Source organism: Donghicola eburneus (assembly GCF_900115865.1).
Lineage (GTDB): Bacteria > Pseudomonadota > Alphaproteobacteria > Rhodobacterales > Rhodobacteraceae > Donghicola > Donghicola eburneus.
This window is the reverse complement of sequence record NZ_FOXY01000002.1, coordinates 111,890-341,066: the sequence shown is the minus strand read 5'-3', so window position 1 is coordinate 341,066 and position 229,177 is coordinate 111,890. Positions and strand designations below refer to the sequence as shown.

The 229,177-nt window shown below is 59.7% G+C and carries 212 protein-coding genes, 7 tRNA genes and 1 pseudogene; 121 read left to right on the top strand and 99 right to left on the bottom strand.

The window, feature by feature from the left end:
- Positions 1-14 precede the first annotated feature (14 nt).
- The gene (locus tag BM225_RS04280; protein WP_072707130.1) at positions 15-476 is read left to right on the top strand and encodes an Lrp/AsnC family transcriptional regulator; all 462 of its coding nucleotides are present in this window, start codon (positions 15-17) and stop codon (positions 474-476) included.
- Here BM225_RS04280 and BM225_RS04275 read toward each other — a convergent pair.
- Positions 473-1,654, bottom strand: coding sequence for a cytochrome P450 (locus BM225_RS04275; RefSeq protein ID WP_072707129.1), 1,182 nt, complete (start codon positions 1,652-1,654; stop codon positions 473-475). The genes BM225_RS04280 and BM225_RS04275 overlap by 4 nt on opposite strands.
- 127 nt (positions 1,655-1,781) lie before the next feature.
- Here BM225_RS04275 and BM225_RS04270 point away from each other — a divergent pair, with 127 nt between their 5' ends.
- The 5 genes from BM225_RS04270 to BM225_RS04250 all read left to right on the top strand — a co-directional run bounded on the left by BM225_RS04270 (position 1,782) and on the right by BM225_RS04250 (position 8,103).
- Positions 1,782-3,479 carry a sensor histidine kinase gene (locus BM225_RS04270; protein WP_072707128.1) on the top strand — a complete coding sequence of 566 codons (1,698 nt, stop codon included), beginning with the start codon at positions 1,782-1,784 and terminating at the stop codon, positions 3,477-3,479.
- Positions 3,476-4,702 (top strand): sigma-54-dependent transcriptional regulator, encoded by a 1,227-nt coding sequence (locus BM225_RS04265; protein WP_072707127.1) that lies wholly within the window; start codon positions 3,476-3,478, stop codon positions 4,700-4,702. The genes BM225_RS04270 and BM225_RS04265 overlap by 4 nt, the downstream gene beginning before the upstream one ends.
- 238 nt (positions 4,703-4,940) lie before the next feature.
- Positions 4,941-5,945, top strand: coding sequence for a DctP family TRAP transporter solute-binding subunit (locus BM225_RS04260; RefSeq protein ID WP_072707126.1), 1,005 nt, complete (start codon positions 4,941-4,943; stop codon positions 5,943-5,945).
- Positions 5,946-6,032: 87 nt separating this feature from the next.
- Complete coding sequence (locus tag BM225_RS04255) at positions 6,033-6,722, top strand: TRAP transporter small permease (RefSeq protein ID WP_072707125.1); 690 nt, start codon at positions 6,033-6,035, stop codon at positions 6,720-6,722.
- 4 nt (positions 6,723-6,726) lie between these two features.
- Positions 6,727-8,103, top strand: a complete 1,377-nt coding sequence (locus BM225_RS04250) for a TRAP transporter large permease (protein ID WP_072707124.1) — start codon at positions 6,727-6,729, stop codon at positions 8,101-8,103.
- 157 nt (positions 8,104-8,260) lie between these two features.
- Here BM225_RS04250 and tpiA read toward each other — a convergent pair whose 3' ends face one another.
- The 4 genes from tpiA to rimK all read right to left on the bottom strand — a co-directional run bounded on the left by tpiA (position 8,261) and on the right by rimK (position 11,352).
- Positions 8,261-9,010 carry a triose-phosphate isomerase gene (gene tpiA / locus BM225_RS04245; protein ID WP_072707123.1) on the bottom strand — a complete coding sequence of 250 codons (750 nt, stop codon included), beginning with the start codon at positions 9,008-9,010 and terminating at the stop codon, positions 8,261-8,263.
- Between the two features lie 72 nt (positions 9,011-9,082).
- The gene (locus BM225_RS04240) at positions 9,083-9,460 is read right to left on the bottom strand and encodes a HesB/IscA family protein (protein ID WP_072707122.1); all 378 of its coding nucleotides are present in this window, start codon (positions 9,458-9,460) and stop codon (positions 9,083-9,085) included.
- A 35-nt stretch (positions 9,461-9,495) separates the two neighbouring features.
- Entirely contained in the window at positions 9,496-9,858 is a 363-nt protein-coding gene (locus BM225_RS04235) for an SUF system Fe-S cluster assembly protein (protein WP_072707121.1), read from the bottom strand.
- A 63-nt stretch (positions 9,859-9,921) separates the two neighbouring features.
- Entirely contained in the window at positions 9,922-11,352 is a 1,431-nt protein-coding gene (gene rimK / locus BM225_RS04230; protein ID WP_072707120.1) for a 30S ribosomal protein S6--L-glutamate ligase, read from the bottom strand.
- 82 nt (positions 11,353-11,434) lie between these two features.
- Here rimK and tgt point away from each other — a divergent pair, with 82 nt between their 5' ends.
- The 7 genes from tgt to BM225_RS04195 all read left to right on the top strand — a co-directional run bounded on the left by tgt (position 11,435) and on the right by BM225_RS04195 (position 17,761).
- Positions 11,435-12,565, top strand: coding sequence for a tRNA guanosine(34) transglycosylase Tgt (tgt, locus tag BM225_RS04225; protein WP_072707119.1), 1,131 nt, complete (start codon positions 11,435-11,437; stop codon positions 12,563-12,565).
- A 119-nt stretch (positions 12,566-12,684) separates the two neighbouring features.
- On the top strand, positions 12,685-13,758 hold the full coding sequence (locus BM225_RS04220) for an alkene reductase (RefSeq protein ID WP_072707118.1): 1,074 nt from the start codon (positions 12,685-12,687) through the stop codon (positions 13,756-13,758).
- 287 nt (positions 13,759-14,045) lie between these two features.
- Positions 14,046-16,448, top strand: a complete 2,403-nt coding sequence (gene lon, locus BM225_RS04215) for an endopeptidase La (protein WP_072707117.1) — start codon at positions 14,046-14,048, stop codon at positions 16,446-16,448.
- A gap of 143 nt (positions 16,449-16,591) precedes the next feature.
- Positions 16,592-16,897, top strand: coding sequence for an HU family DNA-binding protein (locus tag BM225_RS04210; RefSeq protein WP_072707276.1), 306 nt, complete (start codon positions 16,592-16,594; stop codon positions 16,895-16,897).
- A 14-nt stretch (positions 16,898-16,911) separates the two neighbouring features.
- Positions 16,912-16,986 (top strand) — tRNA-Val (locus BM225_RS04205).
- Between the two features lie 57 nt (positions 16,987-17,043).
- The gene (locus BM225_RS04200) at positions 17,044-17,622 is read left to right on the top strand and encodes a histidine phosphatase family protein (protein WP_072707116.1); all 579 of its coding nucleotides are present in this window, start codon (positions 17,044-17,046) and stop codon (positions 17,620-17,622) included.
- 63 nt (positions 17,623-17,685) lie between these two features.
- Positions 17,686-17,761, top strand: a tRNA-Val gene (locus tag BM225_RS04195).
- 10 nt (positions 17,762-17,771) lie between these two features.
- Here the strand turns inward: BM225_RS04195 and BM225_RS04190 are convergent.
- Positions 17,772-18,665 carry a LytTR family DNA-binding domain-containing protein gene (locus tag BM225_RS04190; protein ID WP_072707115.1) on the bottom strand — a complete coding sequence of 298 codons (894 nt, stop codon included), beginning with the start codon at positions 18,663-18,665 and terminating at the stop codon, positions 17,772-17,774.
- Positions 18,662-19,519, bottom strand: coding sequence for a LytTR family DNA-binding domain-containing protein (locus BM225_RS04185; protein WP_072707114.1), 858 nt, complete (start codon positions 19,517-19,519; stop codon positions 18,662-18,664). The genes BM225_RS04190 and BM225_RS04185 overlap by 4 nt, the downstream gene beginning before the upstream one ends.
- 336 nt (positions 19,520-19,855) lie before the next feature.
- Between BM225_RS04185 and BM225_RS04180 the strand changes: the two genes are divergently transcribed.
- From BM225_RS04180 to idi, 5 genes are all read left to right on the top strand, one after another.
- Positions 19,856-20,770, top strand: a complete 915-nt coding sequence (locus BM225_RS04180) for a pirin family protein (RefSeq protein ID WP_072707113.1) — start codon at positions 19,856-19,858, stop codon at positions 20,768-20,770.
- A 108-nt stretch (positions 20,771-20,878) separates the two neighbouring features.
- Positions 20,879-20,955, top strand: a tRNA-Asp gene (locus BM225_RS04175).
- 34 nt (positions 20,956-20,989) lie between these two features.
- Positions 20,990-21,066, top strand: a tRNA-Asp gene (locus tag BM225_RS04170).
- Between the two features lie 65 nt (positions 21,067-21,131).
- On the top strand, positions 21,132-21,602 hold the full coding sequence (gene tspO, locus BM225_RS04165; RefSeq protein WP_218157044.1) for a tryptophan-rich sensory protein TspO: 471 nt from the start codon (positions 21,132-21,134) through the stop codon (positions 21,600-21,602).
- 67 nt (positions 21,603-21,669) lie between these two features.
- A complete protein-coding gene (gene idi, locus BM225_RS04160; protein ID WP_072707112.1) occupies positions 21,670-22,185 on the top strand; it encodes an isopentenyl-diphosphate Delta-isomerase in 516 nt (171 codons plus the stop codon).
- A gap of 41 nt (positions 22,186-22,226) precedes the next feature.
- Here idi and BM225_RS04155 read toward each other — a convergent pair whose 3' ends face one another.
- The gene (locus tag BM225_RS04155; RefSeq protein ID WP_072707111.1) at positions 22,227-23,606 is read right to left on the bottom strand and encodes a dipeptidase; all 1,380 of its coding nucleotides are present in this window, start codon (positions 23,604-23,606) and stop codon (positions 22,227-22,229) included.
- A 232-nt stretch (positions 23,607-23,838) separates the two neighbouring features.
- Here BM225_RS04155 and hemA point away from each other — a divergent pair, with 232 nt between their 5' ends.
- From hemA to ispG, 3 genes are all read left to right on the top strand, one after another.
- On the top strand, positions 23,839-25,062 hold the full coding sequence (gene hemA, locus BM225_RS04150) for a 5-aminolevulinate synthase (protein WP_072707110.1): 1,224 nt from the start codon (positions 23,839-23,841) through the stop codon (positions 25,060-25,062).
- Positions 25,063-25,184: 122 nt separating this feature from the next.
- Positions 25,185-26,432 carry a helix-turn-helix domain-containing protein gene (locus BM225_RS04145; protein ID WP_072707109.1) on the top strand — a complete coding sequence of 416 codons (1,248 nt, stop codon included), beginning with the start codon at positions 25,185-25,187 and terminating at the stop codon, positions 26,430-26,432.
- Between the two features lie 95 nt (positions 26,433-26,527).
- Positions 26,528-27,652 carry a flavodoxin-dependent (E)-4-hydroxy-3-methylbut-2-enyl-diphosphate synthase gene (gene ispG / locus BM225_RS04140; RefSeq protein WP_072707108.1) on the top strand — a complete coding sequence of 375 codons (1,125 nt, stop codon included), beginning with the start codon at positions 26,528-26,530 and terminating at the stop codon, positions 27,650-27,652.
- Positions 27,653-27,698: 46 nt separating this feature from the next.
- On the opposite strand, the gene BM225_RS04135 is transcribed toward ispG, so the two are convergent.
- The 3 genes from BM225_RS04135 to BM225_RS04125 are packed head-to-tail and all read right to left on the bottom strand — an operon-like array spanning position 27,699 to position 30,423.
- Complete coding sequence (locus tag BM225_RS04135; protein WP_072707107.1) at positions 27,699-28,331, bottom strand: hypothetical protein; 633 nt, start codon at positions 28,329-28,331, stop codon at positions 27,699-27,701.
- Positions 28,328-29,083 (bottom strand): DsbA family protein, encoded by a 756-nt coding sequence (locus BM225_RS04130; protein ID WP_072707106.1) that lies wholly within the window; start codon positions 29,081-29,083, stop codon positions 28,328-28,330. Before BM225_RS04130 ends, BM225_RS04135 begins: the two co-directional genes overlap by 4 nt.
- 11 nt (positions 29,084-29,094) lie before the next feature.
- The gene (locus BM225_RS04125) at positions 29,095-30,423 is read right to left on the bottom strand and encodes a M48 family metalloprotease (RefSeq protein WP_072707105.1); all 1,329 of its coding nucleotides are present in this window, start codon (positions 30,421-30,423) and stop codon (positions 29,095-29,097) included.
- A 54-nt stretch (positions 30,424-30,477) separates the two neighbouring features.
- Here BM225_RS04125 and BM225_RS04120 point away from each other — a divergent pair, with 54 nt between their 5' ends.
- From BM225_RS04120 to BM225_RS04100, 5 genes are all read left to right on the top strand, one after another.
- Positions 30,478-31,620 (top strand): pyridoxal phosphate-dependent aminotransferase, encoded by a 1,143-nt coding sequence (locus BM225_RS04120; RefSeq protein WP_072707104.1) that lies wholly within the window; start codon positions 30,478-30,480, stop codon positions 31,618-31,620.
- Between the two features lie 109 nt (positions 31,621-31,729).
- Complete coding sequence (locus tag BM225_RS04115) at positions 31,730-32,953, top strand: N-acetylmuramoyl-L-alanine amidase (RefSeq protein ID WP_072707103.1); 1,224 nt, start codon at positions 31,730-31,732, stop codon at positions 32,951-32,953.
- A gap of 90 nt (positions 32,954-33,043) precedes the next feature.
- Positions 33,044-35,602: a penicillin-binding protein 1A gene (locus BM225_RS04110; protein ID WP_072707102.1), complete on the top strand. Its 2,559-nt coding sequence runs from the start codon at positions 33,044-33,046 to the stop codon at positions 35,600-35,602.
- 95 nt (positions 35,603-35,697) lie between these two features.
- On the top strand, positions 35,698-36,825 hold the full coding sequence (prfB, locus tag BM225_RS04105; protein WP_072707101.1) for a peptide chain release factor 2: 1,128 nt from the start codon (positions 35,698-35,700) through the stop codon (positions 36,823-36,825).
- Between the two features lie 124 nt (positions 36,826-36,949).
- Positions 36,950-37,732, top strand: a complete 783-nt coding sequence (locus tag BM225_RS04100; RefSeq protein WP_072707100.1) for a DUF2189 domain-containing protein — start codon at positions 36,950-36,952, stop codon at positions 37,730-37,732.
- Between the two features lie 90 nt (positions 37,733-37,822).
- On the opposite strand, the gene BM225_RS04095 is transcribed toward BM225_RS04100, so the two are convergent.
- From BM225_RS04095 to bcp, 4 genes are all read right to left on the bottom strand, one after another.
- Positions 37,823-38,308: a bactofilin family protein gene (locus BM225_RS04095; protein WP_072707099.1), complete on the bottom strand. Its 486-nt coding sequence runs from the start codon at positions 38,306-38,308 to the stop codon at positions 37,823-37,825.
- Positions 38,298-39,632, bottom strand: coding sequence for a M23 family metallopeptidase (locus BM225_RS04090; protein ID WP_072707098.1), 1,335 nt, complete (start codon positions 39,630-39,632; stop codon positions 38,298-38,300). The genes BM225_RS04095 and BM225_RS04090 overlap by 11 nt, the downstream gene beginning before the upstream one ends.
- A 187-nt stretch (positions 39,633-39,819) precedes the next feature.
- The gene (locus tag BM225_RS04085; RefSeq protein ID WP_072707272.1) at positions 39,820-40,626 is read right to left on the bottom strand and encodes a ferritin-like domain-containing protein; all 807 of its coding nucleotides are present in this window, start codon (positions 40,624-40,626) and stop codon (positions 39,820-39,822) included.
- A gap of 17 nt (positions 40,627-40,643) precedes the next feature.
- The gene (gene bcp / locus BM225_RS04080; RefSeq protein ID WP_072707097.1) at positions 40,644-41,105 is read right to left on the bottom strand and encodes a thioredoxin-dependent thiol peroxidase; all 462 of its coding nucleotides are present in this window, start codon (positions 41,103-41,105) and stop codon (positions 40,644-40,646) included.
- Between the two features lie 45 nt (positions 41,106-41,150).
- On the opposite strand from bcp, the gene BM225_RS04075 reads away from it, so the two are divergent.
- From BM225_RS04075 to BM225_RS04045, 7 genes are all read left to right on the top strand, one after another.
- The gene (locus tag BM225_RS04075) at positions 41,151-44,429 is read left to right on the top strand and encodes a YhdP family protein (RefSeq protein WP_072707096.1); all 3,279 of its coding nucleotides are present in this window, start codon (positions 41,151-41,153) and stop codon (positions 44,427-44,429) included.
- The gene (queA, locus tag BM225_RS04070) at positions 44,426-45,475 is read left to right on the top strand and encodes a tRNA preQ1(34) S-adenosylmethionine ribosyltransferase-isomerase QueA (RefSeq protein WP_072707095.1); all 1,050 of its coding nucleotides are present in this window, start codon (positions 44,426-44,428) and stop codon (positions 45,473-45,475) included. The genes BM225_RS04075 and queA overlap by 4 nt, the downstream gene beginning before the upstream one ends.
- Before the next feature lie 81 nt (positions 45,476-45,556).
- On the top strand, positions 45,557-46,804 hold the full coding sequence (locus BM225_RS04065) for an MFS transporter (RefSeq protein WP_072707094.1): 1,248 nt from the start codon (positions 45,557-45,559) through the stop codon (positions 46,802-46,804).
- Positions 46,805-46,912: 108 nt separating this feature from the next.
- Positions 46,913-47,506: a DUF924 family protein gene (locus tag BM225_RS04060; RefSeq protein WP_072707093.1), complete on the top strand. Its 594-nt coding sequence runs from the start codon at positions 46,913-46,915 to the stop codon at positions 47,504-47,506.
- A 67-nt stretch (positions 47,507-47,573) separates the two neighbouring features.
- Positions 47,574-48,968: a dihydrolipoyl dehydrogenase gene (gene lpdA / locus BM225_RS04055; protein ID WP_072707092.1), complete on the top strand. Its 1,395-nt coding sequence runs from the start codon at positions 47,574-47,576 to the stop codon at positions 48,966-48,968.
- A gap of 213 nt (positions 48,969-49,181) precedes the next feature.
- Positions 49,182-52,043: an excinuclease ABC subunit UvrA gene (gene uvrA, locus BM225_RS04050; protein WP_072707091.1), complete on the top strand. Its 2,862-nt coding sequence runs from the start codon at positions 49,182-49,184 to the stop codon at positions 52,041-52,043.
- Between the two features lie 106 nt (positions 52,044-52,149).
- Complete coding sequence (locus BM225_RS04045) at positions 52,150-52,533, top strand: hypothetical protein (RefSeq protein ID WP_072707090.1); 384 nt, start codon at positions 52,150-52,152, stop codon at positions 52,531-52,533.
- Positions 52,534-52,545: 12 nt separating this feature from the next.
- Here the strand turns inward: BM225_RS04045 and BM225_RS04040 are convergent, their stop codons facing one another.
- From BM225_RS04040 to BM225_RS04020, 5 genes are all read right to left on the bottom strand, one after another.
- Positions 52,546-52,746 (bottom strand): YgaP family membrane protein, encoded by a 201-nt coding sequence (locus tag BM225_RS04040; RefSeq protein WP_072707089.1) that lies wholly within the window; start codon positions 52,744-52,746, stop codon positions 52,546-52,548.
- 91 nt (positions 52,747-52,837) lie between these two features.
- Positions 52,838-53,167 (bottom strand): hypothetical protein, encoded by a 330-nt coding sequence (locus BM225_RS04035; RefSeq protein WP_072707088.1) that lies wholly within the window; start codon positions 53,165-53,167, stop codon positions 52,838-52,840.
- 91 nt (positions 53,168-53,258) lie between these two features.
- Positions 53,259-54,131: a 3-hydroxyisobutyrate dehydrogenase gene (mmsB, locus tag BM225_RS04030; protein WP_072707087.1), complete on the bottom strand. Its 873-nt coding sequence runs from the start codon at positions 54,129-54,131 to the stop codon at positions 53,259-53,261.
- A 92-nt stretch (positions 54,132-54,223) separates the two neighbouring features.
- On the bottom strand, positions 54,224-55,258 hold the full coding sequence (locus BM225_RS04025; protein WP_072707086.1) for an enoyl-CoA hydratase/isomerase family protein: 1,035 nt from the start codon (positions 55,256-55,258) through the stop codon (positions 54,224-54,226).
- Positions 55,255-56,397, bottom strand: a complete 1,143-nt coding sequence (locus tag BM225_RS04020) for an acyl-CoA dehydrogenase family protein (RefSeq protein WP_072707085.1) — start codon at positions 56,395-56,397, stop codon at positions 55,255-55,257. The genes BM225_RS04025 and BM225_RS04020 overlap by 4 nt, the downstream gene beginning before the upstream one ends.
- Positions 56,398-56,533: 136 nt before the next feature.
- Here BM225_RS04020 and BM225_RS04015 point away from each other — a divergent pair, with 136 nt between their 5' ends.
- Positions 56,534-58,288, top strand: a complete 1,755-nt coding sequence (locus tag BM225_RS04015; RefSeq protein WP_072707084.1) for an ABC transporter ATP-binding protein — start codon at positions 56,534-56,536, stop codon at positions 58,286-58,288.
- Here BM225_RS04015 and BM225_RS04010 read toward each other — a convergent pair.
- From BM225_RS04010 to BM225_RS03995, 4 genes are read right to left on the bottom strand one after another with little or no spacing between them, the layout of a single operon-like run.
- Positions 58,279-59,439: a glycosyltransferase gene (locus BM225_RS04010; RefSeq protein ID WP_072707083.1), complete on the bottom strand. Its 1,161-nt coding sequence runs from the start codon at positions 59,437-59,439 to the stop codon at positions 58,279-58,281. The two genes, BM225_RS04015 and BM225_RS04010, sit on opposite strands and share 10 nt — an antisense overlap.
- Complete coding sequence (locus tag BM225_RS04005; protein WP_072707082.1) at positions 59,439-60,467, bottom strand: glycosyltransferase family protein; 1,029 nt, start codon at positions 60,465-60,467, stop codon at positions 59,439-59,441. The genes BM225_RS04010 and BM225_RS04005 overlap by 1 nt, the downstream gene beginning before the upstream one ends.
- Before the next feature lie 56 nt (positions 60,468-60,523).
- Entirely contained in the window at positions 60,524-61,645 is a 1,122-nt protein-coding gene (locus tag BM225_RS04000) for a glycosyltransferase family 4 protein (protein WP_072707081.1), read from the bottom strand.
- Entirely contained in the window at positions 61,642-62,466 is an 825-nt protein-coding gene (locus BM225_RS03995) for a hypothetical protein (RefSeq protein ID WP_143095345.1), read from the bottom strand. The genes BM225_RS04000 and BM225_RS03995 overlap by 4 nt, the downstream gene beginning before the upstream one ends.
- 513 nt (positions 62,467-62,979) lie before the next feature.
- On the opposite strand from BM225_RS03995, the gene pseB reads away from it, so the two are divergent.
- Genes pseB through pseI form a run of 6 tightly spaced genes read left to right on the top strand, consistent with a single transcriptional unit; the run spans position 62,980 to position 68,610 of the window.
- Positions 62,980-63,978 (top strand): UDP-N-acetylglucosamine 4,6-dehydratase (inverting), encoded by a 999-nt coding sequence (gene pseB / locus BM225_RS03990; protein WP_072707079.1) that lies wholly within the window; start codon positions 62,980-62,982, stop codon positions 63,976-63,978.
- On the top strand, positions 63,978-65,129 hold the full coding sequence (gene pseC, locus BM225_RS03985; protein ID WP_072707078.1) for a UDP-4-amino-4,6-dideoxy-N-acetyl-beta-L-altrosamine transaminase: 1,152 nt from the start codon (positions 63,978-63,980) through the stop codon (positions 65,127-65,129). Before pseB ends, pseC begins: the two co-directional genes overlap by 1 nt.
- Positions 65,126-65,824, top strand: coding sequence for a pseudaminic acid cytidylyltransferase (gene pseF / locus BM225_RS03980; RefSeq protein WP_072707077.1), 699 nt, complete (start codon positions 65,126-65,128; stop codon positions 65,822-65,824). The genes pseC and pseF overlap by 4 nt, the downstream gene beginning before the upstream one ends.
- A gap of 53 nt (positions 65,825-65,877) precedes the next feature.
- A complete protein-coding gene (pseG, locus tag BM225_RS03975) occupies positions 65,878-67,002 on the top strand; it encodes a UDP-2,4-diacetamido-2,4,6-trideoxy-beta-L-altropyranose hydrolase (RefSeq protein WP_072707076.1) in 1,125 nt (374 codons plus the stop codon).
- Positions 66,999-67,547: a UDP-4-amino-4,6-dideoxy-N-acetyl-beta-L-altrosamine N-acetyltransferase gene (gene pseH / locus BM225_RS03970; protein ID WP_072707075.1), complete on the top strand. Its 549-nt coding sequence runs from the start codon at positions 66,999-67,001 to the stop codon at positions 67,545-67,547. Before pseG ends, pseH begins: the two co-directional genes overlap by 4 nt.
- Before the next feature lie 13 nt (positions 67,548-67,560).
- On the top strand, positions 67,561-68,610 hold the full coding sequence (gene pseI / locus BM225_RS03965) for a pseudaminic acid synthase (RefSeq protein ID WP_072707074.1): 1,050 nt from the start codon (positions 67,561-67,563) through the stop codon (positions 68,608-68,610).
- Between the two features lie 76 nt (positions 68,611-68,686).
- On the opposite strand, the gene BM225_RS03960 is transcribed toward pseI, so the two are convergent.
- Positions 68,687-70,186 carry a CoA-acylating methylmalonate-semialdehyde dehydrogenase gene (locus tag BM225_RS03960; RefSeq protein ID WP_092463870.1) on the bottom strand — a complete coding sequence of 500 codons (1,500 nt, stop codon included), beginning with the start codon at positions 70,184-70,186 and terminating at the stop codon, positions 68,687-68,689.
- A gap of 102 nt (positions 70,187-70,288) precedes the next feature.
- Between BM225_RS03960 and BM225_RS03955 the strand changes: the two genes are divergently transcribed.
- The 3 genes from BM225_RS03955 (at position 70,289) to coaD (ending at position 72,241) form a co-directional block, all read left to right on the top strand.
- Positions 70,289-71,185 carry a LysR family transcriptional regulator gene (locus BM225_RS03955; RefSeq protein WP_072707072.1) on the top strand — a complete coding sequence of 299 codons (897 nt, stop codon included), beginning with the start codon at positions 70,289-70,291 and terminating at the stop codon, positions 71,183-71,185.
- Between the two features lie 59 nt (positions 71,186-71,244).
- A complete protein-coding gene (locus BM225_RS03950) occupies positions 71,245-71,679 on the top strand; it encodes a CBS domain-containing protein (RefSeq protein ID WP_072707270.1) in 435 nt (144 codons plus the stop codon).
- A 70-nt stretch (positions 71,680-71,749) separates the two neighbouring features.
- Positions 71,750-72,241 (top strand): pantetheine-phosphate adenylyltransferase, encoded by a 492-nt coding sequence (gene coaD / locus BM225_RS03945; RefSeq protein ID WP_072707071.1) that lies wholly within the window; start codon positions 71,750-71,752, stop codon positions 72,239-72,241.
- An 82-nt stretch (positions 72,242-72,323) separates the two neighbouring features.
- Here coaD and gap (BM225_RS03940) read toward each other — a convergent pair whose 3' ends face one another.
- The 4 genes from gap (BM225_RS03940) to tkt form a co-directional block, all read right to left on the bottom strand.
- Positions 72,324-73,325 carry a type I glyceraldehyde-3-phosphate dehydrogenase gene (gene gap, locus BM225_RS03940; protein ID WP_072707070.1) on the bottom strand — a complete coding sequence of 334 codons (1,002 nt, stop codon included), beginning with the start codon at positions 73,323-73,325 and terminating at the stop codon, positions 72,324-72,326.
- Positions 73,326-73,425: 100 nt separating this feature from the next.
- Positions 73,426-73,569, bottom strand: a complete 144-nt coding sequence (locus BM225_RS21770) for a hypothetical protein (RefSeq protein ID WP_092463867.1) — start codon at positions 73,567-73,569, stop codon at positions 73,426-73,428.
- Positions 73,570-73,583: 14 nt separating this feature from the next.
- Complete coding sequence (gap, locus tag BM225_RS03930) at positions 73,584-74,588, bottom strand: type I glyceraldehyde-3-phosphate dehydrogenase (RefSeq protein WP_072707069.1); 1,005 nt, start codon at positions 74,586-74,588, stop codon at positions 73,584-73,586.
- 306 nt (positions 74,589-74,894) lie between these two features.
- Positions 74,895-76,910, bottom strand: coding sequence for a transketolase (gene tkt, locus BM225_RS03925; protein ID WP_072707068.1), 2,016 nt, complete (start codon positions 76,908-76,910; stop codon positions 74,895-74,897).
- Positions 76,911-77,114: 204 nt separating this feature from the next.
- Between tkt and BM225_RS03920 the strand changes: the two genes are divergently transcribed.
- A complete protein-coding gene (locus tag BM225_RS03920) occupies positions 77,115-77,603 on the top strand; it encodes a hypothetical protein (protein ID WP_072707067.1) in 489 nt (162 codons plus the stop codon).
- Positions 77,603-78,001 carry a cell division protein ZapA gene (locus tag BM225_RS03915; RefSeq protein ID WP_072707066.1) on the top strand — a complete coding sequence of 133 codons (399 nt, stop codon included), beginning with the start codon at positions 77,603-77,605 and terminating at the stop codon, positions 77,999-78,001. The genes BM225_RS03920 and BM225_RS03915 overlap by 1 nt, the downstream gene beginning before the upstream one ends.
- A 76-nt stretch (positions 78,002-78,077) precedes the next feature.
- Here the strand turns inward: BM225_RS03915 and grxD are convergent, their stop codons facing one another.
- From grxD to BM225_RS03890, 4 genes are all read right to left on the bottom strand, one after another.
- Positions 78,078-78,440, bottom strand: a complete 363-nt coding sequence (gene grxD / locus BM225_RS03910; protein ID WP_072707065.1) for a Grx4 family monothiol glutaredoxin — start codon at positions 78,438-78,440, stop codon at positions 78,078-78,080.
- A 325-nt stretch (positions 78,441-78,765) separates the two neighbouring features.
- Positions 78,766-79,008 (bottom strand): BolA family protein, encoded by a 243-nt coding sequence (locus tag BM225_RS03900; RefSeq protein ID WP_072707063.1) that lies wholly within the window; start codon positions 79,006-79,008, stop codon positions 78,766-78,768.
- Positions 79,009-79,113: 105 nt separating this feature from the next.
- Complete coding sequence (gene purL / locus BM225_RS03895; protein ID WP_072707062.1) at positions 79,114-81,273, bottom strand: phosphoribosylformylglycinamidine synthase subunit PurL; 2,160 nt, start codon at positions 81,271-81,273, stop codon at positions 79,114-79,116.
- A gap of 301 nt (positions 81,274-81,574) precedes the next feature.
- Entirely contained in the window at positions 81,575-82,480 is a 906-nt protein-coding gene (locus tag BM225_RS03890; RefSeq protein ID WP_072707061.1) for a LysR family transcriptional regulator, read from the bottom strand.
- 171 nt (positions 82,481-82,651) lie between these two features.
- Between BM225_RS03890 and BM225_RS03885 the strand changes: the two genes are divergently transcribed.
- From BM225_RS03885 to BM225_RS22275, 12 genes are all read left to right on the top strand, one after another.
- A complete protein-coding gene (locus tag BM225_RS03885) occupies positions 82,652-86,077 on the top strand; it encodes an indolepyruvate ferredoxin oxidoreductase family protein (protein WP_072707060.1) in 3,426 nt (1,141 codons plus the stop codon).
- Between the two features lie 76 nt (positions 86,078-86,153).
- Entirely contained in the window at positions 86,154-87,032 is an 879-nt protein-coding gene (locus tag BM225_RS03880) for a lysophospholipid acyltransferase family protein (RefSeq protein ID WP_072707059.1), read from the top strand.
- Positions 87,033-87,037: 5 nt separating this feature from the next.
- Positions 87,038-87,850, top strand: coding sequence for a glutamate racemase (gene murI / locus BM225_RS03875; RefSeq protein ID WP_072707058.1), 813 nt, complete (start codon positions 87,038-87,040; stop codon positions 87,848-87,850).
- 27 nt (positions 87,851-87,877) lie between these two features.
- Entirely contained in the window at positions 87,878-88,906 is a 1,029-nt protein-coding gene (argC, locus tag BM225_RS03870) for an N-acetyl-gamma-glutamyl-phosphate reductase (RefSeq protein ID WP_072707057.1), read from the top strand.
- Positions 88,907-88,985: 79 nt separating this feature from the next.
- Entirely contained in the window at positions 88,986-89,444 is a 459-nt protein-coding gene (gene ccmE / locus BM225_RS03865) for a cytochrome c maturation protein CcmE (protein WP_072707056.1), read from the top strand.
- Positions 89,445-89,491: 47 nt separating this feature from the next.
- The gene (locus BM225_RS03860; protein ID WP_072707055.1) at positions 89,492-90,103 is read left to right on the top strand and encodes a holin-associated N-acetylmuramidase; all 612 of its coding nucleotides are present in this window, start codon (positions 89,492-89,494) and stop codon (positions 90,101-90,103) included.
- Positions 90,094-90,621 (top strand): holin family protein, encoded by a 528-nt coding sequence (locus BM225_RS03855; RefSeq protein ID WP_072707054.1) that lies wholly within the window; start codon positions 90,094-90,096, stop codon positions 90,619-90,621. Before BM225_RS03860 ends, BM225_RS03855 begins: the two co-directional genes overlap by 10 nt.
- Before the next feature lie 58 nt (positions 90,622-90,679).
- Complete coding sequence (locus BM225_RS03850) at positions 90,680-92,647, top strand: heme lyase CcmF/NrfE family subunit (RefSeq protein WP_072707053.1); 1,968 nt, start codon at positions 90,680-90,682, stop codon at positions 92,645-92,647.
- The gene (locus BM225_RS03845) at positions 92,644-93,102 is read left to right on the top strand and encodes a cytochrome c-type biogenesis protein (RefSeq protein ID WP_072707052.1); all 459 of its coding nucleotides are present in this window, start codon (positions 92,644-92,646) and stop codon (positions 93,100-93,102) included. The genes BM225_RS03850 and BM225_RS03845 overlap by 4 nt, the downstream gene beginning before the upstream one ends.
- 70 nt (positions 93,103-93,172) lie before the next feature.
- The gene (locus BM225_RS03840) at positions 93,173-93,949 is read left to right on the top strand and encodes an enoyl-CoA hydratase-related protein (RefSeq protein ID WP_072707051.1); all 777 of its coding nucleotides are present in this window, start codon (positions 93,173-93,175) and stop codon (positions 93,947-93,949) included.
- 258 nt (positions 93,950-94,207) lie between these two features.
- Positions 94,208-95,680, top strand: a complete 1,473-nt coding sequence (locus tag BM225_RS21550; protein WP_072707050.1) for a calcium-binding protein — start codon at positions 94,208-94,210, stop codon at positions 95,678-95,680.
- 354 nt (positions 95,681-96,034) lie between these two features.
- On the top strand, positions 96,035-97,789 hold the full coding sequence (locus BM225_RS22275) for a calcium-binding protein (RefSeq protein WP_072707049.1): 1,755 nt from the start codon (positions 96,035-96,037) through the stop codon (positions 97,787-97,789).
- Between the two features lie 75 nt (positions 97,790-97,864).
- Here BM225_RS22275 and gltA read toward each other — a convergent pair whose 3' ends face one another.
- Positions 97,865-99,160 carry a citrate synthase gene (gene gltA / locus BM225_RS03825; RefSeq protein ID WP_072707048.1) on the bottom strand — a complete coding sequence of 432 codons (1,296 nt, stop codon included), beginning with the start codon at positions 99,158-99,160 and terminating at the stop codon, positions 97,865-97,867.
- A 146-nt stretch (positions 99,161-99,306) separates the two neighbouring features.
- Positions 99,307-100,710, bottom strand: coding sequence for a glutamate--tRNA ligase (gene gltX, locus BM225_RS03820; protein WP_072707047.1), 1,404 nt, complete (start codon positions 100,708-100,710; stop codon positions 99,307-99,309).
- Positions 100,711-100,788: 78 nt separating this feature from the next.
- On the opposite strand from gltX, the gene BM225_RS03815 reads away from it, so the two are divergent.
- Entirely contained in the window at positions 100,789-102,834 is a 2,046-nt protein-coding gene (locus tag BM225_RS03815; protein WP_072707046.1) for a ComEC/Rec2 family competence protein, read from the top strand.
- Here BM225_RS03815 and lexA read toward each other — a convergent pair.
- The 6 genes from lexA to BM225_RS03785 all read right to left on the bottom strand — a co-directional run bounded on the left by lexA (position 102,828) and on the right by BM225_RS03785 (position 107,650).
- On the bottom strand, positions 102,828-103,529 hold the full coding sequence (gene lexA, locus BM225_RS03810) for a transcriptional repressor LexA (protein ID WP_072707045.1): 702 nt from the start codon (positions 103,527-103,529) through the stop codon (positions 102,828-102,830). The two genes, BM225_RS03815 and lexA, sit on opposite strands and share 7 nt — an antisense overlap.
- A gap of 72 nt (positions 103,530-103,601) precedes the next feature.
- Positions 103,602-104,771 (bottom strand): molybdopterin molybdotransferase MoeA, encoded by a 1,170-nt coding sequence (locus tag BM225_RS03805; RefSeq protein WP_072707044.1) that lies wholly within the window; start codon positions 104,769-104,771, stop codon positions 103,602-103,604.
- Entirely contained in the window at positions 104,768-105,244 is a 477-nt protein-coding gene (gene moaC / locus BM225_RS03800; protein ID WP_072707043.1) for a cyclic pyranopterin monophosphate synthase MoaC, read from the bottom strand. The genes BM225_RS03805 and moaC overlap by 4 nt, the downstream gene beginning before the upstream one ends.
- Positions 105,244-106,056: an indole-3-glycerol phosphate synthase TrpC gene (gene trpC / locus BM225_RS03795; protein ID WP_072707042.1), complete on the bottom strand. Its 813-nt coding sequence runs from the start codon at positions 106,054-106,056 to the stop codon at positions 105,244-105,246. The genes moaC and trpC overlap by 1 nt, the downstream gene beginning before the upstream one ends.
- The gene (gene trpD, locus BM225_RS03790; RefSeq protein WP_072707041.1) at positions 106,053-107,072 is read right to left on the bottom strand and encodes an anthranilate phosphoribosyltransferase; all 1,020 of its coding nucleotides are present in this window, start codon (positions 107,070-107,072) and stop codon (positions 106,053-106,055) included. Before trpD ends, trpC begins: the two co-directional genes overlap by 4 nt.
- Positions 107,069-107,650 carry an anthranilate synthase component II gene (locus tag BM225_RS03785; RefSeq protein ID WP_092463864.1) on the bottom strand — a complete coding sequence of 194 codons (582 nt, stop codon included), beginning with the start codon at positions 107,648-107,650 and terminating at the stop codon, positions 107,069-107,071. The genes trpD and BM225_RS03785 overlap by 4 nt, the downstream gene beginning before the upstream one ends.
- 167 nt (positions 107,651-107,817) lie before the next feature.
- On the opposite strand from BM225_RS03785, the gene BM225_RS03780 reads away from it, so the two are divergent.
- Positions 107,818-109,230 (top strand): divergent polysaccharide deacetylase family protein, encoded by a 1,413-nt coding sequence (locus BM225_RS03780; RefSeq protein WP_143095343.1) that lies wholly within the window; start codon positions 107,818-107,820, stop codon positions 109,228-109,230.
- A 173-nt stretch (positions 109,231-109,403) separates the two neighbouring features.
- Here BM225_RS03780 and trpE read toward each other — a convergent pair whose 3' ends face one another.
- The 5 genes from trpE to fabI form a co-directional block, all read right to left on the bottom strand.
- On the bottom strand, positions 109,404-110,909 hold the full coding sequence (gene trpE / locus BM225_RS03775) for an anthranilate synthase component I (protein WP_072707038.1): 1,506 nt from the start codon (positions 110,907-110,909) through the stop codon (positions 109,404-109,406).
- Between the two features lie 15 nt (positions 110,910-110,924).
- Positions 110,925-112,769: a peptidyl-prolyl cis-trans isomerase gene (locus BM225_RS03770; protein ID WP_072707037.1), complete on the bottom strand. Its 1,845-nt coding sequence runs from the start codon at positions 112,767-112,769 to the stop codon at positions 110,925-110,927.
- A 233-nt stretch (positions 112,770-113,002) separates the two neighbouring features.
- Positions 113,003-113,503: a xanthine phosphoribosyltransferase gene (gpt, locus tag BM225_RS03765; protein WP_072707036.1), complete on the bottom strand. Its 501-nt coding sequence runs from the start codon at positions 113,501-113,503 to the stop codon at positions 113,003-113,005.
- A gap of 13 nt (positions 113,504-113,516) precedes the next feature.
- Entirely contained in the window at positions 113,517-114,128 is a 612-nt protein-coding gene (locus BM225_RS03760; protein ID WP_072707035.1) for a LysE family translocator, read from the bottom strand.
- Positions 114,129-114,935 (bottom strand): enoyl-ACP reductase FabI, encoded by an 807-nt coding sequence (gene fabI, locus BM225_RS03755; protein WP_072707034.1) that lies wholly within the window; start codon positions 114,933-114,935, stop codon positions 114,129-114,131.
- A 112-nt stretch (positions 114,936-115,047) separates the two neighbouring features.
- Here fabI and pdxH point away from each other — a divergent pair, with 112 nt between their 5' ends.
- From pdxH to BM225_RS03695, 12 genes are all read left to right on the top strand, one after another.
- Positions 115,048-115,662 (top strand): pyridoxamine 5'-phosphate oxidase, encoded by a 615-nt coding sequence (pdxH, locus tag BM225_RS03750; RefSeq protein WP_072707033.1) that lies wholly within the window; start codon positions 115,048-115,050, stop codon positions 115,660-115,662.
- A 125-nt stretch (positions 115,663-115,787) separates the two neighbouring features.
- On the top strand, positions 115,788-116,321 hold the full coding sequence (locus tag BM225_RS03745; RefSeq protein ID WP_072707032.1) for a cold-shock protein: 534 nt from the start codon (positions 115,788-115,790) through the stop codon (positions 116,319-116,321).
- On the top strand, positions 116,318-116,785 hold the full coding sequence (locus BM225_RS03740) for a DUF192 domain-containing protein (protein ID WP_072707031.1): 468 nt from the start codon (positions 116,318-116,320) through the stop codon (positions 116,783-116,785). The genes BM225_RS03745 and BM225_RS03740 overlap by 4 nt, the downstream gene beginning before the upstream one ends.
- A 49-nt stretch (positions 116,786-116,834) precedes the next feature.
- A tRNA-Pro gene (locus tag BM225_RS03735) sits at positions 116,835-116,911 on the top strand.
- A 591-nt stretch (positions 116,912-117,502) separates the two neighbouring features.
- A complete protein-coding gene (locus BM225_RS03730) occupies positions 117,503-121,141 on the top strand; it encodes a vitamin B12-dependent ribonucleotide reductase (protein WP_072707030.1) in 3,639 nt (1,212 codons plus the stop codon).
- 145 nt (positions 121,142-121,286) lie between these two features.
- Positions 121,287-121,550 (top strand): hypothetical protein, encoded by a 264-nt coding sequence (locus BM225_RS03725; protein ID WP_072707029.1) that lies wholly within the window; start codon positions 121,287-121,289, stop codon positions 121,548-121,550.
- Positions 121,551-121,891: 341 nt separating this feature from the next.
- The gene (locus tag BM225_RS03720) at positions 121,892-122,512 is read left to right on the top strand and encodes a paraquat-inducible protein A (RefSeq protein ID WP_072707028.1); all 621 of its coding nucleotides are present in this window, start codon (positions 121,892-121,894) and stop codon (positions 122,510-122,512) included.
- Positions 122,509-123,174: a paraquat-inducible protein A gene (locus BM225_RS03715; protein WP_072707027.1), complete on the top strand. Its 666-nt coding sequence runs from the start codon at positions 122,509-122,511 to the stop codon at positions 123,172-123,174. Before BM225_RS03720 ends, BM225_RS03715 begins: the two co-directional genes overlap by 4 nt.
- A complete protein-coding gene (locus BM225_RS03710; protein ID WP_092463861.1) occupies positions 123,161-125,266 on the top strand; it encodes a PqiB family protein in 2,106 nt (701 codons plus the stop codon). The genes BM225_RS03715 and BM225_RS03710 overlap by 14 nt, the downstream gene beginning before the upstream one ends.
- 2 nt (positions 125,267-125,268) lie before the next feature.
- Positions 125,269-125,826 (top strand): PqiC family protein, encoded by a 558-nt coding sequence (locus BM225_RS03705; protein ID WP_083595704.1) that lies wholly within the window; start codon positions 125,269-125,271, stop codon positions 125,824-125,826.
- A gap of 163 nt (positions 125,827-125,989) precedes the next feature.
- Positions 125,990-126,196 carry a hypothetical protein gene (locus tag BM225_RS03700; RefSeq protein ID WP_072707024.1) on the top strand — a complete coding sequence of 69 codons (207 nt, stop codon included), beginning with the start codon at positions 125,990-125,992 and terminating at the stop codon, positions 126,194-126,196.
- A gap of 21 nt (positions 126,197-126,217) precedes the next feature.
- Positions 126,218-127,204 carry a DUF6976 family protein gene (locus BM225_RS03695; protein ID WP_072707023.1) on the top strand — a complete coding sequence of 329 codons (987 nt, stop codon included), beginning with the start codon at positions 126,218-126,220 and terminating at the stop codon, positions 127,202-127,204.
- 92 nt (positions 127,205-127,296) lie between these two features.
- Here the strand turns inward: BM225_RS03695 and BM225_RS03690 are convergent, their stop codons facing one another.
- Together BM225_RS03690 and mazG are read right to left on the bottom strand one after the other, a co-directional pair.
- Complete coding sequence (locus BM225_RS03690) at positions 127,297-128,310, bottom strand: Fe(3+) ABC transporter substrate-binding protein (RefSeq protein ID WP_092463858.1); 1,014 nt, start codon at positions 128,308-128,310, stop codon at positions 127,297-127,299.
- 76 nt (positions 128,311-128,386) lie between these two features.
- Positions 128,387-129,208 carry a nucleoside triphosphate pyrophosphohydrolase gene (gene mazG, locus BM225_RS03685; RefSeq protein WP_072707022.1) on the bottom strand — a complete coding sequence of 274 codons (822 nt, stop codon included), beginning with the start codon at positions 129,206-129,208 and terminating at the stop codon, positions 128,387-128,389.
- A gap of 63 nt (positions 129,209-129,271) precedes the next feature.
- Here mazG and BM225_RS03680 point away from each other — a divergent pair, with 63 nt between their 5' ends.
- The 6 genes from BM225_RS03680 (at position 129,272) to BM225_RS03655 (ending at position 134,734) form a co-directional block, all read left to right on the top strand.
- Positions 129,272-130,435 (top strand): M20 aminoacylase family protein, encoded by a 1,164-nt coding sequence (locus BM225_RS03680; RefSeq protein WP_072707021.1) that lies wholly within the window; start codon positions 129,272-129,274, stop codon positions 130,433-130,435.
- A gap of 11 nt (positions 130,436-130,446) precedes the next feature.
- Positions 130,447-131,415: an agmatinase gene (speB, locus tag BM225_RS03675; RefSeq protein WP_072707020.1), complete on the top strand. Its 969-nt coding sequence runs from the start codon at positions 130,447-130,449 to the stop codon at positions 131,413-131,415.
- Positions 131,416-131,444: 29 nt separating this feature from the next.
- Positions 131,445-131,873, top strand: a complete 429-nt coding sequence (locus BM225_RS03670) for a DUF1499 domain-containing protein (RefSeq protein ID WP_072707019.1) — start codon at positions 131,445-131,447, stop codon at positions 131,871-131,873.
- 31 nt (positions 131,874-131,904) lie between these two features.
- Positions 131,905-132,960, top strand: coding sequence for a peptide chain release factor 1 (prfA, locus tag BM225_RS03665; protein ID WP_072707018.1), 1,056 nt, complete (start codon positions 131,905-131,907; stop codon positions 132,958-132,960).
- Entirely contained in the window at positions 132,957-133,793 is an 837-nt protein-coding gene (gene prmC, locus BM225_RS03660; RefSeq protein ID WP_072707017.1) for a peptide chain release factor N(5)-glutamine methyltransferase, read from the top strand. The genes prfA and prmC overlap by 4 nt, the downstream gene beginning before the upstream one ends.
- Before the next feature lie 209 nt (positions 133,794-134,002).
- Positions 134,003-134,734 (top strand): DUF4167 domain-containing protein, encoded by a 732-nt coding sequence (locus tag BM225_RS03655; protein WP_072707016.1) that lies wholly within the window; start codon positions 134,003-134,005, stop codon positions 134,732-134,734.
- Between the two features lie 57 nt (positions 134,735-134,791).
- Here BM225_RS03655 and rsmA read toward each other — a convergent pair whose 3' ends face one another.
- From rsmA to lptF, 6 genes are read right to left on the bottom strand one after another with little or no spacing between them, the layout of a single operon-like run.
- Complete coding sequence (rsmA, locus tag BM225_RS03650; RefSeq protein WP_072707015.1) at positions 134,792-135,634, bottom strand: 16S rRNA (adenine(1518)-N(6)/adenine(1519)-N(6))-dimethyltransferase RsmA; 843 nt, start codon at positions 135,632-135,634, stop codon at positions 134,792-134,794.
- A complete protein-coding gene (gene pdxA / locus BM225_RS03645; protein WP_072707014.1) occupies positions 135,631-136,614 on the bottom strand; it encodes a 4-hydroxythreonine-4-phosphate dehydrogenase PdxA in 984 nt (327 codons plus the stop codon). Before pdxA ends, rsmA begins: the two co-directional genes overlap by 4 nt.
- The gene (locus BM225_RS03640; RefSeq protein WP_072707013.1) at positions 136,611-137,828 is read right to left on the bottom strand and encodes a peptidylprolyl isomerase; all 1,218 of its coding nucleotides are present in this window, start codon (positions 137,826-137,828) and stop codon (positions 136,611-136,613) included. The genes pdxA and BM225_RS03640 overlap by 4 nt, the downstream gene beginning before the upstream one ends.
- 25 nt (positions 137,829-137,853) lie before the next feature.
- Positions 137,854-139,992: an LPS-assembly protein LptD gene (locus BM225_RS03635; protein ID WP_072707012.1), complete on the bottom strand. Its 2,139-nt coding sequence runs from the start codon at positions 139,990-139,992 to the stop codon at positions 137,854-137,856.
- Positions 139,992-141,089 carry an LPS export ABC transporter permease LptG gene (gene lptG, locus BM225_RS03630; protein ID WP_092463854.1) on the bottom strand — a complete coding sequence of 366 codons (1,098 nt, stop codon included), beginning with the start codon at positions 141,087-141,089 and terminating at the stop codon, positions 139,992-139,994. Before lptG ends, BM225_RS03635 begins: the two co-directional genes overlap by 1 nt.
- Complete coding sequence (gene lptF / locus BM225_RS03625) at positions 141,086-142,210, bottom strand: LPS export ABC transporter permease LptF (RefSeq protein ID WP_245780408.1); 1,125 nt, start codon at positions 142,208-142,210, stop codon at positions 141,086-141,088. The genes lptG and lptF overlap by 4 nt, the downstream gene beginning before the upstream one ends.
- A gap of 116 nt (positions 142,211-142,326) precedes the next feature.
- On the opposite strand from lptF, the gene BM225_RS03620 reads away from it, so the two are divergent.
- Complete coding sequence (locus BM225_RS03620; RefSeq protein ID WP_072707009.1) at positions 142,327-143,793, top strand: leucyl aminopeptidase; 1,467 nt, start codon at positions 142,327-142,329, stop codon at positions 143,791-143,793.
- Between the two features lie 4 nt (positions 143,794-143,797).
- Positions 143,798-144,256, top strand: coding sequence for a DNA polymerase III subunit chi (locus BM225_RS03615; RefSeq protein WP_072707008.1), 459 nt, complete (start codon positions 143,798-143,800; stop codon positions 144,254-144,256).
- Between the two features lie 4 nt (positions 144,257-144,260).
- On the opposite strand, the gene BM225_RS03610 is transcribed toward BM225_RS03615, so the two are convergent.
- The 3 genes from BM225_RS03610 to abc-f form a co-directional block, all read right to left on the bottom strand.
- Positions 144,261-144,851, bottom strand: coding sequence for a retropepsin-like aspartic protease family protein (locus tag BM225_RS03610; RefSeq protein ID WP_072707007.1), 591 nt, complete (start codon positions 144,849-144,851; stop codon positions 144,261-144,263).
- A 57-nt stretch (positions 144,852-144,908) separates the two neighbouring features.
- Positions 144,909-145,526, bottom strand: a complete 618-nt coding sequence (locus BM225_RS03605) for a MarC family protein (protein ID WP_072707006.1) — start codon at positions 145,524-145,526, stop codon at positions 144,909-144,911.
- A gap of 70 nt (positions 145,527-145,596) precedes the next feature.
- Positions 145,597-147,453, bottom strand: coding sequence for a ribosomal protection-like ABC-F family protein (gene abc-f / locus BM225_RS03600; RefSeq protein ID WP_072707005.1), 1,857 nt, complete (start codon positions 147,451-147,453; stop codon positions 145,597-145,599).
- A 199-nt stretch (positions 147,454-147,652) separates the two neighbouring features.
- Between abc-f and ndk the strand changes: the two genes are divergently transcribed.
- Positions 147,653-148,075 carry a nucleoside-diphosphate kinase gene (gene ndk, locus BM225_RS03595; protein WP_072707004.1) on the top strand — a complete coding sequence of 141 codons (423 nt, stop codon included), beginning with the start codon at positions 147,653-147,655 and terminating at the stop codon, positions 148,073-148,075.
- Positions 148,076-148,077: 2 nt separating this feature from the next.
- Here ndk and BM225_RS03590 read toward each other — a convergent pair whose 3' ends face one another.
- The 6 genes from BM225_RS03590 to BM225_RS03565 all read right to left on the bottom strand — a co-directional run bounded on the left by BM225_RS03590 (position 148,078) and on the right by BM225_RS03565 (position 153,635).
- Positions 148,078-148,416: a TfoX/Sxy family protein gene (locus BM225_RS03590; protein WP_072707003.1), complete on the bottom strand. Its 339-nt coding sequence runs from the start codon at positions 148,414-148,416 to the stop codon at positions 148,078-148,080.
- 251 nt (positions 148,417-148,667) lie between these two features.
- Complete coding sequence (gene ilvN, locus BM225_RS03585) at positions 148,668-149,234, bottom strand: acetolactate synthase small subunit (RefSeq protein WP_072707002.1); 567 nt, start codon at positions 149,232-149,234, stop codon at positions 148,668-148,670.
- A complete protein-coding gene (locus tag BM225_RS03580; RefSeq protein WP_072707001.1) occupies positions 149,235-149,528 on the bottom strand; it encodes a hypothetical protein in 294 nt (97 codons plus the stop codon).
- Positions 149,529-149,541: 13 nt separating this feature from the next.
- Positions 149,542-151,296: an acetolactate synthase 3 large subunit gene (locus BM225_RS03575; protein WP_072707000.1), complete on the bottom strand. Its 1,755-nt coding sequence runs from the start codon at positions 151,294-151,296 to the stop codon at positions 149,542-149,544.
- Between the two features lie 255 nt (positions 151,297-151,551).
- On the bottom strand, positions 151,552-152,199 hold the full coding sequence (locus BM225_RS03570) for a response regulator transcription factor (protein WP_072706999.1): 648 nt from the start codon (positions 152,197-152,199) through the stop codon (positions 151,552-151,554).
- Entirely contained in the window at positions 152,196-153,635 is a 1,440-nt protein-coding gene (locus BM225_RS03565; protein ID WP_072706998.1) for a cache domain-containing protein, read from the bottom strand. The genes BM225_RS03570 and BM225_RS03565 overlap by 4 nt, the downstream gene beginning before the upstream one ends.
- A 234-nt stretch (positions 153,636-153,869) precedes the next feature.
- Between BM225_RS03565 and BM225_RS03560 the strand changes: the two genes are divergently transcribed.
- From BM225_RS03560 to BM225_RS03550, 3 genes are all read left to right on the top strand, one after another.
- Complete coding sequence (locus BM225_RS03560; RefSeq protein ID WP_072706997.1) at positions 153,870-154,958, top strand: TRAP transporter substrate-binding protein; 1,089 nt, start codon at positions 153,870-153,872, stop codon at positions 154,956-154,958.
- A gap of 147 nt (positions 154,959-155,105) precedes the next feature.
- Complete coding sequence (locus BM225_RS03555) at positions 155,106-155,996, top strand: TRAP transporter small permease subunit (protein ID WP_072707266.1); 891 nt, start codon at positions 155,106-155,108, stop codon at positions 155,994-155,996.
- Between the two features lie 17 nt (positions 155,997-156,013).
- The gene (locus BM225_RS03550; RefSeq protein WP_072706996.1) at positions 156,014-158,371 is read left to right on the top strand and encodes a TRAP transporter large permease; all 2,358 of its coding nucleotides are present in this window, start codon (positions 156,014-156,016) and stop codon (positions 158,369-158,371) included.
- 92 nt (positions 158,372-158,463) lie between these two features.
- On the opposite strand, the gene BM225_RS03545 is transcribed toward BM225_RS03550, so the two are convergent.
- From BM225_RS03545 to BM225_RS03530, 4 genes are all read right to left on the bottom strand, one after another.
- A complete protein-coding gene (locus tag BM225_RS03545) occupies positions 158,464-159,291 on the bottom strand; it encodes an arginyltransferase (RefSeq protein ID WP_072706995.1) in 828 nt (275 codons plus the stop codon).
- Positions 159,292-159,373: 82 nt separating this feature from the next.
- Complete coding sequence (locus tag BM225_RS03540; RefSeq protein ID WP_072706994.1) at positions 159,374-159,820, bottom strand: RDD family protein; 447 nt, start codon at positions 159,818-159,820, stop codon at positions 159,374-159,376.
- Positions 159,821-159,891: 71 nt separating this feature from the next.
- Positions 159,892-160,299, bottom strand: a complete 408-nt coding sequence (locus BM225_RS03535) for a DUF2852 domain-containing protein (protein WP_072706993.1) — start codon at positions 160,297-160,299, stop codon at positions 159,892-159,894.
- A 98-nt stretch (positions 160,300-160,397) separates the two neighbouring features.
- Positions 160,398-160,874, bottom strand: coding sequence for a YbaK/EbsC family protein (locus BM225_RS03530; RefSeq protein WP_072706992.1), 477 nt, complete (start codon positions 160,872-160,874; stop codon positions 160,398-160,400).
- Positions 160,875-160,942: 68 nt separating this feature from the next.
- Here BM225_RS03530 and BM225_RS03525 point away from each other — a divergent pair, with 68 nt between their 5' ends.
- Positions 160,943-163,738 carry a [protein-PII] uridylyltransferase family protein gene (locus BM225_RS03525; RefSeq protein ID WP_072706991.1) on the top strand — a complete coding sequence of 932 codons (2,796 nt, stop codon included), beginning with the start codon at positions 160,943-160,945 and terminating at the stop codon, positions 163,736-163,738.
- Complete coding sequence (locus tag BM225_RS03520) at positions 163,735-164,004, top strand: hypothetical protein (RefSeq protein ID WP_072706990.1); 270 nt, start codon at positions 163,735-163,737, stop codon at positions 164,002-164,004. The genes BM225_RS03525 and BM225_RS03520 overlap by 4 nt, the downstream gene beginning before the upstream one ends.
- A gap of 64 nt (positions 164,005-164,068) precedes the next feature.
- On the opposite strand, the gene eda is transcribed toward BM225_RS03520, so the two are convergent.
- Both eda and edd read right to left on the bottom strand, forming a co-directional pair.
- The gene (eda, locus tag BM225_RS03515; protein ID WP_072706989.1) at positions 164,069-164,710 is read right to left on the bottom strand and encodes a bifunctional 4-hydroxy-2-oxoglutarate aldolase/2-dehydro-3-deoxy-phosphogluconate aldolase; all 642 of its coding nucleotides are present in this window, start codon (positions 164,708-164,710) and stop codon (positions 164,069-164,071) included.
- A gap of 127 nt (positions 164,711-164,837) precedes the next feature.
- Positions 164,838-166,643 carry a phosphogluconate dehydratase gene (gene edd / locus BM225_RS03510; RefSeq protein ID WP_072706988.1) on the bottom strand — a complete coding sequence of 602 codons (1,806 nt, stop codon included), beginning with the start codon at positions 166,641-166,643 and terminating at the stop codon, positions 164,838-164,840.
- A gap of 128 nt (positions 166,644-166,771) precedes the next feature.
- Between edd and BM225_RS03505 the strand changes: the two genes are divergently transcribed.
- Both BM225_RS03505 and BM225_RS03500 read left to right on the top strand, forming a co-directional pair.
- The gene (locus tag BM225_RS03505; protein ID WP_072706987.1) at positions 166,772-167,965 is read left to right on the top strand and encodes an RSP_2647 family RNA methyltransferase; all 1,194 of its coding nucleotides are present in this window, start codon (positions 166,772-166,774) and stop codon (positions 167,963-167,965) included.
- On the top strand, positions 167,962-168,501 hold the full coding sequence (locus BM225_RS03500; protein ID WP_072706986.1) for an RSP_2648 family PIN domain-containing protein: 540 nt from the start codon (positions 167,962-167,964) through the stop codon (positions 168,499-168,501). The genes BM225_RS03505 and BM225_RS03500 overlap by 4 nt, the downstream gene beginning before the upstream one ends.
- Here BM225_RS03500 and BM225_RS03495 read toward each other — a convergent pair.
- The 8 genes from BM225_RS03495 to BM225_RS03465 form a co-directional block, all read right to left on the bottom strand.
- Positions 168,498-169,181, bottom strand: coding sequence for a M48 family metallopeptidase (locus BM225_RS03495; protein ID WP_072707264.1), 684 nt, complete (start codon positions 169,179-169,181; stop codon positions 168,498-168,500). The genes BM225_RS03500 and BM225_RS03495 overlap by 4 nt on opposite strands.
- A gap of 83 nt (positions 169,182-169,264) precedes the next feature.
- A complete protein-coding gene (locus BM225_RS03490; RefSeq protein ID WP_072706985.1) occupies positions 169,265-169,696 on the bottom strand; it encodes an OsmC family protein in 432 nt (143 codons plus the stop codon).
- A gap of 77 nt (positions 169,697-169,773) precedes the next feature.
- The gene (locus tag BM225_RS03485; RefSeq protein ID WP_072706984.1) at positions 169,774-170,358 is read right to left on the bottom strand and encodes a DedA family protein; all 585 of its coding nucleotides are present in this window, start codon (positions 170,356-170,358) and stop codon (positions 169,774-169,776) included.
- Positions 170,351-170,740: a hypothetical protein gene (locus tag BM225_RS03480; RefSeq protein WP_072706983.1), complete on the bottom strand. Its 390-nt coding sequence runs from the start codon at positions 170,738-170,740 to the stop codon at positions 170,351-170,353. Before BM225_RS03480 ends, BM225_RS03485 begins: the two co-directional genes overlap by 8 nt.
- Positions 170,737-171,921, bottom strand: coding sequence for a vWA domain-containing protein (locus BM225_RS03475; RefSeq protein ID WP_072706982.1), 1,185 nt, complete (start codon positions 171,919-171,921; stop codon positions 170,737-170,739). The genes BM225_RS03480 and BM225_RS03475 overlap by 4 nt, the downstream gene beginning before the upstream one ends.
- Positions 171,922-171,931: 10 nt before the next feature.
- On the bottom strand, positions 171,932-172,102 hold the full coding sequence (locus BM225_RS21545; RefSeq protein WP_143095342.1) for an apolipoprotein acyltransferase: 171 nt from the start codon (positions 172,100-172,102) through the stop codon (positions 171,932-171,934).
- Positions 172,103-172,153: 51 nt separating this feature from the next.
- Positions 172,154-173,395: a DUF2927 domain-containing protein gene (locus BM225_RS03470; protein ID WP_245780407.1), complete on the bottom strand. Its 1,242-nt coding sequence runs from the start codon at positions 173,393-173,395 to the stop codon at positions 172,154-172,156.
- Positions 173,396-173,722: 327 nt separating this feature from the next.
- On the bottom strand, positions 173,723-174,562 hold the full coding sequence (locus BM225_RS03465) for an AAA family ATPase (RefSeq protein WP_072706980.1): 840 nt from the start codon (positions 174,560-174,562) through the stop codon (positions 173,723-173,725).
- Positions 174,563-174,691: 129 nt separating this feature from the next.
- Here BM225_RS03465 and dksA point away from each other — a divergent pair, with 129 nt between their 5' ends.
- Together dksA and BM225_RS03455 are read left to right on the top strand one after the other, a co-directional pair.
- The gene (gene dksA, locus BM225_RS03460) at positions 174,692-175,165 is read left to right on the top strand and encodes an RNA polymerase-binding protein DksA (RefSeq protein WP_072706979.1); all 474 of its coding nucleotides are present in this window, start codon (positions 174,692-174,694) and stop codon (positions 175,163-175,165) included.
- A 100-nt stretch (positions 175,166-175,265) separates the two neighbouring features.
- Positions 175,266-176,450 (top strand): FAD-dependent monooxygenase, encoded by a 1,185-nt coding sequence (locus BM225_RS03455; protein WP_072706978.1) that lies wholly within the window; start codon positions 175,266-175,268, stop codon positions 176,448-176,450.
- On the opposite strand, the gene xth is transcribed toward BM225_RS03455, so the two are convergent.
- Positions 176,451-177,233, bottom strand: coding sequence for an exodeoxyribonuclease III (gene xth, locus BM225_RS03450; protein WP_072706977.1), 783 nt, complete (start codon positions 177,231-177,233; stop codon positions 176,451-176,453).
- Positions 177,234-177,477: 244 nt separating this feature from the next.
- Here xth and BM225_RS03445 point away from each other — a divergent pair, with 244 nt between their 5' ends.
- Positions 177,478-178,569: a DUF6902 family protein gene (locus BM225_RS03445; RefSeq protein ID WP_143095341.1), complete on the top strand. Its 1,092-nt coding sequence runs from the start codon at positions 177,478-177,480 to the stop codon at positions 178,567-178,569.
- 6 nt (positions 178,570-178,575) lie between these two features.
- Here BM225_RS03445 and BM225_RS03440 read toward each other — a convergent pair whose 3' ends face one another.
- Complete coding sequence (locus BM225_RS03440; RefSeq protein ID WP_072706975.1) at positions 178,576-178,899, bottom strand: HesB/IscA family protein; 324 nt, start codon at positions 178,897-178,899, stop codon at positions 178,576-178,578.
- Positions 178,900-178,975: 76 nt separating this feature from the next.
- On the opposite strand from BM225_RS03440, the gene BM225_RS03435 reads away from it, so the two are divergent.
- The 8 genes from BM225_RS03435 to BM225_RS03400 all read left to right on the top strand — a co-directional run bounded on the left by BM225_RS03435 (position 178,976) and on the right by BM225_RS03400 (position 187,586).
- Positions 178,976-180,157: a deoxyguanosinetriphosphate triphosphohydrolase gene (locus BM225_RS03435; RefSeq protein WP_072706974.1), complete on the top strand. Its 1,182-nt coding sequence runs from the start codon at positions 178,976-178,978 to the stop codon at positions 180,155-180,157.
- An 18-nt stretch (positions 180,158-180,175) separates the two neighbouring features.
- Positions 180,176-181,999 (top strand): cation:proton antiporter, encoded by a 1,824-nt coding sequence (locus BM225_RS03430; RefSeq protein WP_092463848.1) that lies wholly within the window; start codon positions 180,176-180,178, stop codon positions 181,997-181,999.
- A 52-nt stretch (positions 182,000-182,051) separates the two neighbouring features.
- Positions 182,052-183,797 (top strand): arginine--tRNA ligase, encoded by a 1,746-nt coding sequence (gene argS / locus BM225_RS03425; RefSeq protein WP_072706972.1) that lies wholly within the window; start codon positions 182,052-182,054, stop codon positions 183,795-183,797.
- An 80-nt stretch (positions 183,798-183,877) separates the two neighbouring features.
- The gene (locus BM225_RS03420) at positions 183,878-184,873 is read left to right on the top strand and encodes an SPOR domain-containing protein (RefSeq protein ID WP_083595703.1); all 996 of its coding nucleotides are present in this window, start codon (positions 183,878-183,880) and stop codon (positions 184,871-184,873) included.
- 3 nt (positions 184,874-184,876) lie between these two features.
- Positions 184,877-185,866, top strand: a complete 990-nt coding sequence (locus BM225_RS03415) for a glycoside hydrolase family 3 N-terminal domain-containing protein (protein WP_072706971.1) — start codon at positions 184,877-184,879, stop codon at positions 185,864-185,866.
- A 4-nt stretch (positions 185,867-185,870) separates the two neighbouring features.
- Positions 185,871-186,680, top strand: a complete 810-nt coding sequence (locus BM225_RS03410) for a segregation and condensation protein A (protein WP_072706970.1) — start codon at positions 185,871-185,873, stop codon at positions 186,678-186,680.
- Positions 186,673-187,326 carry an SMC-Scp complex subunit ScpB gene (gene scpB / locus BM225_RS03405; RefSeq protein WP_072706969.1) on the top strand — a complete coding sequence of 218 codons (654 nt, stop codon included), beginning with the start codon at positions 186,673-186,675 and terminating at the stop codon, positions 187,324-187,326. Before BM225_RS03410 ends, scpB begins: the two co-directional genes overlap by 8 nt.
- Positions 187,327-187,394: 68 nt before the next feature.
- Complete coding sequence (locus BM225_RS03400) at positions 187,395-187,586, top strand: hypothetical protein (RefSeq protein WP_072706968.1); 192 nt, start codon at positions 187,395-187,397, stop codon at positions 187,584-187,586.
- Here the strand turns inward: BM225_RS03400 and BM225_RS03395 are convergent, their stop codons facing one another.
- From BM225_RS03395 to BM225_RS03360, 8 genes are all read right to left on the bottom strand, one after another.
- Positions 187,587-188,666 carry a 2'-deoxycytidine 5'-triphosphate deaminase gene (locus tag BM225_RS03395; protein ID WP_092463845.1) on the bottom strand — a complete coding sequence of 360 codons (1,080 nt, stop codon included), beginning with the start codon at positions 188,664-188,666 and terminating at the stop codon, positions 187,587-187,589.
- An 83-nt stretch (positions 188,667-188,749) separates the two neighbouring features.
- Positions 188,750-188,826: transfer RNA gene (locus tag BM225_RS03390), tRNA-Pro, on the bottom strand.
- Between the two features lie 66 nt (positions 188,827-188,892).
- Positions 188,893-189,606 carry a MerR family transcriptional regulator gene (locus BM225_RS22045; protein ID WP_072706966.1) on the bottom strand — a complete coding sequence of 238 codons (714 nt, stop codon included), beginning with the start codon at positions 189,604-189,606 and terminating at the stop codon, positions 188,893-188,895.
- A gap of 9 nt (positions 189,607-189,615) precedes the next feature.
- A complete protein-coding gene (gene ihfA, locus BM225_RS03380; protein ID WP_072706965.1) occupies positions 189,616-189,921 on the bottom strand; it encodes an integration host factor subunit alpha in 306 nt (101 codons plus the stop codon).
- Positions 189,922-190,007: 86 nt separating this feature from the next.
- Positions 190,008-190,979 (bottom strand): beta-ketoacyl-ACP synthase III, encoded by a 972-nt coding sequence (locus BM225_RS03375; RefSeq protein WP_072706964.1) that lies wholly within the window; start codon positions 190,977-190,979, stop codon positions 190,008-190,010.
- A 16-nt stretch (positions 190,980-190,995) separates the two neighbouring features.
- A complete protein-coding gene (plsX, locus tag BM225_RS03370; RefSeq protein ID WP_072706963.1) occupies positions 190,996-192,087 on the bottom strand; it encodes a phosphate acyltransferase PlsX in 1,092 nt (363 codons plus the stop codon).
- 28 nt (positions 192,088-192,115) lie between these two features.
- Entirely contained in the window at positions 192,116-192,322 is a 207-nt protein-coding gene (gene rpmF, locus BM225_RS03365; RefSeq protein ID WP_072706962.1) for a 50S ribosomal protein L32, read from the bottom strand.
- Positions 192,323-192,493: 171 nt separating this feature from the next.
- A complete protein-coding gene (locus tag BM225_RS03360) occupies positions 192,494-193,057 on the bottom strand; it encodes a YceD family protein (RefSeq protein WP_072706961.1) in 564 nt (187 codons plus the stop codon).
- A 73-nt stretch (positions 193,058-193,130) separates the two neighbouring features.
- Here BM225_RS03360 and BM225_RS03355 point away from each other — a divergent pair, with 73 nt between their 5' ends.
- The 3 genes from BM225_RS03355 to BM225_RS03345 all read left to right on the top strand — a co-directional run bounded on the left by BM225_RS03355 (position 193,131) and on the right by BM225_RS03345 (position 196,273).
- Positions 193,131-193,586 carry an outer membrane protein assembly factor BamE gene (locus BM225_RS03355; RefSeq protein WP_072706960.1) on the top strand — a complete coding sequence of 152 codons (456 nt, stop codon included), beginning with the start codon at positions 193,131-193,133 and terminating at the stop codon, positions 193,584-193,586.
- 71 nt (positions 193,587-193,657) lie between these two features.
- Positions 193,658-194,410, top strand: a complete 753-nt coding sequence (locus tag BM225_RS03350) for a GNAT family N-acetyltransferase (RefSeq protein WP_072706959.1) — start codon at positions 193,658-193,660, stop codon at positions 194,408-194,410.
- Positions 194,411-194,449: 39 nt separating this feature from the next.
- Positions 194,450-196,273, top strand: a complete 1,824-nt coding sequence (locus tag BM225_RS03345; protein ID WP_072706958.1) for an ABC-F family ATP-binding cassette domain-containing protein — start codon at positions 194,450-194,452, stop codon at positions 196,271-196,273.
- Here the strand turns inward: BM225_RS03345 and BM225_RS03340 are convergent.
- The 5 genes from BM225_RS03340 to BM225_RS21765 all read right to left on the bottom strand — a co-directional run bounded on the left by BM225_RS03340 (position 196,270) and on the right by BM225_RS21765 (position 201,009).
- The gene (locus BM225_RS03340) at positions 196,270-197,025 is read right to left on the bottom strand and encodes an SDR family NAD(P)-dependent oxidoreductase (protein ID WP_072706957.1); all 756 of its coding nucleotides are present in this window, start codon (positions 197,023-197,025) and stop codon (positions 196,270-196,272) included. The genes BM225_RS03345 and BM225_RS03340 overlap by 4 nt on opposite strands.
- Before the next feature lie 66 nt (positions 197,026-197,091).
- Positions 197,092-198,384, bottom strand: coding sequence for an HlyC/CorC family transporter (locus tag BM225_RS03335; RefSeq protein ID WP_072706956.1), 1,293 nt, complete (start codon positions 198,382-198,384; stop codon positions 197,092-197,094).
- 36 nt (positions 198,385-198,420) lie between these two features.
- Positions 198,421-199,350, bottom strand: coding sequence for a site-specific tyrosine recombinase XerD (locus BM225_RS03330; RefSeq protein WP_072706955.1), 930 nt, complete (start codon positions 199,348-199,350; stop codon positions 198,421-198,423).
- 8 nt (positions 199,351-199,358) lie between these two features.
- Positions 199,359-200,870, bottom strand: a complete 1,512-nt coding sequence (locus BM225_RS03325; protein ID WP_092463841.1) for a hypothetical protein — start codon at positions 200,868-200,870, stop codon at positions 199,359-199,361.
- Complete coding sequence (locus BM225_RS21765; RefSeq protein ID WP_177218568.1) at positions 200,860-201,009, bottom strand: hypothetical protein; 150 nt, start codon at positions 201,007-201,009, stop codon at positions 200,860-200,862. Before BM225_RS21765 ends, BM225_RS03325 begins: the two co-directional genes overlap by 11 nt.
- 123 nt (positions 201,010-201,132) lie before the next feature.
- Between BM225_RS21765 and BM225_RS03320 the strand changes: the two are divergent.
- Both BM225_RS03320 and aroB read left to right on the top strand, forming a co-directional pair.
- A pseudogene (locus tag BM225_RS03320) lies at positions 201,133-201,687 on the top strand (shikimate kinase); the annotation flags it as partial.
- Positions 201,680-202,792: a 3-dehydroquinate synthase gene (gene aroB / locus BM225_RS03315; RefSeq protein ID WP_092463838.1), complete on the top strand. Its 1,113-nt coding sequence runs from the start codon at positions 201,680-201,682 to the stop codon at positions 202,790-202,792. The pseudogene BM225_RS03320 and the gene aroB, both read left to right, overlap by 8 nt.
- 124 nt (positions 202,793-202,916) lie before the next feature.
- Here the strand turns inward: aroB and ssb are convergent, their stop codons facing one another.
- Positions 202,917-203,432 carry a single-stranded DNA-binding protein gene (gene ssb, locus BM225_RS03310; protein WP_072706938.1) on the bottom strand — a complete coding sequence of 172 codons (516 nt, stop codon included), beginning with the start codon at positions 203,430-203,432 and terminating at the stop codon, positions 202,917-202,919.
- A gap of 147 nt (positions 203,433-203,579) precedes the next feature.
- On the opposite strand from ssb, the gene BM225_RS03305 reads away from it, so the two are divergent.
- Positions 203,580-204,188, top strand: a complete 609-nt coding sequence (locus BM225_RS03305; protein ID WP_476696313.1) for a lytic transglycosylase domain-containing protein — start codon at positions 203,580-203,582, stop codon at positions 204,186-204,188.
- Here BM225_RS03305 and BM225_RS03300 read toward each other — a convergent pair.
- From BM225_RS03300 to miaA, 3 genes are all read right to left on the bottom strand, one after another.
- Entirely contained in the window at positions 204,172-205,854 is a 1,683-nt protein-coding gene (locus BM225_RS03300; protein ID WP_072707258.1) for an ABC transporter substrate-binding protein, read from the bottom strand. The genes BM225_RS03305 and BM225_RS03300 overlap by 17 nt on opposite strands.
- A gap of 127 nt (positions 205,855-205,981) precedes the next feature.
- The gene (locus tag BM225_RS03295; protein ID WP_083595702.1) at positions 205,982-206,833 is read right to left on the bottom strand and encodes a helix-turn-helix domain-containing protein; all 852 of its coding nucleotides are present in this window, start codon (positions 206,831-206,833) and stop codon (positions 205,982-205,984) included.
- Positions 206,834-206,901: 68 nt separating this feature from the next.
- A complete protein-coding gene (gene miaA / locus BM225_RS03290) occupies positions 206,902-207,795 on the bottom strand; it encodes a tRNA (adenosine(37)-N6)-dimethylallyltransferase MiaA (protein WP_092463835.1) in 894 nt (297 codons plus the stop codon).
- 101 nt (positions 207,796-207,896) lie between these two features.
- Here miaA and pyrH point away from each other — a divergent pair, with 101 nt between their 5' ends.
- The 13 genes from pyrH (at position 207,897) to lpxB (ending at position 219,807) form a co-directional block, all read left to right on the top strand.
- Positions 207,897-208,631, top strand: a complete 735-nt coding sequence (gene pyrH / locus BM225_RS03285; protein WP_072706937.1) for a UMP kinase — start codon at positions 207,897-207,899, stop codon at positions 208,629-208,631.
- A gap of 87 nt (positions 208,632-208,718) precedes the next feature.
- Positions 208,719-209,282, top strand: coding sequence for a ribosome recycling factor (gene frr, locus BM225_RS03280; RefSeq protein WP_072706936.1), 564 nt, complete (start codon positions 208,719-208,721; stop codon positions 209,280-209,282).
- 23 nt (positions 209,283-209,305) lie between these two features.
- A complete protein-coding gene (locus tag BM225_RS03275) occupies positions 209,306-210,031 on the top strand; it encodes an isoprenyl transferase (RefSeq protein ID WP_072706935.1) in 726 nt (241 codons plus the stop codon).
- Positions 210,028-210,795: a phosphatidate cytidylyltransferase gene (locus BM225_RS03270; RefSeq protein WP_072706934.1), complete on the top strand. Its 768-nt coding sequence runs from the start codon at positions 210,028-210,030 to the stop codon at positions 210,793-210,795. The genes BM225_RS03275 and BM225_RS03270 overlap by 4 nt, the downstream gene beginning before the upstream one ends.
- The gene (gene dxr, locus BM225_RS03265; protein WP_072706933.1) at positions 210,792-211,961 is read left to right on the top strand and encodes a 1-deoxy-D-xylulose-5-phosphate reductoisomerase; all 1,170 of its coding nucleotides are present in this window, start codon (positions 210,792-210,794) and stop codon (positions 211,959-211,961) included. The genes BM225_RS03270 and dxr overlap by 4 nt, the downstream gene beginning before the upstream one ends.
- A 9-nt stretch (positions 211,962-211,970) precedes the next feature.
- The gene (rseP, locus tag BM225_RS03260) at positions 211,971-213,302 is read left to right on the top strand and encodes an RIP metalloprotease RseP (protein ID WP_072706932.1); all 1,332 of its coding nucleotides are present in this window, start codon (positions 211,971-211,973) and stop codon (positions 213,300-213,302) included.
- A 68-nt stretch (positions 213,303-213,370) separates the two neighbouring features.
- Complete coding sequence (locus BM225_RS22270; protein ID WP_276326922.1) at positions 213,371-213,502, top strand: hypothetical protein; 132 nt, start codon at positions 213,371-213,373, stop codon at positions 213,500-213,502.
- A gap of 101 nt (positions 213,503-213,603) precedes the next feature.
- On the top strand, positions 213,604-215,928 hold the full coding sequence (gene bamA, locus BM225_RS03255; RefSeq protein ID WP_072706931.1) for an outer membrane protein assembly factor BamA: 2,325 nt from the start codon (positions 213,604-213,606) through the stop codon (positions 215,926-215,928).
- On the top strand, positions 215,928-216,509 hold the full coding sequence (locus BM225_RS03250) for an OmpH family outer membrane protein (protein ID WP_072706930.1): 582 nt from the start codon (positions 215,928-215,930) through the stop codon (positions 216,507-216,509). The genes bamA and BM225_RS03250 overlap by 1 nt, the downstream gene beginning before the upstream one ends.
- Positions 216,510-216,573: 64 nt before the next feature.
- A complete protein-coding gene (gene fabZ / locus BM225_RS03245; protein WP_072706929.1) occupies positions 216,574-217,044 on the top strand; it encodes a 3-hydroxyacyl-ACP dehydratase FabZ in 471 nt (156 codons plus the stop codon).
- The gene (lpxA, locus tag BM225_RS03240; RefSeq protein WP_072706928.1) at positions 217,041-217,838 is read left to right on the top strand and encodes an acyl-ACP--UDP-N-acetylglucosamine O-acyltransferase; all 798 of its coding nucleotides are present in this window, start codon (positions 217,041-217,043) and stop codon (positions 217,836-217,838) included. Before fabZ ends, lpxA begins: the two co-directional genes overlap by 4 nt.
- Entirely contained in the window at positions 217,838-218,650 is an 813-nt protein-coding gene (locus tag BM225_RS03235) for an LpxI family protein (protein ID WP_072706927.1), read from the top strand. Before lpxA ends, BM225_RS03235 begins: the two co-directional genes overlap by 1 nt.
- Positions 218,647-219,807: a lipid-A-disaccharide synthase gene (gene lpxB, locus BM225_RS03230; RefSeq protein ID WP_072706926.1), complete on the top strand. Its 1,161-nt coding sequence runs from the start codon at positions 218,647-218,649 to the stop codon at positions 219,805-219,807. Before BM225_RS03235 ends, lpxB begins: the two co-directional genes overlap by 4 nt.
- Before the next feature lie 23 nt (positions 219,808-219,830).
- Here the strand turns inward: lpxB and BM225_RS03225 are convergent.
- Positions 219,831-219,904 (bottom strand) — tRNA-Gly (locus BM225_RS03225).
- A gap of 56 nt (positions 219,905-219,960) precedes the next feature.
- The gene (locus BM225_RS03220) at positions 219,961-221,994 is read right to left on the bottom strand and encodes an ASKHA domain-containing protein (RefSeq protein ID WP_072706925.1); all 2,034 of its coding nucleotides are present in this window, start codon (positions 221,992-221,994) and stop codon (positions 219,961-219,963) included.
- A gap of 202 nt (positions 221,995-222,196) precedes the next feature.
- Between BM225_RS03220 and guaB the strand changes: the two genes are divergently transcribed.
- From guaB to BM225_RS03205, 3 genes are all read left to right on the top strand, one after another.
- Positions 222,197-223,648: an IMP dehydrogenase gene (gene guaB, locus BM225_RS03215; RefSeq protein ID WP_072706924.1), complete on the top strand. Its 1,452-nt coding sequence runs from the start codon at positions 222,197-222,199 to the stop codon at positions 223,646-223,648.
- 75 nt (positions 223,649-223,723) lie between these two features.
- Positions 223,724-224,887, top strand: a complete 1,164-nt coding sequence (locus BM225_RS03210) for an RsmB/NOP family class I SAM-dependent RNA methyltransferase (RefSeq protein WP_072706923.1) — start codon at positions 223,724-223,726, stop codon at positions 224,885-224,887.
- A 97-nt stretch (positions 224,888-224,984) separates the two neighbouring features.
- A complete protein-coding gene (locus BM225_RS03205; protein WP_072706922.1) occupies positions 224,985-227,294 on the top strand; it encodes an ATP-binding protein in 2,310 nt (769 codons plus the stop codon).
- Position 227,295: 1 nt separating this feature from the next.
- Here the strand turns inward: BM225_RS03205 and BM225_RS03200 are convergent, their stop codons facing one another.
- Entirely contained in the window at positions 227,296-227,868 is a 573-nt protein-coding gene (locus BM225_RS03200) for a gamma-glutamyl kinase (protein WP_338060984.1), read from the bottom strand.
- Between the two features lie 198 nt (positions 227,869-228,066).
- Between BM225_RS03200 and recA the strand changes: the two genes are divergently transcribed.
- On the top strand, positions 228,067-229,140 hold the full coding sequence (gene recA / locus BM225_RS03195; protein WP_072706920.1) for a recombinase RecA: 1,074 nt from the start codon (positions 228,067-228,069) through the stop codon (positions 229,138-229,140).
- Positions 229,141-229,177: the final 37 nt, after the last annotated feature.

Genomic DNA, 229,177 nt, shown 5'->3' with positions numbered 1-229,177 from the left:
AGGGGAAATGCAGAATGAGCGTACGGCTTGATCAGGTAGACCGGAAAATCCTTTCGGAGTTGCAAGAGGATGCGAGCCAGTCGCTGGACGAAATCGCCAAAAAAGTGGGGTCTTCGAAGACCCCTGTGTGGAACAGAATTCGCAAATTGCGCGATGCTGGCGTGATCGGAGCGCAGACTGTGCGGCTCGATCCCGAGGCGCTGGGCTTTGACGCTTGCTTCTTTGTTCTGATCCGCACCAGTGCCCACGAAAAGGAATGGCAGGACAAGTTCCTGACCGCCGTGCGCGAACGCCCCGAGGTCCAAGAGGCGCACCGTCTGGCCGGTGATATTGACTACATCCTGAAGGTGCGGGTCGAAAACGCCCGAGCCTATGACAAGTTCTATCAGGCTCTGATCTCAGAGGTGCGCGTGCACAACGTCACCGCGCTTTTGTCGATGGAAGAGATCAAGAGCACGACAGCGCTGCCGCTCTAGTAGGTGACGTTCAACGCCTTGAGCCCGTGGAAGTGGTAGACGTCCGCATATTCCGGCTCCCCGTCCAGCGCCAGCTTGGGGCGACGCTCGAACAGCACCCGTAGGGCGATCTGCATTTCTATGCGCGCCAGTGGTGCACCGATGCAAAAATGGATGCCGCCGCCGAAGCTGGTGTTCGTTTTCACCGAACGGCTCGGGTCGAAGCGGTCCGGCGCGTCCCAAGCCGCAGGATCACGGTTTGCCGAGGCCAGCATCAGCGCCACCTGTTGCCCGCGTTTGAAATCATAGCCAAACAGAGTCACATCTTCGTAGGCATAACGGGTAAAGACGTGCAGGGGCGGATCGTAGCGCAGGATCTCCTCGACCGTGGCCTGAACCGCGTCCCCTTGCAGGGCGGACACGGGAATTCTGTTCTCGATCAGGGTTTTTACGCCGTTTCCTAGGGTGTGGACGGTCGCCTCATGCCCCGCATTGAGCAGCAGAATGCAGGTGGCGATCATTTCGTCCACGGTCAGGCGCTGTCCGTTTTCCTCGGCAGCGATAAGTTCAGAGATCAGATCATCCGCAGGGGTCGCGCGGCGGTCGGCGATGTAGTCCTCCATGAAGGAGGCGAATTCGCGTGCGGCGGTATTGGCGGCTACTTCGTCTTCGTGCGTGCGGCCTGCTTGGTACATCCCGACCATGGCGTTGGACCATGACAGCAGTTGGTTCGCCATGCCTTCGGGCACGCCAAGAAGGCGGGCGATGACGATCACCGGTACCATCGCGCAATAGGCGGGCAGCAAATCGCATCCGCCCATGGGCATCTCATCGATCAGGTGGTGACTCAGGCGTTCAATTTCGGGACCCAGCCCCTTGATCCGGCGGCTGGTAAAGGCCCGAAGCACGAGCGATCTGAGGCGGGTGTGACGCGGGGCTTCGAGTTCCAGCATCGAATGGTCTTCGATCCGGTAAAAGTCTGTCAGATGCGGCGCAGGGGCGCTCTGCATTTCCGTGGGGATTTCACGGCCGAACCGCTTGTCTTTGAGCAGGGCGGCCACAGCCTCGTGCGTAAAAGCGGCGGGCATGTTGTAGTCCTGCCAATCGTGCACAGGGCTCGCGGCGCGGGCAGCCTCGTAAAACAAATAGGGGTTCTGGACGAACGCGGGCTGCGTCGGCGACTGCTCTAAAACTGACATGCGGTGACATTGCGCAACTGTTCCCCCCTGCGCAAGAGCCTGTTGCACGCGACAATGGTGCTCTTTGCATTCTGTCTATGTTGCCAATCCTCTGGCGCAGGTCGCGGCAGATTGGTAGCACAAAGATATGAGCACAGGATTGTGGCGCCGCATCAGCCTCGTGGCTGCGTTTGTGATTGCCGTCGGGGGCGTTGCCTCCGCGTTATACAGCTATGCGCACACCCAAGCATTGGAGCAGATCGCGCAGCGGGGACGGTCGGATTTGGCGCTGGCCTCGGACCGGCTTCGGGCTGAGTTGCAGCGCTACCGCGAACTGGGGATTTATCTGGCGGATCATCCTTTGGTCACGTTGCCTGTCTTTGAGCAGGGGCTGAACGAGCTGTTCGTCAGGTCGATGGACAAAACGACGGCGCTGGATGTCGTCCTGCTGGATGCAGAGGGGCACGTGGTGTCGAACGCCATCGGTGAGCCCCCGGCCGACTGGTCAGGAGCGCCTTTCTTCCAGCGAGCCATGGACGGCGCTTTGGGAAGTTTCCACGCCTATAGCCCGCGGTTCCAACGCCGTGCCTTTTATTACGCAGCGCCGGTTTTTGGCATAGATCGCAGCGTGCAAGGCGTGGTCGTTGTTGTAGTTGATATCGAGCGGATCGAGAGGGATTGGCGCGGCGGGGTCCCTGTTGTCTTTTTCACTGATGACTTGGGTGTCGTCTTTATCGCGAACCGCGAGGAGTTGCTGTATTTGCAGCGGGGCACCGGCAAGACAAGCAGCAGTGCCAGCTACGAAGCGCTAAGCCTGCGTCCCTTTCTGTCCTACACGGTGGAACAACGCGGCGATCTGGAGTTGTGGGCATTGGACGCGGGACGGTATGTTCCAGCGCGCGCCTTACACTTGGTGCAAGAGATGCCCGTGATCGGCATGCGGGCCGAGGCACTGGTGGATATTGCTCCTGCCGCGAAGCTAGCCAGCCTGCAGGCCGCCGTCGTTGCTGCGATCCTGCTTGCCTTCGGCGCGCTGTTATTCTTGGCGACAGAGCGGCGGCGAACCCTGACTTTGGTAAACCAACGGCTGGAAGATAGGGTCGCGCAGCGCACCGCCGAATTGGAGCGCGCGCAGGCTGATCTGGTTCAGGCGGGTAAGCTCAGCGCCTTGGGCAAGATGTCCGCTGGCATCAGTCACGAACTGAACCAGCCCTTGATGGCGGTTCAAAGCTTTGCCGAGAATGCCGCGCTTTACCTAGAGAGGGACCGCGTGCCCGAGGCGCGCGCCAATCTGGTCCGGATTTCGGATATGGCGCACCGGATGGGGCGGATTATCAAAAATCTGCGCGCTTTTGCCCGCCAAGAGAAAGAGCCTGTGGGGCGGGTCGATTTGACGGGCGTGATCCGCAGCGCGTTGGAATTGTCCGAAGCGCGGATGGAGCGCGAGGGCGTCTCTCTGGTATGGTCTGAACGAGAAACGCCGGTGCTGGTTCGGGGCGGCGAGGTACGCTTGCAGCAGGTGGTGTTGAACCTGATCTCGAACGCCTTGGACGCAATGGTGGGGCAGACCTTTCAGTGCCTGTCGATCTCTGTCACGCGCGAACCAGGCAAGGTGACCCTTTGCATTGCGGATACTGGGCCGGGCATCGAGGCACCGGAAAAGATCTTTGACCCCTTTTATTCGACCAAAGAAGTTGGCGCATCCGAAGGCATGGGGCTGGGCCTCTCCATCTCTTATGGTCTGGTCCAGAGCTTCGGCGGCATGATACGGGGCGAGAACGCCCCCGAAGGCGGCGCTCTGTTCACCGTTGAATTGCAGCCATGGCAAGAGGATAGCACATCATGATCCGTTCCGTTCTGGTCGTCGAAGATGACGCTGCCGTGCGCGAGGCACTGGGGCAGACGCTGGATCTGGGGGGCTTTGAGCCGACACTCTGTGGGTCTTTTGTCGCGGCCAAAGATATGATCACCCGCGATTTTCAGGGTGTGATCCTGTCAGACATCCGTATGTCGGGGCGCGATGGGTTCTATCTGCTGGACTATGCGCGGGGGCAAGATGCGGAACTGCCGGTGATCCTGTTGACTGGCGAAGGCGACATCCCAATGGCGGTCAAGGCGATGGGGGCAGGGGCTTTCGACTTCCTAGAAAAGCCATGCGCGGCCAAGGATCTGCTTGCGGTTTTGGAGCGCGCGCTTGCGAGCCGCGAATTGGTGATCGAGAACCGCAGCCTGAAAGAGCAGTTGGTTCAGGGCGATCCCGCAGCCCGTATGATCTTTGGCAAATCGGCGGCTGTGGACACGCTACGGTCGCACGTGCGGGCGGTGGCGGCAACGGGGGCGGATGTTTTGGTCACCGGGGCCCCTGGCACGGGCGTTCCGAAATGCGCCGAGGTGATCCACTTGCTCTCCCCGAATGCTCGCAAACCGTTCGAGAAGCGCTCTGCCGCCGCGCTCAGCGTCGAAGAGTTAGAGCGCGCGCTGGACAAGGCCGAGGGTGGTAGCCTGTTTCTGGACGAGATCAGCTTGCTTCCGCAGGAAACCCAGTTCGCTTTGGCGCAGCGGTTGGAAACGCCCGCGCCGCGCATTCTGGCGGGCTGTACCCGTGATCTGGACGAGATGGTGTCCAAGGGCGAGTTTAGCAGCGATCTGTATTACAGGCTTGAAGGGGTGCGGGTGTACATCCCCGGCCTGCGCGAGCGTCCCGAGGATATTCCGATCATCTTTCGCCAATACGTCGCGCAGGCGGCCGAGCAGGCGGGCGTGACTGCCCCCGAGATTACGCCCGACACAATCGCGCGTCTGATGGCGCAGGATTGGCCGGGTAATGCACGGGCGCTGATGAATGCCGCGATGCGCTTTGCCTTGGGACTAGGGGATGTGTCCGAGGACCAGACCCTTGGGCTTGCCGAACAGATGGCTCAAGTGGAGCGGTCCCTCCTGATCGAAGCCCTGCGCAAACATGCAGGTCAAGCGACGGCTGCAGCCAAAGCGCTCAAGTTGCCGCGTAAAACCTTTTACGACAAGCTGACACGTCACGGGATTCGACCCGAAGACTTCCGATCCGAGTGATGTGCGGAAATCCGCACAGGCGGATATTTGCGTGTGCGGTTTTTCGCACTCTGCTGCGATGCCGCATAGCGGGGTTGCGTTCCATGCAATGCTTAACATTCTGTAAAGATGCATAAAAACGGGAATTTCACGAAAATGTAATTCTCCGCTTGAGGCTCTTGGGCCCGCTACGGTTATCTCTGCCCCAAGGTCCCACCAAAGGGATCGCGAACTTTAATTTCAAAGGTGGAGGAGACCCATGAAATTTTTGGCAACCGCAGCGACCGCAGTCGCACTGACCGTGACCGGAGCCGCAGGCGCAATGGCTGCTTGTGATGATGGCGAAGTCGTCATCAAACTGAGCCACGTCACCAACACCGACAAGCACCCCAAGGGTCTGGCGGCTTCGCTTCTGCAGGAACGCGTGAACGAAGAGATGAACGGCAAGGCGTGCATGGAAGTGTACCCCAACTCGACCCTCTACAACGACGACCAGGTTCTGGAAGCGATGCTGCAGGGCGACGTCCAGATGGCTGCGCCTTCGCTGTCGAAGTTCGAGCAGTTCACCAAGCAGTTCCGCATCTTTGACCTGCCCTTCATGTTCAAAAACATGGCAGCCGTTGACGAGTTCCAGAACTCGGAAACCGGTCAGGCGATGAAAGAGTCGATGGTCCGCCGCGGCCTGCTGGGCCTGGGCTTCTGGCACAACGGTCTGAAGCAGATGTCGGCCAACAAGCCGCTGGAACTGCCCACCGATGCAGCTGGCCTGAAGTTCCGCGTTCAGCCGTCGGAAGTGATCAAGGCACAGATGGAAGCGATCGGCGTGTCGCCCCAGCCCATGGCCTTCTCCGAAGTGTATGGCGCGCTGCAAACCGGCGTTGTTGATGGTCAGGAAAACACCTGGTCGAACATCTACGGCCAGAAGTTCTTTGAAGTTCAGGACGGCGTGACCGAAACCAACCACGGTCTGCTGGACTACATGCTGGTGACCTCGGTTGATTTCTGGGACAGCCTGGATGACGACGTGCGCGAGCAGCTGTCGACCATTGTCGACGAAGTGACCTCGACCCGTAACGCAGCGATCGCAGAAGTTGACGCAGATGCGCGTCAGGCTGTTCTGGATGCTGGCGGTGTGATCCGTGAACTGAGCCCCGAAGCCCGTCAGGCTTGGGTCGACGCAATGCTGCCCGTTTGGGACCAGTTCCGTGAAGATGTTGGCCAAGAGAACATCGACGCGGCTCAGGCGATCAACGACAAGCACTAATCTTTCACGACTTGCGTGAATTTGCCCCGGCCTTCTTCATGGGGGCCGGGGTTCTCTTAACCTCTCACCTGTCCTCAGGAGCGTCCCATGTCCACCAAATACGAGCCGAAATCGGCGGTGGGGCGGTTCATCAACTCTCTAGAAGAAACGATTATCGCTATTCTTCTGGGCCTGATGACCCTCGTCACCTTTATCAACGTTGTGCTGCGTTATGGCTTTAACGACAGCCTTACTTGGGGCCTAGAGGCCACGACTTTCCTATTTGCCTGGCTGGTCCTGTTCGGCATCAGCTACTCGGTCAAAGTGACCGCCCACTTGGGTGTCGACGCGCTGACCAATCTGTTTTCCGCCAATGTGCGCCGTGTTCTGGCAATCATCGCCGCCGCAATCTGTGTCGGTTACGCGTTCCTGCTGACCAAGGGCGCTTGGGACTACTGGGCAAACTTTGCCAACCTTCCCCAGACCGACGGACGCTGGTTCCCCACTGGTTTCGAAGAGATGAAACGCACCTCTTACCGCGCGTGGTACGAAGTACTCGAGGTTCCGATGCCCGAATTCCTGCGCTGGATCGAGCCTCTGATGAACGAAGGCGAGACTTATGAAAAGCTGCCGCGCTTCATCCCCTACGCCATTCTGCCCATCGGCATGGCTCTGCTGCTGTTCCGCTTTATCGAAGCCTTCATCGCTGTGATGCGCGGTGACACCGACAGCCTGATCGTGAGCCACGAAGCCGAAGACGCCGTCGATGACGTGCGCCACATGAACTACGAGGAATAATTCGATGGAAGTCGCAATTCTCTTTGCCATGGTCGTTGGCCTGATGCTGATCGGTGTGCCGATCGCTGTCAGCCTTGGCTTCTCGTCCGTCCTGTTCCTTCTGGTCCTGTCGGAAACCTCGCTGTCGTCAATCGCGCAGAGCTTTTTCCAAGCGATGGCAGGTCACTACACCCTGCTGGCGATCCCGTTCTTCATCCTTGCGTCGTCGTTCATGTCGACTGGCGGTGTGGCGCGGCGGATCATCCGCTTCTCGATTGCGCTGGTCGGGCACTTCCCCGGCGGTCTGGCGATTGCAGGCGTTTTTGCATGTATGCTTTTCGCAGCGCTGTCCGGTTCGTCCCCTGCGACCGTTGTGGCGATTGGCTCCATCGTGATCGCAGGCATGCGTCAGGTCGGGTACACCAAAGACTTCGCCGCAGGCGTTATTGCCAACGCGGGTACTCTGGGCATCCTGATCCCGCCGTCCATCGTTATGGTTGTCTACGCTTCGGCGACTGACGTGTCCGTGGGCCGTATGTTCCTGGCTGGCGTCATCCCGGGTTTGCTTGCAGGCACCATGCTGATGACCACCATCTACATCATCGCCAAAGTGCGCAACTTGCCCAAAGGCGAGTGGAAGGGCTGGGGCGAAGCGATGGAAGCGGGCCGCGAAGCAGGCTGGGGTCTGTTCCTGATCGTCATCATCCTTGGCGGTATCTATGGCGGTATTTTCACCCCGACCGAAGCTGCTGCTGTCGCTGCTGTCTACTCTTTCCTGATCGCAACTTTTGTCTACCGCGATATGGGCCCGCTGGCCACGCCGGACGGAGAGCGTAACCTGTCCTTGATCGAAAAGCCCAAGGCTCTGGTCACCGCGTTCTTCCACAAGGACACCAAAGACACCCTGTTCGAAGCGGGCAAGCTGACCGTCACCCTGATGTTCATCATCGCCAACGCGCTGATCCTGAAGCACGTGCTGACCGACGAGCAGATCCCCCAGCAGATCGCTTCGGCAATGCTAGATGCAGGTTTCGGCCCCGTCATGTTCCTTGTGATCGTGAACATCATCCTGCTGATCGGTGGCCAGTTCATGGAACCCTCGGGTCTGTTGGTTATCGTCGCACCATTGGTTTTCCCCATCGCGATCGAACTGGGTATCGACCCGATCCATTTGGGCATCATCATGGTCGTGAACATGGAGATCGGCATGATCACCCCGCCAGTTGGTCTGAACCTCTTCGTGACCTCGGGTGTGGCGGGTATGCCGATGATGTCGGTCGTCCGCGCAGCGCTGCCCTTCTTGGCCGTCCTGTTCGTGTTCCTGATCATGGTCACCTACATCCCGTGGCTGTCGACCTACCTGCCGACGACCTTCATGGGTCCGGAAATCATAACCAAATAATAAAAATGGGCGCCGCTCCCGCGCCCTACCTCCCCTCAAACTTCAAAGGCGCCGCTCCTGCTGGAACGGCGCCTTTTCTTTGATGTCAGGATTTTGAGTATTTGTGCAAAGCAGAAAGAGAAAAGGGCTTTCTGCTTTGGTTAAATACTCACTGCGGTCAGGCCGCCACGAGCGCGTCGATGATGGCAGAGAAATCCGCTGCCTTCAGGCTTGCGCCCCCAACCAGTGCGCCGTCGACGTTCGAGGTTGCAAAGATTTCGGCGGCGTTCGCGGGCTTGACCGAGCCGCCGTAGAGCAGGCGGATGCCGTTGCCGATTTTCTCGCCGAAACGTTTGACCAGTTCGGCGCGGATGAAATCGTGGACTTCGGCGATTTGCTCGAGGGTGGGGGTCAAGCCGGTGCCGATGGCCCAGACAGGTTCGTAGGCGATAACGGTTGTGTCGGCGTTGGCCGTGTCAGGCAGGCTCTCGGCGATCTGGGTGCCGATGTGTTCGAGTGTTTTGCCGTCTTCGCGGGTGCTTAGGTGTTCGCCGCAGCAGACAACGGCGATCAGGCCAGCATTATAGGCCGCGGTGGCTTTGGCTGCAATCAGTTCAGAGGTTTCACCGTGGTCATCGCGGCGCTCGGAGTGGCCGATGATCACGTAGTTTGCACCTGCGTCCCGCAGCATTTCTGCCGAGATGTCGCCGGTGTGCGCGCCGGTGACGTTGGCGTGGCAGTCTTGGCCGCCAATTGCGACTGCACTGCCTGCGGCGGCTTCGCTGGCGCGGTCAATCAGGGTTGCTGGGGGGCAGATCAGGATGTCGACCGAGGCTTCGGGGTAGCCCTGAGTCAGTTCATTCAGTTCTGACAGGGCGTCCGCCGTGCCATTCATTTTCCAGTTACCCGCGGCGAGTTTTTGACGCATTTGATGCCCCCCAAAGTTGCTTTTGACGCACCTTTTACGAGAGGGGGGCAATGGTCAAGCGGGCAGGGTGCCTCAGTTGCCTTGTTCGGCCTTCAGCTCGTCCAGGTCCTTGAACTTGATGGATTCGCCGCAGCCGCAGGCGTCGACGACGTTCGGGTTCTTGAATTTGAAGCCCGATTCCAGAAGCGAGGTTTCATAGTCGATCTGGGTGCCGAACAGGAACATCTGAGCCATGGGCGCAATCATGACGCGTGCGCCGTCTTGTTCGACGACCTCGTCATTGGGGTCCACGGCATCGACATATTCCATGGTATATTCCATGCCTGCGCAGCCGCCTTTTTTGACGCCGATACGCAGGCCTTCGGACCCGTCACGCTCCATGAGCTTGCGGATTTGCACGGCAGCCGCCGAAGAGATTGAAACGGCCTGTTTGCCGGGAATGCTGAACATCTTGCTGTCCTTTCTACGCTGTCGCGCTGACAGGATTACATGAAGCCCAGTTCAAGCCGGGCTTCGTCGCTCATCATGTCCATGCCCCAGGGCGGGTCGAACACCATTTCGATGTCCACATCCTTGACGCCGGGGATGGGGCTGACCGCGTCCGCGATCCAGCCGGGCATTTCGCCAGCCACCGGGCAACCCGGCGCGGTCAGGGTCATCGTGATCCGAACCTCGTTCTCGGGCGAGATCAGGATAGTGTAGATCAGCCCCAGATCATAGATGTTCACCGGAATTTCCGGGTCAAAGACCGTGCGGCACGCCTCTACGACCGAGTCGTAAAGCTCGTGGTCGGTGGTCGAGGGCTTGATCAGAGGTGCCCCTTCGAGGTGTTCGTTTGCCTCAGTCATTGCTGGTCCTGTCCTATTTCCTGAGTGTTCATATAGGAAATGCTTGGGCGTAGGTCCAGAGGTCTAGGCCTCTGTGGCGCTGTCTGTCTTGCGGCGGCGCACGGGATTAGGGCGAACCTTCATCTCGATCGCATCAAAAAGTAGCCCTGCGATATCTTTGCCGCTGGCTTTCTCGATACCTTCGAAACCGGGCGAACTGTTCACCTCGAGCACTTTGGGGCCATCGGAGGATCGCAGCAGGTCAACGCCTGCAAGGCCAAGACCGAATGCACGCGTGGCGCGGATTGCGGTTTCGCGCTCTTCTTTGGTGATGCGCACCGCTTTGGCGCTGCCGCCGCGGTGCAAGTTGGAACGGAAGTCGCCATCCGCGCCTGTGCGTTTCATTGATGCCACGACTTTGCCGTCGATCACGAGGCAGCGGATATCTTCGCCAGCGGCCTCTTTCACAAACTGTTGTACGAGGAAGTTGGCCTTCAGGCCGCGGAAGGCGTCGATGACCGACTCTGCGGCTTTCTTGGTTTCCGCCAGAACGACGCCTTTGCCTTGGGTCGATTCGAGCAGTTTGACGATCAGGGGCGCGGCGCCGACCAGACCCATCAAGTTGCCCGTGTCCTTGGGCGAGCTGGCAAAGGCAGTGACCGGCATGCCGATCTTATGCTTGGCCATCAACTGGTGGGCATAAAGCTTGTCACGGCTGGCGGTGATCCCTTGGGAGCCGTTCACGCAGTAGGTGCCGATGGTTTCGAACTGCCGGGTGATCGCCGTGCCGTAGCTGGTGATTGATGCGCCGATACGCGGGATCACGGCGTCGTAACGGGGCAGGCGCTTGCCGTCATAGTGCACTTCGGGGGCGAGCGCATTGATCGCCATGTAGCAGCGGGCGGTGTCGATCACCTCGACCGAGTGGCCGCGAGATTCGCCCTCTTCGACCAAGCGGCGGGTAGAATAGTTGTCTTCGCGGCTTAGAACAGCGACGCGCAGAGCACGGCGGGGCGCGGCCTGCGCGATCTTGGTGCTGTGATAGACATCATAGCTGAGCTTGGGCTGGCAGAAGCGGTCGTTCGGGCTGACGGTCACGTGTTCGATCAGTGCCTGACGGCCTAGAAGCATCCGAGTGTTCATGGTGCGACGGTCGGTCAGCGTGAGTTCGATGGGCCAAGACTGGCCACCGATCGACAGGGCAGACTCGATCACATAACGCATCTCGGTCTCGCCGTTGGACGAGGTAACTTCGCGGCGGTCCACGATTTCGGCCGAGCATGGAATGATCAGATCTTCGCGCCCGGGGATCGGATGCACAGTGAAACGCACGCGCGGACGGGTTGCGCTGCCAAAGGATTCAATGTCAAAGGCATGCAAAGCGCTGGTTTTCGCCCCTGTATCCACTTTGGCGCGCATGGCGGGTAGCCCCAGATCAGGCAGACTGAGCCACTCCTCCCATCCGAGGGTCAAAGGCTCCGGTGCACCGGAAAGGGTGTCTGTCTGGTCAGTCATTTTGGCAAGGCTCCTGATACGCGAACCGTTAATGGGGTTTCAGCGCGTAATACTAATCGCGCGATAGAACGAGAGTGTGACCATGGCAACAGGTTTTGGCTTTGAACTCAAGGCGACAGACGGAAAAGCTCGCACAGGCGTGATTTCAACGCCGCGCGGGGACATCCGGACGCCGGCCTTCATGCCCGTGGGGACCGCTGCGACGGTCAAGGCGATGCTGCCCGAGAGCGTACGCGAAACCGGTGCCGACATTCTGCTGGGAAACACCTATCACCTGATGCTGCGCCCGACGGCTGAACGGATCGACCGCTTGGGCGGTTTGCACAAGTTCATGAATTGGGAGCGTCCGATTCTGACCGACTCGGGCGGGTTTCAGGTCATGTCGCTGGCGGGACTGCGGAAGCTAACGGAAAAGGGCGTGACCTTCAAAAGCCACGTGGACGGCTCCAAGCACGAGATCACGCCCGAGCGCAGCATGGAAATCCAACGGCTGCTGGGGTCTGACATTGTTATGTGTTTCGACGAGTGCACTCCGTTCCCTGCGACCGAAGAACAAGCGTTGGAGTCCATGCGCCTGTCCATGCGGTGGGCGCAGCGGTCGCGCGATGCGTTCGGGGATCGTCCGGGTCATGCATTGTTTGGCATCCAGCAGGGCAGTACCTTCCGCGATCAGCGCGAAGAAAGCGCCGAGGCGCTGCAGAAGATCGGCTTTGACGGCTACGCGGTCGGCGGTCTGGCTGTAGGCGAGGGGCAAGAAATGATGTTTGACGTGCTGGATTACGCACCCGACATGCTGCCCGTCGATAAACCGCGCTACCTGATGGGCGTGGGCAAGCCTGACGACATTGTTGGGGCTGTGAAGCGCGGCATCGACATGATGGACTGTGTTCTGCCGTCACGGTCGGGGCGGACGGGGCAGGTCTTTACCCGCCGCGGTGTGCTGAACATCAAAAACGCCCGCCATCAGGACGACCCGCGTCCGCTGGACGAAGACTGCACATGCCCTGCGTGCCGCAACTATAGCCGCGCCTACCTGCACCACACCTTCCGCGCCAAAGAGATCATCCAGTCCATGCTGCTGACTTGGCATAACCTGCACTACTATCAGGACCTGATGCAGGGGATGTGCGATGCGATTGCGGCGGGCACTTTTGCCGAGTGGGAGGCCGATTTCCACGCCAAACGGGCCGAAGGAGATATCGAGCCGTTGTGATGTGCGCGTCTGCACATTTGGTTTTCAGGGACGGGCACCGCAGGGGAACTTGCGGTGCCCGTTTGCGTTCTTAGCTGGAATGCCAAGGCCCACTTGCGGGTCAAGCTAAGGAGTTTTTTATGACCGACGCACTTTTCACACCGCTGACAGCAGGAAAAATCGAACTTGCGAACCGGGTTGTCATGGCCCCGCTCACCCGCAACCGTGCGGATGACGAGACGGGCGAAGTGAATGACCTTCATGTCGAGTATTATCGTCAGCGGGCCAGCGCAGGTCTCATCATCACCGAGGCGACCCAGATTTCCCCCGAAGGCAAAGGGTATATCCAGACCCCCGGCATCCACACGGACCAGCAGATTGCTGCGTGGAAGAAGGTGACTGATGCGGTGCATGCTGAGGGGGGCAAGATCGTTGTCCAACTGTGGCACGTTGGCCGGATTTCCCATACCTCGATCCAGCCTGCCGATCAGGCACCCGTTGCGCCGTCGGCGATCTCGGCGGGGGTGAAGACATTCACCAAGAACGGGTTCGAAGACACCTCTACCCCTCGTGCACTGGAGACTGACGAAATCCGCCGTGTGATCGAGGATTTCGCTCACGCCACCCGCTGCGCAAAGGCAGCAGGCTTTGACGGGGTCGAGGTGCACGGTGCAAACGGGTATCTGTTGGACCAGTTCCTGAAGGATGGCGCGAACCAGCGGGATGACCGCTATGGCGGCAGCGTCGAGAACCGCACCCGCCTGCTGTTCGAAGTGCTGGACGCCGTAATTGCCGAATGGGATGCGGGCCATGTGGGCCTTCGCCTGTCTCCCTTCTCGAACGCGAACGGCGTCAGCGACAGCGATCCTATGGCAACGTTCTCGCCAGTGTTCGAGCGTCTGAATGAGTACAAATTGTCCTATCTGCACGTGGTCGAAGGCCAGACCGGCGGCGAGCGTGACGGTCAGTTCGACGCGCTGCGGAGCCTCTTCAAAGGCACGTATATGGGGAACAACGGGTACGACTACGACCTAGCCGAGAAACGCCTGAGCGATGGTGTTGATCTGGTCGCCTTTGGCCGTCCGTTCATTGCGAACCCCGATTTGGTGGAACGCCTGCACCAAGGCGCCCCCTTGAATGAGGGCGATCAGGACACATTCTACGGCGGCGGCGAAAAGGGCTACACCGACTATCCCACGCTGACGGCAGCATAATTCGGCGCGCTTTGGCGTCGACGCAAATCGTGCTAAAATAAACTCAAGGTAGAACCCGCCAGATGGTGCGGGTTTTGCACTCTTCTGGGCAGGTGCCGCTGCTGTGGCTCTGCCTGCGCCTGCAAAGCGTAAGTGCCCCTTGCGGCCCGCTGCTGTCAGGGGCATTCTATGACAAACCGGTTGTAAAACGGGGCCAACGCCCCCAAATCAATTGCCGGAAACGTGGAGATGGCTAGAGCTGCTGCAGATGTGGGGCCGGGCTGTCTTGCCAAGAACAAGGATGCGTTATGCAAGAACCTCTCAATTCCTCTTACCCTGTCCTTCCGCTGCGCGATATCGTTGTGTTCCCACACATGATCGTGCCGCTGTTCGTCGGGCGTGAGAAATCAGTGCGCGCACTGGAAGAGGTCATGGCTGATGACAAGCAAATCCTGCTGTCCAGCCAGATCGACGCCAGCGTTGATGATCCCGATACGGACGGCATCTATCGCGTAGGTGTGCTGGCGAATGTCCTGCAGCTGCTGAAGCTGCCCGATGGCACTGTGAAAGTGCTGGTCGAGGGCGTCGCCCGCGTCAAAATCAAAGAATATTTGGACAACGAAGCGTTCTTCGAAGCCCGCGCTGAATACCTCGACGAGGAAATGGGCGACGAGGCGGCCGTGATCGCGCTGGAAAACTCTGTCGCGGACGAGTTTGAGCGCTATGCCAAGATCAAGAAGAATATCCCCGAAGAAGCTCTGTCCAACGTCGCGGAAACCGACGAACCGGGCAAGCTGGCAGACCTTGTTGCGGGTCACCTCGGGATCGAAGTGAACCAGAAGCAAGAATTGCTCGAGATGGTCGTCATCGCAGAGCGTCTTGAGCAAGTCTACGGCATGATGCAGGGCGAAATGTCCGTTCTGCAGGTCGAGAAGAAGATCAAGAGCCGCGTCAAAACCCAGATGGAGCGCACCCAGCGCGAGTACTATCTGAACGAGCAGATGAAGGCGATCCAGCGCGAGCTGGGGGATGGTGACGAGCAAAACGAGGTCGCCGAGCTAGAAGAAAAAGTCGCGAACACCAAGCTGTCGAAAGAGGCCAAGGAAAAGGCCGAAGCCGAGATCAAGAAGCTCAAGAACATGAGCCCGATGTCTGCCGAAGCGACCGTGGTTCGCAACTACCTAGACTGGATGCTCGCGATCCCGTGGGGCGTTCGTTCGCGCGTGAAAAAGGACTTGGGCCGCGCTCAGGAAATTCTGGATGCCGATCACCATGGTCTGGAAAAGGTCAAAGAGCGTATTGTTGAATACCTCGCTGTCCAAAGCCGTTCGAAGAAGCTGAAAGGCCCGATCATGTGCCTCGTCGGCCCTCCGGGCGTGGGTAAAACCTCGCTGGGTAAGTCGGTGGCCAAGGCAACTGGCCGTGAGTTTATCCGCATCTCGCTCGGCGGTGTGCGTGACGAATCCGAGATCCGCGGTCACCGTCGGACCTACATCGGCTCGATGCCCGGCAAGATCATTCAGGCGCTGAAAAAGGCGAAGACCACGAACCCGCTCATTCTGCTCGACGAGATCGACAAGATGGGGCAGGACTTCCGTGGCGACCCGGCGTCGGCGATGCTCGAAGTGCTGGATCCGGAACAGAACTCGACCTTTGTCGATCACTACCTTGAGGTCGAATATGACCTGAGCGACGTGATGTTCCTGACCACGTCGAACAGCTACAACATGCCTGGGCCTCTGTTGGACCGGATGGAGATCATTCCCCTGTCGGGCTACACCGAAGAGGAAAAGTCCGAGATCGCGCGCAAGCACCTGATCGACAAGCAGGTCAAATCGCATGGTCTGAAAAAGGGCGAGTTCGAAGTCACCGACGAAGCTCTGACTGACGTGATCCGCTACTACACTCGCGAAGCTGGTGTCCGTAATCTGGAGCGCGAGATGGCGAAACTAGCCCGCAAGGCTGTGACCCAGATCGTTCAGAAAAAGACGGACAAGGTCGTCGTGTCGCCGGATAATCTTGAGGAGTTCCTTGGGGTTCAGCGCCACCGCTACGGTCTGGCCGAGAAGGAAGACCAAGTCGGCGTTGTCACAGGCTTGGCCTACACATCGGTGGGCGGAGATCTGTTGCAGATCGAAGCACTGCGTCTGCCTGGTAAGGGCCGCATGAAGACCACGGGTAAGCTTGGCGATGTGATGAAGGAATCGATCGACGCGGCGTCCAGCTACGTGCGCTCGATCAGTCCTCAGATCGGGGTGAAGCCGCCAAAGTTCGACACATGGGATATCCACGTGCACGTGCCTGATGGCGCGACGCCCAAGGATGGTCCGTCGGCGGGCTTGGCAATGGTTACTGCCATTGTGTCGGTGCTGACCGGAATTCCGGTGCGTAAAGACATCGCAATGACTGGTGAGGTTACCCTTCGTGGCAACGCCACCGCTATTGGCGGACTGAAAGAGAAGCTGCTTGCGGCGCTGCGCGGCGGGATCAAGACGGTCTTCATTCCCGAAGAGAACGTCAAAGATCTGGCTGACATTCCTGACAACGTGAAAGAGGGGCTGGAACTGATCCCCGTCAACCACGTGTCTCAGGTTCTGGAAAAGGCGCTGCTGCGTCAGCCCGAAGCTGTCGAATGGGACGAAGCTGCCGAAGAGGCTGCAGCGGCCAAACGTCAGCAAGAGCAAGCCGCAGCAAGCCCGATTGCGCACTAAATCGCCAGCTTGCATCACAAATCGAAGCGCGCCCCTCGGGCGCGCTTTTCTTTTGCTGTGAAGCTGTTAACCCTTAAGAACCTAAGTTGTTAAAAGGTTTTTGTTTCATGGATAATTCCCAAACCTCCGCGGAAGATATTGATATGACTGTTGTCTCGACCAATGAACCGACCGATGCGCTCCCTCAGATGAAGAAGAAAGAGCTCATCGAAGCGGTCGCCGCCAAAGTTGACCTAAAGAAGCCCGACGTGAAGGCCGCTGTTGAAGCCGCGCTCGAAGTCTTGGGCGAAGCGCTGACCAACGGTCAGAGCGTGAACGTTCCTCCGTTGGGTAAACTGATGATCAAGAACAGCAAGTCCGGCGCGAACGCGACCGTGGTTAACCTGCGTCTGCGTCAGTCCAAAGGTCAGGACAAGAAACCGCTTGCAGAGGGTGGCGAAGACAGCTAATTCCACGCCCCAACGGGTGATTAGCTCAGTGGTAGAGCGCTTCGTTCACATCGAAGATGTCAGGAGTTCAAATCTCTTATCACCCACCAGAATTCCCGGGCGCTCCCTGTATAGGGCGCGCCCTTTCTGTTTGACGGAGCGGCCCGATGCACCTGCCAGAGCTCTACATCCTGCGCCACGGCGAGACTGTCGCAAATGCCGAAGGACGAATGCAGGGCGGGTTCGATTCACCCCTCACTGCCAAGGGAGAAGCGCAGGCCCATGCAATGGCGCAGCGGCTTGCCGACCAGGGCCTTGCGAAGGGTGCATTTGACGTTATCAGCAGTCCGCAGGGCAGGGCGATGCGAACAGCAGAGCCGATAGCGCGACTGATGGGGTGTGATGTGCAAACCGACACACGGATCGCTGAAATCGGGATGGGGCAATGGGCTGGCTTGCTGCTCTCTGACATTGTCGAGCGTTGGCCGGCGCAATACGAAAACGAATCCGTGCTGGAGTTTTACCGCCGTGTTCCAGAAGGCGAGAGCTTCGACAGCCTTTGGGCGCGCACTGGTGCCTTCTTGTCAGATCTGACGCGACCTGCCGTGGTCGTCACACACGGGTTCACATCGCGGTTTTTGCGCGCGCAGGTGATGGGGTGGGGCATGGATCGGCTGGGCGAAGTGCCTGATGGCCAAGGCGTTATCTTTGCCTTTCGGGGCGGTCAGCAAACTATTCTCAAATAGATGAACTTTTTTCAAAAACGGCTCTTGCCTTCCCCAAACCGTGGCAGTAAACACCGCGCTACCGGGTGATTAGCTCAGTTGGTAGAGCGCTTCGTTTACACCGAAGATGTCGGGAGTTCGAGTCTCTCATCACCCACCATTCCCTCCGCTTAGAGACCGATATTCTCAGATAGCCATTCTTGGACATCTGCGAGACGGCCACGCGAAACTGGGATTTTTTGTCCATCGTGCAGCTCCAAGAATCGTTTGCCGTTCTCCGATATCAGTTGTTTGGCGGCACGCGCGGATACCCACCATGATCGATGCGTTTGAATGCCGTGGTCATGACCGACCTGTGCAATGAAATCTGCAATCCGTGCACGAACCACACGCTGAGCGCTTTCCTCGGTGTGGATCTCGACATAGTGCTCCAGAGCGCGCACGAGCCAAACATCCTCTAGAACGATCGCGGCCTCGCCAGGCAGGGTGATGTGCTTGGAAGATGAGGGTGTGTCGTCCGCCACCACGGGTTCAGCCGCTTTTGCCGCCTCTTGCGCGGCGGCGTCCTTGCGATCCGCGATGTCTTGAAATGATTTGGGCAACCCATAGCGCAGATAAAGCACTTCGAAACCGATTTGAGTCACGAACAGGAAAACATGGCTGGGCCACAATTCCTGTGTCCACTCACCGCCTGAGAAAATCTCACCGAGAATGCGGTGATACAGCGTGGAAAGCGCAAAGGCGGGCAAGCCCGCGAGCGTGATGGGGATCGGGAACTTCAGCGAGAGCGGTGTGCTGGCCCAAAGTATCAGGCCGCCCACATAGGTGCATACAATGATCACGGTGCCTGTCGACCACATCAGCAGCGCGCCACCTGGGGCGATGTAGTCGTGATAGTCTAGCGGGTCACTGATCCAAAGCGTCAGGACGAGAACGACAAAGAACAGAAAGCTAGTCAGTGAAAAGATTGCTGGCAGAGCCGTTCGCAGCTTGACCCGGTATCGACCACCAAGAATGTCGATAAGGGAAAAGCGCGTGTCTAGGGCGTGTGAAAAGTTACTCATGACGTAGTATTCGACTCCGGTACACCATGAGTGTTTAGCCATTTTTCGACTTCGTCAATTCGACCTCTGGCTACAGGGATCTTGTGTCCATAGGGCGTGACGAGCCATCTTTTCCGACCTTCGCTGATCAAAGAAGGGCAGGCATGCGCAGCGACCCACCACGATCTGTGGGGCTGCACGCCGGCTTCGGGGGGCAGGTCGTTTAACACGTCCGAGATGCGCGCTCGGATGCTCAGGGGCTCTGCATCTAGAAAATCGATCTGCAGGTAATGCTGGTTCGACGAGATCGCGCTGATGTCGGTCAGGGGCCAGGTCTGGTCACCGATTTGCAAGGAGCGGCCGCCGATGCCTTGGGGGCGATTTGCTCGGATTGCCTTGAGAACGTCCGGCAGGACATAGCGCACAAACAAAAACTCGAATAGTTGAGCAACCACGACAAAAGCCATGATGTCTGGCCACACCTTTGGGGTGTACTCTCCTAGACTAAGGGTGCCGATCATTGATTCTACGAAAATCGTTGTGACGGTAAATGCAAAGGTGCTGGGTATCGGAAGATAGATTTTTGGGGCTGTCTTCGTCGGAAGCATCGCGATTCCGAGCAATGTCATGAAATACACCAAGGCAAAGATGACATCCGCGCAGGCCCACACAAAGAGCGCCTCAAGGACCGTAATATGGTCCAAAAAGTCGTGTGGATCCAAGGCGATGAGCGTAAGTCCTGCTAAACAAAGGAAAACTACAGCTTCGCGACGCGCGAAAATCTGTGGAATTTCACGAAGCGTGAGGTGAATTTCGTGCCATAAGGCGTCAAAAGTGTGCATTTCACGACACAAGGCTTGTTCGATTGGGCTCATAAGTCTTAAGTTTTTTGAAGATCACCGAGGGCTGTAATACTGCTGTGTAGGTGAACGGTTTTTTAACTCGTGTGTGTTTAACGAGTGAAGCGACAGGCCGCAGGCATAGTGAGCGGCTTAACGGTTTTGATTTTTACCCTTCGGTCTGTCGCACCCTATTCCCCTTCCGAAAATGTTTGGTCCTTTTGCGCGCATCCATTGCGACTATCGTATGCTATTGTGTCAGGATAGCGAACCGGTTGTGCAGGTCAAAACACGAATTGTTCGCAAAGCGCGCTCGATCCCTGCCAATCTCCTCCCACATACAAGTTTGCATTCACACAAAGGGGGCCAGTAATGTGCGGTAATCCCATGTCTGACGCGGTCGAAACAGTGATTGTCCCGCGCGCAGGCGACATCGGCGGTTTCGAAGTGCAGCGTGCGCTGCCCTCCAAGCAGCGGCAAATGGTGGGGCCCTTCATATTTTTTGATGAGATGGGGCCTATGGAATATCTGAACGGTCAGAGCCTTGATGTCTTGCCGCATCCGCATATCGGTCTGGCGACGGTGACCTATCTGATGTCGGGGCGCTTGCACCATCGCGACAGCTTGGGGTCAAAGCAGTGGATCAGACCCGGCGACGTGAACCTGATGATTGCAGGGCAAGGGATTACACATTCCGAACGCACTGACGGCGTCACGCTCAACGGCCCTGACGCGCTGCACGGGGTGCAGAGTTGGGTCGCGCTGCCCGAAGATCTAGAAGACAGCGCACCAAGCTTTCACCACGCAGGGGTCGCCGAGTCGCCGCTTGTCACGGACACCGGCACTCAGGTGCGCGTGATTTTGGGGGATGTGTATGGCGCGCAGGCCGGCGTCCCCACAACTTCGGAAATGTTTTACGCCGAAGCCTTTCTAGAAGCGGGGGCGCAGTTGCCACTGCCCGACAACCAAGAGGATCGCGCGGTTTATGTGCTGGGTGGCAGTATCGAGGTGGGGCAGGATCGGTTTGATGCCGGACGTCTTGTTGTCTTTCACCCCAAAGACGCGCTGAGCGTGCGTGCTGGCGCTGCGGGGGCGCGTCTGTTGCTGCTTGGCGGTGCAACGATGGAAGGGCCACGTCATATCTGGTGGAACTTCGTTTCCAGTTCGCGCGAGAAGATTCAGGAAGCCAAGGCGCAATGGCGTGCAACTGATTGGGAAAACGGGCTTTTCCACCTGCCGCCCGACGATAATGATGCGTTCGTTCCCCTGCCTGTGCGCAGGGCCTGAGGGGTCCGTGAACTTTTTTTGAAAAAGGTGTTTGGTTCTGCTTGACGCCACCCGCGCCACGCCATAAACACCGCCCACACGCCAACGAGGCGTCAAACACAGCAGCGAGCGGTTGTAGCTCAGTTGGTTAGAGTACCGGCCTGTCACGCCGGGGGTCGCGGGTTCGAGCCCCGTCAACCGCGCCACTGCTGAATGTGAGACCTCGGGCGAAGTAGATGCGCGGTTGTAGCTCAGTTGGTTAGAGTACCGGCCTGTCACGCCGGGGGTCGCGGGTTCGAGCCCCGTCAACCGCGCCACTTCTTCCCTTGAAATCAAAGAGGTGGCGGTTGAAGCGCATAATCTACGTATTACTTATCCTACCATGGATTGGATGATTTTCTTTATTCTTTTGGCGGCGAGTGGTGCCGCGGCTGCGACGGGTGTGCTGTTTAAGCCCGGTGCGTGGTACGTCGCGCTGCAAAAGCCGTCGTTCACGCCGCCGAATTGGGCTTTCCCCTTGGTTTGGACAGCTCTTTATATCCTGATGGCTTTGGCCGGAGCGCGCGCTGCGTTTGCGGGCGGCCCGTTGCTGGGTCTGGCCATGGCGCTCTGGGCGCTTCAGATTGCGCTGAACACGCTATGGACGCCGGTCTTTTTTGGTGCGCATCGGATCAGACTCGGGATGGTGATCATTTCGATCATGTGGATCACGATCGCGATCTTGATGGGCGTGCTTTGGCAGATCGACTGGCTCGCTGGGATGTTGTTCGTGCCCTATCTCGCGTGGGTCACGGTAGCGGCAGCGTTGAATGGATCGATCTGGCGCAATAATCCTGACGCTTTGCGGTCCTAGTTGGGTTGCGGCAGGGCGGCGCTCGGGATATGCCAGCGCCCCGTAAGAGCAACGGAACGGGCGCGTTATGGCTGATCTCATCCCTGCATGGCGCGACGGCGTCCTGACACCTGTCGAAAAGCTAGAGGTTCACAAGCTCGGCCTCCGACACCCAGCAATTTCCGTGTTCTTGCGTGACGGTGATCGCATTTTGATACAGCAGCGCGCTTTGTCGAAATACCACACGCCGGGCTACTGGGCGAACACCTGCTGCACGCACCCCCATTGGGACGAGGCTCCCGAAGCTTGCGCCTTGCGCCGGATGGAAGAGGAGCTTGGCGTCACGGGTATCACTGTGCACTACCGAGAAGAGGTCGAATACCGTGCCGACGTAGGGCAGGGCCTGACAGAACATGAGGTTGTTCAGATTTACGTATCTGACGCACCGGAGGGTCTGATCGTCACGCCCAACCCGGACGAGGTGATGGCGGTGGAATGGGTAACATTGCCCGACCTTGCCCGCAGGATTGCCGAGCAGCCCGATCAGTTCACGCCGTGGCTCAAGGTCTACATGCAGGACCACGCCGACGTAATCTTTGCCTAAAAAGAAGAAAGCCAAGGCGCGGTGCCTTGGCTTTGCTGTTCTTACTTCTTCGAAAGCGCTTCGAGGACCCGCGCCCAAGAGCGCATGCCCTTGTGGAAACTCTCAACATTGTACTTTTCGTTGGGCGAGTGGATGCGATCGTCATCCTGCGCAAAGCCGATCAGCATCGCGTCCATGCCGAGAATGTCTTTGAACAGGCCCGCGATCGGGATCGATCCGCCCATGCCCACAAAGACGGCTTCGCGGTCCCACTCGTCGGACAGCGCCTGACGGGCGGCTTCGAATTCGGGGCGTTCGATGTTCATAACCGCCGCCTTTGCGCCGTCCACATCATTGTCCCACTGGACCGAAGCATCTTGGGGCAGGCGGTCTTCGACGTGTTTGCGGATCGCGGCGCGCAGGTGGTCTGGCTCCATGTCGCCAACAAGACGGCAAGTGATTTTGCAGTGCGCTTCGGACGGAATCACGGTCTTGCTGCCCTTGCCATTATAGCCACCCCAAAGGCCGTTGACCTCTAGCGTCGGGCGGGCCCATTGCAGTTCGAGCGTTGAGAAGCCTTCTTCGCCGTGGGCTTTGGTCATGCCGACAGAGCCAAGGTAGTCGTCCTCGTCGAAGCCGCAGCCTTCCCACTGGCGCTTCAGTTCGTCGGGCAGGGGGTGCACGCCTTCGTAGAATCCTTCGACTGCTACACGGCCGGTCGAATCATGGAACGAGGCCACAATGTCGGCGATTGCGTGCAGCGGGTTCAGCGCAGTGCCTCCATAATGACCAGAGTGCAGATCCATTTTCGGGCCAATCAGCGTGAATTCTTCCTTAAGCATCCCGCGCAGCTGGCTGGCGATAGATGGGACACCAGGGGCAACCATCGAGGTGTCGCAGATCAGAGCCAGATCGCAGCGCAGTTCGTCGGCAAATTCCTTCATGAAGGGGACCAGCGAGGGCGAGCCTGTTTCCTCTTCGCCTTCGAAGAAGAAGGTGATGCGGCAGGGCAGAGAGCCGTGCACAGCCTGCCACGCGCGGCAGGCCTCGACAAAGGTCATCAGCTGGCCCTTGTCGTCGCTCGATCCGCGGCCACGGATCACGCGGGTGCCGTTCGCATCTTCGATCGCGGGATCAAAAGGGTCTCTGTGCCAAAGGTTTAGCGGATCGACGGGCTGAACGTCATAATGACCATAGAACAGCACATGGGGGCCATCACCGGGCACGTGACCCACGACCATCGGGTGGCCCGGTGTTTCGCGCTTTTCTGCTGCAATGCCAAAACTCTGCAGGTCGGCGACCAACCAGTCGGCGGCTGCCTCGCACTGGTCCGCATAAGCTGGATCGGTCGAGATTGACTGGATTCGCAGCAGCTCCATCAAACGGTCGAGTGAGGCGTTCAGATCGGCGTCGATCCGCTCCAAAACGGGGGTGAGGGTCATCGTGAATCTCCAGAATATTACTGGAGGCGACCCTAACAGTCGGCGTCGGACTGTCCAGTCACGGTCCGGTCAAGCACGTTGATGCAGATCAAAGTCTAATACCTGCGGCACCTTGTAGCCTGTTGCCTACGCGAACAGTAACCTATATCCGTTCTAAATCGACGGGATGCCTAGGTAGGCATGTCGCATTTCGCCATAGGCGGGGCGCGGCAACCAAACACAGGAGACACCGGTGGACTACACCCAACAGCTCGACGTAGCTCTGAACCGCCTGCATGAAGAAGGTCGCTACCGGACCTTCATCGATATCGAACGCCGCAAAGGCAATTATCCCCACGCCGTATGGCGCAAGGAGGATGGTTCGGAGCAGAACATCACTGTGTGGTGTGGCAACGACTACCTCGGCATGGGCCAACACCCCAAGGTGCTGGAAGCAATGCACGAAGCGCTGGACGCCACTGGCGCTGGTTCGGGCGGCACCCGCAACATCTCGGGCACCACTGTCTACCACAAGCGTCTTGAGGCCGAGCTGGCTGATCTGCACCAGAAAGAGGCGGCGCTGCTGTTCACCAGCGCGTACATCGCAAACGACGCGACCCTTTCGACCCTGCCCAAGCTGTTCCCCGGTCTGATCATTTACTCGGACGAGCTGAACCACGCCTCGATGATCGAGGGCATCCGCCGCAACGGTGGTGCCAAGCGTGTGTTCCGTCACAACGACGTCGCACACCTGCGCGAGCTGCTGGAAGCCGACGATCCCAACGCGCCCAAGCTGATCGCGTTTGAATCGGTCTACTCCATGGACGGCGACTTTGGCCCCATCGCAGAGCTGTGCGATCTGGCCGAAGAGTTCGGCGCTCTGACATATCTGGACGAAGTGCACGCCGTTGGCATGTATGGTCCCCGCGGTGGCGGTGTCGCAGAACGCGACGGACTTTTGGATCGTCTTGATATTATTAACGGCACTCTGGGCAAAGCATTTGGCGTCCACGGAGGCTACATTGCGGCATCGGAAAAGATGTGTGATGCGATCCGTTCGTATGCGCCTGGCTTCATCTTCACCACCTCGCTGCCCCCCGTAGTGGCGGCAGGCGCGGCAGCCAGCATCGCTGTACTGAAAGAAGACCAGTCAATCCGCGACGCGCACCAGACCCAAGCCAAGATCCTGAAGGCCCGCCTGAAAGCGATGGGCTTGCCCCTGATCGACCACGACAGCCACATTGTGCCAGTGCACGTGGGCAACCCGGTCAAGTGCAAGATGCTCTCTGACATGTTACTTGAGCAGTACGGGATCTACGTGCAGCCTATCAACTTCCCCACCGTTCCGCGTGGGACCGAAAGGCTGCGATTCACCCCGTCTCCGGTGCATGGCCCCAAAGAAATGGATGCTTTGGTCCGCGCAATGGACGACCTGTGGTCGCACTGTGCGCTGAATCGTGCCGAATTAAGCGCTTAATCAAGTCCTGCGCTGAATTCTCCTACGCAGTGTGATATTCTTGCCCTAATAACAGGACACGGCGAATCGATGTGAGTCGGCGCCGTGACGGGACCGAGCAAATAGGGCAGTGTAATTTGGGTATGCGTTTCAAACCCCAATCGAATGATGCGCAGGAGCAATCGTCGGAGCCGAAGGGTTTCGACGACTTTGAGCTGCGCCTAGGGGATGTCCTGCGTGGTGAGCGTGCAACGATCGGCAAGTCGCTGCTTGATGTGCAACGCGAACTGCGGATCAAGGCATCCTACATTGCGGCGATCGAAAACTGCGATCCTAGTGTCTTTGATACGCCCGGTTTCATCGCTGGCTACGTCCGGTCCTATGCGCGCTACTTGGGTTTAGAGCCCGATGTTATCTTCGCGGCGTTCTGCAAAGAGAGTGGTTTTTCGACTGCGCATGGCATGGCGCCCGAAGCGTCGTCGCGCAAGCGTGACGGTATTCCCGCCCCTCGGGCCCGCCGCATGAATGCTGATCCGCTGCTCGAATCCGGCACCCCCTTTGTTCCTGGCAAAGAGAGTATCTTTGCAGGCATCGAGCCTGGTGCCATCGGGTCTTCGATCGCGCTGCTCGCCGTAATCGGTCTGCTGGGCTTTGGCGGTTGGAGCGTGTTTACCGAAATTCAGCGTGTGCAACTCGCGCCTGTAGAACACACCCCGATGCTGGTCAGCGACCTTGATCCTCTGGTCGAGCAGGGTGATGCCGAAGGCGAGCAAATAGCCGATGCGGCGGGTATCTTTAATCCGCCTGCCGAAGCGCTGGACCGCCTCTATCGTCCCGAGGCGCTGGACGTGCCCGTTCTGGTGCCCCGTGATGCGCCTATTGCGTCTCTCGATCCGCGCTCGGTCGGGGTCTTTGCTCAGCCCGAACTGCCCCAGATCGCCGAAGTAGCAGAGCTGCCCACAGGCGATTTGATTGCCGAGGCTCCCATGACGGCAACCACGGCTCCGCAGCCGCAAGTGGTTGAGGACGCGCCGCCCCGTCTGGCGGTGGTCGCTGTTCGGCCTGCTTGGGTGCGGGTGCGTGCGGCAGATGGCTCGGTTATCTTCGAGGGCATCATGAATGGCGGTGACAGCTACGAAGTGCCCCAAACCGAGGAGGCGCCCACCATTCGTGTTGGCGAATCCGGTGCGGTCTACTTTGACATCAATGGCACGCATTTTGGCCCCGCCGGTGACCGCGGTGTGGTGACCAAAAACCTCGCGCTTGACAGCGAAACCTTGTCCCAGACCTATTCCGTCGCCTCGCTTGATAATGATCAGGATCTGGCCAAGGTTGTCGCCGAACTGGCGCTGGCAGATATCGAAGCGCCTCAGCAAACCACCGCTGACTGATAAACTTGTTCTGATCTGGGGCAGGGGATGATTGCACCCCAGCCCTATCAGGCCTATTTGTTGCACGACTTCTGATTAACCCGGAGTGCGTGCCCATGTCCCTGAACCACGTCCGCCCTTGGCGTAACATCTACCGCCGCAAGAGCCGCCAGATCATGGTGGGCAACGTTCCGGTGGGCGGGGACGCTCCGATCTCGGTTCAGACCATGACCAACACGGTCACAACCGATATCAAAGGCACCATCGCGCAGGTTCAGGCTGCGGCCGAGGCGGGCGCTGACATCGTTCGTATCTCCGTGCCCGACCGCGATAGCTCGATCGCGTTGAAAGAGATCGTCAAGGAGAGCCCGGTTCCGATCGTGGCTGATATCCATTTCCACTACAAACGCGGGATCGAAGCCGCCGAGGCGGGTGCGGCATGTCTGCGGATCAACCCTGGTAATATTGGCGACGAGACCCGTGTCAAAGAGGTGATCAAAGCAGCGCGCGACCACAATTGTTCAATCCGCATTGGCGTGAACGCGGGCTCTTTGGAAAAGCACTTACTCGAGAAATACGGCGAGCCGTGCCCCGAAGCGATGGTCGAAAGCGGGCTAGAGCATATTCGGATTCTGCAGGACAACGACTTCCACGAATTTAAAATCAGCGTCAAAGCCAGCGATGTTTTCCTCGCTGCGGCCGCCTATCAAGGGATTGCCGAAGCCACGGACGCCCCGATTCACCTTGGCATCACCGAGGCGGGTGGCCTGACCTCTGGCACCATAAAATCGGCAATTGGACTGGGCAATCTGCTGTGGATGGGTATTGGCGACACGATCCGTGTGAGCCTGTCGGCCGATCCCGTCGAAGAGGTGAAGGTTGGCTATGAAATCCTCAAATCGCTGGGTTTGCGCCATCGCGGCGTGAACATCATCAGCTGCCCCAGCTGCGCGCGGCAGGGCTTTGACGTGATCAAAACGGTCGAGGCTTTGGAGCAGCGGCTTGAACATATCAAAACGCCCATGAGCCTGTCGATTATCGGTTGTGTGGTCAATGGCCCAGGCGAGGCGCTGATGACCGATGTCGGCTTTACTGGCGGCGGTGCGGGCAGTGGCATGGTTTATCTGGCGGGCCAGCAAAGCCACAAAATGTCTAACGACAAGATGATCGACCACATCGTAGAGCAGGTCGAAAAGCGCGCAGCAGAAATTGACGCCGAGATGGCGGACGCTGCCGAGTAAGGCTTTGGGATAGATTGGATCTAAGGGCGCAGCGATGCGCCCTTTTTCATTCAGAGAGGTATTTCTGGATGACGATCGGGGGCACGGGGCCTTTGACCATGATGCCGTCGATGAGCAGGAAAGGCGGCGCGTCCAACTCCAACGCCTCTGCGAGCGCGGTCCGGTCCGTCGATAGTTTCGCGGCACGCGCGCCTATTGCGGCTTCGTCCCAATCTGTATCAGACTGCCCTGTCAAAGCTGCCCAAAGCGCCTCTGTGCCATAAAGTTGGCCAATCGCGGCGGCCCTGTCATTTGCAGGCCAGAATTTGATAACAATCTGAGGGGGTGTGGCGGTGTCCGCCAGATCGCGCAGGACCCGCGCCATCTCTGCCGACGTATCCTCGGCGCCGAGAAACGCAGTCACGACTGGTGCGCCAGCGGGTCCAATCACCACGTCCCCATCTTGGGGCGCGATTTGCTCGCGTAGGTCAGACAGACGACGCTTGTCCTCTGCGATGTGAAAGGACATGGGGTCAGGTCGCGCTGGCGATAGGGCTTGCTCAATCAACTCGGGTTCATCAAACAGCAGCGCACGGAGTTCCTGACCAAAGGCCTCGCGCTCGGTCGGGGTCAGGTCCCCGAGATCGAGCGCGCAGGCAGGGCTGGCCGCGGCCAAAAGGGCTGCGGCCCAGCGGATCATTGTGTGCGAATATCGTCAGCGATGGCTTGCATCTGCGCCAGCGGGACATAGCCCCGCAGCATGGTGTCATCCATCACGAAGGTCGGCGTGCCACTGATTTGCAGGCTATTCGCCAGTTCGCGGTTGGCCTGCAGAATTTCGTTGATCGCGGGATCAGACATGCCCGCGATGACGGCGTCCGCATCGACACCCAGACCCTCGGCCAGACGGCGCAGAGCGGGTTCGGCATAGCTGCCCTTGTAGGTGATCAGGGCGTCATGCGCCTCTTTATAGGCATCGTCGCCTGCGACCGCACGTACGGCCAGCGCAAAGCGTGAAGAGATGACGCTCTCTTCGCCCAAGATCGGGAACTCTTTGACGATAAACCTGATGTTGCCATCGGACTCGATCAGCTGCTCAACCTCGGCCGAGGCTTTGCGGCAATATCCACAGCGATAGTCCAGAAATTCGACCAGAGTGATGTCGCCATCGGGATTGCCGCCGACCCAAGAGAAGCCGTCCTCAAAGATAGCGGTTTGATGGGTTTCGACCAAGCTGCGGTCGGTGTTCACGGCCTCGGCGGCTTGACGCTGTTCCAGTACGTTGACCGCTTCCATAATGATCTCTGGGTTGTCCAAGAGATAGGCGCGGACTTCGTCACGGAATGCCGCGCGCTCGGCGTCGGTCATGCTAGTCAGATCGGTTTCTGCGGTCGCGGCAGAACCTGCAACGGTCAGAGCCAGAGCGCTGGCGGTGACGAGAGTTCGGATCATGTGGCGTCCTTTCATTTCGGCGCGGCTTTCGCAGCAGTCAGCACATCCTGCGCCCGTTGCCAAGGGGCGGATCCGCGCGGCAGCAAGCCTTCGGCTCGTTTTGCGTGGAGTGCAGCGTCATTCAGCCGACCGTTCAGGGCATAGCGTTCGGCGGTTACAAGTGAAGCCATCCCGTTTTGTCCCGCGCGGGCATAGGCCATCCCCAAATCGCGCAGCACTGCTGCGCTGTAGCGGTCGATACGGCGCGCCTTTTCCAGTGCGGCGAGGGCGCGTTTGTTGCCATCAGCTGTGTTCAGCGCCAGCAATGCGCGGCCATAGCCCCCCAAAATCAGCGGATCATTCGGCGCTAGGTTCACAGCACGGCCATAGGCATTGGTCGCAGCGCCGAAGTTACGGCTTTCGAGCAGGATCTGGCCACGCAATTCGTGGACAAAGGGATCTTTGGGACGGGCGGCTGCCAGTTTGTCGATTGTCGCGATGGCCTTTTTCGCATTCGGTTGGCGGTGATAAGCGACGGCTTCGCGCATCAGCCGGATGTCGTCGGTGACGCTAGATTTGGCGCGGCGTAGGGTCCAGCTGGGGGCGCGGGTAAAAGCGGTGAGCTTGCCTTGGGCGCGGGCAAACCAGTAATCGGCAGAACTGGAATCGGCCCAAGCGCGGTCCGCATAGGCCGCGGCAAACCCCTGCAGGGCGCGGAAGCGATCTTGGGTCAGGGGGTGCGTACGGGTGTACGGGTCCTGACGCGAGACACTGAGTGCCTCTTGACCGCGAAAAATATCGACCACTTCGACCGCGCCTTTGGGGTTAACCCCAGCATTCACCATGTAGCGGACGCCTGCCTGATCTGCGCTGGCTTCTTCGGCGCGGGTATGGGCGAAAAGGACCCGTGCTGCGCTGGACTGGCTACCGATGGCAATACCAGCTGCGGCGCCACCGGCACCACCTGCCGCGGCGGCTGCCGCTAGGGCTAGGCCCAATCCCGCTGCGGTGCGCGCGGTGCGCATGTTTGACAGGCGGCGGGCCATATGCCCGTTGGCGATATGCGCGGCCTCGTGGGCGATCACCGATTGAAGTTGGCTTGCATTTTGAAGACGTGCCAGCAGTCCCGCGTGAATAAAGATATGCTCGGCGTCGACGACAAAGGCGTTTAAGCTCTGGTCATTCACCACCAGCACCTGCACCCGCGAGCCCAGACCCGCCGCATTCAGTATGGGCGAGGCAATGGTATTGAGCGCGTATTCGATATCCGGATCGCGCAACAGGCCAATCGCGCGGGCGGGAAGCGTCGCAATCAGGGTCAGACAAAGTGCGGTGGCCAGCACGCGGGCGGCTTGGCGCATTGACGATCCTTTCCTCGCCTGAAATGACATTGGCAACACCCTAGTGAGGACCCCATGCGAAATTCAACCCGCAGCGATGTCGATCCCTTTATCGTGATGGATGTGATGGAGGCCGCGCGCCGTGCCGAAGAGGCCGGACGCCACATCATTCACATGGAGGTCGGTCAACCCAGTACTGCCGCGCCGGCTGGTGCGCGCCAAGCCTTGGCGAAGGCGATGGAGAACGGCTCGCTAGGGTATACGGTTGCCTTGGGCATTCCTGAATTGCGGGCACGGATCGCGCAGCTTTATGGCGATTGGTACGACGTTGATCTTGACCCGTCGCGGGTCGTGGTGACTTCGGGTTCTTCGGGGGCATTTTTGCTGGCGTTCACTGCGTTGTTCGACGCTGGGGACAAGGTAGGCATCGGCGCGCCGGGCTATCCCAGCTATCGCCAAATCCTGAAGGCAATGAGCGTCGAGCCTGTGATGCTCGAAACGGCGGCCGAGAACCGCTATCAGCCGGTGCCATCGGATTTTGTGGGCAAAGGGTTGGACGGTCTGATGGTCGCATCGCCTGCGAACCCCTCGGGTACTATGTTGGGCAAGGATGCTTTGGGCGCACTCATTGATGCCGCGCAGGCTGAGAATACCGCCTTTATCAGTGACGAGATTTACCACGGTATCGAGTACGAGGCCAAAGCGGTCACGGCACTGGAGCATTCCGACGACGTCTATGTAATCAACAGCTTTTCCAAGTATTTCAGTATGACCGGTTGGCGCGTGGGCTGGATGGTTGTTCCGCGCGAGCACGTGCGCCGGATTGAACGTCTGGCCCAAAACATGTTCATCTGCGCCCCTCATGCCAGCCAGATCGCCGCCCTTGGGGCGCTGGACTGCAAGGAAGAGTTGGACGCGAACCTGCAGGTTTATACGCGTAACCGTCAGCTGATGATCGAGGGCCTGCCCAAAGCAGGTTTCGACCGCATCGCGCCGCCCGATGGGGCATTTTACGTCTATGCGGACGTCAGCCACATCACCGACGACAGTCGCGCCTTCTGCGCCGAAATTTTGGAAAAAGCGGGCGTTGCGGTGACACCCGGCCTCGATTTCGATCCTGATCGCGGGGCAGGGACGCTGCGGTTTTCTTACGCGCGCTCGACTGCGGATATCGAAGAGGGTCTGCGGCGCCTGACCGAATTCATGGCAAACCGATAGCGGATTTGTGCCGTCTTTAGGCGGGCTTACACACTCTCCTTCATGATAACTTTGCGGAGGCCCCCAGACCGTGTATCTATTTGCGAAAAGACGGTCAGAGGCCGAGCAGATGATTTTTCGCATTGTAACAGGTTTGGTGGCTGCGCTGTGTCTTGCTGGTGCTGCGTTCGCTCAGGATTTCACGGGGCGGGCCCGAATTCTACCGGATGAAACCCGCGCTGCTGACACAAAGCGCGGGGTGACGCTGAGCCTTGGGATGACCCAAGGGGTGCCGTATCGCGTGTTCACCCTGGACGACCCCGCACGCTTGATCGCGGACTTTCGCGAAGTCGATTGGACTGGGCTAGACCCCGCCATGTTTACCCAAACAACCGCCGTATCGGACGCGCGCTTTGGTCAGTATCGACCCGGCTGGACACGCATGATCCTTGATCTTGACGGGCCTCTGGCGCTGGCTTCGTCTGATCTGCGGATCGATACCGAGACGGGGCAGGCCAAGCTGAACATAACGCTTGAGCGCACCTCTCATCAGGACTTCGCCGCGCGGTCCGTCGCGCCTGCCGATCCCGACTGGGGGATGCCTTTGGTCGCGGATGTTGATCCGGCCCGCATGCGCCAATCCGGCAATGGTAAGTTGGTGGTTGTCATTGACCCGGGCCACGGCGGCGTAGACCCGGGCGCGCAGCGCGGCGGTTATGATGAGAAAGAGTTGATGCTGCGCTTTGCTATGGAACTGCGCGATACGCTGGTTCGGACGGGCGAGGTCGATGTCTACCTGACCCGAGAGGCCGACGAATTTGTCCCCTTGGAAACCCGCGTCACAATCGCCCACGAGGCCCGCGCGGATCTTTTCCTATCGCTGCACGCGGATGCCTTGGACGGCGGCGGTGCGCGGGGGGCCACCATTTATACTCTGGCCGAAGAAGCCTCGGACAAGGCCTCGCAGAAACTTGCAGAGCGGCATAACAGGGCGGACTTGCTGGCGGGGGTAGACCTGACGGGGCAGGACGATGTCGTCGCTCATGTGCTAATGGACTTGGCGCGGACGGATACGATGCCGCGCGCGAACCGGATTGCGGACGAATTGCTCGAGGCGCTCAAAGAGAACGGCAACCCGCTGCATTCGCGCCCACGCCGCGGGGCAGGGTTCTCGGTTCTCAAGGCTGCGGATATCCCGTCAGTTCTGCTTGAGGTTGGCTTCCTGTCTTCGGAACGGGATCGCGCCAACATCACCAATCCAAAATGGCGCGCGCGCACTGCAACTGCCATCACGACGGCGATTCTAGAGTGGGCGATTGCAGACGCTGCAGAGGGGCAATTGATCCGGCAATAGCCCGCCTTTGCATTGATCTCGACCCTTTGTGTTTTGACCCCACAAGGCCCTGCCTATAAGAGGGGGCACGTTTGACACGAGGGCCGGCCAGTGGTGCGATTCATATTATCCTTCTTCGGGGCGATCTTTAGCGCCATCACCTTGGGCATTTTCATGATTGCTCTGGGCATTGGTGGCGTGTTCTGGATGTACGGACGCGACCTGCCAAGCCACGAGGCTTTGTCCCAGTACGAACCGCCGACCATCAGCAGAATTTATTCCGCCGAGGGGCGCATCATCGATGAATTCGCCAAAGAGCGGCGTCTGTTCGTCCCTGCTGAAGAAATCCCCGATCTGGTCAAAGCGGCCTTTATCTCGGCCGAGGACAAGAACTTTTACCAGCACTCGGGCTATGACCTGATGGGCATCGCCTCGGCGGCACGGGATGCAGTGGTGTCGCGCGGCCGCAATGTGCGCGGCGCGTCGACCATCACACAGCAGGTCATGAAGAACTTCCTTCTGTCCGGCGACCGTCAGGCCGAGCGCAAAATCAAAGAACTGATCCTTGCCACCCGCATTGAGCAGACGCTGGAAAAGGACGAAATCCTAGAGCTGTACCTGAACGAAATTTACCTTGGCGCGAACTCGTATGGCGTGGCCGCTGCGGCGCAGACCTACTTCAACAAAACGCTGGGTGAACTGACTCCGGGCGAGGCGGCCTATCTGGCATCATTGCCCAAGAAACCGGCCAAACTGCACCCTGTCCGTGACTACGAAGAAGCTGTGGATCGCCGCAACTACGTGCTGCGCGAGATGGAAGAAAACGGCTACATCACCGCCGAGATGCGCGATGCCGAACAGGCGCTGCCGCTCAAATCCGTGCAGAATGGCGACTACGAAGACTTCCGCGTTGCTCTGCCCTATCGCGATTACTTCACTGACGAAATTCGCCGCCAGCTCAGCGACGATTTCGGTGAGGGTGAATTCTTTACCGGCGGTCTATCGGTGCGCGCCACCGTCGATCCTGATTTGCAAGCTGTTGCGGGCGAATCCCTGCGCCGCGGCCTTGAAAAATATGACCGTGGTCTCGGCATATGGCGCGGCACAGGCAAGAAGATCGACCCAGCCGAACTAGAGACCGAAGAACAGTGGCGCGAAGCCCTGTCGAACGTTGATGTTCCGCGCGACATCTTCCTCGAAGCGCAGTGGTATCCCGCCGTTGTTCTGCGCGTTGGCGATACTTCGGCCCGCATCGGAATCGAAGGCGTCGAAGAGGACGAAGATGGCCACTGGATTCCGTCCGAAGACGTGCAGTGGGCCCGCAAGCGCCTGGAGAATGGGAAACTCGCGAACAAGGCCCGCGTGGCTGGTGATCTGGTCGAGGTGGGCGACGTCGTGCTTGTCCGGCGCATGACCAAGGACGAAGATGGCAGCTTTATCCGCTGGACCTTGCGACAGACCCCCGAAGTGCAGGGTGGTCTGATGGCGATGGACGTGGAAAACGGCCGTGTTCTGGCAATGCAGGGTGGCTTCTCCTATCAGGATTCGGTTTTCAATCGCGTGACGCAGGCACAGCGCCAACCGGGGTCTAGCTTCAAACCCTTTGTCTATGCGTCGGCTCTGGATAGCGGCTACTCGCCCGCGACGATTGTGATCGACGCCCCGATCGAGGTGGACACCCCCCAAGGTTTGTGGCGCCCCAAAAACTCGTCGAACAAATACTATGGCCCCACCCCGTTGCGGACTGGCATCGAACAGTCGCGGAACCTGATGACCGTGCGTCTGGCCCAAGAGGTCGGCATGGACACCATCGCGCGCTATGCCGAACGCTTTGGTGTCTATGATAACATGGGCCGCTTCCTTGCCAACTCGCTGGGGTCCGAGGAGACGACTCTGTACAAGATGGTTGCGGCCTATGCGATGTTCGCCAACGGCGGCGAGCGGGTGCAGCCCACTCTGGTTGACCGCGTGCAGGACCGCTATGGCCGCACTATCTACCGCCACGAAGAGCGCATTTGCACCGATTGTGCAGATCCTTCCATCCCGAATGGGATGGGGCCGCGCATCACCTCGAATCGTGAACAGGTGATGGACCCCATCACAGCCTATCAGCTGACCTCGATGATGCAGGGCGTTGTGCAACGCGGCACTGCGGCCAGCACTGTAAAGCTGCCTGTCCCCACCGCAGGTAAAACCGGCACGACCAACGACGCTAAGGACGTGTGGTTCGTCGGCTTTACCTCGAACATCGTAGCTGGGTGTTACATGGGCTTTGACAGCCCGCGCCCAATGGGCCGCGGCGCCTACGGTGGTACACTGTGTGGTCCGGTCTTTACCGAGTTGATGCAGGCGGCGACCAAGAAATATGGTGGCGGCCCGTTCGACGTACCTCCGGGTGGTCACTTCATCAAGATCGACCGCTTTACAGGTGCGCGCCTGTCGGATGATGCCAGCGGTGCCGACGTGGTGGCGGAATACTTCCGCGATGGCGAGGAGCCGATGTTCGGGATCGCATTCGACGGCGGCTTTGCCGTTGGTTCCAACCTGCCCATGTTTGGACGCGGCGAAACCGACGATGCGCCCAAGCAGGTCACGACCTCTGGCGGGGGCACGGCCGTTGTCGGACCCAAGGCCGATTTCGGGACACTCAGCGCGGGCGGTCTCTACTGACCTTGCTCATATAGCGATGCTGCGGTATCACCGCTGCCTGACAGGGCTGCCGCCCCGCGCGGCCCCTTTGACCCTTTCAAACCCATAGGACGAAGATGCGCGCAGAAGCACAGAACACCGTGGCCGAGATCGAAAAATCGCTGGAGCTGTTGCGCCAGCGGCTGAACTGGGACACCGCGCAGCACCGGCTCGAGGAATTCAACGCCCGTGTTGAGGACCCGACCCTGTGGGATGATCCCGAAGCCGCGCAAAAGCTGATGCGCGACCGCCAAACCCTGATCGATTCCATGGATGTCTACACCGGCATCAAGCAGGAGCTGCAGGACAACATCGACATGATCGAGCTTGGCGAAATGGAAGAGGATGATGAGGTCGTCAAAGACGCCGAAGCCGCTCTGAAAGACTTGGCCAAGACCGCCGCGCAAAAGGAGCTGGAGGCTCTGCTGAACGGCGAGGCGGACGGCAACGACACCTTCCTCGAGATCAACTCGGGCGCGGGCGGCACCGAAAGCTGTGACTGGGCCTCGATCCTGTCGCGCATGTATGTGCGCTGGGCCGAAAAGAAGGGCTACAAGGTCGAATTGCAGTCGATGTCTCCGGGCGAAGAAGCGGGGATCAAGTCGGCGGTCTACAAGATCAGTGGCCACAACGCGTATGGCTGGCTGAAAACCGAGAGCGGCGTGCACCGTCTGGTCCGCATTTCGCCCTATGACTCGGCGGCGCGCCGTCACACCTCGTTCAGCTCGGTCTGGGTCTATCCCGTGGTCGACGACAACATCGAGATCGAGGTGAACCCGAGCGAAATCCGGATCGACACCTACCGTTCGTCCGGCGCGGGTGGTCAGCACGTCAACACCACCGACTCGGCGGTGCGGATTACGCACATCCCCACCGGCATTGTTGTGACCTCTTCGGAAAAATCACAGCACCAGAACCGCGATATCGCCATGAAGGCCCTGAAATCGCGTCTCTACCAGATGGAATTGGATCGCCGGAACGCGGACATCAACGCCGCCCACGAAGCCAAGGGCGACGCGGGCTGGGGTAACCAGATCCGGTCCTACGTTCTGCAGCCCTACCAGATGGTCAAGGACCTGAGGACAGGGTTCGAGACCTCTGACACGTCGGGCGTACTGGACGGGGATCTGGACGGGTTGATGGCAGCGACGCTGGCCATGGACGTCAGCGGCAAGTCCCGCGCCGAAGCGACCTTCGAAGAGTAAAAGATACCGCGGCCTAATCGCCGCGGTTTTTCTTGGCCTCCTCATAAGCTGTATCAAAATTACATCTTCGCCGCATCGCCATTGGCCGATAGGCTCCCTTCCGGAGGAAGAGGGGAGACCATGAATGGATGCCATTGAGCAGGGCAGCAAGCTCGGCGCGCCCGAGCTGGCGCAAGCAACGATGTCGGACGTTTATCTGGCGCTACGGCGCGGGGTTAGAGACTTCCGGCGCTCGGCGGTGTTCGGGCTGATCTTTGCGGGCGTCTACGTGGCAGTAGGTTGGCTGATGTGGGCGATCACTGCGATGACGGGACAGACCTATTGGCTGGTGCTGGCGGTGATCAGCTTCCCCTTGGTCGGCAGCTTTGCCGCCGTGGGGCTGTACGAGACGTCGCGCCGGCTGGAGTTCGGACTGGCTATGGACTGGCACCGTATCTTTGGCGCGGTCAAAGGGCAGGGGAGCCGCCAGTTGCCGTGGCTTAGCGCGGTGGTCGTGATCATCTTTCTGTTCTGGTTCTTCATCGCGCACATGATCTTTGCCCTCTTCATGGGGCTGTCGACGATGACCAACGTATCGACGTCTTATGATGTCTACCTTACGAGCAACGGGCTTACGATGTTGGCGGTCGGGACAGCGGTCGGTGCGGTCTTTGCGCTGCTGATCTTCGCGATCACCGTGGTCGGGCTGCCGATGGTTGTTGATCGAGACGTGGATTTTGTGACGGCTATGATCAGCAGCTTCGAGGTCGTCACGCAGGCACCTGTGCCGATGCTGAGTTGGGCTGGGATCGTGGCCGTGCTGACTTTTGTCGCGATGCTACCGGGCTTTCTAGGGCTGTTTATCGTACTGCCCATTTTGGGACATGCGACGTGGCACCTCTATCGCATTCTGATCGAGAACGCCTGATAGCGCCCATAGAAAAAGGCACCGCAATCGCGGTGCCTTTCTGTCTCGTCCTAGAGATCTTCCCGAAAGATCTATCCGGAAAATGCCGGATTAGCTTGCGCTTTCGGGGCCAGTGATGCGCTTGGCGCCGGCGGTCGACAGCGGGTCGTCCTGACGCTGAACCGAACCTTCGAAGTGCGCGCCGCTCTCGATGGCGATGGTCTTGTGGATGATATCACCCTCAACACGTGCCGACGAGGTCAGGCGAACCTTCAGACCGCGCACGCGGCCCACGATGCGGCCGTTTACGACGACGTCGTCAGCAACAACTTCGCCTTTGATGGTGGCGGTTTCGCCAACGGTCAGCAGGTGGGCGCGGATGTCACCGTCAACGGTGCCTTCGACCTGAACATCGCCAGTGGTGCGGATGTTACCTTCGACGTGCAGATCAGACGACAGAACCGATGCGGGGGGCTTCGCCTTGGTCGCCGCGGGTGCTTTGAAATCAGACTTTTCCGCGGGTGCCGTTGCCGGAGCCGGTGCCGGAGCTTCGGTGGCCTTGGGGCCAGGTTCGTTGATCTTGCTTTTAGAAAACATCATTAGCAGCCTTGATATATACCATCGGGTTGACGGGTTTGCCCCCGACGCGCACCTCGTAATGCAGGTGTACGCCGGTCACGCGTCCTGATGCTCCCATATCACCGATACGGTCACCACGCGAGACCCTTTGGCCCTTGGTCACGTTAAGTTTGGACAAGTGGGCATACCTTGTCTCGATACCAAATTCATGCTGGATTTTAACCAAACGACCATAACCCGACGACCAGCCAGCATGGATTACTACGCCATCGGCCGTCGCGTAAAGCGGCGTTCCGGTGGATGCTGCAAAATCTACACCGGCATGCATCCGGCGTCCGCCTGTTTTCGGATCACGGCGATACCCAAAGGGGCTGGTAAAGCGGAATGCCGATTTAACAGGCGTCGCAAAGGGCGCTTTTTCAGCAGCCATGCGATACATGTTCAGCATATCCATCTGTTCCAAAAGGCGATTGGCGCGATCAATCTCGTGGCTGTGTTCCTCTTCGGTGCCAAAGGTCAGCGGCATGAGCGGGCCGCCTTGGCCTGAATAGCGGTTGCGGATCTGGCCAATGATGCGGTCAGGGTCCATACCGGCAGAGCGGAACATCTTGTTCAGGGGTTCAACCGACACCGACATCGCTTCTTCGAGCTGACGGAAGACGCGGTCGTTCTGGTCGCGCAGCAGCTTTAGCTGCATGGCAATCTCATCCGCTTCTCGAACAGCTTGGCGGGCCTCTTGGGCTTTGGCGTCGCGCTCGGCGGCGGTTTCGGACAGGGCGACGCTCAGGGCATCAACAGCACCGTTCACCTCAGAGCCCATCGCGACCACGCTGGTCGCGCCGTCTTCGCCTTCGATGGCGGCTTGCAGGGCGACAACCTTTTCAGCGGCGGTATCACGGGCATCCATGGTGCGGCGTAGGGTGTCTTGCACGACGGTCAGTCCGGTTTCCAGCTCGCGGCGGCGATCTTCGGAGGACAGAAGCTGCGACTGCATGACCGAGATCTGCTGCAGCGCAAGATTGAAGCGCTCTTGCGCGTCCGAGGCTTCTTCGGCGCGCATATCGCGCTCTAGGGCCAGACGGTTCAGACGCTCTTCGTAGTTTTCTTGTTCCCGCTGTGCTTGGGCGCGCAGGTTGCCGGACCCGATGCTGTCCATCAGCAGGATAGATGTCGAGATTGCAGCCCAAGACATGATCAAGGCCAGCCCACCAAGCGCTGTGATCTGCGTAAGCGGTGTCAGGCGGATGAAACGGGTTTCCGTGTCCGAACGCAAAAATACGCGGCGTTCCGGAAACACATTGGCGAAGTGTGTCTCGATAAAGCGGTTAACGCGGCTTCTCACTGATATGTCCCCTAGGTGTTTTTGACGCGAGCACGCCACAGGGCGCAGCGACGGCGTAGGTAGGGGATAAACCGCACCGTGGTTTTAGGGCAACCTTTTTGAAAATTCAGGCCGACCGGTTTGGCCGGTTCCCGCTCTTTCGGCGGGAATCTGCCGACCTATTGATGCCGAGTGCAACCGTTGGAACTCAGTCGTCGGTGACCGATCCAGTTTCGGTCAGCGGCCAGTAGAAGTCAGGCGGGATTCCAGCCTCTGCGCGCTTTTCTTCGTTAAAGGGTGGTTTAAGTGCGCCGTGGAAATAGCGGCGTACCAGATCGTGAAACACATCTTTGGGGTCCAGATTTTCGCGACCGCACATAAAGTGGAACCACTTGGAGCCAAAGGCCACGTGCCCGACTTCCTCGGAATAGATAACTTCTAGCGCGGCGACGGCATCATCGGCTTTGGCTTTGCGAAAGATCTCGATCATGCCGGGCGTCACGTCCAGCCCGCGGGCCTCCAGCACCATGGGGACCACGGCAAGGCGGCCCATGAAATCCTCGGCGGTGTCCTCAGCGGCCTTCCACATGCCAGCGTGGGCAGGGAGGTCGCCATAAAAGCTACCCAGCGCCTCGAGGCAGTCGCAGATCAGGTTGAAGTGCTTTGATTCTTCGGCGGCCGATTTCACCCAGTCATCGTAAAAGCCGATGGGCATGGGGATATGCCCGAACCGTGCGATAATGTCCCAGTGTAGGTCGACCGCGTTCAGTTCGATGTGGGCGACGGCGTGCAGCAACGCGATGCGCCCCTGAGGGCTGCCGGGGCGGCGGCGGGGCACATCACGGGGGTCCAAAAGCTCTGGCTTGGCCGGACGAGACGGGCGCAGGGGCGGATTGGCGGTGCCTACAGGAATGGGCGTGCCTGCCTTGCGCGCGGCGAACCACGCCTCCGCATGCCGCTTCGAGATTTCGGTTTTCTCGCGTCCTTCACCGCAGGTCAGAACCTCGGTTGCCATTTCTGCCAGAGTTTGGGTCACAGCGCCTTCACGGCCTCCAGTACGTCTTCGGCATGTCCGGCGACTTTGACCTTGGGCCAGATGCGGGCGATGTTGCCCGACGCGTCGATCAGCACAGTGGTGCGTTCGATGCCCATGTATGTGCGGCCGTACATGTTCTTTTCCTTCCAGACGCCATAGCGTTCGCAAACATCGCTGTTTTCGTCCGACAAAAGCGCCACTTTCAGGCCGTGCTTGTCGCGGAACTTGTCGTGCTTGGCAACGGTGTCTTTGGAAATCCCTAGTACCACTGCATTCGCGGCGCCAAATGCGTCGGCGTGTTCGGTAAAGGCGATGGCTTCTTTAGTGCAGCCGGGGGTGTCGTCCTTGGGATAGAAATACAGAACCACGGCCTGACCCGACAGGCTGTCCAGCGACACTTCTCCGCCTCCATCACGGGGGAGTGTGAATTCGGGGGCTTTCGCGCCAACTTCAATCATGGGCATATACCTTGCAGTGAGTGATTACGGGCAGTCTAGGGCCGCATGACCGAAAAGAAAGAGAACGAGACACCTGAAACGGCAGAAAAATCCACCGCTTCGCTGCGCAAGCGTCGGAAGTTGTGGGCTTTTGTCGGTATCGTGCTGATCGTCATGGTTTTGTTGCCCGTGGGCGGTGCCGTGTATCTACTGGATCGGCCGGTGCGGGTGCCGGAGTGGGCCGAGAACCGGATCGAGCAAGCCTTGGCCGGACAGGGAACCGGTGCGCGCGTCCAGTTGGGTGAGATTTATCTGACCGTGGGCACAGGCCTGCGTCCGTGGGTCGAATTGCACGACACGGTGATCACGCAGCCGGACGGGGCGGCCCTAGCCCGCGTGAGCGATATGCGGGTGAACCTGTCGGGTCGCCGCTTGGTTAAGGGCATCTTGGCGGCCGAGCACGTGTCGGTCAGTGGTCTTTTGATTGACTTGAAACGGGCACAGGATGGCACGTTCGAGCTGGCCTTTGGATCGTCGGATACACCAGTCGAGCGGTCGATGGATTTCCCTCGGCTCATTTCGGTCTTGGACACTGCATTCGAAACGCCTGAACTGGACCCCCTGCGCACAGTCACGCTTGATAATGTGAGCCTGCGTTACGTGGACCTGCGGGCAGAGCGCTCTTGGACCGTAGATGGCGGACGCTTCATGGTCGAGCGCGATGGCGACGACCTGCATGCTTCGTCGGCGTTGACCTTGCTCACGGGGGGCGCCACGGCCGCGACGGTTGAAGGCAGCTATTGGCGGACGTTGGGAGAGCTCTCTGCCGATTTCGGCCTGACTGTAACTGATTTGCTCGCGCAGGATATTGCGACGCAGGCACCGGCATTGGCATTCTTTGCCGCGCTTGATGCGCCCTTGTCTGGCTCTTTGCGGGGGCAGCTTGGCGAGGAAGGGGAACTCTCAAACCTGAGCGCTTCGCTCTCGGTGGGGCAGGGCGCGCTGCGCCCGAACGAAGATGCCGCGCCTGTGCCGTTCAACGGCGCGCGCACGTACTTCAACTACGAACCCAAAGCCGGATTGCTGCTGTTCGACGAGGTCTCCGTCGATAGCGCATGGGTCACGGGCCGCGCCGAAGGCAGTGCGCAGCTGGTCATTGATGAAGGCAGCCAGTGGCCTTCGGCGATGATTGGTCAGATCCGTTTGTCGGACCTGACCGCTGCGCCGATCGGCGTCATGACCAAAGCGCTGGACATCCAGCAAGCCGATGCATCGTTCCGCCTGAACCTGCCCGATTTTGCGCTCGAGTTGGGCCAGATGACGGTGCAGGTCCCAGAGGGCCGCGCCAACATCTCTGGTCGGGTCGAGGCCGCCGTAGGTGGTTGGGCCATGAGTTTGCTGGCCGAGGTAGACGAAGTCAGCCCAGAGGATGTGGTGTCCTACTGGCCTCCGTCCAAAGGCGCCAAGGTCCGCGACTGGCTGAGCAAGAACATCAAGGCAGGACGCCTGCGGGACATTCAGGTTCATCTGACCGCCGATCCGGGCGAGAAGCCGCGTCATCAGTTGGACTTCGCGTTTGAAGGGGCAGAGGTGCAATACCTGCCCACGATGCCCCCGATCCGAAACGCTTCGGGCTGGGCCGAACTGGACAACACTCGTTTTGCTCTGCAAATCGACCAAGCCGAGGTGCGCCCCAAACAGGGTGGTGTGATCGACATCAGCGGTTCGCGCTATGAAATCCCGAAATTTGGCAAACCGCCTGAGGATGCCCAAGTCGCGCTACGGGGCAAAGGGACCGTCACCGCGTTCATGAGCCTGCTGGACTCAGAGCCGATCAATGTGCCGACCAAGACGAACCTGCCGATCACTTTGGCTGACGGGATGGCAGAGGTGGAGGGCACCTTGGGTATCCCGTTCAAGCCCAAGCTCGGTCCAAATGATGTTGCCTATGATTTCGACGCAACCATCCGGCAGGTGCGTACTGATCAAATCGTCAAAGGCTCGGTGCTGGCCTCTGAAAGCCTTACACTGCACGCGGATCGCGGTGGGGTGAAAATTTCGGGGCGTGGGCGGTTTAACCAGATTCCCTTTGATGGCAGCTTCACAGCGCCCAAAGGCGGTACACCGACTGTAAGTGCAGACGTTGAGTTGAGCGAACGCGCGCTTGATGCCTTGAATATTGATTTGGGGACTGTTTCGATCTCGGGGCAGGGGACGGGGCGGCTCGACCTGACTTTGCCCAAAGGCAAGCCAATCGGACTGAGGTTGACTAGCAAACTCAATGGTGTCGGAGTCGGCCTGTCCTCTATCGGTTGGTCCAAGGCGCGTAGCGCGAATGGCGGGCTCACGCTCGCGGGGCAACTGAACCCGTTGGCGATCGATACGCTTGAATTTTCGGCCCCCGGTTTGGCGCTCTCGGGTGATTTGCGCACCACAGCCGAAGGCAAGGTCACCGACGTTCGCCTGTCGCAGTTACGAGTGGGCAATTGGCTGGATTCCAACGTTACACTTGGCCTGCGCCAGAATGCTCCACCGCTGATTTCACTGCGTGAGGGGCGCGTTGATATCTCCAAGATGCCAGCGACGCGCTCTTCGGGCGGCGCGGGTAGCCCGCTGCGCCTGTCTGACATGACTGTTCAGATCACGAGCGGCATTGGGTTGCAAAACTTCAATGGAGACTTCGAAACCACTGGCGGGACGCGAGGGACCTTTACCGCAAACGTGAATGGTGGCGCTCCGGTAGAAGGGCTAATCGCCCCAAGCCGCGGTCGCAGCGCTATCCGCGTCACCAGCGAAGACGGTGGCGATGTGATGCGGGATGCGGGCATTCTGAAACAAGCCAATGGTGGCGAAATGCTTCTGACCCTGACCCCCGCGCGGACGGAGGGACAGTATGACGGTGTGCTCGCGATCACGAACACCCGCCTTTACGATGCGCCTGCGGTCACGGACCTGCTGAATGCAGTGAGCGTGGTGGGGCTTTTGGATCAAATGGCCAACGGCGGAATCTACTTCTCAAATGTGGACGCGAAATTCCGACTGACGCCAGAACAGTTCATCCTTACCGAAAGCAGCGCTGTGGGTCCGTCAATGGGGTTGTCGCTGGACGGCATTATTGGTCTGAAGAATAATATGATGGATCTGCAGGGTGTCCTGTCCCCTGTCTACATGCTGAACGGCATTGGAGGCATCTTTACCCGCGCGGGCGAAGGACTCTTTGGCTTTAACTTTACCCTCACCGGCTCTACCTCTGCGCCGCAAGTCGGGGTCAATCCGCTTTCGGTCTTGACCCCCGGTATGTTCAGAGAGATTTTCCGCCGTCCTCCGCCAAAGGTAAGCCAGTGAAACTAAGCGACTTCGATTTCCATCTGCCCGAGAGCCTGATTGCGACTCGTCCGGCCAAGCCCCGCAGCGCCTCGCGGCTGCTGGTGTCGCGTCCTGATGGGCTGTCTGATCTGCATGTGTATGACCTGCCGGATCTGTTGCAGGCTGGGGATCGTTTGGTTTTGAACGATACGCGCGTGATTCCGGCGCGCTTGTTTGGACAGCGCTGGCGGGACAGTGCCCAAGGTCGCGTCAGCGCCAAGATCGAGGTGACCCTGCTGGAGCCGCGCCCGAACGGGCAGTGGGCCGCGCTGGTCAAACCCCTGCGCAAACTGGGCGAGGGTGAATGGGTCGAATTCTCGGCTGATCTCAAGGCGCAGCTCGTGGGCCGCGAAGAGGGGCAGGCCGTTCTGGAATTCAATCTGACAGGCGATGATTTCGATGCCGCTTTGGCCGAAGCAGGGGCGATGCCGTTGCCGCCCTATATAGCGGCCAAGCGCGCCGCCGACAGTCAGGACAAAGAGGATTACCAGACCGTTTGGGCGCGCAACACCGGTGCAGTGGCGGCACCAACCGCGAGCCTGCACTTTGACCAACCACTTTTGGATAAGCTGGCTGGCATGGGCGTTGGCTTCTCCTATGTGACCTTGCATGTCGGGGCAGGGACCTTTTTGCCGGTCAAAGTCGACGACGTCACCACGCACAAGATGCATTCGGAGTGGGGCGAAGTCAGCCAAGCCGCCGCGTCCGAGATCGCAGAGACCAAAGCGCGCGGAGGCCGCGTGATACCCGTCGGGACAACCGCGCTGCGGCTGATCGAAACGGCGGCGCGCGATACTGGGGCCATTCGGCCTTGGTCCGGCGATACAGATATCTTCATCTATCCGGGCTTTGAATTCCGCGTTGCAGACGCGCTGATGACGAATTTCCACCTGCCCAAATCCACCCTGATGATGCTGGTTTCTGCGCTTGTCGGACGGGACCGTATCATGGCCGCTTACGACCATGCGATTTCGCAAAAATATCGTTTCTTTTCCTACGGGGATGCATCCCTGTTGATTCCCTAGGCTTTGTGCGAGTACCCGCCTTCTGTTAAGGTGAGGTGCGGTTAGTCTTCCGAATAGAAACGCAAACTCTGGGAAGTTCAGATGCTACAGGTGTTCTCGAGCGCATGGCCGCTCCTTCTAGGTCTATTGCTGCTGATGGTGGGCAACGGGATGCAAGGCACGCTCCTTGGTCTGCGCGGCGCCTATGAGGGCTTTGGCACCTTTGAGATGTCGATCGTGATGTCGGCCTACTTCCTCGGCTTCTTGGGCGGCTCACGGATGGCGCCAGAGATGATCCGGCGCGTGGGGCACGTGCGGGTGTTTGCGGCGCTGGCCTCGATGGTGTCGGCAGTTTTGATTCTATATCCGGCGATTGCGGACCCGTGGGCGTGGACCGTGGGGCGCGTGGCAATCGGCTTTTGCTTCTCGGCAGTCTACGTGACGGCGGAAAGCTGGCTGAACAACACCACGACGAATGAAACCCGTGGGCAAGCGCTGTCCCTATATATGCTGGTTCAGATTTTTGGTCTGGTGGCGGCCCAAGGTCTGGTAAACGTGAGCGACGTTGGCGGGTACCTGCTGTTCGTCATTCCGTCGGTTTTGGTTTCGCTGTCCTTTGCGCCCATTCTGTTGTCGATCAACCCGACCCCGGCCTTTGACCGGACCAAGCCGATGACCCTGCGCCAGCTCTACAATATCTCGCCTTTGGGCTGCGTGGGCATGTTCCTGTTGGGCGGTGCGTTTGCAGCGCAATTCGGCATGGCGTCCGTCTTTGGTACCGAAGCGGGGCTGAACACTGCACAAATTTCGGTCTTTATCTCGGTCTTTTTTGCCGCAGCTCTTGTGGTGCAGTTCCCGATTGGTTGGCTGTCGGATCGCATGGATCGCCGTCTGCTGATTGTCGTGTTGGCGACGATCGGTGTCCTGGGTGCAATTCTGGGCATGTTGGTGGGCAACCACTTTGTGCTGCTGCTGGTCTCGGCCTCGCTCATTGGCGGCGTGACGAACCCCCTCTATGCCCTGCTTCTGGCTTACACGAACGACTATCTCGAGACCGAGGATATGGCCGCCGCCTCGGGTGGGCTGGTTTTCATCAACGGTTTCGGGGCGATAGCGGGTCCTGTGATCACGGGTTGGCTCATGTCACAATTCGGGCCCAACGCGTTTTTCCTGATCATCGGGGTCCTGTTGGCCGCGCTGGTCGGCTACGCTGCGTACCGCATGACCGTCCGCTCCGCACCCTCGCGCGAGGATTACAATTCCTACGCACCAGTTTACGCAACGGCGACCCAACTGGCGGTCGAAACCGCGCTCGAAGAGTCGCACGCCAACCCCGTCGAAGAGAAATAATCCGCCGGTGCCCCTCTCTGGTTGCATCAGGATGTTATAAATTGTGACTGTTCTCTCCACCCAACCTTACGTAACGATTTTATGGAGTGTTGAGTGGAGGGCAGACTGATGACACCGCAAAAGGTATTAGAATTCTGGTTGGACGAGGTTGGTCCAAAAGGCTGGTACAACAGTACCGAAGCTCTGGACGCGGAGATCCGAGACAAATTTTTCGACATCTGGACCGAAGCCGCAGAAGGCGCCTATGGACTTTGGCTGACCTATCCAACGGGTGCGCTGGGCTACATTGTTCTGATGGACCAGCTGCCGCGGAACATGTTCCGCGATGACGCGCAGGCCTTTGCCACGGACTTTCCGGCGCGCGCCGCGGCCAAGGTTGCCATCGATCATGGCTGGGATCTGAAGATTCACGAGCCCGCACGTCAATTCTTTTACTTGCCCTTGATGCATTCCGAGAGCCTATGCGATCAGGATCGCTGTGTGCGCCTGATGCACGAGCGTCTGCCGGAAACCGGCGAGAGCAACCTGCTCCATGCTAAGGTTCATCGTGAAATCATTCGTAAATTCGGGCGCTTCCCTTACCGCAACAAGGCGCTAGGTCGCAGCTCTACGGCAGCCGAAGAGACGTTCCTTGCGGCCGGCGGCTACGGCGAAATCTTGCGTGAGTTGCAGGAAAAACAACAACTCGAAGCTGTTGGCTGACGCCTTTGTTGATGCTCCGTCCAAGATAGTTTAACGTCAAACTAATTCTTGAATCGGAGGAGTGCCAATGGCCGCCAAGGAATTCGATGTTGTCGTGATCGGGGCGGGCCCCGGCGGGTATGTAGCTGCAATTCGGGCAGCACAGCTGGGGCTCAAGACCGCCGTGGTCGAGCGCGAGCACATGGGCGGGATCTGCCTGAACTGGGGGTGTATCCCGACCAAGGCGCTGCTGCGCTCGGCAGAAGTCTATCACACCATGCATCGCGCCAAGGATTTCGGCCTGTCGGCAGAGAACATCAGCTTTGACTTGGACGCGGTTGTGAAGCGCTCGCGCGGCGTGGCAAAGCAGCTGAACGGTGGCGTTGGTCACCTGCTGAAGAAAAACAAAGTGACCACCATCATGGGCACTGCGACCATCCCCGCCAAAGGCAAGGTCAGCGTCAAGACCGACAAGGGCACCGAAGAACTTGTCGCCAAGAACATCATCGTCGCCACCGGTGCGCGCGCGCGCGAACTGCCCGGGCTGGAAGCGGATGGTGATCTGGTTTGGACTTACAAGCACGCACTTGTCCCCCAGAAGATGCCCAAGAAACTGCTTGTGATCGGCTCGGGCGCGATCGGCATCGAATTCGCCAGTTTCTACAACACCTTGGGTGCTGACACGACTGTCGTCGAGGTTCAGGACCGTATCCTGCCGGTCGAGGACGCAGAAATCGCGGCCTTCGCGAAAAAGGCGTTCACCAAGCAGGGCATCAAGATCAAAGAAAAAGCCATGGTCAAAAAATTGGACCGCGGCAACGGCAAGGTCACCGCGCACATCGAAATGGGCGGCAAGACCACGACCGAAGAGTTCGACACCGTTATCTCGGCTGTGGGCATCGTCGCCAACACCGGCGGTATCGGTCTGGAAGAAGTGGGCGTGAAAATCGACCGAAGCTTTGCCGTGACCGACGAGTTCTGCCGCACCGGTGTCGAGGGCATTTATGTCATTGGCGACGCGACCAACGGCCCTTGGCTGGCGCACAAAGCCTCGCACGAGGGCGTCATGGTAGCAGAGCACATCGCGGGCGGTCATCCGCACCCCGTCAAGCCAGAGACCATCGCCGGCTGCACCTATTGCCATCCGCAGATCGCCAGCGTCGGCCTGACCGAAGAGAAGGCCAAAGCGGCTGGATACAAGATCACGGTTGGCCGCTTCCCCTTTATCGGGAACGGCAAGGCGATTGCTTTGGGCGAGCCCGAGGGCATGGTGAAAACCGTGTTCGACGAGAAAACCGGCGAACTGCTCGGCGCGCATATGGTTGGCGCCGAGGTCACCGAGATGATCCAAGGCTACGTCATCGGCCAGAAGCTGGAGACCACTGAAGCGGATTTGATGGAAACCGTGTTCCCGCACCCGACCCTGTCGGAAATGATGCACGAGAGCGTCTTGGACGCTTGGGATCGCGCGATCCATATTTGATTGGATCGGATAAGTTCTGGGAAGGGCGAGAGTGGCGCGGGCTGCTCTCGCCCTTTTTCTTTGTGCTGTTGGCGGGCCGCGCGCTGTGAGTATTTTTGCAAAGCAGAAAGCAAAGGGCATGAAAGAGCGGATGTTCTTAAAAAGTTCTTAACGAATGGTTGGAGACTCGGGCAGGCTGGACTATTTGATAGGGGTCACTTTCTGGGGGTCCGAATGGCCGAGCTGAAGAACATCGAGGTCCGCGGCGCGCGCGAGCATAATCTGAAGAACATCGACGTGGATATTCCGCGCGACCAGCTGGTGGTGATCACCGGTTTGTCGGGGTCCGGCAAGTCCAGTCTGGCGTTCGATACGATCTATGCGGAAGGGCAGCGGCGCTATGTCGAGAGCCTGAGCGCCTATGCGCGGCAGTTCTTGGATATGATGGAAAAGCCGGACGTGGATCATATCAGTGGTCTGAGCCCCGCAATCTCTATCGAGCAGAAGACCACTAGCAAAAATCCGCGGTCTACCGTCGGGACCGTGACCGAGATTTACGACTACATGCGTCTGCTGTTTGCGCGGGCGGGGACACCTTATAGCCCCGCGACCGGCTTGCCGATCGAGGCGCAGCAGGTTCAGGACATGGTCGACCGTGTCATGGGCATGGAAGAGGGCACCCGCGCCTATTTGCTGGCGCCGATCGTGCGTGACCGCAAGGGCGAGTACCGCAAGGAATTTCTGGAACTGCGTAAGCAGGGCTTCCAACGCGTTAAGGTTGATGGCGAATTCTATGATCTGGACGAGCCGCCGACCTTGGACAAGAAATTCCGTCACGACATTGATGTGGTTGTGGATCGGATCGTTGTGCGCGAGGGGATGGAGACGCGTCTGGCGGATTCCTTCAGGACTGCGTTGGATCTGGCCGATGGGATTGCGATTCTGGAAACGGCGCCGCGTGAGGGGGAGCTGGAGCGCTTTACCTTCTCCGAGAATTTTGCTTGTCCGGTCAGCGGCTTCACGATCCCCGAGATCGAGCCGCGCCTGTTTTCGTTCAACGCGCCGTTCGGGGCCTGTCCAGAGTGTGACGGTCTGGGTGTAGAGCTGTTCTTTGACGAAAAGCTGGTCGTGCCGGACGCGGATCTGAAGGTCTATGACGGGGCTTTGGCGCCTTGGCGCAAGGGGAAGTCGCCGTACTTCCTGCAGACCATCGAAGCGATCGCCAAGCACTACGAGTTCGACAAGAACACTAAGTGGAAGGATTTGCCTGCCCATGTGAAGCAGGTGTTCCTGTACGGTTCTGGCGAAGAAGAAATCCAGTTTCGTTACGACGAAGGCGGGCGCGTCTATCAGGTCAGCCGCGTGTTCGAGGGCGTCATCCCGAACATGGAACGCCGCTATCGCGAGACAGATTCAAATTGGATTCGCGAAGAATTCGAGCGCTATCAGAACAACCGCTCTTGCGGGACGTGCCACGGGTATCGTCTGCGTGAAGAGGCTTTGGCGGTCAAGATTGGTGGGCTGCATATTGGTCAGGTGGTCGAGATGTCGATCAAGCAGGCCTATGACTGGTGCAAGACCGTCCCTGAGAGTCTGTCCAAGCAAAAGAACGAGATTGCCCATGCGATCCTCAAGGAAATCCGTGAACGGCTTGGGTTCCTGAATAACGTTGGGCTGGAGTACCTGACGCTGTCGCGGAATGCCGGGACATTGTCGGGTGGTGAGAGCCAGCGCATCCGTTTGGCCAGTCAGATTGGCAGTGGTCTGACGGGTGTTTTGTATGTGTTGGATGAGCCTTCGATTGGTCTGCACCAGCGCGACAATGATCGTCTGTTGACCACGCTGAAAAACCTTCGCGATCAAGGGAACACCGTGATCGTCGTAGAACATGACGAAGATGCCATTCGCGAGGCGGATTATGTTTTTGACATCGGGCCGGGTGCGGGCGTCCACGGTGGTCAGGTCGTCTCGCACGGGACGCCAGAGGCTTTGGCGGCGGACCCGAATTCGGTCACGGGGCAATACCTGAGCGGCGTGCGAGAAATTTCTGTTCCGACAGAGCGGCGCAAGGGAAATGGCAAGAAGATCAAGGTCGTGAAGGCCAGCGGGAACAACCTCAAAGATGTGACGGTGGACTTCCCGTTGGGCAAGTTTGTCTGCGTGAGCGGCGTGTCGGGTGGGGGCAAATCGACTCTGACCATCGAGACTCTGTTCAAGACCGCATCTATGCGTTTGAATGGCGCGAAACAGGTGCCTGCGCCCTGCCAGACGATCAAGGGGCTAGAGCATCTGGACAAGGTGATCGACATTGACCAGCGTCCCATCGGCCGGACGCCGCGATCCAACCCTGCGACCTACACCGGGGCGTTTACGCCGATCCGAGAGTGGTTCGCAGGCCTGCCAGAGGCCAAGGCGCGCGGGTACAAACCGGGCCGCTTCAGCTTTAACGTCAAAGGCGGGCGGTGCGAGGCGTGTCAGGGCGACGGTGTCATCAAGATCGAGATGCACTTCCTGCCAGACGTCTACGTGACCTGCGAAACCTGTAAGGGAAAGCGGTACAACCGCGAAACGCTCGAGGTGCAGTTCAAGGGCAAATCTATTGCCGATGTGCTGGATATGACCGTGGAGGACGCTCAGGAGTTCTTCCAAGCGGTGCCGAGCATTCGCGAGAAGATGGACGCGCTGATGCGGGTGGGCCTTGGCTACATCAAGGTCGGGCAGCAGGCGACGACGCTCTCGGGTGGTGAGGCGCAGCGCGTGAAGCTGTCCAAGGAACTGTCGAAACGGTCGACAGGCCGGACGCTGTATATTCTGGACGAGCCGACCACAGGTCTGCATTTCGAGGATGTGCGCAAGCTCTTGGAAGTGCTGCATGAACTGGTTGAACAGGGCAACAGCGTTGTCGTGATTGAGCACAACCTCGACGTCATCAAAACTGCCGACTGGATCATAGATATCGGTCCTGAGGGCGGTGATGGTGGCGGCGAAGTCGTGGCCACGGGCACGCCTGAAAAGGTTGCCAAAGAGCCGCGCAGCCACACTGGGCACTATCTGGTCGACATGCTCAAACCAAGAAAGCCGGTCGCGGCGGAATAAGCCAAACGAAGAATGCAGGCGGGGCAAGGCTCCGCCTTTTTCGTGTCATCATACTGCCGAAATGGGGTGACAGCTTTGCTCGCGTTGCGAGTGAAGGAGAGTTGATTTGAAAACCTTGTGTGCCGCCGCTGCCTTGCTGTGTGCGGCGACCGGACCTGCCAATGCGGGCCAACCTTTCGAAGAGAGCCTTGTGGAGTGTGCGGTTCTGATCGAGCTAATGACTGGGGAACAAACGCCTGTTTCGGGCCAAAGCGCCGAATTGGAATACTTTGTCGGGACCGCGGCAAATATGCGCGCTGAGGCGGTGCGCCGTAGTGACGCCAACTATGTGGAGCGAACTGCCGCCGAAAAGCGACAGGTCTGGCATGATCGCTGGGACGCAGGCAAATGGGACAATCCCGAGAACCGCGAAGATTTGGTGGAGTGGTGGACCTATTGCTTCAAGTTTGCAGAGCATCTTGAGGTCGAAGGTCCAACCCCATTTGATTAGGTGCCCTTGGCGTCATTTCCGTGGACAGGTGTTCATCCCGAAAATTGAATACAGCGGGCAGGTCGACATCAGGCCTGTCGCCAACGGGATGATGCCGATCAGATAAAGCCAGCCGTAGGTGCTGTCTCCATTGAACAAAAAGCCGACCAGAAGGGCCGCGCCCACCACGATCCGCAGGATGCGGTCAATACCGCCAACATTCTTGGAAAACATAACGAGCTCCTAAATTATATTCTGTATGCAGAATATAACATTCGGGAGCTCGATACGCTAGGGGCCGCAGATGCGGCGCTTTGCCCGTGGCTTAGTTCAGCAGATTTTGCATGGCGCCGATCAGAGCCAGCACTTCGCCAGTTTGTTCGTTGATGCGGTAGACATAGCCGTTCGACACCACATAGTTGCCATCGTTCAAGCCATACCTGTTGGGTTGGTCGAGGCGATCATAATGGTCGATGTGGTCGCCGCGCTGGAAGTGACCGCCATCATGGCCTTTTTTCGCTTGGCCCGGCGGGACACAGGGCGGGTTTTTTTTGACGAGGCCCGGAGGGCAATTGCCGTTGCCTGCAGCGAATGCGGTAGGGGCGGCGAACGTCGCTGCCAAAGCAGAGGCGATAATAAGGGCTGTGCGTTTCACGGGTCCATCCTTTGTTGTTCACCTGACTAACGCAAAAGCCGCGAAGCAGTTCTCTCTGCTCGCGGCTCTGTAATGGGTGGTGGCCGTTGGATCAGGTACGCGACCGCGCCGAGAATCGCGGCAGCATCGCGCTAAAATCCTTGCCGCTGCCGTCTTCGGTTTCGACAAAGGTTTGGTAGAGCGTTTCGGCCAACTGACCCATGGGCGTATCGGCGTCTGCGCTGGCAGCGGCCTGTTGCGACAGGCGCAGGTCCTTGAGCATTAGGTTCGCCGCAAAGCCCGGCTTGTAGTCATTGTCTGATGGGGATTGCGGGCCGATACCGGGGGCAGGGCAGTATGCGTTGATAGACCAGCTGGCGCCCGAAGAGGTGGAGACCACGTCGAACATCGCCTGACGGTCGAGGCCCAGTTTATCGGCAAGCGCAAAAGCCTCGCACGTGGCGATCATAGTCACGCCAAGGATCATGTTGTTGCAGATCTTGGCGGCTTGGCCGTTGCCCGAAGGGCCGCAATGGACGGCTTTCTGACCCATGATGTCGAACAGAGGTTTGGCGGTCGCAAAGGCCGCTTCGCTGCCGCCAACCATAAAGGTCAAAGTGCCCGCCGCTGCGCCGCCAATCCCGCCAGAGACAGGGGCATCCAGCGCATCAAGGCCGTTCTCGCGGGCTTGGTCTGACACGGCGCGCGCGCTGTCTACGTCGACGGTCGAACAGTCAAGGAGCACGCTGCCCTTGGGCATGGCTGGAATGATCTCGGCGGCAACAGATTGCAGGATTGCGCCGTTGGGCAGCATGGTAATAACGACGTCTGCACCGGTCGCGGCCTCTGCGCCAGAGGCGGCGTTGGCCACGCCTTCGATCGTGACGCCGGCGGCGTCGTATCCTGTGACGTCGTGCCCCGCTTTGACGAGGTTCAGTGCCATGGGCGCGCCCATGTTTCCAAGTCCGATAAAGCCGATTTTCATTCTATCCTCCCATGGGCGCAGGTCTTGGATACTGCCGCGACGCTGCGCCCTATGGATCGCGGAGGGCATTAAGTATTTTCAGCAGAAAGAAGCTAGAAGCGCAGTTCGCTATCCCCGAGCGGTTCGAGCATTCGGTCAATTTCGGCTTGGGTAAGGTCAGCGGGACTGGCGTGGGTCCACTTTGGTGTGCGGTCCTTGTCGATGACTTGCGCGCGAATGCCTTCGAGGAAATCGCCCTGTTCCTGCGCACGGTAGGTACAGCGGTATTCCCAGGTCAGCGCATCCTTCAGGTTCGGGGTAGGGCGTTGGCGCCGGATGAGTTGGAGCGATGTCGCCATAGCGAGTGGCGCATGATGGCGCAGGGACTGAAGGGTTTCCTCTGCCAGATCAGACGAGTTGTCTTCGAGCCGCTGGAACAGGTCCTGTAATGTGCCTGCTGAGAACAGCTCGTCGATCAGGTCCTGCTTTTGTGCCAATTCAGAGTCTGGCGCGGGGTGCAACGTGGCCGTCAGGGCGGTGATATCGCCGGTTTCAATCAGTTGTTGCTTGAGCGTGTCCCAATCGCTTTCTGCGATGTAGTGGTCGGCAAATCCTGCGCGAATAGCGTCGCCAGCTTTCATCCGTGCGCCGGTCAGGCCAAGGTATTCCCCAAGGTGGCCGGGCGCTGAGGCCAACAGGGCGGTGCCGCCCACGTCAGGGACCAGTCCGATGCCGCATTCAGGCATCGCAAGGCGTGTTGTGTCGCCGACAATTCGGTGCTGGACGTGGCAGCCAACCCCGACGCCGCCGCCCATGACGTAGCCTTGCATAAAGCTGACGATAGGTTTGGGGTAGGTCGCGAGCCGGTTGTTCATCCGGTACTCATCTGCCCAGAATGCGCGGGCCTCGGCGTAGTCGCCTGCTTTGCCCTGATGGTAAATGGCGGCAATGTCCCCGCCCGCGCAAAAGGCACGATCGCTCTCGGCATCAATCAGGATGATCTGTACAGTGTCGTCGTTTTCCCAGTTGTCCAAGGCTGCGGCGATGGCTTTGCACATGTCATAGGATAAGGCGTTCAAAGCCTTGGGGCGGGTCAGGGTAATGCGACCGGCGCGTCCCTCGATACGAGTAGAAATGTCTGATGTCATCTTTCGGCCAGCAATTGACGCGCTACAATGAGACGCATGATTTCGTTGGTCCCCTCAAGGATCTGATGCACACGTAAATCGCGCACGATCTTTTCAATGCCGTAGTCGGCAAGATAGCCATAACCACCATGCAGTTGCAGACATTGATCCGCAACACGGCTGCCCGCTTCGGTCACGAACTTCTTGGCCATGGCGCAGAATTTCGTGGCGTCTGGCGTGCCGTTGTCCAGCTTCCACGCGGCTTGGCGCAAAAAGGTGCGGGCGGCTTGCAGTTCGATTTCTGCGTCCGCGAGGCGGAATTGCAGGGCTTGGAACTGGTCGATGGATTTGCCAAAGGCTTTGCGCTCGGCCATGTAATTCAGAGTCTGGGTGAGAGCGGCCTGAGCGGCCCCGAGTGAGCAGGCCGAAATGTTTAGGCGTCCGCCGTCCAGCCCCTTCATCGCGTATTTGAACCCTTCGCCTTCGGTCCCCAAAAGGTTGGTGGCGGGGATGTGGCAGTCATCCATCTGGACCTGACGGGTTGGCTGTGAGCGCCAGCCCATTTTGTCTTCGAGCCCGCCATAGCTGACGCCCGCAGTCCCGTCTTCGATTACGAACGCGGAGATGCCACGCGGGCTGTCGTCGCCCGAGCGGGCCATCACGATATAGGCGTCGGAATAGCCCCCGCCCGAGATGAAGGCCTTGGTCCCTGTCAGGCTGTACCCCTGATCGTTGGCCGTGGCGCGCGTGCGCAATGCGGCGGCATCGCTGCCCGATCCGGGTTCGGTCAGGCAGTATGAGAACACCTTTTCCATCGAGAGGGCGGCAGGCAAGTAGCGGTCGCGCATTTCGTCGCTGGCAAAGCTGTCCAGCATTTTGGCGCACATGTTGTGGATCGATAGGAACGCAGCCACGGATGGGCAGGCCATCGACAGCGCCTCGAACACGAGCGTTGCGTCCAGCCGCGATAGGCCAGAACCGCCGTTTTCTTCGGACACGTATAACCCGCCAAACCCCAGTTCTGCCAGCTGCGGCCACAGCTCTTTGGGAATCGTGCCGTCCCGTTCCCATGCCTGCGCGTGGGGGGCGATGTGTTCCTCCCCGAATGCGCGGGCCATATCGAAAATGGCGTCTTGTTCTTCGGTCAGTGCGAAATCCATGGCGCGGCCTCCCCTCCGGTGCATGAATTGAACATTCGTTCAGATGATTGCCCTGATCCCCGCATGATTGCAAGAGGGGGACGTGGACAGTATATGCCAAGCCTAGCGCGAATTGGCCCAAGACCGAGGAGTCCCCATGCCCGCCAAGCCAGTCGAGGCGACACCCCTGCAGACCACCAAGCGTTTGCTCAAAGATGATCTATTGCCCCGCTGGAAACTCTATGCCTTGAACGTTGTGTTCATGGTCGGGGTTTCGGTGTTCACCGGTTTGCTCGCTTGGTCCACCAAGCGGATCGTGAACGATGTGTTCGTGTCGGAAAACGTGTCCGAGGCGTGGATCGTTGCCGCGTTGGTGATCGGGATTTCGGTGGCCAAGAGCTTCTTTCAATACGGAAATGCGGTCATCCAGACGGTAATGAACCGCCAAATCGCGGCACAAAACCAGCGCAAGCTGTTTGAAAATATCTTGTACCGTGACGTGGATTTCTTTGCAGGGCTTCATCCGGCCAAGCACATGCAACGGGTCATGATGTTCGGCAAATCCTGCGGCTCGGTCGTGGTGAGCATCGGGAACAAGCTGGTGACCGATATCCTGACCTTGCTGGCCTTGGTCGTCGTGATGGTACGGCAGGACGCGACGATGTCGCTGATCTGCTTGATCCTATTTCCGCTGATCTTTTTCATGGTTGGGCGCCTGATCAAGAGCGTACGAAAGCATTCCAAACACGAGACAGAGCTTTTGCAAGCGCTGGCATCGACGGGCGTAGAATCGATCGAGGGCATCCGGACCGTCAAAAGCTATTCCTTGGAAGAGAAGTCCGCAGCCCGCTTTGGCCGCGTGGTAGAGGATCTGGAAAAACGCGTCGTGCGCATCGCAAAGGCGACGAACGCGACTGTGCCGTTAATGGAATTGCTCGGGGGGATCGTGATCGGCCTGTTCGTCATGTACGCCAGCTGGCAAACCATCACCAATGGCAAGACGCCTGGCGAGTTCACGGCATTTATCACCGCGTTTCTTTTGGCCTATCAGCCTGCCGAGCGCGTGTCGAAGACGCTGGTCGATATCCAGAAAGGTCTGGTTCACGTCGGAATGATGCACGACATGATCGACACGCCGCAAGCTGCGACGCGGACTGGCACGCTGGGGCTTGAAAATGTGACACCCTCCATCGCGTTCGAAGATGTCAGCTTCTACTACGCTGATGATGCGCCCGCGCTGCACGACGTTGATCTGCAGATCAAGGCAGGGGAGCGGATCGCGATTGTGGGCCGCTCTGGTGCGGGCAAGACGACCTTTATCGACCTGTGCCAGCGCTTTTATGATCCGACCGACGGGACTGTGCGCCTTGGCGATCTGGATTTGAAAGACGTGTCGCCCGATGCGCTGCGGGATGGGATCGCGCTGATCTCGCAGGATGTGTTCCTATTCGACGGCTCGATCCGCGACAACATTTTGGACGGCCATGCCACCGCAACCGAGCAGCAGGTGCAAGATGCGGTGCGCCGCGCTGCGCTTGACAATGTGCTGGATAAACTTCAGGGCGGGCTAGAGGCTCGGGTCGGTCCGAATGGCTCTAATCTCTCGGGTGGTCAGAAGCAGCGTGTGGGGATCGCTAGGGCCCTTGTGAAACAGGCCAAGGTCTACATCTTTGACGAAGCAACCAGCGCGCTGGATGGTGAAAACGACCGCGCCGTGATGGAGGCTGTTGTGCAGGGTGCCAAGGACAGCACAATGCTGTTCGTCACCCACCGCCCCTCGACACTTGAATGGGTGGACCGCGTTCTGGTTCTGGATCACGGACGCGTCGCTGGCTTCGACACGCACGAGGCCTTGATGGCCGAGAATGCTCTGTATCGTAGCCTGTTCAATCTAGAGATGGATCAGCCCTGACGGCCGATTGTCTCTAGGATGATCCGTTCGACACGGGAGAGCCCTTTGTCATTGTCGAACTTTTCCTCTGCGGTTCGGCGGGCTGCTGTTGCCATGGCGCTGCGGTCTGCCTGATCCAAAACGGCTGTGATTTGCTGGCCAAAGCCTTCTTCGTCCCATTCATCGACGAGGTAGCCGTTCACCCCGTGCTCGACCGCCTCTGGAATGCCTGCGTGGTTCGTTGAAATCGTGATGCACCCGCATGCCAGAGCCTCTTGGATCGCGGTGGGTAGACCTTCGGTATTGCCATCGGCTGCGGTGATCGAATGCTGTAGGAAGACCTCGGTTGTCAGCAGGTGCTGGCGCACATACTCGTGCGGTTGCTGGCCATGGAAGGTCACTTGATCCGCAACGCCCATGTCGGCCGCCAGCTTCTGGCAGTCTTCGAGTAGGGGACCAGAGCCAATGAAGTCCAGACGGGCGTCGGGGTGGTTTTGCGCGGCTTTGGCAAATGCGCGCAGGGTGATTTTCGGGGCTTTCTTTTCTACAAACCTGCCCACGGCAAGGAAACTGCCAGGCCGCTTTTCACCTGGGACAAAGCGGCGAATATCCACGCCAGAAGGCACCACATGGGCGTTCTGGTTCACCGTGACTCCGTGGCGCGCTAGATTGTCCAACAGAAATTGGCTGACAGAAAAGACACCAGCCAGACGCGGCATCATCTTGTTATAAGCTTTCACGATCCGCGGGCGCTGAATTTGCTTGGATGCGTCGGTGCCGCGGAAGTAGGTGAAGATCGGGATGTTCAACTCATTGGCCAAGGGCGCCAGCGCCAGCGCTTGCGTGCCGAACTCGGCCAGAATGACTTCCACCTGATGTTCGCGCAAAAACGCGATCAGGTCTGATTTTGCCTGACCATAGGGCAGGCGAGAGGTGCCGTGTTTCAGAGTATTCAGAGGAATGTGCCAGAGTAGTCCTTGCAACAGAGCCGCAGTGCCGCCCGCGCGCTGACGCCGCTCGAACACAGGTTTGTTCAACGGGTTTTCCCCGTGATAGCGACCAGTGATCACTCCGACCGAACCGCCGAAAATCTCTGCGATGTGGCGGTTCACAAAGGTCTCGCCAAGGCGATAGTAGTCGCCAGTCGCAATGCAGACACGGGGCTGGGTCATCAGATTACTTTCTGTAGGGCGTCACGCAGTTCGACCGCATGGGCTGGAACGTCATAAAGGCGCTCGAAACAGGCGCGGCCATTTTTGGCGATCGCCTCGCGCTCGGCATCATGCGCCACGTAATAGCGGATCATGTCGATCATCTCGTCTTCGGTGTCAAAGGCGGCGTAGTCCTGTCCTTTGATCACAGGCGCACGAAGCCAGAGCGGCTCGATGTCGTTGTTCGATAGGGCAAAAGCCCCAGCATAGAACAATTCAAGGTGCCGGTGCGTGAAGGGGCCGATGCCTGAGAGCGCGAGGTTCACTTTGGTCGTGAGCAGAGTATTCAGATACTCCGGTTTTTCCATCAATTCGCCCTTCAGGTGGGCAGGAACCTCAACCTGTCCGTTGGACGCGAGGCCACCTTTTAGGCGCAAGTCATCGAGATCAGCGGTTACGCGCTCCCAGGCCTGCACGCGATTGTCGAAACGGTTCGGCCCAAGTTTCCCGGAAAAATACACGTCGTGGGTTTTCTCGTGCTCGTAGCCGTATTTCGGTAGGGTGAATTGCGTGTTGCGTTCCTTGAACCGCCAGCTCATGCGCAGCAACTGGTTCGAGAGTAGAGTTGGAACGATTTTCGCACGGTTTCCATTGCTCAGGTCGTAGCGACCCAGATCCGCAAATGGCTCGCGCTTGAACAGAATGTCGAAGTGGTCGGCGACGTTATCCGGGACCATTTCAAAGGGGCGTGCCTGCCCGATGAAAATGGCGGTGGGGCGTCCCCATGCACGGATCTGCTGACCGGCCTTGGCGCCATCTTGCCATGGAAAGCCGGATTTCGCATTTACGATGATCGCGTCGTATCGCGCCACAGCGCTGCGCCCCATGGCAGCGGCCTCTTCGTATGTGCGGCGTGTGACAGAGCAACCGTAGTGCAGACTGGCTTCGAAAAAACCGTCCTGTCCGTCGGTAAAGCCCGTGATCCAGCGCTGTAAACGCTTTGACCAATGGCGCTTCTCGCGCTTTCGGATGACGTACAGAATTTTCATGGCACACCTGTAGAATTTGCCTACGTTTACCTCGGGCAGTGGTCGAGGGGAACCGGCTAGGCCAAACTGTCGTAGATTTCCAGCATCGCTGCGATGTGTCGCTCTGCAGAAAAGGTTTGCTCTGCTCTGACTTTGCCAGCGGAGGTCAGGGTATGGGTGAAATGCGGATCATCCAATAGCCGGATCGCGGCGTCGGCAAAGGCTTGAGGTGCATCGGGCGTGGCCAACAAGCCGGTTTGTCCATCCAGAATGATTTCAGGGTTGCCGCCAGCATTAGACGCAACGACCGGCGTCGCAAAAAGCTGTGCCTCGATCATGGTCCGGCCCAGTGCTTCGTGCACTGCGGGGGCTATTAGCAAGTCCAACCCAGCCATCCACGGAGCGATGGGGTATTGTGGTCCGATGTGCTGAACGAGGTCTGCGAGGCCGGCCGATTGAATGGCCGAATTCAGATCGTCGATGTGGGGTGCGCGGGCCTCTCCCAGCATAATGAAACGCAGGTCATCGCGTCCTTGGGACACGAGTGCTTTTGCAATCTCTACAAACAGTAATGGTCGTTTGCGCGTGTCGAGATTGGCGATAAACCCGATGACCTTTGTCTTGGGGGCGAACCTTAGTCGCGCCAGCAGAGCTGCTTGGGCGGCGGGACGGTTCGCGGGTTCGGGGATGTCAAACGGGTTAAACAGCACACGCGCACGACTTTGCATGGCGGGCGGGAATTTGGAGCGGCAGTATTCAGAGACAGCCAGAACTTTGGCTGAATGCGCAGTGTATTTGTCCAACCGCTTCGCTGTGGTCGGCGTGCGCTGATGCCAGATATGCGGGATGCCAGCCCGCTTGGCGGCCATGCCCCAGATGATGTGCATACGGATGTCATGGGTGTGGACGATATCTATCCGGTGCTCTCGTAAGAAGCGGACGAGCTTGGGGACGCCGACCCAAGCTTTCAGGAATTGCCTGCGATAGGGCCCTGTGTTCAGAAAGGCGACATTGGGCGCGAAAGCTGCGGAAAAGTTGCGATCTGACAAATACTGGGACAGGGGGCCGTCCTGGTGCTGCGCAACGACAGGCACATATCGAGCATGAGGCAACCCTTGTGCGAGTGTCAGTGACGAAATGTGGCTGCCGCCGACGCTGTCACCAACATATGGAAATAGGATGCGTTTGGGTCTGCTCATTCTGTGGTCCATAAGGCGCTGATCGGACGGCATGCGTCACTCGGCGGTGAGACGTGTTGCAAAAGCCGATCTGGCCATTCTGCTGCAGCGTAAAACTGGATTGCGGCGTCCACCGAGTGTCGATCAAGGTCTGTCGTGCCGTATGTCACACCTTCCGCGACATAGCGATAGAGATCAAAGCCATGATCGTCGAGGCCCGGTATGTGAATAACGAGCACGCCGAGCAATAACATTTCGATCTGCACTGCTGAGTTGCCGCAGAGAACGATGTCGCAGGCGTCGCAAAATGCGCTTAGCGCTTCGCCGCGCGGGCGAATGTTGGCCTCTTTGGGCAGGTCCCCCAAGTTCGGGGATGCTATACGTGGGTGGGTGCGAAGTTCTAATGTAGCGCTGGGGAAAGCGCTCAGGACACTGCGGCAGAGTTCGGCGACCTCGGGGCCTGCGAACGCATTCATGGCAATCCCGATGCGCTGCGAGGACGATGGCGCGGTAACAGCACGCGGCTTTTTCAAGGCCTGCCTCAAGGGTTCGATGTTATAGCCAAGAGCGCGATCTTCGCCGGTTTTGTTCATGACGGCGGCATGCGTATACCCAAGCGGCGGAAACGTCGTGTCGTGGTATGCGGTTTGCCAGTAAACAGACGGCCGTCCGGCAAGAGCGGCGCCCGCGGTCATTGCAATGCGGCGCTCGGACCGGTCTCCGATATGAATAACGGTCGCGTCTGAACCCTCTAGCATTTCGGTATGTAGGAAACTCGCGAGGCACAGCGATAGCTCATCAGGATTCAAGCGTCGCCGCGCGGGCTTCATCTTCCATAGCATTGCGAAAGCCCTGAGGCGCAATGTGTGACGTTCTTTGCGCGCCATGGGGCGAGGCGTTGATATAGCCTTTTCAGAACATCCCCCATCAATCAGGGCGTCCAAGATCATCCGCGCTTTTGAGTTGGGAACAGGACAATCCACCAAAGCGAGTCTACAGCCGGCCTTGGGCTGAATATCGTCACTTGTGACGAACCGCAGAGAACGAGCGATTTTCCACAGGCGTGTGACTGAGTTCAGATGGCCCTTTGCTGCCAAACCCGCAGGGGGGACACCTTTGGCCAGCCTACGGCGGCGCATATCACGGAGCGCACAAAGCAGAAGCATTGCCCGCCTATGGGTCCCAAGCTGCGAATGGAGTGCGTTGCTGCTTTGAAGCGGCCGCAAATGGACTGGCATGTCTGTACTGCTTCGGTTGATTTCCGCTGAGCCTATGGGAAAAAGCCACTGGATTGAAGTGGTCGGGACTGATAATCGCTGGGCTCAAGCGTAAGAAAATTAAGGACGGGTTTGGCCATGTTCGAGAACAAGACAATTCTGGTGACAGGCGGAACGGGCTCCTTCGGACATGCCTTTGTCCCGATGACGCTGGAACGCTTCAATCCCAAAAAAGTCATCATCTACTCGCGAGACGAGATGAAGCAGTGGGAAATGGCCAAGCTGTTCCAGAACGATCCGCGCGTGCGTTTCTTTATTGGGGATGTCCGTGATCGTGAACGGATGTACCGCGCATTTGACGGTGTGGATTACGTTGTCCACGCTGCTGCAACCAAGATTGTGCCGACCGCCGAATACAACCCGTTCGAATGCATCAAGACCAACGTGAACGGCGCGATGAACGTGATCGACGCGGCCATCGACAAAAAGGTCAAAGGCGTGGTTGCCCTGTCCACCGACAAGGCGTCGAGCCCGATCAACCTGTATGGCGCATCGAAGTTGGCATCGGACAAGCTGTTTGTGTCCGGCAATGCCTATGCTGGCGGCCACGATACCGCGTTTTCGGTTGTGCGTTACGGCAACGTCATGGGCTCGCGCGGCTCGGTGATTCCGTTCTTCATGTCGATCAAGGACAAGGGCGTTCTGCCGATCACTGATCCCCGCATGACCCGTTTTATGATCTCACTTGAGCAGGGCGTTGAATTGGTCTGGCACGCGTTCGAGGACATGATCGGCGGCGAAATCTATGTGAAGAAGATCCCCTCGATGAAGGTGACCGACGTGGCTCGAGTGATTGCGCCCGAGGCTGGCCAAGAGATCATTGGCATCCGTCCAGGTGAAAAAATCCATGAACAGATGGTTGGCGCTGAAGATGCGATGTTCACCTACGAATACGAAGAGCACTTCAAAATCCTGCCGAACCTGAACAATTGGGGCACCGACAGTGCCCGCATCAAGGATGGCGTCCGCGTGGCCGAGGATTTCGTTTATTCCAGTGACAATAACACCGACTGGATGACGGACGATGCGCTGCAGGCTTGGATCGACGCCAACCGCGAAAAAATCGGAGCGATCTAATGATCCCCTATGGCCGTCAGGATATTTCGCAGGCCGATATCGACGCGGTGGTCGATGTCCTGAAATCCGATTTCCTGACCCAAGGGCCTGCGGTTCCGGCCTTTGAACAGGCCATTGCGGACTATGTTGGCGCGAAATTCGGGGTAGCCGTGAACTCGGCAACCTCGGCGCTGCATATCGCGGTCAAGGCGCTGGGCTTGGGCGAGGGCGATCTGATGTGGACGAGTCCCATCACCTTTGTCGCGTCGGCCAATTGCGGGCGCTATTGCGGTGCGGATGTGGATTTCGTTGATATCGACGCGGATACCTTCAACATGTGTCCCGATGCTTTGGCGGCGAAACTGGAGGCGGCAGAAGCTGCAGGTCGGTTGCCCAAGGTCATCGTTCCTGTGCACATGTGCGGCCAGTCCACTCGTGCCGAAGAGATTGCGGCTCTGGCCCGCAAGTACGGGATTAAAATCGTCGAAGATGCCAGCCACGCGATCGGTGCGAGCTATGGCGAAGACAAGGTTGGTGCCTGCGCGTATTCCGACATCACAGTTTTCAGCTTCCACCCCGTCAAGATCATCACCACCGCCGAGGGCGGCTTGGCCACCACGAACGATCCTGTTCTGGCCGAACGCATGGGCCTGCTGCGCAGCCATGGTGTGACTCGCGATCCTGCGCTGATGACCCATGAGTCGGATGGCCCCTGGTACTATCAGCAGGTTGATCTGGGCTGGAACTATCGGATGACCGAAATGCAGGCCGCGCTGGGTCTGTCTCAGATGGCCAGATTGGACCAGTTCATTGATCGTCGCAACGCGCTGGCTGATCGCTATGACAGCCTATTGGCCGATCTGCCTTTGCAGATCCCCGGCCGGACAGACGGAGCGCGTTCTGCGTGGCACCTTTATGTGATCCGACTAGATGATGCCGCGAAGCACCGCGAGGTGTTCGAATATCTGCGCGCGAACGGGATCGGTGTGAACCTGCACTATATCCCCGTGCACACGCAGCCCTACTACCGCGATCTGGGCCACAAGGTCGGCGATTTCCCTGCGTCCGAGGAGTACTATTCTCGGGCGATCTCTATACCGCTGTTTGCCGGAATGAGCGATGTCGAACAGAACGACGTGGTACGCGTTCTGTCAGAGGCACTGTCGAAATGACCGTATGTGTTATCCCCGCCCGCGGCGGGTCCAAACGCATTCCACATAAGAATATCAAAGAGTTCTGCGGCCAGCCGATGATCGTTTGGTCCATCAAGGCCGCACAGGCCTCGGGCGTTTTTGACCGTATTGTCGTCAGTACCGATGACGCAGATATCGCAGCTGTGGCCCTTGGATACGGCGCCGAAGTTCCGTTTTTGCGCAGCCCCGAGCTGTCGGATGACCATACGCCGACCGTGCCCGTGATTGCGGATGCTGCTGAACGATTGGAACTTGCGGACGACGCGCCTGTTTGTTGCCTCTACGCGACTGCGCCCTTTGTACTGGGCGCCGATATTGCGCAGGGGTTGTCTGCGCTGGTCGACGCGCAGGCGCACTACGTCATGGCCGTGACGACCTTTCCCTTTCCGATCCAGCGGGCGTTGCGGCGGTCGGATGCGGGCGCGGTCGAGATGTTCGATCCCAGCACCATGCAGACGCGTAGCCAAGATTTAGAAGAGGCGTGGCATGACGCCGGACAGTTCTATTGGGCAAAGGCGGGCACATGGCGCAGTGGGCGCGGTGTGTTCGAAGCCGGCTCTTACGGCGTAAGCTTGCCGCGACATCGGGTGCAGGACATCGATACGCCCGAAGACTGGGTGCGCGCCGAATTTTTAAAGCGCGCGATCGACGCTCAAGAGGGCGCCGCGCCTTGAGCGCCGCCTCGTCTGCGCGACCAACGGACGTCTAATCTTTTCACGGGGGCCCCATGGCACAGCCTCAGATTGTTTTCCGCGCTGATGCGTCTTTGCAGATCGGAACAGGTCACGTGGTGCGCTGCCTGACACTGGCCAAGGCACTGCGTGCATCAGGGGCCGAATGCACCTTTTTGACCCGTGCACTTGATGGGCATCTGGCCGACCGCATCGAGGCCGAGGGGTTTGCCTGTGACCTCTTGCCCGCGCCTGACGGCACCGCCGAGCTCCCTAAGGACCCGCCACACGCATATTGGGCGGGTGTTCCATGGCAAACCGATGCCGCCGAATGTGCAGCCATCTTGCAGGGGCGTACTGTAGACTGGCTGATTATGGATCACTATGCGTTTGACCACCGCTGGCAGAGTGTCCTGCGGCCGCGCGTGTCGCAGATCATGGTTTGGGATGACTTGGCTGACCGCAAACACGACTGCGATTTGCTGCTGGATCAGAACCTAGGGACCTCGGCGCAGGATTACGACGGGTTAGTCCCGGATACCGCGCATCTCCTGATTGGACCAAAATACGCCCAATTAAGGGGCGAGTTTGCGTCGCAGCGGGCCGAGGCGCTGGTCTCGCGTTCTAATCGGCGCCTTCAGAAGATCCTGATCGCGATGGGCGGTGTAGACCAGCATGATGCGACCGGGCGCCTGCTGGACGCGCTCGCGTTGTGGCCGCAGGCGCCATCGTTGCATGTGTCTGTGGTCTTGGGCGGGAAAGCACCGCATCTGGCCTCGTTGCGGACGAAGGCTGTGGACCTTCCGTTCCGGTGTGAAATTGCAACCGATGTTACGGATATGGGCCACCGAATGGCCGAAGCGGACCTCGCGATTGGTGCCGTTGGGGGGACCACGTGGGAAAGATGTGCCTTGGGCCTGCCTGCTTTACTCTTGGTCATCGCCAAGAATCAGCTGATGGCCGCAGACGCGATTGAGCGAGTGGGCGCTGCTGTTCTGCTGGGACGCGCTGACCAAGAAGGATGGGAACAAAAGATGATAGAAGAGCTAGAGAGTCTAAAGTCACCTGAAAAATTGTTCGAGATTTCTCAGAAGGCTGCTGCTATTTGCGATGGCCTTGGAACGCAGCGGCTGCTTCAGGCCCTGACCCATTTCGATGGCGCCAGCAGAGGTGGAGCATGAAAGAGTTCGGGCTTCTTCGTCCGATGGTCGACGAAGATTTAGAAATGGTTCTGGACTGGCGCAATGCGCCTGAAGTCCGTTCCAAAATGTACACAAGCCACGTAATTTCACTCGAAGAGCATTTGGCGTGGTGGGGGCGTACGAAGCAGCGTGATGACCAGGAATACTTTGTGTATGAATGCGTAGGGACACCACTTGGAGTGGTTGGCTTCACTCAGATTGATTACTTCAGTCAGAACTGCTTCTGGGCGTTTTATGCGTCGTCAAATGCTCCACGTGGCACAGGGTCTCGTATGGAATACTTGGCACTCAATTATGTATTCAAAGAACTGGGGCTGAACAAACTATCCTGCGAAGTCCTCAGTTTTAACGAAACAGTGCTGCGGCTACACACGAAATTCGGTTTCAAGAAAGAGGGCCTCTTTAGGCAGCAGCATATGGCTGATGGCGTTTTCCACGACATTGTGCGTTTCGGGCTACTTGAGTCGGAATGGCAACAAATATGCGAAGAAGTCCACGCGAAATTGTCCGGAAATTCTGCGTAGGATAAGGAAAGACATGACAGACATTAAAATTGATGGTCGCATGATCGGCCTTGACCATCCACCCTACATTATCGCTGAGCTGTCAGCGAACCATAATGGTGACCTGACCAAAGCTTTGGAGATCATTACCAAAGCCAAGGCCGCTGGTGCGGATGCGATCAAGCTGCAGACCTATCGTCCCGACACCATCACGCTGAAGTCCGAACACCCTGATTTTCAGATTACCGAAGGCCTCTGGGCGGGGCATTCCTTGTACGATCTGTACGAATGGGCGCATACGCCGTGGGACTGGCACAAGGCGCTGTTCGATCATGCCCGGGCCGAGGGGATCACGATGTTCAGCTCGCCTTTTGACAGCACAGCGGTTGATCTGCTCGAGGATCTAAACGCGCCCGCCTATAAAATTGCGAGCTTCGAATTGGTCGATTTGCCGCTGATCCGCTACGTCGCGCAAACCGGCAAACCGATGATCATGTCCACGGGCATGGCCGACGCGGAAGAGATTGCCGAAGCCGTGGATGCCGCACGCGGGGCAGGGTGCAACGAGCTTGTCGTTTTGCATTGCGTTTCGGGTTATCCGGCGCCTGCGTCGGACTACAACCTGCGTACTTTGCCGGACATGGCCGCGCGCTATGGGACGCTCACGGGTTTGTCCGATCATACACTCGACAACACGACGGCGCTGACTGCAGTGGCTCTGGGGGCGTGCGTGGTCGAAAAGCATGTGACGCTGGATCGCAATGGCGGCGGTCCAGACGATAGCTTCTCTCTTGAACCGCATGAGTTAGAGGCGCTCTGCACCGGTGCAAAAACCGCGTGGGAAGCGCTTGGCCGTGTGGACTATGGACGTAAGTCGAGCGAGCTCGGAAATGTGAAGTTCCGCCGGTCTCTCTACTTTGTCATAGATATTCCAGCGGGCGGCACGATCACAGTCGATGATGTCCGCAGCGTACGTCCCGGCTATGGCGCAGCCCCCAAGCATCTGGATCAGGTGATCGGCGCGACAGTGGTCGAAGCCGTCGAAGCCAACACGCCGGTGAAGCTGGAAAACCTAAAGCTCTGACCTAGACGTCGGAAGTGCCAATGAAAAACCCCGCCAGATTGCTCTGGCGGGGTTTTCTATTTTGCTAGGCTGAGCCTTAGTCCATCGCTTTGAAGTTCAGTGCAGCACCGTCTTTGATGCCCGAGAACCAGCGTGCGGTGACGGTTTTGGTCTTGGTGTAGAACTTGAACGCGTCGGGGCCGTACTGGTTCAGGTCGCCGAAGGCCGACTTCTTCCAGCCGCCGAACGAGAAGTAGGACAGCGGAACGGGGATCGGGAAGTTGATGCCAACCATGCCGACGTTGACGCGGTGTGCGAAGTCACGAGCGGTGTCGCCGTCCGCGGTGTAGATCGCTGTGCCGTTGCCGTAGTTGTTGGTCATGATCAGGTCGAGCGCTTCTTCGTAGGTCTCGGTGCGCACGGTCGAGAGCACGGGGCCGAAGATCTCCTCTTTGTAGATCTCCATGTCCGGGGTCACGTTGTCGAACAGCGACGGGCCACAGAAGAAGCCGTTTTCGTAGCCTTGCAGGCTGAAGTCACGGCCGTCGATGACCAGATCCGCGCCTTGCTCAACACCCGAGGTGATCAGCTTGTTGATACGCTCTTTCGAAGCTGCGGTGATAACCGGACCGTAATCAACGTCGTCACCAGCGGTGTAGGGGCCAACCTTCAGGGCCTCAACACGGGGGACCAGCTTCTCGATCAGCTTGTCTGCGGTTTCCTGACCCACAGGAACAGCCACCGAGATCGCCATGCAGCGTTCGCCAGCCGCGCCGTAGCCTGCACCGATCAGAGCGTCAGCCGCTTTGTCGAGGTCCGCGTCGGGCATGATGATCATGTGGTTCTTCGCACCGCCGAAGCACTGTGCGCGCTTGCCGTTGGTCGCCGCGCGGCCATAGATGTACTGCGCGATCGGGGTCGAGCCTACGAAGCCAACCGCCTGGATGGTCTCGTTGTCGAGGATGCCGTCAACGACTTCTTTGTCACCGTTGATGACCTGCAGAACGCCCTTGGGCAGGCCTGCTTCGGTCAGCAGTTCAGCCAGACGCAGGGAGGTCGAGGGGCAGCGCTCGGAGGGCTTCAGGATCATGGCGTTACCGCACGCAATTGCGGGGGCCATTTTCCACAGAGGGATCATTGCGGGGAAGTTGAAGGGCGTGATGCCTGCAACAACACCCAGAGCCTGACGCATTGCGTACAGGTCGATGCCGGGGCCGCCGTTGTCCATGTATTCGCCCTTCAGCATGCTGGGGGCGCCCATGCAGACTTCGACAACTTCCAGACCACGCTGAACGTCACCTTTGGCGTCGGGGATGGTTTTGCCGTGCTCTTTGGAAACCAGCTCAGCCAGTTCTTCCATGTGCTCGTTGATCAGGGCACCGAACTTCATCATCACGCGTGCGCGGCGCTGGGGGTTGGTAGCGGCCCATGCAACCTGAGCTTCTGCCGCGTCTTCGATGGCTTTGGTCAGCTCTTCGATCGAGGCCAGCGGCACTTTGGCCTGAACTTCGCCTGTGGCGGGGTTGTAGACGTCGGTGAAACGACCCGAGGTGCCTTTGACCATCTCGCCGTTGATATAGTGGGTAAGCTCTTGCATTGCGTCCTCCCGGAATTGTGGTTGAGCGCAGCATAGTCTTGCAAATCTGACGCAAACAGAGGAAGTTTCCCAAATTCATTTTGCGAAAATACAGGTACGAAGATGTCAGTGCTTTGGGACGATCTCCGCATATTCTTGGCCGTGTCACGGGCAGGGGGCCTGACCGGCGCCTCCAAGATGTTGCGGGTGGACCCTGCGACCGTGGGTCGGCGGATCACACGTTTGGAAGAGGCACTAGAGGCACCGCTCTTTGCGCGCTCCCCCCAAGGCTACGCGCTGACAGAGCGCGGCCAGCGCCTGATGACAGAGGCGGTGCGGGTCGAGCAGGCCATGGACGCAGCGCTAGAGACTGTGGGGTCACAGACAGGCGGGCTGTCTGGTCAGATCCGCATTGGCGCTCCGGATGGTTGTGCGAACTACGTGTTGCCACAGGTCTGCGCACGCATTGTCGAAGAGAACCCTGATCTCGAAGTGCAGATCGTCGCGTTGCCGCGTGTGTTCAACCTGTCCAAGCGCGAGGCTGACATGGCAATTGGAGTGAGTCGCCCGACAACGGGCCGACTGACGGTACAGAAGATTAGTGACTACCACCTGTCCTTGGCCGCGTCTGAGGATTACCTTGCGCAGAATCCGCCAATCAAGAGCCTTTCGGACCTGAAGGGGCATCGGCTGGTGGGCTACATCCCCGACATGATCTTTGACAAGGAATTGGACTATCTGACCGAAATGGGCGCGGAGCGGGTGAGTCTGGGATCAAACTCTGTCTCTGTTCAGTTCAACTGGGTCAGGATGGGGGGCGGCGTCGGTGTCGTGCACGATTTTGCGATTCCCTCGACGAACACCGTCCGGCGCATTTTAACCGAAGACGTCAGCCTAAAGCGAAGCTTTTATCTGATCCGGCATGCAGACGATCGTAGACTTGAACGAATGAACAGCTTTGCCAAACTGGTGGCAGAAGGCGTGCGGACCGAGATTGCCAGACTGGAAGCAAGCGCTTGACAGTGCAGACAATTGCGCAGACGCTTGTCTATAAGAAATTTTATTTCGGGAGTAAGACCATGCTTGTGCAACAAATCCTGGGTAGTAAGAGTCAGCAGGGCGTTTTTACCGTCAAGCCCACCATCACTGTCATGGAAGCCGCCAAGATTCAGGCCGACCAGAAAATCGGGACGGTTATGGTTTCGTCAGACGGCGAGCACCCCGATGGCATCTTGTCAGAGCGTGATATTGTGCGCCATCTGGCCTCGACCGGCCCCTCGGTCCTGGATCTGCCTGTATCCGAGTTGATGACCTCAAACCTTGTCACCTGCGCCAAGGGCGACCGGACGGATGAGGTGATGCAGAAAATGACAGACGGCCGCTTCCGCCACATGCCCGTGCTCGAAGATGGTAAACTCATCGGCGTGATTAGCCTTGGCGATGTTGTCAAAGCGCAACTGAGCCACGTGGCCATGGAGAAAGAAGCCCTTGAAGGCATGATCATGGGCCAATAGTCGCGTTCCCCTTGCATTCTGCGCCGCAATATTGTTGCGTCGCAGAAAAACGGGGGGAAGGAGCCACCTTATGCGTATCGGACTGTATCCGGGAACATTCGATCCGATCACCTTGGGGCATATCGACATCATTCGTCGTGCGACAGCCCTGGTTGATCGGCTGGTGATTGGCGTTGCAATCAACCGTGACAAGGGCCCTCTGTTTTCGCTCGATGAACGGGTCGAGATGATCCAGTCCGAATGTGCGATCCTCGCCCAAGAAACTGGGGTCGAGATCATTGCGCACCCTTTCGAAAACCTGCTGATCGATTGCGCCCATGACGTTGGAGCCCAGTTGATCGTGCGCGGTCTGCGCGCGGTGTCTGACTTCGAGTATGAATACCAGATGGTCGGGATGAACCGGCAGTTGGACGACACGGTCGAGACGGTTTTCCTGATGGCCGAAGCGCAACACCAGGCCATCGCATCGAAACTTGTAAAAGAGATCGCGCGCCTTGGCGGAGATGTGTCCAAGTTTGTTACGCCCACGGTGGCCGACGCGCTGAAGGGCAAGCTGCGCTAAAACGCCAAGCTATAGGGCTTAAAATGCAAAACGGCCCGAAGCGATGCCTCGGGCCGTTTTGTTATTCGTAATCCAGTTTGGATCAGATGAACTTCGCCATCGCAACAGCGGTGTCCGCCATACGGTTCGAGAAGCCCCATTCGTTGTCGTACCAGCTCAGGATGCGAACCATGGTGCCTTCCATGACCTTGGTCTGGTCGGTGGCAAAGATCGAGCTGTGCGAGTCGTGGTTGAAATCGACCGAGACCAGCTTCTCGTCAGTGACACCCAGAATACCCTTCAGCTCGCCTGCGGCGGCTTCGTGGATCGCTGCGTTAATTTCTTTGACGGTGGTTTCGCGCGCTGCTTCGAAGGTAAGGTCAACGACCGACACGTTCGGGGTGGGGACGCGGATCGCTACACCGTCCAGCTTGCCGTTCAGGTCGGGCAGAACCAGACCAACCGCTTTGGCCGCACCAGTCGAGGTGGGGATCATGGACAGAGCTGCCGCGCGGGCGCGGTACAGGTCTTTGTGCATGGTATCCAGCGTCGGCTGGTCGCCGGTGTAGCTGTGGATAGTAGTCATGAAGCCTTTGACGATGCCGATCTTGTCGTTCAGCACTTTTGCCACGGGCGACAGGCAGTTGGTGGTGCACGATGCGTTCGACACGATCAGGTCTTCTGCGGTCAGGCTGTCGTGGTTCACACCGTACACAATGGTTTTGTCCGCGCCGGACGCAGGTGCGGACACCAGAACGCGCTTGGAGCCGTTCTCGAGGTGCAGCGACGCCTGTTCTTTCGAGGTGAAGATACCAGTGCACTCCAGCGCCACATCAACGTCACCCCAGGGCAGGTCTTTGGGGTCACGGATGGCGGTCACACGGATCGGGCCACGACCTGCGTCGATGACACCGTCGCCAACAGTCACTTCGCTGGGGAAGCGGCCGTGGACGCTGTCATACTTCAGCAGGTGTGCGTTGGTCTCAACCGGGCCCAGATCGTTGATGGCGACGACTTCGATATCGGTACGGCCCGACTCGATGATGCCGCGCAGTACGTTACGGCCGATGCGGCCAAAGCCGTTGATAGCAACTTTTACGGTCATGGTTTCCTCCCGCGAAATGGTTCGCTGATAACGCTAACAAAGTTATCGCTAACATGGCGATATCGCACAGGATGTCAACCGATCAGACGATATCGCCGGATCAGCGCCAGAATTCGATGTATTCGATCAGGAGAATTCCCTTTTTGGCCAGAAAGATGGTGCTCTCGCCATCTTGGGCCATCCAATCATAGCAAAAGGCGCCCACGATGAGGGCGCCTAGAATCAATGACAGTCTGTTCGTCACGCGGAGGCCGCTCCTTAGTTAAGGAGCTGCCCCATTGCTGCGGCCACGTCGGCCATGCGGCAGGAGAAGCCCCATTCGTTATCGTACCATGCCAGAACGCGCACGGTGCGACCACCCACAACCTTTGTTTGATCGGGGGCAAAGATCGAGGACTGAGAAGTGTGGTTAAAGTCGATCGAGACTTTGGGTTCGGGGTCATAGCCCAGAACGTGGCCCATGTGGCCAGCAGCTGCTTCGCGAACGATCTCGTTCACGTCTGCAACGGTGACGTCCTTGCCAGCTTCAAAGGTCAGATCCACGCACGACACGTTCGGGGTCGGTACGCGCATCGAGGTGCCGTCCAGCTTGCCTTCCAGTTCGGGCAGAACTTCTTTCAGGGCCTTGGCCGCACCGGTCGAGGTCGGGATCATCGCCATGGCCGCTGCGCGGGCGCGGTACAGATCCTTGTGACGACGGTCCAAGGTGGGCTGGTCGCCGGTGTAGCTGTGGATGGTGGTCATGATGCCACGCTCAATGCCGATCGCGTCGTTCAGAACTTTCGCCAGAGGCGCAAGGCAGTTGGTGGTGCACGACCCGTTCGAGATCATGCGGTCGCCTTCAACCAAGCTGCGGTGGTTCACGCCATACACGATGGTCTTGTCAACGTTTGTCGCGGGGGCGGAGATCAGAACCGATTTGGCACCACGGTCAAGGTGGATAGCCGACTTGCCGCCATCGTTGAACTTGCCGGTGCATTCGAGAACAACGTCAACGCCGTCCCAGTCCAGTTCGTTGGGCTCGTAGGTCGACATCACGTCGATGGGGCCACGGCCCAGATCCAGCGTGCTGCCGTCTACCTTGACCACACCGCCAAACCGGCCATGCACGCTGTCATACTTCAGCAGGTGCGCGTTGGTCTCGATGGGGCCGGTTGCGTTGATCTTAACAACCTGTACGTCATTGCGTGCGCTTTCCGCGATGTGCGCCAAAGTGCAGCGACCGATGCGGCCAAATCCATTGATGCCAACGGTGATGGTCATGGGGGTATCTCCTGAAACCGAGCTGAGGGAGTTAACGGGTATATGGCCCAACCCCGCTCAGGGGGCAAAGAAAATCTGCTAAATCTATCAATATGTTAGCGATAAACTGCGCTCAAAGTACAGGTTTGCGCTAACAGTCAATCGCTAACAGTTCTGCATTGCAGCATTCCGCTGGCAGCCCTCGCGAATCCCCTGACTTCTTTTTGCTGTGAATACTCACGGCGCACCTGCACGGTCCAACCCGAGAGCCCAAAGAAAAGGGCGCCCCGCAGGACGCCCTCTCCGAATTTCCGATCGCTCAAGAGATCAGAGCAGGTCTTTGACCTTCTGCGCGACGTTCGCAGCAGTGATGCCGAACTTCTCGTAGAGGGTTTCAGCAGGGGCCGAGGCACCAAAGCCTTCCATGCCCACGAACGCCGCCTTGGCCTCGCGGCCGCGCTCACCCAACAGGTACTTGTCCCAGGGCTGACGGACAGCGGCTTCGACGGCGACGCGGACGGGACCTGCTGGCAGGACCTTCTTGCGGTAGCCTTCATCCTGCGCATCGAACAGTTCCATGCAGGGCATCGAAACAACGCGGGTGCCGATGCCTTCGGCTTCGAGCAGCTTCTTGGCTTCCATCGCGATTTCGACTTCCGAACCGGTCGCCATGATGATCGCCTGACGCTTGCCCTCGGCGTCTGCCAGAACGTAACCACCCTGAGCGGTCAGGTTCTTGAGCTTGTGCTCAGTCCGGACGGTGGGCAGGTTCTGACGGGACAGAGCCATCACGGTCGGGGTCGACTTGGAGGTCAGCGCGATTTCCCACGCTTCGGCAGTCTCGACCGCGTCCGCAGGACGGATCAAATAGGTGTTCGGGGTCGCGCGGCAGTAGGCCAGATGCTCGACCGGCTGGTGGGTCGGGCCGTCTTCACCCAGACCGATCGAGTCGTGGGTCATGACGTAAGTCACCGGAACGCCCATCAGCGCCGACAGACGCATGGAGCCACGGGCATAGTCCGCAAAGCACAAGAAGGTGCCGCCATAGGGACGCACGCCGCCATGCAGGGCCATGCCATTCATCGCAGCAGCCATGCCGTGCTCGCGGATACCGTAGTAAACGTAGCGGCCTTTGCGGTCCTCGGGGGACAGAATGCCCAGATCGCCGGTCTTGGTGTTGTTCGAGCCGGTCAGGTCAGCCGAACCACCAATGGTTTCGGGTGCGATCGGGTTGATCACTTCCAGAGCCATCTCCGACGCCTTGCGGGTCGCGACCTTCGGAGCTTCTTCCGACAGTTGCTTCTTCAGCGCTTTGACGGTGGCCGATAGCTTTTTGGGGGCTTCGCCAGTCATGATACGGGTGAATTCCGCCTGACGGCTGGCCGAAACCTCGGCAAAGCGACCTTCCCATGCTTCGCGCTCGGCTGTGCCGCGGGTGCCAATGGCTTCCCACTGGGCTTTTACGTCCGCAGGGATCTCGAAGGGACCATGGTTCCAGCCATATGCTGCTTTGGCCGCTGCCAGCTGGTCACCATTTGTCAGAGCGCCGTGGCCCTTGCTGGTGTCTTGCGCCGCGTGGCCCAAAGCGATGTGCGTTTTGCACGCGATCATCGAGGGCTTCTTGGTGACTTTCGCCTTGGCGATCGCTTCGTCGATTTCGGCGGGGTTGTGGCCGTCGATCTCGATCACGTGCCAGCCCGACGCCTTGAAGCGCTGCACCTGATTGGTGCGGTCGGCGATATCAACGGTGCCGTCGATGGTGATGTTGTTGTTGTCCCAGAAGACGATCAGCTTGGACAGTTCCTGACGGCCGGCCAGTGCGATGGCTTCTTGGCTGACGCCTTCCATCAGGCAGCCGTCGCCCGCGATCACGTAAGTGTAGTGATCAACGATCTTCTTACCGTAGCGGCCGCGTAGCGACGCTTCGGCCATTGCGAAGCCTACCGCATTCGAGATGCCCTGACCCAGCGGGCCGGTGGTGGTCTCGATGCCTTTGGCGTGGCCGTACTCGGGGTGACCTGCGGTGATCGCGCCCCATTGGCGGAAGTTCTTGACCTGCTCGAGGGTCATGTCCTCGTAACCGGTGAGGTACAGAAGGCTGTACATCAGCATCGAGCCGTGGCCCGCCGACAGGATGAAGCGGTCGCGGTCAAACCAGTCGGGGTTTTTCGCGTCAAATTTCAGGTGCTTTTCGAACAGCACGGTCGCAACGTCCGCCATGCCCATGGGCATACCCGAGTGACCCGAGTTTGCGGCGGCAACGGCATCCAGCGTCAGGGTGCGGATGGCGGCGGCCTTCATCCAGTGTTCAGGGTTGGCTGTGCGGAGGGCTTCGATATCCACGGGCAATTCCTCTGTCAGAAGCGTATGTGAGCGCTGAATATCAGGGTCCCAAGATAGTGCAACCGCCGTAAACGCGTACAATCGGCCTAAAAACGCCCAAAGGGCAGCATTTTGGTAGGGATGGGGATAAAGTACCCTGTAGCGACGGTTTCGCGATTCGGCGGGACCCAAGAGCAGTGTTGTCTCGAAGAAAGGCAAGCAGGAATGACTGAGATTGACGAACTCCAACGTCGCATCACGGCGGCGTTCGACCGGATCGGACAAGGCGTGCATATGTTGGATGCTGCGCCCGCGGCTGATGCGCTGCCCGAAGGTGCGCTCGCCAAGGCCGAGGCCGACGTTCTACGGATGGAGTTGCAAGCGGCGCTGGCCCATAGCGAAGCGCTGCAGGATAAACTGGATGGCGTTCAGGACAAGCTGGCCAAGGCCGAGCCCGAGATCAGCTCGACCCTTGTGGCGGAGCTGGAGGAACAGATCGCCAAGCTGAAAGAAGCAAACGCCGAACTGATGGCCGCGAACGAGGCGATGCGCGGGGCCGAAAGCGGCGTGACCATCGAACAGATGGATCAGGGCGTCGTTGCCGAACTGGCAGCATTGCGCGCTGAACGCGCTGCCGAAGCCACCGAAATGAAAGCGCTGCTGGCACTTGTCGAAGGGGCCAACCGCGTCGCGTCCGAAGAGGAGAGCACCTAATGCCCCATGTTCAGGTATCGATCGGCGGACGCTTTTTCGATGTGGCCTGCCAGCCCGGCGAAGAAAGCTATTTGCAAGCCGCAGCGGCTGTTTTGGACGAAGAGGCCTCGGTGCTCGTTGAGCAGATCGGGCGGATGCCGGAATCGCGGATGCTTTTGATGGCTGGTCTGATGCTCGCTGACAAAACCGCAGGGGCAGGGGACAACACTGCCGCCCTGAACGCCCGCATCGCAGAGCTTGAGGCCGAGAACGCTGCGTTGAAAGCGCGCGAGCCGCAGACAGTGACGGTCGAAGTGCCCGTGCCGACTCTGCCCGAAGGGCTGGAGAGCACTTTGGCCGCGCTGGCAGACCGCGCAGAAAAGCTGGCCGAAGAGGTCGAAGAAAAAGCGACGGCCTAAAAGATCGCCCCACCTTGGAAACAGAAAAGACCCGCCAAACGAGGCGGGTCTTTTTGCATTACGATGCCGGATGCGATTAGGCGTTGGCTTCGCGGATCTTTTCGGCCGAGGTCTTGTCGTAGGTGATGCCGTTCTCTTCGAACAGAGTGTCCAGCTCGCCCGACAGGGTCATCTCGGTGATGATGTCGCAGCCGCCTACGAACTCGCCTTTGACATACAGCTGGGGGATGGTCGGCCAATCCGAGTAGTCCTTGATGCCTTGACGAATGCCTTCGTCGGCCAGGACGTTTACGTCGGTGTAGTCGACACCGATAAAGTTCAGAACACCTGCGACACGGCTAGAAAAGCCGCACTGGGGCATGTCTTTGGTGCCCTTCATGAAAAGAACCACGTCATTGTTGGTGACGGTTTCTTTGATTTGGGTTTGTGCTTCGCTCATTTGACCCTCCTTGAGGTTCTGCGATTGTGAGCCCGATGGTACCGCCGGGCGTAGTCTGCATCATCCGCCTCTGGCGGGATATGAATGTCGGCCTGACTGTAATTGCCGCCCAACCAGCTGACCCCGCGTTCAAGCGAGGCGTTCTGCCTGTGTGACCGCGCCAAGGCCTCGTGATCGACTGCTTCCAAACCCAACTCGGGCTTGTCTTGCGGTCTGGATTTCGGCTGTCTTCTGGATAGTGGAATGTGTTTGCGCGGGGCCAGAACCTTTCCAGCGATGAAAAGGCCCAAAGCCAATGCAATCAGTCCCCAGAAGACGGCGTCATTCATTCAGGGGCCCGTGTGGTCAGCGCCAGAGCGTGTAATTCGCCCTGCGAGCCGTCCATCTTCCCTTTGAGGGCCGCGTAGACCGCGCGCTGCTGCTGCACGCGGTTCTTGCCGCGGAAGCTTTCATCCACGACCTCGGCGGCAAAGTGGTTGCCGTCACCAGCGGTGTCGGTGATCTGAATCCGTGCCTCGGGGAACGTTTCACGCAGCAGGTTTTCGATTTCGTCTGCACGCATTGGCATGTGCAAGTGGCCTCCGTCTTGTAGCGTTACAAGGGTAGGCGTCGTGTGCCCCCTCTGCAAGGGGCACACTGTGCGATTACACCGATTTAGGATGTGTGTTTACGGTTAGCCGAGACGTTCGGCCAATGCACCGCGGTACAGGTCCGACAGCTCGGACAGCGGTGCGGAGGCGCCACCGATGGTCACGGTGTCGCCCGAGAATTTACCGACCGACTGGATGGTCACACCCGCCTGAGCGGCCGCTGACATCAGCGCTTCGGCATAGTCGAAGTTGCAGGCGACCATATAGCGCGCCTGATCCTCGCCAAAGAGGGTCGCGGTGTCTGCTGCATCCAGTTGGATGCCAACCCCGTGCGCTTCGGCCATTTCGAACGCTGCAACAGCCAGACCGCCGTCCGACAGGTCGGTACAGGCGCGGATGAACTGACGGTTGTCACGAATGAACTCACCGTTCTTGCGCTCTGCGTCCAGATCCACGTGGGGCGCATCGCCGTCTTCGCGGTTGAAGACTTCGGCCAGAAGGGCGGACTGGCCCAGATGACCAACAGTGTCGCCAACCAGCAGGGCTACGTGGCCTTCGCGTACATCGCCGCCGATGATCTCGTCCACGTGGTCAATCAGGCCAACCGCACAGATGGTCGGGGTGGGCAGGATCGGCTCGCCATCAGTTTCGTTATAGAGCGAGACGTTGCCCGACACGATCGGGGTGTCCAGCGCCAGACATGCTTCGCCGATACCCTGAATAGCGCCGACGAACTGACCCATGATCTCAGGCTTTTCGGGGTTGCCGAAGTTCAGGTTGTCGGTGGTCGCCAGAGGCTTCGCGCCGACTGCGGTTAGGTTGCGGTACGTCTCTGCGACAGCCTGACGGCCACCCTGAACGGGGTTCGCTTTGACGTAGCGCGGGGTCACGTCGCTGCTGAACGCCAGCACTTTGTTGGTGCCGTGCACACGGACCAGACCTGCGCCAGCACCGGGGGTGCGGAGGGTGTCGCCCATGACCTGCGTGTCATACTGCTGATACACCCACTGGCGCGAACAGTAGTTCATGCTGCCAATGATCGCTTTGAGCGCGTCGATTGCGTCAACCTCGGGCACCGGCGCCAGCTCTTCTGCGACGGGGGTGGGCACGTGGGGACGGTCGTATTCGGGCGCGTTGCCCGACAGTGCGCGCAGGGGCAGGTCGGCCATGACCTTGCCGTTGTGCTCGATGATGAACTTGTCTTCGGGGATGGTCTCGCCCACGATCGCGAAGTCGAGGTCCCACTTGTCGAAGACAGCCTTGGCTTCGGCTTCCTTTTCGGGACGCAGAACCATCAGCATGCGTTCCTGCGATTCCGACAGCATCATTTCATAGGCGGTCATGTTCTCTTCTCGGCAGGGTACCGCGTTAAGGTTCAGGCGCACGCCCAATTCGCCCTTGTCGCCCATTTCCACAGCCGAGCAGGTCAGACCCGCAGCGCCCATGTCCTGAATCGAAATCACAGCGCCGGTCTGCATCAGTTCCAGCGTGGCTTCCATCAGGCGCTTTTCAGTGAAAGGATCGCCGACTTGAACGGTGGGACGCTTCTCTTCGATGGTCTCGTCGAATTCTGCCGACGCCATGGTCGCGCCACCGACGCCATCACGGCCAGTCTTTGCACCAAGGTAAACCACGGGCATGCCCACGCCGGACGCCGCCGAGTAGAAAATCTTGTCCGCATCTGCGAGGCCCGCCGCAAAGGCGTTGACCAGACAGTTGCCATTATATGCGCTGTGGAACCGCATCTCGCCGCCCACGGTGGGAACGCCAAAGCAGTTGCCATAGCCGCCGATGCCTTCGACAACGCCGTGCACCAGACGCTTGGTCTTGGGGTGATCGGGTTCGCCAAAGGACAGAGAGTTCATCGCCGCGATAGGACGGGCGCCCATGGTAAAGACGTCACGCAGAATGCCGCCCACGCCGGTCGCCGCGCCCTGATAGGGTTCGATGTACGAGGGGTGGTTGTGGCTTTCCATCTTGAAGATGACCGCCTGACCATCGCCGATGTCGACAACGCCTGCGTTCTCGCCGGGGCCGCAGATGACCTGAGGGCCCTCGGTGGGCAGGGTGCGCAGCCATTTCTTGGAGCTTTTGTACGAGCAGTGCTCGTTCCACATCGCCGAGAAAATCCCCAGCTCGGTAAAGGTGGGCTCGCGGTTCAGGATGCGAAGGATTTCGGCATATTCATCGGGCTTGATACCGTGGGCCTCGATGAGGTCGGGCGTGATCGCCGGCTCTTGCATGGAATAAGTCCCCTTAAGACGGATTGCCGCGCTTTTATGACAGAGTCTGCGAATGGGAAAGGGGGTAGGGGTCGAAATCGCGCCTGACGGTTTGCGGGCCTCTGGCGGCGCCGCAAAAAAAAAGGCCGAGCACTAAGCTCGGCCGAAGTCCAACAGGGAGGTATGAAGCGGAAGCGCCAAAGTGCGCGACCAGCTTCGACGGTCGAAATAGGGATCACTAGTGACTCGATCAAGACTCGAATTGCCGCAGGAGCGACATTCCTGCTATGCATATAAGGCATAGCTAGGCAGACGTCGCATCTTACAGCGGCGGTTCGTCCGGATAAGCCCGCCGGGATTCGGCGATCTCGGACTGCACAAACTCTCGGAACGCGGCGATCCGCTGGGACTGTCGCAGCTCCTCTGGATAAGCAAGGTAGACCGGAACTTCGGCGCTTTCAATTTCTGGCAGCACTCTGACAAGGTCTGGGAAGTCAACTGCCAAATATTGAGGCAGAACCCCGATCCCGAGATCGTGAATGGCCCCCTGAAGGACGCCAAAATAGCTGTTTACGGTCAAAGTCGATGAAATATCGTTGGCAAGGATGGACGCCACCAACTGCGCACCGGCCCCGACCTGGGGGGTGCTTGGGCTCTGGCAGATCAGGCGGTGGTTGGCCAATTCCTCTAGTTTTTCGGGCGCGCCGTGCATTTTGATGTAGTTCTGCGAAGCGTACATCCGCATGCGGACGTTAAACAGGCGCTTGCGAACCAGATCGGCTTGGCTTGGCTCTTTCATGCGGATGGCAACGTCAGCTTCGCGCATGGGCAGGTCCAGCACGCGCTCTTCGAGCATCAGGTCAATCTTGAGATTCGGATACTGTTCATAGAGCTTCGTCAGACGCGGCGCGAGCCACATGGAGCCAAAGCCCGTGGTCGTGGTGACGCGCAATTCGCCGAACACTTCTTCTTCGCTGTCCTTGATCCGCGCAGACGCCGCATCAAGGCGTCGCGACATTGCCGAGGTCGCGTCAAACAGCAATTCGCCCTGTTCGGTGAGAATCAGTCCCCGTGCGTGACGGTGGAACAGCGTGGTGTTCAGGCTCTCTTCGAGGGCCCGAATTTGCCTGCTGACCGCAGATTGAGACAGATGCAGCACATCACCGGCGTGTGTGAGGCTGCCTGCATCCGCGACCGCGTGAAATATCCGTAATTTGTCCCAGTCCATCTTTGTAACTTTCTGCCCGCTCTTCGTACCTTAGACGAAATGTCATTCATTTGAACGGATTATACACGAGGAATTGTGCAAAAACCCGAACTTTCGCCTTTGTGGGTCAGCATTTGTGACCTAACCTTGTGCTATACTATAGCACGCACATTGAGCGAGGGGAGGCGCGAGATGAGCAAGCACACTGTTACTTTGGAAGATCGTTTTGATCTGACGAAATCCCCGATTCTATTGAACGGAACGCAGGCACTGGTGCGACTTATGTTGGCACAACGTGAACGCGACCGTGTGGCTAGGCTGAACACAGCAGGTCTGGTGACGGGATATCGCGGCTCGCCCTTGGGCGCGGTCGACATGCAGATGACCCGTGCAGGCCGGGTTCTAAGTGAACATGACGTTACATTTCAGCCCGGTTTGAACGAAGATTTGGCCGCCACCGCGCTCTGGGGTAGCCAACAGGCCGAACTGCGCGGCGAGGGGAAATACGACGGCGTCTTCGGGCTTTGGTACGGCAAGGGGCCCGGCGTGGACCGCTCTGGCGATGTCATGCGCCACGCGAATATGGCGGGCTCGTCTCGTCATGGCGGTGTTCTGATGGCGATGGGGGATGACCACACGGGCGAATCCAGCACCGTGTTGCACCAGTCCGACTGGGCCATGGTGGATGCCTATATGCCTGTGGTGAACCCAGCGGGTGTTCAGGAAATTCTGGACTACGGCCTCTATGGCTTTGCGCTGTCCCGTTATGCCGGTGTCTGGGTTGGCCTGAAAACGATGAAGGACACGGTCGAGGCGACTGGCGTGGTCGATGGCGATCCGCACCGCGTTCAGCTGGTCCAGCCGACTGACTTTGCGATGCCTGAGGGTGGGTTGAACATCCGTCTGGGCGACACGCCCCACGCCCAAGAGGCGCGAATGATCGACCACAAACGCTTCGCTGCCGAGGCATTTTCCCGCGCCAACAACATGGACAAGCGGGTCTGGGGCAAGGCAGGGGCCAAGATCGGCTTTGTCGCTGCGGGTAAAAACTGGCTCGATCTGGTGCATGCGTTCAACCTGCTGAACATCGACGCGGCAGAGGCTGAACGTCTTGGCCTGACCACCTACAAGGTCGGACAGACATGGCCGCTGGATATGCACGGTTTCCACGACTGGGCCGAAGGGCTCGACCTGATCATCGTGGTCGAGGAAAAGCGCAAGCTGATCGAAGTGCAGGTCAAGGAAAGCATCTTTGACGACCGCCGTGGTCGCCGTGTTTATGGCTGGCACAAAGGGGGCGGGGCAGGGGCCGACCACGGAGAGGAGTTGTTCCCGACCCGAATGGCGCTGGACCCTGTGATGATCGCGGAAAAGATCGGGGGCATCCTGATCGAAGAGGGGCGCGGCACGGATGGGGTCCGCGCGGGGCTCGAAACGCTCGCCAACGCCCGCCGCGCCGACAACGCCGAAGATATCGCTGCGCGTTTGCCCTATTACTGCGCGGGCTGTCCGCACAACACATCCACCAAAGTGCCCGAGGGCCACCGCGCCTATGCGGGGATCGGCTGTCACTACATGGTGCAGTGGATGGACCGGAACACCACCGGCTTTACCCATATGGGGGCCGAAGGGGCGAACTGGATCGGCGAGGCACCGTTCAGCAACCGCAAGCATGTCTTCCAGAACCTCGGGGACGGGACGTATAACCACTCGGGCGTTCAGGCGATCCGCGCCGCTTTGGCGGCGGGTACGAACATCACCTACAAGATCCTTTATAATGACGCGGTGGCGATGACCGGCGGTCAGCCGAACGAAGGGGGCTTGTCCCCTCAGCGCATTGCCCGCGAATTGCAGGCCATGGGGGTCGGACACATCGCGGTGGTCTATGACCCCAAAGAAGAGGTCGATCTGGACGCCTTTCCCAAGGGTCTGAAGCTGTACGAACGCAGCGACATGCCCGCAGTTCAGGAAGAGTGCGCGCAGGTTGAGGGCGTCTCGGCCATCATCTACATCCAAACCTGCGCCGCCGAGAAACGCCGCCGCCGCAAGCGTGGGTCGTTCCCTGATCCGGACCAGCGCGTGTTCATCAATACCGATATCTGCGAGGGCTGCGGCGATTGCGGGGTGCAGTCGAACTGTGTGGCGATCACTCCGGTCGAAACCGAACTGGGTCGCAAGCGCGCCATCGACCAGTCCGCCTGTAACAAGGATTTCAGCTGCCTTGATGGGTTCTGCCCGTCCTTTGTCACGCTCAAAGGGGCCAAGCTGCGCAAGCAGGCAACCACGGCGCTGGACCTGCCGGATATGCCTTTGCCCAAGTTACCGGCGATCAACGGGACGTGGAACGTGGTTGTCACGGGCGTTGGCGGCACGGGCGTTGTGACCATCGGCGCTGTGCTGGCGCAGGCCGCGCAGATCGCGGGCCTTGGCGCGGGGATGATGGAAATGGCTGGCCTCGCTCAAAAGGGCGGCGCGGTGCACATCCATTGCCGACTGGCCAATCAGCCCGACGACATCAGCGCGATCCGCGTGGCAACGGGCGAATGTGATGCCTTGATCGGCGGGGATCTGGTGGTCAGTGCGGGGGCGAAAACGCTCGGCCTCACTAGCGCGGACCGAACCGGAGCGGTGGTGAACAGTCACGACACGGTCACTGGCGACTTTACCCGCGATCCATCGTTCAAACTGCCGTCCGACCGTCTGTCATTGGCGCTAGAGGCGCGTCTGAAAGAGCGCGTTCAGATGTTCGATGCCAGCACCTTGGCCAAGAATACGCTCGGGGATAGTATCTATTCGAACATGATCCTGCTGGGGGCGGCGTGGCAGCGCGGCCTGATCCCGATTGCGCAAGACGCGATTGTCGAAGCGGTCCGCCTGAACGGTGCCGCGGTCGACAACAACCTGCGAGCCTTTGAAATCGGGCGCTGGGCGGCGCTCTATCCCGAAGAGGCGTATGCCCTGAGCGCGCCAGTCGAGGTGAACCTGCGCAAGTCGCCTGAGGACAAGATCGCATACCGGACCGACCATCTGCACACCTACGGCGGTGCGCGTCTGGCGCGCCGCTATACCAAGCGGCTCGACGGGATTAACGACCCCGAACTGAAGCTTGGTGTCGCCGAAGGCTACCACAAGCTCTTGGCCTACAAGGATGAGTACGAGGTCGCCCGCCTGCTGCTGCAAACCCGCAAACTGGCCGAAGAGGAGTTCGATGGCGACTTCGAGATGAGCTATCACCTCGCACCCCCAATCCTTGCCAAAGAGGGGGCGAATGGCCGTCCGAAGAAGCGCGAATTCAGTGCGGGCATGGACCGCTGGTTGCGGCTTTTGGTGAAGCTACGTCCGCTGCGTGGCACGCCGTTTGATCCTTTTGGCCGCACGGCAGAGCGCAAGATGGAGCGGGCCTTGATCCGCGAATACGAGCGCGACATGGACGAGGTGTTGGCGCAGGTCACGCCTGCCACCCGAGACATTGCGATTGCACTGGCGAAACTGCCGCTCGACATCCGCGGTTTCGGGCCGGTCAAGGAAGAGAACGCCGCCAAGGCACGCGCGAAACGCGAAGACTTGCTGGCCGCGTTCCGCAGTGGTGGACCAGAGCTGTCCCAAGCCGCAGAATGAAAGAAATGCGCGCGGAAAGTGGATGACAGACCGCGCGCATTTGTGTTCAGAAACGACATCTGTCGGGAGGAACACCATGACGAGGGGCAAAGAGGTCGCTCGCGAAATCAGCTATGCCCATTCCGCAACATCGCGGGGCGGAGCGGCCTTGATTCGCGTGATGGAGAATGTGACCGGCCGCCTCGGCCTGATCCGCAAGGCTTTGGGATACGAACAGGAAGTTGCCCAAGGTCGCGACTTCTGGGAGGTGATGGTCGAGCGCTACCGCCTGTCGCTGGACGTGATGGGCGGATCGCTGGACAATATCCCGAAAAACGGCCCGCTGATCCTGATCGCGAACCACCCTTACGGCATCCTCGATGGGCTGATGATGGGACATATCCTGTCGAAAACCCGTGGGGATTTCCGCATTCTGGCTCATCAGGTGTTTCGCAAGGCCGAAGACTTGAACCGCGTGATCCTACCCATCGCCTTTGACGAGACGAAAGAGGCAGTGAAGCTGAACCTAGAGACCCGCAAAACCGCCCTAAATTACCTGAACGAGGGGGGCGCGATTGGCGTGTTTCCGGGGGGCACGGTATCGACCTCGGCCAAGCCGTTCTCGCGGCCCATGGATCCCGGTTGGCGCAGTTTTACCGCAAAAATGGTGGCAAAATCGAATGCCACCGTGGTCCCGATCTACTTTGACGGCCACAACAGCCGTATGTTCCAACTGGCCAGTCATCTGCACTACACCCTGCGCATGGGCCTGTTGATCAAGGAGTTCCGCGCCCGCGTCGGAACCCCTGTGCGCGTCGTCATTGGCCAGCCCATCGACCCAGCCGAGATTGCCAAGAGGTCGAAGGACACGCGAGAGATGATGGATTTCCTGCGAAAAAGCACCTATGCCCTCTCGCCAAAGCCATACGCATCGTATGATTATGGCTTCGAGTTTGAAGAAAAACACAAAGGCTAGGGCAGATGGCAGTAGGGATTTTCGACTCGGGTCTGGGAGGACTGACCGTGCTGGATGCCGTCAGCCGCCGTTTGCCCGACGTACCGCTGGTCTATTTCGGGGATAACGCACACGCGCCGTATGGCGTGCGGGATGCAGACGACATTTACGATCTGACGACCAAGGCCGTCACCCGCATGTGGGAAGAAGGCGTCGATCTGGTCATCATCGCCTGCAACACCGCGAGCGCGGCCGCCCTGCGCCGGATGCAGGAAAGCTTTCTGCCCACCGACAAACGCTGCCTTGGCGTCTTTGTTCCGCTGATCGAGGCGCTGACAGAACGCCAGTGGGGCGATAACAGCCCGCCGCGCCAGGTCAAAGTGCAGCACGTGGCTTTGTTCGCGACGCCCGCGACCGTATCCAGCCGTGCATTCCAGCGTGAGCTGGCCTTCCGCGCGATCGGTGTGGATGTCGAAGCCCAAGCCTGCGGCGGTGTCGTTGACGCGATCGAAGAGGGCGACATGATCCTTGCCGAGGCTTTGGTGCGCAGCCACGTCGATGCACTGAAACGCAAGATGCCGAAACCCGAAGCCGCCATTCTAGGCTGTACCCATTATCCGCTGATGGAGACGACCTTTCAGGACGCTCTGGGCGCGGATGTTGAAGTGTACAGCCAAGCCAACCTCGTGGCCGAAAGCCTTGCCGACTATCTGGAGCGCCGGCCTGAAATGCTGGGCAAGGGAACACAGAGCATGTTCCTAACCTCGGGCAATCCGGCCAAAGTTTCGGCCCGCGCCACCCAATTCCTGCGACGCGAAATCAAGTTCCGCGCCGCCTGATAACCGTTTGATAAAAGGGATAAACCCATGTCCTACAAAGTCGCCATCATTGGCGCCTCGGGTTACACCGGGGCAGAGCTGATCCGCTTGATCGCCACCCACCCTGAGATCGAAATCGCGGCCCTTGGCGCGAACTCCAAGGCTGGTCAAACCATCGCACAGGTCTTCCCGCACCTGCGCCATCTGAACCTGCCGCCGCTGGTTACCATGGACCAAATCGACTTTGACCAGATCGACCTGTGCTTCTGCGCTCTGCCGCACAAGACCAGCCAAGAGGTCATCAGCCAGCTGCCCAAGACACTAAAAATCGTGGATCTGTCCGCGGACTTCCGTCTGCGCGATCCCGAGGCTTACGAGCAGTGGTACGGCAACCCCCACGCTGCGGTCGAGATGCAGAAAGAGGCTGTGTACGGCCTGACCGAATTCTACCGCGACGACATCAAGAATGCCCGTCTGGTGGCTGGCACCGGCTGTAACGCGGCCACCGGCCAGTACGTGCTGCGCCCGCTGATCGCTGCTGGCGTCATTGATCTGGACAACATCATTCTGGACCTGAAATGCGCAGTGTCGGGCGCAGGCCGTTCGCTCAAAGAAAACCTGCTCCACGCCGAACTGTCCGAGGGCTATCACGCCTATTCCGCTGGCGGCACCCACCGTCACCTTGGCGAGTTCGATCAGGAATTCTCGGCCATCGCGGGCCGTCCAGTGAAGATCCAGTTCACCCCCCACCTAGTCCCCGCCAACCGTGGTATTCTGGCGACCAGCTATGTCCACGGTGATGCGGCCAAAATCCACGAGACGCTGGCAGCGGCCTATAAAGACGAGCCCTTTATCGAAGTTCTGCCCTTCAAGGAACTGCCCTCGACCCGCCATATCCGCGGCTCGAACTTCTGCCATATCGGCGTGGTGGCCGACCGGATCGAAGGCCGCGCCATTGTGGTCGCCGCGCTGGACAACCTGACCAAAGGCTCCAGCGGGCAGGCACTGCAGAACGCGAACCTGATGCTCGGGATCGAGGAAACAACCGGCCTGATGCTGGCCCCTTGCTTCCCCTAAGGACATCGCGCCGCAGGGGCTTGGACCTTGCGGCGCATCCGCATATATTGCGGAACACGAATATTCGGAGGAGGTTCGAATGAAGTCGCTGAAAAAGACACGCCGCATTCAGGTGATCGCAGTTGCGGTCGTGGCACTCGTCGTGTCCACAGGCTTGATCGGCTATGCGATGCGCGACGGCATCAACTTCTTCCGCGCCCCCAGCCAGATCGTGGCAGAGCCGCCTGCGCCCAATGAAACCTTCCGCATTGGCGGTTTGGTCGAAGAGGGTAGCCTGAAGCGCGGCGAGGGCGAGACAATCAGCTTTGCCGTGACCGATGGCGGCGCGACAGTTCCAGTGGTCTATACCGGCGTTCTGCCCGATCTGTTCGGCGAGAACCAAGGCATGGTGGGCACGGGCCGTTACATCAACGGTGTGTTCGAGGCTTCTGAAATACTCGCCAAGCATGACGAAAGCTACATGCCCAAAGAGGTCACGGATGCCTTGAAAGAGCAGGGCGTTTATCGTGATCCGGACGGTGAAGACACCAGCAGTTAACGGCTGTTCATAATCCTCGGCCCTCGAAACAGCATTCGGGGGTTCGAATGGAAAAGATTACGAAAATGGCTTGGGACATCGTCGCGCGCGAGGGCGGCTATGTGGATGATCCCGACGATCCAGGCGGCGCGACCAATCACGGCGTGACCATCGGGACGATGCAGCGTCTGGGGCTGGACTTGACAGGCGATGGCCGTGTCGATGCCCGCGACGTGAAAGCATTGAGCCGCGATCAGGCGGTGCAAATCTTTCTTGATCACTACTACCTGAAACCGCGCATCGACCAGTTGCCGGAGGTGCTGCACGACACCGTGTTTGACATGTATGTCAACGCAGGGGCCAATGCGATCAAGGTGCTTCAACGTCTGCTGACCCAGATGGGCCACGGGCTGACGGACGATGGCGTGATCGGCCCGATCACGGTTGCGGCCTGCTATGCGGCAGCGGCCGTGTCGGCCAGCCATTTGCGCGACGCCTACGGAATCGCACGCCGCAACTACTATTACAGTCTCGCAGACCAGCGCCCCGCCAGCCGCAAATACGCGCGCCGCCGTGACGGGGGCAAAGGCGGCTGGATCGCCCGGGCCGAAGAATTCATCTCGCCCCGCTATCACCTGACGGACGCGGACCACGCCGCGCGGGTGGCCTCATGGGGATGATGTGGAACGCGATGGACCTTCTGTTCGGAGGCCGCAACGTGATCGCCGACACCGCCCATGTCTGGCGCGAGAACGCAGAGGCCTCGGGGCAGCGGGCGGTGCAGATGCAGTCTGCCGCGCTTGAACAACTGGCCGCTGAATACGCCCGCCCGCGCCAGAGCTGGTTTGACGGGTTTGTCGATGGGCTGAACCGTCTGCCGCGCCCGATGCTGGCCCTGTCGGTGCTGGGGCTTTTTGGCATGGCGATGCATGATCCCGTCTGGTTCGCGGCGCGGATGCAGGGGCTGGCGCTGATCCCTGAACCCTTGTGGTGGCTAATGGGCGTCGTGGTCAGCTTTTACTTTGGTGCGCGGCACCAAGCAAAAACCCAGTCGTTCCAGCGGGATATGATGACGACAGCCGCCCGCGTGCCGCAGGTCGTCCAGCAAATCCAAGCAATCGAGAACACTGCCAAACCGGACAATCCGGCGCTGGCGGAATGGCGTAGCTTGGCCGATCACGGGGCCGCGACAAAGTGAACCTAAGTCGGGGCTAATTGTGATTGGCCCCGCACCGCCAAACGCCTAATATCCGCGCATGATTACAGAGCTCGGACACTTCGCCCTTATCCTCGCCTTTCTGGTTGCCATCGTTCAGGCAATCGTTCCGCTGATTGGCGCCCATAAACGCTGGCACGGCTGGATGGCCGTGGCCGAACCCGCAGCCGTCGCGCAATTCCTGCTGACGGCTGCGTCTTTTGCCGCTTTGACCCATGCCTTTCTCGTGTCGGATTTCAGCCTGCGGCTCGTGGTGCTGAACAGCCATTCGGCCAAGCCGATGCTCTACAAAATCAGCGGAGTGTGGGGCAACCACGAAGGGTCGATGCTGCTCTGGGTGCTGATCTTGACCCTGTTCGGCGCGTGTGCCGCTTGGTTTGGCGGGCAGCTTCCGCCGACACTCAAGGCCCGCGTTCTGGCCGTGCAGTCCGCGATCTCTGTGGCGTTCTTCGCCTTTATTATCTTTACCTCGAACCCGTTCCTGCGTCTCGCGGTGCCGCCCTTTGACGGGCAGGACTTGAACCCGCTGCTGCAGGACCCCGGTTTGGCCTTCCACCCGCCGTTCCTGTATCTGGGCTATGTGGGCCTGAGCATGGCTTTCAGCTTTGCCGTCGCTGCCCTGATCGAAGGACGCGTGGACGCCGCATGGGCCCGCTGGGTCCGTCCGTGGACGCTGGCCGCGTGGGTGTTCCTGACCATTGGTATCGCGCTTGGCTCTTGGTGGGCTTACTACGAGCTGGGTTGGGGCGGTTTCTGGTTCTGGGATCCCGTGGAAAACGCCAGCTTTATGCCATGGCTCATCGGTGCGGCGCTCCTGCATTCGGCTATCGTGGTGGAAAAGCGCGAAGCTCTGAAAAGCTGGACCATCCTGCTGGCGATCCTTGCCTTCGGATTCTCGTTGATCGGCACGTTTATCGTTCGCTCGGGCGTTCTGACCTCGGTCCATGCCTTCGCCAATGACCCAGAGCGCGGTGTGTTCATTCTGTTCATTCTGGCGTTCTTTATGGGCGGGGCGCTGACCCTGTTCGCGGCCCGCGCCAATGTGATGGAGGCGAAGGGTGTCTTTGGCATGGTCAGCCGCGAGAGCGCGCTGGTCGCCAACAACATCCTGCTCGCTGTGGCGGCGTTCGTGGTGTTCATCGGCACCATCTGGCCGCTGGTGGCCGAGATGTTCTTTGACCGCAAACTGTCGGTCGGTGCGCCGTTCTTTAACATGGCCTTCACGCCCTTCATGGTGGTCTTGGGGCTGATCCTGCCGCTGGGGTCTATGCTCCCATGGAAGCGTGGCAATCTGGGCCGTGTGGGACGTCATCTGGTGCCCGCACTGGTACTGGCCGTTGCTGTTGCCGCGCTGGCCTATGCGCTGCAAACCGGCAAAACTGCGCTGGGCCCCATTGGCCTGCTGCTGGGGACTTGGATGGTTGCTGGTGCTGCCATGGATCTATGGAGCCGGACGGGACGCGGAGCCAACCGCTTTGGCCGCCTGCGCCGTATGCCGCGCGCCGACTGGGGCAAAGCGGTCGCTCATGCCGGCCTTGGTATTACCTTCATCGGTGTCTCTGGTCTTATGGCGTGGGAGCAAGAGGACATCCGCACAGTCCAATTGGGCGAGCCCTTTGACGTGGGCGCCTACACGCTGGTCCTGAACGACGTCCAAGAGGTCAAAGGGCCGAACTACCTGTCCACCATGGGCGACGTGACCCTGTCGCAGGATGGCAGCGAGATCGCGACCCTCTATCCGGAAAAGCGGGTCTATCCCGTGGCCAAGATGCCCACGACCGAGGCCGCAATCGACGGCGGTTTGCTGCGCGACGTCTATGTCGTGATCGGCGATCCGCAGTCCGATGGCGGGTGGGCCGTGCGCACCTATATCAAGCCGCTTGCGAACTGGATTTGGCTCGGCTCGATTATCATGGCTGTGGGCGGTGTGCTTAGCCTGACGGACCGCCGATACCGCGTCGCCGCTGGCGCGCGCAAGGCACCTGCCCAAGGAGTGCCCGCAGAATGAAACGCCTGATCCTCGTATTGGCGCTGATCCTCTCGGCACCCTTGGCCTATGCTGTTCAGCCCGACGAAATCCTGCCCGATCCCGCGATGGAACAGCGGGCGCGGGACATTTCGGCCGGTCTGCGCTGTCTGGTCTGCCGCAATGAAAGCATCGACGAATCGAACGCCGAACTGGCGCGCGATCTGCGCCTCTTGGTCCGTGAGCGTCTGCTCGAAGGGGACACCAACGAAGAGGTGGTGGACTACGTGGTGGACCGCTACGGCGAATACGTCCTGCTGAATCCGACCACGCGCGGCTCCAATATCTTCCTGTGGCTTGCAGGCCCGATCATGGCGGTCATCGCCCTGATCCTCGCGTTCTTCTACCTGCGGGGGCGTGCCACTGCCAAACCCGCGACCGAGGATCGCCTGAGCGCGGACGAAGAAGCGCGTCTCAGCGAAATCCTCAAGGACTGACGCTGGGTTTTTCTTTTCTGCTCTCGGGCTTTCCGCTTTGATGCGGGCCAGAGAGCAGAGGAGGCCTTTCATGCAATTCCAGACAATTCGCTACGAGATTGCGGACGACATCGCAGTCCTGACCCTGAACCGTCCGGACGTGATGAACGCTCTGTCCTCGCAGATGCGCGCCGAGATCCTCGAAGCGGTCAAGGACGCGGGCAAAAACGCGCGGGCGCTTGTCATGACAGGCGAAGGGCGGGCCTTTTGTTCCGGTCAGGATTTGTCCGACGCAGGCACCCTGAACGCTCTGGATCTGGAGCGTGTGTTGCGCGACGAATATGTCCCCATGCTGCAAGCGATTTATGACTGCCCCGTGCCGACCATCTGCGCTGTGAACGGCACGGCAGCAGGGGCAGGGGCCAACCTTGCGCTGGCCGCCGACGTGGTAATCGCCACCGAAAGCGCCGTCTTCCTACAGGCGTTTGCCCGCATCGGTTTGATGCCAGACGCCGGTGGCACATATTGGCTGCCTCGCCAGATGGGCGCGGCCAAAGCCATGGGCGCAGCCCTGTTCGCGGAACCCATCACCGCCCGCCAAGCCGACGAATGGGGCATGATCTGGGAGGCCGTCCCAGACGCCGAATTCAATGCGCACTGGCGCGCCCGCGCCGCGAAATTGGCCAGCGGTCCGTCCGTGGCCTACCAGCACATCAAAGCCTCGCTCCGCGGCAGCTGGGACAACAATCTGGAACAGCAACTCCTCCTCGAGGCGCAGCTTCAGGGCACCTGCGGTGGGACCCGCGATTTCAAAGAGGGCGTGATGGCTTTCCTAGAAAAACGCCCGGCGTCTTACGAGGGACGCTAAATCCCTCGTTAATAATCATTGGCCGGACATTGTTCTCGGCGGCCATGGTTAACCTGAATTTCCGATTTTATTTCAAAAGGTCCGCGCATCATGCTTGTTGTGCGGATCTTTGCATTTTCGACGTAAAGTGAATCATACTTGCAAATCGAGCATTTATGACAAATTCTGACTTACGGGTCAGTCAGGTGATTAACACCTGTCTTTTAAAAGTGAATGCGTCAGTTAAGGCGCAGTATTGGTGCGAAAATGATTGGTTTAATGCTGTTCTCTCTCCTAGCGAGCTATGGGGTCTATTCGGTTGTGGTTGACGACTCCTCTGACAGCTCTTCTGACGACAGCTCCGATCAGGATCGCGACGAACGTCTGGTCGGCAGCGACGATGACGATGTGATGAACGCCGGCGGTGGCGACGATACGCTCGATGGTGGCGACTCTGACGATCTGTTATTTGGCGGGATCGGTGCTGACTCTATCGTCGGGGCAGGGGATAACGACACGCTCCTTGGCGGGGATGGCGATGACTCTCTGGCAGGGTACGCGGGGCACGACTGGCTGATCGATGTCGATGGCAACAACACCCTGAGCGGCGGAGTTGGACAGGATGTCTTGATCGCAGCAGGTGATTTTTCAGACGACGCCAGTGGCAGCCTCTCGACCCTGTATGCCGACTTGAAGAGCGGCCTTACAGAGCTGAAGCCCAGCTTGCAGCCGTTAAAATCCGAGGCCCTTGCTCTGGCCCTGGCCCAAGAGGACACGAGCGGCGCAGACGTTCTGGATGGCGGTAGCAGTTGGGACGTCTTGGCATTTGGTGCTGGTGATACCGCCACGGGCGGTAGCGGCGGTGACACTTTTGCTGTGGCTCGGCACCACTTGTTGTCCGGTGACGCACCGGCCACCATCACAGACTACGAGGATGCCGATCAGATCGAGTATATGTACTCCGCCTCCACTGGCGAACCCGACCTGAGCATCGAGCATACGGACACTGGCGTGAACCTCTATGACGGTGGAAAGCTGGTGATGGTAATTGGCGGTGATACCGAGGGCCTCACACTGGATGATATCACTCTTTCTTCCGTGGCGGTGAAAGCCAGCGCGGGAAATGACAACCTTACCGGTGGTGCGGGGGATGATGCCTTCTACCTTCAAGACGGCAATGACAAGGCTTCAGGCGAGGGTGGTAACGACACCCTGTATGGTGGCGATGGCAGGGATACGCTGAATGGCGCTGCCGATGATGACTGGCTGATGGGCGGCGCTGGCTCCGATACTCTGAATGGCGGCACTGGCGACGACACTCTGAATGGGATCGATTCCGACAATATTAGGGCTTGGTTCACTGATTATGGCGAAGAGACATACGGTGAGATCGTATTGTATGATCCGGTGCAGACCGATGGTGCGGACCTTCTCAACGGCGGCTACGGAGATGACGTGCTGCTGGTCGGTGCAGGAGATACCGCGATCGCTGGTGCAGGCACTGATCTCATTGTTGTGATTGACCACGATGGCAGCGACGAGCTTGCTGTGCTCGAAGACTACAACCCCTACGAGGATGTGCTGATGGTCAAGTATTCGGGCGACGAGGAGCCTGAAATAACGACATCGGTCAACGGGGATGGGCACACTGTGGTGGCACTAGACGGCAAAGGAACATTCTTGATCAAGACAGCTCTGCCCGCAAACTTCGGAATCCCGCACGTGTATCACTACAATTCAGGCTACGTCTAATACAGTCGCAGTGAATGAAAGCCGCCCCGAAACGGGCGGCTTTCATTCTTGCAAAAGGGTTAATGGGTGCCGCTGCAAGCCGCTTGAACTCTCTCTATGGGGCTATCCAAACTTGTTATTAATCTCTGGGAGGCAACGTAATTGCAGCCGTTTTGGTTAACATGGATTTTACTATGGGTAGCAGTGGGTTAATGGGGATTTTTGCACGTTCGGGCTTTTGATCTGTTAAGGGAAAGTAAATCCATACTTGTCAATGCCACATTTTTGCCAAATTCTACTCACGGGTCCGGCGGGTGGTAAACACTTGCCGATTTATGTGAAAGCGCCGGGTTAAGGCGCACAATTGGTGCGAAAATGATTGGTCTAATTCTATTCTCCCTCCTCGCAAGTTACGGGGTCTATTCGGTTGTGATCGACGACTCCTCTGACGATGACTCCGATCACGATCACGATGAGCGTCTGGAACACGAAGGGGATGACACATCGAGTGACGACGATACCTCGAGCGATGACTCCTCCAGCAATGATACCTCGGACAGCGACGACTCCGGCTCTGACAGTACCGAGCGGGTCGAGAATGGCTCCAAGGGCGATGACATTCTCTACGGGTCGAACAAAGCAGATACCATCAGCGGCGGCAAAGGGGACGACTCCATCGAAGGCTATGGCGGAGCCGACAGTCTGTCTGGCGGCCGGGGTAACGATTGGATTTTTGGTGGGAACTGGCGTGACACCATTGATGGCGGCGCGGGTGGAGATGAACTGTCGGGTAACCGCAGCGAAGACCTGATCTACGGCGGCGATGGCCGCGATTCCCTCTATGGCGGCTCGCAGAGTGACACGCTTCTTGGCGGTAATCGTGCGGATACCCTAGAGGGCGGCGATGGCACTGACACCCTGATTGATCTCGACGGCAACAACAGCCTGTCCGGCGGACAAGGGAACGACATGATCATCGCGGCAGGGTCCGGTGATCAGGCTGCCGCTTTCGAGGCGCTGGCCAGCGGCGAAGACATCGATATTCGCACCTTCATGAGTTGGGTTGGTGATGCAGACACCAGCGGCGCGGACGAGGTTCACGGCGACGGCGGAAATGACACCCTGTTCATCGGGTCTGACGATACTGCGACAGGTGGCAGAGGCTTGGACACCTTCAGCGTTATTCGTGAGTTCCTCGTGGACGGGGATGAACCGGCGGTGATCACAGACTTCAATCCCGGTGTGGATGTCATCGATTATACGGTTACCTCGAATGCCCGCATTGATCTCTCGATCAACTACGAGGATGGCTACGCCGAACTTCTCGATGACGGCAAGGTGGTGATGCGCCTTGATGGGGCGGATGAAAGTTTTACCCTTGACGATGTCGTCGTAACTGGCCTGTTCGCGCCTGAGAATGGTGTGGGAACACACGAACCTGATTATGAACGCTTCGGCTCCGTATACGATGACCTCTTCATGGGCCGAAGTGAGTATGATTCCTTCCACGCGGGCCAAGGGGATGACACGCTCTACGGCGAAGACGGTGATGACTTGCTTCTTGGTAATGCCGGAAACGACTTTATCTCTGGCGGTGAAGGGAGTGACTATCTGGACGGTAATTCCGGCAACGACGAAGTGGTCGGCGGCACGGGTGACGACACGATCTTTGGTGACACCGGCGCAGATCTGCTGAACGGCACGAGTGCAGATCTGCGCTATGTGCGCTTCGATGTTGGCGAGGACGAAACCATCATCGATGTCCCGATGGATAACGACACCATTTCGACCGAGGGCTTTGACCTCATTAAAGGCGGTGAAGGCAACGACGTTTTGATTGCTGGCGGCGGTGATACGATCGATGGCCGCGATGGCGCGGATGCCCTGATCCTCGTCGAGACGGCGGACAGCGACGACGTAATCGCAATCCGCGCATTTGACCCGTCCGAGGACTATTTGATGATCAAATACGAGGGCGACACTGCGCCCGTGATCACCACCGAACTGGACGCAGACGAGCAGGGGACCATGATCTATCTTGATGGCGTTGCCTTTGCGCAGATCAACCAGCCGCTTCCCAGCAACTTCAATCTCGCGAGCGCGATCGGTCTGGTGCCGTTTTCCGGCTAACCCCACCCAATGCCGAAACGAAAAAAGCCGCCCCGAAACGGGCGGCTTTCTTTTTGGCTGGGAGTAAGTGCGCGATTAGCGCTCTTCGATGTCGATGTACTCGCGCGAGGTTTCGCCGAGGTACAGCTGACGGGGACGGCCGATTTTCATCTGCGGGTCCGACAGCTGCTCTTTCCACTGCGAAATCCAGCCCACGGTCCGCGACATCGCGAAGATCGGGGTGAACATCGAGGTCGGGAAGCCCATCGCCTCGAGGATGATGCCCGAGTAGAAGTCGACGTTCGGGAACAGCTTCTTCTCTGCGAAGTAGGGGTCTGCCAGAGCGGCCTGCTCCAGTTCCTTGGCGGTCGCGAGGATCGGGTTGTTCTCGACACCCAGCAGCTCCAGAACTTCGTCAGCCGACTGCTTCATCACGGTCGCGCGGGGGTCGAAGTTCTTGTAGACGCGGTGGCCAAAGCCCATCAGGCGGAACGGATCGTTCTTGTCCTTGGCGCGGGCGATGAACTCGGGGATGCGATCGGGGGTGCCGATTTCCTTGAGCATTTCCAGACATGCCTGGTTTGCGCCGCCGTGTGCGGGGCCCCAGAGGCAGGCGATGCCAGCCGCGATACACGCAAACGGGTTCGCACCCGAAGACGACGCCAGACGTACGGTCGAGGTCGACGCGTTCTGCTCGTGGTCCGCGTGCAGGGTGAAGATACGGTCCATCGCGCGGGCGAGGATCGGGTCAACGTGGTACTCTTCTGCGGGCACGGCAAAGCACATGTGCAGGAAGTTCGACGCGTAATCCAGATCGTTGCGCGGATACACGAAAGGCTGACCGATCGAGTACTTGTACGCCATTGCCGCGATGGTGGGCATCTTGGCGATCAGGCGGTGCGATGCGATCTCGCGCTGGCGGGGGTCCGCGATGTCGGTCGAGTCATGGTAGAACGCCGACATGGCGCCAACCACACCCACCATGGTTGCCATCGGGTGCGCGTCACGACGGAAGCCACGGAAGAAGTTGTGCATCTGCTCGTGGATCATGGTGTGACGGGTGATGGTGGTCTCGAACTTCTCCAGCTCGGCTGCGGTGGGCAGGTAGCCGTAGAGCAGCAGGAAGCAGACCTCGAGGTAGTGGGATTTGCCGGCCAGCTGGTCGATGGGATAGCCGCGGTGCAGCAATTCACCCTTGTCGCCGTCGATATAGGTGATGGTGCTGTCGCAGGCAGCGGTCGAGGTGAAGCCCGGATCGTAGGTAAAGACACCTGCCTGAGCGTACAGCTTGCGGATATCGAGCACGTCAGGTCCCACACTCGGCGAGTGGATCGGCAGATCGTAGGTGTTCTCACCAATCGTCAGCTTCGCGGTCTTTGTAGTATCAGCCATCGTCATTCCTCTTGAAAGGCCCTCGAACACGGGTCCCGGGGCTACCTCCCGTCGGCCGGTGGTCCGGCCAGGGTACGCTATATTATCTAGTCCCTTTTTCCGGCCAGTGGAGGCCGGAAAGGGTTTTCATGGTCAGCTTCTCCGGCTTAGCCGTTCGCTGCGTCGTTAAAGCGGGCAAGAGTTTCCTCGCGCCCGAGAACAATCATCATGTCGAATACGCTAGGAGAGACCGAACGACCCGCAAGGGCTGCCCGCAGCGGACCTGCCATTTTGCCAAACTTCAGCTCGCGAGCTTCGGCAAATTGGTTCAGCACCTCCTCCAACGCCTCACGCGTCCAGCTAGCATTTTGCAGGTGCGGCGTCAATTCTGACAGTATACCACGGGATACCGTGTCGAGGTTCTTTGCAGCTTTTTCGTCGGGCACGATGGGACGGTCCGCGAAAACAAATGCAGCTTTATCAATGAGTTCCGGGAAAGTCTTTGCGCGATCTTTCAGGCAGAAAAGCGCATTTTTAAACAGTTCTTTTTTCTCGGGTGTCAAAGCGGGCTGATTGGTCGCGCTGAAAAATGCCTCAATTTCTGCGAGCAGTGCAGCATCGTCTGTTGCAGCAATGTGTTGGCCGCACAGATTCTCCAGCTTTTTGAAGTCGAGACGCGCGGGTGATTTGCCGATCCCCTTGAGATCAAACCACTCTTTGGCCTGTTCATCCGAGAAGAATTCGTCGTCCCCGTGGCTCCAGCCCAGACGCGCCAGATAGTTGCGCATGCCCGCGGCGGGGTAGCCCATCGCCTGATATTCCTCGACGCCCAACGCGCCGTGGCGCTTCGACAGCTTCTTGCCGTCGGGACCGTGGATCAGCGGGATGTGCGCGTAGACGGGCAGGGGCCAGCCCATCGCGGTATAAATGCCCATCTGGCGCGCCGCGTTGTTCAGGTGGTCGTCGCCGCGGATCACGTGGGTCACGCCCATGTCGTAGTCGTCCACGACCACGGCCAACATGTAAACGGGGCTGCCATCCGAGCGCAGCAGGATCATGTCGTCCAGCTGGTCGTTGCGGATTTTCACCGTGCCCTGCACTTCGTCCTCGATGACGGTCGTACCTTCGGTCGCGGTCTTCAGGCGGACCACATAGGGCGCGTCGGGATAGGTGCTGGGATCAGCATCGCGCCACGGGCTCTGGAATAGGGTGCTGCGGCCCTCTTCCTTGGCCGCGTCGCGGAACGCCTGAATTTCCTCTTGCGTGCTAAAGCATTTGTACGCCTTGCCAGCGTCCAGCAGCTCCAGCGCCACTTCGCGGTGACGGTCGGCGCGCGCGTGCTGGCTGATCGGCTCACCATCGTGGTCCAGACCCAGCCAGTCCAGTCCCTTCAGGATTGCGGCGGTCGCCTCGGGGGTCGAGCGTTCGCGGTCTGTATCCTCGATCCGTAGCAGGAATTTGCCCCCGCGGCCACGGGCATAGAGCCAGTTGAACAGGGCGGTGCGGGCCCCGCCGATATGCAGGTAGCCGGTGGGCGAGGGTGCAAAACGGGTGACGACGGCGGAGGTCATGACAGGATTTACCTTTGCTTAGGAAAGTTCGTGCAGCGTTCGGGACGTGTCTATCGACCCCATATTTGGGTGGCAAGAGTGCGTGCACCTGCAGCAATCCGCAAAGAATGGCTGAAACAAGAGTGGGCCTTGTTCCTGTGGGCGCCCATTTGCCTTGGCCTTGGGGTGGGTCTGTATTTCGCCGCTCTGCGCGAGCCGGCGCTCTGGCTCCTGTGGGCTATGGGCCTGATAGCCCTGCCCATGGTGATCGGCGGCCGGTGGCTTGGCGTTTATATCGGCCCCGTGGTGGTCGGCATCGGACTGGGGCTCGGCGGATATGTCCTTGCCGCGGCAGAGGCGTTGCGCCACGCCGAGCCTGTCCTGACGTCGCGGTACTATGGCCCTGTCGAGGGGCGCGTCATCCTCCAAGACCGTGCCGCCTCTGGCGCCCTGCGCCTGACCTTGGACCAAGTGCGTCTCGATCGCCGCCGTGCGCCCAACCGTGTGCGCGTTGCCCTATATGATGACATCAGCCCCCCGCCCAAGAACGGCGATACGGTGATCCTGACCGCCCACCTGTCGCCGCCCTCGGGTCCGGCAGAGCCGGGCGGTTTCGATTTTCGCCGCCATGCGTGGTATCAGCGGCTTGGCGCTGTGGGCTATTCGCGGACGCCGGTTCTGCTACGTGATCCTGCGCCAGAAACCCTCACTCTGATGCGGCTGCGTCAGACTTTTGTGACTCGCATTCGCACGGCATTGCCTGGTCAGAGCGGGGACATCGCCGCCGCCCTCTTGGCCGGAGACCGCTCTGGGGTCCCGCCGGATACGGTGCGCGCCCTGCGCGACAGCAATCTTGCCCATCTTCTCGCGATCTCTGGGCTCCACATGGGGCTGCTCGCGGGGCTCGTTTACGCGGTCACGCGGCGCACTCTGTCACTGGTCCCGCGCATCGCCCTCTATCACCCGACCAAGAAGATTGCCGCCGCCGTCGCCCTGACCTGTGCCGCCGCCTATCTCGGGCTCTCGGGGGCCAGCGTCGCGACGCAGCGGGCCTTCGTTATGGCAGCGGTCGGTCTCTGCGCTGTTATGGCGGACCGAAGGGTGTTTAGTCTGCGCTCCGTCGCCACCGCCGCGCTGGTGCTTTTAGTCCTGCAGCCCCACGCCCTGACGGGGCCGGGATTTCAGATGTCTTTCGCCGCAACGACCGGTCTGATCGCCGGGTTCGATCTGCTCAGCCCCCATCTCGCGCGGATCAAGCGCCGCTGGCTCCAAGCCATCGTCGTCACCGTCCTGTCCTCTGCCATGGCGGGCGCGGCAACCGCCCCGTTTGCAGCGGCGCATTTCAATCGGCTGTCCGATTACGGGCTGATCGCCAATCTGCTCGCAACGCCCCTGATGGGGACCGTGGTCATGCCCGCAGGGATCGCAGGGGCCGTGCTGATGCCGTTCGGGCTGGAAAAACCCGCTTTGGTTGTCATGGGCTTCGGCATCGACTGGATCGTTGGCGTGGCCGAAACGGTTTCCGCGTGGCCGAGCGCGGTCACACCCGTGCACACGCCAAACACCGCTGCCTTTCTGTTCCTGACAGGCGGCGCGCTTTTTCTGTCCATTTGGCAGGGGATCGGCCGACTCGCTGGCATTATCGCCATCGGTGCTGCTTGCCTACTGTGGAGCCAAACGCCTCGCCCGCAGGGTCTGGTGTCAGACGATGGCAAACTCGTCGCCGTCCTCTCGGACACAGGCCGCGTCCCGAGCCATCCAAAAGGCGCAGGGTTCGTCGCCTCTGTCTGGCTCGAAAACGACGGCGATCCCGCACCGCAATCCGAAGCCGCCGCGCGCGCCGGATGGCGCGATGCCCAAAGCGGCCAAGTCTGGCACGCGGGCGCATGGACCATTCAGCATATCAAAGGCAAACGCGAAGCCCGCGCCTTTGATGGATGCTCGGGCAAAACTTGGGTGATCTCTGATCAGGACTTAGACAAAACGCTCGGCACAGGCGATTGCCGGATCACCACACCGAGAGACCTGCGCAAATCCGGCGCGCTCGCGTTCCACATCGGCGGCGACCAGTTGGCCATCACATCTGCCAAAGAGCACACGGGCCAGCGCCTTTGGAACACACGGGCCCGCGATACGGATCAGTAGCTGCGGATCAAACCAACCAAGCGGCCCTGCACCTCGACCTGACCCTCACGGAAGACGCGGGTCTCATAGGCTGGGTTCGCAGCTTCCAGCGCGATCGAAGATCCGCTCTTGCGATAGGTCTTCAGCGTCGCTTCATAGCCCTCGACCTGCGCAACGACGATATCGCCGTTCTTCGCATCTTCGGTCTCTAGGATGATCACCAGATCGCCATCGTTGATGCCCGCTTCGATCATCGAGTCCCCGCGGACCTCTAGTGCGTAGTGATTGCCGCGCCCACGCAGCATCATGCCCGGCACAGCGACACTGGTATCCCCGTCGCCAATCGCCTCGATCGGGACACCTGCAGCGATCCGGCCCATCAAGGGCAGCTCTGCCACATCGCCACGTTCGACCGGAATCCCCTTCAGCGCGGGGGCCGGGGCGGGCGCAGGCGCGGCGGGTTTATCGCCCTCAATCACCTGCGGGACAAAGCCGCCCATCGCATCGGGCAGTTTCACAATTTCAATTGCCCGCGCACGGTGCGCCATGCGGCGGATGAAACCACGTTCCTCAAGCGCTGTAATCAACCGGTGGATGCCCGACTTCGACCGCAGATCCAGCGCCTCTTTCATCTCGTCAAAAGAGGGCGGCACGCCATCGCGCTGCACCCGCTGGTGGATGAATTCCAGCAAATCCTTCTGCTTCTTCGTCAGCATGTTCCGCCCCGTGATGTTCGCATATCTCGGGTTTGTTCTACCGATGTTCCCGTTTTGTGTCAACGGGATTGCTTAAATTGCAATGTATTCCACGGTTTCGCCCGCCGCGCGGGGACCGTCGCCCACGGGCCGGATCAACAGCGCATTCGCGCCCGCCAATACGGTCAGCAGCGATGAATCCTGCGAACCGGCCGCCGTGATCTGACCGTCCGCCACAACCGCCCGCATGTAATGTTCACGCGGGCCGTTCGCGCCCAAATCAGCCGCCAAAACCGCCGTGCGCCGTGCGGGCGGGGCAGCAGGCAGGCCCAGCATCACATCGACCATCGGACACAGGAACAGCTGCCCGCAGACCAGCGCCGACACCGGATTTCCGGGCAGTCCGACCATTACCTGATCGCCCAATTTGCCCGCCATCAGCGGTTTGCCCGGGCGCATGGCGATTTTGTAGAAACTGGTGTCCATGCCCAAATCGCGGGCCACGGGACCGACCAGATCGTGGTCCCCGACCGAGGCCCCACCGATGGTCACGATCATGTCCGCGCCCTTAGCCAGGCCAAATCCCAAGCGCAGGGCGTCCTCGGTATCGCGGGCGATGGGCAGCATCCGCACCTCGGCGCCGCGCGCCTCCAGCATCGCTTTCAGGCCAAAGTTATTCGACGCAATGATCTGGTCCGCCGCAGGGGCTTCGCCCGGCATGCACAGCTCGTCCCCCGTCGCCATGATCGCCACAACGGGGCGCCGCCGGACGGGCAGGGTAGGGATGTTCATCGCTGCGGCCAAGGCCACGTGCGCAGGCCCCAATCGGACGGGCGCGATCATCGGATCGCCCGCCGAAAAATCTCCGCCAGCGGGGCGGATGTGCCCGCCGCTGTCCAGATTGTCCTGCAGGGCAATGGTGTCGCCGGACCGCTCAACGTCCTCTTGGATCACCACGCGTGTCGCACCGCTGGGAATGGGCGCGCCCGTGAAGATCCGTACCGCCTGACCGCGCCCCACGACACCATCAAACGCGTGTCCCGCAGCGGCCTCTCCGATGACGGTCAGCACATCGCCCGAGGCAACATCGCCCGCCACCGCATAGCCATCCATCGCCGACGCGGCAAAGGGCGGCTGGGTGCGCTGCGCATAGACCGTTTCGGCCAGAACGCGGCCGCCACACCCTGCCAATGGAACCGTTTCAGCCGCCAGAGGCTGAACCAATGCGAACAACCGCTCAAGCGCCTCGGCGACAGAGATCATTCCGCTTCGATCCTTCCGGACTTGCCGCCGTCCTTCAGCGTCACGCGAATACCGCCGATTTCCATGTACTTATCGACCGCTTTGACCATGTCATAGACGGTCAGGGCGGTGGTGCTGACGGCGGTCAACGCCTCCATCTCCACGCCGGTCTGGCCGGTGGTTTTCACGGTCGCGGTGATCTGCACGCCGGGCAGGTCCGCATCAATTTCCAGATCGACCGACACCTTGGTGATCGGCAGCGGATGGCACAAGGGGATCAGCTCGGGCGTTTTCTTGCAGCCCATGATCCCCGCCAAGCGGGCCACCCCCAGCACGTCGCCTTTTTTGGCGCCGCCCTCGGCGATCATTTCCATGGTGGCGGGGGCCATGCGGACCCAGCCTTTGGCCGTTGCGATCCGGCTGGTGACGGCCTTTTCGGACACGTCGACCATGTGGGCCTGGCCCTCGGCGTCGAAATGGGTCAGGCCGCTCATTACAGCGCCCCTGAGGTCAGCGGGTTGGCCAACAGATCGCGGGTCGCCTTTTCCACGTCGTCCTGACGCATCAGGCTCTCGCCGATCAGGAAGGTGCGCGCGCCGTAGCGGGCGATGTCCGCCAGATCAGCAGGGGTGAACAGCCCGGATTCCGACACGATCAGACGATCCTCGGGAACCAGTTTGGCCAGCGTCTTGGTGGTGTCCAGCGTGGTCTCGAACGTCTTGAGGTTCCGGTTGTTGATCCCCATCAGCGGCGACTTCAACTTGGCTGCGCGCTCCAGTTCCTCTTGGTCGTGGACCTCGATCAGAACGGACATGCCCCAACCGAATGCCGCATCTTCCAGCTCTTGGGCCAGCGAATCCTCGACCGAGGCCATGATGATCAGAATGCAGTCCGCACCCAACGCACGCGCTTCGGCGACCTGATAGGGGTCGTACATAAAGTCCTTGCGCAGGGCGGGCAGGTTCGTGGCCTCGCGCGCTTGAACCAAGAAATCCTTGGCCCCTTGGAAGCTAGGGGTGTCGGTCAGCACGGACAAACAGGTCGCGCCGCCCGCCTCATAGGCCTGGGCCAGCGCCGCAGGATCGAAATCCTCGCGGATCAGCCCCTTGGACGGGCTCGCTTTCTTGACCTCTGCGATCAGACCATACCCCTCGCGAGAGGCTTTCATCAGGCTCTCGGCAAAGGGACGGACAGGGCCCGCATCCCGCGCCGCGGCCTCGACCTCTGCCATGGGGCGCTCTGCCTTGTCGGCGGCGACCTCTTCCAGCTTGTAGGCTTTGATCTTGTCGAGAATGGTGGTGCTCATGCTGCCCCCGATGTGATTTTTGCCAGCGCGTCCACGGCCCGTTTGGCCGCACCGCTGTCGATGCTTTCTGCGGCGATGGCGACGCCTTCTTTCAGGTCCGCCGCCTTGTCCGCCACGACCAGAGCCGCCGCTGAGTTCAGCAGAACCGCGTCGCGATAGGCACCCGCCTGACCGGCAAACAGATCCAGCATCGCTTTGCCGTTTTCCTCGGGCGTGCCGCCCAGAATGTCGCGCAGGGGATGCACGGGCAGGCCCGCATCCTCTGGGTGGATTTCGCGGCTGTGAATTTCGCCATTTTCTAGCGCGGCCACGGCAGTGGTGCCGGTAATCGCGATCTCGTCCGTGCCGTCAGAGCCATGGACCAGCCATGCCTTTTCAGAGCCAAGCTGCTGCAAGGTCTCGGCCATGGGGTAGATCAGATCGACCGCAAAGGCACCGGTCAACTGGCGCTTTACCCCCGCAGGGTTGGTCAGCGGCCCTAGAATGTTGAAGATTGTTTTGCAGCCCAACTCGGTCCGCACTGGCATCACATGCTTCATCGCCGGATGGTGCATAGGGGCCATCATAAAGCCGATGCCTGCCTCGGCGATGGCTTTCTCGACCACGTCCGCCTCGACCATGACCTCAATACCCAGAACGGACAGAGCATCCGCCGCGCCCGCCTTGGACGACAGCTTGCGGTTGCCGTGCTTGGCCACAGGAACGCCTGCACCTGCCACAACGAACGCGGTCGCGGTGCTGATGTTCAGCGTGCCCATCCCGTCGCCGCCGGTGCCCACGATGTCCATCGCGCCCTCGGGCGCAGCCACCGGCACACACTTGGCGCGCATCGCCGCCGCCGCCGCCGCATATTCCGACACAGCCTCGCCCCTTGCCCGCATGGACATGAGCAGACCAGCCACCTGTGCCGGCGTCGCCTGACCCTCGAACAGGATCTCGAACGCCTCATTGGCCTGAGCGCGGCTCAGCGGGCCTTCGGACGCGGCGTAGATCAGCGGCTTGATGGCATCGGTCATGCGGGTACCTTCATCTCGTTCAAAAAGTTCTGCAGCAGGGCGTGGCCGTGCTGGCTGGCAATCGACTCGGGGTGGAATTGCACACCGTGGATCGGCAGCTCTTTGTGCTGCAGACCCATGATCGTCCCGTCCTCCAGCTCTGCGGTCACTTCCAGACAGTCAGGCAGAGTCTCGCGGTCCACGACCAGCGAGTGATAGCGCGTCGCCTCAAAGGGCGAGGGCAGGCCAGCAAAGACACCCTTGGCAGTGTGATGCATCAGGCCCATCTTGCCGTGCACAATCTCGTGGCAGCGGACGACATTGCCGCCAAATGCCTGACCAATGGTCTGGTGGCCCAGACACACACCCATCAGGGGCGTGCGGGTCTCGGCAGCGGCCTCGGTCAAAGCCAGACAAATACCGGCCTGATCCGGATCACACGGGCCGGGCGACAGCAGAATTCCCGCCGGTTTCAAGGCCATAGCCTGTTGCACATCCAGCGCATCATTGCGCTTGACGACCACATCTGCGCCCAACTCACCTAGATAGTGGACCAGATTGTAAGTAAAGCTGTCATAGTTATCGATCAGCAAAAGCATGGGCAGACCTTTGAATAAATGGGTAGAGCCCCCTGTGCGGGTCGGGGTATACATGTTCAGGCTTGGCAAGCGGCGTCAAGGGCGCGACCAAGCATTAAGTCAGGGATTTCCCCTTGCAGGCGGGGGCATGTCTGCCGCTAATGCGGAAAACATAACGGAGGTGGGCAGTGGCTAGCGGATTCTGGAACGGAGTGGTCTGGGGCACATTCGTGTCCGTGGCAGGAGCTGTCACGGTGTCTTTGCTATCGGACGTGCCCGAGCAGGCAGCAAATCTGCCCGAAATTCCGGTCGAACAGACCGAAACCGCGCCCCAAGTGGTGGTGGCAGAGCCGGTGCCTGATGTGGAATCCGGCGACACTCCCGCGCCCACCGATCCCGCCATGTCCGAGGATCTGCCAGAGCCGATCGTCACCGAAACCGATCTCAACGCGCCCCTGACCGAGACAGAGCCCACACCCGAGATCGCCGAGGCGCCGCAGCAGCCCGAACCCGCAGCCGAGATCGAAGAGGCCCCCACGCCCGACGTCACCCCCGATGCGGTGCCAGAGTCGGACGCCCCGACACAGCCCGACGTAGCAGACGCCGAACCGACCCCTGATGCCGAAAGCATGCCCGCGCCCCAACCCGACGCAAACGAAGCAGAGCCGGAAATGGACCTCGCGGACATCGTCCCCGAAAACCTGCCGGCCCCCGCCGCGCCCGACACATCGCCGGACCGCACCGAGCGCGCGCCCGTTGTGTCCGACGTGGCCCCCGAACTGCCCCCCGTCCAGCCAGAGGTCGTGGACCTGAACGACTCCGAAAGCCCAGAGCCGGGCCTGCCGGAACCTGCGGGCAACCTGATCGACGCCCGCCGCGCCGCCGCCGCAGAGCGGGGGCTGGACCTTGCCGACGACGTGCTGCCCCTGTCGGTCTATAGCACCGACTTTTCGAACCCCTCGGACCGCCCGATCATGTCCATCGTCCTGATCGACACCCCCGGCACGGCTCTTGGCCCGCAGGTCCTGCGCGATTTCCCTTATCCCCTGACCGTCGCCATCGACGCTCTGGCCCCTGACGCGCTCCAGCGGATGCAAGCCTACCGCGACGCGGGCTTCGAAGTGCTCGCCACCGCGAACTTCCCCCAAGGCGCAGGCCCCACCGATGCCGAAGTCGCCCTCGGCGCCATTTTCGGCGCCGTCCCCGAAGCCATCGGGCTGCTCGAAGCGGACGACGCCTCGCTCCAGCAAAGCCGCGAGCTGACCGACCAAGTCACCGCTGTGCTCGCCGACAGCGGCTACGGCCTCGTCCTCCAGCCCAAGGGCCTGAACACCGCGCAAAAGGTCGCCGTCCAAGAAGGCGTCCCCGCCGCCTCGATCTTCCGCGATCTGGATGGCAAGGATCAAAACGCCGACGTCATCCGCCGCTTCCTCGACAACGCGGCCTTCCGCGCCCGCCAAGCCGAAGAGGGCGTCGTCGTCCTGACCCGCCTGCGACCGGAAACCATCTCGGCCCTTCTGATCTGGGCCCTCCAAGACCGCGCCAGCCAGGTCGCCCTCGCACCCGTCTCGGCGGTCCTCAAGAAAAGCGTGACCGAGTAACGTCAGGCGGCTACGTCAGTACGTTTGCCATACGCAAACCAGACGCGATCCAGACCTGCCGAATTTGCCATACAAAAGGGGCGGTCCCATGCGGAACCGCCCTTTCTGCTTTGCAAAAAATACTCAATCAAACCGGTCGCCACCCGCACCTACGCAGGCAGCAGGGTACAGCCTCAGGAATTCCCGCCGGTAAACCGCGCCGCATCCTCTGCCGCGCGCTTGATCGCCTTGGATTTGTTGACCGTCTCCTGATACTCCGCCTCGGGATCAGAGTCGTAGACAACCCCGCCACCTGCTTGAATATACAGCTTTTTGTCCTTCACAACGGCGGTGCGCAGGGCGATACACATGTCCATATCCCCATTGGCGCTAAAGTAGCCCAGACCGCCCGCATACACACCGCGTTTCTCGGGCTCCAGCTCGTCGATGATCTCCATCGCGCGCACCTTCGGCGCCCCCGAAACCGTCCCCGCAGGCATCCCAGACAAGAGCGCCGCCAAAGCATCCTTGTCTTCTGACAATTCGCCCACCACGTTCGACACGATGTGCATGACATGGCTATACCGCTCGACGATAAACTCTTCGGTCGGCTTTACCGTCCCGATCTTGGACACCTTGCCCGTATCGTTCCGGCCCAGATCCAGTAGCATCAGGTGCTCTGCCAGTTCTTTCTTGTCAGCCAAGAGATCGGCTTCCAACGCATCGTCCTCGGCCGGTGTCGCGCCGCGCGGGCGCGTGCCTGCAATGGGGCGGATGGTGACCTCGTTGTCGAACACACGCACCAGAATTTCCGGCGACGCGCCAACCACCTGGAACCCGCCGAAGTTGAAGTAGAACATAAACGGCGAAGGGTTGGTGCGGCGCAGGGACCGATACAGCGCGAACGGGGGCAGGGGGAAATCCTGCGTCCAGCGCTGGGACGGCACCACTTGGAAGATGTCACCGGCGCGGATGTATTCCTTGGCCTTTTCGATGGCGGCGAAATAGCCCTCTTTGGTGAAGTTCGAGGTCAGCTCACCCAGTTGCTGCGCCTCTCCCAGATCGCGGGGGGCGTGAGCAGGGCGGTCCAGATCGCGCAGGGCGTCCATCACACGCTCGGCCGCTTGGGCATAGGCCGCGCGGGCCGACAGGCCGGGGGTGACCCAAGCAGGGCTGACCAAGGTGACCTCGCCTTTGACACCGTCCAGAACGGCGACCACGGTGGGGCGCATCAGGCGGGCATCGGGCAGACCCAGCGGGTCAGGGTTCACGTTGGGCAGGTGCTCCACCAGACGGATCATGTCGTAGCCCAAATAGCCGAACAGACCCGCAGACGCCGCGGGCAGATCTGCTGGCAAATCGATGCGCGACTCCGCGATCAGGTGGCGCAAAGCGTCCAGAGGTGCGTCAGATTGCTCTTCCCATGCGGTCGGGTCGAAACGGGCCTGACGGTTGATGCGTGACGCGGTCCCACGGCATTCCCAGATAATGTCGGGCTTCATGCCGATGATCGAATAGCGCCCGCGCACTTCGCCGCCGGTCACGGATTCCAGAACGAATGCGTCAGGCGCATCGCCTGCCAGCTTCATCATCAGCGACACAGGCGTGTCGAGGTCTGCGGCGAGGCGGGTGTAAACGACTTGATGCTCTCCGGCCTCGTAGGCCTGCGCAAAACTGTCAAAATCGGGGGTCAGAGCCACGGCTGCGGACCTTTCTTATTGAAACTGGGCTTTGACCGCGTTGAGCGCGGCCTGATTCAGTTGAACGCCCGCATCGCTGCGCAGGGCTTCGAGATAGGCTTGGAACAGTGCCTCAGCGGTCTGGGACGCCGCCTGCTGCTCTAGAAAGCCGCGCATCTGGGTGACCTCTTCGGACTCCATGTCGGGGTCCGAGACACCATCAAGGCGCACGATCACGACCTTTTCCGCGCCCTCGACCAGATCAACCGCGCCTTCTTCCATTTCGAAGATGTGGTTGTTCAGGCTGGCGGGGGTGTTCGGCAGCATCTGGCCACGGCCCACATTCTCGGCGGTTTGGATTTCCACCTCGTCCAGCGCGGCCATGTCACCGGCGTCGAGCGCAGCTTGCAGGGCTTCGGCGCGGGTCCGCAGCTGGTCCATCATTTCGGCGGTTTGCCATGCGAGTACGACTTCGGCGCGCACGTCTTCCAGCGGGATGGGGCTGGGTTCCAAATCGCCATCGACACGGGCAGCAAAGATGCCGCCATCGCTTAGCTCGTGAATTTCGGGGAAATCATCGACGGTCAGGCCGTTGGCCACGCTGCGGAACTCTTCGTAGCCCGCGATGTCGCTCTCTAGTCCGTCGTAATACTCGATGGTGCCAAGGGTGGCTTCAGTCTCTGCGGCGACCTCTTCCAAAGTGGCACCAGCGGCGAGCATGTCATTCAGATCCTCGGCCTGCTGCTCGATCACGCGGCGGGCGCGGTCGATGGCGAACTCGTCTCGCAGGTCGGGCTTGGCCTCTTCATAAGAGGTCGATTGCTCTGGCAGGATGGCGTTCACGCGGAACAGGGCGGGGCCAAAGTTGCTGTCCAGAGGGCCTACAACGCTGTCGGCCTCGGCGGCAAAGACACCTTCGCCTGCGCCGTCCAGATCGTCCTGCGCCACATCCCCAAGATCGATATCCGCCAGTTCCAGTCCGCGCTCGGCGGCCAGATCTTCAAAGGTGGCCTCGCCGCTGTCCAGACGCGCCTTGGCAGCTTCGGCCGCCTCGGCATCGGGAAAGACCAGACGTTCGACCAAGCGGCGCTCGGGCGTGTAGTAGCGGTCCTGATTGTCTTCGTAGGCTTGGCGCAAGATGCCTTCGTCCAGCTCGACGGTATCGGCCAGCATGACGGGGGTCAGTTCGACATAGGTGATGCCCTTGCGCGCGGGCAGGGTGAAGTCAGCGATGTTCTCGTCATAGAACGCCTGCAACTGCGCGTCCGTGGGCAGGGGCTGCGTGGCGGGCAGGCTGGTCGAGTTGATGACGATATAGGTGATGTCGCGCTGCTGCCCGATGTAGTTCAGCAGCAAATTCACATAGTTGTCCGACGCCTGAATGCCGCCAGTCACGGCGCCCTGCAGGAAGGTGCGGGCGCTTTCGCGGCGCAGTTGCGATTCGAACTCGGCCTCGGTCAGGCCCGCGCGGTCGAGCGCGAACTTGTAAGCCTCGCGGTCGAATTCGCCGTTCGAGCCCTGAAACGCCTGAATGGTAAAGATCTGGTCGGCCACAGCGGTGTCGCCAACCGAGACACCGATATCCGACGCTTCGTTATCGAGGGTGGCGGCAATCACGACCTGCCCCAAAGCCCGCTGTTCGATGCCCATCGCGGCGGCATCCGCAAAGCTGACAGGAGAGCCCATCTGCGCCGAGAGCGCGTCCAGTTCGCCCCGCAGAGCGCGGGAGTAGGCTTCGATCTGGATCGGGGTGTCGCCCACGGTGCCGACATTGCCGACGGTTCCGCCAAAGTTTGTCACACCGAACCCGCCAAGACCGGCGATCAGCCCGCCCACCAGAGCCCAGACAACGATTTTGGAGCCTTTGCCTGCTTTTGCCATGATGCGCGCCCTCCTGAAAAATTTCTGTCCGCCACTGTCTAAGCAAGCGCAGGGCGGGCCGCAAGCGGTGCTGGCGGTTTGGCGCGGATTTGAAGGGGGCTTGAGGATGTTTGACGGGGGCAGGGGGCTGTCTGCCCCCTCTTGGCGCGGGGCGCCAATTCACCCCCGAGGGTATTTCGCGCCAAGAAAGAGAGGCAAAGAAAAAGGGCGCCTGATGTGGGCGCCCTTGGGGATCAGTCTTTGCCGCGGTAGGGCTCCACATACTGGAGCGCCATGTCCCACGGGAAGAAGATCCACGTGTCCTGGCTGACCTCGGTGACAAAGGTGTTCACCTGCGGGCGGCCCATGGGCTTGGCGTAAACGGTGGCGATCTGCGCCTTGGGCATCAGGGCGCGCACGGCCTCGAGGGTTTTGCCGGTGTCGACCAGGTCGTCCACCACGAGGATGCCGGTGCCGTCGCCGATGATGTCCATGTCGGGGGACTTGATCACCTGCGGGGCGGACTGGGTCTGGTGGTTGTAGCTTTTGACGCTGATCGTATCGACGGTGCGGATATCCAGTTCGCGGGCCACGATCATCGCAGGCGCCATGCCGCCGCGGGTGATCGCCACCACAGCCTTGTAGCCGTCTTCGGGGGCGTCGCTTTGCAGGCGCCACGCAAGCGCGCGGGCATCACGGTGCAGTTGGTCCCAGCTGACGTGGAAGCCTTTTTCGTGGGGCAGACGATCTGTCATTTGTTGTTATCCTTCAGGTCGTGGCGATCTTGAGACCGAGTGCGGCGAGCAGGCCGCCAAGAACGCGGTCGATCGGGGCCTTGAGGCGCATATATCCGGCGCGGGTGGTCTCGAGCGAAAACAATCGAGCGACGAAGATATTCCAGATCGCTTCGTTGAAAAAGACAATCATTAGGATTGCCGCAAAGGTCGTTACGTCAGCATCGTGCGGGACGACTGACACAAAGACCGCGCCAAAGAAGACCGCAGGTTTGGGGTTCGCAAGCTGTGTGGTGATCCCGAGGACGATGGCCCGCAGCGGCGAGATTTTGGGCGCCTTGACCGTGCCGACGTCCAAGGGTTCGCGCGCGCCGCGCCACATCTTGTAGGCGCACCAGATCAGGTAGGTCGCGCCGACGACCTTGAGCGCGATCAAGAGCTTGGGGGCGACTTCGAACAGGGCGGCAAGGCCGAGGATCGCGGCCGCGGCCCAGAAACATGCGCCCAACGCCACTCCGATGCTGAGTGCTGTTGCGGATGCCATCCCCCGAAGCATCGCGACCCGCGCCGTCATGAGGACAGCCGGGCCGGGGCTCATCGCGGCCACGAGGTGGACCGCGAAGACAGGGATCAGAACCGCGAGCATTTAGCCCTTGGTGATGTCAGGTGCGTCGACAGCCTTCATGCCGACGACATGGTAGCCCGCATCGACGTGCAGGTTTTCACCGGTCACGCCGCTGCCCAGATCAGACAGCAGGTACAGAGCCGATTTGCCAACATCTTCGATGGTCACGTTGCGGCGCAGGGGCGAGTTGTACTCGTTCCACTTCATGATGTAGCGGAAATCGCCGATGCCGCTGGCGGCCAGGGTCTTGATCGGGCCGGCGCTGATGGCGTTGACGCGAATGTTCTTCTTGCCCAGGTCTTCGGCCAGATACATGACCGAAGCTTCCAGAGCCGCTTTGGCCACGCCCATGACGTTGTAGTGGGGCATCACCTGCTCTGCACCGTAGTAGGTCAGGGTCACGGCGCTGCCGCCTTCGGTCATCAGCTTTTCCGCGCGCTGCATGACAGCGGTGAAGGAATAGACCGAGATGTCCATGGTCATCTGGAAGTTGCCGCGGGTGGTGTCCACGTAGCGGCCGCGCAGCTCGCTCTTGTCCGAGAAGCCGATGGCGTGAACGATAAAGTCCAGCTTGCCCCACTTGGCTTCAAGTTCGGCGAACAGAGCGTCGATCGACGCTTCGTCATTCACGTCGCAGGGCAAAACGATGTTCGAGCCCAGTTGTTCGGCCAGAGGTCCGACGCGCTTGAGCAGCGCTTCGCCCTGATACGAGAAGGCCAGTTCTGCGCCCGCATCGGCGCAGGCTTGGGCGATGCCCCATGCGATCGACTTGTCGTTCGCCAGGCCCATAATCAAGCCGCGCTTGCCGGCCATCAGTGCTGTTGACATGAGGTATCCCCCGCTCAGGTCTTGGAAATGCTGGATGTCGTTTAGGCGATTGGCGAGGGTGCATCAAGGCACTACCTTGGCCGCAAAACACCCATGCGACTCTGGAGAGACTATGGAAGAGCAAGAAAACCGCAGCGGAATTTTCGCCGGTGACGACCCGTTCGAGATTGCGCGCCGCTGGTTGGCCGAGGCCGAAGCCACCGAGATCAACGATCCCAACGCGATTGCCCTGTCGACCGTAGACGCCGAGGGGCTGCCCAATGTGCGCATGGTCCTGCTCAAAGAGATCGAGGACAGCGCATTCGTCTTTTACACCAACTACGAGAGCGCGAAGGGGCAAGAGATCGCTGCGACGGGCAAGGCGGCCTTTGTCATGCACTGGAAAAGCCTGCGCCGGCAGATCCGTGTTCGCGGTGTCGTCGAGAAAGAGGACGGTCCCCAAGCAGATGCCTACTATACGTCAAGATCGCTGAAGAGTCGTCTTGGGGCCTGGGCATCAGAGCAATCAAGGCCCCTCTCGTCGCGCGGAGCCCTCATGGCAGAGGTTGCACGCGTAACCGCTTCGAAGGGGCCGAACCCCGCGCGCCCACCGTTCTGGGGCGGGTTCCGAATCAATCCCTTAGAGATAGAATTTTGGGCAGATGGCGCCTTTAGATTGCACGACCGATTCCAATGGAAACGCAGGGAAATTGGCGAAAAATGGACAATTCGTCGCCTGAACCCCTGAAAATTGCTTATGATACAAAAAACAGTCTGTTGCTTCGACATTTGTGCAAAATCTTAGGGGTTGCATGTTAGAGGCTGCAGCATCACTACTGAGGTTGTTGGGGAACTATTTTTGGAATTGATGCTGTGAACGGAGAAAAAGGTGGCCAACGTGTTTCCGGCCACGTGAAATGGTTTGATCCTGCAAAGGGTTTTGGTTTCGTCGTTGCGCATGAGGGCGGTGCAGACATTCTGTTGCATGCCAACGTGCTTCGGAACTTCGGACAAAGCTCTGTTGCAGATGGGGCAGGTATTGAGATTCTCGCTCAAGAGACACAGCGCGGTGTTCAGGCCGTCGCCGTACTGTCCATCGAGCCACCGAATTCAACCTCCTCCGCTGCGCTGGCAGACTTCGAAGAGATGGACCCAGAGGTCATCGCCTCGGCAGAATTGGTGCCGGCGCGGGTCAAGTGGTTCGACAAGGGCAAGGGCTTTGGCTTCGCAAACATCTGGGGTCGTCCCGAAGATGTATTTGTCCATATCGAAGTGTTGCGCCGCTCTGGTCTGGCCGATTTGCAGCCGGGCGAAGCGGTCGGTCTGCGTGTCATCGAAGGCAAGCGGGGCCGCATGGCGACCGAAGTCTGCGCATGGGAAGCTGCGATGCGAGGCGGCGACGCATGAAAATTTGGGGGTGGGCCGCCGTCTTAGGATGTTTTGCGGGCCCGCTCTGGGCAGAATGCAGCGAAACGCGGGTGAGCCTGCGCGGAGACTGGGGAACAGCATCATTCTCGGTCGAGATTGCTGATGATAACGCCGAGCGTGCGCTTGGTCTGATGCATCGCGAATACATGCCCAAATCGCACGGCATGCTCTTTGTCTACGAGCAAGAGCAGCCACGCGTGTCTTTCTGGATGCGCAACACCCTGATTCCCCTAGATCTGCTCTATATCGACACCGCAGGTGTTGTTCAGGAAATCCACACTGCCAAGCCGCTGGATGAAACCGCGATCCCGTCGTCGGGCCCGCGGCTCGCAGTGTTAGAGATTAATGGCGGTTTGGCTGATGCCATGGGCATTTCCGTGGGCAGCCAGGTGCGTCATCCGGCCTTTGGCGACGATGCCGCATGGGCTTGTGACACAAAATAATCAAATCCCTCTTTTCTTTGTCGTTTCTTCGGATTAAGGAGAGGCCAGTCGGGGTGTAGCGCAGCCTGGTAGCGCGTCTGTTTTGGGTACAGAAGGCCGTGAGTTCGAATCTCGCCTCCCCGACCATTTCACCAAATCTATAGAATTACCTCTCAACCTGAGAGTGCCAGATTCGCGGTCACATTGTGGATTCTGCGGGTGTTTGCGTGCTTTGCATGGGTGAATCATGCCTATCTGTGGTTCTGCAATTCCATACCCCGCGATATCCTTTGACTGACAAAACTATCCTTTTGGGACCGCCAAAAAGGTAAGGCCAAAGAGCGGTTTCGAGTGCGCTTGTTGCACTGAGTTGCGTAAAACGTCGTAGATTAAGGAAAAATTGAAAACGTTAACGGACAACGTCTTTTTCAAGGCCTGATTGCATGAATCACCGACTCTCACGGGCCTGTGATTAGGGGGATTGATGCAACCCCAAATGTCGAAATCCCGCGATAAAAAATCCGTTGACCATGTAGTGCTGCCTACGCCAGATTGTGCTGGCAAGGCGGTCGCCCACTAGATTTGGTGGCCCATGCAGCGGCAGGCAGACAAGCTCGCTCTTCGTTCTTTGAGGGGCCAGCGCGCCAGAGGCCAACACAAGAAAAGCAACGCAGCGGTTCAAACACCGCGACCCGCCATCCGGCGGGCTGGATAGATTTTGCCGACACGGGGCACTTTATGAAGATCGAACGCAAATTCACCAAAGCCGGACAAGACGCCTATTCCGAATTGGAATTCGTGCTTACCACTTCTGAAATCCGCAATCCCGATGGGACCGTGGTCTTCAAGTTGGATGAGGTGGAGGTTCCTGCGAAGTGGAGCCAAGTCGCCAGTGACGTGATTGCGCAGAAGTACTTCCGCAAAGCGGGTGTGCCGTCTGCGACCAAGCGAGTCAAAGAAAAGGGCGTGCCAGAGTTCCTGTGGCGCTCCGTGCCAGCAGATGACGCGGTAATGGGCGGTGAGACTAGCGCCAAGCAAGTGTTCGACCGTCTGGCTGGCGCTTGGACCTATTGGGGCTGGAAGGGTGGCTACTTTACCACCGAAGAGGACGCGCAGGCCTATTTCGACGAGATGCGTTACATGCTGGCCCGCCAGATGGCCGCGCCGAACAGCCCCCAGTGGTTCAACACCGGTCTGCACTGGGCCTATGGCATCGACGGTCCTAGCCAGGGCCACTTCTACGTGGACTACAAAACCGGCAAGCTGACCAAATCGGACAGCGCCTATGAACACCCGCAGCCCCATGCCTGCTTTATTCAGTCGGTCAGCGATGATCTGGTCAACGAAGGCGGCATCATGGACCTGTGGGTCCGCGAGGCGCGTCTGTTCAAATACGGCTCAGGCACTGGCACCAACTTCAGCAGTCTGCGGGGCGAGGGCGAGGCTTTGTCCGGCGGCGGTAAGTCATCGGGACTGATGGGCTTCTTGAAAATCGGCGACCGTGCGGCTGGCGCGATCAAGTCGGGTGGCACCACGCGCCGCGCGGCCAAGATGGTGATCTGTGATGCAGACCACCCCGATATCGAAGACTTCATCAACTGGAAGGTCAAAGAAGAGCAGAAGGTCGCCAGCATCGTTGCCGGCTCCAAGATGCACGAGGCCCGCCTGAACGAGATTTTTGCTGCGATCCGTCAGTGGGATGGCAGCACCGAAGATGCGGTTGATCCCGCCAAGAATGACGCACTGAAATCCGCCATCCGCGGCGCCAAAAAGAACGCAATCCCCGAGACTTACATCAAGCGTGTGCTGGACTACGCCAAGCAGGGCTACAGCAGCATCGAGTTCCCGACCTACAACACCGATTGGGACAGCGAAGCCTATGCGAGCGTTTCGGGCCAGAACTCGAACAACTCGGTTCGCGTGACCGATGCGTTCCTGCAGGCGGTCAAGGATGATGCGGATTGGGAGCTGATCCGCCGCACTGACGGGACCGTGGCCAAGACCATCAAGGCCCGCGAGCTGTGGGAACAGATCGGTCACGCCGCATGGGCCTGTGCCGATCCGGGTATCCAGTACCACGACACCGTCAACGCGTGGCACACGTGCCCCGAGGACGGCTCGATCCGTGGCTCGAACCCGTGCTCGGAATACATGTTCCTTGACGATACCGCATGTAACCTCGCGTCGATGAACCTGTTGCAGTTCTACAAGGACGGGCAGTTCCAAGTCGAAAACTACATGCACGCCTCGCGTTTGTGGACCCTGACGCTGGAAATCAGCGTGATGATGGCGCAGTTCCCATCCAAGGAAATCGCGCAGCTGTCCTATGACTTCCGGACCTTGGGTCTGGGCTACGCCAACATCGGCGGTCTGCTGATGCAGATGGGCTACGGCTACGACAGTCCCGAGGGCCGCGCGATGGCTGCCAGCCTGACCGCGATCATGACCGGCGTATCCTATGCGACTTCGGCCGAAGTGGCGGGCGAGCTGGGGACCTTCCCCGGATATCAGCGCAACGCACAGCACATGCTGCGTGTCATCCGCAATCACCGCAATGCCGCCCACGGCAACGCTGATGGCTACGAAGATCTGGCCGTGAAGCCGGTGCCGCTGGACATTGCAAACTGCCCCGATCCGCGCCTGACCGCCATTGCAGCCAGCTGCTGGGACGAGGCTCTGCGTCTGGGGGAACAGCACGGCTACCGCAACGCACAGGCCACTGTGATCGCGCCCACGGGCACCATCGGTCTGGTTATGGACTGCGACACCACCGGGATCGAGCCTGACTTTGCGCTGGTGAAGTTCAAGAAGCTGGCCGGTGGTGGCTACTTCAAGATCATCAACCGCTCGGTGCCGTCGGCCTTGGAAAAACTGGGCTACACTAGCGCGCAGATCGAAGAGATCGTCGCTTATGCTGTGGGGCATGGCAGCCTTGGCAATGCGCCCGGTGTGAACCACACAAGCCTGATCGGGCACGGCTTCGGCAATGCCGAGCTGGAGAAGATCGAGACCGCGCTGGCGACCGCCTTCGACATCCGTTTCGTGTTCAACCAGTGGACGCTGGGAGAGGCCTTCTGCAAGGACGTTCTGGGCATTCCGGCGCCGAAGCTGGTCGACCCCACCTTCGACCTGCTGCGCCACCTCGGCTATACCAAAGCAGAGATCGACGCGGCCAACGATCACGTCTGCGGGACCATGACGCTAGAGGGTGCGCCACATCTGAAAACCGAGCATTACAGCGTGTTCGATTGCGCCAACCCCTGCGGCAAGAAGGGCAAACGCTACCTTAGCGTCGAGAGCCACATTCGCATGATGGCGGCGGCACAGAGCTTCATCTCTGGCGCGATCTCCAAGACCGTGAACATGCCCAACGACGCCAGCATCGAAGACTGTCAGAAGGCTTATGAGCTGTCGTGGGAGTTGGGGGTAAAGGCGAATGCGCTCTACCGTGATGGCTCGAAGCTGAGCCAGCCGCTGGCCGCTGCTTTGGTCGAGGATGACGATGATGCCGCCGAAGTGCTGGAAACCGGCACGCCGCAGGAAAAGGTCGCTGTGATCGCCGAAAAGATCGTCGAGAAAATCGTGGTCAAAGAAGTCATCAAGACTCAGCGCACCAAGCTGCCCGAGCGCCGCAAGGGCTACACCCAGAAAGCGATCGTGGGCGGCCACAAGGTCTATCTGCGCACCGGCGAATATGGCAATGGCAATCTCGGCGAGATTTTTATCGACATGCACAAAGAGGGTGCCGGCTTCCGCGCGATGATGAACAACTTCGCCATCGCAGTGTCCGTTGGCCTCCAGTACGGGGTGCCGCTCGAGGAGTTCGTGGACGCGTTCACGTTTACCAAATTCGAGCCCTCGGGACTGGTGCAGGGCAACGACTCGATCAAGAATGCAACCTCAATTCTGGATTACATTTTCCGCGAATTGGCGGTGAGTTATCTGGATCGGACCGATCTGGCGCACATCAAACCCGAAGGCGCGTCCTTTGACGATCTGCACCGCGGCGACGAGCAGGACAAACGCAACTTCCGCGAGGTTCCAGAGAGCCGTGGCAACGACCCGCTTGAGGTTCTGAAGCAGATCAGCTCGTCGGGATATCTGCGCAAGCGTGTACCCGCTGAACTGGTTGTTTTGCGTGGCGGCGGAGATATCCACAGCGAATCCGTTGACTCCAAAACTGAGTCACTTCAAGCCCTTACAACCCTCGCGCCCGAGGCCGACTCAGCTCCTGCTGTGGGAATCGATGCGCGAGCAAAAGCAAAGATGCAGGGCTACGAAGGCGAGGCTTGCGGGGACTGTGGAAACTACACCCTCGTACGGAATGGCACCTGTATGAAGTGCAATACTTGCGGCGCAACAAGCGGCTGTAGCTAACGCCTGCCAACCCTTGGCAGGGCGGCAGGCACGCCCCGCCAAGGTGTTGGACACAAGGCAGTTCGGAACGCAGACCACCGCGTTTCGTAAAAGAAAACAACAGGGTGAGGGTCTGCTGCGGCGGGCCCCATGAAAGAAGAGACACATGCAGTTGGTTTTTGACATCGCCGGTCACGCTTGCATTGCCGAACGCGTCGAGATGCGCGGCAATACGATCGAAGCCGATTTCGCTGCCGACGCCGAGGGCCCCTTGGCCGAAGCGTTGGACGATCGGATGGTGATCTTGCTGAGTGATGATGGCGGGCGTGTCGCGGTGACGTATTCGGTTCTGGAGTACCACACCAACGGCGGCGGTGCGTGCTGCACCGCGCGGTTTTCGGTCAACACGGCAAAGCGCGTGCTGCACTGAGCCACGGGATTATCGCGGGCCCCCCGAATGGGCTGCGCGGTGATGGGCAACGACCCACAAACTGGCGTTCCGGAGCGGATGCGTTCGCTCCTTAACGCGAACTGGGACGCAGGCAAAAACTAGAACGGGCGGTACATAATAACGAGCCCGGTTCCGCGAACCTTGGGGGTGTTTCGGCACCCCCAATTTTTTTGCCCAAACTTTAGCGCGGTAGCGGCTGTTGCACCGCGAGCACGGTAGAAGGTCTCATAGACGCAACCACGAAGGCTTGTTTTGCTGCATTGCAATTACAAGTATAGGAGCGTCTGTTACGAGTTCCACATCGCCAGAGGGTCACCGGAATGTCGCATTCACAGCAATCGGGGTACATCGTCTGTCCCCATTGTGATGCGCTCTATGTGCAGCATACCCCCGAGTTCGGGGAGCGCGCGGTCTGCACGCGCTGCCGGACGGTGCTGATCGCGCCGCGCCGCAATGCTTTTATCCGTATTCTGGCGCTGTCCGTGACGAACCTGATCCTCGTGATCGCGGCGCTCTTTTTGCCGTTTCTACAGATTAGCCGCGCTGGGTTTCATAACGAGACATCTGTCATGGACGCGGTGCTCGCGTTTTCGGACGGCCCGCTCTTTGTCCTGTCGTTGGCCGTTGGTGCGCTGATCGTGTTGGTTCCGATGATGCGCATGCTCCTGACGCTCTATGTGCTGGGGCCGATGGTGGCGGGCAGGGCGCCTGCGCGTGGCGCGGCCAAGGCCTTTCGCCTGTTCGAGGCGCTAAAGCCTTGGTCTATGGCGGAAATCTTTGTTCTGGGCTGCGGCGTGGCGCTCGTCAAAGTAGCTGCCTTGGCGCAGGTTCATTTGGGTTCGGCCTTTTGGATGATGGGCGTGCTGGTGATCGTGGTACTGCTGCAGGACAATATGATGTGTCGTTGGTCGGTCTGGAACGCTCTGGAGAAGCGGTCATGAGCGATCACTCTGATATCCCCTCGGCGCGCAGCCGTGGCATGCTAGCTTGCACGCGTTGCGGGGCCGTTTGGCCGATCGCGGCCGAGGGTACAGATTGCGACCGCTGCGGGCACACCCTGCATTCGCGAGACACCAAGTCCCTGCAGAAGGTTTGGGCATGGTGGATCGCAGGCGTCATGGCCTACATTCCCGCGAACCTAGAGCCGATGCTCAAGACACGCACGCTGGTGATGGAATCCGAGTCCACCATCGTCGAAGGGGCGTTTGACTTGATCCACCACGGCGACATCCCCGTTGCGCTGATCATCCTGATTGCCTCGGTCGGGATCCCAGTCGCGAAATTCGGTGCCATCGCCTATCTGGCGTTTTCCGTGAACCGGCAAGCGAAGCTTTCAGCGCATGGGCGTCAGCACCTGTATGAACTGGTCGAATATATTGGGCGTTGGTCCATGATCGACGTCTTTGTCGTCGCGATCCTGTCTGCGCTTGTGCAGCTGAATGCGGCGGCGCAAATCTCTCCGGGGCCAGCGGCGCTGACCTTTGCCCTGTCGGTGATCTTTACCATGCTGTCAGCACAAAGCTTTGACAGCCGCATGATATGGGACACTGACCCCGCCCCAAACGATCCTACCAAGAAAGACCCCCATCTTGAGCGACACTGACACCCCCACCTCTGTCACCATCGAAAGCGCGCGCACCAGTTTGTGGGAGCGCGCCTCGGTCGTCTGGCTGGTTCCTATGGGCGCATTGATCATCGCGCTGGCGATTGCGTGGAACCACTGGCAGTCTCGCGGCCCACTGATCGAGATCACCTTTTCCAACGCTTCCGGCATTCGGGCGGGCGAAACCGAGGTGCGGTTCCGCGATGTGACCGTTGGTTTGGTCGAGCATCTGACACTCGAAGGGGACATGAAGAATGTCACAGCCGAAGTGCGCTTGGACAAGGACGTGGCAGAGTACGTCGATGATGGCGCCGTGTTCTGGGTCATCCGCCCAGAGGTGACGACGCGCGGTGTGTCCGGCCTTGATACCGTTCTCTCTGGCGTCTTTATCGAAGGGGATTGGGACAGCGAAATTGGCGCATCGCAAACGGAATTTGTCGGGCTCGAGAACGCTCCGTTGCTCAGTCCAGGCGAAGAGGGCCTGCGTTTGACCATGCGCGCTGTGGGCGAGGACGGGCTGAGCGGAGATTCTCCGATCTTGTATCGCGGGATCGAAGTCGGCGCGGTAGGCCCGTCGCGGATCGGCAATGACGGCTCGACCGTTTTGGCGGATGCTGTGATCTTTGCCCCGTATGACAAGCTGATCACCTCGACCACCCGTTTCTGGAATGCCTCTGGTTTCTCGCTCAGCTTCGGTCCAGAAGGCGCGTCGGTGGATTTCGACACCATTTCGACCCTGATCGCGGGCGGTATTACCTTTGACACAGCGGCCTCTGGCGGCGTGCCCGCGCAGGACGGAGACCGCTATGATCTGTTCGATGACGAAAGCGAAGCGCGCGCCAGCCTGTTCTCGCGCGCCGAAGGGCCCGAGTTCGAGCTGACGCTGGTGTTCGATGACAACGTTTCTGGTCTGCGCCCTGACGCGTCTGTAGAGCTTAGTGGTCTGCGTGTGGGGCGGATCACCAACCTGACCGGCCTCGTGGACCCTGACCGCTTTGGCGACAACCGTGTGCGCCTGCTGGCCACCATGGCTTTGCAGCCCGAACGGCTCGGCCTTGGCGAAGATGGTATGGACCCGATCGAGTTTCTACAGCGGAGCGTTGCCGAAGGCATGCGCGCGCGGCTGACCAATGCGTCGCTGCTGACAGGCGGGCTCAAGGTGGATCTGGTGACGCTCGAAGATGCGCCGGACGCGACGCTTGATCTGGATGCAGAACCCTATCCCGTCTTCCCGACAGCGCCGCCGGAACTGACCGATGTGGCCGCGACTGCCGAAGACATGTTCAACCGCGTCAACAACCTGCCCATCGAAGAGTTGCTGCAATCTGCCATCGACTTTTTGAATGGTGCCACCTCGCTTGTGGCGAACGAAGATACCCAGTCCACACCCAAAGACATTCGCGCTTTGCTTGGCGATATCCGCGGGCTTGTCGGGTCCGATGAAGTGCAGGCGGTGCCAGAGCAGCTCAGCACCTTGATGACCCAGCTTGGCGGTGTGGCGACCGAACTCAACACCACCATCCAGCAGTTGAACGAAGCGCAGTTGGTGTCGACGCTCAGTGAAACGCTGGTCTCACTGCAAGGGACGGTCGAGCGCGCAAATGCCTCGATCGACGGTGTTCCGCAGTTGGTGGAACGTGTGGATGGCGTGGTCGCCAAGCTCGAAACGGTGCCAATCGATCAGTTGACCGTCGACCTGTCCGAACTGCTCAAGGCTGTGGACCGCCTGATCGATACCCCGCAAGCGCGCCAACTGCCTGCAGACCTGTCACAGACCCTGACCGAGGTTGCCGCCGTCCTGCGCGAGTTGCGCGAAGGTGGCACTGTCGAGAACGTCAACACCACGCTGCAGTCGGCCAGCGATGCGGCGGACGCCGTGGCCCGTGCTTCGGACGAACTGCCGACTCTGGTGGACCGCCTTGGCAACCTTATCTCGCAGGCGCAAGCGACCCTGACGGGCTATGATGGCAACTCGCAGATTAACCGCGATGCGCGGACGGCCCTGCGCGCCCTGACCGAAGCGGCACGTGCCATTGATGGCCTTGCGCGCACCATTGAACGCAAACCCAACTCTCTTATTCTGGGACGTTGATTATGATCAAAGCTCTTCCGATCCTCGCTCTGGCGGCTGTCGCCGCATGTACCGCTCCCGAAGTCCGGTTGGCGACTCCGCAGATCGATAGCGACGTGTCTGTGCGCACCAGCTTTCCTTCGCTTGAAATGCGGTTGGTGAGTTTGCCCACCTATGCCAGCGCAGAAGAGATCAGCACCCAGCAAGCGGATGGTACCATCACGTCTGGGGCCTCGCTCTTGTGGGCGGATGATCCGGCGCGGGCGGTGACGCTGGCGCTGGCCCGTCACCTGTCGCAAATCACGGGCGCGACCGTCGCCCCAGAGCCTTGGCCGTTTGATGCTTATGCGGCGGGGCGTGTGGATGTGCGCTTCTCTGACATGCTCGCGCGTTCGGACAACCAATTCCAGATCGCGGGTCAGTACTTCATCGTCGATAGCGAAGGACGGGGCAGGGACCGCGCCGTTCTGTTTGACATCGCTGAACCGATCAGCGCGCCCTATGGCGCGCCCCAAGCCGCAGAAGCGCGCGCGCGTGCGATCTCGCGTCTGTCGGTTGAAATAGCCCAAAAGGGGCTCTGAGGGGGTAGGAATACATCCCTAAGCATAGATTTCCGCTCTATTTCACGAGGTTTGGATACCTCTGACGAGATGCCTTGCAAGGTCCTTGTGCGTTACGCCTGAAAAGCACTCAGTCTGCGAAAGATCGCGGACGCTGTTAGGTTTAACTGCAAGGATAACAAGAATGTCTGTGCCTGGTCCCGCTCAGCTTGAGCAAATCCTACTTAGCTCCAGTGATCTCTCTTCGGCCTCGTTGGCCACCCGTATTACCGTAGGACGCTTGCGCACCGAGGTGTCGAGCGATCCCTCGTCTCTGTCCGCGAAAATTGCAGAACTGAGCGAATTTGCGACGGCAAATGATTTTGCCGCAGCCGACTTGGCCAACATCTAATTCCGCACCCGGAGACGACCCATGAAAAATGAATTTCTGACTGTAGCCGAAGCTTCTGCACGGATCGAAGCTGGTGACGTGATGACCGTCGCAGGTGACTCTGCTCTGCTCGAGCAGTTGCCCGCAGGTAAGTGGATTGGCGGTAGCTCTGTCTACTTCGTAACCGAAACCGGCGGCGCTGTTGTGCGCGACAAAGTCTTCTGTACCACGTTCGAGGATGTGGCAGACGCCGAAGTTCGCGCGCTGGGTGCCGATGAACTGGCTGACATCTCCAAGGGCTACAAAGCGGGTGGCTTCACCGTCATGCTGATCCCCGCGTTCTCGTCGACCCACACCACCTTTGCGCAGGAAGCGCCGAACATGGGCGCGCTGTTCGCACAGCCGCTGGTCGGCTGGATTTCCGGCGTTCATCTTGACGAACTGGGCACTGCCAAGCCGATGGTTTTCGACGGCGGCAACGCAGCAGCGGTCGAAGATGGCGCAGTCTGCCTGCACATCGCACTGCCCGCAGGTGCCAAGGTCAGCACCGACATCGTCAACATCTTCAAGCAAGGTCACGACACTTCGACCACCTTCACCTTCCAGCAGACCGGCTTCACCGTGCAGACCGCTGTTGTTGATGGCAAGGAAGTGAACTTTGCCCAGTACCTGACCGAGAACAACATCGACACCCGTCTGCCGCTGGTCGCAAACTACGCGGGCGCTCTGGTAAACGTGTCGGTTCAGGCCGTCGATACCGAGAATGGTTCGGTTGCGCTGTACGCTCCGGTCATGCCCGGTGTGGAATACCAACTGGCAGCGCCTCTGACCGATTACGCGGGTACCTTTGCCGCGAACCTGGGTGACAGCGGTGTCGGCCAGTACTCCTGTAACTGCATCCTGAACTACCTCTATGGCGAACTCGAAGGCAAATCGACCGGCACCTTTACCGGCCCCGTGACCTTTGGCGAAATCGCGTACATCCTGCTGAACCAGACGCTGGTGAAGCTGGACGTACAGGCAGCGTAATTACCCCAGACTTACCGAACTCGGGTAAAGAGAAACGCCCCGCAGAGTGATCTGCGGGGCGTTTTTGTGTGTACAGCTGAGAGAACCAAGGCTTAGCCGTCGAAGTCGACTTCCTGAGTGATGCGCAGGGCGTCGTCACGCAGATCTGCCAGAGTCATCAGGTTCACGTCATCCGCGGTAAAGGTGCCCCAGCTTTCCACCAGTGCGGTGGCTTCGGTGCCGGGCGCGATGGGGTATTCGTGGTTTGCTTCGGCGTACAGCTCTTGGGCTGCGGGCGAGGTCAGGAATTCCATCAGCTTGATGGCGTTTTCCTTGTTCGGGGCCGCTTTGGTCATCGCCACGCCCGAAATGTTCACGTGGGTGCCGCCGTTATCAAACTCGGGGAAGAGCAGGCGCACACTGTTCGCCCATTCGGTCTGCTCTGCATCCTCGAGCATCTGACCCATGTAGTAGGTGTTGCCGAGGCTGATGTCGCACTGGCCGGCCCAGATCGCTTTGACCTGCGCGCGGTCGTTGCCCTCGGGTTTGCGAGCAAGGTTGGACTTCACGCCTTCGAGCCACTCTTTGGCATATTCTTCGCCGTGGTGGTGGATCATCGCAGCGGTCAGCGCCAGCATGTAGGTATGTGTGCCCGAACGGGTGCAGATGCGGCCTTCCCACTTGGGATCGGCCAGATCCTCGTAGGTGGTTACGTCTTCGTCCGCGACGCGATCCTTGGACGCGTAAACCACGCGGGCGCGGGTGGTCAGGCCCCACCAGTGACCATCGGGATCGTGGTACTGCGCGGGTACGTGCTCTTGCAGGTACTCGGTGGTGATCGGCTGGGTCACACCCGCGTTCACAACTGCCGCCAGACGCGAAATATCGACGGTAAACACCAGATCGGCGGGGGTGCGATCACCCTCGGCTTGCAGACGCTCGACCATGCCTTTGGCCAGATAGGCCATGTTCACGTCGATACCGGTTTCCTCGGTGAACGCATCCAGCAGGGGCTGCAGCAGCTCTGGCTGGCGGTAGGAATACACGTTGACCTCTTCGGCCAGAACGGGGGCGGCGGCCAAAACCGCGGCGCCTGCCATCAGAGCGGTTTTCACATTTGCGAACATATTGATCCTCCTCGCACGCGAATTTGCGCCCTTAAATCCGACCAAAGTACTCGGGTCAATACCTGACTGTAATTGTCTATTTTGCCGTCGTGGCTTTTTCCTGGGCTTTGGCGGCGTCCCACAGCTGATCCATTTCTTCTAGGGTGCTGTCTTCGGGCCGCTTGCCTTGGGCCGCGAGCGCGGCCTCGATGCTGCGGAAACGGCGCGTGAATTTCGCGTTGGTGTCGCGCAGGGCCTCTTCGGGTTCGACCCCCAAATGCCGCGCCAGATTGGCCATGACGAACAGCAGATCGCCCATTTCCTCTTTGACTTCGGCTTGGGTCAGGGTGTCCTTGGCCTCGACCAATTCACGGCATTCTTCCTGAATTTTGTCCAGAACCATGGTGGTTTCTGGCCAATCGAAGCCAACCCGCGCCGCGCGCTTTTGCAGTTTTACCGCGCGCATCAGAGCGGGCAGCGCCAGTGCCACATCGTCGAGCACACCGTCTTGTTTCTTGGCGGCGCGCTCTGCGGCTTTGACCACCTCCCAGTCCACGGTCTGCTGCTCGGCAGATTTATCCCGAGATTCGTCGCCAAAGACATGGGGGTGGCGGCTGATCATCTTTTCGCTGATGGCGTTTACCACGTCCTCGTGGGTGAACAGCCCCGCGTCTTCGGCCATCTGCGCGTGGAAATAGGATTGGAACAACAGGTCACCTAGCTCGGACTTCAATTCGTCCCATGCCTCGCGCTCGATCGCATCGCTGACCTCGTAGGCCTCTTCGATGGTGTAGGGGGCGATGGTCTTGAAGCTTTGTTCGATGTCCCAAGGGCACCCGTTTTCAGGATCGCGCAAACGGCGCATGATTTCGCGCAGACGTGCGTTGCCGCTCAGGTCGTGGATCGGATCGTGGGGCATTGCGTGTCCCTTCAGTTTCAGATTTGTTGCCAAGGTGCCGCCCCACGCCAAAGGAGTCCAGTGATGGCCGTCATTAACCGAATTGCAGATTACGCGCCCGAGATGACAGCATGGCGCCGCCATTTGCACCAGATGCCGGAACTGGGGTTCAACTGCCACAAGACTGCCGCCTTTGTCGTTGAAAAGCTGCAGGAATTCGGTGTCGACGAAATTCACGAAGGTATCGCGACCAGCGGTGTCGTGGCGATCATCAACGGCACCGGCGACGGGCCCACCATGGGGCTGCGTGCGGACATGGACGCGTTGCCTATCAAAGAGGCGACGGGCGCGGACTATGCCAGTCAGGTCGAAGGCGCGATGCACGCCTGCGGTCACGATGGCCACACCACGATGCTGCTGGGGGCGGCGCGGTATCTGGCCGAGACGCGGAATTTCGCGGGCCGTGTGGCGCTGATTTTCCAACCGGCCGAAGAGGATGGCGGCGGCGCGGGCGTCATGGTGAAAGAAGGCATTATGGAGCGTTTTGACATCGCCCGCGTCTTTGCCCTACACAACGCGCCTAACGCGCCCGAGGGGCATCTGGTCACCACACCCGGTCCGATCATGGCCGCTGTGGACACCTTTACCATTAACGTCAAAGGCAAGGGCGGCCACGCCGCGCAACCGCAAAACTGTGTTGATCCAGTCGTCGCCTCTTGCGGGATCGTGACGGCGATCCAGACGATCCTCAGCCGGAACCATCACGCGCTGGATGATCTGGTGGTTTCGGTCACGCAGATACACACCGGCAGCGCCGAGAACATCATCCCCGACAGTGCCTATATCAACGGGACGGTTCGCAGCTTTGATCCCGATGTGCAGAACATGGTCGAACGCCGCCTGAAAGAGATCGTGCAGGGCCAAGCCATCGCCTATGGCGTCGAGGCGGAACTGGATTATTTCCGCGATTACCCACCGACGGTGAATGACGCCGCGCAGACGGCCTTTGCAGCCGATGTCGCGCGTGACGTGGTTGGCGACGCGCAGGTCGACGACAGTATCGACCGCGAAATGGGGGCCGAGGATTTCGCTTACATGTTGCAAGCGCGTCCCGGGTCCTACCTGTTTCTGGGGCAGGGCGATGGGCCCGTCTGTCACCACCCCGCCTTTGACTTCAATGACGAGATTTCGCCCATCGGGGCCAGCTATTTCGTCCGTCTGGTCGAAACCGGCCAGCCCCGCACCTGAAAGGACTGACCATGGCGCTCGAAGACGCAAAGAAACAGGTTGATACGGCGTTCACTGAAAAGAACCAGCGCGGGCTGCGGTATGAGAATGCGTTCGGCGGGGCGACATCTTTCTTGCGCCGCCAGTACACCAAGGATCTGACCGGTGTGGATGTGGCCATAACTGGCGTCCCGTTCGACCAGGCAGTGACGAACCGCACAGGGACCCGCCTTGGCCCTCGCGCGATCCGCGAGGCCAGCACCCTGCAACCCTATGATCCGCCCTATGGCTGGGGCTTTGACCCGCTTTCGGAATTCGCGGTCGTGGATTACGGCGATCTGGCGTTCGACTATGCGCACACCCCCAGCTTTCCGGGCAAACTGACCACGCATATCAAGGGCATTTTGGACGCAGGTGCGGCCAGCATTACTTTGGGCGGCGATCACTACATCAGCTTCCCTATCCTGCGCGCCTATGCCGAGAAATATGGGCCACTATCGCTGCTGCATTTTGATGCACACTCGGACACTTGGGCCGACGATGACATGAGCCGCATCGACCACGGGACCATGTTCTACAAGGCGGTTAAAGAGGGGCTGATCGACCCCAAGCGTTCAGTTCAAGTCGGCATCCGCACGGTGAACGACGACAATCTTGGGGTGCCTACCATCGACGCACGCGAGGTCCATGAAACCGGCCCCGTTGCTGTGGCGAAGAAGATCAAAGACATCCTTGGCGACAACCAGACCTATCTGACTTTTGACATCGACTGTTTGGACCCTGCTTTTGCACCGGGCACCGGAACGCCTGTCTGGGGTGGTCTGACCAGCGGCCAAGCTTCGATCATTCTACGGGACATTGCGGGGATCAATCTGGTTGGAGGCGACGTGGTCGAAGTCTCTCCTCCGTTCGATACGACCGGAGCCACGGCCATCGCGGGCGCTCATGTGGCGATGGAAATTCTGGCTCTTTGGTGTTGGACGCGGCGCAAGACCGCCTAAGTTGTTCAGAAACACAGGAGCCAGCCCCCATGAAGATCGGACTTCTCATCCTTGTCCTAGCCCTCGTCGCTGTTGCGGCCCTGATGGCGTGGGTGCGACTGGCCCCAAGTGATCCGGCCCGCTGGCATGGTGCGCTGACCTTCACCAAGGACGAGGACAAAGAGGGCGCAGCTATTCGCGTTGTGCCTGCGAACGATCCCCGCGCCGCCCTTGCCGAACTGGATCGCATCGCCCTTGCGACCCCGCGCACCGAGCGGCTGGCTGGCGCGGTCGAAGAGGGTAGCGTGACCTATATCACCCGCTCGGCCTTTTGGGGATTTCCCGATTACACGACCATCACTGCGACCGAGGATCGCGTGATTCTGTTCGGTCGGCTGCGCTTTGGACAGTCTGATTTCGGCGTGAACAAGGCGCGGGTCGAGGGGTGGATTTCGCAACTGATCCCCGAGGGCACTTGACGAAAGCGCAGCCTTGGGAAACTTAGGCGGCATGGTACCTTATGAAAAACTCGAACAGATCGTACAGCGTTACGAATTCCTAGAGGCCAAGCTGTCTTCGGGAGATTTCAACGACGAGATCGCAGAGCTGTCCCGTGAATACGCACAGCTCAAGCCGGTCGTTGCCGAGATCCGCGATTACAAAACCTTGCTCGACGATCTGGCCGAGGCCGAGGCTATGCTGGCCGATCCCGACATGAAGGAACTGGCCGAAGAGGAACTGCCAGAGCTCAAGGCGCAATTACCCGAGATGGAGCACCGGATGCGCTTGGCCCTGTTGCCGCGCGATGCGGCGGACGACCGACCGGCGATCATCGAAATTCGTCCGGGCACGGGCGGGGACGAGGCGGGCCTTTTTGCGGGCGATTTGTTGCGCATGTACCAGCGCTACGCCGAAAGCCACGGCTGGAAGTTCGAGATCCTAGAGATGGCGCAGACCGAACTTGGCGGCATCAAAGAAGTCGTCGCGAACGTCAAAGGCGAGGGTGTCTTTGCCCGTCTGAAGTTCGAATCCGGTGTGCATCGCGTTCAGCGCGTGCCCGAGACCGAGAGTGGCGGGCGCATTCATACCTCGGCGGCGACTGTGGCGGTTCTGCCCGAAGCCGAAGACGTGGATATCGAGATCAACGCGAACGATTTGCGGATCGACACCATGCGCAGCTCTGGCGCGGGTGGTCAGCACGTGAACACGACCGACTCGGCGGTGCGGATCACGCACATTCCCACAGGTGTTGTCGTCACCAGTAGCGAGAAATCCCAGCACCAGAACCGCGCCATCGCGATGCAGGTCCTAAAGACGCGTCTCTTTGACATGCAGCGTCAAGCGGCGGACGCGGAACGCGCCGCTGACCGCAAGAGCCAAGTCGGCAGCGGGGATCGCAGCGAACGTATCCGGACTTACAATTTCCCGCAGGGCCGAATGACCGATCATCGCATCAACCTGACGCTCTATAAGCTGGATCAAATCATGCAAGGCGATCTGGACGAGGTGATCGACGCGCTCATTTCGGACCATCAGGCGACCCTGCTATCTGAGCTGGACGGATGACCCTGCAAGAGGCGCTGACCGCGGCCATCGCGCGACTGCGCGCTGCAGACGTGCCTGATCCTGCTGTCGATGCGCGCCGTTTGCTGGCCCATGTTGTTGGCGCGGACGCAGGACGTTTGATTCTCATGATGCACGATGCTTTGGACACCGTGCAGGCCGACGCGTTTGACACCCTGATCACACGCCGTACCGCGCGCGAGCCCGTCAGCCACCTGACCGGTGGGCGCGATTTCTATGGCCGCCGGTTCACAGTCACCCGCGATGTACTCGACCCCAGACCAGAAACCGAAACGCTGGTTTCTCTGGTTCTGGAACAACCGTTTGCGCGGGTTCTGGATTTGGGGACGGGGACCGGATGCATTGCCCTGACACTCTTGGCCGAGCGTCCCGAGGCGCGCGGCGTGGCGGTGGATCTGTCCGAACGAGCCTTGGACGTCGCGCGCGAGAACGCGGTGCGTTTGGGGGTCGAGGCGCGCTGTGACTTTCAACAGTCCGATTGGTTTGATGCGGTCGAGGGGGCGTTTGACCTGATCGTTTCCAATCCGCCTTACATCGATGCCGCCGAAATGCTTGACCTGTCGCCCGAGGTGCGCTTGCACGAGCCGGAACTGGCGCTGACCCCCGGCGCGGATGGGACGGCGCCATATACAATTATTGCGGCGGGCGCGATGACACACCTAGCGCCAATGGGGCGCGTGCTGGTCGAAATCGGTTACCGCCAAGGGCCCTCGGTCTCCGCTACTTTTGAGGGGGCAGGGTTATCCAAAGTGACCGTTCACCAGGACTTGAATGGCCACGACCGTGTCGTTTCGGCAATAAAAGAGCAGGTTTAGGCGATTTTTCGCAGGATTAAGACCCCAAAACCACGCTTTGGCCTTGCAACAGCTGGGTCAAAGTGATTACTCAAGAGTAGTCGCAGGCCGGTGCGGTCAAAGCTGCCCCCGCGATGTTAAGCCAAAAAAATAATCCTGCTCGCGGATCCCCGCCCAAAAGGCGGCAGGGTCCAGAGCACAAGGCCAATGAAGGCTGGACAGCAAAACCTATGAGATCTTCCAAATCACGGTCGCGGTCCAAATCGAACCGCAACAACCGCTCGATGGGCAATATTGTTAATCGGGTCTTCGACAGTTCGGGACCCGAAGGCAAAGTGCGCGGCACTCCTCAGCAGATTATCGAAAAGTATAATCAGCTGGCACGGGATGCGCAGTTGTCCAACGACCGCGTGGCGGCCGAAAACTTCCAGCAGCATGCTGAACACTACCTGCGCATGCTGAGCGAAGCGCAGCGCGAAATCGACGCGCGCCGCGAGCAGCAAGAGCGCGAAATGCGCGAGCGTCAGGCCGAAAAAGACCGCGAACGTGCAGAGCGTCAAGAACGCCGTGAGCGCGAAAACGCAGAATCCGGCAATGATCAGCAGCCCGAGACCCAGTCCGAGGACGCAGCACCCGCAGCCGCTGAAGCTGCGCCAGAGCAGACCCAGTCCGAAGGTCTGACGGTCGAGGCCGAAGCTGACAGCGACGATGCGGACAACGGTCTGGTTGAAACACCGGAAAGCAAAGCTTCTGAAGCACAGCCCGCCGCCGAAGAGCTTAAGCCCGCGCGCAAGCCCCGCGCGCCGCGCGCCAAAAAGCCCGCGGCTGACAAGGCAGAAGGCGAAGAGAAGCCCAAGCCAAAGCGGGCGCCGCGCAAGCCTCGGGCCAAGAAGGCAGACACCGAGGGCGGCGATGCCCCCAAAGGCGACTCTTCGAGCGACACCCCTGCGGCCGCCGAATAAGGCGCTTAAGTATCCAGAATGAAGAAAGCCCCCCGAATTTCGGGGGCTTTTGCGTTTTCAGGTCTTTTTAATTTCACGGGCGAGGGCGCAGAAACCCTCCAGACTGACTTGCTCGGCACGCTCTGTAGGTTTGATGCCTGCGGCCAGCAACCGATCTTCGATGTCCGGTGCGACCCCCTTGAGGCTAGCGCGTAGCATCTTGCGGCGCTGGTTAAACGCGGCGGCGACCACACGGCTCAGGACAGAAGGGTCGGCGGGAAAGCGCGGCTCTTCCAGAGCGGTCAGGTGCACGACAGCAGAAGAGACTTTGGGCGGTGGGCTGAACGCTTCGGGCGGCAAGTTGATCACGATGCGCGCGTCGGCCCGCCACTGGGCCAGAATAGCAAGACGCCCATAGGATTTGCTGCCAGGTGTCGCGACGATTCGTTCTGCGACCTCTTTCTGGAACATCAGGGTAAGACTGGTCCAGAACGGCGGCCACTGATGCGGCGTCAGCCAGCGCACCAAAAGCTCGGTCCCGACGTTGTAGGGTAGGTTGGCGGCCACGCGGATTGGCGGGGTCAGGTGCTCTAGCGGATTTACCTCGAGCGCGTCGCCCTCAATCACCCGAAGGCGGCCGTCATAGGCTGCGGCGACTTCGGCCAGCGCGGGAATACAGCGGCTGTCTTTCTCAATGGCCAAGACACGGCGCGCCCCTTCGGCCAAAAGGCCACGTGTCAGACCGCCCGGGCCCGGGCCGATTTCCAGCACGTCGCAGCCCGTCAGGTCGCCCGCTTGGCGCGCGATCTTGGACGTCAGATTCAAATCCAAAAGGAAGTTCTGCCCCAGCGATTTGCGGGCGTTCAACTCGTGTGTGGCGATAACCTCGCGCAGGGGGGGCAGGTTGTCGATGGCGCTCATAGCTTGGCTCCTGCGCGGGCGATGGCCATGTCGCGGGCCATCTCTAGCGCGGCGATCGTGCTGGCGGGATTGGCAAGGCCCTGTCCTGCAATGTCAAATGCGGTGCCGTGGTCCGGCGAGGTGCGGATGAACGGCAGACCAAGGGTCACGTTCACACCGGCGTCAAAGGCCAACGTCTTGATCGGGATCAACGCTTGGTCATGGTACATGCAAACCGCAGCGTCATAGCGGGCGCGGGCGGCGGGGTGGAACATGGTGTCGGCGGATAGAGGCCCTGCGATATCCAAACGCTCGGCCCGCAGTTTGTCGAGCAAGGGAATGATCATCTCGAGCTCTTGGCGGCCCATCGCGCCGTTCTCGCCCGCGTGGGGATTAAGGCCCGCGACCGCAATCCGAGGGCTTTCAACGCCAAAATCCTGAATCAGCGCGCGGTGCGTGATCCAGATGGTTTCTTCCAGAAGTTCGGGGGTCAGCTCGGTCGCGACCTGATCCAGTGCGATGTGGATGGTCGTCGGGACAACTCGCAGCTCTGGGCTGGCGAGCATCATCACCACGCGGTCGACGCCGCCCAAAGCCGCCAGATATTCGGTGTGACCCGGATAGGCAAAGCCAGCACCTGATTGCAGGACGTGCTTGTTGATCGGCAGGGTGCAAACCGCGCTGGCCTGACCGTCTTGTACCAGTTTCACGGCGCGGGCAATGACCTCGACCACGCCATGCGCGTTCTGTGCGTCAGGTTCGCCCCATGTGTTGTCTGCGGGAAAATCGTGGCGCAGGACGGGCAGGGCGGTCGCGCTGGCATGAAGCGCGTCCATTGGGTTGTGGATTTCGGTCACGGGCGTGCCAGAGGGCAGGTGCCGTGGATCGCCAATGTAGAAGAAGGGCAAACGCGCGCCCAAGGTTTCCCAGGCGCGCGCCGCGATTTCGGGGCCAATACCTGCGGGCTCGCCGCAGGTCAGGGCAATCGGTGCCAGTGTCATGGACGAACGATCCGTGCGTCAGCCTTGAGCTGGCCCAAGTAACTGTCCGCCGAGGCGCCAAGGCGCTGGTTGCGCAGGTTGTTGGCCACATCTTCGCGGCTGGCCTCTTCGTTGATCGCGGCGGTGCGGCCACACATCATCAGCAGAACCAAGGTTTGGCCGCCGTTGCGCGTGATCGCTGTGCTGGTTTCGCCCTCGTCCAGTTTCGACAGCTCGATTGCAATGTCGCTAGGGATTTGTGCGGGAGGCAGGCTGGTGCGCTCTAGGCGGGCGGGCTCCTGACCTTTGTTGATCCCATAGAGGTCGTTGCACGTGTCCGTGGTGCCCGCGATGCGCTTGGCCTCGGCCAGTGCCTCGGGGGTTTGGCCCCCGGGGATCAGGTACTGAGCGTATTCGATGGCTGCATATTCGGGTGCTGGGGCTTCGGTCTCTTCGATGCCGCGCAGCTGGAACAGCGCGATACCGTTCGGAATTTCAATCGGTTGGGTCACGTCGTTGATGCCGATCGACAGTACGATAGGGCGCAGGATCGGGGGCAGTTCGGTGATCGCCATCCACGGCATCCGGCCCCCAGACTGACGCGAAGCGGTCGCTGAGTAGTTCCGGGCCGCTGCCGAGAATTCGGCAGGCGAGGTGGTCTTGCTGACACGGTTCGCGATCTCGGTTGCTTGCTCGATTTCGCCGGGCACTTCGGGGCGCGCAGGCAGGATGATCTCGGCCAGTAGCACGCGCAGACCGCCGCCGCTGCCGGTCAAGGACATGGCGCGATCAATTTCGTCTTCGGTGACATTGGCCTGACCTGCAAACCGCTGGCGGACAACCTGACGCCACGCCAGACCGGGGACAACGAATGCCTCGAGCGTGGCAGGATCAACGCCGTCACCCGCCAGATTGGCGATGAAGTCGTCTGCGGACAGGTTCCCGCGGCTGGCCAGTTCGGCAACGCCTGCCTGAATCTCCTCGGGAGAGAGGGTGATCCCCATCTGCTCGGCCGCCTGAATTTTCAGGGCGTCGTCGATCAGCTGCTCTTCGGCGATCTGCGGGACGTTGCCAGGGGTCCCGAACGCACGCAAGAGCGTGATCCGCTGGTTCAGTTCATATCCGGTGATGGCGTCTTCGTTTACCCGCAGCACAGGTGAAAACAGCCCCTGGGCCGGAGCGAGGGCCGGCATCAGCGAAAGAAGGGTCGCGGAAATTAGCAGCAGGTTGCGCATAGTCCCTCTCTTGGGTCAGTCAGGGTCAGGATTTACAGGTCTGTCGCACGGCACCAGAGCTGCGTCCAGCGCTGAAACCTGTCAGCGAAACTGTCAGCCCCACGGTCGTGGACGGATCAAGGTTATCGGATGAGGTGAAGCGGCGCGAGGCTGAAAGGTCCATTTTGACGCATTCGTTGAGATATTGAAGCCCGAGGCCCGCAGTCGAGGTGCGGTCATCGACCAGATCGTAGCGCCATTCGACAGAGCCGGTCCAATAGTCGTCAATCGCGTATGTGCTGGCGAGGGTCCATTCGGACACTTCGTTGTCGCGGTCCTCTTGCTGGTCTTCGTCGAGCCACAGGTAGGTTGCGTCCAGCGCGCCGCGGGGGAACACCCAATTCAACTGGGCCTCGACCTTGGCCAGACGCAGGTGATCGTCCAGCAGGCTGCGCGCGGTCAGCATCGGGCCTTCGACTTGACCGATTTGGGTTTCAAACAACCAGTCGGACTCGAGCCCGGCAAGGCCGGAGCTTTCGGAGAAACGGTTGTCCTCTTCGGCGCGGATGACACGTCCTAGGCTCAGGCGAGAATAGCTGCCCTCGACGCCCCAGCGGGTCCAGCTAAGGCCAACATTCGCGCGAAGGCCATCCTCGTTCTGATCGGGGGCGGGGAAGCGGCTGATTGAAAACAGGTTGCCGCTGTCGAACTCGACTCGGGTGCTTTCATCGTTCGGGATGTTATTTGTGTCGTCTTCGGACCATGCCAATTGGATCACGGGCTCGACCAAATGAGTCGCTCCTGCAGAGCCGATTGCCTCGAGTGGCCAACGCAGGGTCGCCGCTGCGTAGGGGATCGTGTATTCCTCGCGGTTGCGCAGGGTGCTGTCGTCGTCCAAGTCAAAGTAGCCGGTGCTTACACCGCTCAGGAACTGGAAGTCGAAACCGTTACCAACAACCCAGCTTTTCCGCCAGTCGATGGAGCTGGACACGCGCTGTACATCGCGGCCAACGATATCGGTGCGGCTGTCACGCACGTGCTCGTGGATTTGGAAACCAAGACGCGCCTCGCCGCCGATGTAGTCCGGAGCCATCCGCAATTCATAGCGCGCTTCGCCAAGGCGGCTTGCTTGGGTGTCGTTTTCTTCGGTCACGCGCAATGTTTCGAAGAACGTGCCGCCAAGGCCGAAGGAGCTGACGCGGGTGTCGCGGGTCAATTGCAGCGAGCTGTCGAGCCGGTCTTTGGACGAATAATCGTATTCTTGAAGGTAAGTCGTGTCGGACACGGTCTCCAGATCAAACTGGATTTTAAAATCTTCTGGCAGGTCGAATTCGCCGACCGCAAAGACATAGCTGCGGCCCACATCCTCGCGGATCGTGTCTTGCGATCCGGCGGCGTTGATCTCGAGGTCCCCGTTGTAGAAGGCCTGACGGTAGCGCAGTTCCAGCGTCTTGGTTTTCGCGGACAAGAAGGGCGAGACGGTCAGGTCCGCATGATCGCCGATTGGCAGGAAATAGGGTGTGCGGACAGCAGTGCCGAGGGTCGTGCTGCTCACAGCTTCGGGTATCAGAAAACCGCGCGAGCGTGTGACCGTTGGATCGGGTAGGCGCATTTTGGGCAGGTAGAACACCGGCACGTCCAAGACGCGCAATTGAGCGCCCTCGAAATAGATGTTTCGGGTCTGCTGGTCGTGCACCACGCGGCGCGCGCGGATGTGCCAGAGCGGTGGGCGCCCGTCGTCGCACACGTGGCAGGACGTGACCGCGACTTTGGACATCTGCTGGTAACGCCCTTGGGTGCGCTGCATCTCGACTGCGGCAAGTTGCAAGCGGTCATCCAGAATCATACGAGCGCCTTGCAAAATCCCCTCGCGCATGTCGTCGCTCAGTTCTGCGGCGTCGGCCAGAACGACCGTAGTGCTGCCATCTTCGAGGCGAATATTGCCCTCGATGGTCAGGGTATCTGTCTCCTGATTATAGGTGATCTTTTCGGCAATCAGGCGACGTTCGCCTTGGCGGGCTTCGACACTTCCCGATGCGACCAGTAGATCCTCGCCATCCAGAAACACTTGATCTGCGATCAGATAGACAGGCGCGTCGTCATCTTGGGCAGTTTGGGCCAGTACCGAAGTCGAGGCAAACAGGGCGCCGATGATCGCGGCTTTCCCGAACCAGGTTTTACGCATTATCCGTCCTCAAGGTGCAATATGAGCCCGAGCGGCAGAAGAATTGCCGCGACTGGGGGCGCCCATGCTGCAAGTTGTAAAGGCAACTGCCCGTTTTCGCCAAGGATCTGCGCGAAGTTGCGCATGAAGTACAGAGCAAAGGCCAGAAGTACTGCAGAAAGAACCATGATCCCCGTCCGGCCAAAACGAGTGTGGCGCATGGTAAACGCTGCACCCACCAGAACCATCGCGGCCAGGAACAGGGGACGCGATAGCTCCATCTGCAGCCAGATCGCGTGTCGCCGCCCCGAAAAACCCGCAGTTTCCAGATCAGAGATATATGCCGGCAGCTGCCAGATTGGCACGATCAGCGGGTCGCCAAAGGTGTCGACGATCCCTTGTCGGGTCAGGGTCGTAGGGATGGTGAGATCGTCGTAAAAGGCGGCGTTGGCCTCTGGGTTGACGTTCATAGACAGGTCCCACGATTTCGCGTCGGTCAAGCTCCACGCGCCATCGTTCAAGGTGGCCGTGCCAGCCTCGATCCGGCGCAAGGGCGCGCCTTCGGGGTCAAAGCTGATGAAGGTCACATCGGTCAGGGCGCTGCCGTCGGAATTCGCTGTTAGGGCGCGGATCACTGTCTGTCCGCGCTGGCTGCCTTGGCGGAGCCAGAGCCCCTCGCGGCTGATCGAAAAGACGCTGATGCCCCCTTCTTTGTAAGAGGTTTTGAGCGCCTCGTAGCGTTTCGTCGTGGTCGCAACAATGGGATTGAACACGCCGACCATGAGCGCCCCGAGCAGCAGAGCCGTCAGGAACGGAGAAATCAGAGCACGCAAGGCCGACCGGCCAGACGCGCGTGTCACGACCATTTCAGAACTGCGCGCCAAGCCCAAGTACAGGATCAAAGTCGCAAGGATCATGATCAGCGGCGTGATTTGATAGATGTTTGCAGGCACGCGCAGCGCTGTCAGCTCGACCGCCCCGAGAAAGGTGATCGTATCAGGGCCAAAGCGCCCAATCTCTTCGACCAAGTTCAGCAGAAAGGTCAGGGCAACGAATACGCCGAACGTCCCCAAGAACGCGCGCATGAAACGGCGAGCGAAGTAGAAATGCAGGATCATGCGCTGACCTCGCCTTTGGGCGTTCTGCGAAAGTACCCTGCGGCGTAGGATAGCAGCACACCGATCATTCCAAAGCCTGCGACACTGGGCAAATAGGTAAGCCACCAGAGCGCAGCGTTGGTGCGGGCGGGATCTTTGACCGCGCTTTGAATGATCATCAGCACGATGATCAAGAAGATTGAAAGAAGGATGTAAGCGCCTGACCCAAAACGAGAAAAGCCGCCTGCGAGCAGAGCGGAAAAGCCCAGAAGAGCGGTTACGAGGCAAAGCAGCGGATCATTGATCCGTTTGTGCGCTGTTTCCAATATCTCGCCCTCGGTATCGCCGGCGAGCGCAGCCATCTCCGAAGTTTTGGTGAGAAGGTCCCAAGTGGACATGAAATCACGGTTCGGGTCGATGCCATCTTCGCTCGTTAGAAACCCGCTCACGTCGTAGACGAAGTCCTCGAAATAGGTGACAGACAGCCGCCCCGTTTCGCGGTCCAGAGATTGAGACATGCCGTCCACCATCACCATGCGTGGGCGTCCGTCGGAACGGGTCAGGTAGGCTTCTTTGGCGGTGTAAGTCACACGCGCTTCGCTGTCGCGGTTGTCCGACAGGAACATATCCTCGAGCGTGCCATTTTCCGCAATGCCGCGGATGTAGAAGGTCACCCCACGGGTCGGATGCAAAAACACGCCGTCCTTTAGGAGTTTGGCGGTCATGTTTTGCGAGATCTCTTTTTCGCGCAGCTTCAGCTGCTCGCTTGATGCGGGAATCAGGCCGTTGGTCAGCACCCCCCCAAGGATCGCCACCGCGATGCCGAAAATGGCCACCGGTCGAGCCAACCGCCACGGGCTAAAGCCGGTTGCCTGCATGACGACCAGTTCACTTTCACTTGAAAGACGGTTCGTCATCTGCACAGCCGCCGCAAAGCTGGCCAAAGGCAGCACCAGTCCGATCACTGCGGGCAAGGACAGCATGGAGAATTCGAGAAAAACAGCCACGGATTGGCCGTCGCCGATCAGCGTGTCGAACAGGACAACCGCGCGGTTGATCCAGTAGATACTGACCAGAACTAGGGCAAAGAACCCAAACAGCACCATAAGCTGTGACAGCATATAGCGATCGGTGCGTCCCACTCTTTCCCCCGTGCGAATAATGTGCGGACCCTAGCGGAAAGCCCGTCGGGTGCAAACTGGTATCTGGCAAAACCCCGCCGTGCGGGCTAGGTCTTGGGTAAACAAGGAGGAACTCGATGACGCAACCCGTTGCCGTAGAATTTATCGCCGCTGAAACTGATGCGCTTGATGCTGTCGAAGGGCGGATTGCTGTCTTTGTCGGTCCCGATGGTCAGCTAGATGTGCTGGCCCGCCGCGTAAACCGCCTGAGCAAAGGCGCGATCGCCAAAGCTGTCGGTGATGAGAAATGGGCCAAACGCAAAACTGGCGAGGTCGTGACCCTGTCCTATCCGGCCGGCAACGCCAAGGCGATCGACATCGTGGTGCTCGACAAGAAAGCTGGCGTGGATGAAAGCCGCAAGGCTGGTGCCGCTTTGGCCCGTGCCCGTGGCACTGATTCCGCGGTCCTGTGCGCCGCGCGCCTGAAGCACCCCGAAGAGGTCGCGTTGGGGGCGGTTCTGCGGACCTATACCTTTATCGACCATAAAACCGGCGATCAGGGCGAAGCGCCTGCGGGCCTTTCAGTCATGGTAAACGACCCCAAAGCAGGCGCTGTCGCCTACGCCCCAAAAGCTGCGATCGCCGAAGGTGTCTTCTTTACCCGCGATCTGGTGTCCGAGCCTGCCAACATTCTGACAACTACCGAATTCGCGGCGCGTCTTGAGGCGCTGTCGGAGCTGGGTGTGACCGTCGAAGTGCTGGAAGAAGAGCAACTGGCCGAACTGGGTATGCGCGCGATGCTGGCCGTAGGGCAGGGCTCTGTCAGTCCGTCCAAACTGGTTGTGATGCAATGGAACGGTGGCAATGACGGCGACGCGCCGCTGGCACTGGTTGGCAAGGGCGTTGTGTTCGACACTGGCGGCATCAGCCTGAAGCCCGCAGGCGGCATGGAAGACATGACCATGGATATGGGCGGCGCTGGCGTCGTCTCGGGCGTCATGAAAACCATCGCTCTGCGCAAGGCCAAAGCGAATGTCGTGGGCATCGTTGGTCTGGTCGAGAACATGCCCGACGGTAACGCGATCCGTCCCGGTGACATCGTGCGCACCATGAAGGGCGACACGGTCGAGATTATCAACACCGACGCCGAAGGCCGCCTCGTTCTGTGTGACGCGCTCTGGTACACCCAAGAACGCTTCAAGCCCGCAGGCGTGGTCGATCTGGCGACCCTGACCGGCGCGATTATCATCGGTCTGGGCCACGAGCACGCTGGCGTTTTCAGCAACAATGACGTGTTCTGCGACAGTTTCCTCAAGGCTGCAAAGTCCGAGAACGAAGGCGCATGGCGGATGCCTTTGGCGCCTGCTTATGACAAGCAGATCGCGAGTCCGATTGCTGACATGAAAAACGTAGGTGGTCGCCCTGCAGGCTCTATCACGGCGGCGCAATATCTTCTGCGGTTCGTCAAGGAAGAGACCCCTTGGATCCATTTGGACATAGCGGGTGTTGCCAGCCGCGCGGACCACACTCTTCACCCCAAGGGCGCGAGCGGTTGGGGTGTGATGGCGCTGGACCGTCTGGTCCGCGACAACTACGAAAGCTGATCCCTTGGGCGCGGCCTTCTTCTACCACCTGACGCGATCCTCGCTGGACGAGGCGCTGTCCCTGTTGATCGACCGGTCACTGGGGAATGGGTGGCGTGTGGCCGTGCGCGGGACCGATGCGGGCCGGCTGGAATGGCTGGACCAGAAACTCTGGATGGGGCCGGAAGAGCAGTTCCTGCCCCATGGCATGGCGGGCGGGGCGCATGATGCGCTCCAGCCTGTTTTGCTGACGACGGGCACCGAACGCCCCAATGATGCGGTCTGCCTGATGGCCATCGATCGAGCCAATGTTGCGCCGGACGAAGTGAACACGCTCAATCGTGTGTGCATCGTCTTTGATGGCTACGACTACGACCAACTGACCCACGCGCGGGGCCAGTGGAAGTCCCTGACCGACGCGGGTTGCTCTGCCCAATACTGGTCCGAGGAATCCGGTCGGTGGGAGAAAAAGGCGGAAAAGTAACGCTTTAGCGTGTTAGGATCAGCGTGTTGTCCGTGATTTGCAGCGACGAGAACCGCGATAGATAGCGCATCCCCAATAGCGACTCGTGCAAGGCCCCACCATTGACCGAAGCTTTAATATTGGTGTCAGTAATCCCGTCCAGCGTCAGCGAATTCAGGGTCACGCGGGCAGTGCGGACCTCTCCGTTCGCGGTCATGGCGCGGCCCATGTAGGGTAGGTTGTCCAAGGGGATGCCGGCTGCGCGCGCGGCCTCTTGGGTCAGGACGATATCCGTCGCGCCTGTATCCACCACGAACCGTGTTGGGACGCCATTCACTCCGAGTGTCAGGTAATAATGCCCGTCACGGGAACGCGGAACGGTGATCTGAGCGTCCTGCGCGGAATAGCTCTGCATCGGTTGCTGTATCTGCGCATCCTCGTAAAGTGACGCGCCAATGGCGACCACGCCAAAGATCACGACCCACGCAGCGATTGTCTTGAACCCTTGGATCAGGCCGGGCCGAATCCGCAGCAAAACAATCCCGATCAGGGCGCTTCCGAGCACCACAAAATATGCGGCGCGGGCAATATCATCTCCGGGTAGACTATCGAGCATTTGGACTTTCACTCAGGAAAAGGGACCTACCTGATATGGGAACCCCTCTGCCGTTTGTCACCCCGCGAAGCCAAAGCCGCGCAGACCATCCAGCACGAACTGCACCGAGAGCGCGGCTAGGAGCATCCCCAGCAGGCGGCTAACCACGTTGATGCCAGTCCGCCCTAGCGCCTTTTCGATCACGCCGCCGGTAAAGAAGAGCGCGAGCATGATTGCCAGAACCGCCAGCATCACGCCAAGCACGGATAAGTAGCCAAGGACGCCATCGGTCTGGCCGGTCAGCAGGATCATTGTCGCAATCGCGCCAGGCCCCGCGATGAGCGGGATCGCGATGGGGAAGACCGAGGGATCGTGACCTTCGTCTTCCTCGGCCTGATCTTCGCGGCGTTTGGTGCGGCGTTGGAACAGCATATCGAGTGCGGTCAAGAACAGCAGGATGCCGCCCGCGATGCGGAAGGCATGCATGGAAATGCCGATGAACCCCAATAGCGCTTCGCCAAAAATCGAGAAGGCCGTCAGGATGCACGCCGCGATAAAGCAGGCTCGGATGCCGATGGCACGGCGCTTTTGCGGCGACATGCCTTGGGTCAGGGCCACGAACAACGGGGTCAGGCCGATGGGGTCGATGATGACGAACAGCGTAAAGAACGCCGTGATCAGGAAATTCACATCCATGTCGGGCTCCTGTCGGTTGGGGTGACCGTCCTAGGGAACGGTCCCGCGCGCAAGGATTTTCTGGCAAGGCTCAGACGGGGTTCTCGGCCTCTTCAAGCTTCATCATGGCGTCTTCCCAAAGGCCTTCGGCACGGACCAACGCCTCTTCGACCTCTGCCATTTTCTTTTGCCACTGCAGCGCCTCGTCCTTGCGGGCAGGGTCATAGAGGTCGGGATCAGCCAGTTTGACTTCCAGCTTTTCCTTCATCTCCATCAGCTTTTCGACACGCTCTTCGGACTTGCGGGCCTCGGACCGCAGGGCCTGCATAGCGTCGCGTCCGGGGCGCTTGGGCTTGTCCTCGGATTTGGCTTTGGTGGGGGCGGGGGTGTCATTGGTCAGCAGCAGCTTGCGATAGGATTCGAGGTCGTCCTCGTAAGGCGAGACCCGCCCATCTTTGACCAGCCATAGACGGTCTGCGACCATGCCCAAAAGGTGCATGTCGTGGCTGACCAGAACCACCGCGCCAGAGTATGCGGTCAACGCCTCGACCAAGGCCTCGCGGCTCTCGATATCAAGGTGGTTGGTCGGTTCGTCGAGGATCAACAGGTGCGGCGCATCCAAGGTCGCGAGCAACAGTGACAGGCGGGCCTTTTGGCCGCCCGACAGCTTGCCAACTTCGGTTTCCGCCTGATCCGCGCCAAGGCCGAAGCCCGCCAGTTTGGCGCGCAGCTTGGCCTGATGTACCTCGGGGCGTAGGCGCTGAAGGTGCATCAGCGGGGTTTCGTCGACGTAGAGTTCATCCACCTGATGCTGTGCAAAAAAGCCGATCCGCAGCTTGTTTGATTTCGTCAGCTTGCCGGACATCGGCTCAAGCCGGCCCGCGATCAGCTTCGACAGCGTGGATTTCCCCTCGCCGTTTTTCCCCAAGAGGGCGATGCGGTCGTCTTGGTCAATGCGCAGGTTCAGACGCTTCAGGATTGGGGTGTCGCCATAGCCGACCTCGACCCCTTCCATCGCGACGATGGGGGGCGACAGTTCTTCGGGCTCGGGAAAGGTGAAGACCCGCTTGGCCGCTTCTTCGGGGGCGCTGATAGGCTCCATCTTTTCGATCATCTTCAGGCGGGCTTGGGCCTGTTTCGCTTTGGTCGCCTTGGCGCGGAAACGGTCCACAAAGGATTGCAGATGTTCGCGGCGGGCGGACTGCTTTTTCGCGGCTGCGGCTAGAACCGCGCGCTGCTCGGCGCGGGTCTTGGCGAAGCGATCGTAGCCCCCTTGGTAGAGGGTCAGCTTACGATCCTCGAGGTGCAGGATCTCGGTCACGGCGCGGTTCAAGAGGCCGCGATCGTGGCTGATCACGATGACCGTATGGGGATAGGTGGCGAGGTATTCCTCGAGCCACAGCGCCCCTTCGAGGTCGAGATAGTTGGTCGGTTCGTCCAAGAGCAGCAGATCAGGCGCCGAGAAGAGCACCGCCGCTAAGGCTACCCGCATCCTCCAGCCGCCCGAGAAAGCCGAACAAGGGCGCTGCTGCGCCTCGTAGTCGAAGCCCAGACCCTTGAGGATGGTCGAGGCGCGCCCCTCGGCGCTCCAGGCGTCGATGTCGACCAGACGGGTCTGGATGTCGGCGATGCGGTGGGGATCGGTGGCGGTTTCAGCCTCTGCCATCAGCTCGGAGCGCTCGGTGTCGGCGGCCAGAACGGTGTTCAGCAGACTGACCTCATTGCCGGGAACTTCCTGCGCGACGCCGCCGATGCGGGCGCGAGAGGGCAGGCTGATGTCGCCGCTGTCCAACGTGAGTTCCCCACGGATCAGCCGGAACAAGGTGGTCTTGCCCGCGCCGTTCGGCCCGACCAGACCCACCTTGTGGCCGTCGGGGATGGTGGCGCTGGCCCCTTCAAACAGGGGGCGGCCTTCGATCGAATAGGAGATATCAGAAATCTTGAGCATGTCCCGCGATTAGCAGAGCCCAATGCCCTCGGAAAGCGGCCATTCACCGGATCGATGCGAAATCATGAAAGCTACGTGAATTTCCCGACTCATGACGTTACCGCCATCAAAGCTGTCTTCCCCCAGAAAGTTTTCCATGCTAGGGGGCGCGGGATCGCGGGTTTCGGCCCGCTCACGTCTAACTCAAATGAGGTTTTCCATGGCCACCGAACGCACTCTGAGCATCATCAAGCCCGACGCAACCAACCGCAACCTGACCGGCAAAATCAACGCCAAGTTCGAAGACGCTGGTCTGCGCATCGTTGCCCAGAAGCGCATCCACCTGACACCCGCTCAGGCAGGCAAGTTCTACGAAGTGCACGCAGAGCGTCCCTTCTACGGCGAACTGTGCGAATTCATGGCATCGGCACCCGTCGTTGTTCAGGTTCTGGAAGGTGAAGGCGCAATCGCGAAAAACCGCGAAGTCATGGGCGCAACCAACCCCGCAGACGCAGCCGAAGGCACCATTCGCGCAGAATTCGCTCTGTCGGTTGGCGAAAACTCGGTTCACGGTTCGGACGCTCCCGAAACCGCAGCGAACGAAATCGCGTTCTTCTTCTCGGGTCTGGAACTGGTCGGCTAAGCCTACCTACGGATCTTGGGGTCAATGACCCCGATCATATCGAGGGCCGCTTCAAGCTCGGAGCGGCCCTTGTCATGTCTGGCGTTCTTCAGATCGTCGAACGCCACCCGCAGGTCCTCTTTTTCCTGCCCCTTGCAGTCGTTCCAAGGGCGGCCCTGAAGCGCCATGACAAGCGCGTAATATCCGATGAAATGTGGAGAATGGCCGGTGGCCAGCATACGGCCATAGGCTTCGTGTGCGCCGACCTCGCGAAGGGTCTCTGCGTCATGGATGCCAGCGGCCGCTAGCGCATTGGCCTGCGAAGGGCCGACGTATTTTATAGATGTCACCGGAGTCGCCATGCCCCCTTTATAGCAAGGGGACGGGGCAATCCCAGACTTCAGATCATTGCGAAGTCGGTAAAGATGAAGTCAGGCTCGTCGTCCTGTTTCTTCTTCTTTTTCTTAGGCGTGTCGTCGCGTCATGACGCTTCGGTCGCCTGCTTTTGTTGCGGGTCGGGCTCGGGGGATGTGTTGTCCGGCATGAGTGCCTCCTTTCAATAAACTAATTATTGAATGGAGGCTTTGTTCCAAAAAAGTCCCGCCAAGGGATATTAGGATGCGCCTCTCGATAGAGCGGCCACCCCTGTTCGCGCCACTTCGGCCAATCCGAGGGGGCGCATAAGGTCCGAAAACGCATCAATTTTGTCAGGCGCGCCGGTTATTTCGAATACGAAGCTCGACAGGGTGCTGTCCACGACCTTGGCGCGGAAAATATCCGCCAGACGCAGGGCTTCGACGCGCTTGTCGCCGCTGCAGGCCACTTTGATCAGCGCCAGTTCGCGCTGGACCGAGGGGCCCTCGACGGTAAGGTCGTGTACTTCGTGAACGGGGACGATACGACCCAGCTGGGCCTTGATCTGGTTGATGACCTGCGGGGTGCCGGTGGTCACGATGGTGATGCGGCTCAGGTGGCCTTCGTGATCAACCTCGGCCACGGTCAGGCTTTCGATGTTGTAGCCACGGCCCGAGAACAGACCGATCACGCGGGCCAGAACGCCGGCTTCGTTGTCCACCAGAACAGCCAGAGTGTGGGTTTCTTCGACGTCCGAGAAGTTGGGGCGCAGATTATACGCCGAATGCTTGGACGAACCTTTTTTGATGTTGAGAGCTGCTGACATTTATTTGTTCTCCACGCCTAGTACTTGCGCAACCAGTTCGGTCGCTTTCAACATTGCTGCCTCGCGCTCGGAGCCAGTGCCTTCTTGGTTGTGTACGGTCAAATCCTCGAACACTTCTTTATATACAGCCATTCGCCAGTCTGAGTTGGAATACAGCGCATCTAGGTGTGCTTTTAGGTATTGGGTTGTACGGACGAGCGCTCCGATAGTGCTCGTCGGTTCAAAGTCATTGACGTTGAAGGAAACACTATTTCCATCTGAAAGCTTCATCGCTTTGTCCGGATCGACAGTCATCCTCTTGTCTCCATCATACCAGCACCGCGCCGGTCGCGCCGATGGCATCGGTGGCATTCGCGTCACCCAGCAGCATCTCGTTGTGCGGCGCGCCCGACGGGATCATCGGGAAGCAGTTCTCGTGCTTTTCAACAAGGCAGTCGAAGATCACGGGGCCGTCGTAGTCCAGCATTTCCATGATGGCATCATCCAGATCCTTGGGGTCCGAACACAGGATACCTTTGCAGCCAAAGGCTTCGGCCAGCTTCACGAAGTCGGGCAGAGCCTCGGACCATGATTGCGAGTAACGCTCGCCATGAAGCAGCTGCTGCCACTGGCGGACCATCCCCAGACGTTCGTTGTTCAGGATGAACTGCTTGACCGGCGCGCGGTACTGAACCGCAGTACACATCTCCTGCATGTTCATCAGCCAGCTGGCTTCGCCTGCCACGTTGATGACCAGCGATTCAGGATGCGCGATCTGCACACCAACCGACGCGGGAACGCCGTAGCCCATGGTCCCCAGACCGCCCGAGGTCATCCAACGGTTCGGATCATCAAAACCAAGGTACTGGGCCGCCCACATCTGGTGCTGGCCCACCTCGGTGGTGATGTAGCGGTCGTGGCCTTTGGTCAGCTCCTCAAGACGCTGGAGCGCGTACTGGGGTTTGATGACCGAACCTTCCTGCTTGAAGGACAGGCAGCGCACGGCTTTCCATTCCTCGATCTTCTTCCACCACTTGGCCAGAGCTTCCTGGTTGGTTTTGCGACCACGCGATTTCCAGACCTTGAGGATGTCCTCCAGAACGTGGCCAACATCGCCCACGATCGGGATGTCCACGCGGATCACTTTGTTGATCGAGCTGGGATCGATGTCGATGTGCGCCTTTTTCGACTTCGGGCTGAACGCGTCGATGCGGCCAGTGATCCGGTCATCAAAACGGGCACCGATATTGATCATCAGGTCGCAGTCGTGCATCGCCATGTTGGCCTCATAGAGGCCGTGCATGCCGAGCATCCCCAGCCAGCCCTTGCCCGAAGCGGGGTAGGAGCCAAGGCCCATCAGGGTCGAGGTGATCGGGAAACCAGTGGTGTCCACCAGTTCACGCAGCAGTTGGCTGGCTGCGGGGCCAGAGTTGATCACGCCGCCGCCGGTGTAGAAGATCGGACGCTTTGCCTTTTCCAGCGCATCAACGAGTTCGTTGATCATGTCCAGATCACCTTTGACCTGGGGCTGGTAGTGGCTGGTGCGCGCCTGCTTGGGACCTGCATAGGTGCCGGATGCGAACTGCACGTCCTTGGGGATGTCGATCAGCACGGGGCCGGGACGACCCGAGGTCGCTACGTGAAAGCCCTCGTGGATTGTCGCCGACAGACGGTCGGTGTCTTTGACCAGCCAGTTGTGCTTGGTGCAGGGGCGGGTGATGCCGACGGTGTCGGCCTCTTGGAACGCGTCCGAGCCGATCATGAAAGTCGGCACCTGACCCGACAGAACCACCAGCGGGATCGAATCGAGCAGCGCGTCGGTCAGGCCGGTCACAGCGTTGGTCGCGCCGGGGCCCGATGTCACCAGAACTACGCCGGGCTTGCCGGTCGAGCGGGCATAGCCTTCGGCCGCGTGAACCGCACCTTGTTCGTGGCGCACGAGGATGTGTTTGATATCGTTCTGCTGAAAGATTTCGTCGTAGATCGGTAGCACAGCGCCACCGGGGTATCCGAACACGACTTCCACACCCTGATCCTTCAGGGCCTGGACTACCATTTTCGCTCCGGTCATCTGACGTGTCATCTGCGTGTCTCCGTTTACGACGTCACTTCTGTTTGAAACAAAAAAGCCCCCGATTTTCTCGGGGGCGCATGGGGTACCGTTATGGTGTCCGTTACCGGCCCATGCGCCAATTTTCCACGACTAGTACGACCGACTGGTCCATAGGGGCTCTCCGTTTGCTGCGCCCTGATTAAAAGCGGCAAAAACCGAGGTCAACCGCATTTGTAGGAAATTTCGCGGGAATGGGCATGTTTGAAATAAAATTATTGCGAAGGGTCAGAGTCCGTGACCTGTCCCTTGCAGGACCCCATGCTCTAGCGCGTACCGGGTCAGCCCCGCAGTCGACGAGATGCCGAGCTTGCGTTTGATGTTCTTGCGGTGGGTTTCGACCGTCCGGACCGAGATGTCCAGTTCCGCCGCGACCTCTTTGTTGGACTTGCCCTGCGCCAGTTGCAGCAGCACCGTTTGTTCGCGAGAGGTCAGGGGTTCGCGGTCGCCAGTCGGCTCTGGGGTCAGCGATCCGCTGGCGCCGGTGCACAGGTATCGCTCGCCACGCATCACAGCGTCGATGGCGGTCTTGATCTCTTCGGTCGGGACATCCTTGAGAACATAGCCGCGCGCGCCGTGGGACAGGGCGCTGCTGATGTATTCGGGGCTGTCATGCATAGACAGGATCAGAATCCGCGTCTCGGGGCGGCGTTCGAGGATGATCTCGGTCGCAGTCAGCCCGCCGACACCCGGCATGTTTAGGTCCAACAGGATCACATCGGGGTTCAGGGTTTCGACCTGATCAATGGCTTCCTGCCCGTTACACAAGACGCCGACGACTTCGATATCGTCATACCCTTCGAGAATGGCTTCGATGCCGTCGGCCACCATCGGGTGGTCATCAACGATCAGCAGGCGGATCGGCGCAGTGCTCATTCGGGGACCTCCGTCACAGGTTTCTTGGAGGCAGAGGTACTGCTGCTTTCCGGCGGCAACAAGTGGGTGAGGGGGACAGTCACTGAAATCCGCGTGCCTGTCTTGGCCGATTGAATATTCAATGAGCCTTCGAGCTGTTCGACCCGTTCCTGCATGTTGCGCAGGCCAAGACCTTGGCGTGGGTTCTGGCGGCGGGCGGTTTCGAACCCGTGGCCGTTATCAGCGATGGTCATGGTCGCCCCGCTGCGGTGGCCGCGTAGGTCGATGGTGACGTGGTTAGCCCCAGAGTGCCGTTCGATGTTCGTCAGCGCCTCTTGGGCGATGCGATAGAGGGCGATCTTGGCGTCCTGATCCAGTCGGTTGCGAAAGACCACGGTGCTGAACTGGGTTTCGATCCCTGTGCGGGTGCTAAAGTCATCCGTCAGTGCTTTGAGGGCAGGACCAAGACCAAGATCATCCAGCACGCCGGGGCGCAGGTCACGACTGATCCTGCGCACCTCTTGAATTGCGCCAGATAGGCTGTCGATCCCGCGGTTCATCGCCTCTGGCGCGCGGGGGTCATTGTTGGCGAACCGCTTCTTGGCCAATTCCAGTCCGTATCGCACCCCGACCAAAATTTGGCTGATGCTGTCATGAAGTTCGCGGGCCACGCGGCCACGCTCTTCTTCTTGGGCGTCGAATACCCGCTGGGTCAGGCTTTTCAGTTTCGCATCGGCCAGACGGCGTTCGCGCACGTTGATGATCATGCCCGTTCCGAACACCATCAGAAGCGAGGCAAAGGTAATCCCCCCGATGTAAAAGAATGTCCGGCGCACGCGGGCCTCGACCTCTGACTTTGACGCAGCAACGGTTTTGATCACGTCGTCCACAAAGACGCCGGTACCCACCGCCCATCGCCAACTGGGAAAGCTGGTCACATAGGTGATCATCTGTGCCTCTTCGCCGGTACTGGGCTTGGGCCATAGATATGTGTGGTAGCCCCCACCGGATCGCGCAACGCGAATCAACTCGTCGACCACGGGCGTTCCAGTAGAATCAGAAAGGCCTGCCCAATTCTGGTTGATCATGTCCGTCTGGCGCGGTGAGACCAGATTATTGCCCTCGTAATCGTAGACAAAGAAGAAGCCCTCGGACCCGTAGATCATCGCAGCAAGGATCTGCATCACCTTGCGCTTGGCCTCTTCATCATCGGGGGCGGCATTCCCGTAGATGTAGTAAAAGCTGTTCCGCGCCAGCGTGACATAGTTTTTAAGCTCTTGCTTTTTCACATCAATCAGCTGGGATTCCAGCGTGCGGACCTCGCGCTCTGCCAATTCCTGGGACTGCAATGCCACCACAACCGAGATCGCCGCCACAGCCCCGATTAGAGGCAGGGTCGCGAGCAAGAAGAGCTTCTGCCCGTAACTGAAATGAAGACGCGAGAGAATCTGTTTCATGGGGGCGATTCGCTCAGAACCCGCAGCCAAGATCAAGCGGCGCTAAAATAAAATTGCGCGACTCAGGCCCTTGGAAACCTGAAAATTTGCCGGATTTGGTCAGGAAATATGGCCAGAACGGCACTGCTACGTAGTACTTGGTATTTGCCAAACGGGTTTCCGCCACTAAGGTCGCACCACTTGATAACGATCCGCCCGCCGCAAGGTAGGGCAGAATTTGGGAGGAGAGACCATATGGATCGTCGTTCTTTTCTGAAGACTTCGGCAATTGGCGGCACCGCAGCTGCAGCCAGCACTCTGGCAGCACCCGCCATCGCGCAGGGCAACCGCACTCTGACCATGGTGACTTCGGTCCCCCATGGCTTTGCTGTGTTTGATGACGCGGCCGTGTACTTCAACAACGCTGTTCAGGCGATGACCGATGGCCAGATCACCATCGACAAAAAAGCAGCAGGCGAACTCGTCGGCGGCTTCGAGGTGTTTGATGCTGTGTCCTCGGGCCAGGCGGACATGTACCACTCGGCTGACTACTACTTTGGCGGCCAGCACCCCGGTTACTACTACTTCACCGCAGTTCCGTTCGGCGCGACCGCGCAAGAACTGTCGACTTGGATGTACCACGGCGGCGGTCAGGAACTGTATGACGGTCTGGGTGAAATCTTTGGCCTGAAGTCGTTCCACGCGGGCTCGACCGGCATGCAGCCCGGCGGCTGGTTCCGCAAGGAAATCCGCTCGGCAGATGACTTCAACGGTCTGAAGTTCCGTATGCCCGGTATCGGTGGCCGTGCACTGGGTATGACCGGCGCATCGGTTCAATCGATCCCCGGCGGCGAAATCTATCAGGCTCTGGCATCCGGCGCGATCGACGGCGCAGAGTGGATCGGACCCTTCGCGGACGAGCGTCTGGGCTTCCAGGAAGTTTGTAACTTCTACTACACCTCGGGCTTCCACGAGCCGGGATCGGCTCTGTCGGTGTCGTTCAACCGCGATGTCTGGGACAGCCTGACACCCGGCCAGCAGGCCATCATGGAGCAGGCCGCCAAAGCAGCCACCACCCACAGCCTGACACAGGGTATCGCGAACAACGCAGCCGCGCTGAAGCGTATCCAGAGCCAAGGCGTCAAGCTGATGGAATTCACCGACGACGTGTGGGATCTGTTCGGCACCGCATCGCTGCAGGCCATGGACGAGTTCATGGACGATCCGATGTACGCGGAAATCCGTACCAGCTTCGAAGAGTCGATGAAGTCGAGCTCCGAGTGGCTGCAGCGCGCAGACCGCAGCTACGTGCAGCAGCGTGACCGCGTTCTGAACCGCGGCTAATTTCTGCCTTTGCGTCGTGGGCACCGCTGATGAGCGGTGCCCTATTTCGTGCGAACATTGCGTTCGCAAACTAACCCGCGTCGAAGCGGGATACTCGGGGACATCATGGAACAGGAAAGCATCGGGCTGGGGGGCGCCTTGCTCTCGATGTGGGACGGCCTTGTTTGGGCGCTGTCCAACGTCGCTATGGCCTTCTACAATTTCTTCTATGCTGTGTCGCATCCAGGCCTCTGGCTGGATTGGTCGAACAAAGAGGCCTTGTCGCGCTTTGTTTACTACGGCGGCTCGGTCGAATTCTTCTTTGTTATTTTCACCACCTTCCTGATCATCACAGCGGTCGGTGTCTGGAAAAACAACTTCCTCTGGGGCTGTGTGCGCGGGCTCGAGGCGTTTGCGAATGCCGCGGGTCGCTTCGCCGCTTGGGCGGGCCTGATTATGGTGCTGCAACAGACCGTCATCGTTCTGATGCAACGGATCTTTGCGCGGCCTGACGTGGTGCTGGGCTTTGGTATCCCTGTCGGTTTTGATGTCAGCTGGTGGTCCGAAGAGTTGAAGCTGTGGAATGCCATCGTTGTTGCGATGTGCGTCAGCTACACCTTTGTCCAAGGCGGACATGTTCGAGTGGACCTTGTCTATGCAGCAGTCAGCCACCGTGTGCAGCGCGTTATCGACATGGTCGGCTCGGTGATCTTTATGATGCCCTTGGCGGTGATCACGTGGATGTACGGCTGGTACTTCCTGTGGCGCCACCTGATCGTTCCCAAGCCGTCGGCCTCGGACCAGTTGGACCGCCTGCTGATGAAGTCGCGCGCCCTGCGCTGGAACGTAGAAACCATTGGTTTCTCGGCCAACGGCTTCACTGGCTACTTCCTGTTCAAAATCCTGCTCGTGACCTTCGCTGGTATGGTCTTCATCCATGCCTGCGCATTCTTCTGGCGTTCCTATCTGGAATACAAAGAAGGCCCGGACTCCGCTGGCCGCTTTGTGGACCGCGATACGCTGGGTGAAGGCGAAGAAGCCTACGAAGGCACCCATTAATTCAAGGCGGATAAGACATGCTATTCGGACTAGACGGCGTAGAGATCGGCCTGATCATCGTCTTTTTGTGCCTGTTCTCGGGCATTCTTTCGGGCTTTCCCGTTGCCTTCGCCATCGGCGGGGCAGGGGCGATCGCCTTTGGTATCATTGCCGCGCTTGATAGCGCGGGTCTCCTGATTCACCAGGCGATCGACACTGGGTCGGACGCCTATAACGCCCTTGTGGCCAGCGGGGTCAAACAGGACTCCATCTCGGTCTTTAGATATCCCGATCTTCCAAGGATCGCGGAACCTGTGTTTGTGTCTGGCTGGGAAACCGCGCTGGATCGCAACGTGTCGTTCATCGTGAACCGTATCAACGAGCGTGTTCTGGCAGGTCAGTCGATCGAGACGCTCCTGGCCGTTCTGATGTTCGTTTTGATGGGTATCACGCTGGAACGTTCCAAGATCGCGAACGACCTCTTGACCACTATGGCCAAAGTCTTCGGGCCTCTGCCCGGCGGTCTGGCTGTGTCGGTTGTGGTTGTGGGCGCGTTCCTTGCGGCATCGACCGGTATCGTGGGCGCGACCGTTGTGACCATGGGCCTGCTCTCCTTGCCGACCATGCTACGGAATAACTACTCACCAGAGCTTTCCACCGGTGTGATTGCGGCTTCTGGTACATTGGGCCAGATCATCCCGCCGTCGATCGTGATTGTTTTGCTCGGCACGCTGGCGGGCGACCTGTACTCCACCGCTCAGGAAGAGCGCGCGCGCTCTGTCGGTTGCTCTGACGCGCTGACCTATCTGGGTGAGCCTGCGGTTGTGTCTGTTGGTACGCTGTTCCAAGCGGCGCTGCTGCCGGGGATCATGCTCGCCATGCTCTATGCGCTCTATGCCTTTGGCTACGCGCTGTTCAACCCGAGCAAAGCGCCTGCGGTGCAGATGGGCGACACGGGCACTGGCGAAGTCATCACCCGCAGCGAAGGCTTTACTTGGTTCCTTGGCTTGCCGGTCGCGCTGATCGCGGGACTGCTGATCCTTGGCAATCTCGGGATTGTCGGCACCCAAGACGTGACTGTCGACAGCTTTAGCGATGCGGGGACCACTGCAAGCTTGCGGACCAATGTGAGCGAAGAGTGTCAGGCCTCGATGATCGAGCTGCACGGGCAAGAGGCATGGGATACGGCGGTTGCTGAAAACCAAGCGATCACCGATGCAGGCGGTCTGCAGGAGAGCGTTCGCTTGACCCCTGAAGAGATGGACGCGGCCCGCGCCGAGAAGGTTGCCGCAGCAGCACCGATCGGAACAGGTGTGTCGATCATGATCGCGATGCTGGGGATCATCCTGATGCTGGCGCGCGGTGTGGCCCCAAGCCAAGAACCCCGCCCGCTGCTGATCGGTGGCATCGGTCTGGTGCTGGCTGCTCTGGCAGATATTGTCCTGATCAATCCGCTGACCAGCGCGACCATGACCTTTGTCATATTGGCGCTGCCCATCGGGCTGACGCTGTGGTCGATGAAAGCGGCTGTAGCGCGTCTGGGTCAAAACGAGTTGATCCGCGTGGTCTTCCCGCCGCTGGTTCTGATCGTTGCGGTTCTGGGCTCGATCCTTGGCGGTATCACCAACCCGACGCCCGCTGCGGCGCTTGGTGCGGTCGGTGCTCTGATGCTGGCGGCCTACCGTAAGCTCAAGGACGAGAATAAGTCGGGCAAGATCATCATCAACTCGACTTTTGCGACCGTGATCCTGCTGATCTTGGGCATTAACTTTGACCTGCGGATCAACACCGAGAGTGTGTCGGCCGAAACTTGGATGGCATTCACACTGGCCTATGCTGCGTACCTCTACATCGTGTTTGGTGTGGGCTATGCATGCTGGACCCTGTTCCGGACAGGCGTTCTGTCGCCGGTGATGCGCGAGACAGCCAAAGTGACCAGCATGGTCTTTACCATTCTGATCGGGTCGCAGCTGTTGAACCTCGTGGTCATTTCGTTCGGCGGCGAGCACTACATTCAGATGTTCCTACGCAGCTTCGACAACGAATTCACGGTCTTCTTGATCGTGATGCTGGTGCTGTTCGTGCTGGGCTTTGTTCTCGATTTCCTCGAGATCATTTACATCGTGGTGCCGATCGTGGGACCGGTGATCTATGGTGGGTCTTTTGATCCCAAATGGGTGACCATCATGATCGCGGTGAACCTGCAGACTTCGTTCCTGACGCCGCCCTTTGGCTTTGCGCTGTTCTATCTGCGTGGCGTGGCGCCTCGGGAAGTGACGACCGGCCATATCTACCGCGGTGTTGCGCCCTTTGTGTTGATCCAGGTGGTCGGGATTGCGATCCTGTGGCTCTTCCCGGGCATCGTGACCATCGTTCCCGACCTGATGCCGAAATAAGGCATCAGGCGAGAGATAGAAAAAGGCCCCGTTTGCGCGGGGCCTTTTTTGTTGGGATTTGAGTATTTTAGGCAAAAAGAAGTGGGGTTCTTTTAGCGATTGACCGGTCGAACGTTGGGCAGGATCAGGTTCGACACTTGCTCCGAGATCGGCTCTGTCGACAGCGGGTGCAGATCCGCCGAGTAGTTCTCGGGCTGCTCCATCGGCTCCCATCCGCCGTTGCGGAACAGCTCTACGCCTGAGAAGTTGGCTTTGTAGCCCATCTTCTCGGAGCCGGGTACCCAATAGCCGAGGTAGACAAAAGGCAGGTCCAGCTCGAGCGCCAGACGGATGTGATCCAGTATGATGAACGTCCCGAGGCTTCGATTGGCCAGCTCTGGCTTGTAGAAGCTGTAGACCATGCTCAGGCCGTCTTGGAGGACGTCCGTCAGGCACACGGCGGTTAGGGCGTCGTCGGTCGCAGTCGAGTCGGTGTATTCGATCACGCGGGTGCGGACCGGCGTTTCCTCGATCATTGCGGCGAATTCGAAGATATCCATGTCTGCCATGCCGCCAGTTGCGTGACGGGCGCTGAGGTAGCGGCGGAAGAGGTCATATTGCTCTTCGGTGGCCCAAGGGCTGCGGACTTCGCGATCCAGATTGGCATTGCGGCGCAGGGTTTTCGACTGGGTTTTCGTCGGCGCAAAATCGCTCACTCGGATGCGTGCAGACAGACATCCTGCGCAATCAGAGCAGGACGGGCGGTACAGCACGTTCTGCGAGCGACGGAACCCCTGTTGCGATAGCGAGTCGTTCAGGGCGTGGGCATTGTCCCCCTGCAACGCGGTGAACAGCTTCCGTTCCATGCGGTCGGGCAGGTAGGGACAGCTTTGGGGGGCTGTCACGTAAAACTGCGGCGTAAGAGGAGGCGTATGGCGCATGTCGATCTCATATAGTTCGCTAGAGACGATAACAATGCCGCCCCCTCGCGCCAAGGGGGCAGTCTAGTAGGTTTCATGGACCTCAGTATAGCGTGGTCTTGTTCATAGGGACCGTGCCCATGATATGGTCGGTAAGCCCCTGCCTGCGGGATGAGGTTAACATCAATACGATGGAAACGATCTGCAAAGGGAATACAGCAAAGGATACCGAATATCCTAAAGTGTGCAGAAATGCGGTGGGTAGGTCGAAGCGGTGCCCCTGCATGGTACGCAACTCCATCGACATCAGGCGCATGCCCCACGTCGCGGATCCACGGGCCAGAGTGATGACGCGATACGCAAAACCGATCACCATCATCATCACCGGAAAAAAGAAGATCCCAGTGAAGAATGTAAACGGCAGGATCAACGCACACAGGACGGCGACGATCACCAGATCCACCAGCCACGCCAACAGGCGCTTGGTCGGGGTGTCTGCATACAGTTCTTCGTGGCGGTCGGGGTCGGGCAAAATCTCTGAATAGCTCATATGTGTGGGACCGGTTTCGGATCAGGGGCTGGGTCGGGGCCCGCCGGAGCGGGCGGGCCCATGGTACGGGATCAGGCGTTCGGAGTCTCGGCTTCGGTGCCGGACTTGCCGCGTTCGTCCATAAAGCGGTCGAACTCTGCCTTGTCTTTGGCTTCGCGCAGACGCTCTAGGAAGCTTTCGAAGGCGATCTGCTCGTCTTCGAGACGGCGCAGGGTGTCAGCCTTGTAGGCGTCGAAAGCGGTGTTTCCGGACGAGCGGAAGGCGGGACCGAAGCTGCGTTTTGCGCGGCAGGACGATTTGAACATTTTCTTACTCCAGATCATGTAGGCCAGCAGCGCGAGACCGACAGGCCAGAAAAAGATGAAGGACAGGACCATCGCAGCGATCCATGCGCCTTTGCCTCTGGCATCAAGCCAGGCTTCGGCGCGGGCGAACCAGCCGCGGGCTTCTTGGGGTATTGGATCTGCAAATGTAGACATCGGGTGCTCCGTTCAGGGTCAATGTGAATGCTCTTCACATTACAAGAGATCGTGATGGAGCCCTTCCGATACAAGGGGCAATGTGAAAACTTTTTACATTATTTGGATTGCGACGTGAAATCAGCGGCTTGCGCACCGCTGAGGGGCAATAAATCTTGTGGTTTTAGCGAAAATATGTGCCGTGGGGTGCCCGCCGCTGCCCAGATTTCACTAAATTCTAGGAGTCGCGGGTCCAAAAACGCGCGGATCGGGTTCAAGTGTCCAACAGGCGAAACGCCCCCGATGGCAAAGCCGGTCTGGCTGCGGATCAAGGTAGCATCCGCCTTGCCCAAAGGTTCTCCGGCCAGTGCGCTCGCCTTGTCCGCGCAGACTTTGTTGCCCCCTGCGGTCAAAAAGAGGATCGCCTCTCCGCTGGTTTCTCCGCGAAAGATGATGGATTTCGCGATTTGATCGACATGGCAGTTCGCAGCGTCTGCGGCCTGCTGCGCGGTGCGTGTCTCGCCCATTTCCAGAATTTCGGGCTCAAAACCAGCGTCGATCAGGGCTTGGCGGACACGCTTCAGACTCTTGCTCATTTCGGGCTCCTTTCGGGATTTGATCTGGGCCATTGACGCGGTGTTCAGGCAGACCCAAACATGCGCTCATGACATTCGCATCCCGTATGACCCGCACGCCGCGCCCCTTCAATCCCGAACGTGGGGCCGAAGGGGCTGCTCTGTTCCCGATGTTGCCGCCAGAGACCCGCGCCCTGATCGAAGGGACTGCCGGGTGCAGCCCATATTTGCGCGGCCTTCTGGCGAAGGAAACCGATTGGATTGCCGAGGCTGTGTCAGACCCAGAGGGCGCACTGGCCGCAGAGTTTGATTGGCTGAGGGCAACCGCGCCCGATCAACGGTCAGGGGCCCTGAGGCAGGGCAAACGGCGGGTGGCACTGCTGACTGCGCTTGCGGATCTAGGGGGTGTTTGGACGCTGGAAGAGGTGACGGGTGCGCTGACGGATTTTGCTGGGCTGGCGACCCATTTGGCGATGACAGCCTGCGTCGGCGCCGAAATCCGGCGGGGAAAATTGCCCGGCATGACCGAGGATGACGTGGAGCTGGCGGGTGGCATGGTGGCACTGGCCATGGGCAAAATGGGCGCCGGAGAGCTGAACTACAGCTCTGACATCGACTTGATCTGTCTGTTCGACGAGACAAAGTACTCCCGTGATGACTACCTTGATGCCCGCGCGGCGCTGATCCGCGCCACGCGCAAAATGTGTGCAATGCTCTCGGACAATACGGCGGATGGCTATGTCTTTCGCACCGACCTGCGTTTGCGCCCCGATTCGGGTGTGACGCCGGTGTGCATGCCGATGGAGGCCGCAGAACGGTATTACGAAAGCCTAGGCCGCACGTGGGAGCGCGCTGCCTATATCAAAGCTTACCCTTGCGCGGGCGATATCGACGCCGGGCTCGGGTTCTTGAAAACCTTGACCCCGTTTGTCTGGCGCAAGCACTTGGACTTTGCGGCCATTCAGGACGCGCATGATATGCGTCTGGCGATCCGCAACCACAAAGGTCTGCACGGTCCTGTCAGCCTGCCTGGCCACAATATGAAGCTTGGACGCGGCGGTATTCGCGAGATCGAGTTCTTCACCCAAACGCGCCAGCTGATCGCTGGTGGGCGTGATCCCGAGCTGCGCGTTCGTGGCACAGTGTCAGGCCTACAGGTGCTGGCCCAGAAGGGGTGGATCACCCCCGATGTGGCCGACACCCTGACGAGCCACTATCGCTTTCACCGAGAGGTCGAGCACCGACTGCAGATGGTGAACGACGCACAAACCCATACTTTGCCGACGGCGCCCGAAGAGCTGGACCGGATCGCGGCGATGATGGACATGGACACACCCGCGCTGGAGCAAGAGTTGCGGGACCGGCTTTCTGCCGTCCATGATCTCACCGAAGATTTCTTTGCCCCAGACGCCCCATCCAAACCCTGTGAAGAGGCCGCGACGCTGGACCACGAGATCGTGGAGCGCTGGAAAACATACCCAGCCTTGCGTTCCGCGCGCGCGGTCGAGATTTTCGAGCGGTTGAAGCCGGAAATTTTGACCAAGCTCAGTGCCTCTCCGAAGCCTGACGAGGCGATGATTGCCTTTGACGGATTCCTGTCCGGCCTTCCTGCGGGCGTGCAGCTCTTTTCGCTGTTTGAGGCCAATCCGCATCTGGTTGATCTGATCGTCGACATCGCCAGCACAGCCCAAGCTTTGGCACGGTATCTGTCGCGCAACGCAGGTGTGCTGGATGGGGTGATCGGCGGCAGTTTCTTTGATCCTTGGCCCGGGCGGGAGGCGCTGAGCCAAGAGCTGACATCGCGCCTGCAAGCGGCAGAGGGGGACTACGAGCGGCAACTGGACGACACGCGCCGTTGGACCAAGGAATGGCACTTCCGAATTGGTGTGCACCTGTTGCGCGGGCTTATCTCAGCCGAAGAAGCGGGCCGCGAATATGCTGACCTTGCTGCTGCGACCTTGGCGGGACTGTTCCCCGCCGTACAGACAGAGTTTGCCCGCAAGCACGGCCCTGCGCCCGGCCGCGGCGCGGCGGTTCTGGGCATGGGCAGCCTTGGCGCTTGCATGCAGACGGCGACGTCGGATCTGGACGTCATTGTCATTTACGATCCCGAAGGCGCCGAGGAGTCGACGGGCAAGCGGCCGTTGCACGTTCGGACCTATTTTGCCCGTCTGACACAGGCTTTGGTGACCGCGATGACCGCGCCCATGTCCGAAGGGCGTCTATACGAGATGGACATGCGCCTGCGGCCCTCGGGCAATCAGGGGCCGGTGGCGACCAGTTGGGACGCCTTCCAAATCTATCAGAAAACCGAGGCTTGGACATGGGAGCATCTGGCTCTGACCCGCGCGGCGGTGGTCGTCGGTGGTGCAGGATTGTCCGAGGATATCGAAGCATTCCGCCAAGAGCTGATCGCCAAAGAACGGGACGAGGGCGCCGTTTTACGGGATGTGGCTGACATGCGCGCACGGATCAGGGCTGCGAAGACTCCTGCCAGCCTGTGGGACGTCAAAGTAGGCGATGGCCGGATGCAGGACATCGAACTCTTTGCTCAAGCGGCAACGTTGCTCTCTGGGCAGGCCAATCGCAGTGTGGCGGACGGTTTGACCGCCGCCTGCTCCTTGGGTTGGATGACCGACGCAGAGGCTCGGTCGTTGTGTCAGATTTATCGCCAGCTGTGGCAGGTGCAGGTCGCCACGCGGCTCTTGGGGGATGGCCGATTGGAGCCGGCCAAGATCGGCAGCGGGGGCGAACAATTTCTGCTCAGCGTCTGTGATTGCCAAAATATGCCGCAACTGGAACAGCGGTTGTCCGAGGGCTATGTCACTGCAGCAAAACACATCGACGCGGTATTGGCCGCACGCGCAAAGGACGCCCCCGCATGACCACCGAGAAGGATCCCAATGACCCCAAAGGCCTGATCCGCGAGGCCTACAGGATTGACGGGATCACACTGGCCGAATGTCGTAGCATTTTTCTGGATTGGGCGCTCAGCGTGCCGACGGATGATCTGCAGCAGGTGATCGGCCAGCTGTTGGAGAGGTATGGTCAGGAGGCACAGCACCCGATGACCACAGTGCTGAAAGAAGGACTCGCGACCTCTGACAGGCCCAAACGGCGCGGGGGATGGCGGTCGCGTCCACGCGCCTGAGCTTTGGACATAGAAAAACGCGGCGCCCGATGAGCACCGCGTTTTGTTTTGTTCGGGATTGCCCTTAGCGTGGCAGCTGCGCGGCCTCTTGCGCGAGCGCTACGATGCCGTCCCAGTCCCCAGCGATCATCATATCCTTGGGGGCAACCCAGCTGCCGCCAACGCAAGCAGTGTTGGCCAGACCCAGATAGTCGGGCGCATTCTTCAGGCTGACACCGCCAGTGGGGCAGAACGTGACCTGAGGGATCGGCGCGCCGATGGCCTTTAGCGCTTTGGCGCCGCCGTTGGCTTCGGCAGGGAAGAATTTCTGGACGGTGTAGCCACGCTCGAGCAGCGACATCGCTTCGGATGCGGTCGCCGCGCCGGGCAGCAGGGGTAGGTCCGCCGCTTCGCACGCGTCCAGCAGGATGTCTGTCGCGCCGGGGGACACGCCGAACAGAGCTCCTGCTTCCTTGGCGGCTTTGACATCTGCGGGCGTTAGCAAAGTGCCCGCGCCGACGATACCGCCCTCGACCTGCGCCATTTCGCGGATTGCTTCTAGCGCAATGGGGGTGCGCAGGGTCACTTCGAGCACTGGCAGACCGCCCTTGACCAGCGCCTCGGCCAAGGGGCGTGCATGGGCCAGATCGTCGATCACCAGAACAGGGATCACAGGGGCCTTGCGGCAGATTTCGAGGGATTTTGCGCTGGCTTCTGCGGGGGTCATGGAATGGTCCTCTGGGTCGAAATCGGTTGGGGTGGCGTGCCTCCGGCGGGAGTATTGGGGGCAAAAAGAAACAGGGCATTCTGCTTTGTCCAAATACTCATATCGCCAAAGGCAGACGTTGGCAGTGTCAGACGATGACCGCTGCGCCGTTCGACGCAAGGCCAACGTTTTGGCGGAAGGCTTCGAAAAGCTCGCGGCCGATGCCCGACTTGTTGGCGGTCAGGTCGGCGACAACTGCCTCGCGTGTGTCGAAATCGGCTTCTAGGCAGTCGATCTTGCCGGTCTTGGCGTCGACGCGCAGCAGGTCGCCGTCGCGGACGCGGGCGAGTGGTCCGCCAAGAGATGCTTCGGGGCTGACGTGGATCGCTGCGGGTACCTTGCCAGACGCGCCGGACATGCGGCCGTCGGTGACCAGCGCGACCTTGAGTCCGCGATCCTGCAGAACGGCGAGGGTCGGGGTCAGGCTGTGCAGTTCCGGCATCCCGTTGGCCTGCGGGCCTTGGAAGCGGACGACGACGATGGTGTCTTCGGTGAATTCACCAGCTTGGAAGGCTTTGCGCACATCAGCTTGTTCGTGGAATACGCGGGCTTTGGCTTCGATGATGTGACGCTCGGGGGCAACGGCGGACACCTTCATGATGCCGGTGCCGAGGTTGCCTGCCAGCTGCTTTAGGCCGCCGGTGGGTTGGAAGGCGGTTTCGACGGGGCGCAGGATTTTGTCGTTCTGGGTCTCTTTGGGCCCTTCGACCCATGTCAGGCTGTCGTCGACCAGCTTGGGCTCTTCGGTGTAGCGCGACAGGCCCTGACCGGCGATGGTCTGGGTGTCGTCATGCAGCAGGCCGTTGTCGAGCAGCTCGCCGATCATGTAGCCAAGACCACCAGCCGCGTGGAAGTGGTTCACGTCTGCCAGACCATTCGGGTAGACTTTGGCCATCAGGGGGACGACCGAAGACAGTTGGTCGAAATCTTCCAGCGTCAGTTCGACCCCAGCCGCGCGGGCCATAGCTGGCAGGTGCAGCACGAGGTTGGTTGAGCCACCGGTCGCCATCAGGCCGACGATCCCGTTCACAAAGGCGCGCTCGTCCAGAACGTCGCAGACCGGAGTATATTCGTTGCCCAGTTGAGTGATCGCAGCGGCGCGTTCGACGCCAGCGACGGTCAGGGCGTCGCGCAGGGGCGTGTTCGGGTTCACGAAAGAACTGCCGGGCATGTGCAGGCCCATGAATTCCATCAGCATCTGGTTGGTGTTTGCCGTGCCGTAGAAGGTGCAGGTGCCCGGACCGTGATAGCTGGCCATCTCGGCTTCCATCAGCTTGTCGCGGCCCACTTCGCCCGTGGCGAATTGCTGGCGCACCTTGGCTTTTTCGTCGTTGGGCAGACCGCTGACCATGGGACCTGCGGGCAGGAAAATGCCGGGGATATGCCCAAAGGTGGCGGCGGCGATAATCAGACCGGGCACGATCTTGTCACAGACGCCAAGGTAGAGTGCCGCGTCAAAGGTGTTGTGGGACAGAGCCACGCCAGACGCCAATGCGATGACGTCGCGCGAGAAGAGCGAGAGTTCCATGCCGGTCTGACCTTGGGTCACGCCATCACACATGGCAGGCACGCCGCCTGCGACCTGCGCAGTCGCCCCGACTTTGCGGGCGGTTTGGCGGATCAGTTCAGGGTAACGCTCGTAGGGCTGGTGCGCGGACAGCATGTCGTTGTAGGCGGTCACGACACCAATGTTCGGCGCGCGGCCCTCGGCCAAAGAGGCTTTGTCGTCACCCATGGCAGCATAAGCGTGGGCTTGGTTCCCGCAGGTCAGGTGGGCGCGAGCGGGGCCTTGGTCGGCGGCGCGCTTCATCTGGTCCATGTACTTGGCACGGCGGTCTGCAGAGCGTTCGCGGATGCGCTGGGTGACGTCGTGGATCGTGTTATTCAAGGGCATGGGTAGCTCCTGTAGCGTCCTGTTGGGCGCCGTATATCAAATTAAGTTAGCGCTAACAAGAAGCGCGATGTAAAACCTTCGTGCAGATTGATCTTTTCGCAGCACCGGAACCGGAGTAGAGGGCGCACATGACCCAAGCATACCCCACAATCCGCCTGAAGCCCAATGCCGAAGCCCGCGCCATCCGCCACGGCTTCCCTTGGGTGTATGACAACGAACTGGTGACCGACCGCCGGACCCGCAATCTGGAGGCCGGATCGCTGGCCGTTCTGGAGGACAACGAACGCAAGCCTTTGGGCCTTGTGACCGTGAACCCGAACAGCCGGATCATAGCGCGGATGCTGGACCGCGACACCGAGACTGCGGTCGATCAGGCATGGTTCACCGCGCGTCTTCAGCGGGCCTATTCGCATCGCGCGCGCCTGTACGATCAGCCGTTCTACCGTCTGGTCCACGCCGAAGCCGATGGCCTGCCCGGTGTTGTGATTGACCGGTTCGGGGATGTGGCTGTTGTGCAGCCGAACGCGGCTTGGGCTGATGTGCGCTTTACCGAACTGGCGCAGGCGCTGGTGGACGTGACCGGCGTGACCACCGTGATCAAGAACGGGACGGGCCGTGCGCGCACCCTCGAGGGGCTGGAAGAGGTGACCGAGGTTACTCTTGGTACTGCGCCAGAGGCACCGATCCCCGTACCCATGAATGGCGCGACCTATATGGCGGACGTAATGGGCGGGCAGAAAACCGGCCTGTTCTACGACCAGCGTCCGAACCACGCCTTTGCTGCGCAGCTGGCGAATGGCGGCCGCGTGCTGGACGTGTTCAGCCACGTAGGCGGCTTTGGTTTGGCGATGCTGGCGGGCGGCGCGACCTCGGCTTTGGCCGTGGACGGCTCTGCCCCCGCGCTGGAATTGGCAGAGCAGGGGGCTGCCGCGTCGGGCTTTGGCGACCGGTTCGCGACCCGCAAGGGCGATGCCTTTTCGACGCTTGAGGCGCTGGCCGAAGAGGGTGAGCAGTTCGATGTGGTCATCTGTGATCCGCCCGCCTTTGCCCCGTCGAAAAAGGCGCTGGATGCTGGTCTGCGGGCCTATGAACGTGTGGCGCGACTGGCGACCCCGCTGGTCAAAGAGGGCGGCTATATCGGCCTGTGCTCCTGTTCCCATGCCGCCGATCTGGCGAAGTTCCGTGGGGCCTGTACCCGCGGTATTGGTCGGGCAGGGCGCATCGGGCAGCTGATCTACACAGGCTATGCCGGACCCGACCATCCACTGCTGCCGCAATTGGCGGAAACCGGATACCTCAAAGCGCTCTTCTACCGCGTATGAAGGTCCTGCTCGACGCCTGTGTCCTTTATCCGACGGTGATGCGCGAAGTGCTGATCGGGTCTGCCAAGGCGGGCCTCTATCAGCCGCTCTGGTCCGACCGGATCCTAGAGGAATGGCGTCGTGCGGCTGCCCGGTCCGGTCCCGTCGACGGGATGCAGGCAGAGGGCGAGATTGCCCTGCTGCGGGGTGCTTTCCCCGAAGCCTCAGTGCAAGAATTCGAGCACATTGAGCAGCGTTTGTACCTGCCTGACAGTGGCGACCTGCATGTGCTGGCCGCCGCGATCAAAGGGAATGCGGACATCATCGTCACCCTGAACGCCAAGGATTTCCCCCGCCATACGCTGGCGGAAGAGGGGATCGAACGTCTGGACAGCGACCAATTCATGCTACGTTTGTGCGACGACGCGCCCGAAGCCGTGGGGCAGGTTGTTGAAACCGTCCGCGCTGCCGCTGAACACATGGACGACGCCCCCCGCGACATCCGACCGCTGATGAAAAAGGCGCGGATGCCCCGTCTGGGCAAGCGGCTGGGTTAAACTTTCCAGCGGCGTTCGTTGGCCTCAATCGCGGCGATGCGGTCGGGGGTTTTCGGGTGGCTCATCAGCCAAGCGGGCATGACGCCTGCGCGGCTCTGGGTCAGTTCATCCAGCTTGTGAAATAGGGATTTTTGCGGTCCCGTGCCGATGCCTGCTTTGACCAGCAGGGCAGAGGCATAAGCGTCGGCCTCGTACTCGTCATTGCGGGACAGGCGCGCAGCGAGCATGCTGGCCATGGCGTTCGCAATCATCACTCCGATCCCGGGCAAAAACCGGCTCAGCACCATCGCAAGCGCCGTGCGCAGCGCATTCTGTCCCGAGAAATCGATCATCCGTTTCCGTGTATGCCCAAGAGCGACGTGTCCCATCTCGTGGGCGATCACGCTGGCCATTTCCTCTGCCGTGACGGCTCCGGCTTTGTAGCGTTCATAGAAACCACGGGTGATGAAAATGCGCCCGTCAGGCGCGGCCAATCCATTCACCGGCTCGATGTCATAGAGGTGGACGCGGATGCGGGGAAGCTCCAGCGCAGCCGCCATCTGATCGCAGAGTTGTTTCAACCCGCGATCCGCCAATTCGGTGGACCGCATGTCCAGTTCTTTGCGCGTGCGCCACGCGCTGAAGTGATACATGGCAAAGGCATACAGTGCCGCGAGCAGGATCGGTGTGAACTTGAGCATGCTCATAAGATGGGGCAGCACATGGCAAAAGAAAAGCGCCCGACGCGATGAAACGTCGGGCGCTGTGTGCGAAGAGCCGAGGCTTAGCCCTCGAACTTGGCGTCCATGGTGATTTCTGCGGTGCCGCCCATCAGCAGGCGTGAAATCGGGCAGTTGTCCTTGGCGGTGGTGGCCGCCTTGGTGAACTCTTCGGCGGTAATGCCGGGGACCTTGCCAGTCACGTCCAAATGGATTTTCTTGACCGCGAAACCTTCGCCGTCTTTCTCCATCGAGACGGTTGCGGTCGTCGCGATCGAGTCAGGGATATTTTCACCTAGGATCATAGACAGCGCCATCGAGAAGCACGCTGCGTGTGCCGCCCCGATGATTTCCTCGGGGTTGGTTCCTGCGCCATCTTCGAAGCGGGTGTTGAAGCCATAGGGTTGATCATCAAGCGCGCCCGACTCGGTCGAGACGTAGCCTTTGCCCTCTTTGAGCGAGCCAGTCCATTTTGCGGAGCCTGTCTTGTTAATCATCACATACAATCCTTCTATGTCTTTCTGTTGTGGACCCAACAGCCAAGACACCGGAAATGTTCCATGAGCGGTCAAGGTCACACCGAGCGGTGCAGGAGCCAACGTCCAAGAAGGATGGCGATCAGGGCAGCCGTGACAAAGCCGATCGCGTTGCTTGCGATCTCTGCAATGCTCGAGAGGCTGGTGGCAAAGCTGTAGCCGAGCCCGATGTAAATGCTGACCCAGACCAATTCTCCGGCCGCATCCCACAAGGTGAACCGCAGCCAACGCATGCTGGCCGCGCCCGCAGCGATATTGACCCACGGTCCAAGCGGGGCAAAAAGCCACGTGCTAAAGAAGACGCCTATTCCGCCAGAGGTGTCGACCACCTTTTGCGCCTTAGTGAACAGTGCCTTGCGCTTGGGTTTGTCCGACGTGAACTGGGCGAGCAACTTGCTGGAACGCTGCCCAATCGCAAAGCCGCTCTGATCCCCGAGAACTGCGCCAGCATAGGCCGCCAGCACGACCTGCCACAGCACCAAATCCCCCACCGACACCAGCGCGCCACCTGCCAGCATCATCATCGAGCTGGGGATCGGCACCAGAAGACAAGAGAGATAGGTCGAGGCCAGAATGATCCATACGCCGTAATCGGTTATGAGCGCAAAGAAGCTTTCAGTCATGGGGCCTATCACCCGCGTGATCGGGATTGGCTGCACGATAGGCGGCAATCTCTTGGTCCAGCGCGTCAATAAAGGCCGCGGTGGTCATGCCGCTATTTTCGGCGATCCGCTCGATTGGCATGGGTTTATCGGGTGGGTTATCCAGACCAGTGATCCGAGCCATGACGGCGAACATTTCGGGCTTGGGGATGTCCCAGCTAAAGGCGACATAGCGCGGGGTCATCCAGCCTTCGATCGGTTGCTGGTCTGGCGGGGGCGGGCCCCAGTGGGCCATGAACATCACCATGCGAATGCCAAAGACGACTGTGGCTAAGAGCGCCACTGCAAAGATCGCAGAGAGGACAGGATGCTTGCGCAGGCTGTCCCGCATGCGCCGTTTCATCGGCCCAATTCCTTCATTCCCCGCTCGATCCCTTCGAGCGTCATGGGGACCATTCGGTCTTCGAAGATCTGGCGGATCATGTGAATTGACTGAGTGTAGGGCCAGTATTTCTCAGGCACCGGATTGATCCACAGGTGCTGGGGCCACTGGCGGCGGGCGCGTTGGAGCCAGACTTGTCCGGGCTCTTCGTTCCAGTGCTCGTTCGCGCCGCCGGGGATTGCGATCTCGTAGGGGCTCATGCTGGCGTCGCCAACAAAGATACATTTGTAGTCAGAGCCGTAGGTGTTCATCACCTCGTGCGTCGGGATCTGTTCAGTCCAGCGGCGGGCGTTATCGCGCCAGACGCCCTCGTACAGGCAGTTGTGGAAGTAGTAATATTCCAGATGCTTGAACTCGGTCCGTGCCGCGCTGAAAAGTTCCTGCACGACCTTCACGTGGTCATCCATCGACCCGCCAACGTCCAGAAACAGAACGACCTTGACCGCATTGCGCCGCTCGGGGCGCGTTTTGACGTCCAGATATCCGTGTTCGGCGGTGGAGCGGATGGTGCCGTCCAAGTCCAACTCTTCGTGGGCGCCATCGCGGGCCCATTTGCGCAATCGCTTCATCGCGACCTTGATATTGCGGGTGCCGAGTTCGACCGAGTCATCCAGATTGCGGAACTCGCGCTTGTCCCAAACCTTGATCGCGCGGCGGTGGCGGCTTTCGTGTTGGCCGATGCGCACGCCTTCGGGATTGTAGCCATAGGCGCCAAAGGGCGAAGTGCCTGCCGTGCCAACCCACTTGTTGCCACCCTGATGCCGCCCCTTCTGCTCTTCGAGACGCTTTTTCAGCGCCTCCATAAGCTTGTCAAAGCCGCCCATAGCTTCGATCTGGGCTTTTTCCTCTTCCGTCATGTGCTTCTCGGCCATCTTGCGCAGCCATTCTTCGGGTAGGTCGAGCGCATCCAGAACCGCGTCGTTCGGAATGTCTTCGATGCCTTTGAACGTCTCGCTGAAGGCTTGGTCAAAACGGTCGAGGTGGCGCTCGTCCTTTACCATCGCCGTGCGGGCGAAGTAGTAGAAGCTTTCGATATCGTAAGTGGTTAGCCCCTTTTGCATCCCTTCGAGAAAGGCCAGATATTCCCGCAGAGTTACGGGAACGGCGCGTCGACGGAGACTGTCGAAAAAAGGCAGGAACATCGCGGGTCCTTTAGCTGATGTTGCGCAGCAGAATGACCTGCGCCAAAACCCCAATGATGGCAAAGATTACGGCGTATGTCGCGATGTAATGGATAACGTCAGAGCGTGTGCCCTTGCGACGGCTGGCGATCAGACCACCCATCGCGCCGCCAAAGATCATGATCCCGATAACTAGAAGCATTGTGCCCCCCTGAAAGTGCTGCGGGCCCTGCATTTACAGGGCCCACGCACATCACAAGGGACTAAAGCCGGTGAGGACACGCAGGCGCTGTTTCAGCTCCCGTTCTGATCCAAAGCCGTAGCGCGCCCAACCCAGACTGTCCACCCGTGCGGCACGGGCGTCCGTGGCCATGCCGTTGCGCATCAGCGCCTCGGACCGCAAGAGCATCAGGGCCGACAGAAGGGCGGCGTTCTCGCCTTTGATAGCAGCAGATATACTTGGCTCGATGTACTTCAAGGCCATGCTGGGATTGCCGTTGCGCAGGGCATAGGAGCCGATCCGAGAGGCGACCTGCGCCTTGTGAATATCCGTGCCCGAATTGGCTTGGTAGTACTGGTAGGCGTTCTGGAAGGCGACAAAGGACCGTTCTGGATCGCTGCGTTCCGTCAGCAGGCCGATAGCGTACCAATTGTATCCCATTCGCACGTCGGTCAGGTTCCGCGCCTTGGCGATCTGCAGTGCAGTTTCGGCAGCGCGCAAGCGTTGGCCCATGTTGGCACCGGGGGCGAGGGCGGTGATCATGTTCTCGCGCCACTCTTTGGGAGTATAGGGCTGCAACTTGCCCGGTGGGCGCTGACCGGCGGGGTTCAGGCGTGCCAGAATTTCGGGCAGACGGTTCGCAACCTGACGGCGGTTCATGCCGCTATGGAGTTCCGGTGCGTAGATCGTCTTGAGGATCAGCATGTCGAAACCGGTCAGCACGGTGTGCAGGTTGTCGTCATTATAGATGCTGTCGGCCAGACGGTAGAGGTCATTCAGCGGACCCAAGGCCTGAGACAACTCCTCGTGCAGGCAGTCGCGGGTTTCTTGCGGGCTGACATCCGTCGGGACAAAGATCGTGATCTTCTTGCGTTCTCTCATCGCGGACCAACTGGTCAGCTTGGTCCGACGCGCTAGGCGATATTCGGCCAGAGTGCTGACATTTGGCGCAACAAAACATGCCGCCTGAGGCAAGACCTTCTGGATCGCTTTGCGGGTCGTCGCATTTACGATGATGCTCGCGTCAGGGTTGCTGGTTTGTGTAATGTCCAGTCCAGCTTCGGTGCGCAGGCGATAAATCAATCGCCCCAGATCAGTCGTAAGAGTAGGTGACGGTGTGCCGCGAACGGCCACGGTGATCGGCCCCTCGAAACGCGTAAAGTAGGGTAAATAACGACCACTCTCCATGCGCATGGTCAGGTCTAGGAAATCGCGGGCGATTTCGGCGTTGGACCGTGCAGGAGGTCGCGCGCGCGGGGTTGAGAACACCCGCATTTCCGGCAGATCAATGTCAGCAGTGAAGGCGCGAGTTGGGGAATCGTAAGAAGACAGAGTCGGCGAACATGCCGATATTGCCAGAAAAACTGGCACGAGCAGGCGAGAAAGCATTACTGGTAACCCGATAATGTTGGGATGAAACCTGCCAGTATCCGCGAATCGCTCGTGCCGCTCTGTCGCCCTCTGTCGGGGCTTTCGTAATATGGACCGCTTCGCTCTGGATACCTGTGAACACGTCAACATCCTTGTTTTCAGTGATGTCAGGTATCGTTTTCAAAGCGGACCACATGATGATGTAACTGGGAAATTTGTAAGGCAGGGTAACTATCGTTTCCCTTTTAGCATAAAAGCCAGCCTTTCAAATAGGTGAACGTCCTGTTCGTTCTTCAAAAGTGCTCCGTGCAACCTAGGGAGTGCATTTTTTCCATCCCTACGAATGTCTTCCGGGCTCAGGTCCTCGGCCAAGAGCAGCTTGAGCCAGTCTAAAACCTCGGAAGTGCTGGGTTTCTTCTTGAGGCCAGGGGTTTCACGAATCTCGTAAAACTGGGTGAGTGCTTCGGTCAGGAGCGCTGACTTGATGCCCGGAAAATGAACGTCGACAATTTGCTGCATTGTTTCCGTATCGGGGAAGCTGATGTAGTGGAAAAAGCACCGGCGCAGGAATGCATCGGGCAATTCCTTCTCATTGTTTGACGTAATGATGACGATTGGCCGTTGTTTTGCCTTAATTGTCTCGCCCGTCTCGTAGACAAAGAATTCCATCTTATCGAGCTCTTGCAGCAGGTCGTTCGGGAACTCGATATCCGCTTTGTCGATTTCGTCGATCAGCAGCACGACCTTTTCCTCGGCTTCGAACGCCTGCCAAAGCTTCCCCTTCCGGATATAGTGGGACACATCCTCGACGCGCGGATCGCCAAGTTGGCTGTCGCGCAAACGGGACACTGCGTCATACTCATATAGACCCTGTTGTGCCCGCGTCGTGGACTTTACCGCCCATTCCAGCATCGGCACGCCCAAAGAAGCGGCAACCTGTCTGGCGAGTTCCGTCTTGCCTGTGCCGGGCTCGCCCTTGACCAAGAGGGGGCGTTCCAGTGCGATGGCTGCGTTTACTGCAACTGTCAGGTCCGCCGGCGCGACATATTTGTCGGTCGAAGAGAATTTCATTAATGTTTTCCTAACATTTCCTATGCCAACAAAGAGGTTAACAGAATGCCTCTCAGGGTGAAACTGGGGTGCTTTGTGTAGTGACATCCCCCTTGGTCTAGGTTAAGTGGACCGCGAAGGAGGCCCGATATGTCTGACAAACAAAGTACCTCAGACGAGGGCTTGATCAGGGGAGCGGAAATGAAAGCAGAGGTCTTTCTGCCTGAGGATTACCAGCCGGCCGAGGATGAGCCGTTCATGAATGAACGCCAGCTCGAGTACTTCCGTCGCAAGTTGATTGCGTGGAAGGACGAGATCCTCGAAGACAGCAGGGAAACGATTGAAACACTGCAGGGCAGCACCCGGAATATTCCGGATCTGACTGACCGCGCGAGCGAAGAGACCGACCGCGCGCTTGAACTGCGGACACGGGACCGTCAGCGCAAGCTGGTTTCCAAGATCGAGTCGGCACTGCGCCGCATCGACGAAGGGGAATACGGATACTGCGAAGTGACCGGCGAACCGATCTCGCTCAAGCGTCTGGATGCGCGTCCGATCGCGACCATGACTCTCGAGGCGCAAGAGCGTCACGAGCGTCGGGAAAAGGTACACCGCGACGACTAAATGCGCCGCATAGGTGATTGTATTTGCGGGTGCCGGATTCCACATGGGGTCCGGCACTTTGCTTTTGAGCGATGCAGAAGATGACTTTGGTGGATAGCTTATGCCTCGGATGAACCAGAACTTTACGGTGGCCGGCGGCGGGATTGCGGGCTTGGCCGTATCCTTGGGATTGGCGCGTCGGGATGCTTGCGTGACCGTGCTCGAACAGGCCGAGGCCATCAAGGAAGTGGGCGCAGGACTGCAAATCAGTCCCAACGGGCTTCGGGTTCTGGACGCGATGGGGGTCGGTGACGCGATCCGCGCTGCCGGGATCGAAGCGCAAGCGGTCGAACTACGCGATTATCGCCGCCCCGGAGTGATCGCCGAGGTCAAGCTGCGCCGAACCGCAGGCGAAACAGGTTATTACTTTGTCCACCGCGCGGATTTGATCGACATTCTGGCCTCTGCCGCGCGCTCGGCTGGCGTCAAAGTGCGCCTCTTGCAGAAGGTCGACAGCGTCACGCTCGACAATGCGTTAAACATGAAAATGCGGTGTGGGCCTGAATTCCAGCCAGAGGTGTTGATTGGCGCTGACGGCGTACGCTCGGTCGTGCGTCCGGCGATCAACGGCTCCGAGGCGCCATTCTTTACCGGTCAGGTGGCTTGGCGCGCGATTGTGCCTAACGTGATTGGGCAGGGGCCTGTGGCGCGGGTTTATATGGGTCCGAAGCGGCACATGGTGGTGTATCCGCTGCGCGACGGAACAATGTTGAATGTGGTCGCGGTGAAGGAACGCGCCCAATGGGCGGCAGAGGGCTGGACGCAAGCGGATGACCCATCGAACCTGCGGGCGTCGTTTCATGATTTCGGAGACGACGTGCAAAAGTTGCTTGGGCAAATCAGCGATGTGAATGTGTGGGGGCTGTTCCGGCATCCGGTCGCCGAGAAATGGCATACAGGCAGTGCGGTTCTGATTGGCGATGCGGCCCACCCGACGCTTCCATTTTTGGCGCAGGGGGCGAATATGGCGCTCGAGGATGCCTATGCGCTGAGCGCATCGCTGTCCAAGGGGGCCGGTATCACTGATGCCTTTGCGACCTACCAGTCGGTGCGCCGCGACCGTGCTGCCAAAGTCATTGAGGCCGCAAATGGCAATGCGTGGAAATACCACCTGTCATCAATGCCACTACGCCTTGGTGCGCATTTCGGCATGGGCCTAATCAGTCGGCTTGCGCCGCAAAAGCTGGTGGGATCGTTCGACTGGCTCTACGGATATGACATTACCCAAGAGCCAGCGCTGAAATAATCAGGCGTCCAACGTGAGCCAGACCGGCACGTGGTCCGACGGCTTTTCCTTGCCGCGTGCCTCGGATTCAATGCGGCAGTCGGTTAGCAGGTCAGCGGCCTCTGGGCTCAACAGGAAGTGGTCTATCCGAATGCCGTCGTTCTTGTTCCAAGCGCCAGCTTGATAGTCCCAAAAACTATAGTGCCCGCCGCCAAAGGTGCGGGCGCGGAATGCTTCGGTAAAGCCCAAATCCAGAATGCGGCGAAATGCGGCGCGGCTCTGGGGAAGGGCCAGCGCATCTTTTTGCCAAACTTGCGGGCGGGCGGCGTCTTCGTCTTGCGGGATGATGTTATAATCCCCAGCCATCACCAAAGGCATCTCGTCCTTTAGCATCTGGGCCGCGTGGCGCTCCATCCGTTCCATCCAAGCCAGCTTGTAGTCGTATTTCGGGCCCGGCGCCGGGTTGCCGTTCGGCAGGTACAGCGCGCAAAGACGCACGGCGGTCTTGTCGCCAATTACGGTCGCTTCGATCCAGCGCGCTTGTTCGTCGCTGTCATCGCCGGGCAGGCCGCGAGTCACATCTTCAAGCGGAAGCTTCGATAGGATCGCGACGCCGTTAAAGCTTTTCTGTCCGTGGGTTTCGACACGATATCCCAGCTCTTCGATTTGCTCGCGGGGGAAGTTCTCGTCGACAGATTTGATTTCTTGCACAGCAACCACATCAGGGCTGGCCTCTTGCAGCCACGTGAGCAGCGTTTCGATCCGCGCTTTGATCCCGTTGATGTTGTAGGTCACGATTTGCATGGGGTCCCTCCGGTCTTGGGACAGCTATCGCTGATCCGCTTGCCAAGGGCAAGCATTCCGCCTGCGTTACCGATACCGCTTTGATTGCAGGCGCCGACAAAATCCACCATTGGTTGCATGGGGTGGGCAGAACTAGGGGATACACTAAAGGTCGTAGTATGGTATCAAATTGCCGTAACTGTACGATTGCACGCTTGTAGCCGGTATTTTGCGGCTTGAGTGGTTTTATGAGTTGGAGCGTTTTTTGTTTTCCGTAAGCCCCGCATTTACCGAGACTGACTCGGACAATATCGTTGCATTCCGGCCCAAGGTAGAGACCCCTTTGGTTTGGCGGCAACTGGCCGACAATATCCTGCAGCATCGGCACGAGCCTGAAAGCCCCAAGTGGCTATCGGAAATTGTGTATCTGCTTATGGCGGCGCGGCGCTGCAATGTTACGCTCCACTGGGATTTGATCCAGAAATTTGCAGAACTCTACGAGCAGCTCACTGATATTCTGCAGTTCCGAACCGAAGAATACCCGCGCCTTTTGCACATCGCTTTGGAGTTGGAGCGTCAGGGGATGCCCGGCCAGGTGGCAGCGCGTATGATCGACTGGATTCGTTCGCGCGAACTGGTGGGAGCAGAGCAATCGGATGATCGACGGCTTTATGTCAGTTGGTTGTTTTGGCAGCGCAACACCTCGGCTCTGGGTCATGCCGAAGATCAGGCATTGGTCGGTCGGTTGATGCGCCGTCTGGCGAGGGCGGATGTGTTTGCACAATTGCCGATGGGGGCCGACCTTGCGCGGGGGATCACGATTCTGACCGCGATGGGCGATGTGCAGCCGCCGTCTATGGCGATGATTCAGAAAAGCGTCGAGAACGGACTATTCTACGGGTTCTTGGCCGACGACCCTATCACTGTGGGGCGACTCATCTCGGTTTGTCATTTGCTGGGGATGACCGTTCCGCAACCCATCGAAAATTACCTGTTCCGGCAGGTGTCGCGTTTGCGGTTCGATGGCGCGTTGCCGCAAGAGGCCGACGACGATTTGATGCTGCTTTTTGCTGCGCAGCCTGCAGCTTATGGGGCAGGGCTCGGCGTGATGCAGCTGGAATTGCCAACGGGCCCGTTTTCGGCACATTTGCCACTGCCCAACGTGTCACCATTGCGAGAGGTGACGGATGTCTTGCGGGGCATGTCGCAGTCTCGGTCTGGCGATTGGCACAGTATGCGGGCGCAGATCGAGCCGCAGCTGAGCTTTCCGGCATTCAACCGGCTGCACACGGCTGCGACCTGTTCTGGCTTTGACGCATTTTTCGAAGTGTTCGCACGCCCTTACGAGCGGCTCTGAACCGGTTTACATGGAGAAGCTGGTGCCGCAGCCGCAGGAGCTGGTGGCATTCGGGTTCTCGATCACAAAGCGCGCGCCGATCAGTTCTTCGGTGAAATCGATCACCGCATTTGCGAGGAACGGCAAAGAGGTGCTGTCCACGACAACTGTTTCTCCGGCGCCTTCGAGCAGCAGATCATCAGCGGTGGGTTCGTCCAGCTTGATCTCGTACTGAAAGCCCGAGCAGCCGCCGCCTTCGACGGCGACGCGCAGAGCCTTGCCCGAGGCCGCAGCACCGATTTCGTGCAGGCGGTCAAAGGCGCGGGGCGTGACCTTGGGGGGCAGATTCATCAATGATCTCCGAAGTTTTTGCATTGGCGGACTTCTCGAATATATGTGGTGCAGCACCAAGCGACAAGGAGGGGGCATGCAAGCACCCTACGCATGTGATCCGGCGCGCAGTCGCGGCCGGCTTTTTGAGGAAGAAGGCAGCACCTTCCGGTCATGTTTCCAGCGGGACAGGGACCGTATCCTCCATTCCAGCGCATTTCGGCGGTTGAAGCACAAGACTCAGGTCTTTGTGGAACACGAGGGCGATTATTACCGCACCCGACTGACCCATTCGTTGGAGGTTGCCCAAGTCGCGCGCACGATCGCGGGCGCTTTGGGTCTGAATCAGGAACTGACCGAGGCGGTCGCGTTGGCGCACGATCTGGGCCACACCCCGTTCGGACACACGGGTGAAGACGCCTTGGCCGAGTTGATGGCCCCGTTTGGCGGGTTCGATCACAATGCCCAAGCCCTGCGGATCGTGACCAAGCTTGAGACCCACTACGCGGATTTCGACGGGCTGAACCTGACGTGGGAAACGCTGGAAGGGATTGCCAAGCACAACGGGCCGGTGCCCGCGCCGCACCCCTATGCCTTGGCCGAATACAACGCTCGCCACGATCTGGAGCTTTCCACCCACGCCAGCGCCGAGGCGCAAGTGGCCGCGATTGCGGACGATGTGGCCTATAATAACCACGATCTGCAGGATGGGTTGCGGGCAGGGCTCTTTACCGAAGAAGAGGTCGCGGCACTGCCTATCGTCTGTGACGCATATGCCGAGGTGGATGCCAAGTACCCCAATCTCGACCCACGCCGCCGCCGCTATGAGGCTTTGCGCCGCGTCTTTGGGGTTATGGTCAGTGACGTCATCGATACAGCGCAGGCCAAGCTGAAAGCGTCGGGCGCAGGCTCGGTCGAAGAATTACGCATGGCCGGAATTGCAATGGTGACATTTTCTGACGATCTGAGGGAACAGATCAACGTCATCCGTCGTTTCCTGTTCACGCGGATGTACCGCGCCCCTTCTGTTGTCGAAGTGCGCAAGCGCGTGACGCAGGTGACGATCGATCTGTTCCAGACTTATCTGAACGATCCACGGATGTTGCCAGAGAACTGGCAGGCCCAGATTGCGGCTGTTCGGGACCAAGGTGAGACAGAGATCGCGCGCAGCGTTGCCGACTATGTTTCTGGCATGACCGACCGGTTCGCACTGCTAGAGCATGCGCGGCTGTGCGGTGGACAGGGGCTAGGGGATCTGCACGGACCGGCACAACGATAAGACGACGAAGGAACATCCATGGCTGTAGCGAGTGAAGTGGCGGGGCTTGGTCCCGTAAATGCGATTGCGCTGGTTGGAGCCTTGGGTGTCGGGAGCCAGTGGCTGGCCTGGCGTCTGCGGATGCCCGCCATTGTTCTGATGTTGCTGGCTGGTCTGATCGTCGGGCCAGGTCTGGGAATTTTTGACCCCGCGCGGGACATCGGCCCGCTGATGAAGCCGATGATCAGCATCGCGGTGGCGATTATCCTATTTGAGGGCGGGCTGACCCTCGACTTCCATTCACTGCGAGAGGCGCGTGTTGGCGTCAGGCGGTTGGTCTTCATCGGGGCGCCCCTTGGGTGGGCTCTGTCAGCTGCGGCCTTGCATTATACCGCTGGTCTCGGATGGGCGGCGTCCAGCGTCTTTGGCGGGATTATGGTGGTCACTGGGCCAACCGTGATCGCGCCGCTTTTACGTCAGGCGCGGTTGCAACAGCGCCCCGCTAAGCTGCTGCAGTGGGAAGCGATCGTGAACGATCCGGTGGGCGCGCTGGCGGCTGTTCTGGCATTTACCGTGGTTCTCGTGATGGCAGACACCGCAACAGTGGGCGAGGCTGTCACCGAATTTTCGTTGGGTATCGGCGTTGCGACCATTCTTGGCCTGGCAGCGGGTTGGGGTATCGCCCAAGGTTTCACCCGCGGGGTCGTGCCAGAATACATGAAGGTCCCTGTGCTGTTCACCGTTTTGGTGGCAGTCTTTGCAGCCTCTGACGCTGTTCTGCACGAAAGCGGGTTGCTGGCAGTGACCGTGATGGGCGTTGTGATCGCCAACGCAGAGCTTCCCAGCTACGATGAATTGCGCAGGTTCAAAGAACACGCGACCGTTCTACTGGTGTCCGGCGTCTTTATTCTGCTTGCCGCCAACATGGACCGCGACACCCTGTTTGCGATGGAATGGAGCACGCTGGGTTTTATCATCGTAGTGATTTTGCTGGCCCGTCCGGTGACGGTCATGGTGTCTCTTTTGGGATCTGACGTGCCCATGAAAGAGCGCATCTTGATCGCGCTTACGGGGCCGCGCGGGGTGGTCTTGGTTGCGGTTGCAGGTCTTTTTGCAGAGCGTTTGGTGGAATTGGGGTATGATGACGCGTCCAAAATTCCGGCGCTCGCGTTCGCGCTCGTCGCGGCCACGGTGGTGTGGCACGGTTTTACTCTGGCGCCATTGGCGGGCTGGCTGGGGCTCACTGCGGATCGCGCTTCTGGCGTGTTGATCGTGGGGGGATCACGCTGGTCGACGGCGCTGGCCAAGGCTTTGCAGGATGCCGAGATACCCGTGCTGGTCGTTGATCGCAATCGATCGCGCCTGCGCAGTGCTCGAGAGGCCGGAGTGCGCACCTATTACGGGGATATCCTGTCCGAAGATGCACACAATACGCTGGATTTGGTCCCCTTTGAAAAGGTCATCGCAGCCACGGATAATGACGCCTACAATACGCTCGTGGCGACCGATCTGGCCCCCGAGTTTGGCCGTGAGAACGTCTGGCAGATCGCCCGTTCACGCGAGGAGTCCCGCCGTCACACGCTGCCTGTAACTCTGGGCGGCCGTGAATTGGGCTCGGGCCGCACGCACCGCGAACTCAGCAGTTTGATGCTCCAAGGCTGGCGTTTTGGCCGTACGAACCTGACCGACGATTACACGCTCGAACAATGGGAAGCGGATCGTCCCGACGGGGTTCCAATGATGGAGCTTTTCGAAAACGGGAGCGTGCGTTTGCTCGGACCGGAACATCCCCCGCGTGAAAAGTCGGGCGTGACCCTGTTGGCAATGCTGCCCCCCAAGGAGGATTCTACCTCTCGGGATTGACGCGGGGCATAGGGCTGGTACATCCCGTCCCCAATCAGACAGGATTGGACCTATGAACCTCTTTACCGATATTCACGCTGTTGTTCTTGCCGCGCTCGGGCAGATGCAGGCCGAGGGCGCGCTGCCCGAGGGCCTCGATTTCGCCAACGTCACGGTGGAGCCGCCGCGTGATCCGCTGCACGGGGACATGGCAACCAATGCCGCGATGGTGCTGGCCAAGGCTGCCAAAGCCAAGCCCCGGGACATCGCCGAAAAGCTGGTCGAGAAACTGACCGCAGACGATCGCATCACTAGCGCCGAAGTCGCTGGCCCCGGTTTTATCAACCTGCGTCTTGCGCCTGCCGTCTGGCAGGGGCTGGTTGCGGCTGTGCTGAACGGTGGCACCAAGTTTGGTCGCTCGAACCTTGGCGCGGGCAAGAAGGTGAACGTTGAATACGTTTCCGCGAACCCCACCGGTCCGCTGCATGTCGGTCACACCCGTGGTGCGGTTTTCGGTGATGCGCTGGCGAGCCTGCTGGACTTTGCCGGCTACAACGTGACCCGTGAATACTACATCAACGATGGCGGCGCTCAGGTCGACGTTCTGGCGCGGTCTGTCTACCTGCGCTACCTTGAGGCCCACGGTCAGGAAGTGGCATTCGAAGACGGCACATACCCCGGTGAGTACCTGATCGAAGTCGGCGCGAACCTGAAGGACAAGGTCGGCGACGCTTTTGTCGACCAGCCCGAAGATGTCTGGCTGACCGAAGTGCGCGAGTTCGCCACCGAAGCGATGATGGATCTTATTCGCGAGGATCTGAAGATGCTCGGCGTTGAGATGGACGTGTTCTACAGCGAGAAATCGCTCTACGGCACAGGCCGGATCGAGGGCGCTATTCAGGATCTGACCGACAAGGGCCTGATCTATCGCGGCACGCTGGAGCCCCCCAAAGGCAAGCTGCCCGAGGATTGGGAACCCCGCGAACAGACCCTTTTCAAGTCGACCGACTATGGCGACGACGTAGACCGCCCGATCAAGAAGTCGGACGGCGCGTGGACTTACTTCGCGCCCGATATCGCCTATCACTACGACAAGGTGCAGCGCGGCTTTGACCTGCTGATCGACGTCTTTGGCGCCGACCACGGTGGCTATGTCAAACGCATGAAGGCCGCTGTCAGCGCGCTGTCAGGCGGCAAAGTCCCCGTCGATATCAAGCTGTGCCAGCTGGTGAAGCTGTTCAAGAACGGTGAACCCTTCAAGATGTCCAAGCGGGCAGGGACCTTCATCATGCTCCGCGACGTGGTCGAGCAGGTTGGCCCCGATGTGACCCGTTTCGTGATGTTGACCCGCAAGAACGACGCGCCGCTCGATTTTGACTTCGACAAGGTTCTGGAACAGTCCAAGGACAACCCCGTCTTCTACGTGCAGTACGCGCATGCGCGTGTGGCTTCGGTCCTGCGCAAGGCAGCAGAGGCGGGCATCGAGGCCGATGACGCGACCCTGCTGGCGGCGGACCACACCAAGCTGGACCACGAAGCCGAATTGAACCTGCTCAAGAAGATTGCGGAATGGCCGCGTCTGGTGGAAATCGCTGCGCGCACCAACGAGCCGCACCGCATCGCCTTCTATCTGTATGAATTGGCATCGGATTTGCACGGCCTCTGGAACCGTGGCAACGAGAATACCAGCCTGAGATTCATTCAGGACGACGATTCTGCCACATCGCAAGCAAAAATCGCCCTAGCGCGTTCGACAGCCGTTGTGATTGCAGCCGGTCTTGGTATCTTGGGTGTCACGCCAGCTGAGGAACTGCGCTAAAGAACGCAGCCCACAGGCGAGACACGAGCAGTAGATATAACCAGCGGCAGTCCGGGATCGCTGGGATCAGAGAGGCAGTGATGGCGGATTATCAATCGTCACAGGGCGGTTACACGCCCTATAACCAGTATGGTGGAAACTATGGCTGGGATGACCCCGCAGACTACATGCAGGACTTCGTTGTCGAAGACAGCCCGCGCCGCAAGCTGATTAATATTGTCGGTTCTGTGGCCTCTGTGGCTGTGGTTTCTGCTGTTGTTCTATGGGGTTACGGGACGATTGTGCGGGATGTCAGCGGCATCCCCGTCGTCGCCGCGATGGAGGGGCCTGTGCGCGTGGCTCCCGCCGATCCCGGTGGCGAACAAGCCGAAAATCTGGGCCTCGCGGTCAATGAAGTGGTGGCAGCAGGCGCGAACAACGCACCCGTTGAGCAAGTCGTCCTAGCTCCGGAACAGCTGGACGTCGCCGCAGAGGACGCTCCGCTGTCCGAAATCATGCCTGTCGAGCCAGTCCCTGCAGAGTCGACCGAATTCGCAGAAAACGATTCCGACGTTTTGGTAGATGAGGCAAACATTCCCGTTCCGCTGGATAACGTTGTTGATACCGAAGACGACTTCGCGGCTTTGGCGAATCAACTGGCTTTGGCAGTGAAACCCCAAGAAACGTTGATGCTGGACGACGTTGCTGATTCCGCAGTGGTCGCCCTGCGCCCGCAGATTCGCCCGTTCCCCGCAGGAGACTCGGTTCAGGTCGCATCGGCCAGCGATGACTTCGTCGCCTCCATCACATCGCCTGCAACGGAACTTGACGCAACCGCGCTGCCTGCTGGCACCCGTTTGGTGCAGCTTGGCGCCTATGAGAGCCCCGAAATCGCGCGCGTGGAATGGACCCGCATCAGCGGCCAATTCGCTGAGTTTTTCGACGGCAAAAGCCGTGTGATCCAAAAGGCCGAGAGTGGTGGGCGCATTTTCTACCGCCTGCGTGTGCACGGCTTTGACGACCTGGCCGACTCGCGCCGGTTCTGCTCGGTGCTGGTGGCGGGCAACGCGGCCTGTATTCCGATCGCGCTGCGCTAACCCATGAACCTTGCCGCTATCTTTGGATGCTCGGGGCCTGTGCTGACAGGCGCCGAGCGTGACTTTTTCAGGGCCGCGCAACCGTGGGGCTTTATCCTGTTTGCACGGAACATCGAGAGCGCGGAGCAGCTGCGAAAGCTGACAGCGGATCTGCGCGAGTCGGTCGGTTGGAACGCGCCTATCTTCATTGACCAAGAGGGGGGACGCGTGGCGCGTTTGCGGCCACCGCTGGTGCGTGATTGGACGCCGCCCTTGGAAATGGCCCGCGCGGCCGGTCCCAATGCCGCCCGTGCGTTCTGGCTGCGCTACCGCCTGATTGCGGCAGAACTGCTGTCTTTTGGCATCGACGGGAATTGCGCGCCGATGGCCGATGTGGCCCGCGCGGATACTCATCCGTTCCTGCGCAACCGCTGCTATGGCGAGGAACTTCAAGATGTGATTGCCAATGCCCGTGCCTGCGCCGAGGGGCATCTAGATGGCGGCGTGCTTCCGGTGCTGAAGCATATGCCCGGCCATGGTCGGGCCCGCGTGGACAGCCACTTGGATTTGCCTCGTGTGGATATCGATGCAGAGACCCTGAGTAACGTGGATTTCGCGGCGTTCAAGGCGCTGAGCGATTTACCCTTGGGTATGACGGCACATTTGGTGTTTGAGGCACTGGATGACCGCCCCGCCACCCTGTCGCCCAAGATGATGCGCTTAATCCGCCAAGACATCGGCTTTGACGGGTTGATCATGACCGACGACATCAGCATGGGCGCGCTGTCCGGCACTGTTGCGCGTCGGTCTGAGAAAGCGATCGCGGCAGGCTGCGATGTGGTTTTGCACTGCAACGGTGAGCTCGACGAGATGGAGAGTATTGCCAACGTCTGTGGTGACCTGACCGAACAGGCGGAGGTTCGTGCGGAGCGGGCCTTGGCGCAGCGGCTATCCCCCCGCGATATTGACATTTCGGCCCTAGAGGCAGAATTTTCCTCCCTCTTGAACGGGTGAGGCCATGGACGATCTATTCAGCGATGATCCCCGCGGGCGGGGCGATGGCGCGACCGTCGAAGACCGGCTCGCTGCCGAGGCGCTGATCGTCGATGTCGAAGGCTTTGAAGGGCCTCTGGACGTGTTGCTCACCCTGTCGCGGACCCAGAAAGTCGACCTGCGCCGTGTCAGCGTTCTGCGTCTGGCGCAGCAATATCTGGCGTTCGTAGAAAAAGCCAAGAAGCTGCGGATCGAGCTTGCCGCCGATTATCTGGTGATGGCGGCGTGGCTGACCTTCTTGAAATCGCGCCTTCTGCTGCCCCCCGATCCGACCGAGGATGGCCCCACGGGTGAAGAACTGGCCGCACATCTCGCGTTCCAGCTGGAGCGTCTGCAAGCCATGCGTGACGCAGCGGCCAAGCTGATGGCACGGGACCAATTGGGACGTGATTTCTTTGCCCGCGGTTTGCCAGAGGACATGGAGCGCGTGCGCAAAGTGCAATACACCGCCACGATCCTCGATCTAATGCGCGGGTATGCCCGCATTCGGACCAAGGATGAATTCCGCCCCTTTGTGCTGGATCGCGACAGCATCCTGACCATGGAAGAAGCGTTGGAAAAGATGCGGAGCCTGATCGGCTTTGTCGGTGAATGGGTGGACCTGTCGACCTATTTGCCGGACGGCTGGGTCGAGGACCCCAAGCGCCGCCGGACTGCCACTGCTGCGACCTTTGCTGCCTCTTTGGAACTCGTCAAAGAGGGCAAAGCCGAGATCCGCCAAACCGAAACCTTTGCGCCGATCCAGTTGCGCCGACGGGAAAACCGCCATGAGTAAGCACGACGAAGAACAGAGCTTGTTTGACGCGCCAGTCATCGCCGAGCAGGAGCGTATGGTCGAAGCCATTCTCTTTGCCAGCGCAGAGCCTGTGACCGTTGCCGAGTTGAACGCGCGGATGCCCCATGGCTGTGACGCGGCCGAAGCGCTGGCCTACCTGCGCAAGCGGTACGAGGGCAGGGGGGTGCGTGTGGTGCGCGTCGGCGATGCTTGGGCGTTCCGCACTGCGCCCGATCTGGCGTTCCTTATGCAGCAAGAGCGGATCGAGGTCCGCAAGCTGTCCCGTGCTGCGATCGAGACGCTGGCGATCATCGCCTATCACCAGCCTGTCACCCGGGCTGAGATTGAAGAGATTCGCGGCGTTACCGTGAGTCGCGGCACCATTGACCAGCTGTTGGATATGGAGTGGATTCGCTTTGGCCGCCGCCGCATGACACCGGGACGCCCGGTGACTTTTGTCGTGACGCAAGAGTTCTTGGATCACTTCGGATTGGAGAGCGCGCGTGATTTGCCAGGCCTGTCAGAACTGCGCTCAGCGGGCTTGCTCGACAGTCGGATGCTCGGGGCAGGGACCATTCCCACGCCGCGCGGCGAAGAGGATCAAGACGAAGAATTGGCGGGTCAAACCGAGTTGTTCGAAGATTGATCCACGTCTGCGGGTTGAAATGGTGCGCGGCGAGCGTACCTTTAAAACGTTGCAACCGAGAGGCCACCATGAACGCCAACCAGATCATCAACATCGCCATGCGTCTGTTCGGACGCCGCCTGATGAACAAAGGCATCAACGCTGGCATCGACCATTTTTCCAAAGGAAAAGGGTCCAAAGGTGGCCCCGTCTCCGGTCAGAAGAATGGTGATATCGCCAAGAAAGCGCGCCAAATCAGCCGTGTGATGCGCCGCTTCTGATCACTTGAAGTGCTTGGACAGTTTGAGACCCTGTCCCTGATAGTTCGACGCCAGATCCGCGCCGTAGAGAGTCGCGGGACGATCTGCCATTTTCTCATAGATCAGGCGCCCAACGACTTGCCCATGCTCGAGCACAAATGGCGCTTCGTGGCAGCGGACCTCTAGGACGCCGCGTGCGCCGGAGCCGCCAACTGCTGCGTGGCCAAAGCCAGGGTCGAAGAACCCGGCATAGTGCACGCGAAATTCCCCAACCATTGCGAGATAGGGCGCCATTTCGGCGGCGTAGGCTGGGGGAATGTGTACAGCCTCTTGGCTGACCAGAATGTAGAATGCACCGGGGTCGAGGATGATGCGGCCCTTGTCGGTGCGGATTTCTTCCCAAAACTCGGCAGGGTCATATGCGCCGATGCGGTCCAGATCAATCACACCCGTGTGGGGTTTCGCGCGGTAGCCCACAAGATCGGTGCCAGAGAGCCTCAGATCGACCGAGAAGCCCAGACCATCGTCAATGACTGGCTCTCCGTTCACCAGCGTCTCAGAGGCGTGCAAGGCGCGCAGGGCATCATCATCCAGCACGCTTTGGCCATTGCGGAAACGGATCTGGTTCAGGCGCATGCCCGGGCGGACCAGAACACTGAACGAACGCGGGCAAATCTCGGTGTACAAGGGACCAGAGTAGCCTGCGGGAATGCGATCGAATTCTGTGCCACCGTCGGTCACACAGCGCGTCAGTAGGTCCAGACGGCCAGTCGAGGACTTGGCGTTCGCCACGGCGGTGATGCCGTTGGGCAGGTTCAAGCCCTCCATCAGCGGAACCAGATAGACGCAGCCCTTCTCCAGCACGGCACCATTCGTCAGATCGATCTGGTGCATGGTGAAGTCGTCCAGCCGCTCTGCCACTGGCACCCCTTGACCCGGTAGGAACGAGGCGCGTATCCGGTAGGCTACCTTGCCGAGGCGCAGATCGAGGCTGGCAGGTTGGACTTGGCCGGTCAGCAGGGGGGCGTCAATCGTGATCGCACCGTTCTCAACCATTTCAGAGATTGTCTGACTCGGCAAAACACCGGTGGGCAGGGTCATGTCGCGGCCTCCTCGCTTCGGATCGTTACCGATCCCCAGATACATTAAACGCCCGAGGCCGTGTAGGCACTCGGGCGTTTTAATGGTCGGGCTAGCAGGACTCGAACCTGCGACCTTCCGTCCCCCAGACGGACGCGCTACCAGGCTGCGCTATAGCCCGACGTTGTGTGAGGCTTTCTACAGTTGTGGGCGGCAGGCGCAAGAGCGAAATCGCCGATTTTTGAAATTATTTCGGTTGGCTTAGTCGCGCGTGCAGGGCGCGGATCTGTGGCGCCAGCGCGCTAAGCGCAGGAAGCTGTTTTTCCGGTGTTTGCAATGCCATAGCCAGAAGGCGCGGCGCAGGTTCACGAACAAACTCGGGCGCTTGGGCCGCCTTTGGGGCCGCTGGCTCCGGGGCAGGGCGCAGTGGAATGATTTCGGCGGGCGCTGGGGCAGGAATGTCTTCGACATCGACCTCCAAAAGCTCCACTTCGCTCGTGTCCTCGAAATCGTCGCCAAAGAGATTGCCCTGCTGGTAACCGTCTTCCGCCTCGCTTGGCGGTTCGCGTTTCTCTGTCTTCGGGAGCGGGGGCAGGGGCGCCTGTTCCGGCAGCGTCTGCTCCGGTTTGGGCGGGGCTGGGACGCTTTCACTCTCGACAGTTACGGATTTGGTATCAGCCGTTGTTATCGTCTCTGACAATCCAGCCACGTGCTTGACGCCCTGCTCGCGCAGAATTTTCTGCACGCCTTTGATCGTCATGCCCTCATCGTGGAGCAACTTCTTGATCCCGCCAAGCAATTCCATGTCGGCGGGTCGGTAATAACGTCGCCCGCCGGCACGCTTGACCGGTTTCACCTGAGTGAACTTACTCTCCCAGAACCGCAGAACGTGGGCAGGGGTTTCTAACCAGTCAGCGACTTCGCTGATTGTTCGAAACGCATCAGGGGACTTTCGGGCCATCGGGAAGCCTTATTTTTTGCGATTCCCGTCTGCGACACGGTCCTTCATCAGATGCGATGGACGGAACGTCAGCACACGGCGGGGGTGGATTGGCACTTCCTCGCCGGTTTTAGGGTTGCGGCCAACACGCGCCGCCTTTTCCCGAACACTGAAGGTTCCGAATGAGGAAATTTTGACTTGTTCACCACTCACAAGCGCATCGGACATGTGTTCCAAGACGCTTTCTACCAGCTGTGCGGATTCATTTCGCGACAAACCGACTTCGTTGAAGACGGCTTCGCTAAGGTCCATCCGCGTAAGGGTCTTTTCACCCATGATAGCTCTCCCCGTTGCTCAGTGAACAATAGGGTGCTTGGATTTTACGAGTCAATATCAACAACTTGCCGGAGGTGTACGTTTCGTTACCACCGGATGACCACAGAGCCCCATGCGAGACCACCGCCGATGGCTTCGGTGACAACCAGATCGCCCTGTTTGATCTGTCCGCGTTCCTTGCCGACAGACAGCGCCAGCGGGATAGATGCGGCCGAGGTATTGCCATGATCCTGAACGGTCACGACCACGCGGTCCATGGGCACACCCATCTTTTGGGCGGTGCCTTTGATGATGCGCAGGTTGGCCTGATGGGGCACAATCCAGTCCACATCGTCACCGGACAGCCCGATTTTTTCGAGCGAGGTGTGCGCGGTTTGTGCAAGCTTTTCAATGGCATGGCGGAAGACTTCCTTGCCCTGCATGCGCAGGTGGCCAGTCGTTCCGGTGGACACGCCACCGTCCACATACAGGATGTCACGATACGTGCCGTCCGAGTTTAGATCGGTCGCCAGAATGCCTCGATCGTCCGTTGAACCAGCGCCTTCTTCGCCCTCTAGGATCAACGCGCCAGCGCCGTCGCCAAACAGGACACAGGTGCCGCGGTCTTCCCAATCCATGATCCGGCTAAAGGTCTCAGCGCCGATCACGAGAACGCGTTTGGCCTGACCAGAAAGAATGAGACCGTTCGCATTTGTGAGCGCAAAAACAAAGCCTGCACAGACAGCTTGCACATCAAAGGCAAATCCGCGGGTCATGCCCAGACCGGACTGAATCATGGTCGCTGCAGACGGGAAGGTAAAATCGGCGGTCGAGGTGGCCACCACAATGGCGTCCAGATCATCGGCCTCTAGGCCAGCGTCAGCCAGCGCGGCCTTGGCGGCGCGAATGCCCAGATCGGATGTGGTCTGACCGTCGGCGGCAAAATGGCGGCGCTCAATGCCAGAGCGGCTGCGAATCCATTCGTCGCTGGTGTCGATCGTCTCTTCGAACTCGCTATTAGGAACCACCCGCTCAGGCAGGTAATGCCCAACGCCTTTCACCACCGCTCGAAGAGTCATTTGTTCAGAACCGTTTTTAGTTATCGTTTGTGTTTCGGGCATCCTGAGCCAGCGTTGCTGCAGATGCAACCCGCGCGGCGAGTTTGTTCGTAAATCCGCTCTGCGCCAGTTGGAAGGCCAGCTTCACGGCGGCCGAAACACCAGTTGAATCGGCAGAGCCATGTGATTTCACCACGGTCCCGTTGAGCCCGAGGAATACGCCACCATTCACGCGGCGCGGATCGATACGCTTCTGCAAACGTTTGAGCGATGTCAGAGCCAGCAGAGCAGCGATCTTGGAAAGGAAGCTATACTCGAACGCTTCTTTGAGCAAAGAGCGCACAAGGCTCGCGGTGCCTTCACCGGTTTTGAGCGCGATGTTGCCGGTGAAGCCGTCGGTGACGATCACGTCAACTTTGTCCGAGGGGATGTCGCCGCCTTCGACAAAACCGACGAAGTCGAAATTGCCGGCTTCGGCATTTGCTTCGATTAGGTCATGCGCAGCCTTCATTTCGGCGCGGCCCTTATGCTCTTCGGTGCCGACGTTCAGCAGACCGATACGGGGGCGGGCCAAATCCAGACCGTTGCGGGCGTAGGACGCACCCATCAGCGCGTATTGCAGCAGGTCTTCTTCGTCCGCACGGATATCAGCCCCGACGTCGAGCATGACGTTAAAGCCCATCGGGTTGCGAGAGGGCCAAAGCACCGCAATCGCGGGACGATTTACACCGGGGAGCTTGCGTAGACGGACCATCGACAGCGCCATCAGGGCACCGGTGTTGCCGCAGCTCACGCAGACGTCCGCCTCACCATTGCGGACAGCATCAATGGCCGAGAACATCGAAGTTCCCTTGCCATGGCGCATCACTTGACTGGGTTTGTCTTCCATACTGACGACACCAGCGGCATCGCGCACGGTGCATCGCTCTGCCAGACCGCGCTTGCGGGCGATCAGCTGCTCCAGCTCGGCGGCTGGACCATGGACAAGGAAGCGAATGTCAGGATTTTTCTCTGCCGAGAGCGCAAGGCCGTCGATCACTGCCGATGGCCCGCGATCCCCACCCATTGCGTCAATGGATAGGGTGACGGTACGGGCGTCCGTGCGCTCAGGATTCTGGGTCGCAGTCATGGGTCGCCCGTTCTCTCAAAGAAGAAGCTTACGCTGCGTCTTCGTCCAGATCGATCTCGTTGTTCAGCGCTACGACTTCACGATCGTCGTAGTGGCCGCACGAGGGGCACACGTGGTGAGGGCGCTTCAGCTCGCCACAGTTGGTGCACTCGTTGGGGTTGCCTGCAACCAGAGCGTCATGGGCACGGCGGTTGTTGCGGCGCGATTTCGAAACTTTGTTCTGTTGGACAGCCATTGTCCTACCTCTATGCTTTAGGCGGGCGGGGCCCGGAGTTGTCAGTCTGGGGCGTTGCCCGGCGTCGTTGCGGGTTGACGGGGCCTATAGTCCTAGGCGCAGTCCGTGTCCAACCCAAAATTCCGATGAGGCGCGGAAAATACCTTTTTTCCGGCGTTCTGCAAGGGGGTATCAGGAATTTTCCCCGCTGTCCCCGCCTAATTTATCCCGAAGGGCTGCTAAGCCAGCGAAAGGCTTGGCATCTTCATCCGTCATCGCCTTCTTGCCGGGCTCGGTCACCTGCATTTCGACCGGATCGGTGCCCTCGGCGCGGGGATAAAGCGGGATGTTCAGGGCCAGCGACTCGATCATCACTTCTGCGATATCGATCGTAGCGGGCAAGCGTTCGATCGACTCGTCTTCGGGCATTTCCACTTCCTCGCCCTCAATTTCAGGCAAGTCTGCCAAATATGTCAGCTCGATTCCCGTATCGATACGCGTTGTTACAGGCTCTAGTGTGACCACGCAGGGCTGTACCACAGTCGCGCCCAAGGTACCCTTGAGCCGCCAGTCGGTCTTGCCCATCGGGGACAATTCAGCCTCGAATCGTAGCTTTCGCAGGCCATCCAGACCCAGATCAGAGGCAACGGCGCGCATTTCCTCGGGGGTGGGCGTCAGGGTGACGCGAGTGGGTTTGCGCTGGGGCAAATCCGCGATCCGCAGGATGTGCTGCGGTAGGGGAGCTGAGTCTTGCATTCTTGAACCGGTGCCTTTCCTTCTGTAATCGGGATAAAAGCTTATATATGTCGAGTTCAATAGGGGCAGCAGGATGCGAGCGGTTAAATGGATGGGACGGGCGACCTGCCTGGCAGCAGTGATCGCCGTCGCAGGATGTGTGGCGCAGTACCGTTTGCATGGGTATACGCCCTCGGACGACGATCTGGCGAACATTCTTGTGGGCGTGGACACGCGCGACACAGTATCCGAGGTGATCGGGACGCCGACGACCTCGGGTGTGGCCCGCAGTGACGCCTATTACTACGTGTCAAAAAATGTGCGTAGCTACGGAATGCGCGAGCCGGAAATTGTGGATCGTCAGATCGTTGCGATCCGGTTCGATGACGCCGGCGTGGTTTCGAATGTCGAACGCTACACCCTTCAGGACGGCAAAGTTGTGCCCCTGTCGCGCCGTGTGACTGGCAACAACGCAAACGATGTTCCCTTCCTGACCCAGCTCTTCGGAAACGTTGGCGGTCTGGACCTGAGCCAAGCCTTCGACGGTTAAGTTTCCCTGTCACGGTTGCGTCGCAGGCTGTATGCTAGGCGGGTGAAAACCCTTCGTTGCAGGTGCCTGTGATGCTGAACATGGTAAAGGGACGCTATCGCACCCGTCTGGCCGAGACGCCCGCCGATCTCGAGGCCGCGCAGCGCCTGCGCTATCTGGCATTTGTGGCTGAGACGGGGGCAGAGCCTTGCGCAGATGGTCTGGATGCTGACGATTACGACGAGATCTGCCATCACATGTTGGTCGAGGATCAGCGCACTGGCGCGCTGGTTTGCTGTTTTCGGATGCTCCACCTGACGTCGGGGTCCGAGATTTCCCGCAGCTACGCCGCGCAATACTATGATCTGGCCGCGCTCGAAGCTTATGCGGGCACGATGGTCGAGATGGGGCGCTTTTGTATTCATCCAGACCTGACGGATCCTGACATCCTCCGAGTCGCGTGGGGGGCGATGACCCGCTACGTGGATGACACAGGGGTCGAAATGCTCTTCGGGTGCTCCAGCTTTCGTGGGATTGATGCGCAGGAATACTTCGACGCTTTCGCGCTGCTCAAGGAGCGTCACCTTGGCCCCAAGCGCTGGCTGCCCAAGGTCAAGGCGCCGAACGTCTTTCGTTTTGCCGCTCGTCTGCGTCGGAAACCAGACGCGAAACTGGCGATGCGCCGGATGCCGCCGTTATTGAAAACCTATCTGATGATGGGTGGCTGGGTCAGTGACCACGCAGTTGTCGATGCCCAGATGAATACGCTCCATGTCTTTACCGGTGTTGAAATCGCAGCGATTCCCCCCGCCCGCAAGAAGCTGCTGCGCGCCGTCGCAGGCTGACCCCTTGACGGCGATGCAGGGCGGGGATAGCGCGATGCCATGGCACGCGCACCCTTACTCCAGCTTTCCGACATCTCGCTGACTTTCGGCGGTGATCCTGTTTTCTCCGGCCTCTCGCTGAACATTCAGCCGGGGGACCGTGTGGCCTTGGTTGGCCGCAACGGGTCCGGCAAATCCACCCTGATGAAGGTCATGGCCGGTCTGGTCGAACCTGACAGCGGCGACCGCGTGGCGGGGCCGGGCATCACCGTGGGCTACATGGAGCAGGACCCCACCATGGAAGGGTTCGCGACGCTTGGCGATTTCGCCTCGAGCCGCCTGGATGCCGCCGAGATGTACAAGATCGAAATGGTGGCCGAGGGGCTGAAGTTCGATCCCAGCCGCGATGTGAACGTGGCCTCTGGCGGGGAACGCCGCCGCGCCGCGCTGGCCAAACTGATGGCCGAAGCGCCCGAGCTGATGCTGCTGGACGAGCCGACCAACCACCTCGATATCGAGGCGATTGCGTGGCTGGAAAACGAGCTGAAGACCACCCGCGACGCTTTTGTCCTGATCTCGCACGACCGTGCGTTCCTGCGTGCGTTGACCCGAGCGACCTTGTGGGTCGACCGAGGAGAGGTCCGCCGTCAGGAGTTGGGATTCGAGAACTTCGAGGCATGGCGCGACAAAGTCTGGGAAGACGAGGACGAGCAGCGCCACAAGCTGAACCGCAAGATCAAGGCCGAGGCCCGTTGGGCTGTCGAAGGCATCAGCGCCCGCCGTAAGCGGAACCAAGGCCGTGTCCGCGCCCTACAGGACCTGCGTGCTCAGCGTGCCAGCCAGATCAAACGCCAAGGCGCTGCCGCTATGGCGCTGGAAAGCGGCCCTCAGTCGGGCAAGCGCGTGATCGAGGCTGAGGGCATCAGCAAGACCTATGGCGACAAGGTGATCCTGCGGGACTTCTCGATCAAGATCCAGCGGGGGGACCGTGTGGCTTTTGTCGGCCCGAACGGCGTGGGCAAGACGACGCTGCTGAAAATGCTGATGGGGCAGGAGCAGCCGGATACGGGCACCGTGACCCTTGGCACCAACCTGCTGCCCGCGATCTTTGACCAGACCCGTGCGCAGCTGGACCCCGAAATGACCCTGTGGGACAGCCTGACCGGCGATCCTGACATGCGCGTCAGCGGGCAGGCGGATCAGGTGATGGTGCGCGGCAACCCCAAGCACGTGGTCGGCTACCTAAAGGAATTCCTGTTCGCCGAAGCCCAAGCCCGCGCCCCTGTGCGCAGCCTGTCGGGCGGTGAGAAGGCGCGTCTGTTGCTGGCCAAGATTATGGCGCGCGAGAGCAACCTTTTGGTTCTCGACGAACCGACCAACGATCTGGACGTCGAAACGCTGGACCTGCTGCAAGAGTTGCTGGACAGCTATGATGGCACCGTGCTGCTGGTCAGCCACGACCGTGACTTCCTAGACCGCGTATCGGCGACGACCATCGCGATGGAGGGCAACGGCAAGGCGACAGTTTATGCCGGCGGCTGGTCCGACTATCAGACGCAAAAGGCTCTGACCGCGAAAGAAGAGGCCAAAGCCGCCCCCAAGGCCGAGAAGCCTGTGGCAGCGCCGAAACCTGCCGTCGCGCCCAAGCCTGCCAAAGATGGTCTGAGCTACAGCGAGAAGCACCGCCTTGATGCGCTGCCTGCCGAGATGGAGCGCCTTGAGGCCGAGATCGCGAAGCTCGAAGAGTTCCTTGCTGATCCCGAGCTCTTCACCAAAGAGCCGCTCAAGTTCAAGAAGGCGACCGAAGCGCTGGTCGAGCGGCAGGAGAAACTCGCTGCCGCCGAAGAAGAGTGGCTGGAGCTTGAAGAGAAGGCCGCCGGCTAAGGCATGCGCAGCGCGCCGTCGATCCGGATGACCGACCCGTTCAAATAGGGGCAGGTCAGGATGAACCCGACGGTGCGCGCGTATTCCTGCGGATCACCAAGGCGTTTGGGAAAGGTCACGTCAGCGGCGAGGCCGTCCATGACCTCTTGGCCCAGACTTTCCAGCATCGGCGTGCGGAAGATGCCCGGCGCGATCGCCATGCAGCGTACCCCAACCGATGCCAAGTCCCGCGCCATGGGTAGGGCCAGCGCCGCGATCCCCCCTTTGGAGGCGGCGTAGGCGGCTTGGCCCTTTTGCCCCTCGAACGCGGCAATAGAGGCGGTGTTGACGATCACGCCGCGCTGTCCGTCCGCATCTGGCGTGTTTTTCGACATGATTTCAGCGGCCAAGCGTCCGACGTTAAAGCTGCCAGTCAGGTTGATGTCTATCGTGCGTTTCCAGCTGTCCAGTCCGTGCGGCCCATTGCGGCCCAAAGTCTTTTCCGCGGTCGCGATGCCCGCGCAGTTGATCGCGGCTGTCAGCCCGCCCATGTGATCAGCGGCAGCGGATAGGGCGGCCTGAACAGACCCCTCGTCCGTGACGTCGCATTCCTGAAATCCTGCTCCGATCTCGGCGGCCTGTTCTGTGCCCCGCGCGGTGTCGCGGTCCAGCAGGACAATCTGTGCCCCCGAGGCGGCCAGAAACCGCGCTGTGGCGTTGCCCAATCCCGATGCGCCGCCGGTAACGACAGCCTTTACGCCAGTCAAATCCATCCGAGTTCCTCCCCTAACTGAACGGTTGTTCAGAAAGTGGCCGGAACGCGGCGGACTGTCCAGCCCTTACTGCAGGGGGCGGATCTTCAGCTTGGTGATCCGGTTGGCCTCGCGCGCCAGAACCAAGAAGCGGAAGCCGTGGAAGCTGAACACCTGACCGGGGGTCGGGATGGTCTGCGCTTCGTGGATCACAAGGCCCGCGATGGTGTTCGCCTCGTCGTCCGGCAGGTTCCATTCGGTTGCGCGGTTCAGGTCGCGGATCGTCATGTGGCCCTCGACGATATAGGTGCCATCCTCGGCCTTCTTGATCGGCAGTTCAGCCTCGGCGTCGAATTCGTCGGTGATCTGACCGACGATCTCTTCGAGGATGTCTTCCAGCGTGATCAGGCCTTCGATGCTGCCGTACTCGTCCACCACCAGCGCAAAGTGCGTGCGGCGGCGCAGGAACTGGCGCATCTGTTCATCCAGCGAGGTGGTGTCGGGAATGAAATAGGGCTTCATCGCAACACTGGCGATATCAAAGGCCTTCATCGCCTCTTCGTCGCGCAGGATGGTGTCCATCGCGCGCATCAGATCCTTGGCATGGACCACGCCGATGATGTTCTCCTGATCGCCTTTGAACAGGGGCAGGCGGGTGTGATTGCTTTCCAGACACTGGGCCAGAATGTCTTCGATCGAATCCTCGGCATTGATCATCTCGATCGAGGAACGGTGCAGCATGACCTCTTCGACGTAGCGGTCGTTGAGGTCTAGCGCGCCAAGAATGCGGTCGCGGTCCTCTTTCTCGACCACCCCTTCGGAGTGACCGAGGTGCAAGGCGCCTGCGATTTCTTCGCGCACGGCGAGAATTTGGCTGTCAGGGTCGATCTGAACGCCGAACATGCGCAGCACCAAACGGACCAAGGCGCGGACGGCTGAAACGATGGGCGAAAAGACTTTGACGATCAGGGTGATCATGGGGGCTGCACGGGCGGCGGCCACCTCGGCATTGGTGATCGCGTAGGTTTTTGGCAGCACCTCGGCAAAGATCAGGACCAGCAGGGTCATCACCATGGTCGCAAGCGCCACGCCCGATTCCCCGAAAAGGCGGGTAAAAAGCGCGGTTGCCAGCGATGTCGCCAGAATGTTGACAAGGTTATTCCCGAGCAGGACCGAGCCGATCAGACGTTCATTGTCTTCGGTGATCTTGAGCGCTTGTTCCGCGCCCTTGGATCCTTTGTCCGCGTTGGCCCGCAGTTTCCCGCGCGAGGCGGCTGTCAGCGCGGTTTCCGAACCCGAAAACAGACCAGAGAAAACCAGAAGCAGCAAAATGCCACCGGCGGTCGTCCAGAACGAAGCGTCAAATAGGGAGGTGTCCATAAGTCTCTCAGAAGTGTTTTGGGGGCAGATGGCGCTTTATGGGCCTTTCGCCAAGGGGTGATGTTCGAAAACCAGCGATTTCAGCCGCTCTTCCAGAACATGCGTGTAGATTTCCGTGGTGCCAAGGTCCGCGTGCCCCAGAAGCGTTTGGATCGCCCGCAGGTCAGCCCCGTTGGCCAAGAGGTGAGTCGCAAAGGCGTGGCGTAAGGTGTGCGGCGTGACCGCCGACGGGGACACGCCGCCCTGAACGGCGAAATCCTTGATCATCAGGTAGAAGGCGTGGCGGGTCAGGTGCCCGAGTTTGCCCCGCGACGGAAAGAGATAGGGCGAGGCAGGTTTGCCCTTGAGCCGCGCCTCTTCCTCGGCAGCATCGCGGTGTTCAAGCCACAGGATCAGGGCGTCACGGGCGGGCTCAGACAGAGGGACCATACGCTCTTTGCCGCCTTTGCCCTTGATCAGGAGCATGCGGGGATCACCGCGTGTGGCGGCCACGGGCAAGCTCACCAGTTCTGTCACGCGCATTCCCGTGCCGTAGAGGAGTTCCATCAAGCATGTGTTGCGGGCCTGCTCGGCTGCGTTACGTCCCGAGTCGGCAGCGGCATCTAGCAGGCGCGTGACGTCCTCTTGGCTTAGGGTCTTGGGCAGGCGTTTCGCTTTGCCCGGTCCGGTGATCTGAATGGCGGGGTTGGTGTCGCGCCATCCCTCATCGTGTACGAAGCGGAATAACTGTTTTAGCGCTGACAAGCGACGCGCACGCGTGGACTGGGACAGGCCCTGCGCCTCGCAAAAAATCAGGTAGTTCTCTAGGTCATTGCGTCGCGCGGTGGCAAAGCCGCTGCCGTTCCGCGCCAACCAGTCTGCCGCATCTTTCAGATCCCGCCCATATGCCAGCAACGTGTTCGTTGCGGCGTTCTGTTCGGCGGCCTGCGCTTCGAGAAAGCTGGAAATCCAGCGGTGGTCTTCCATGCCAGCCCTCAGACAGTCTCCAATAGCAACAGCTGTAGCGCGACCGAGCGCGCGGTGCCGACAAGTCCAACTGCCCGAAAGAGCGAAAGCGCCTCTGTGATCTGGCGCGGATCGCTGCGCAGGTCCTGAGACAGCTTGGCCATTGCACTCAGGATCGCTTCGCCAATGGCGCCGTTGTCGATCATGGCTTGCAACTGGCGCGAAGGATCGTTGGTAAATCCGTCGTAGATCGCCCGAAGTTGCGGTTGCGAGGGCGGCCTGTCCGGCATCTGCCCAGAGGCGATGGCGCGCAGCATCGCGTCGGTCGGCGTGATGTTGGGCAAACGTCGCGCGGCTTCCTCATAACCGGGAGACAAGAGCGCAACCTCAAGCGCCTGACGTTCATGCGCCCCATTCAGGTCAATGTCCAAAAGCCGAGTGCCGAAGAGGCGGGCAAAGGGTACCTGTAGGCCGACTTCGCCCATACGGTTCCACGCGTCTGGCAGCGTGCGGATGATCGCCTGCTTATCGCGGCGGTTCAAAGCGGTTTCAAACCGCTGTACCGCTTCGACGCGATCCCAGACGCCACCGGATGCAGCGGGCAAACGGGCGGAATAGATGCCAAGGAAGCTGTTCTCGGACAGGGCGCCAGCACGCGCAAGACGCTCTGCTGCCTCAAGCTGTGCTTTCCAACCCGCCACGGGGCGCAGGTCTGCGTGGGCAAAGGCGCGGGGCAGGGGAGCAGTTGGCATACGCTCGCCGATCGCCTCGAACATGCGAAATTCCAGCGGTGTGGGCACATCCGGAAAGGCCAGCATGTCGTCTGCTTCGAAAAGGTCAGGATCAAGGAAACGCGCAAGCAGCGCATCCTCGGCAGGGGTCAGCATTCCAAGCACTTCGGCTGTGCCCAGAACCAGTGCTGCGGTGCTCCAGTTTCCGCGCCGTGCCAAACAAAAGATTCGCGCCGGATAACGGGCGGATAGTTCTGGCCTCCGGTCAATCTCCGCGCAGCGCGTGTCTTCGTTGCCAGTCAGCAAAGAAGCATCGAATGCGCGCTGAAACAGCTCTGGCGTGTCGATTCCCGCGCGCTCCATCAGGGCTTCGGCTTGTTCCACGGCACCAAGACGCAAAAGCTGATCCACACGCAATTGTAGAAAATCGCCGGTGCGTTGCAGACCGGTGGGCGCATCGGCCTCGGCCAGTAACAGCGTGAACATCAGGGCGCGAATGGCGGGCAGCTCTGCATTTCCGGCCTGGCGCATCAGGCGGGCCAAATCCTCTGGGTCGCTTTGGGACCACAGGTCTCTGGGGAAGCCGGTGACAGACCGCGCCAACAGTCCAGCCGCATCGGGCGAGGGCCCTCCCAAAGGAGTGACCACCACTTCAGGGATTTCGCTGCTGCCCAGATTGTCTTGGGCCGGGGGCATTGCGATGGGGGTGGCCTCGATCGAGTTCGACAGCCAGTCTATTGCGGACAGGGGCTGCTGCGCGAGCGCAAGCCCCGGCCATAGGGCCACCAGAATGGCGGCCTTATTCCACATGCAGGATGACCTCCTGACGCACTTCATCCGCAGGCGCAGAAAAATCGGCACCCAAAAATGGGCCGACATAGGCATAACAGACCAGCCCGATGCCGCCTAAAACAACCAGATAAAATAACCACTTGATGATGCGCCCCATAGTCCCCTCATTCTCATGTGTTTGGGTTTGGCCCAGATTATATATGGCATTTCCGCCAAGTTCACGTCATTGAAGGCGTCGAATTGCAATTTAGCGTGAACACGCCGACGATCCGAAGCGGGAGCCATGACACTACGCCTTAAAAAGACTGTCGTTCTGATCGGGATGATGGGAGCCGGAAAAACAGCCGTGGGCCGCGCCTTGGCGGAACGCCTGCACGTGCCTTTTCTGGATTCGGACGAAGAAATCGAGCGCGCAGCAGCCATGAGCATCCCTGAAATCTTTGCCCGCGATGGCGAGGATTTCTTTCGTGCCCGCGAAAGCGAGGTCATCTCGCGCCTGATCACGAACGAGGGCGCAATCCTCAGCACCGGCGGCGGCGCATTTCTGCAAGCCCGCAACCGAGAGGTGATTCACGAGCAAGGCGTGTCGGTCTGGCTGGACGCAGAGTTGCAAACCCTTTGGAACCGCGTGCGCCACAAAAATACGCGCCCGTTGCTGCGGACTCGCGATCCAAAGGCGACGCTGACCGAAATCTACCACAAGCGCGTGCCCATCTACGCCAAGGCCGACCTGCGCGTGACCTCTGAGCCGCGCCTGCCGATTCCCGAGATGGCAAACCGCGTGGTCGAAGCTCTGAAAACCCGCCCCGATGTTCTGGAGGTTTGTGATGATTGAAACCGTCTCTGTTCCGCTGCCCGGCCGTGAATACAACATCCGCGTGGGCCAAGGTCTGATCGCCAGCGCTGGTTCCGAAATCGCGCCCTTACTGCGCCGGAAAAAAGTCGCCGTCGTCACTGATGAAAACGTGGGCGCGGTCCATCTGGAAACGCTGCGTGCGGGGCTCGAGGCTGAGGGCATCACCATGACCTCCCTCACCCTGCCCGCAGGCGAAGCGACCAAAAGCTGGCCCCACTTCACCCGCACCGTCGAATGGCTGCTGTCCGAACAGGTCGAGCGCCGCGATGTGGTGGTCGCTCTGGGCGGCGGTGTGATCGGCGATCTGGTGGGCTTTGCTGCTGCAGTCCTGCGTCGTGGTGTCCGGTTCGTGCAAATTCCAACGTCTTTGCTGGCCCAAGTGGACAGCTCGGTTGGCGGCAAAACGGGCATCAATACACCCCACGGCAAGAACCTTGTTGGGGCCTTCCACCAGCCCAGCCTTGTGCTGGCCGATACGGATGCCCTGCAAACCCTGACGCCCCGTGATTTCCTCGCGGGCTACGGCGAAGTGGTGAAATACGGCCTCCTCGGGGATGCGAACTTCTTTGAGTGGCTCGAAAAGAACGCGCCCAAAATGGCTGCTGGTGATGTGGAAGCCCGCATCTACGCGGTCAAACGCTCAGTCGAGATGAAAGCGGAAATTGTCCTGCGCGACGAGACCGAGCAGGGTGATCGTGCGCTCCTGAACCTTGGCCATACTTTCTGCCATGCGCTCGAAGCTGCCACTGGCTATTCAGACCGCCTTCTCCACGGCGAAGGCGTGGCAATTGGCTGTGCGCTTGCCTTTGAACTATCATCGCGCCTTGGTCTCTGCCCGCAAGAGGACCCTTCGCGCCTGCGCCAGCATCTGCGTGAAATAGGCACCAAAGTGGACCTCGACGATATCCCCGGCGATCTGCCCAACGCGGACAAACTGCTCGACCTTATGGGGCAGGACAAAAAGGTCATCGACGGCCAGCTCCGCTTCATCCTTGCCCGCGGCATCGGAAAGGCGTTTGTCACGTCAGACGTCCCCCGCGACATGGTCCGAACGCTCCTCCAAGAAGCGCTCGACGCCCGCTAAATTCCCCAAGGCCCGCCATTTGCGCGGGCCTTGGTGCTTCTTTTTTGCCCAAATACTGACGGCACGCCGCCTGCCGCGAAATTCGAGCAAAAAGAAAGGGGCCCGAAGGCCCCCAACATTCCAATCAGAACGGAATTTCGTCGTCCAGATCACGGCCGCCGCCGCCACCTTGGCCGCCGCCGTAACCGCCACCGCCGTTATCCGATGGGCCGCTATCATAGCCGCCACCGTAGCCGCCACCCTGACCGCCGCCGTAGCTGCCGCCACCGCCGCCTTGGCCACCGTCGTTGCGGCCGTCCAGCATGGTCAGCTCGCCGCGGTAGGGGCGCAGGACGACCTCGGTCGAATAGCGGTCCTGACCGGACTGGTCCTGCCATTTCCGGGTCTCAAGTTGACCTTCGATATAGACCTTCGAGCCCTTGCGCAGATACTGCTCTGCCAGCTTCACCAGCGGTTCCGAAAAAATGGCGACGGTGTGCCACTCGGTGCGCTCGCGGCGCTCGCCCGAGTTGCGGTCCCGCCATGTTTCCGAGGTCGCAATACGCAGGTTGGCCACTTTACCGCCGTTCTGGAAGCTGCGCACTTCGGGGTCGCGTCCCAGATTTCCTACCAGAATAACCTTGTTTACCGATCCGGCCATAGTGGTCCCTTTCGAATCCTTGTTCCGTCGTGTCCCGCGCAGGCTTACACAAAGCCGTGTCCCACTAAAACGCCCGATCCTGTTTGGGTTGGAAAAATCCACAGATTTGTCTAAGGTCCACGGAGTTTTTCCAACGAGGGGCTGTCCATGCGTCTTTCTATGATCCGGACCTTCGCGACGACTGCATTTGTTTTTTCATTTACGACGACATCCTTGGCGACTTTTGCCCATGCGGATACGGCGGGCTCGCGCGCGCGGATGGCGGCGTTTCGCACGCAAACCTCTGTTCTGGATGGGCGAGCGGCTTCGCAATACGCGGCGTCTGTCAAGCTGATGCCGCCTTCGGTGATCACGCCCACCAAATGGGCAACGCCGAAATACGCTGGCCGTTATAGTGGGCCCTATTTGGCAATGGCCAAGAGTGCCGCGCGAAAGCACGGTATCCCCGAGGATTTGTTCGCGCGTCTGGTCCAGCGCGAGTCGGGCTGGAACGCCGGTGCTAAATCCCACAAGGGTGCACTGGGGCTTGCCCAGTTGATGCCTGGCACCGCGCGCTTGTTGGGAGTCGATCCAAATGATCCTGCAGAAAACCTAGAAGGTGGCGCGCGCTATCTGGCCGAACAATACGCCGAATTCCGTGATTGGAAGCTGGCGCTGGCCGCCTACAACGCAGGCCCTCAGGCCGTGAAAAAACACAACGGCGTGCCCCCGTACAAAGAAACCCGCGCCTACGTGAAGGCTATTCTGGGAAACTGACGGGCACCTCTGTCCGGAACCACAGATCATGATGATGCTCCAACGCTTGGTGCATCACGGTTCCGCCGACACCACGCCGCACATGACGGTAGAGTCTGCGCCAATAGGGCAGGATAATTGTGCCGTCCTCAATCATGATCTCTTCGATCTGTGCAATCACTGCCTGCCGCGATTCGATGTCCGTGAGGCCAGAAGCTTCGTCAATCAGGGCATCCAGCTGGGGCAGGGCCACGCCCGACTCGTTCCAGACGGAATCTGATTTGTAACCAAGGCTTAGGATCTGCACTGCAAGGGGCCGCGCATTCCACTGGGTGCAGGACAAACCGTGCTCTTTCCATGCACGGCGAAAGGCTTGCCCATGCAAACGGCGCCGAGTGACTTTTAAATCAGCATCCCGCATTTGCACCGCGAGAGCGTCTCCCGTAGCGGCATTCCAGTCATCATCCACCGTCACCAGTTCAAAGGGCACCGCCCACTGACCCGACTCGGCCAAGAGGGCGCGTGCGCGTTTCGGGTCTCTTTTTGGGATTGGTTGGGCGACATACTCGGGGTGCCGCGGCGCGACGGGATGGTTCTCGCCGACAGTGCCATGATTTGCATATCCGAGCTCCAGAACGATGTTATTGTCGACTGCAGCAGCCAGCGCGCGGCGCACCCGTGGGTCGGCAAAAATGAGTGCGCCGTCCTGCTCAAAATTTCGGTTGGCGCGACAGACCAGCGTGGCCGAAGTGTCGACCTCTGACCGGAATAGGTCCATCGCATCAAACGTTTCGATGTAGGTTGCGCTGCTCTCGTGGACCATGTCGATGCGGTCTTCGGCAAAGGCACGGACAAAGACGGCGGGATCAGTTCCGATATCCACATACTCGATCCGCGCGAGCGCTGGGGTGCCGCCCCACCAGTTGTCACGGCGGCTTAGGACAGCGGATTGCCCCTCGATCAGCAGGTCGATCATGTAAGGCCCCGTGCCAATCGGATTGGCCAATAGGTCTGCACCCGTCTCATCAAACGTGGGGTGAACCACCAGTGCGGGGTAGTCTGTCAGGCTTGCGATGAGCGCCACATCGGGGCGCGACAAATGCAACCTCAGGGTGTGATCGTCCAATATTTCAAGGGCGGACTCGGCCAGCTGTCCTGTCGCCCCATTCATCAGCGCACTCATCCGGTTCGCCATGGAATTGCCTGCCGCAGAGCTGTCGCACCATCGCGAGAAATTGTAAGCGACATCACTTGCGATAAACGGATCGCCGTTCGACCACGAAACATCCTTGCGCAGGTTTAGCGTGTAAGTGCGGGCATCATCGCTGACGTCCCACCCCTTAAGAAGCCAAGGCTCGAACGTGTGATCTGTTCGCCAGCGCACCAGATTTTCGCACAGCCCGCGCGCCACGTTTCCCTGTTCGGGCCAGTCGAAGAGGCGCGGATCGGCAAAGGTCAGTACCCGCATCTGGCAGCGCAGAACCTCGGTCTCAGACAGGACCGGAGCCTCTTGGGCGGGGGCAGAGGTGGGCAGGCCCGCCATAGCCAGAGCCGCGGCTGAAGTCACACCAAGTGACGTCGCATAGGCCAGAAATTCTCGCCGACTAAGGGTTCCCTGATCCATCTGGGTTCGCAGCCCCGCAACGGCGGGATGCAGCGGGGCGTTGGTCAGGGTTTTGCGCGTCATTTCAACCTCTTTGAGCGGAGGACGTCTGTTGGCGAAGGGCAGGGGTGCCATACGCTATCTTGATTGCGCACAGAAAAACGGAGCGGGTCAACCGCTCCGTGATAAAAAGCCCGTTTCGGGATCAGGATCAGGCGGCGGATGTGCGCGCGCGAAACCGTTCTGGCGACTCGCCTGTGACATTCTCGAACGAGCGCGTGAAGTATGCAGGCGAGCTGAATCCCAAATCCTCGGCGACCTGCTGGAAGCTGACCTTGCCGTCGGACAGAGCCTCTTGGGCCGCATAGTGGATGCGCTGATTTAGGATGTCAGAAGCCGAAAGGTCGCACAACTCTTTGCAATACCGTGTTAAATCGGCGGGGGTGTGCCCCAGATCGCTGGCATAATCCGCGATGCCCTTGCCGGATGCATAATTGGCTTCGACCGCCGAGGTATAGGCGTTCACGGCTTTCACAGCTTCGGGGTTGTGAGCGGCTGCGGATTTGGGGCCCTCTTCGCTCTGGCGTTCGAGCCAGACCGACACCAAACCAAGCAGGCAGATGGCTGCGCGTTCTGATCGGGCGCGACGGCTGTCCAGTTCCTGTTGCAGGACTTCCAGATGGCCGGTCAGTTCGCACTGATCAATCGCGTTGCGGACACGCAAGTGCATGGGATGTTGAGGCAAACCGACGTGCAGCGCCGAAGAAATTCGCATGGCGGTGCCATAACACTGGGACCCGCATTCGAATTTCAGCATCGTGCCTGCGGGCACGAAAATGGCGTTGTGACTGTTATATCCGCTGCGTACACCGCTCAGGATCATGCGACCTTGGCCACGCGTGACCCAGATCAGCAAATGGTCCGAATAGCCGCGCATCGCGTTTCGCTTCCAGTCAGGGCCGCAGAAGAATTGGCTCAGAGACTGGAACCGGACAGGCTTGTTGCCATCTCGGATGGGCCATTGTCCCGTTTCGGTCGGATTGATAATCAGTGCACGGTTCATATTTACTAGATCTGTAAGTTTCCAAAAGGGTTTGGAAGACACCCTACACAGCCAGTAGAAGGGCAACTTTAGTCTAGATCAAGCCTAAGCCAGTTTGACATCTTGCTTCTGAGCCAGCTTCTCTGACGCTTTGCATACTGCCTTGTGGCGATAACGGCTTCATTTCTCGCGGTTTCTAAGGGAATACCGCCGTTGACATAGGTGATTAATTCTTTTGCGCCGATGGCCTTGGACGACTGCCATTCGGGGCGCCAGATCGGCGCAATGTCGCGCGCTTCGTCCAATGCGCCCTGTTTAAGCATCAGATCAAAGCGTTTTTCGATCCGGTGATTCAGCCAGTCGCGATCCGGCATAAGTGCAATTGCCTTACAGTTTGCGAGCGGTAACAGCGGCGGCGGGGTGTCATCTTGCCATTCTGCGATGCCGCGACCTGTGGCGCGCAGCACTTCCCACGCGCGCTGGACACGCATCGGGTTCTGTTGGTCCAGCCGGCTGGCGCTACGGGAATCGAGCTCTGCCAACAGAGCTTCGAACCCTTCGGCGGCGACCCGTGCATCTGCCTCGGCACGAATCTCTGGTGGTGTGGCAGGAATTTCGGCCAGACCCTCTGTCAGCGCAGTGAAATACAGCCCCGTGCCTCCGACGATGATCGGGCGCGGGCCATGCGACAAGAACGGCGTGACCTCTCGGAGCCAATGCCCCACGGAATAATCCGCTTCTAGCGGAACGTGGCCGTAGAGGTGATGCGGTGCAATGCTCAGGTCTGCGTCATCCGGACGGGCGGTCAAAACCCGCCACCCTGCAAAAACCTGCAGGGCATCCGCGTTCACAACGATACCTCCCTGAGACTCTGCGATGCGCAAGGCGAGCGCGGATTTCCCACTCGCGGTTGGTCCTGCGATCAAGACAGGCTCGTCCTTGGCGATGGTCGAGATATCAAAGCTGTTCAGCGCATCGGGCAAGTCGGCACTCCGAATTTATAATACCTTGGGTTCTGCATTGATCCCGTGCGCGTTTTCCGACATTTTGCGCCCGACTGAAAGACATCGCCCGAGGATCTTCGATGGATAATACGCCCGACAGCCTGCAGCCCAAGTTTAATCGTGTTCTTCTCAAGATCTCTGGCGAGGCCCTGATGGGCGATCAGGGCTTTGGTCTGCACCCGCCGACCGTCCAGCGCATCGCGCGCGAGGTCAAAACGGTACACGATCTGGGCGTCGAGATTTGCATGGTCATCGGGGGCGGGAACATTTTCCGCGGTCTTTCTGGCTCTGCCCAAGGCATGGAGCGGACAACCGCCGACTACATGGGCATGCTCGCGACGATCATGAACGCACTGGCTATGCAGTCCGCTTTGGAAGAGCTGGGTGTGTTCACCCGCGTGATCAGCGCGATCCGCATGGACGAAGTGGCAGAGCCGTATATTCGCCGCCGCGCCGTGCGTCACCTCGAGAAGAAACGCGTTTGTATCTTTGCCGCAGGCACAGGCAACCCGTACTTCACCACCGACACCGCAGCGACCCTGCGCGCCAACGAAATGGCCTGCGAGGCGATCTTCAAAGGCACCAAGGTCGATGGTGTCTACGACAAAGACCCCAAGAAGCACGCCGATGCAAAACGCTATGACAATGTCACCTATGACGAGGTTCTGGCGCAGCACCTCGGCGTGATGGACGCAAGCGCGATTGCGCTGGCGCGCGACAATAACTTGCCGATTATCGTATTCTCGCTGGACGAGCCCGGTGGCTTCCGCGGTATTCTGGCGGGGCAGGGTACCTACACTTCGGTTCACGGATAAAGACGGCAAGGGGCCTCGGGCCTCTGCCGCAGCAACCAAGACAGGGCATCGCACCTCTCGCGGGCCCCAATCAGGAAAGAGCATAATATGGCTGATGAAGAGTTTGAACTGGACACCGATGATCTGACCCGCCGCATGGAAGGTGCCATGGGCGCTCTGCGTACCGAATTTGCATCGCTGCGGACCGGTCGTGCGTCGGGCTCCATGCTGGAGCCCATCATGGTCGAGGCTTATGGCCAGCGCACTCCGATCAACCAAGTGGGTACCGTCAACGTCCCCGAGCCACGCATGGTCACCATCAACGTATGGGACAAGGGCATGGTCGGTGTCGTTGAAAAGGCGATCCGCGAGAGCGGTCTGGGCATCAACCCGCAGACCAACGGCACCATCATCATGCTGCCGATCCCCGAGCTGAACGAAGAGCGCCGCAAAGAGCTGACACGTGTTGCTGCCCAATACGCAGAGCACGCCCGTGTCGCTGTGCGCAACGTGCGCCGCGACGGTATGGATCAGATCAAGAAAGCCAAGAGCAGCATCTCGGAAGATGATGTGAAGTATTGGGAGACCGAGGTTCAGGAGCTGACCGACCAGTACATCAAGGCCGTCGACGCTGCTCTGGAGACCAAGCAAGAAGAAATTATGCAGGTCTGATTACGAGTATAGGGAGGGTGCGTATGGCGCTCGATTCAAACGCTAAGAACGCACCCGAACATGTTGCCATCATCATGGATGGCAACGGACGTTGGGCGCAAAGCCGTGGCAAGCCGCGGCTTTTCGGCCACCACGCTGGCGCGCGCCGCGTGCGCGAGGTTGTTGAGGCTTGCCCTGATCTGGGTGTGAAGTATCTGACGATCTTTGCCTTCTCGACCGAGAACTGGAAGCGGACACAGGTCGAGGTCGCAGGCCTCATGAGCCTGTTCCGCCGGTACATCACCAAAGAGGCCCGTGCGCTCAAGGACGAAGGCGTGCGAGTCCGCTTTATCGGGGATCGTGTGCGGCTCGATAAAAAGCTTCAGACGCTGATGGACGAGCTCGAGCATTTGACCGAGCACAATGATCGTGTGCATCTGACTATTGCGCTGAATTACGGGGGCCGGGACGAGGTAGCGCGCGCGACCAAGCGTTTGGCCCAGGACGTTGCGGCAGGCAAAGTCGATCCGGAAACCGTGGATGGCGAAACGCTGGCTCGCTATCTGGATACGCACGTTCTACCCGACCCCGATCTGGTCATTCGGACCAGTGGCGAGGCGCGGATCTCGAACTTCCTGTTGTGGCAGTCCGCCTATGCGGAATACGAATTTATTGACACCATGTGGCCCGACTTTTCGCGCGACGTCTTTGCAAACGTTATTGCGGGCTACTGCAAACGCGACCGACGTTACGGCGGTGTGAAAGTATGAGCAACGCTGCAAAATGGGCCGACCTGATCCCGCGCGCGGGCTCTGCCATTGTTTTGTTGGTGGTGGGTCTGGCCTGCGTTTGGTTCGGCGGTCTGTGGTACTCAGCCCTTATCGCCTTGGCCGTGGGCTGCATGATTTACGAGCTACGGCTTCTGGGTAAGGCCCGTGATCACAAGGTCGCTGTTTTCCTCGGCGGGCTTGCGGCGGTCCTGACGTGGTTTCTACCGGTTCTTCCAAACATCACGATCCTGCCTGTGGTCGCTGGCATGATCGCCGCAACGATTGGCGGCGTGCGCAAGCCATTCCCAATCGGGGCGGCCGCTGGTGCAATTATTCTGGCCGGCTTCGTGCTGGTGTCCTTGCGCACCGATGCGGGCATTGTCTGGGTGTTTTGGCTGCTGTTCGTGGTGATCGCCTCGGACGTTGCGGGCTATTTCGTGGGCAAAACCTTTGGCGGGCCGAAGTTCTGGCCGCGCCTGTCGCCCAAGAAAACGTGGTCCGGCACCGTGGGGGGCTGGGTGGCTGCTGGTGTGATCGGGGGGCTCTTTGCGGCGACCACCGGGGCGGGACCGATTCTGATCCCGATCAGCGCTGCAATGGCCTTTGCCGCGCAACTCGGCGATATCGGCGAAAGCTGGCTGAAGCGTCGGGCAGGGGTCAAGGACAGCTCGCGTCTGATCCCGGGGCATGGCGGCTTTATGGACCGGTTTGACGGGCTCGTTGGCGCCTGCATGATCGCTCTATTCGTTGTGGGGGCGCTGTGAAACGCATCAGCATTTTTGGCGCGACAGGGTCCATCGGGCAAAGCACGCTGGATCTGATCGGTCGCCGTATGGACGATTTTCAGGTCGTGGTTTTAACCGGCGGCGCGAATATTGCGCAGTTGGCAGGTGACGCTCTGAAGTTTCGCCCCGAGCTTGTCGTCACGGCCTATCCCGAAAAGATGGACGATCTGCGCGCGGCGCTCGAGGGCAGCGGGATTGAATGCGCCGCAGGGCAGGACGCCTTGGTCGAGGCGGCCACGCGCCCTGCCGATTGGATCATGTCCGCGATTGTTGGAGTTGCGGGACTAGCTCCGGGGCTCAAGGCGCTGGAGCAGGGCACGACCCTTGCGCTAGCCAACAAGGAATCTCTGGTCACGGCTGGCCCCTTGCTGCTGGACACAGCCCGTAAGCATGGGGCCACGATCCTACCTGTAGACAGCGAACATTCTGCGATCTTCCAAGGCTTGGTGGGCGAAGAGATGTCGGCGGTCGAGCGGATCATCATCACAGCCTCTGGCGGTGCGTTCCGCGATTGGCCGATCGAGGATTTGCGCAACGCGACCTGCGCCCAAGCTTCGACCCACCCGAACTGGGACATGGGCCAGAGGATTACCATTGACTCGGCCTCAATGTTTAACAAGGCGCTGGAAGTCATAGAAACCAAAGAGTTTTTCGGCTGTGATCCCAAGATGATCGAGGTTCTGGTCCATCCCGAATCTCTGATCCACGCTCTGGTTGGTTTTAATGACGGCGCGCTCATGGCCCATGTGGGCGCCCCTGATATGCGCCATGCCATCGGCTACGCCCTGAATTGGCCGGACCGCGCCCACCTGCCGGTCGAACGGTTGGATCTGGCCGCGATTGGCCGCATGACGTTCCGCGCGCCGGATGACACCCGCTACCCTGCCTTGCGCCTCGCGCGCGAGGTGATGGAAACTGGCGGTCTGTCCGGCGCTGTGCTGAACGGCGCCAAAGAACGCGCGCTGGATCACTTCATCGCCGGTCGCATCCGCTTTACCGATATGGCTGATCTGGTTGCAGGCGCTCTCGAGCAATTGTCGCGTCGGAATACGCTTCATTTGCCGGTTACTCTTGATAACGTCGCTCAACTGGACCATTTGGCCCGTAAGGCGGCGGATCAGATCGCCATGGATTTGGTAACGTAAGAGGCAGTTTTGGATATTCTCGCTTTGGCACCCGGGTTGGGTGGTCTGCTGTACACCATCGCATCGTTCGTTGTTGCACTGATCATCATCGTCGCGGTCCATGAATACGGCCACTATATTGTCGGCCGCTGGAGCGGGATCAAAGCTGAAGTCTTTTCGCTGGGGTTCGGGCCGGTGCTGGCGTCGCGTGTGGACAAACACGGCACGCGCTGGCAAATCGCTGCGCTTCCCCTTGGCGGCTATGTCAAATTCTTGGGTGACAGCGACGCGGCGAGCGGCAAGGACGCGGAGGCCATAGATGGCCTGAGCGATGCCGACCGTAGGCACACGATGCATGGAGCCCCATTGTGGGCGCGGGCGGCGACCGTCGCTGCGGGCCCTGTGTTCAACTTTATTCTTTCGATCCTGATTTTTACGGCAGTCATCCTGTGGGAAGGTCAGCCCAAAGAGCCCCTGACCATCGGCCAACTGCAAGACCTGCCTGGCAATGTCACGTTGCAAGCGGGCGATACCCTGCTGTCGATTGGTGGCCTCGACCTCCCCGAAGAGGGACTGTCCGCAATTCGTGCCGACCTGCCCAAAGAGGGATCGCTCGAATATGTCGTGCTGCGCGATGGCCGCGAGGTTACGGCATTTGGTCCGAATCCCTATCTTCCTTTGGTCGACCAAGTCGCGCCGCGCTCTGCCGCGTACGAGGCGGGGATTCGCCCGGGCGATGTGATCACCGCTGCGGACGGCGTGCCGGTGTATGCGTTCAGCCAGCTGGTAGATGTGGTCAAAGACGCCGAAGGCGCACCGATCAGCCTGTCTGTCTGGCGTGATGGGCAGGATCTGGACATCACATTGAACGCCAAGCGCGTTGACGAGCCGCTGCCCGAAGGGGGCTTTCAGACCGTCTGGCGGATCGGCGTCGTCGGCGGGCTGTTCTTTGGTGCGGCAACCGAGTCGGTTGGCTTGACCGAGTCGCTCGGCGCAGGTGCAGCGCAGCTGTGGTTCCTGATCGAGGGTTCGGTCTCTGGGCTGTGGCACATGATCACCGGAGCGATCAGCACATGTAACATGTCGGGTCCTGTCGGGATCGCCGAAGTGTCTGGTGCGATGGCATCGCAGGGGGCGCAGAACTTCATCTGGTTTATCGGATCACTGTCAGCGGCTGTAGGCCTGCTGAACCTGTTCCCTGTGCCGGTTCTGGATGGCGGGCACCTTGTGTTCTTTGCCTACGAAGCTGTCGCGAGCAAACCCCCGAGCGACAAAGTCCTGCGTGTGCTGATGGCAGCTGGTCTCGCTTTGATCCTGTCGCTGATGGTTTTCGCGCTGGGGAACGACCTGTTCTGCCCGTAACGCCCAAATTATGACGTAATCAGAAATTACAGAAAGCCTCACGCGACTGTATCGAGTGAGGCTTTTCTATGACTGCATTGACCCAAGGGTACCGCAGCCTGTCTTTCCTTGTTGGGATCAACTGGGACCGCCTTTTGTTCCCGCTTGGCGTGCTGGCCGGATTGGCCGTTGGCGCGGGGATTGGCGGCTATCTAGTCTAAAGCGATGACAAAGACGCCATATGCTGCGGTTGGTTTTTGACAAGCGTCCCATATCCCGATAGTCACACAACCAATTGAGATGATTTGACGGGGTCACTGCCATGACCGAATTTCCTCGCCGTAAGGCAGGCGGTTTTGCCAAAGCTGCAGGCCTGATGGCCAGCGTTGCTGTACTTTCTACCTTTACCAGTGTTGTTGCCACGCCGACGGTCGCTGTAGCTCAGAGCTTCGCGTTCAATTCGGTCGAGATCGACGGGAACCAGCGGATCGAGGATGCAACCATCCTGTCCTATATGGGGATCGCGCGGGGCCAGACGGTCTCGGCCGCCGAGGTCAACGCAGGTTTCCGCCGTCTTGAGGATAGCGGCCTGTTCGAAAGCGTTGACGTGCAACCGCGCGGGAACACCTTGGTGATCAATGTCGTGGAATACCCGACGGTCAACCGCATCTCGTTCGAGGGCAACCGCCGTCTGGACGACGATGCCATCTCGGAAATCATCGAGTCGCAGGAACGCCGCGTTCTGAACCCCTCGCAGGTGGAACGCGATGCGGCCCGCATCGCCGAGGCGTACAGCCAGCAGGGCCGTCTGGCCGCGCGCGTGCAGCCCCGCATCATTCGCCGCAGCGATAACCGCATTGATCTGGTCTACGAAGTTTTCGAAGGCGACGTGTCCGAGATCGAGCGCATCAGCTTTGTCGGCAACCAGGCCTACTCGGATCGCCGCCTGCGCGGTGTTCTAGAGACTAAGCAGGCTGGACTGCTGCGCCGCCTAATCCGCCGCGACACCTATATCGAGGACCGTATCGCGTTTGACCGTCAGGTTCTGTCGGACTTCTACGCGGCCCGTGGCTATGTCGATTTCCGCGTGCTGAGCGTGACGCCCGAGTTGACTCGCGAGCGCAACGGCGTGTTCCTGAACTTCAACCTTGAAGAGGGGCAGCAGTTCCATGTTGGCAACGTGACGGTGTCGTCAGAGCTGGCGAACGTCGATCCCGATCTGTTTGCAGAGGCGCTGCGTATTGAAACCGGCGACGTCTATTCGCCCACGCTGGTCGAAAACTCGATCGCGCGTCTGGAGCGTTTGACCGTTCAACAGCAGTTGCAGTTCGTCCGCATCGAACCGCGCATCACCCGCAACGACCGTGATCTGACTCTGGATGTTGAGTTCGTTCTGTCTCGCGGCCCGCGCGTGTTCGTCGAGCGGATTGATATCGAAGGCAACACCACCACGCTGGACCGCGTGATCCGCCGCGAATTCACCGTTGTCGAAGGCGATCCCTTCAACCCGCGTGAAGTTCGTCAGGCTGCTGAGCGTATTCGCGCTCTTGGCTTCTTCTCCGAAGCGGACGTCGACGCACGCGAAGGGAGCAGCCCAGATCAGGTCATCGTTGATGTGGACGTGACTGAGCAGCCTACAGGGTCGATCTCGTTTGGTGCGAACTACTCGACATCCGATGGTGTTGGTCTGGTTGGTTCATTCAGCGAGCGTAACTTCTTGGGCCGCGGCCAGTCGCTGCGCGTATCGCTTGGTAACTCGAGCAACACCTCGACGGCTGGAATCCAGTTTGTCGAGCCTGCGTTCTTGGGCCGTGACCTCGCGTTCGGCCTGAACCTCAGCTACTCGAACAACACCGCTGACTACGCCGAATATTCGAGCAACATCGGTATCTTCGAGCCGTCGTTGACTTTCCCCGTCAGCGAAAACGGTCGCCTTCAGGTCCGTCTCAAGGCCGAGTATGGCGAGATGTATGACGTGGACGACGAGGCCAGCGTCATCATCCAGAACGAAGCTGACGAAGACGCGCTCGAGGCCGGTGGCGCAGGCTATACCTACAGCTACGACACGCGCACCACTGGTCTGAACCCCAACGCAGGGGTGTTCCTGTCGTTTGGTCAGGACTTCATGGCGGGCAACGATGTCCAGTATGTCGAAACCAACATTCGCGCGCAGGCGCAGGCCTTTGTTCTGAACGAAGAGGTCGAGCTGCGTGCGACATTCGAAGCGTCGAACCTGACCTTTAGCCAAGGCTCCAGCCGCGCGTTCCAGCGCTACTACCTCGGCAGCCGCTACATGCGCGGTTTTGAAGGCGGCGGTATCGGTCCGCGTGACGCGTCCGAGGATGCCGCACTTGGCGGTAACAACTTCGCGGTCGCGCGTTTCGAGGCGGAATTCCCCATCGGTCTGCCCGAAGAGTACGGCGTCTCGGGCGGTGTGTTCTATGACATCGGCTCGCTCTGGGGTCTGGATAAGACCTACAATGCCGACGTGCGGTACGAAGACTTCAGCCTGCGCCAAGTGGCAGGTGTGTCGATTTTCTGGGATACGCCGATTGGTCCGCTGCGCTTTAACTGGTCGGAGCCGATCGAGCGCCGCGCGCAGGACAAACCGCGGACCTTTGAATTCACCATTTCGGCTGAATTCTAATGCGTAGGGCGATTGCTGCACTGGCTGCGGCCTTGTTGTGCGGTGTTGCCCCCGCCACCGCGCAGACACTTGATTTCGGGGAGGGGCAGCCGGTTCAGGCTGCCCCTTCGGCCGTTCTGGTGGTCGATTTTGATCGGGCCTTCCGCGAGAGCCTGTATGGCCAGCGCGTTCTGGCAGAAATTGAACGACGCCGAACCGAGATCGCGCGCGAAAACAATCGACTGACGGCGGAGCTTGACGCCGAAGAGGCCGAGCTGACCGAGCAGCGCAACACCCTAACGGTCGAGGAATTCCGTGCCCGCGCCGATGCCTTTGACGAGAAGGTTCAGGCGATCCGCCGTGAACAGGACGCCAAAGCCCGCAACTTTGGCCGCCTGACAGAGACCGCGAATAACCGTTTTCTGGAACTCGCCCGCCCGATCTTGGTCGAGATTCTGGGGCGCCATAATGCGACTTTGCTTGCAGACAGCCGCAGCTATTTCATCGTGTTGGATCAAGCGGATGTAACAGATGAAGCCATTGCTGAAATAAACGCGCGCATCGGGGCGGGCGAAACGGCAGAATCCGGCCAGTCCGAGTAGGGCGCTTGCTCGACCTTTTCCAACTTGGTACTCAGCCTTCAAAATGACATCAGAAGGTACAGCCATGACTGAGCCCCGCACCACCGCCGACATCGACCTGATCCAGCGTCTGCTGCCGCACCGCTACCCGTTCCTGCTGGTAGACAAAGTGGTCGACATTGACGGCATCCAGTCTGCCAAGGGCATCAAGTGCGTGACCATGAATGAGCCGCACTTTCAGGGGCACTTCCCCGGCAACCCGATCATGCCCGGCGTCACCATCATCGAGGCTATGGCCCAGACCACTGCAGTGATGGTCGGCACGAGCCTGAACCTCGAAGACAAGAACATGCAGATCTACTTCATGGCGATCGACAACTGCAAATTCCGCCGCATGGTCCGCCCCGGCGACGTGCTGGAAATGAACGTGGAACTGGTCCGCGGCAAGCCCGGCGGCAAGGTCTGGAAATTCAAAGGCAAAGCGACCGTTGATGGCGAGCTGGCGGCCGAAGCAGATTTCACCGCGATGATGGACATGCCCAAGGACGCGGCATGAGCATTGATCCCACAGCACAGGTTCACGCCTCAGCCGTGATCGAAGAGGGCGCGGTCGTAGGCGCAGACTGTGTAATTGGCCCGTTCTGCGTGGTTGGGCCGCAGGTCAAGCTGGGGCAGGGCGTTGTCCTGAAATCCCACGTGGTTATGGCGGGCGATACCGAGATCGGCGATGAGACTGTGATCTTCCCCTTTGCCTGCATTGGCGAGGTCCCGCAGGATCTGAAGTTCAAGGGCGAGAACACCAAACTGGTCGTGGGCAAGCGCAACCGCATCCGCGAGGGCTGCACCATGAACCCCGGTACCGAAGGTGGCGGCGGGATCACCAAGGTGGGCGACGATTGTCTGTTCATGACCGGTGCCCATGTGGGGCACGATGCGATCGTGGGCAACCGCGTGATCATGGCGAACCAGGCCGCTTTAGCCGGTCACTGCCACGTCGAAGACGATGTGATCATCGGCGGCCTGTCGGGCATTCACCAGTGGGTGCGTCTGGGCCGCGGCGCGATCATTGGCGCGGTCACCATGGTGACCAACGATGTGCTGCCCCACGGTCTGGTCCAAGGCCCCCGTGGCAAGCTGGATGGCCTGAACCTTGTTGGTCTGAAACGCAAAGGCGTTGCTCGCGAGGATATCACCGCGCTGCGCGCTGCGTTCCAGACGCTGGCACAGGGCGAGGGCACCTTCCACGAGCGTGCCAAGCGCATCACCGAGGATAGCGACAGCGAATACGTCCGCTACATGGCGGAGTTTATCCTCGGGGCGACAGACCGTTCGTTCCTGACGCCCAACTGATGGCGCGTCTTGGGATATTGGCTGGGGGCGGTGCGCTGCCCCCCGCGATTTTGCAGGCGCATCCTGACGCCTATGTGCTGACCTTTGCAGGCGTCCAGCACTTGATGGGGCCCGATGCCCCGGTGTTTCCCATCGACCGGATTGGAGCCATCTATGCGGCGCTGCGCGAGGCTGGCGTGACCGATGTGGTCTTTGCTGGCGGCCTGTCGCGCCCTGCGCTGGACCCTGCGCAATTTGACGACGATATGCGCGCCTTGGCGCCCCATCTGTTGGCCGCGATGCAGCAGGGGGATGACGCTGTGCTACGCTTAGTCGTTCAGACGTTTGAGGACCAAGGCTTTGCTGTCCGTGGTGCCCACGAAGTTTTGCCCGCTCTAACCGCCTACGCTGGTCTGGTTGCAGGGTCACAGCCGACCGACGCCGACATGGCGGATGCCGCGTGCGGTTTTGAAATTCTGGCGCAAACCGCTGCTCTGGACATCGGGCAGGGCTGCGTGGTGGCGAATGGTCTGTGTCTGGGGTTTGAGACGCTCCAAGGCACCGACGCCATGCTGCGCTTTGTCAGTGAAACGCCCGAGAAATTGCGCCATGCGGCTAAGGGCGGCGTGCTGGTGAAGACCCCGAAAGCGGGTCAGGACCTGCGGGTTGATATGCCTGCCGTCGGTCCTGATACCTTGCGCGCTGCGGCCAAGGCGGGCCTGAACGGCATCGTCATCACTGCGGGTAACGTCGTGGTGCTGGACCGTCCTCAAATCGCGAAAGTCGCTGAGGATGCTGGCGTCTTTCTTTGGGCTGCGGAGCCACAGGCATGAAAATCTATGTGATCGCGGGCGAACCTTCGGGCGATGCCTTGGGCGGTGCGCTGATGGACGGGCTGAACAGCCTTGTGCCCGATATCCAGTACAGCGGTGTGGGCGGTCCGTTGATGCAGGCCCAAGGTCTGACCAGCCAGTTCCCGATGGAGGAACTGAGCCTGATGGGCATCGCCGAGGTGCTGCCGAAATACTTCCACCTGAAGCGTCGCATCCGTGAATGCGCCGAAGCTGTGATTGCGCAAAAACCGGACGTGATGATCACCATCGACGCGCCTGATTTCTGCCTGCGCGTGGCCAAACTGGTCAAAGCCATAGCGCCCCACATTCGTACCGTTCACTACGTCGCCCCCAGCGTTTGGGCGTGGCGTCCCAAGCGGGCGGACAAGATGGCGAAGTGCATTGATCAGGTGCTGGCGCTGTTACCGTTTGAGCCGCCCTATATGGAAGCGGCGGGGATGGAGTGTGACTTTGTCGGCCACCCCATCGCGACCCAAGAGCAAGCTACTGACGCCGAAGCAGACCAGTTCCGGTTGCACTACGGGATCGGCGAACAGCCTTTGCTGCTGGTACTACCCGGCTCGCGTCGGTCAGAGGTCACACGCCTGTCCCCTGTCTTTCAAGAGGCTGTCAAAGGCGTGCTGGAGCGCGTACCAGATCTGCAAATCGTGCTCCCCGCCGCGCCTGCGGTGGCAGGCCTGATTGAGGCGTCCAAAGAGCTGTGGCCGGAGCGTCTGATTGTCCTTGATCCGCGTGAGTTGGGCGACAACGCAGACCGTTTGAAAAAGGCGGCTTTCAGAGCGGCAGACATGGCGCTGGCCGCGTCGGGTACGGTCTCGCTGGAACTGGCTGCGGCGCGCACGCCGATGGTGATCGCCTATGACATGAGCTGGCTTAGCCGCAAGATCATCTCGGCCATGCTGCGGATTGATACGGTGACGCTTGTGTCGCTTGTGTCGGATACGCGGGTGATCCCCGAATTGATCGGCGATCAGTGCAAGCCCGAACTGATTGCGCCCTATGTGGCAGAGGTGCTGAACCATCCGGCAGAGCAGATCGCGGCCATGACCACGACCATGCACCGCTTGGGCGAGGGCGGCGAGGCGCCGGGCCTGCGCGCAGCCAAGGCTGTTCTTGCAGGTTTGCACCACACCTGAAGCACTATCGATATCAAGAGGACTGGAGCGGGTAGCGGGAATCGAACCCGCGCCAAGAGCTTGGGAAGCTCGTGTGATACCATTTCACCATACCCGCATCACTGACAGGCGAGATACGTTTCGCAATCCCGCCCGTCAAGAGGCTTGTGCTGATTAACGCCGGCGACGCTTGCGTCCGCCGCCATCGCCACCACCTGTGTTGAAGCTGACATCGGGCAGGGTGACAATCTGCGATAGGTTCGGGAAGGCGTCTGTCTTGTGGGGGATCGCGTTCGCGTTGACGAAATGCTCTTGGAACTTCGGCTCGATCGCGGTCTCGACCTTGGTGATCTGGCGCACGATCTGTTCGATGTCATTGCGCGCACTGACGTTGCACAGGGCGATGCGCGCACCGGTGCCAGCGGCGTTACCAGCGCTGGTGACCTTGTCCAAGGGCACGTCGGGGATCATCCCCAGCAGCATGGCGTGTTTCGGGCTGATATGGGCGCCGAACGCACCGGCCAACACCACGCGGTCCACGGTATCCACACCGCGTTCATCCATCAGCAAACGCGCACCGGCATAAAGCGCCGATTTGGCCAGCTGGATCGCGCGGACGTCGTTTTGGGTCACGGTGATGCGCGGTCCGCCCTTGGCGCTGCCGTCGTGGATGACGTAGGTGTTGGTGCGGCCTTCGGCCTCAATCCGCGAGGTGCCGACTTGCTCTGCGCTGCCGATCAGGCCGCTCTCGTCCATGATGCCGGCACTGCGCATTTCGGCCAGCGCTTCGATGATGCCGGAACCCGCGATGCCGGTGACGCCGCTGCCTGCGGTGGCCTCGGCAAAACCCTCTTCGTCCGACCACAGGTCGCAACCGATGACGCGGAAGCGGGGCTCTTTGGTGTCGGGGTTGATTTCCAGTTTTTCGATCGCACCGGGTGCGGCGCGCTGGCCGCTGCTGATCTGCGCACCTTCGAAGGCGGGGCCGGTGGGCGATGAACACGCCAGTACGCGGGATTTATCCCCCAGAAGGATTTCTGCGTTTGTGCCCACGTCCACAATCAGCACGAGGTCGTCGGATTTGTTCGGTTCTTCGGACAGGGCGACGGCGGCGGCGTCCGCTCCGACGTGGCCCGCGATGCAGGGCAGGACAAAGACCCGTGCGTTCGGGTTCATCTGGTTCAGGTCCATCTCACGTGCGTTCAAGGACACGCTGCCAGAGGTTGCCAGCGCGAAGGGCGCCTGACCCAGTTCTACAGGGTCCAGACCCAGCAGAAGGTGGTGCATGACGGGGTTACAGACGAAGGTCGCCTCGACGATCAGCGATGGCGCGATGCCAGCCTCTTCGGCGATGCCGGTGGTCAGGTCGTTCAGCGCGTCGCGCACGGCGCGGGTCATTTCCTTGTCCCCGCCGGGGTTCATCATCGAATAGCTGACGCGGCTCATCAGGTCCTCGCCAAAGCGGATCTGTGGGTTCATGCGGCCGCTGGAGGCTTTGACCTCGCCGGTGACCAGATCGCACAGGTGCGCTGCGATGGTGGTTGAGCCAAGGTCCACAGCCAGACCATAGAGGCCATCCTCATGTAGCCCCGGCCAGATGTCCAAAAGCTGAACGTGGCTGTCCTGATGGCCTTTGTGAGCGGCTACGGTAACCTTCCATTGACCTTTGCGCAGGGCAGTCTGGAGCTTTGCGAGGAAGGGCAGGGCGGCGGTCACGTCTTCGATCTGCCACTGGTCCCGCAGTGCGTCCTTCAGGCGTTCGAAATCGCCGCTGGGATCGTGCATGTCGGGTTCCTGAACCTCGACGAAATAGAGCTTGGTCGCGGGGTCCATGACGATGTCGCGCTGGGTCGCGGCCTTGCGGACGACCTGTTTGTGCACTTGGCTCTCTGGGGGGACGTCGACCACAAGGTCGCCCTGCACGGTGGCCTGACAGCCCAGACGTCGACCCGCCTTTAGCCCGCGGATACGGTCATAGCGTTCCTCGACAGCGTTGAAGTCGTTCAGCGCGTTCTCGGCCACGTGCACCCCGAATTTGGGGAAGTCGCCATACGAGGGCTGAACCTGACACTTCGAACAGATGCCGCGCCCACCACAAACAGAGTCCAGATCAACCCCGAGCTGGCGGGCCGCTGTCAGCACAGGGGTGCCGATGGGGAACCGCCCCCGCTTGCCCGAGGGGGTGAAAATAACCAGTGCGTCGGTCATGGGAATATTCCTGAAAAGTCTGTTGCGCGCTGCGATCATAGACCGCATCTGGCCAAGGGAAAGGCCGGAAGCGTCAGAAAAACTGTCGCCCCCGACAGACATGCATCCCAGATATGTTGCAGCGCGGCGCAAATAGGGCTTTCCACTTACCCCATTCGGTGCAATAGGGAAGCGCCAAACGAAGCTTCCACGGAGACCCGCCATGAAGATTCGCGAGGCGCTGACCTTCGACGATGTACTGCTTGTTCCGGCCGCAAGTAATGTGATGCCTTCTACCGCTGATACGCGGACGCAGGTGACCAAGAAAATTGCCCTGAACATCCCCCTTCTTTCCTCGGCTATGGATACCGTGACCGAAGCTCGCATGGCGATCTGCCTCGCGCAGGCTGGCGGCATGGGCGTGATCCACCGCAACCTGACGGTTGAGGAGCAGGCCCGCGAAGTGCGCCGCGTCAAGCGGTTCGAGAGCGGGATCGTTTACAGCCCCGTCACTCTGCGCCCCGATCAAACTATGGCGGACGCCAAGGCGCTGATCGAACGCTACAACTTCACCGGCTTCCCCGTTGTTGATGGTGATGGCCGTGTGGTTGGCATTGTTACCAACCGTGACATGCGTTTTGCGACCGACGACAACACCCCCGTCAGCGCGATGATGACCAGCGACAATCTGGCTATTCTGCGCGAACCTGCGGACCGTGACGAAGCCATCAACCTGATGAAATCGCGCCGCATCGAAAAACTGCTGGTGACCGACGCGACTGGCAAGCTGACCGGTCTATTGACTCTCAAGGACACCGAGCAGGCGGTCCTCAACCCCACCGCGTGCAAGGACGAGCTGGGCCGCCTGCGTGTGGCTGCGGCTTCGACCGTTGGCGATGCGGGCTACGAGCGGACGGCGGCTTTGATCGAGTCGGGTGTGGACATGGTTGTGATCGACACTGCGCACGGTCACTCCGAAGGCGTTGGTCTGGCCGTCTCGCGCATCAAGAAAGAATTCGGCGATCGTGCCGAAATCGTGGCGGGCAACGTGGCGACTGGTGCGGCAACCGCCGCTCTGATCGACGCAGGGGCTGACGCGGTCAAGGTCGGCATCGGGCCGGGCTCGATCTGCACCACCCGCATGGTTGCTGGCGTGGGCGTACCCCAGTTGACCGCGATCATGGATTGCGCCGCTGCGGCGGGCGATACCCCGATCATCGCGGATGGCGGCATCAAATTCTCGGGCGATTTTGCCAAGGCGATTGCGGCGGGCGCGAGCTGCGCGATGGTCGGCTCGATGATCGCAGGCACCGACGAGTCGCCGGGCGAAGTGATCCTGTATCAGGGCCGTTCGTTCAAATCCTACCGCGGCATGGGCAGCCTTGGCGCGATGGCGCGTGGCTCGGCCGACCGTTACTTCCAAAAGGACGCAGCAAGCGACAAGCTGGTTCCCGAAGGTATCGAAGGTCAGGTTCCGTACAAGGGCCCCGCAGGCGCGGTTCTGCACCAGCTGGTTGGCGGTTTGCGCGCAGCCATGGGCTACACCGGTGCGGCCACCGTCGAAGAGATGCGCAAGAACTGCGAGTTCGTTCGCATCACTGGCGCGGGTCTCAAGGAAAGCCACGTGCACGACGTGACCATCACCCGCGAGTCGCCGAACTACCGTCTGGGCTAAGGGCCCTTCGGTTCGTTACATTCAGGGGCCGTCCGAAGATCGGGCGGCCCTCTGCCATTTCCAAAGGGGGCGCGTATGACACCTGCCGCACGCATTCAGGCCGCAATCGAAATTCTGGATCAGATCGCCGCGGGCGAGCCTGCGGAAAAGGCACTGACCTCTTGGGCGCGCAGCGCGCGCTATGCGGGCTCTAAAGACCGCGCGGCTATTCGCGATCACGTATTTGACGTTCTGCGCCAGAAACTATCCTGCGCGGCGATTGGGGGCGGTCTGAACGGCCGTGCCCTGATGATCGGAAGCCTGACCCAAGCGGGAACGGATCTGGATAGCGTCTTTACTGGCGAGGGCCATGCGCCAAGTCCTTTGGCAGATGATGAGCGTCCCGATGCACCTGCTCTGGACGTGGCAGAGGCGTGGGATATTCCAGAGTGGCTGCTGCCCTTGTGGCAGAGCAGCCTCGGGGACAAGGCAGCCGAGGTCGCTGAAATCCAGCGCCACCGCGCACCGGTGTTCCTGCGGGCGAACCTGCGCCGCACTACTACCGAAGAGGCGATCATGGCCTTGGCGGCGCAAGAGATTACAGCGCAGCCTCACCCGCTGTCCCCGTCGGCGATTGAGGTCACGGGCAATGCCCGACGGATCAAACAGGCCCCAGCTTACTTGACCGGTGAGGTCGAGTTGCAGGATGCGGCGAGCCAAGCGCTGGTAGACGCGCTGCCGCTGGCAGATGCGAGCAAGGTGCTGGACTATTGCGCGGGCGGTGGGGGCAAGACGCTGGCGATGGCGGCGCTGTCGTCTGCCACGATGCACGCCCACGATGCCAATCCGCGCCGGATGAAGGACCTGCCTGACCGCGCAGAGCGCGCAGGGATCGCGGTGCGTTTGCTGAAAACAAATGAACTCAAAGAGACCGGCCCGTTTGATCTGGTGTTGTGTGACGCGCCGTGTTCCGGTTCTGGGTCTTGGCGCCGCGCGCCAGAAGGCAAGTGGCGTCTGACGCCCGGGGTTCTGGACGAAGTGACGGGCATTCAGGCGCAAATCCTCGAGGATGCAGCGCCTTTGGTCGTGTCGGGCGGTGCGCTAGCCTATGCCACATGCTCTGTCTTGTCCGTCGAAAACCAAGACCAAATCGAAGCGTTTCTGAGCGCGCGACTGGACTGGACGCTGGAAACAGAGCGCAGCTTCACTCCGCTTGATGGGGGTGACGGTTTTTTTGTCGCGGTCTTACGAAAGTCTTAAAAATGTCTTCTGCCTTTGATTGAAGTCCTGATTTGTTAAGCTGCCCTTAATTGTTTTCGGGTTAAGCCTGTTCAGGGTTCCAAGTCAGAGGCGTGGTATGCCGCACAGAAAAATCAAACTAGCGCTCCGCCAGTCGCCCGTGACCGTGGCGGCTTTGGCACTTGGGGTATTCCTGATGTGTGTGGGGGTGACCATATCTCTCGCACCCGAACTGAGCGCGCTGCATGCGATGGAAATCGCGGCAATCTTTGTCGTCATGACTGCAGTGACGTTCATCGGCATTCTCTACATGAGCCGTCCCCGTTACCGTCCAGCACCGAGCGGACCACAAGAGGGGCTGCTCGACCTGTTCCCGTGCCCTGCGGTGATCACTGACCACGGGGGCGCAGTTCTACAAGCCGCGCCCGCAGCCTTGGCCGCATTGCCGGAGCTGGAACAGGGCCAGTCGATCTTTCGAGCCATGACCCCTGATATGCAAAGGGCGCAAGACCTGCTGGACGATTGCTTGTCAGGCCGTCAGGCGCAGGGAATGTGCGCTCTGGACGAGGACAGCTTTGCGACCACGCTGCAGCTTTTGCCGCAGGACCGCATTCTGTGGACCTTTTGCAACCGGACTGTGATCGAGGAAGGCCCCGCTGTTGCCGAGACGCCAGATGAGTTGCCACGTCTCTCGCTTGGTCGGAATGGCGCTATTTTGTGGGTGAACGCGAGCCTTCGAAACATGCTGACGGGCAGCCGCCGCAACGTGAGCGACATCTTTCTGGACCCACCTGTTGAACATGGTCGCCTGATCTCCTTGCGCACCAATCGCGGACTGCGAGAGTATCTTGCGATTGATCTGTCGCGGGAAAATGGCCGCAGAGAGGTTCTGCTGGCGCCGCCTCCGGCTGATGTGCACCGGCTGGAACATCAGGACACCGAACATCTACCGGTCGCGATTCTGACCTGCACCTGTGATGGCGCAATCCTATCGGCCAATCGTGCGGCGCGCCGTCTGCTGTTCGGTAAGAATGCCACCGACCGTGCCTTGCCTGCGCATTTGTCTGGCGTGCTAGAGGGGTTGGGTCGATCCCTGACCGATTGGCTTCAGCAGGTCGCGGCGGGACACTCGGCAGGGCAGACCGAATTCATGCGGCTTCTCGAGCAGGATCGCGAGCGCTTTGTTCAGGTGACCCTATCGCCCCAATGTACGCGCGAAGGCGAGCAGCGGGTGATGGCGCTGCTGACGGATGCGACCGACCTCAAGGTGCTGGAGGCAAAATTCGCGCAGACCCAGAAGATGCAAGCGGTCGGTCAGCTGGCCGGTGGTGTCGCACACGATTTTAACAATTTGCTCACTGCGATTTCGGGGCATTGCGATCTCTTGTTGCTGAAACATGAACCGCAGGACCCCGATTACGCTGACCTGATCCAGATTGCGCAGAATGCCAACCGTGCCGCCGCGCTGGTGGGCCAGTTGCTGGCGTTCTCTCGCAAGCAGACGCTGAACCCCGAACAGCTGGATGTGGGTGATACCCTGTCTGATCTAACCCATCTGTTGAACCGCTTGGTGGGCGAGAAAGTCCGACTTGGGTTTTCTCACCAGAACGACACGCGGCCTATTCGTGCAGACAAGCGTCAGTTGGAGCAGGTCCTGATGAACCTAGTGGTCAACGCGCGCGACGCGATGCCAGAAGGCGGTGAGATCAAGATCACGTCCGGTGAGCAAACCTATGCGTTCCCGCAGCTTCGGGATCGCGCGCACATACCGGCGGGGGATTACGTCGTCATCTCGCTCGAAGACGAGGGGACCGGAATTCCCTACGAGATGCAGCACAAAGTTTTTGAACCGTTTTTCACGTCGAAGAAGGCAGGCGAGGGGACAGGGCTGGGGCTGTCGACCGCCTATGGGATCGTCAAGCAAAGCGGTGGTTTCATTTTCCTAAACAGCGCGCCGGGGCGAGGGACGCGCTTTGATCTGCTGTTCCCCGTGCACTTGGCAGAAGAGGAGATAGAAGTGGAAAAGTGTCCAGAACCCACGCGTCTGCGCCACGGCGAAGGTCGCATCCTGCTGGTCGAGGACGAAGCGCCAGTGCGTGCCTTCGCCTCGCGCGCGCTGCAGATGCGCGGTTACGAGGTCGTCGAGGCCTCCTCGGCTGAGGAGGCGCTGGATCATTTCGCTGCGCCCGACTTTCATGTGGATGTTGTGGTGACGGATGTCATCATGCCGGGCAAGGACGGCCCCACATGGGTAGCCGAGGCGATGCAAACGCGCCCTGATCTGCGGGTGGTTTTTGTCTCGGGCTACGCCGAGGAGATTTTTGAAGAGGCGAAAAAGGTGATCGCGAACTCTGTGTTCCTGCCAAAGCCGTTCTCTTTGACGGATCTGACGGCGACCGTTCAGGCGCAAATGGGGACTGCGGCGTGACTTAGGTCACGCTCTCGTACAGCTCGAACTCTCTGGCGCACTTGTGGCGCAGATGTTGTGCTACTTCAGGGGACAGGGCAATATCGCGGCGCGGAGAGACGTTCATTTGCTCCGTATTGAACCGGAGGTCCAGACGCTCTTCCAAGAAGCTGTAAAGCCGGTCCAACTGGTCATAGCGGAACAGGTGCGTGACCCCGCACAGTGCGTCGTTGTCACCGGCCAGAAAGCGCGCCTGAGAGCCAACATTGGCAAAGGGGGCGGGCTTGCCCTTGGTGTATTCCAAGACAAATTCATCGAAGTCGACTTTAGCCGTTGAGTTTGGCCGCCCATTCAATTCGGGACGTTGCCTGTATCTGTACCAACTGCCAAGCCAGTCGATCGGCTCGCGGACCACAGCCACTGTCTCGGGCTTGCGGCCCGTCGCCTTGTCGAACATTTTCTCCATGAAGCGTGTGTAGCGATATACGGGCAAATGTTTCAGCTCTGGCGGGTTCGACATCACGATATCGGCAGCAGGGGACAGAGCGGCCTCGAGCGCTGTTGTTCCGGTTTTTGGCACGGACAGAAGTGCCAAATTTTGTTTCCAAAACACCAACATACGGACATCCTCTCAAACTTTTTCCGGATCATAACGCGGCATTAACCAACATGCCCGAACTTATTTCCATCACCTTTCTCTTGCAATGTTCTCTTTTTGGTCCAATATGTGAACAAGACGGGAACATCGCAACGATTGCCGCCCGTGTCAGGGTGTGGAATAAGGATAGCGACAATGGCAATGGCAGATCTTTTGAGCATGGACAGCAAATCACAGGCAGACAAGCAAAAGGCGCTGGACAGCGCTTTGGCGCAAATCGAACGTCAGTTCGGTAAGGGCTCGATCATGAAGCTGGGGCAGAACAACCCCATGGGCGAGATCGAGGCAACATCGACCGGATCGCTGGGGCTTGATATCGCTCTCGGCATCGGGGGTCTGCCCAAGGGCCGGATCATCGAAATCTATGGTCCTGAAAGCTCTGGTAAAACCACGCTGACCCTGCACTGCATCGCAGAAGAGCAGAAAAAAGGCGGCGTATGCGCATTCGTGGACGCAGAGCACGCGCTGGACCCCCAGTATGCGAAAAAACTGGGTGTGAATCTGGACGAGCTGCTGATCTCGCAGCCCGACACAGGTGAGCAGGCACTGGAAATCACCGACACGCTGGTACGGTCGGGCGCGGTCAACATGGTTGTCGTCGACTCGGTCGCCGCCCTGACACCCAAAAGCGAACTCGAAGGTGACATGGGTGATTCGAGCGTGGGTGTTCAAGCTCGCCTGATGAGCCAAGCGATGCGCAAGCTGACCGGCTCGATCAACCGATCAAAGTGCACCGTGATCTTTATTAACCAGATCCGCATGAAAATTGGCGTGATGTTCGGAAGCCCCGAAACCACCACCGGTGGTAACGCGCTGAAGTTCTACAGCTCGGTCCGTCTGGATATCCGCCGTATCGGCGCGCTGAAGGACCGCGACGAGGTTGTCGGTAACGCGACGCGCGTCAAGGTCGTAAAGAACAAGGTGGCACCGCCCTTCAAGCAGGTCGAATTCGACATCATGTATGGCGAAGGCATCTCGAAGAACGGCGAACTCCTTGATTTGGGTGTCAAAGCTGGCGTGGTAAACAAATCCGGTGCTTGGTTCTCTTATGGGGACGAACGGATCGGGCAGGGCCGCGAGAACGCCAAGAACTTCCTCAAGGAGAACCCGTCAATCGCGGACGAGATCGAAGACAAGATCCGCGCCGCCCACGGGCTCGATTTCTCCTTCGAAGGAGAGGGCGGCGACGACGTCATCTCGGACGACTGATTTCGACACAGTTACAAAAGAAGCGGCTCTCGGGCCG

Bases quoted from the DNA above. Each gene is read 5' to 3' on its own strand.
- BM225_RS04005 (WP_072707082.1), bottom strand. From the start codon at position 60,467: ATGAAAATTCTGTACGTCATCCGAAAGCGCGAGAAGCGCCATTGGTCA.
- prfA (WP_072707018.1), top strand. From the start codon at position 131,905: ATGGTACCTTATGAAAAACTCGAACAGATCGTACAGCGTTACGAATTC.
- BM225_RS04010 (WP_072707083.1), bottom strand. From the start codon at position 59,439: ATGACCCAGCCCCGTGTCTGCATTGCGACTGGCGACTACTATCGCCTT.
- fabI (WP_072707034.1), bottom strand. From the start codon at position 114,935: ATGTCAACAGCACTGATGGCCGGCAAGCGCGGCTTGATTATGGGCCTG.
- BM225_RS03465 (WP_072706980.1), bottom strand. From the start codon at position 174,562: ATGAAATTCTCTTCGACCGACAAATATGTCGCGCCGGCGGACCTGACA.
- BM225_RS03575 (WP_072707000.1), bottom strand. From the start codon at position 151,296: ATGACACGTCAGATGACCGGAGCGAAAATGGTAGTCCAGGCCCTGAAG.
- BM225_RS03635 (WP_072707012.1), bottom strand. From the start codon at position 139,992: ATGCGTAAAACCTGGTTCGGGAAAGCCGCGATCATCGGCGCCCTGTTT.
- coaD (WP_072707071.1), top strand. From the start codon at position 71,750: ATGCGTATCGGACTGTATCCGGGAACATTCGATCCGATCACCTTGGGG.
- BM225_RS04065 (WP_072707094.1), top strand. From the start codon at position 45,557: ATGCTACAGGTGTTCTCGAGCGCATGGCCGCTCCTTCTAGGTCTATTG.
- gltX (WP_072707047.1), bottom strand. From the start codon at position 100,710: ATGACCTCCGCCGTCGTCACCCGTTTTGCACCCTCGCCCACCGGCTAC.
- BM225_RS03915 (WP_072707066.1), top strand. From the start codon at position 77,603: ATGCCCCATGTTCAGGTATCGATCGGCGGACGCTTTTTCGATGTGGCC.
- BM225_RS04190 (WP_072707115.1), bottom strand. From the start codon at position 18,665: ATGAGTAACTTTTCACACGCCCTAGACACGCGCTTTTCCCTTATCGAC.
- tspO (WP_218157044.1), top strand. From the start codon at position 21,132: ATGGATTGGATGATTTTCTTTATTCTTTTGGCGGCGAGTGGTGCCGCG.
- rsmA (WP_072707015.1), bottom strand. From the start codon at position 135,634: ATGAGCGCCATCGACAACCTGCCCCCCCTGCGCGAGGTTATCGCCACA.
- BM225_RS03610 (WP_072707007.1), bottom strand. From the start codon at position 144,851: ATGCTCGATAGTCTACCCGGAGATGATATTGCCCGCGCCGCATATTTT.
- BM225_RS04220 (WP_072707118.1), top strand. From the start codon at position 12,685: ATGACCGACGCACTTTTCACACCGCTGACAGCAGGAAAAATCGAACTT.
- plsX (WP_072706963.1), bottom strand. From the start codon at position 192,087: ATGACTGCGACCCAGAATCCTGAGCGCACGGACGCCCGTACCGTCACC.
- BM225_RS04235 (WP_072707121.1), bottom strand. From the start codon at position 9,858: ATGACTGAGGCAAACGAACACCTCGAAGGGGCACCTCTGATCAAGCCC.
- BM225_RS03890 (WP_072707061.1), bottom strand. From the start codon at position 82,480: ATGGACTGGGACAAATTACGGATATTTCACGCGGTCGCGGATGCAGGC.
- pdxH (WP_072707033.1), top strand. From the start codon at position 115,048: ATGGAAGAGCAAGAAAACCGCAGCGGAATTTTCGCCGGTGACGACCCG.
- ssb (WP_072706938.1), bottom strand. From the start codon at position 203,432: ATGGCCGGATCGGTAAACAAGGTTATTCTGGTAGGAAATCTGGGACGC.
- BM225_RS03415 (WP_072706971.1), top strand. From the start codon at position 184,877: ATGAACCTTGCCGCTATCTTTGGATGCTCGGGGCCTGTGCTGACAGGC.
- trpD (WP_072707041.1), bottom strand. From the start codon at position 107,072: ATGACCGATGCCATCAAGCCGCTGATCTACGCCGCGTCCGAAGGCCCG.
- moaC (WP_072707043.1), bottom strand. From the start codon at position 105,244: ATGAGCGGCCTGACCCATTTCGACGCCGAGGGCCAGGCCCACATGGTC.
- lexA (WP_072707045.1), bottom strand. From the start codon at position 103,529: ATGCTGACGAAGAAGCAGAAGGATTTGCTGGAATTCATCCACCAGCGG.
- pseH (WP_072707075.1), top strand. From the start codon at position 66,999: ATGAAAGAGTTCGGGCTTCTTCGTCCGATGGTCGACGAAGATTTAGAA.
- BM225_RS03205 (WP_072706922.1), top strand. From the start codon at position 224,985: ATGCCGCACAGAAAAATCAAACTAGCGCTCCGCCAGTCGCCCGTGACC.
- BM225_RS03485 (WP_072706984.1), bottom strand. From the start codon at position 170,358: ATGACTGAAAGCTTCTTTGCGCTCATAACCGATTACGGCGTATGGATC.
- aroB (WP_092463838.1), top strand. From the start codon at position 201,680: ATGATTGAAACCGTCTCTGTTCCGCTGCCCGGCCGTGAATACAACATC.
- ihfA (WP_072706965.1), bottom strand. From the start codon at position 189,921: ATGGGTGAAAAGACCCTTACGCGGATGGACCTTAGCGAAGCCGTCTTC.
- prfB (WP_072707101.1), top strand. From the start codon at position 35,698: ATGCGCGCAGAAGCACAGAACACCGTGGCCGAGATCGAAAAATCGCTG.
- prmC (WP_072707017.1), top strand. From the start codon at position 132,957: ATGACCCTGCAAGAGGCGCTGACCGCGGCCATCGCGCGACTGCGCGCT.
- BM225_RS03210 (WP_072706923.1), top strand. From the start codon at position 223,724: ATGACACCTGCCGCACGCATTCAGGCCGCAATCGAAATTCTGGATCAG.
- BM225_RS04180 (WP_072707113.1), top strand. From the start codon at position 19,856: ATGTGCGGTAATCCCATGTCTGACGCGGTCGAAACAGTGATTGTCCCG.
- BM225_RS04260 (WP_072707126.1), top strand. From the start codon at position 4,941: ATGAAATTTTTGGCAACCGCAGCGACCGCAGTCGCACTGACCGTGACC.
- ndk (WP_072707004.1), top strand. From the start codon at position 147,653: ATGGCCACCGAACGCACTCTGAGCATCATCAAGCCCGACGCAACCAAC.
- gltA (WP_072707048.1), bottom strand. From the start codon at position 99,160: ATGGCTGATACTACAAAGACCGCGAAGCTGACGATTGGTGAGAACACC.
- BM225_RS03455 (WP_072706978.1), top strand. From the start codon at position 175,266: ATGCCTCGGATGAACCAGAACTTTACGGTGGCCGGCGGCGGGATTGCG.
- BM225_RS04265 (WP_072707127.1), top strand. From the start codon at position 3,476: ATGATCCGTTCCGTTCTGGTCGTCGAAGATGACGCTGCCGTGCGCGAG.
- pseI (WP_072707074.1), top strand. From the start codon at position 67,561: ATGACAGACATTAAAATTGATGGTCGCATGATCGGCCTTGACCATCCA.
- BM225_RS04115 (WP_072707103.1), top strand. From the start codon at position 31,730: ATGATTTTTCGCATTGTAACAGGTTTGGTGGCTGCGCTGTGTCTTGCT.
- BM225_RS03340 (WP_072706957.1), bottom strand. From the start codon at position 197,025: ATGGATTTGACTGGCGTAAAGGCTGTCGTTACCGGCGGCGCATCGGGA.
- BM225_RS03395 (WP_092463845.1), bottom strand. From the start codon at position 188,666: ATGACCCTGCCCACCGGTGTTTTGCCGAGTCAGACAATCTCTGAAATG.
- gpt (WP_072707036.1), bottom strand. From the start codon at position 113,503: ATGACAGATCGTCTGCCCCACGAAAAAGGCTTCCACGTCAGCTGGGAC.
- BM225_RS22045 (WP_072706966.1), bottom strand. From the start codon at position 189,606: ATGGCCCGAAAGTCCCCTGATGCGTTTCGAACAATCAGCGAAGTCGCT.
- BM225_RS03270 (WP_072706934.1), top strand. From the start codon at position 210,028: ATGAGCAACGCTGCAAAATGGGCCGACCTGATCCCGCGCGCGGGCTCT.
- BM225_RS04120 (WP_072707104.1), top strand. From the start codon at position 30,478: ATGCGAAATTCAACCCGCAGCGATGTCGATCCCTTTATCGTGATGGAT.
- BM225_RS03770 (WP_072707037.1), bottom strand. From the start codon at position 112,769: ATGGCAAAAGCAGGCAAAGGCTCCAAAATCGTTGTCTGGGCTCTGGTG.
- BM225_RS03680 (WP_072707021.1), top strand. From the start codon at position 129,272: ATGGCCGTCATTAACCGAATTGCAGATTACGCGCCCGAGATGACAGCA.
- BM225_RS03995 (WP_143095345.1), bottom strand. From the start codon at position 62,466: ATGCTATGGAAGATGAAGCCCGCGCGGCGACGCTTGAATCCTGATGAG.
- BM225_RS03525 (WP_072706991.1), top strand. From the start codon at position 160,943: ATGACATTCGCATCCCGTATGACCCGCACGCCGCGCCCCTTCAATCCC.
- BM225_RS03580 (WP_072707001.1), bottom strand. From the start codon at position 149,528: ATGACTGTCGATCCGGACAAAGCGATGAAGCTTTCAGATGGAAATAGT.
- BM225_RS03535 (WP_072706993.1), bottom strand. From the start codon at position 160,299: ATGTCTACATTTGCAGATCCAATACCCCAAGAAGCCCGCGGCTGGTTC.
- lpxA (WP_072706928.1), top strand. From the start codon at position 217,041: ATGAGCATTGATCCCACAGCACAGGTTCACGCCTCAGCCGTGATCGAA.
- BM225_RS03300 (WP_072707258.1), bottom strand. From the start codon at position 205,854: ATGACGCGCAAAACCCTGACCAACGCCCCGCTGCATCCCGCCGTTGCG.
- ispG (WP_072707108.1), top strand. From the start codon at position 26,528: ATGTCCCTGAACCACGTCCGCCCTTGGCGTAACATCTACCGCCGCAAG.
- BM225_RS04000 (WP_072707081.1), bottom strand. From the start codon at position 61,645: ATGAGCAGACCCAAACGCATCCTATTTCCATATGTTGGTGACAGCGTC.
- BM225_RS03480 (WP_072706983.1), bottom strand. From the start codon at position 170,740: ATGAAACGGCGCATGCGGGACAGCCTGCGCAAGCATCCTGTCCTCTCT.
- guaB (WP_072706924.1), top strand. From the start codon at position 222,197: ATGAAGATTCGCGAGGCGCTGACCTTCGACGATGTACTGCTTGTTCCG.
- argS (WP_072706972.1), top strand. From the start codon at position 182,052: ATGAACCTCTTTACCGATATTCACGCTGTTGTTCTTGCCGCGCTCGGG.
- lptG (WP_092463854.1), bottom strand. From the start codon at position 141,089: ATGATCCTGCATTTCTACTTCGCTCGCCGTTTCATGCGCGCGTTCTTG.
- BM225_RS03305 (WP_476696313.1), top strand. From the start codon at position 203,580: ATGCGTCTTTCTATGATCCGGACCTTCGCGACGACTGCATTTGTTTTT.
- BM225_RS03345 (WP_072706958.1), top strand. From the start codon at position 194,450: ATGGCACGCGCACCCTTACTCCAGCTTTCCGACATCTCGCTGACTTTC.
- ccmE (WP_072707056.1), top strand. From the start codon at position 88,986: ATGAAGTCGCTGAAAAAGACACGCCGCATTCAGGTGATCGCAGTTGCG.
- gap (WP_072707070.1), bottom strand. From the start codon at position 73,325: ATGACCGTAAAAGTTGCTATCAACGGCTTTGGCCGCATCGGCCGTAAC.
- BM225_RS03860 (WP_072707055.1), top strand. From the start codon at position 89,492: ATGGAAAAGATTACGAAAATGGCTTGGGACATCGTCGCGCGCGAGGGC.
- BM225_RS03670 (WP_072707019.1), top strand. From the start codon at position 131,445: ATGAAGATCGGACTTCTCATCCTTGTCCTAGCCCTCGTCGCTGTTGCG.
- BM225_RS03715 (WP_072707027.1), top strand. From the start codon at position 122,509: ATGAGCGATCACTCTGATATCCCCTCGGCGCGCAGCCGTGGCATGCTA.
- BM225_RS21550 (WP_072707050.1), top strand. From the start codon at position 94,208: ATGCTGTTCTCTCTCCTAGCGAGCTATGGGGTCTATTCGGTTGTGGTT.
- BM225_RS03730 (WP_072707030.1), top strand. From the start codon at position 117,503: ATGAAGATCGAACGCAAATTCACCAAAGCCGGACAAGACGCCTATTCC.
- BM225_RS03640 (WP_072707013.1), bottom strand. From the start codon at position 137,828: ATGCGCAACCTGCTGCTAATTTCCGCGACCCTTCTTTCGCTGATGCCG.
- BM225_RS04250 (WP_072707124.1), top strand. From the start codon at position 6,727: ATGGAAGTCGCAATTCTCTTTGCCATGGTCGTTGGCCTGATGCTGATC.
- BM225_RS04200 (WP_072707116.1), top strand. From the start codon at position 17,044: ATGCACCTGCCAGAGCTCTACATCCTGCGCCACGGCGAGACTGTCGCA.
- purL (WP_072707062.1), bottom strand. From the start codon at position 81,273: ATGCAAGAGCCGGCGATCACGCCCGACCTCATCGAGGCCCACGGTATC.
- gap (WP_072707069.1), bottom strand. From the start codon at position 74,588: ATGACCATCACCGTTGGCATCAATGGATTTGGCCGCATCGGTCGCTGC.
- abc-f (WP_072707005.1), bottom strand. From the start codon at position 147,453: ATGCTCAAGATTTCTGATATCTCCTATTCGATCGAAGGCCGCCCCCTG.
- argC (WP_072707057.1), top strand. From the start codon at position 87,878: ATGTCCTACAAAGTCGCCATCATTGGCGCCTCGGGTTACACCGGGGCA.
- edd (WP_072706988.1), bottom strand. From the start codon at position 166,643: ATGCCCTTGAATAACACGATCCACGACGTCACCCAGCGCATCCGCGAA.
- BM225_RS22270 (WP_276326922.1), top strand. From the start codon at position 213,371: ATGACTGCATTGACCCAAGGGTACCGCAGCCTGTCTTTCCTTGTTGGG.
- BM225_RS03720 (WP_072707028.1), top strand. From the start codon at position 121,892: ATGTCGCATTCACAGCAATCGGGGTACATCGTCTGTCCCCATTGTGAT.
- pseB (WP_072707079.1), top strand. From the start codon at position 62,980: ATGTTCGAGAACAAGACAATTCTGGTGACAGGCGGAACGGGCTCCTTC.
- BM225_RS03500 (WP_072706986.1), top strand. From the start codon at position 167,962: ATGAAGGTCCTGCTCGACGCCTGTGTCCTTTATCCGACGGTGATGCGC.
- BM225_RS03950 (WP_072707270.1), top strand. From the start codon at position 71,245: ATGCTTGTGCAACAAATCCTGGGTAGTAAGAGTCAGCAGGGCGTTTTT.
- BM225_RS04275 (WP_072707129.1), bottom strand. From the start codon at position 1,654: ATGTCAGTTTTAGAGCAGTCGCCGACGCAGCCCGCGTTCGTCCAGAAC.
- BM225_RS03655 (WP_072707016.1), top strand. From the start codon at position 134,003: ATGAGATCTTCCAAATCACGGTCGCGGTCCAAATCGAACCGCAACAAC.
- fabZ (WP_072706929.1), top strand. From the start codon at position 216,574: ATGACTGAGCCCCGCACCACCGCCGACATCGACCTGATCCAGCGTCTG.
- BM225_RS03565 (WP_072706998.1), bottom strand. From the start codon at position 153,635: ATGAAACAGATTCTCTCGCGTCTTCATTTCAGTTACGGGCAGAAGCTC.
- BM225_RS03805 (WP_072707044.1), bottom strand. From the start codon at position 104,771: ATGATCTCTGTCGCCGAGGCGCTTGAGCGGTTGTTCGCATTGGTTCAG.
- mazG (WP_072707022.1), bottom strand. From the start codon at position 129,208: ATGCCCCACGATCCGATCCACGACCTGAGCGGCAACGCACGTCTGCGC.
- BM225_RS03695 (WP_072707023.1), top strand. From the start codon at position 126,218: ATGAAAAATGAATTTCTGACTGTAGCCGAAGCTTCTGCACGGATCGAA.
- BM225_RS03880 (WP_072707059.1), top strand. From the start codon at position 86,154: ATGACGAGGGGCAAAGAGGTCGCTCGCGAAATCAGCTATGCCCATTCC.
- BM225_RS03495 (WP_072707264.1), bottom strand. From the start codon at position 169,181: ATGCTCAAGTTCACACCGATCCTGCTCGCGGCACTGTATGCCTTTGCC.
- BM225_RS03275 (WP_072706935.1), top strand. From the start codon at position 209,306: ATGGCGCTCGATTCAAACGCTAAGAACGCACCCGAACATGTTGCCATC.
- trpC (WP_072707042.1), bottom strand. From the start codon at position 106,056: ATGAGCACCACCATTCTCGACAAGATCAAAGCCTACAAGCTGGAAGAG.
- bcp (WP_072707097.1), bottom strand. From the start codon at position 41,105: ATGATTGAAGTTGGCGCGAAAGCCCCCGAATTCACACTCCCCCGTGAT.
- BM225_RS03520 (WP_072706990.1), top strand. From the start codon at position 163,735: ATGACCACCGAGAAGGATCCCAATGACCCCAAAGGCCTGATCCGCGAG.
- murI (WP_072707058.1), top strand. From the start codon at position 87,038: ATGGCAGTAGGGATTTTCGACTCGGGTCTGGGAGGACTGACCGTGCTG.
- BM225_RS04075 (WP_072707096.1), top strand. From the start codon at position 41,151: ATGACCGAAAAGAAAGAGAACGAGACACCTGAAACGGCAGAAAAATCC.
- recA (WP_072706920.1), top strand. From the start codon at position 228,067: ATGGCAATGGCAGATCTTTTGAGCATGGACAGCAAATCACAGGCAGAC.
- BM225_RS03570 (WP_072706999.1), bottom strand. From the start codon at position 152,199: ATGAGCACTGCGCCGATCCGCCTGCTGATCGTTGATGACCACCCGATG.
- rimK (WP_072707120.1), bottom strand. From the start codon at position 11,352: ATGACTGACCAGACAGACACCCTTTCCGGTGCACCGGAGCCTTTGACC.
- BM225_RS03400 (WP_072706968.1), top strand. From the start codon at position 187,395: ATGAACGCCAACCAGATCATCAACATCGCCATGCGTCTGTTCGGACGC.
- frr (WP_072706936.1), top strand. From the start codon at position 208,719: ATGGCTGATGAAGAGTTTGAACTGGACACCGATGATCTGACCCGCCGC.
- lpxB (WP_072706926.1), top strand. From the start codon at position 218,647: ATGAAAATCTATGTGATCGCGGGCGAACCTTCGGGCGATGCCTTGGGC.
- BM225_RS03530 (WP_072706992.1), bottom strand. From the start codon at position 160,874: ATGAGCAAGAGTCTGAAGCGTGTCCGCCAAGCCCTGATCGACGCTGGT.
- BM225_RS04240 (WP_072707122.1), bottom strand. From the start codon at position 9,460: ATGTTCAGCATTCCCGGCAAACAGGCCGTTTCAATCTCTTCGGCGGCT.
- tgt (WP_072707119.1), top strand. From the start codon at position 11,435: ATGGCAACAGGTTTTGGCTTTGAACTCAAGGCGACAGACGGAAAAGCT.
- xth (WP_072706977.1), bottom strand. From the start codon at position 177,233: ATGCAAATCGTGACCTACAACATCAACGGGATCAAAGCGCGGATCGAA.
- BM225_RS04145 (WP_072707109.1), top strand. From the start codon at position 25,185: ATGCGTTTCAAACCCCAATCGAATGATGCGCAGGAGCAATCGTCGGAG.
- BM225_RS03955 (WP_072707072.1), top strand. From the start codon at position 70,289: ATGTCAGTGCTTTGGGACGATCTCCGCATATTCTTGGCCGTGTCACGG.
- BM225_RS04155 (WP_072707111.1), bottom strand. From the start codon at position 23,606: ATGACCCTCACCCCCGTTTTGGAGCGGATCGACGCCGATCTGAACGCC.
- BM225_RS04135 (WP_072707107.1), bottom strand. From the start codon at position 28,331: ATGATCCGCTGGGCCGCAGCCCTTTTGGCCGCGGCCAGCCCTGCCTGC.
- BM225_RS03845 (WP_072707052.1), top strand. From the start codon at position 92,644: ATGAAACGCCTGATCCTCGTATTGGCGCTGATCCTCTCGGCACCCTTG.
- BM225_RS03440 (WP_072706975.1), bottom strand. From the start codon at position 178,899: ATGAATCTGCCCCCCAAGGTCACGCCCCGCGCCTTTGACCGCCTGCAC.
- BM225_RS03435 (WP_072706974.1), top strand. From the start codon at position 178,976: ATGCAAGCACCCTACGCATGTGATCCGGCGCGCAGTCGCGGCCGGCTT.
- eda (WP_072706989.1), bottom strand. From the start codon at position 164,710: ATGACCCCCGCAGAAGCCAGCGCAAAATCCCTCGAAATCTGCCGCAAG.
- BM225_RS03330 (WP_072706955.1), bottom strand. From the start codon at position 199,350: ATGGAAGACCACCGCTGGATTTCCAGCTTTCTCGAAGCGCAGGCCGCC.
- BM225_RS03550 (WP_072706996.1), top strand. From the start codon at position 156,014: ATGCTATTCGGACTAGACGGCGTAGAGATCGGCCTGATCATCGTCTTT.
- BM225_RS03855 (WP_072707054.1), top strand. From the start codon at position 90,094: ATGGGGATGATGTGGAACGCGATGGACCTTCTGTTCGGAGGCCGCAAC.
- BM225_RS03960 (WP_092463870.1), bottom strand. From the start codon at position 70,186: ATGCAAGAGCTTACCCACTATATCAACGGCGAGATGGTCAAAGGCACC.
- pyrH (WP_072706937.1), top strand. From the start codon at position 207,897: ATGGATAATACGCCCGACAGCCTGCAGCCCAAGTTTAATCGTGTTCTT.
- tpiA (WP_072707123.1), bottom strand. From the start codon at position 9,010: ATGCGTCAAAAACTCGCCGCGGGTAACTGGAAAATGAATGGCACGGCG.
- BM225_RS04130 (WP_072707106.1), bottom strand. From the start codon at position 29,083: ATGATCCGAACTCTCGTCACCGCCAGCGCTCTGGCTCTGACCGTTGCA.
- BM225_RS03700 (WP_072707024.1), top strand. From the start codon at position 125,990: ATGTCTGTGCCTGGTCCCGCTCAGCTTGAGCAAATCCTACTTAGCTCC.
- BM225_RS03560 (WP_072706997.1), top strand. From the start codon at position 153,870: ATGGATCGTCGTTCTTTTCTGAAGACTTCGGCAATTGGCGGCACCGCA.
- BM225_RS03540 (WP_072706994.1), bottom strand. From the start codon at position 159,820: ATGAGCTATTCAGAGATTTTGCCCGACCCCGACCGCCACGAAGAACTG.
- mmsB (WP_072707087.1), bottom strand. From the start codon at position 54,131: ATGAAAATCGGCTTTATCGGACTTGGAAACATGGGCGCGCCCATGGCA.
- BM225_RS03850 (WP_072707053.1), top strand. From the start codon at position 90,680: ATGATTACAGAGCTCGGACACTTCGCCCTTATCCTCGCCTTTCTGGTT.
- BM225_RS03420 (WP_083595703.1), top strand. From the start codon at position 183,878: ATGGCGGATTATCAATCGTCACAGGGCGGTTACACGCCCTATAACCAG.
- BM225_RS03410 (WP_072706970.1), top strand. From the start codon at position 185,871: ATGGACGATCTATTCAGCGATGATCCCCGCGGGCGGGGCGATGGCGCG.
- BM225_RS03295 (WP_083595702.1), bottom strand. From the start codon at position 206,833: ATGAACCGTGCACTGATTATCAATCCGACCGAAACGGGACAATGGCCC.
- BM225_RS03545 (WP_072706995.1), bottom strand. From the start codon at position 159,291: ATGCGCCATACGCCTCCTCTTACGCCGCAGTTTTACGTGACAGCCCCC.
- ilvN (WP_072707002.1), bottom strand. From the start codon at position 149,234: ATGTCAGCAGCTCTCAACATCAAAAAAGGTTCGTCCAAGCATTCGGCG.
- lon (WP_072707117.1), top strand. From the start codon at position 14,046: ATGCAAGAACCTCTCAATTCCTCTTACCCTGTCCTTCCGCTGCGCGAT.
- BM225_RS04280 (WP_072707130.1), top strand. From the start codon at position 15: ATGAGCGTACGGCTTGATCAGGTAGACCGGAAAATCCTTTCGGAGTTG.
- scpB (WP_072706969.1), top strand. From the start codon at position 186,673: ATGAGTAAGCACGACGAAGAACAGAGCTTGTTTGACGCGCCAGTCATC.
- BM225_RS04185 (WP_072707114.1), bottom strand. From the start codon at position 19,519: ATGAGCCCAATCGAACAAGCCTTGTGTCGTGAAATGCACACTTTTGAC.
- BM225_RS03355 (WP_072706960.1), top strand. From the start codon at position 193,131: ATGCGAGCGGTTAAATGGATGGGACGGGCGACCTGCCTGGCAGCAGTG.
- BM225_RS04015 (WP_072707084.1), top strand. From the start codon at position 56,534: ATGCCCGCCAAGCCAGTCGAGGCGACACCCCTGCAGACCACCAAGCGT.
- BM225_RS04085 (WP_072707272.1), bottom strand. From the start codon at position 40,626: ATGGCAACCGAGGTTCTGACCTGCGGTGAAGGACGCGAGAAAACCGAA.
- BM225_RS04210 (WP_072707276.1), top strand. From the start codon at position 16,592: ATGACTGTTGTCTCGACCAATGAACCGACCGATGCGCTCCCTCAGATG.
- BM225_RS03760 (WP_072707035.1), bottom strand. From the start codon at position 114,128: ATGCTCGCGGTTCTGATCCCTGTCTTCGCGGTCCACCTCGTGGCCGCG.
- pseC (WP_072707078.1), top strand. From the start codon at position 63,978: ATGATCCCCTATGGCCGTCAGGATATTTCGCAGGCCGATATCGACGCG.
- pseG (WP_072707076.1), top strand. From the start codon at position 65,878: ATGGCACAGCCTCAGATTGTTTTCCGCGCTGATGCGTCTTTGCAGATC.
- BM225_RS04025 (WP_072707086.1), bottom strand. From the start codon at position 55,258: ATGACATCAGACATTTCTACTCGTATCGAGGGACGCGCCGGTCGCATT.
- BM225_RS22275 (WP_072707049.1), top strand. From the start codon at position 96,035: ATGATTGGTCTAATTCTATTCTCCCTCCTCGCAAGTTACGGGGTCTAT.
- grxD (WP_072707065.1), bottom strand. From the start codon at position 78,440: ATGAGCGAAGCACAAACCCAAATCAAAGAAACCGTCACCAACAATGAC.
- idi (WP_072707112.1), top strand. From the start codon at position 21,670: ATGGCTGATCTCATCCCTGCATGGCGCGACGGCGTCCTGACACCTGTC.
- BM225_RS03490 (WP_072706985.1), bottom strand. From the start codon at position 169,696: ATGATTAACAAGACAGGCTCCGCAAAATGGACTGGCTCGCTCAAAGAG.
- BM225_RS04040 (WP_072707089.1), bottom strand. From the start codon at position 52,746: ATGTTTTCCAAGAATGTTGGCGGTATTGACCGCATCCTGCGGATCGTG.
- BM225_RS04095 (WP_072707099.1), bottom strand. From the start codon at position 38,308: ATGTTTTCTAAAAGCAAGATCAACGAACCTGGCCCCAAGGCCACCGAA.
- BM225_RS03690 (WP_092463858.1), bottom strand. From the start codon at position 128,310: ATGTTCGCAAATGTGAAAACCGCTCTGATGGCAGGCGCCGCGGTTTTG.
- bamA (WP_072706931.1), top strand. From the start codon at position 213,604: ATGACCGAATTTCCTCGCCGTAAGGCAGGCGGTTTTGCCAAAGCTGCA.
- BM225_RS04020 (WP_072707085.1), bottom strand. From the start codon at position 56,397: ATGGATTTCGCACTGACCGAAGAACAAGACGCCATTTTCGATATGGCC.
- speB (WP_072707020.1), top strand. From the start codon at position 130,447: ATGGCGCTCGAAGACGCAAAGAAACAGGTTGATACGGCGTTCACTGAA.
- BM225_RS21765 (WP_177218568.1), bottom strand. From the start codon at position 201,009: ATGGGGCGCATCATCAAGTGGTTATTTTATCTGGTTGTTTTAGGCGGC.
- BM225_RS03555 (WP_072707266.1), top strand. From the start codon at position 155,106: ATGTGGGACGGCCTTGTTTGGGCGCTGTCCAACGTCGCTATGGCCTTC.
- BM225_RS03335 (WP_072706956.1), bottom strand. From the start codon at position 198,384: ATGGACACCTCCCTATTTGACGCTTCGTTCTGGACGACCGCCGGTGGC.
- BM225_RS03605 (WP_072707006.1), bottom strand. From the start codon at position 145,526: ATGGATGTGAATTTCCTGATCACGGCGTTCTTTACGCTGTTCGTCATC.
- BM225_RS03920 (WP_072707067.1), top strand. From the start codon at position 77,115: ATGACTGAGATTGACGAACTCCAACGTCGCATCACGGCGGCGTTCGAC.
- uvrA (WP_072707091.1), top strand. From the start codon at position 49,182: ATGGCCGAGCTGAAGAACATCGAGGTCCGCGGCGCGCGCGAGCATAAT.
- BM225_RS03350 (WP_072706959.1), top strand. From the start codon at position 193,658: ATGCTGAACATGGTAAAGGGACGCTATCGCACCCGTCTGGCCGAGACG.
- BM225_RS04255 (WP_072707125.1), top strand. From the start codon at position 6,033: ATGTCCACCAAATACGAGCCGAAATCGGCGGTGGGGCGGTTCATCAAC.
- BM225_RS03325 (WP_092463841.1), bottom strand. From the start codon at position 200,870: ATGTGGAATAAGGCCGCCATTCTGGTGGCCCTATGGCCGGGGCTTGCG.
- BM225_RS21545 (WP_143095342.1), bottom strand. From the start codon at position 172,102: ATGCTTCTAGTTATCGGGATCATGATCTTTGGCGGCGCGATGGGTGGT.
- rpmF (WP_072706962.1), bottom strand. From the start codon at position 192,322: ATGGCTGTCCAACAGAACAAAGTTTCGAAATCGCGCCGCAACAACCGC.
- BM225_RS03785 (WP_092463864.1), bottom strand. From the start codon at position 107,650: ATGCTTTTGCTGATCGATAACTATGACAGCTTTACTTACAATCTGGTC.
- BM225_RS03475 (WP_072706982.1), bottom strand. From the start codon at position 171,921: ATGTTCCTGCCTTTTTTCGACAGTCTCCGTCGACGCGCCGTTCCCGTA.
- BM225_RS03705 (WP_083595704.1), top strand. From the start codon at position 125,269: ATGATCAAAGCTCTTCCGATCCTCGCTCTGGCGGCTGTCGCCGCATGT.
- lpdA (WP_072707092.1), top strand. From the start codon at position 47,574: ATGGCCGCCAAGGAATTCGATGTTGTCGTGATCGGGGCGGGCCCCGGC.
- BM225_RS03900 (WP_072707063.1), bottom strand. From the start codon at position 79,008: ATGCCAATGCGTGCAGACGAAATCGAAAACCTGCTGCGTGAAACGTTC.
- BM225_RS03360 (WP_072706961.1), bottom strand. From the start codon at position 193,057: ATGCAAGACTCAGCTCCCCTACCGCAGCACATCCTGCGGATCGCGGAT.
- dksA (WP_072706979.1), top strand. From the start codon at position 174,692: ATGTCTGACAAACAAAGTACCTCAGACGAGGGCTTGATCAGGGGAGCG.
- BM225_RS03375 (WP_072706964.1), bottom strand. From the start codon at position 190,979: ATGACTCTTCGAGCGGTGGTGAAAGGCGTTGGGCATTACCTGCCTGAG.
- pdxA (WP_072707014.1), bottom strand. From the start codon at position 136,614: ATGACACTGGCACCGATTGCCCTGACCTGCGGCGAGCCCGCAGGTATT.
- BM225_RS03235 (WP_072706927.1), top strand. From the start codon at position 217,838: ATGGCGCGTCTTGGGATATTGGCTGGGGGCGGTGCGCTGCCCCCCGCG.
- pseF (WP_072707077.1), top strand. From the start codon at position 65,126: ATGACCGTATGTGTTATCCCCGCCCGCGGCGGGTCCAAACGCATTCCA.
- BM225_RS03470 (WP_245780407.1), bottom strand. From the start codon at position 173,395: ATGCGGGTGTTCTCAACCCCGCGCGCGCGACCTCCTGCACGGTCCAAC.
- BM225_RS03250 (WP_072706930.1), top strand. From the start codon at position 215,928: ATGCGTAGGGCGATTGCTGCACTGGCTGCGGCCTTGTTGTGCGGTGTT.
- BM225_RS03740 (WP_072707031.1), top strand. From the start codon at position 116,318: ATGAAAATTTGGGGGTGGGCCGCCGTCTTAGGATGTTTTGCGGGCCCG.
- BM225_RS04125 (WP_072707105.1), bottom strand. From the start codon at position 30,423: ATGCGCCAAGCCGCCCGCGTGCTGGCCACCGCACTTTGTCTGACCCTG.
- BM225_RS03505 (WP_072706987.1), top strand. From the start codon at position 166,772: ATGACCCAAGCATACCCCACAATCCGCCTGAAGCCCAATGCCGAAGCC.
- BM225_RS03220 (WP_072706925.1), bottom strand. From the start codon at position 221,994: ATGACCGACGCACTGGTTATTTTCACCCCCTCGGGCAAGCGGGGGCGG.
- BM225_RS04100 (WP_072707100.1), top strand. From the start codon at position 36,950: ATGGATGCCATTGAGCAGGGCAGCAAGCTCGGCGCGCCCGAGCTGGCG.
- BM225_RS03430 (WP_092463848.1), top strand. From the start codon at position 180,176: ATGGCTGTAGCGAGTGAAGTGGCGGGGCTTGGTCCCGTAAATGCGATT.
- BM225_RS03885 (WP_072707060.1), top strand. From the start codon at position 82,652: ATGAGCAAGCACACTGTTACTTTGGAAGATCGTTTTGATCTGACGAAA.
- BM225_RS03840 (WP_072707051.1), top strand. From the start codon at position 93,173: ATGCAATTCCAGACAATTCGCTACGAGATTGCGGACGACATCGCAGTC.
- BM225_RS04270 (WP_072707128.1), top strand. From the start codon at position 1,782: ATGAGCACAGGATTGTGGCGCCGCATCAGCCTCGTGGCTGCGTTTGTG.
- BM225_RS03590 (WP_072707003.1), bottom strand. From the start codon at position 148,416: ATGGCGACTCCGGTGACATCTATAAAATACGTCGGCCCTTCGCAGGCC.
- BM225_RS04060 (WP_072707093.1), top strand. From the start codon at position 46,913: ATGACACCGCAAAAGGTATTAGAATTCTGGTTGGACGAGGTTGGTCCA.
- BM225_RS03725 (WP_072707029.1), top strand. From the start codon at position 121,287: ATGCAGTTGGTTTTTGACATCGCCGGTCACGCTTGCATTGCCGAACGC.
- BM225_RS03620 (WP_072707009.1), top strand. From the start codon at position 142,327: ATGACGCAACCCGTTGCCGTAGAATTTATCGCCGCTGAAACTGATGCG.